This is a genomic window from Streptomyces parvus, from assembly GCF_014648875.1.
GTDB classification, from domain to species: Bacteria; Actinomycetota; Actinomycetes; order Streptomycetales; family Streptomycetaceae; genus Streptomyces; species Streptomyces parvus.
The window spans coordinates 115,343-343,817 of sequence record NZ_BMRY01000010.1 but is presented as its reverse complement, the minus strand read 5'-3'; the positions used below and the strand labels follow the sequence as shown (position 1 = coordinate 343,817).

Genomic DNA, 228,475 nt, shown 5'->3' with positions numbered 1-228,475 from the left:
CCAGCTGCACGAGGTCTCGCGGGAGACCGTCCGCCAGGCCCTGCGCGAACTCCTCCTGGAGGGGCGGCTGCGCCGGCAGGGGCGCGGCACCGTCGTCGCCGGGCCCAAGCTGGAGCAGCCGCTCTCGCTCGCCAGCTACACCGAGGGCGTCCGCCGTCAGGGCCGGCGGCCCGGGCGCAACCTCATCGGCCTGGACCGCTTCCCCTGCCCCGAGGCGCTCGCCGCCGAGGTCGGCGTCGAGCGGGGCGAGCCGGTCTGGCACCTGGAGCGGGTGCTGCTCGCCGACGACGAACGCGTCGGCCTGGAGAGCACGTACGTCGGTGTCGCCCGCGTCCCCGACCTGGACACGGCGTTCGACCCGGACTCCTCCTTCTACGCCCACCTCCGCGACGCGCTCGGGATCTCCTTCGGCGACGCCGACGAGCGGATCGAGACCGTGCTCGCGACCCCCCGCGAGGCCCTGCTCATCGGGACCCCGCCGGCCCTGCCGATGCTCCTGATCCACCGCCTCTCCCGGGACACCGACGGCCGGCCGCTGGAGCGCGTGCGGACGCTGTTCCGGGGGGACCGGTTCTCCTTCTCGGCGCATCTGCGGGGCGAGGGGCAGGGCTGAGAGCGGAGAGCCGGGAGCCGGGAGCCGGGTGGGCAGGATCGCGGGCCGCTGTCCCATCGCCATCCGTACGGTTCGCCCTCCGTACGGCCCTTCAGGTCACGGAAACATAACGGGTCTGGGCCAAACTTGCGGGGTCGTTCACCGTCCCGTCGATGACCGGACGTGTCCGGGACACCCGTCCCCAGGAGCGTGGCCGACGTGAGAGTCATCGTCGTAGGAGCCGGCGTGGTGGGAACCATGCACGCCTGGCACGCAGTCAGCCGCGGCCACGAGGTCGTACAGATCGAGCGCGAGAGCGAGGCGCGCGGGGCATCGCTCCGCAATTTCGGACAGATATGGATCAGCGGCCGGGCCGGTGGCGAGGAGCTGCAGACCGCCCTGCGCGCCCGTGAGTTGTGGGAGGGCATCGGCGAGCGGGTGCCCGGGCTCGGCTTCCGGGCCTGCGGTTCGCTCACCCCGCTGCGGACCGCACGCGAGGTCGCCGTCGCCGAGGCCGCCGTCGCCCGGTCCGACGCGGCGGCGCGCGGCTACAAGCTGCTCACCGCCGACGAGGCCCGGGCGGTCAACCCGGCCCTGCGCGGGGCGTTCACCGCGGCCCTGTGGTGCGAGCGGGACGCGGCCGTCGAGCCCCGCACCGCCCAACTCGCCCTCAAACGGGAGCTGCTGGCCTCCGGGCGGTACACCTACCTCGGCGGCCGTGAGGTCCGCGAGGTCGTCGGGACCGCCTCGGTGCGCGACGACCACGGGGACGTCCACACCGGCGACGCCGTCGTCCTCGCCACCGGCGCCTGGCTCGGCGGGCTCGTCCGCGAACTCGCCGGGCCCGGGCTGCCCGTGCGCCGCGTCCGCCTCCAGATGATGCAGACCGACCCCCTCGGCGAACCCCTCACCACCTCCGTCGCCGACGCCGACAGTTTCCGCTACTACCCCGCCTACCGGGGCGAGGCGCTCGACGCCCTCAACGCCGGACAGGCCCAGGACCCCGTCGCCGCCGAGCACCGCATGCAGCTCCTCATGGTCCAGCGCCGCGACGGCGGGCTGACCATCGGCGACACCCACGAGTACGAGCACCCCTTCGCCTTCGACACCGTCGAGGAGCCGTACGAGCACCTCACCCGGGTCGTCGAGGCCTTCCTCGGCCGCCCGCTGCCCCGTATCCGCCACCGCTGGGCGGGCGTCTACGCCCAGTGCACCGACACCGCACGCGTCGTCCACCGGCAGCAGGTGCGCGACGGGGTCTGGCTCGTCACCGGACCCGGCGGGCGCGGCATGACGTGCTCGCCCGCCATCGCCGAAACGACCGCCGACCAACTGGGCTGGTGAACCACATGACTTCCCCGACCGACACCCCGCGTGCCCCCTACGACCTCGTCGTCCTCGACATGGCCGGCACCACCGTCGCCGACGGCGGCCTCGTCGAGCAGGCCTTCTCCACCGCCGCCCAACGCCTCGGCAGACGACCTGGATCCGACGAGCACGCCCGTCAACTCGCTTACGTACGCGACACCATGGGCGAGTCCAAGATCTCCGTCTTCCGGCACCTCTTCGGTGACGAGGAGCGGGCGCAGTACGCCAACACCGCCTTCGAGGAGGCGTACGGCGAACTCGTCGACGGCGGCCGCATCGCCCCGCTCCCCGGCGCCCGCGAGGCCGTGGAACGCCTCGCCGCCGAAGGCCGTACCGTCGTCCTGACCACCGGCTTCGCCCGCACCACTCAGGACGCCATCCTCGCCGCCCTCGGCTGGCAGGACCTCGTCCCGCTCACCCTCTGTCCCGCCGACGCGGGCGGCCGGGGCCGGCCCTTCCCGGACATGGTGCTGGCCGCCTTCCTGCGCACCGGGGCCGTGGCCGACGTCCGCCGGACCGTGGTGGCGGGCGACACCTCGTACGACATGCTCAGCGGCGTACGTTCCGGCGCCGGGATCGTCGCCGGGGTCCTCACCGGCGCCCACGACAAGGAGCAGCTGGCCCGGCACGGCGCGACCCACGTCCTCGGGTCCGTCGCCGAACTGCCCGACCTCATCGCACGGGCCGAGGCATGAGCGCACCCGCCCCTGGCGCAGCCGCCGCCCTCGCCGCCCCCAGCGGCATCCGTTTCGACGGCGTCACCGTCTCCTACGGCGGCACCGTCGTCCTCGACCGGCTCGACCTCACCGTCGAACCCGGCGAGGTCATGGCCCTCCTCGGGCCCTCCGGCTCCGGCAAGACCACCGCCCTGCGCGCCGTCGCCGGGTTCGTCCGGCCCGCCGCCGGGCGGGTGTTCCTCGGCGGCCGGGACGTCACGCAACTCCCGCCCCACCACAGGGGCATCGGCATGGTCGTCCAGCAATACGCCCTCTTCCCGCACCTCAAGGTCAAGGACAACGTGGCCTTCGGCCTCAAGGCCCACCGCACCCCGAAGGCCGAGATCCCCGGCCGGGTCACCGAGGTCCTCGAACTCGTCGGCATGGCCGCGTACGCCGACCGCCACCCCCGCGAACTCTCCGGCGGCCAGCAGCAGCGCGTCGCGATCGCCCGCGCGCTGGCCATCCGGCCCGGCGTACTGCTCCTGGACGAACCGCTCTCCGCCCTCGACGCCCGCCTCCGCTCCGGGATGCTCGCCGAACTGGCCCGACTGCACCGCGAGTTGCCCGACGTCTCCATCCTGTACGTCACCCACGACCAGGTCGAGGCGCTCACCCTCGCCGACCGGATCGCCGTCATGGACCGCTCCCGGCTCCAGGACTGCGGCACCCCCGAGGAGCTCTACCGCCGGCCCCGTACGGAGTTCACCGCCTCGTTCGTCGGCAACGCCAACCTCCTCCCGGTCACCGTGGCCGGGGCGGGGGCCGTCGAACTCGGGGACCGTCCCCTGGCCGTGCCCACGGACACCGCCGCACCCGGCGCCACCGCCACCCTCTGCGTCCGGCCGCACCTGGTCGGCCTCGGCGACGGGCCCAACGCGCTCACCGGCAGCGTCACCGAGGTCCAGTGGCGCGGCTCCACCCACCGCGTCCACGCCGACGTCGACGGCCACCACGTCATGGCCGACCTCCGCGAACTGCGCGAGCCCCCGGCCATCGGCGACCCCGTCACCCTGCACTTCGCCACCGAGGACGCGGTGCTGCTCCCGGCGGGGGCGGGGGCGGCGGCATCAGACCCGGCGGGGGGCAGCCCATGACCGCCACCGCCACCACCACTGCCACCACCACAGGCCCCACCGCCACCTTTCCCGCCCCCACGCGGTCCCGGTCCGTCCCCGCCTGGGTCTGGGCGCTGCCGCCCGTCGCCGTGCTCGCCCTCGCGTTCCTCTATCCGCTGGCCCTCGTCGTTCAGCAGTCCGTCACCCCGGACGACGGCGGCACTCTCTCCCTCGACCCGTACGCCGACGTCTTCGCCTCCGAGGTCTTCCGCGACGCGCTCACCACCACCGTGTGGCTCGCCGTCGGATCGACCGTGGGCTGTCTGGTCCTCGGGTTCGTCCTCGCGCTGGTCATCGCGTTCGTCCCGTTTCCCGGCGGGAAGGCGGTCGCCCGGTTCGTCGACGTCTTCCTCTCCTTCCCGTCCTTCCTCATCACGCTCGCCCTGCTCTTCATCTACGGCTCGGTCGGCATGGCCAACGGGCTCTGGACCGACGTCACCGGGGCGGCCGACGGGCCCTTCCACTTCCTGACCACCCCCTGGGGCGTCCTGCTCGCCGAGATCACCTACTTCACGCCGTTCGTGATGCGCCCGCTGCTCGCCGCGTTCTCCCAACTCGACACCGGGCAGCTGGAGGTGGCGTCCTCGCTCGGCGCGGGGCCGCTGCGCGTCATCCGGCAGGTCATCCTGCCCGAGGCGCTCCCCGCCCTCGCGGCGGGCGGCAGCCTCGTGCTGGTGATGTGCCTCAACGAGTTCGGGATCGTCCTGTTCACCGGGGCGAAGGATGTCACCACGCTGCCGATGCTCGTCTACAGCAAGGCGATCCTGGAGTCGGACTACCCGGCCGCCTGCGTCGTCGCCGTCGTCAACATCGCGATCTCCGTGGGCCTTTACAGCCTCTACCGGGTGGTGAGCCGTCGTGCTGGTGCATAGCAGGGCCGGGAAGTGGGCCACCTGGGCCGTCTTCCTGCTCCTCTTCGTCCCGCTGTTCGCGGTGCCGCTGCTCGTCATCCTCGCCGCGTCCCTCGCCACGAACTGGTCCGGGGCCTTCCCCTCCGGGCCCACCGTCGAGCGCTACGCCGCCGCGACGAGCGGCGACTCGCTCCGGGCGCTGACCACGAGCCTCGTCACCGCTCTCGCCGCGAGCGTGCTGGCCCTCACCCTCGGCGGCTGGGCCGCGCTCGCCGCCGCCTCTCTCCGCAACCGCGGAAAGCGCTTCGTGGACGCCCTGTTCATCCTGCCGGTCGCCGTGCCCTCGGTGGTCGTCGGACTCGCGGTGCTGGTGGCCTACAGCCAACCGCCCGTGCTGCTCAACGGGACACGGTGGATCGTGATCCTCGCCCACACCGTCCTCGTCACCGCCTTCGCCCACCAGTCGGTCGCCGCCGCCGTACGCCGTCTGGACCCGATGTACGAACAGGCCGCCGCCGGTCTCGGCGCGAGCCCCGCCCGCGTTCTGTGGCGGGTGAAGCTGCCGCTGCTGCTGCCCTCGCTCACCTCGGCCGTCGGGCTCTGCTTCGCCCTGTCCATGGGGGAGTTGAGCGCCACGATGATGCTCTACCCGCCGGACTGGACCCCGCTGCCGGTGCAGATCTTCGCCGCCACCGACCGGGGCTCCCTCTTCACCGGCGCCGCCCTCGCCGTGGTCCTGATGACGTCGACGCTCCTCGTCCTGGCCGCCGTCTCCCGCATCCGGACCCGCGCCTCCTACCGCTGATCCCCACCACCATGACCTCCCGGAGAATCCTCATGCGCAGCCCCGCCCGCACCCTCGCCCTCCCCCTGGCCGGCCTCACCGCCCTCACCCTCACCGCCTGCGGCGGCTCCTCCGCCGCGTCCGACGCCAAGTCCGTCACCGTCTACAGCGCCGACGGCCTGAAGGGCGAGAACGGCGACGGCTGGTACGACAAGGTCTTCAAGGACTTCGAGAAGCAGACCGGCATCACCGTGAAGTACGTCGAGGGCGGCTCCGGCGAGATGGTGCAGCGCGCCGCCCGCGAGAAGTCCAACACCCAGGCCGACGTCCTCGTCACCCTCCCGCCCTTCATCCAGCAGGCCGACAAGAAAGGCCTGTTGGCGGCGTACGAGCCCAAGGGCGCCGACCAGGTCGACGGCGCCGACCGGGCCGCCGACGGCAAGTGGACCTCCGTCGTGAACAACTACTTCGGCTTCATCCACAACAAGAAGGAGCTGAAGACCCCGCCCCGCACCTGGGAGGAGCTGCTCGACCCCGCCTACAAGGAGAAGGTCCAGTACTCCACACCCGGCGTCGCGGGCGACGGCACCGCCGTCCTCATCAAGGCCATGCACGACTTCGGCGGAAAGGAGCCCGCCATGGCCTACCTGAAGAAGCTCCAGACCAACAACGTCGGCCCGTCCGCCTCCACCGGCAAGCTCGCCCCCAAGGTCGACAAGGGTGAACTCCTCGTCGCCAACGGGGACGTCCAGATGAACTTCGCCCAGTCCAAGGACATGCCCAACCTCTCCATCTGGTTCCCCGCCAAGGGCGACGGAAAGCCCACCAGCTTCGCTCTCCCCTACGCGGCCGGACTCGTCGCGAAGGCCCCGCACAGCGAGAACGGCAAGAAGCTGCTCGACTTCATGCTCTCCGAGCAGGCCCAGCGCGACGTCAGCGCCGTCGGCGGGGGCTTCGCCGCCCGCAAGGACGTCAAGGCCACCGACGCCAACGCCGTCGAACTGGCCGGGCTGATGGAGGGCGTGGAGATCTTCGAGCCCGACTGGGCGGACATCGGCGCCAACCTGGACACGTACATCGACGCCTGGAAGTCGGCCACCGGAAGCTGACCGGCCACCTCTCGGCCACGGATCCCTGCGAACGTCTGGACCCGGCCCGGATATCTCGTAAGAGTAACGGGTCTGGTCCAGAAGGCAGTTCACGTCCCGTGCCCGCTCGGCCCGCCCTCTCCCTGGAGGATCACGTGTCCCTGTCCCGACGCTCCGTACTCGCCACCACCGCCGCCGCGGCCACGGCAGCCGCCGTCGCCCCGCTCGCCACCGCCACCACCGCCCATGCCGCGCCCACGCTCCCGAACGGCACCAGCAAGGACAAGGTGCTCGTCGTCGGCATGGACGGGCTGCGCCACGACGTCATCGCCGCCGCCGACGCCCCGCACCTCACGTCGATGATGGCGAACGGGACGTACGGCACCTCCCTGCTGTACGCCAACCCGATGGCCGCCACCTCGTCCGGCCCCGGCTGGTCGACGATCTCCACCGGCGTCTGGCCCGACAAGCACGGCGTCAAGGAGAACTCCTTCGCCGGGAAGAACTACGCCCGGTACCCCGGCTTCCTCGCCCGCCTCGCCCAGGTCCGCCCCCAGCTCTCCACCTACGCCGCCGTCGACTGGAAGCCCCTGGACGCCCAGGGCACCGTCACCCCGGGCGCCGACGCCAAGCTCGTCCTCGACGGCGACCGCGACGGCTACACCGGCCACGACGCCACCATCGCCGCCGAGACCGAGTCGATCCTCCGGAACCAGAACCCGGACGTGCTCTTCGTCTACTTCGGCCAGACCGACATCGCCGGCCACAACTCCGGGGCCGCCGGCGCCGCCTACCGTCAGGCCATCGCCGTCCAGGACGGCTTCCTCGGCCGCCTCCTCGCCGCGATCAGGGCCCGGCCCTCGTACGCCACCGAACGCTGGACGATCATCGTCACCACCGACCACGGCCACACCGACTCCGGCGGCCACGGCGGCAGCGCGATCGAGGAACGGCGCACCTTCGTCCTCGCCCAGGGGCCGGGCATCGCGGCCGGCGCCCGCCCCGCCGACACCCGGCTCGTGGACGTCGCCGCCACCGTCTTCAAGCAGCTCGGCATCGTCCCCGACCCGGCCTGGGGCCTGGACGGCAAGCCGATCCAGGAACGCTCCACCGACCCGTTCGAAGCCCTCCACCCCGCCCTGTCCGCCCGCGTCGACGAGACCGGCATCCCGGCGGGCGTCCTCGGCTGGACCCACACCGCGCCCAGCGGCTGGTCCGTCGTGAACTCCGCGATGGGCACCGGGGGCGTCACCGAGTGGCGCGGCTGGACCTTCGCCACCGACGAGTTCTGGAGCCGCAGCCAGCGCGACCAGTCCCGGGAGCTGAACGTCCGCTCGCGTGGGGTCTTCGCGGTGGCCGACTCCGACGAGTGGGACGACAAGGCGTCCTCCGGACCGTACGACTCCACGCTCGTCACCCCGGCGTACGCCGTCGCGGGCAAGTCCACCGTCACCCTCGGCCTCACCACCCTCTACCGCCAGGAGGGCAGCCAGAGCGCCCGCATCCTCGCCTCCTGGAACGGCGGAACACCCGTCGAGGTGAAGCGCTACACCGCCGACGTGATCTCGCAGCCCCAGAGCCTGACCCTGAACGTCCCGTCCGGGGCCGCCAACGTCAGCTTCCGGTTCCACTACACCGGCAGCAACAACTGGTACTGGGTGATCGACGGGGTCAAGGTCACCACCTCGTAATTATGCTGGGGGTGCCGGGACGGCGTGGTCCGGGCACCCCCAGCACGCAGTGCGTACGGCAGGAGTCCCGACACATGGCAGAGCGCAAGCCCATCACTTCCTGGCTCACCGACATGGACGGCGTCCTCATCCACGAGGGCACCCCCATCCCCGGCGCCGATGCCTTCATCAAGCGGCTGCGGGATTCCGGGCTGCCCTTCCTCGTCCTCACCAACAACTCCATCTACACCGCGCGCGACCTGCACGCCCGGCTGAAGCGCATGGGCCTGGACGTGCCCGTGGAGAACATCTGGACCTCCGCGCTCGCCACCGCCCAGTTCCTGGACGACCAGCGCCCCGGCGGCACGGCGTACGTCATCGGCGAGGCCGGCCTCACCACCGCCCTGCACGACATCGGGTACGTCCTCACCGACCACGACCCGGACTACGTGGTGCTCGGCGAGACCCGCACGTACAGCTTCGAGGCGCTCACCAAGGCGATCCGGCTGATCAACGCGGGCGCCCGCTTCATCTGCACCAACCCCGACGAGACCGGCCCGTCCGCCGAGGGACCGCTGCCCGCCACCGGCTCCGTCGCCGCCCTCATCACCAAGGCCACCGGCAAGGACCCGTACTTCGCGGGCAAGCCCAACCCCCTGATGATGCGGACCGGGCTGAACGCCATCGGCGCGCACTCCGAGACCAGCGCCATGATCGGCGACCGGATGGACACCGACGTCCTGGCGGGCCTCGAAGCGGGCATGCAGACCTTCCTGGTGCTCACCGGGCTCACCACCGTCGCCGACATCGACCGCTACCCGTTCGGCCCGTCCCACGTCGTGGAGTCCATCGCCGACCTGGTCAGCCTCGTCGAGCTGCCGGACCAGGCCGACCAGCCCACCGCGGGGGACCGCGACTGACCTGAGCGGAGCGCATCCGCAGTCGCCCGAATGGAGGACTGCGGATGCGGGCCGCCACCGCAGCCGTGAACCTTCCCGTAGGAGGTTCACGATGCGTTCCACACCCCTCACGTTCTGTGCCGCGGCGGCGGCCGCGCTCATAGCCGTGCCCGCCCCCGTCGCGCTGGCCGCCCCGGCCGGGGACGAAGACCGGCGCACCGGCACCGTCTCGGTCACCCCGTCCACGATCGCCCCCGGCGGGCAGGTGGAACTGTGGGTCGACGTCTGCGGCAAGGGCCGCCGCGCCAAGGGCAACTCCGACGCCTTCACCTCGGTCGCCCACTTCCGCCCGGCCGACGACAAAGGCCTCTTCGCGGAAGCCCGGATCCGGTCCGACGCCGAACCCCGCTCCTACGACGTCTGGGTGACGTGCGAGGACAGCGACGGCAAGGCCACCGGCACCCTCACCGTCATCCACCACAACCGGCCCTCGCCAGCCGCACCCGTCAAGGCGGGCGGCGGAGGCACCGCCACCCTCGCCGAACGGTCCGCCGAGGACCAGGGCCCCGGCACCCGGCACCCGGTGATCGGCCTGGTGCTCGCCGCCGTCGCGGCCGTCGCCGTCGCCCTGCGCAGCTCGCGCCGGCGTCGCGGCCCGGCCGGCAGCTGACATGGGAGCCCCGGACCGCCCGGCAGGCAACGGGCGACTGCTCACCGGAGTGACCTGGGCCGTGCTGCTGCTCGGCCTGTGGCTCTGGGGCAAGGAGGCCGGCGGCGGGCTCGGCGGCCTGTCGGGCCCCACCACCGGCGACGTGGCCGCGGTCGGCCGCCCCTTCGGGGCCTCGCTGCCCCCGGCCCACGACCCGCTAGACGGGGCCGCCCCCGAGCGCGTCGAGGTCCCCTCCGTCGGGATCGAGGCCCCCGTCGTCGCACGCGGCCTCGACGGTGACGGGGCCATCGACCCGCCCCCGTACGGGATGCCGAGGACCGCCGGCTGGTACGGCGACGGCACCCGGCCCGGGGCGAAGGGCGCGGCCCTGTTCGTCGGCCATGTCGACACCGACACCAAGCCCGCCGTCTTCTACGGGCTCAGCGCGGTGAAGCCGGGCGCCCGCATCGAGGTCACCCGGACCGACGGCAGCGTCGCCGAGTTCACCGTGGACGACGTCCAGCTCGTCACCCGGACACGCTTCGACGCGCAGAAGGCGTACGGGCCCCGCGAGGACGGCCGGGCCGAACTGCGGCTGATCACCTGCGGGGGGACGTACGACCACAAGACCCGCTCCTACACGGCGAACGTGGTCGTCTCCGCCTACCTCACCGGCGCGCGGGGCGTGCCGGACACGGCGGAGGACGGCGGGGAACGCGCCCGGGCGGTGGCCCACGGCCGCGGCTGACCGCCGCGACACGTTCACACCTTCAACCCCGGCCCGGCAGGCCGCCTCTCGCGGGGCGCGCCCGCCGGGCCGGTCCTCGACCGCGTGCGCCCGGCCGCGGGAGTCGCCCGGCGCGGTACGGGAGGTCGGTGCGGTGGGAAAGGCTCCGGTCCTCGCCACTGTAGGGGGACCGGCCGGGCGGATGACCGGCTTTCGAACAGGATGTCCGGAACCGGTGCCCGGGTACGCGCGTTGTACGGGGGGAAGCGTGGACGCCCGGCCGCTGTGCCAGGATGGAACGGACCGGCAGCACATCGGCGTAACCGATGACGAACAGTGCAGGCAGTGCACCCAAGGGGGAGTGGATGTACGGCAGTTACACCGGCCGGTCCCGGACGCGCAGGCGCGTGGCGGGCCTGCGGACGACCGGTGCGGCGGTGGCGCTCGGGGCGGCCCTGCTGCTGGCGGGCTGCTCCGGAGACGGGGACGGCGGCGACAAGAAGAGCGCCCCGACCGTCGAACAGCAGCCCAAGGACAAGGATCCGTACTGGGTCAACCCCGACGGCAACGCGGCCCGCCAGGTCGCCGCGTACACCGAGGACGGCGACGACGAGAAGGCGGCGCTGATCCGGAAGATCGCGCAGCAGCCGGTCGGCGAGTGGGTCACCCCGGACAACCCGGAGTCCCAGGTGCGGGGCATCACCGAGGCCGCCGCCGCTGCCGACCGGGACGCCCTGCTCGTCCTCTACAACATCCCGCACCGCGACTGCGGCCAGTTCTCCAAGGGCGGCGCCGCCGACGGCAACGCCTACCGCTCCTGGCTGGACGGTGTCGCCAAGGGCATCGGGGACCGCAGCGCCACCGTGATCCTGGAGCCGGACGCCCTGCTCCACCTCGTCGACGGCTGCACGCCCCAGGAGTTCCACGAGGAGCGCTACGACCTCCTCAAGGGCGCCATCCAGCGGCTGAAGCAGCAGCCCGCCACCAAGGTCTACCTGGACGCGGGCAACGCCGGCTGGCAGTCGCCCGACGCCCTGTTCCAGCCGCTCCAGCGGGCCGGGATCGCCGAGGCCGACGGCTTCTCGCTCAACGTCTCCAACTTCCAGACCACGGCCGTCTCCACGGAGTTCGGCAAGAAGCTGTCGGAGAAGATCGGCAACAAGCCCTTCGTCATCGACACCAGCCGCAACGGCAACGGCCCCTACACGGGCGGCGACCCCGCCGAGAGCTGGTGCAACCCCCCGGGCCGCGCCCTGGGCGAGGCCCCGACCACGCAGACCGGCGACCAGCTGGTCGACGCCTATCTGTGGATCAAGCGCCCCGGTGAGTCCGACGGCGACTGCAAGGGCGGCCCGAAGGCCGGCGACTGGTGGCCGGAGTACGCCCTGGGCCTGGCCGGCGCCACGAAGTAGCGGAGAGACGGCCGAAGGCCGCGCACCGGAGACCCGAACTCCGGTGCGCGGCCTTCGCCGTGCGCGTACGCCCTACTCGGGCACCTCCACCCACATGCCCTCGGACGGGGTGCCCTCGTCGTCGGTGACGAACAGCATGTACCAGCCGGCCGGTACCAGCGCCGGGTTGTCCGGCACGGTGACGGTGACCCCGTCCTCCGACTTCTCCATCTCCAGCGCGATCGTGCGCTGGTCGGTGTCGGTGACATGGGTGACCGCCGAGGGCCGCATCAGCTTCGCCGAGGTGATCTTCGAGGCGTGCTGGGTGGTGAACAGCCCCGTGGAGCCGCGCTCGATCTTCTTCGGCCCGGCCGTCAGCTCCGGCCGGGAGTCCCGGTAGAGGTAGGGCGGGGTGTAGATCTCGATGCGCTGCTCGAAGACGCCGGGCCGGGTGTTGGCCTTGTCGGAGAAGAGCGAGTCCGAACCGAAGATCATGACCCGGCCGTCCGGAAGCAGCACCGAACCCGAGTGGTAGTTCCGACCGACCGCCGGGTCCGCGACCCTCTTGTACGTGTCGGTCTTCGCGTCGTACAGGCGGGCCTGGAGCACGTCCGAGCCGCTGCGCCCCCGGTAGTCGTTGGAGCCGCCGGTGACCAGCAGCGAGTCGTCGGGCAGCAGGGAGGCGCTGGGGTAGCGGGTGCCCTCGGAGAGGGACGCGCCGTCGGTGAACTCCGGGTTCTTCTGCTGGAGGTCGACCAGCCGGGACTTCTCGCTGGACTTCTCCGACTCGCCGACGCCCCCGCCGCCGATCACCATGAACTTCTCGTCCTGGGCCGGGGGCAGCCGCACCGTGGCCGAGGTCTCCATCTGGTCCGGGTCGCTGAGCCCGGGGATCTTCTTGAACTTGTTCGTCGCGAGGTCCCAGACACCAGGGTCGCGGCCCACGTCCGCCGGACCGTATCCGGCGTTGGAGCCGGAGTAGAACAGCTTGCCGTCGTTCAGCAGGAAGACCGCCGGGTAGGTGGGGAAGCGCCGCTCGATGCCGGTGTACTCCCACTCCTTGGTCTTCGGGTCGTAGATCTCGTCCTTGCCGGGGACGATCTGCCCGATCTCGTCCAGACCCGACAGGGCGAGGACCTTGCCGTCCTCCAGCGTCGTCAGGGTCGGGTACCAGCGGGCCTCGTTCATCGGGTCGACGGGTATGTACTTCTCCGCGACCGGGTCGAACTCGAAGGCCTCCTTGATGCCCTGGAAGTCCTTCTTGTCCAGGGCCAGCTTCTGCGCGATGCCGTAGACGTTGCGGGTGTCCGAGCCGGAGAGGCCCGCCACCCGGTAGTTGTCCTCGGTCCCGGTCTCGTACTTCTTGCCGGTCTTCTGCGCCTCGACGTAGATCCGGCCGAGCCCGGGGTCGTTGCGCAGGAACGCGCCGGTCTCCTTGTCGAAGACCTTGGTGGCCTTCTCGACCAGGATCGGGTCCTTGGAGATGAACGTCTTGCCGTTCTTCTTCCCCGTGAACCGGGTGCCCGCGGGCAGGGTGATCGGCTTGTCCGGGTCCTCGTTGTGGACGATCATCAGGCCGCCGGCCTTGGTGACATCGCCCTGGAGCTTCTCGTACCGCTTGGTGCCGCCGGCTATGAGGAGCTTGCCGTCGGGCAGCTGCGTGTGCCCGGCGCAGAACATGTCCTTGGGGGTGGGGATGTCCTTGAAGACGTTCGTCTTCGGGTCCCACAGCACCGAGCGGAAGCTCTTCGCGTCGAAGTTCTTCTGGTTGTTGCCGGAGCCCGCGACGAGCAGCACCTTGCCGGTGTGCAGCAGCGCCGCGTGGATCGTGTTGATCCGGTGCTCGGAGGGGACGTCCAGGAAGTCCCAGTGGCCGTTGGCCGCCTTGTACTCCGGCTGGTTGATCTTGTACTCGTGGTAGCGCTCGGTGCTGAAGCGGTACAGCCACGGCCCGTTCGCCCCCGCGAGCGCGAGAACCACCGCCGTACTGATCGCCAGGCGGCGGGTACGGCGGCTCGGACGGTACTTCATTTCTTACGTCCCCCAAGGGCGATCTGAGCGATCTGCATGGTCTGGTCGTTGCCCGGCGCACCGGGCAGGGGCTGGGGCCTCGGCTCGGGGGCCGGCCCGCCGCTGCGGTGCGATCCTCCGCCCGACCGGCGTTTCTTCTTCTCGGCGCGGATCGTGTACCGCCAGCCGATGATCGGCGCGGCGGTGATCAGCAGCGCCAGCGTGGCCCAGGTGACCATCGCGGGGTGGCTGTGGCCGAGGAAGAACGAGGAGATCATCGAGGCGCCGAAGACGACGATGAAGAACAGGTGGATGCGGAAGGTGCCGAAGAGGGTGTCCGGGCTGGACGAGTCGCCCTTGGGGGTCACCACGAACGAGCTCTTGCGGCGCAGCACCGCGTCCATCAGGGAGCGGGCGTAGATCGGCGCGGAGAGCGCGGACATCACCATGCCGGCCAGACCGCCGGAGCCCTCGGGCTCGTGCGGCGAGACGTTGTGGCGGCGGTTCCAGATGTACAGGCCGATCTGGAGCGCGGAGGCGTTGCCGTACAGCATCATCCAGATCGTCGGGTCGATCTGGACACCCGAGGCGCCCATGCCGAGGAACAGCGCGCAACTGAGGGCGGCGAGGATCCAGTTCAGCGCCGACATCGGGTAGAAGATGATCATCATCGTGTAGTTGAAGAGCTTGCCGGGCGGCATGGTCCCGAAGCCCTTCCAGAACTGGCCGATGATCGTCTCGTACGTCCCCCGCGACCAGCGCAGCTGCTGGGTGAAGAAGTCCGTCCACGCGGTCGGGCCCTCGCCGACGGCCAGCACGTCCGGGGTGTAGACCGAGCGCCACTTCTTCCCCGTGGCGGGGTTGCGGTGGCGGTGGATCTCGAAGCCGGTGGCCATGTCCTCGGTGATCGAGTCGTACAGGCCGCCGATCTGCTTCAGCGCCGAGATGCGGACCGCGTTGCTGGTGCCGACGAACATGGGGGCGCCGTAGCGGTTGCCCGCGCGCTGGATGAGCGCGTGGAAGAGGAACTGCTGCGACTCGGCGGCCTTGGTGACGAAGGTGTCGTAGTTGCCGTAGACCTGCGGGCCGATGACGAAGCCGACGTCCGGGTCGCGGAAGTAGCCGAGCATCCGCTCCAGGTAGTTCGGCAGCGGGATGTGGTCGGTGTCCACCGAGGCGAAGAAGTCGTAGTCGCCGCCGTGCGCGTCCAGCCAGGCGTTGTAGTTGCCGTGCTTGGTCTTGGCGCGGTGCGGGCCCTTGGCCTGGTTCCAGTGGGCCACACCCTTGCGGGAGAAGTGGTGCACACCGAGCCGGGCGCAGACCTCCTTGACCGCAGGGTCGTCGCCCTCGTCCAGCAGCCAGACGTGCATCAGACCGCGGTGGCGGATCCTGACGGCCGCCTCCAGGGTCTTCGTCACCATCTCCAGCGGTTCCTTGCCGGGGACGAAGGAGGTGAGGAAGGCGACCTTGGTGCCGCTCTCCGGGACCACGGGGACCGGGTCGCGGGCGACGAGGGTGGCGTGCGCGTTGGAGAGGACGTTCATCGTGCGGAACAGCTCGATCAGACCGATCGAGACGAGCATGATCACGTCGAGAACGAGCAGCAGGTCGTTGTCGAGGTTCGGGTCGCGGTCGGTCCAGTGGCTCGGCTGCATCAGCCAGGCGAAGAGACCGAGCGAGACGAGGGGAGCCGCGCCGAGCAGGAGCGCCGCGCGCACGCGGTGCGGCTCCTGCGATATGAGCGAGCGGTACTGGACCTTGTACGGCTTGCCCGCGGGGGGCTGCGTCAGCGGTCCGGCGAGCCGGCTGTAGTGCTCGTAGTCGTAGCGGGGCAGCTCCTTCTTGGCACGCCGCCGTGCCGCGCCGGCCCGCAGCTGTGCCGGTATCCGGAGCTGCGTCGTCCGGGAAGCGTCGTTCTCCTGCCGGTCGCCTGGCGGCGTCGACGTCATGGGTACATCCCCCCGCACGCATGCTGGTGCGTGACTGTTCGGTCTCTCTCGTCGTGCGCGGTGGGTCCCCGTTCTTCACCGGGCACGCACACGGTGGCAGGCCACCGTTCCCACAGACATGGTTCGGCGGCCTTCCGGTTGCATGATGCCCCCTCGGTGTCCGCCCCCGAGCGGGACCCCCACCCCGCGGCACGGACAACCGGAACGTCACGCTCTGCTGTGCCAACTGTACGGATCAGCAGCCCCCTTGGTGCCCCGTCGGGCCCCCAGACAGATTGTCCGACACCGAACGGGATCGCAAGGGTGAAACAGACTGTTTACCGGTCATACGCACGATTTGGTCCCAGGTTGTGGAGGGGGTGTGACGAAGTGCGTAGGTGCGCTCGCGCCCCTGGGTGTCGTCGCATGTCGGACGGGGAATGATCAAAGCCCCCTCACGGAACGTGAGGGGGCTTTGACTGTGCGTGCGCCGTCAGGGACTCGAACCCCGGACCCGCTGATTAAGAGTCAGCTGCTCTAACCAACTGAGCTAACGGCGCCTGCTGACCTGGAGAACTCTACCCGACGCGCCGGGGTGCTCCGAACCATTTACCGGCCGCCACGCCCCGTCAGATAGTCGTTTTTTTCCTTTGTTCCGTCAAAATGCGATATGTCAGGAGAGTTAAGACGCCGATGTCCGTTGCGGCTGCGCCCAAAGATCTTGACGAATGACGAGTGCGGAGGGGAATCGCATGTCTGTTCCGGTCTTCGAGGAGTACGAACCCGCCATCGACTGCGGATGCGCGGGGTGCGCGGTGCGGCGGCGCTCCGCCGCGCGGGCCCTGCCGGTGCGGCGCGGCGGCCATCCCGCCGCGCACGGCGCCCGGCGCGCCCTGGTGCTGGCCACGGCCGCCGGGGTGGTCCTCTCCTGCGGGGCCGCGGGCGCGGCGGCCGCGGCGGGCCGCGCCCCCTGGGCCCCGCGCGCCGACGGGGACGCCGACCCGGAGCCGGCCGCCGCCAACCCGCAGGGGGAGAAGGGGCCGCTGCGGGGCACCGGCGCCTCGGGTCCGCCGTCGCCCGGATCGGCGGCGGCGCCGAAGACGACCCGGGCCGACATCATCGACCGGGCGCAGCGGTGGGTGAACGCGAAGGTTCCGTACAGCATGGAGAAGTACTGGTCCGACGGGTACCGCCAGGACTGCTCCGGCTATGTGTCGATGGCCTGGAACCTCGGCACCAACGAGTGGACCGGCAGCCTCGCCGCGTACGGCACCCGGATCGCCCGCGCCGACCTCCAGCCCGGCGACATCCTCCTCTTCCACAACCCCGCCGACCCGGCCAAGGGCTCGCACGTCACGATCTTCGGCGGCTGGACCTCCGGCGCACGCACCCACTACGTCGCCTACGAGCAGGCGCGCCCGCGGACCCGGAAGCAGTCGACGCCCCTGGCGTACTGGAACAACTCAGATCGTTACGTGGCATACCGCTACAAAGGAGTCACGGGTGGATCACCCGGCTCCGGCTCCTCCACCGCCTTCCCGGGGGCCAAGCAGTTCGGCCCCGGCACCAACAACAAGTACGTCACCCAGCTCGGCCGGATGCTGGTGCAGCGGGGCGGCAAGCGGTTCTACGCGGTCGGCCCCGGGCCCGTGTGGGGAACGGCGGACCGGCGCGCGACCCAGGCGTTCCAGCAGGCCCAGGGCTGGAAGGGCAAGGAGGCCGACGGCCTCCCCGGCCCGCACACCTGGCGCCTGCTGACCTCCGGCGGCGGCCGGAACATTCCGGCCGCCGGGGCGGGCGGCAGCCCGAATACGGCGGTCGCGTTCCCCGGTCGCGGCTATTTCCAGCCGGGTCAGTCCAACAGCCATGTCGACCGGCTCGGCAAACAGTTGGTGAAGAAGGGATACGGCAAGCACTACGTGTCGGGCCCCAGCCCGCTCTGGACCGAGGCCGACCGCCGCAACGTCGAGGCGTTCCAGCGGGCCCAGGGCTGGCGCGGCAGTGCGGCCGACGGTTATCCGGGGCCGGAGACCTGGCGCCGGCTCTTCGCGTGACGGACGCGCACGACGTGACGGAAAGGAATAGGGAACCGGTGACCACCGACAACGACCAGACCCCCCACTCCCCGGACGACCTGGACGACCAGCTCCCCCCGTCCCTCTTCGCCCCACCGGGCAGGGGGACCCCGCCGCCGCTGTTCGGCCCGGTGGACGAGAAGACCCCGCCCCCCGGGCGGGACCCGGAGCCCGTGTCCGCGCCCGCGCCTGTGCCGTCGGAGAAGGGTGGCGGGGGTGTCACTCCGCCACCGTTGGGGAAGACCGGCGGGGGCAGTAGTACCCCGCCGCCGCTGTTCCGCCCGGTGGGCGACGGGACACCTCCGCCGGAGACCGGGCGCGCGCCCGTGGCGCCGGAGAAGAACGGCACGGGGAGCACTCCGCCGCCGGGGAGGACCGGCGCGGGCAGGACCCCGCCGCCGCTGTTCCGCCCGGTGAGCGACGGGACACCTCCGCCGGTGGTCGGGCCTGTCGCCGACAAGGCGGCCGCCTCGGCGGATGCCGAGCCGGCGCGGGTGCCGGACGGCGACAAGGCGGTACCTCCGGCGAGTGCCGGGCCCGCGCGTGTGCCGGGGGGCGGCCACGCCTCGCCTTCCGGGGGCGGCGGCCAACCCTCGCTTACCGGAGGCGGCGGCCAACCCTCGTTTACCGGGGGCGGCGATCACGCCTCGCCTTCCGGGGGCGGCGGCCATGCCTCGCCTTCCGCGGGCGTCACGTCCCCGTCGGCCCCGCCCCGGAGCGCCGCGCCGGAGTCCCCGAACGTGAGCCTGCACCTCGGCCCTACCCCGGACCGCCCCGCCGCCGGGCCGGCCCGCTCGGCCGCGGAGGACCTGGGCGCGGGCCGCCCCGCCCCGGCCGCTGGCGGCCGTGGCCCCGCTCCCGCCGGTGCGGCTGCGGACGGTCCCGCCCCCATCTCCGGCCGCCCGGCCGCCGGGGGCCCCGGCTCAGCCCGTTCGGCCGCTGGCGGTCCCGCTCCCGCCTCTGTGCGTTCCGGCGCCGGCGGTCCGGCGTCGGCGTCGGGCCGCTCGGCCGCTGACGGCCGTGGTCCTGTCTCGGGTCGTCCGGCCGCTGACGGTCCCGCCCCCACGCGCCCCGCCGCCGACGGCCGTGGCCCGGCCTCGCCCCGCCCCGCCGCCGAAGCGGGCGCCCCCGCCCGCCCCGCCCCCCTCGACGGGAACCTGCATCTCAAGCCCGTCCGGCGTTTGAGGACGGAACCCTCGGCGGAGTGGACCCCGCATCCCTCCTACGGGGCCGAGCCCGAGAGCCCGAAGCGTGAGGCCCGGGACATCCCCGCCAAGGGGGCCGACCCGGGGCCCGACACCGAGCTGGACCTCGTTCTCGACCTGGCCCCCGGCGACCGCGCCGCCTCGGCCACCTTCTCCGTGCCCGCACCGGCCTCGGCCACCACCGCGTCCGTGAGCCCCGGCCGCCGCCACTCCGTCATCGCCAACGAGACCACCGCCTCCATCCCCGTACACCTCCTCTTCCGGGACGACCAGGAGCCGGCCGACGGCGCTGCGGCGCTGCCCGGGCCCGGGGCCGTCGTCCACCGGCCCGCCGGGGACCGGGCGCCCGCCACCCGGCGGCCCCCCGTGCCGCGTTCGCCGCAGACGCGGGTACGGCCCTCGACCCGGCCCGCCCCGGTCGCCGACCCCCGTCTCGCCGAGCGGCCCGGACCCGCCCTGTCCGGTTACGCCGCCCTCCTCACCGGTGCGGCCGGAACCGCGGGCGCGCTGGCCGTCCTGTGGTGGCGCGGCGTGCTGCCCGCCGGCTGGCAGAGCGCCGTGGGCCTCACCCCCCGGCCCGACCTCGGCATCGGGGCCGGTTCCTGGGCCGCCCTCGCCCTCCTCGCCACCGTCGTGCTCCTCGCGCTCGGCGGCCTCGGCCGGGGCCGGGTCGGCTACGCCTGGGTGCTGACGCTCTTCGGCGACTACCGGGGCAGCGTCCGCCGCACCGGCCTCGTCTGGGTCTCACCCCTCCTGCTGCGCCGCCGCGTCGACGTACGCCTGCGGCACTGGCGCAGCGAACCACTGCCCGCCGTCGACGCGAACGGCACCGCCCTGCGCGTGGTCGTCCTCGTGGTGTGGCGGATCAAGGACACCGTCCGCGCCGTCCTCGGCATCGAGGACCACGAGGCGTACCTCAGCGCCCAGGTCGAGGCCGCGATGGCCAGGGTCCTCTCGCAGCTGCCCGCCGACGCGTTCCACGAGGACGCCCCGACCCTGCGCGACGCGGAGGCGGTCGGCGACGCGCTGACCCGGATGCTGAAGGCGGACTGCGAACCCGTCGGCGTCGAGGTGTACTCCGCGCAGCCGACCGGCATCGAGTACGCCCCCGAGGTGGCCGCGGCCATGCAGCGGCGGCGGATCGCCGCGATCGACTCCCGGCACCGCGACAGCGTGCTCACCTCCGTGGTGGACGCGGTCGACGACACCGTCAACCGACTCACCACGCGCGGCATCGTCGAGCTCGACGACTACGAACGCAAGGCACTCGTCAAGGACTTGACGGTTGCCTTCTACACCGGCCGTAGCGGGGGAGGGGACGGGGCCTGAGGGCCCGGGGGAGGTTCGGGGCGGTTCCGGAACGGCTCGGAGGGCCGCCGGAATATGACGCTCATTGGTCTGGACATGTTCACGCCGCGTCAATAATCTAAGACTTGGTCTAGACCGCAGCACCCGCGTCACGCACAGCACTCCGTACCAAGCGCGCAGCAGTCGAGCAATGCTCATGGAACCTCCCCCACGTTCTAGAGGAGCGACAGCCCATGCGGAAAAAGGCAAGCGCGGCCGTGATCGGCCTGGCGATAGCGGGCGCTTCGGTGCTCGCGGCCCCCAGCGCCAGCAGTCACGGCTACACGGACTCCCCGATCAGCCGTCAGAAACTCTGTGCCAACGGCACGGTGACCGGCTGCGGCAACATCCAGTGGGAGCCGCAGAGCGTCGAGGGCCCCAAGGGCTTCCCGGCGGCAGGACCGGCGGACGGCAAGATCTGCTCCGGCGGCAACGGGCAGTTCGCCCAGCTCGACGACCCCAGAGGCGGCAACTGGCCCGCCACCCAGGTCACCGGCGGACAGGGCTACAGCTTCCGCTGGCAGTTCACCGCCCGCCACCGGACCAGCGACTTCCGCTACTACATCACCAAGAACGGCTGGGACCCCACCAAGCCGCTCACCCGGGCCGCACTCGAATCGCAGCCCTTCATGACCGTGCCCTACGGCAACCAGCAGCCGCCGGCCACGCTGACCCACCAGGGCACGATCCCCACCCAGAAGAGCGGCAAGCACGTCATCCTCGCCGTGTGGAACGTCGCGGACACCACCAACGCGTTCTACGCCTGCTCCGACGTTAAGTTCTGACGCTCCATCAGTTATCGTGCGGCGCCATGAGGAGTACCGGCACCGTCGCGGAGCTCGTACGACGTCAATGGGGTGACCACCGGCCCGCCCTGAAGCACGGCCCCACCGTGCTCACTCATCACCAGGTGGTCGAGGGCGCCGCCGCACGGGCGGCGCTCCTCGCGGATCTGCTGCCGCGCGGCGGCGAACCGCACCTCGGCGTACTGCTCGACAACACCCCTGAGTTCCCGCTGTGGCTCAGCGCGGCGGCCCTGGCCGGGGCCGCCGTCGCGGGGATCAACCCGACCCGGCGCGGCCCCGAGCTGGCCCGCGACATCCTGCACACCGAAGCAGCCGTCCTGATCACCGAGCGCGCCCACCTGCCGCTCCTCGCGGATCTGGAGCTGCCGGGCGTACGGGTCCTGGTCACCGACACCGAGGCGTACGCCGCCCTGCTCGCCCCGTACGCGGGCGCACGCCCCGGCGACGCCCGGCTCGCCCCGGTCGGCCCCGGCAGCCGCATGCTCCTCTACTTCACCTCCGGCTCCACCGGCGCGCCCAAGGCCGCGATCTGCACCCAGGGCCGGCTCGCCGGGGCTGGCGTCTCCCTCGCCGGGCACTTCGGCGTACGCCCCACGGACACGCACTACATCTGCATGCCGATGTTCCACGGCAACGCGGTCCTGGCCGACTGGGCCCCCGCCCTCGCCGCCGGAGCCGCCATAGCCCTGCGCCCCCGCTTCTCGGCCTCCGCCTTCCTCGACGACGTACGCGGCTACGGGGCGACGTACTTCACCTACGTGGGCCGCGCCGTGCAGTATCTGCTGGCCACCCCCGAGCGCCCCGACGACCGGGACCACCCGCTGCGCCTGGGCTTCGGCACCGAGGCGGGCGCCGTGGACGCGGCCCGGTTCCGGGAGCGGTTCGGGGTGCGGCTGGTGGAGGGGTACGGCTCCTCCGAGGGCGGCGCGGCGATCCAGCACGCCCCCGGCACCCCGCCGGGGGCGATCGGACGGGCCGCCCCGGGCGACGACCTCGCCGTCGTCGACCCGGAGAGCGGCGAGGAGCGGCCCCCGGCCCGGTTCGGCCCGGGCGGGCGGCTGCTCAACGGGGACGAGGCGATCGGCGAACTGGTCAACCGGGGTCCGACGCCCTTCGAGGGCTACTGGCGCAACCCGGCGGCGGACGCGGAACGGGCCCGGCGCGGCTGGTACTGGACCGGCGACCTCTTCTACCGGGACGCCGACGGCTTCCTCTACTTCGCCGGCCGCACCGACGACCGGCTCCGCGTCGACAGCGAGAACCTGGCCGCCGCGACGATCGAGAACATCCTGGCCCGCTGGGAGGAGGCGGCGGCCGCCGCCGTCTACGCCGTCCCGGACCCGGTCACCGGCGACCAGGTGATGGCCGCGCTCGCGCTCCGCACGGGCGGGCCCTTCGATCCGGCGGCCTTCGCCGCGTTCCTGAGGGCCCAGCCGGACCTGGGGACGAAGATGGCGCCCCGGTTCGTCCGGATCCTCGACCGGATGCCGGTCACCGCGACGAACAAGATCCACCGGGTGGCCCTGCGCCGGGAGGGCTTCCGCTGCCCGGACCCGGTCTGGTGGGACCGGGACGGCGACGGCGCCTACGTACTCCTGGACGCCGAGGGGCTCACGGGCCTGCTGGAGCAGTACGAGGAGCGGGGGAGGGCGCTGTGAGCCGTTCCCGGAGAAGCGAAGCTCCCGGAGAGCCAAGATCCCGGAAAAGCGAAGTGGCGGCCTTCGCGAAGAAGACCGCCACCCCGTGTCGTGCGCCGTCAGGGACTCGAACCCCGGACCCGCTGATTAAGAGTCAGCTGCTCTAACCAACTGAGCTAACGGCGCCTGCTGACTCGAAAATAATACCTGGTCCCGAGGGGTGCTGATGACACCCTCCGCCCGGGACCCTCCCGAAGCCCGCCGAAGTCCCGCCTAGGCCGCCCCCGGCCCGCCCACCGCGTCCGGGATCAGCGGCCCGACCCAGGCGGCGAACGGCTCCCGCAGCTCCTCGCCCGCCGAATGGACGATCTCGTTCGGGTCCTCGGCGGCCTCCAGGCCGAAGCGGTCGCGCAGCCAGGCCCGGAACGCCGGGTTCGCCGGGCAGGGGTCGTACGGCTCCTCGTCCCCCTCCGCCGCCTCGCTCTCGTCCGCGTACTCCACGCCGTCCCAGTCGCCTATCGGCTCCCAGCCGGAGGCGAGGACGCGCAGCAGTTCGGGCAGATCGCGGGCGACGACGTGGACGCCGCCCTCGTCGCCGAGGAAGAGCACCGGCAGCGTGGCGAGGTCCGTGCGCTCGTCCCGCAGCCAGAGCGCGTACGTCGAGCCGGAGCCGGTGGCCTGTGCGAAGGGGCGGATGCGGTCGGAGAGCTGCGGATAGCCGCCGTCGTCCTCACCGAAGGGGATCAGCTCGAAGCCGGGAGTGAAGTAGTCGTCGACGCCGTCCTCGAATTCCTTCAGGAGGTTCAGCGCGGGTATCGGTGCGTACATGACGGTGAGGCTACTGCCGGTGCCTGCCGCTAGAGCGCCAGCGACAGCAGCACCGGCGCCGCCCGGCGGCTCAGCGTCTCGGCCGCCGACCGCAGCCGGTGCGCGTCCTCGATCGGCAGCGACAGGGCGAGGCAGCCCGCGGCGGAGCCGGCCGTCAGCGGCACGGCGGCGCAGACGGTGCCCACCGCGTACTCCTGGAGGTCCAGCACCGGGACCGTGACGGACTGGGCGTCCAGCTGGGAGAAGAGGATCTTCTCGTCGGTGATCGTCCGCGAGGTGAGCCGGGCCGTCCGGTGCCGGGAGATGTGGTCGCGCCGCCCGTCGTGGTCGAGCTGGGCCAGCAGACACTTGCCGACCGCGCTGGCGTGCGCCGAGGAGCGGAAGTCCACCCACTCGTTGACCGCGGGGGTGAGCGGTCCGTCCGCGACCTGGGTCACGCTGACCTCGCCGTCGACATACCGGCTGAGGTAGACCGCCGCGCCGACGGAGTCGCGCAGTTCGGACAGGGTGAGCCGGAGGCGGTCCTCCAGAGCCCGGCGGCGGGTCGCCCCGGAGCCGAGCAGCAGCAGGGACGCGCCGATGACGTACGCGCCGTCGCTGACCTGCTCCACATACCCCTCGCGGCGCAGCGTGAGCAGGAGGGAGGCGAGGTGGCCGGTCGGCAGCCCCGTCTCGCGGGAGATCTGGGCATCGGTCACACCGTCGCCGTGCTTGGAGACCGATTCGAGCACGCGCAGGGCGTACTGCACCGAGTGGAACGGCGCCGTCGGCTCGGGCTTCAACGCCACGGTGTCCCCCTACCAGGTTGTGACCGCAAGCTTTCGCCCCACGATAGCCCCCGGAAGGCCCCCGCGGGGCGGCAGTTGACGAGTCAGTAGGGGCGCCCCGGAGCTGTCATCTGGGGCGCACCCGTCTGGCATATGCCACCGTCATGGGCGGTGCGTCAACTCCGAGGTCACAGGACTGCGTTGAGGAACTCGCGCGTACGTTCGTGTGACGGGTCGGAGAAGATTTTCTCCGGGGATCCGGACTCCACGACTCGTCCCGCGTCGAACATGAGGACCTTCTCCGAGACGTCCCGGGCGAAGTTCATCTCGTGGGTCACACAGACCATGGTGATGTCGGTGTTGCGGGCGATGTCCTCCAGCAGCTCCAGCACACCCGCCACCAGCTCCGGGTCGAGCGCGGAGGTCACCTCGTCCAGCAGCAGGATCTCCGGCTCCATCGCCAGCGCCCGCGCGATCGCCACCCGCTGCTGCTGGCCGCCGGAGAGCTGGGAGGGGTGGGCGTCGACCTTCGCCGAGAGTCCGACCAGGTCCAGCAGTTCCCGGGCCCGGACCTCCGCCTCCTCGCGGCTCCTGCCGAGCACGCTGACCGGGGCCTCGGTGATGTTCTCGATCACCTTCATGTTCGGGAAGAGGTTGAACTGCTGGAAGACCATCCCGATCTTCTTCCGGGACTCGCGCAGCTGCTTCTCGCCCGCGGGCTTCAGCGAACCGCCCGGGGTGCGGACGTGGGTCAGCGGGGAGCCGTCGACCCAGATCACCCCGCCGCTGACCTTCTCCAGCGTCATCAGCAGCCGCAGGATCGTGGTCTTGCCCGAGCCGCTGGGCCCGATCAGTGTGACGTGCTCGCCGCGGTCCACGGTGAAGTCCAGCTCGTCCAGGACCACATGGTCGCCGTAGCGCTTGACCACCTTGTCGAACCGGACCAGCGGCTCGCCGGTGCGGGCCGCGGCCGGGACGGCGTCCTCGGGAGCTGCGGCCGGCCCCGGGGATTCCGTCTTCTTCAGGGGGAGGGGTTCAGTGGCCAAGGCGCTTCTCCAGCTTTCTCATCAACAGCGACGTGGGGTAGCTCGCGACCAGGAAGATCAGGCCGGCGAGGGTGAACACCTCGGTGTACGCGAAGTGGTCGGCCCCGTACTTCCGGGCCTCGAAGACCATCTCCTGCACCGTGATCACGGCGAGGAACGGCGTCTCCTTGAACATCGAGATCGCGTAGTTCCCGAGCGCGGGCAGCACGTTGCGCACCGCCTGCGGCAGGATCACGGCCTGCCAGGTGCGCCGGGGCGACAGCGACAGCGCGCGGCACGCCTCCCACTGCCCCTTCGGCACCCCGTCGATCCCCGCCCGGTAGACCTCGGAGGTGTACGCGGCGTAGTGGATCCCCAGCACCGCGATGCCGATGTACAGCGGCTCCACCGAGTTGAACAGGGCAGCCGCGCCGACCAGTTGCACCAGCAGCGGGGTGGACCGGACGAACTCCGTGACGAGGCGCACCGGGACCGTCACGAACCTGCTGGGCGCCCGCCCGGCCATCGCGACGACCAGTCCCAGCACGGCGGCCACCAGGGTGCCGAGGACGGTCGCGAGCAGGGTGATCTTGAACCCGTTCAGCAGTTCGGGCAGGGACTCCCCGACGGCATTCCAGTCGAAGCCGTTCACCGGACACCTCCCGCGGTGGTCGTGGCCGCGCTGCGGCTCTTGAACAGGCTCTTCGCGCCGGTGTCCAGGCCGAGCCGCCGCTTGGCGCTCCGCTCCAGCAGGTTCATCAGCATCGTCAGGGCGTACGCCAGCACGAAGTAGACGGCCAGCAGGGTCAGATAGGCGGTCACCGTCTCACCGGTGCGGTCGCGTAGTTGCTGGACCACCGTCATCAGGTCGGCGGCCGAGAGCAGCCACAGCAGCGGGGTCGCCTTCAGCAGCTGGATCAGCAGGTTGGTGAAGCTCGGGATCATCTGCACCCACGCCTGCGGCAGGATCACCTTCCACAGCCGCCTGGTCGGGCTCAGGTTGAGGGCGATCGCGGCCTCGTACTGGCCGCGCGGTACGGAGTTGACCGCGCCCCGCACCACTTCGGCGCCGTACGCACCGAAGTTGAGACCGAACGCGACCACCCCGCAGATCAGCGGCTCCATCTCGTAGCCGGTCAGCAGCGGCATCGCGTAGTAGAACCAGAACAGCTGGACGTAGAGCGAGGTGCCCCGGAAGAACTCCACGACCACCCGGGAGAACCCGCGGGCCAGGAGCAGCCGGCTGCCCGCCATCAGCCCGAGCGCGAAGGCCAGCACTCCGGCCAGCAGTGCGCCCAGGACCGTGGCCTGGAGCGTCACCCACAGACCCGACCGGACTCTGGGGAGCTCCTCGACGAGGAGGGAGAAGAAGTCGTTCATGCGTGCGCGCCCGCCCGCCCCGTCAGCCCTTGCACAGATCCGCCGTCCTGAGATCGGCGGGCGGGATCTCCGTCTCGCCGAACCCGTACGGCTCCAGCAGCTGCACATAGCGCGAGCGGTCGGAGACGATCTTCTTCAGTTCCCGGTTGAAGGAGTCCCGCAGGTCCTCGTTGCCCTTGCGGAACACCGCGCCGCCGGGGGAGAACTGGTCCTTGCCGTCGAGCTTCGGCACGAACGCCTCGGTGACCTCGGTGTCCGGGTTGGTCTTCGCCAGCCAGCGCAGCGAGATACCGGTGAGCAGGAACGCGTCGATCCGGCCGCCCTTGACGGCGTCGGCCCCGTCCTGCGGCTTCTGCAGAGTCTTGATCTTGCCCTCGGCGATGCCCGCGCCCTTGGCGTAACTCCCCTCGACCGCACCGGACATCACCCCGATGGTGACCCCCGCCTCCTTCGCGGAGTCCAGATCGGTGAGCTTCTTCGGGTTGCCCTTCTTCACCATCAGCGCGGTCGGCGAGATGAACTCCGGCTCGGAGAAGATCGCGTTGCCGCAGCGCTCCGGGGTGATGGCCATGCCCGCACTGACCACGTCGTACTTGCCGGCCTGGAGCCCCGGGATCAGCCCGTCCCACTCGGAGAGCGTCGGCTTCAGCTCGTCCACTCCGAGGGCCTGGAAGATCTCCCGGTGCAGCGTCGGGGCCTCGCCCTTGAGTTCCTTGCCCTCCAGATAGCCGTACGGGGCCTCGTTCGCGTACGCCACCCGCACGAAGCCCTGCTTACGGAGCTTCTCCAGGGCGCCCTCGCCGGTCGCGGAGCCGGAGTCGGTCTTGCTGCACGCGGTGAGAAGGCCGGGAACGACGAGGAGGCCGCCCACGGCCGCCGTTCCGTTGAGGAAACCCCGGCGGGACAGGTTCGGGAATTCAGCCATGGTTCGCAATCTCCTGGAGGTCGAACAGTCCGGACAGGGTGAGCGCCTGCCCGATCCCGTACGTCTATGCGGGTAGCCGGGGGCCTGTAACCCAACAGTGGCCGGAAGGTGACCTTCCCGTGCCCGGATGGGGGCGGAGTGCGACCGGAGGTGCGCGGGGCGTGTTCCCCTGCGGTGGAGGATTCATGACTCCGCGTCCGTCACTTCTGTGATCAGCTGGTGCCATGGTCGCCATATGGACAAGCGTCGTCGCGGTCGGGGGCACGCTCCTGGGAGCCGTGCTCACGCATCTCTTCCAACGCCTCACCGCCGCGCGCACGGAGCGGTTCTCCCGGTCGGAGGCGCTCCGGCAGGAACGCACGGCCACCTACAGCTCGTTCGCCGCCGCGGCGGAGGAGTACCGGCACGGGCAGGCGGGCCGCTGGTACCGCATGCGGCAGAGTCAGGTCTCCGAGGCGTTCATCGAGGCGCGCGACGAGGCCCACCGCCTGCGCACCGCCACCCGGCAGGTGCTCTACCGGGTCAAACTGCTCACCGACGACCCGGAAGTGGTCGGCGCCGCGGAAGAGGCCTACCGGCGCACGCGGGACGTCTCGACCGCCCAGGAGCAGGCCGAGCACGAGGCGTTGGACGCCGCGGCCAGGGAGGCCATCGAGGCGTTCGTCGTCCGGGCCGCGCCGCTCACCCGTTGAGGCCGTCGGACTCGTCGGTGCCGGGGGAGCCGTCGAGTTCGGCGGACTCGTCGACCGCGTCGAGGTCGGGGGAGGGTACGTAACCGCGTTCCTTGTCGACCACGTTGGGCAACGGCTCGCCCCGCGCCCAGCGTTCGTACAGCGCCACGAACTGCTCGCCCAGCCGGTCGCGCCACCCCACCGTGTCCCCGCTCAGATGCGGAGAGACCAGCAGCCCCGGTACGTCCCACAACGGGCTGTCCGGGCCCAGCGGTTCGTCCTCGAACACATCGAGCGCCGCGCCCGCGAACCAGCGGCGGTGCAACGCGTCCACCAGGTCGGCCTGGACCACGCTCGCCCCGCGCCCCACGTTGATGAAGCGCGCCGACGGCTGGAGCAGACCGAAGAAGCGGGAGTCGAACATCCCGCGCGTCGCCTCCGTCAGCGGGGCCGCCGCGATCACCCAGTCCGCCCGCGCCGCCAGCCGGTCCAGATCCGCCGCCCCGTGGATGGTGCGCCGGGCGGTCCGCCCCACCAGGGCCACGGTGACCCCGAGGCCGTGCAGCAGCCGGGTGATCTCCCGGCCGATGGGACCCGCGCCGACGACCACCGCCCGGGAACCGGCCACCCGCTGCCCCTCGCGGTGGCGCCAGCGCCGCTCCCGCTGGAGTGCGAGGGTGCCGGGGAGGTCCTTGGCCATCGCCAGCACCAGCGCCGCCACGTACTCCGCGATCGGCCGCTCGAAGATCCCCCGCGCGTTGGTCAGCACGGTGTCGGAGGCGACCAGCTCCGGGCAGAGCAGCCGGTCCACGCCCGCGCTCGCCGTGTGCACCCAGCGCGGCCGCCGCCCCGGACCCGGCCAGGCCTCCCGTACGGCGTCCGACGCGAAGTCCCACACCAGCAGCACATCGGCGGCCGGCAGCCGCTCGGCGAGCGTGGTGGCGTCCGCGTACCGCACGTCCACCCGGCCGGTCAGCCGGCCGAGCCGCGGGGAGGGGTCGGCGTCGAGGACGAGCAGGACGGGATCCGGCATGGGTGGTCGGCCCTCCGCGGCGGAACGGACAAGACGGAACGGACAAGATCGACCGCCCACGCTCGCAGCAGCTCAGCGCCGCGTCAACGACGCCCGGCCGCGCGCCCCGGCGGCCGCCCGGGGGAATACTGGGAACAAGTCGGGGCAAGAGTGACCGGTCGCGCGGTCACGGCCGCCGGAGCGTCCGGAGGGCCGCGGCGGCCCCGGGGCAGCCCCGTGACGGGCCGCCCGCCGGGATTCCGCGAGGGGACCCGTCCCTCGCGATCCGGCGAGGGGACCCGCCCGCCGCGCGGCGAGCCGTCGACGTACAGGAAAGGGTGGACATGACGACCGTAGGACTTCTCTACCCGGGCCACGCCGCCGAGGACGACTTCCCACGGACCGAGATCCTGCTCGACACCGACATCCGGCTGCCCCTGTTCTCCACCGAGACCGGCGAGGACGTCTACCGCGCCGACGCGCTGCGCGAGCAGGGCGACCCCGACCGGATCGCCGAGGGCGTCGAGGAGCTGCGCCTCGCCGGGGCCGAAGCGCTGATCTGGGCCTCCAGCGGCGGCAGCTTCGGACAGGGCTGGGAGGGCGCCCACGAGCAGATCGCCACGCTCGCCCGCGCGGCCGGGCTGCCCGCCTCCAGCACCTCCATCGGCTTCGGCCACGCGGTACGGGAGCTGGGGGCCCGGCGGGTCGGCGTCGCCGCACCCTACCCGGACGACGTCACCGGGCTCTTCGCCGACTTCCTGGCGTCGGCGGGCGTCGAAGTGGTGGCCGCCGCGTCCGGCGGGGCCGGTTCGTCGGCCGAGGCCGGATCGTGGGGGCCGGACGAGGTGAAGCGGCTGGTGCGCGAGGCGGACCACCCGGACGCCGAGGTGGTGCTGGTCCCGGACACCTCCCTGCACACCACCGCGTACATCCCCGAGCTGGAGGAGCTGCTCGGCAAGCCCGTGCTCACCGCCAACCAGGTCACGGTCTGGGAGGGGCTGCGGCTCACCGACCGCCGGACCTGGGCGCCCACGCTCGGCACCCTGTTCGCCACCCGTGAGCCGGTGCTGCGGCAGCTGGAGCCGAAGGGCATCGAGGTACGGGAGTAGCGCGCCCCGCGCCGGTTCCTGACCCGCCTGGAGCGCGCCGCGCCGGTTCCTGACCCGCCGGGAGCGCGCCGCGTCGGCCCGGACCCCGCCGGGAACGCGCCGCGTCAGCCCGGGTCCCGCCGGGAACGCGCCGCGTCAGCCCGGGTCCCGCCGGGAATAAAACGGAGTCGGCCTCCTGTTGTACTCGTCCGATACACAGACGTACGGACGAGCGCAGCACCGGGAGAGGCCGACACGTGGACGACATCCGAGGCGACGAGACCAGCGGCGACGAGAGCGGCCGGGCGGCCGACGGCGACGGGATCCGGGGCGCCGCAGCCGGGACGGCCACCGTTCCGCTGTCCGTCCTCGACCTGGTCACCGTCGGGCAGGGCCGCACCGCGACGCAGGCCCTGCGCACGAGCGTGGAGATCGCGAAGCTCACCGAGAGCCGCGGCTTCCACCGCTTCTGGGTCGCCGAGCACCACTCCATGCCCGGGGTCGCCTCGTCCTCCCCGGCCGTGATCCTCGCGCACGTCGCCGCCCACACCGAGCGCATCCGCCTCGGCTCCGGCGGGGTGATGCTGCCCAACCACGCCCCGCTGGTGATCGCCGAGCAGTTCGGCACCCTGGAAGCGATGGCCCCGGGCCGGATCGACCTCGGGCTCGGCCGGGCCCCCGGCACGGACGGGGCGACGGCGGCGGCCCTGCGCCGCACGGACCGGCTCAACGAAGGGGCCGATGACTTCCCGCAGCAGCTCATGGAGCTGATCCGCTTCCTGGACGACGACTTCCCGGACGGACACCCGTACGCCCGGATCCACGCCGTACCGGGCCCGGTCCAGGCGACGTCGCCCGGCGGGGTGCAGTCCGCGCACCGGCCGCCCGTCTGGCTGCTGGGCTCCTCCGGCTTCAGCGCGCGGCTGGCCGGGACGCTGGGGCTGCCGTTCGCCTTCGCGCACCACTTCTCGGCGCAGAACACCATTCCGGCGCTCGACCTGTACCGCGAGTCCTTCCGGCCCTCCGCCGTGCTGGACGCCCCGTACGCCCTGATCGGGGTCTCGGCGCTGGCCGCCGACGACGAGCGCGAGGCCCGCCGCCAGGTGCTGACCGGGGCGCTGTCCATGGTCCGGCTGCGCACCGGCCGCCCCGGGCTGATCCCGAGCCCGGAGGAGGCCGAGGCGTACGACTTCTCCCCGATGGAGCGGGAGTTCGTCGACGGCTGGCTCTCCAACGTCATCCACGGCACCGCCGACGAGGTCCGCACCGGCCTGGACGACCTGGCCAAGCGCACCGGCGCCGACGAGCTGATGATCACCGCCAACGCGCACGGCGGGGACGCGCGGCTGCGCAGCTACGGCCTGATCGCGGACGCGTACGGCCTGCCGGCCGCTCCGTAGATCCTGCGGGATCCCGGTCAGCCCTCCAGCGGCCGGGACCCGATCAGCCCGGCGATCTGCTCCGGCGCGACCGCCCGCGAGTACAGCCACCCCTGCCCCGTGTCGCAGCCGATCCGCCGCAGCCGCTCCGCCTGCCCGGCCGTCTCCACGCACTCCGCGGTGACGGTCAGGCCCAGGCGGTGCGCCAGCTGCACCATGGCCTCCACGATCGTTTCGTCTGCCGGGCTCGGATGCGTACCGTCCTCGTACCGGAAGCCCTTCACGAACGCCCCGTCCAGCTTCAGTACGGAGACGGGCAGCCGGCTGAGGTAGGCGAGGTTCGAATAACCCGTCCCGAAATCGTCGATGGCGATCCGGACGCCCATGTCGCTCAGTGCCTGGAGCGCTCTCAGCGGACGGCCGCCGGAGCCCATCACCGCCGACTCGGTCAGCTCCAGCTGGAGCAGCCCGGGGGCGAGTTCGGTCTCGGCCAGGATCTGCGCCACGTCGGCCACCAGGTCGGAGTCCCAGACCTGCCGTACGGCGACGTTGACGCTGATGAACAGCGGCGGCTCGTCCGGATGGTCCAGCTGCCAGCGTCGCGCCTGCCGGCACGCGGTGCGCAGCACCCACCGGCCGAGCTGGACGATCGAACCGTCCTCCTCGGCGATCTGGACGAACCGATTCGGCGGCAGGACGCCGAACTGCGGGTGGTTCCAGCGCACCAGCGCCTCGACCCCGCGCAGCACCCCGTCGGCCATCCCGACCAGCGGCTGGTACTCCAGCGTGAACTCGCCGCGCTCCACGGCGGGCCGGAGCGTCGAGGAGAGGGACTGCCGGGTCATGCGGTGGGCGTTGCGCTCGGGGTCGAACAGGGTCCAGCGGGCCCGGCCGTCCGCCTTCGCCCAGTACAGCGTGGTGTCGGCGGCCTGCATCAGACCGGTGGGCGAGGTGCCCGCGGCGGTCCGCTCGACCACGCCGATCGACGCGGAGACCGAGAGCCGCTGGCCCGCCAGGTCGAACGGCTGCTGGAGCGCGGCGAGGACCGAGCGGGCCAGGTCGGTCAGCTCCTGGGTGCCGGCCGAGTCCTCGACCAGGATCGCGAACTCGTCGCCGCCCAGGCGTGCCACCAGCCGGCTGCCCCCGGCGTTGCGGGAGGCGTCGTTCTCGGCGCAGTCGGTGAGCCGCGCGGCGACGGCTGCCAGCAGCCGGTCCCCGGTGCGGTGGCCGAGGGTGTCGTTGATCGCCTTGAAGCCGTCCAGGTCCAGGTAGCAGAGGCCGATCCGGGCGTGCTGCCGGGACGGCAGGGAGTCGTCCTGGTACGGCGGGGTCTCCAGGGTCGAGGCGAGGCGCTCGAAGAACAGCGTCCGGTTGGGCAGCCGGGTCACCGGGTCGTGCATCTGGAGGTGGCGCAGCCGCTCCTGGAGCTCCCGCCGGTCGCTGACGTCCGCGACCGTCAGGAGCACCCGGGCCGACTCCGCCGCCGACGCCCCCGTCATCGGTACGACGGTGATCTCGGCCCACAGGGAGCGCCCGTCGGGATGCTTGAGGCGGCGCGTGCAGCGGAACCGGGAGCGGCGGCCGAGGAGGACCTCGCGGTACGCGTGCCAGGTCCGGTCGTCGGTGGCGAGGTCGAGCAGTTCGCACGCCTGCCGCCCGGCGAGGACCGCGGCCGGCGTCCCCAGCAGCCCGCCGAGCGCCTCGTTGGCCCGCACGACATGGCCCCGGCCGTCGACGACGCCCATGGGGAGCGTGGCGGCGTTGAACGCCGCCCGGTAGTCGCGCAGCTCGGAGGCGATGGAACCGGCGTCGCCCCCGCCGGGACCGGTCCGGGCGGAATCGGTCCGGGTGGGACCGCTCTCGGCCGGGGCCGTCGTATGACGCTCCGTGACCGGCGCGGCGGGCGCGCCGGGGGCCGTGCCTGCCGAGGCCCTCGGCCCTTCGGAGGTTCCGCTCACCGCTCGCTCCCGCTGTGAAGGTCGTTGTGAACTGGTGGGGTCGGACTGGCCACCGGGTGGCGGTCCCGTTAAGGGGCCCGTTCCACGCGGGAAAGCGTGGTGAAGCATAGAGGGTGGCGCGTCGGCCGTTCCAGCTCGCCGTCCGGTCCGGGCCACCGCGCGCGGCCGGAAGTGAGCGGGAGCAGCCATTCCGCTTTGCCCGGTCCTGGTCGTTTCTGCGCGGATCTGTTGCATCGGGCGGCTGGACTGACTGATGGTGACGTTCCGTGAAGGTGTGGGTGGTGATTTTGACCGCCGACCTGTGTGCCCGGCCTGTGTGCCGACGCGTGTGCCGGCCTGTGTGCCGACGCGTGTGCTGACGCGTGTGCCGGCCTGTGTGCCGACGCGTGTGCTGACCCGTTGCTGACCCGTGTGGGGCAGCACAACAGGGCGTGGCGTGGTGAGGCGGCACAGGGTGGACGGGATGGACCGTGTTTCCCCACCCGGAGGTCGATGTGCCGTGCCGTCGCGGACCCGGGGGAGAGCGGCGGCCGCCCCTGCGCAGTCTGGCCGCCGCCGCCACCTCCCTCCTGGCGCTCGCCGCCACGTCCCTCGTCGCGGGCCCCGCCGCGGCCGCCACGGGGGACGCCGCCCCCTGCGCCCTGCCTCGGACGGCGGCGCACCACTCGCTCGGCCTGAACACCTGGAACGCGGCCTATCCGCGCCCCGACCAGGGCCTCGACGCGGTGATGATCTTTCTGTCCTTCCCGGACTCCGAGCCCGTGCTCACGCCCGGCGAACTCACCGCCGACCACTTCCCGGCCACCACCCGCTTCTTCGAGCGCGCCAGCTACGGCCGGTTCACCCTGCGCCCGCATCCGCAACGGAGCTGGACGCAGATGCCGCGCGACTCCACCTGGTACGCCATAGAGCGCGACTGGAACGCCGAGCGGCGCACGGCCTACCTCCGGGACGCGGTCGCCGCCGCCGACGACGACGTGGACTTCTCCCGGTACGACGTCGTCTATCTGGTGGCCGACCCGGACGCCCCCGGCGTCGACTCCGACGCCACGAAGGTCGTCAACTTCGACCGGCCGCTGCGCGCCGACGGCCATGACATCCGGCGCGTCGTCACGGTCTTCGAGCAGCACCCGCCCGACCGCAACGTCCTCGCCCACGAGACCGGGCACGTCTTCGACCTCGCCGACCTCTACCACCGGCCCACCGACGGCAAGGGCGACTGGGACACGTACGTCGGCGACTGGGACGTCATGGGCAGCCAGTTCGGCCTCGCCCCCGACCTGTTCGGCTGGCACAAGTGGAAGCTCGGCTGGCTCGGCGGCCGGCAGGTCGTCTGCGTCCAGGGCTCGGCCGACCTCACCCTGGAACCGGTCGCCGCCGCCCCGGTGCCCGGCGGGTCGATCGGGACCCGGCTCGCCGTCGTCCGTACCGGCGCCGACAGTGCCCTGGCCATCGAGGCCCGCAGTGCCACCGGCAACGACCGGGACACCTGCTCCGAGGGCATCCTGATCTACCGCGTCCGCAGCGAGACGGCCTCCGGCGGCGGACCCGTCGAGGTCGTCGACACGCATCCGGACACCGGGGCCTGCTGGGACCGCTCGGTCTACCCGCCGCTGGCCGACGCCCCGCTCGGGGTCGGCGAGACCTTCACCGTCCCGGGGGCCGGTACCCGTGTCGAAGTCGCGGACCGCACCCCGTCCGGCTCCTGGACCGTCCGGATCACCGCCGGAGTCTGAGACCTTCTCGCCGGACTTTGGGCGAGCGTTTGGCGCGCACGAAGAAGCCCCCCGCTTTCGCGAGGGGCTTCTTCCGTCTGTGCGCCGTCAGGGACTCGAACCCCGGACCCGCTGATTAAGAGTCAGCTGCTCTAACCAACTGAGCTAACGGCGCCTGGTGACGTCGTAGACATTAGCACCCTGATCCGCCGGAGGAAAAATCGAAAGAGCGGTGGCCCGCGAGGAGGCGGACCGGCTCACCCGCACACACGCCCAGAGCAGCACATCGGGACCCGGCAGCCACGGGCCACGGGTGTCGGGGGCGACCACCCAGCGCGGACCGCCGTCCGACGACGCGCAGGTCAGCGGCGGTACGGTCACGGCGTCCCCGGTGCCGTGACAGAGCAGGGGCGGCATCGGGCCGCGGGCGTCCCCGGAGCCTCCGGACTCCTCGGAACCGCCGGTTCCCCACTCCTCCCAGGCGAGCAGCGAGGGCAGCCGCTGGGCTGTTCCGGGGGCCGCGAACAGCAGCATCCGGCCGCGGTGCGTGGCGACCGGGCCGGAGCCGGGACCCTCCGCCCAGAGCCGCTCCAGCATCCGCCGCCCGAACAGCGCCGGTACGTTCACCACGTCGAAGGCGGAACCGCAGGGCAGCACTCCGGGGGCCGTGGGGCGCTCCTCCCACTGGGCGAGCGTGCTGCGCGGGTAGGGCGTCGCCCCGGCCAGCCAGGCGGCGCCGGCCGCCGTGACCTGTGCGGCCTGGGACCCGGACTGGTCCCGCAGCAAGGCGAAGATGTCGACGCCGTGGTGCGCGACGGCGGCACCGGCCTGCAGGGTCGTTGTGTCTTTCAGCCATGCGCTCATGGAGCAAGGTCTACCGGGAGTGACGGAACTGATTCCGAGAGTTGCCGGAAACCGGGACAGGTGAGGAGGGGGAGGGGTATCTTGCCCGCCGGAATATGCCACGGGACCTGACCCCCGGCCTGACGGCACAGCATCTGCCCCGGCCGTCCCACCGGCCACATCAGCCCCAGAGGCGTCGTAGGCCAGGCTCCGGACCCTCCAGGGAGCCAGGCTCCGGTCCGCCAGCGCGTCAGGCTCCGGACCCCCCAGCGCGTCAGGCTCTCGGGGAGTCCAGCAGCGAGCGGCCGAACTCGATCATCTTCTTCGCGTAGTCCTCGGTCCACTCCGCGCGCTCCGCGACGTCCGCCGCGGTCAGCCGGTCGAACCGGCGCGGGTCGGCGAGCTGCGCCGCCGCCATCGCCTGGAACTCCACCGACCGGTCCGTCGCCGCCCGGAAGGCCTGCGTCAGCTCGGTCGCCCGGGCCAGCAGCTCACGGGGGTCCTCCAGCGACTCCAGGTCGAAGAAGTGCTCCGGGTCCGCCGTGGCCTGAGACGGCTCGAAGAGCAGCGGCGCGGGGCGCAGCCGCTGCCGTTCGTTCCGCTCGGACTCTGTCATGTGCTGTTCCTCCCTCGCACGGCCAGGACGGCCACCCTCCATTGTCCAACCCCGCGCAAGGGCGCCCCCGGGCCTGAACTCCGCAACTCCGCCGGGCCGGCCACCCGCCGCGGCTTCACGGCCTCCAGCGCACCTTGTGCTCCGCGAGATGGGCCAGCACCGCGTGGTTGGCCTCCCAGCCGTCGGGGAACTTCACCGTGACGCCCAGCTGGACCGGCTCCGTGGACGGGTGCTCGTCCAGCAGGTCCGCCACCCCTTCCCGGCACACCACGACGCACGCGTGCCGGTGCCGGGACGCCAGCACGCACAGGCGGCCCGTCTCCAGGTGGAAGGCCGTGGCGTCGGGGCGGCCCGAGAGGGGGTGCAGGACCACCGTGACGTCGAACTCGCGGCCCTGGAGCCGGTTCGCCGTGTCGACCGCGACCCCCGTGACGCCCAGCTCCGCGAGCGCCGCCCGCACCGCCGCCGCCTGGTCCCGGTGGGCCGTGCCGACCGCCACCCGGTCCGCCGTCACCGGCACCGGCTCCTCGGCCCGCTCGCTGGTGGCGACGCCGCCCCGGTCCAGCAGCCGCCGGACCACCAGCGCCACCGCCCGTACCGCCTCGGGGTCGGTGCGCGGGGTGTGCCGGGCGGGCAGTTCCAGCAGCCCCCACCCGGACTCCGCCGCCTCGTCCAGCACCCGGTCGGGCCCCGACCCGTCCGACGCCACCCCGAACGAGAGCTTCCGGTCCCTGTGGCCCGTACCGCTGCGGAACGGCGTGTACGGGTAGAACGCGTCCGACACCAGCGGGGCCGCCGACGCCGGGAGCCGCCAGGAGACCGGCAGCCGGTGCTGCGGCAGCTCCGGATTGTGCGCGAGCAGCGTGGACACCGCGCTCGCCGAGGGGTCGTAGCTCAGCCCCGCCCACTGGTCCGCGCCCACGATCGAGAACGGGTCCAGCTGACCCGGGTCCCCGACGAACAGCGCCCGCTCGAACAGCCCGGCCACGGCCAGCAGCGCGTCCGAGCGCATCTGGTACGCCTCGTCGACGATCGCGTGCCCCCACGGCTCCACGTTCTTCACGTGCGCCCACTTGGCGGCCGTCGAGATCACCACGTCGAGCCCGGCCAGATCGGCGGCCTTCGCGGACTTCGTCACGTTCGCGAGGCCGTCCAGCACCTTGTCGTACGGGTCGGAGTCGCTGCTGTGCAGCCGCCCCACCGGCAGCTCCGGGTCCTTCTCCGCGAGCCGTACCACCAGGTCGTCCACCTGGGCGTTCGTCTGCGCGATCACCATCAGCGGATGGCCGGCGGCGGCCAGCTCCAGGGCCGCCCGGACCACCAGCGTCGACTTGCCCGCGCCCGGGGGCGAGTCCACGACGACGCCCCGGCTGCTGCCGCGCAGGGTGTCGTCGAGGATCGCGCCGGTCGCACGGGCCGCCGCCGCGCCCGGATCGAAGACGGTACTCACGGAAGGTCCTCCCGGATGGCAGTGGTCACAGCAGGTCCTCCGGGGTCACGGGGTCGGGTTGCTCCGCACGCGTCGCGGCGTCCGCGCCCGGCGGCCCGCCGTGCGTCCACGGCGTCTCCTCCGGGTCCGGCAGCTTCGGCCCGCCGCGCTGGTCGTGCTCGAACAGGGTCCAGGCGATCCGGTCCCCCGGCTCCGGCACCGAACCGGGCGCGGGCTCCTTGCCCCGGCCCATCCGGTCCAGGATCCGCAGCACCAGCAGGACGTCGCCGTCCTGGTCCGGCTCATCCTCGGCCCGCACGAACTCCGCCGTCTGCGGCTTGCCCTCCAGCGAGCGGTAGACCTTCGTCCGCTCGCCCAGATGCGGCCGCTCGTCCGTGCGGACGGTGACCAGCGGGCGCGGCGAGGGCCGCTTCGACTCGGTGTACGTCATCTCCACATCGGTCACCGTGGCGAGGAACGCCTCACCCGCCAGCCGCCGCCCCGCCAGCACCAGCGGATCGTCGAGCGCCTCCTGCGCCTCCAGCTGGGCCTGGGCGGTCTCCCGGGAGGCCAGCTTCTGCGCCGCCGTCACCGCGTCGTCGCGGCGCGGCTGCGGCGGTTCGCCCGAGCGCACCCGGTCGCGGTGCGCGGTGAACGACCAGCGGTCCCGGGTCCAGCGGTCCTCGGCCCGGGACCCCTCGGGCAGCTCCCGCAGCAGGTCGAGGCCGCGCCAGACCGCGTCCCAGGTCGGCAGCATGACCCGGGCCAGCAGCGAACGGATCTCCCGCTCGGCGCCGCTCAGCTCACCCAGGCGGGCATCCGCCGCGAGACCGTCCTCGGCCGACGCCAACGCCGTGCGCGCCCGGTCGTACCGCTCGATCGCCGGGGCGAGGAGCCGGTTGTCGAAGTCCGGGTCGGTCGCCGGACCGGCCGGAGGGCAGAGCAACTGGCCCTCCGAGTCGCGGGCCAGCTCCGCCCGCAGCGCCGCCTCGGCCCCCGAGGAGCCGGCGGGCGGATCGATCCAGGACAGCAGCGCGCCCAGGTGCTGGTCCTCCAGGCTGCTCTGCCCGGTCGCCCAGTGCCGGTTCAGCAGATCGGTGGCGGCCAGCAGCAGTGAGGAGCCGGGCACCCGGGCCCGCTCCCCGTAATGCGTCAGCCAGCGGCCGAGCAGCGGCACCCGGGCCGGGGCCGGATAGGGGGTGTCCGGGTCGTCCTCGGCGGTACGGCGGAACCGCATCGACCGGCCCAGCAGCCGCACGAACTCGACGCCCGCCCGGCTCGGCACGATCAGCTGGCCGGCGTCCGTGCACAGCTCGACCTCGACCTTGGTCTTCTTGCCGGTCGCCGGATCCGTTTCGTTGCGCTCGGCGGGCTCGACGACGTCCGCGTACGCCTCGATGTGCGGCAGGACCGCTTCCGCCAGCTCGGCCAGGAACGCGAACCGCAGGTCCCGGTCGCGCGGCTGGGCGACGGCCAGCAGCCTGGGCGCCTCCCGGTCCGTGCCGACCAGCGCCCCGAGCGGGGCCCCGGCCTCACCGGCGGTGGTCAGCGGCACCAGCACCAGCGGCCGGTCGGTGAGATGGCGGTGGCGGACGGTCGCGAGCGGCTGGGCGCGGCCGGTGTCGACGGCCTCCAGCCGGGCCAGCGTGGTGATCAGCGACATGCGGCCGCACCTTCCGGACCGTCCGACGCCCCGGCGCTCGCGACGGAGACGGCTTCCCGCGCCCCGGCGCCCGCGACCGGGGCGGCCTCCCGCGCCCCGGCCCGCAGGACGGCGGCGCTCTCCAGGGCCTCGGCCCGCAGGGCGGCGGCCCGGCGCAGCGCCGCGACCGTCGGATCGGCGGGATCGCCCTCCTTGCCCGCGGCGGCGGCCAGCACCCCGGCCACCGTCGTCAGCCCGCCCAGCTCACCGCGCACACTGCGCCCCAGCGTCTCCACCGCCCCCTCGGCCCGGGACTTCGCCCGGCAGTGGAAGGCCAGCTCGCAGGCGGCCAGGCACTCCGGGGCGTACGCCGGGGGCACCGCCGCCACGGCCGCGTCCAGCTCCTCCGACGGGCATGCCGGATCGAACGTCGTCCCCTCGGGCAGCCCCGCCGCGATGTCCTCGATCCGGGTCAGCCGGGTCAGCTGCCGGCGGGTCACCGCGCGCTGCTTGCGTACGTCCACGACGGAGGCGGTCGGCAGGTTCGAGAAGTCCTTGGGGCAGACCAGCAGCACCCGCTGACCCACCTCCGCACCCTCCGTGACCGCCGCGACCCGCTCCAGCGCCAGCACGTACACCGCGGCCTGCCGGGCGGCGGCACCGACCTTCGACGCGTCGGCCGACGCGTCGATCATGGGAAATGACTTGATCTCGACGACCGTCCACCGGCCGTCGGGGTGCACGACCACCGCGTCGGGCTCCAGATAGGCGGGGGAGCCCGCCACTTCCAGGGCCAGCATCGGATGATCCAGCAGCGCCCAGCCGCCCGCCGCCGTGGCCTCCCGCAGGGCGAGCGCGGTGCGGGCGGCACGGCCCTCGGGGCCCGCGGCGCTCAGATCGGGCGTGGCGACGTCCGGGCCCGGGGCGGCGGAGGAGCCGCCCAGGCGCTCGTACAGCAGGCGGAGCAGCTCCGCGCCGCCGTCGGCCTTGACCTTCGCCTCGAAGGCGTTGCCCCGCATGAAGGCGAACTGGGACTGCCCGAAGGGGGCGGGTGAGCCGAGGGCGGTGGCCAGCACGCCCTTGTCCACCCCGGCGCCGTCGAGCAGGGCCCGCCGCTTGCAGCCGGGGTTGGCGGCGAGGGCGGCCAGGGCTCTGGCGTCCAGCGGATGCGGTGCGACGGACGGGCCGCGCAGTTCAGCGAGCCGCTGCCGGAGCGTCGTCGCTCGCGTCCGCGTCGGCGGCGTCTCTGGCTGCCGCGCCGCCGACTGCCGTGCCGGGGGGATCTGCGGAGGTGGTCCGCTGGCCGGGGATTCGCTCACCCGTGGAAGTCTTGCACCCGGCACTGACATCCGAGGACACGGTCGCGACATCCGGGGGCACGGTCGCCGGAATCGCCGCGGCGGCGGTGCTCGCGCCGCCCCGCTTCCGGTCGCCGGGGAGGCCGCCGAGGAGGCTGTCGGGCAGGACGCCGGCCAGCCGGGCCTTGACCCCGTCGGCGAACCGGATGACGGGCTTGACCAGCAGGGCCCCGAGGCCCATCACGGCCGCGCCCGCGACGGCGTCCAGGAAGTAGTGGTTGGCGGTGCCCATCACGACGATCGTGGTGATCAGCGGATAGGCGATTCCCGCCGCCCGTATCAGGGGGTGGCGGCCGTGCCGCCACAGCAGGATCCCGCACCAGAGCGACCAGCCGACGTGCAGGCTCGGCATCGCCGCGTACTGGTTGGTCATCCCGCTCAGCCCGCGCGGCGCGCTCGCCCCCTCGCCCCACCAGCCGTACGCGCTGTACTGCGCCATCGTGTCGACGAAGCCGTGGCTCGCGTCCAGCAGCCGGGGCGGACAGGTCGGCATCAGCGTGAAGCCGACAAGACCCAGCAGCGTGGAGTTCATCAGCCAGACCCGGGCCGCACGGTACGCCGCCGACCTGCGCCGGAAGATCCAGACGAGGACGGCCGGAGTGACCACGTAGTGCAGGGAGGCGTAGGCGAAGTCGGCGGGTATGCCGATGGACGGGGTGCTGGTGAAGAGACGGTTCAGAGGATGCTCGGCGTTGAGGTACAGCGCCTGTTCGAGCCGGAGGATCGCCAGACCGTGGTCGACCGCCGTCGACACGTCGCCGCGCACCAGGAGGCGGCCCACGGAGTACAGCGCGTACACCACCGCGATCAGTGGCAGCTCCGTCCACCAACGGGGCCGATGACCGGTCGCGGGCGGCGCGGTGGCGTGCGGCATCCGGTAGCTCTCCCCATGTTCATGCGGCCGACGACGAACGTTCAACCGTACGGCGGCACCGTGCCACCGCGTCCCCCGGGGGTCCCCTGCCGGACGTCCCGTACGCAGCGGTCCCGCCGTGGCCCGGGTCGGTGGCCGGGGGGGGACTGCTCAGGAAGGGACGCCCATCAGGGCCGGGAGGTTGCTCGTCCGACCGGTACGGGATGATGGAGGAACCCAGCACCAGCGTTCCAGGGAGAGCCTTCATGGCACCGCGCATCCTGCTCGCCCGGCACGGCCAGACCCAGTGGTCGGTCCGGGGCAACCACACCGGCAGGACGGACATCCCGCTCCTGGACAGCGGGCGCGCGGGCGCGAAGCTGCTCGGCGAGCGGCTGCACCGGGCGCCCTGGGCGGGGCTCCCCGGGGTCGAGGTCCGCACCAGCCCGCTCGTCCGGGCCGCCGAGACCTGCGAGCTCGCCGGGTTCGGGGAGCGGGCGGAGCGGTGGGACGCGCTGATGGAATGGGACTACGGGGCGTACGAGGGGCTGACCCCGGCCGAGATCAAGGCGGACCGGCCGGACTGGCTGATCTGGCGGGACGGGGTGCCGGGCGGGGAGTCCGTCGCCGATGTCACCGCCCGCGCGGACGAGATCGTCGCCTGGGCGCGGTCGGCGGACCGGGACGTTCTGGTCTTCGCCCACGGCCACATCCTGCGGGCGCTGGGCGCCCGCTGGCTCGGCGAGGACCTGTCCTTCGGCGCGCGGATCCGCCTGGAGCCGACGTCGCTGTCGGTCCTGGGCTGGGCGTACGGCCTCCCGGCCGTGGAACGCTGGAACGACACGGGCCACCTGGACCACTGACCTCGCGGGGGCGCCCGCACCTTTTGCGCCTGTGCTGCTCTCTGCGGACGGGCTGGGTGGTCGCCGCTCGACGGGCTGGAAGGGTCTCCGGTCTACGAGCTGGGTGGGCCGCCGGTCTACGGGCTCGATTCGTGGCGGATCAGGAACGACGACACCTCCGGGGCCCCGGTCCGGGGCTTCAGGACCGCCGCCGCCCCCGCCAGCATTCCCCGGATCCGCGACGACTGCACCCGGGTCAGCAGGTCCAGCACCTGGTGTCCCGTCGCCGCCGCCTCGTCCGCCCGGCCCGCCCGGGCCAGGTCGCCCGTGAGCTGGGCCCGGTACAGCGCGAGGTTGCGGGTGAAGTGCGCGTCCTGGAGCAGCACTGCCCGCCGCCCGTGCCGCGCGGCCCGGGACCAGTCGCCCAGCGCCGACCAGCACTGCGCCTCCAGCAGCTCCAGCTCCGCCTCCCGGAAGAAGCTCATCCACTCCGGGTCCGCCCCCGCGGGGCCCCGGTCGAACGCCGCCCGGGCCCGCCCGATCGCCCGGTCGCACCCCGTACGGTCGCCGAGCCCCGCCCGGCCCCCCGCCTCCCGCAGCGCGAGCAGCGCCAGCAGCCGGGGCGACCCCAGCGTGCGGGCGGCCCGCTGGCCGGCCTCCGCCGCCCGGACCGCCTCGCGCGGCCGCCCCGCGTCCCGGGCCAGGAACGACGTGTTGCAGAACGCGTGCGCCTCAAGGCTCGCGTCCCCCGCAAGACGCGCCGTGGCCAGCGCCTCCGCGTAGTGCGAGCGGGCGTCGTCGAAGCGGCCCGAGTCATGGGCCAGCCACCCCACCGAGATGGCCAGCTCACCCGCGCCCGCGTGCAGCCGATCCGAGGTGGCGCGCCGCGCGGCGCTCCCGGCGTCCAGCAGCTCGTACGCCGCGCGCAGCGGCTGGGCGGCCCGCCGGTAGAGCCCGTCACCCCCGTGCCGGTCGTCCAGCAGCCGGATGTCCCGCACGGCCTTCTCGACGGCGAGCACCTCCGCCTCGCCGACCCGGCGCTGTGTGGGCAGAGAGATCCGGGCGGCGGAGGCGGGCGCCCCGCCGAGACCCAGGGAAGCGGCCGCCACCGTGGCGGTGCCGCTCGTCATGAACACGCGACGCAGCACGTCGCTCTCCTCGGGGATGTCGTCGGGATCGGTGTCGCGGGGTGACGGGGGGTGTGGGGACGGCCCCGGGGACGCGTCCCCGGGTGCAGGCAGGGGTTCCGCTACGACCCGGGCGCCCCGGCCCCGTACGCTCTCGCGGGCCGAGAACCCCAGGTCGGTCAGGGAGGCGCCGGGGAACATGTGCAGGAAGACGCGTTCGTAGGCGTAGTTGGGGCAGCGGATCTCCCCGGACTCCACGCGTCCGATGTACCGGGCGTCGCACGCGACCTGCTCCCCGATCTCCCGGGCCGCTCGGCGGACGGCCGCCGCGAACTCCCCGGCGGAGCGCTGTCCGCGCAGCTGACGGAAGGCGAGGTTGGGAACTGCCCCTGTCGACGCCATGCCCGGCCCCTCTCTGGTGCAGCCGGGGGCGTGCCACCCGGCGTCCCCGGGCCTCCCCGGTCGCTCCGGCCTCCCCGGAGTTCCGGTGTCCCGGCGGAGCAAGAACGTACCTGCTGTGACGAGTCGCACACACAGCGTTTCGTTGCGAAACCGGGCATACCGCCCGTGATCCGCCATGAACTGCCACCCTTTGCGGCGGTGTGGGCCCGTAGCCCTTGACGCGCCCACGCGTTGGTCCCTGTGGAGACGGAGTGTGGCTCCGTTCGGCGATGAGAGGAGGGGTTCCCTTGTTGCACCTCGGCAGGGAGACCGGCTCACGGACGACCGCGACGACCCCGGCCCCGGCGGACCGGCCCGTGGACCTCGTCACGGTCCCGGCACGGCAGGGCCTGGAAGCCGTCGACATCCTCCGCCGGGGCGGCGACCAGGAGGCCGTCGGCCCGGTCCTGCACGACGGGACCTGCGACACCCTCGGCTTCCTCGTGCCGCCGGGCACCGCCGACGGCTGGGACGTACCCGGCAGCGCCTGTACGCGGACCGACGGCCGCGGGCTGCGCATCCCCGCCGAGCCGCCGGTCTCCGGATCCGGCTGGCTGCTCCCGCCCGCCGAGGACGCCCCGGTCACCGATCCGGCCGTGCTGCGCGCCGCCCTCGACCAGGCGGCCCGGCTGATCGAGGCGGCCGACAGCTGCCGCTGAGTCCGTAGCCGACGCTGAGCCGACAGCTGCCGCTGAGCCCATGGCCGGCGCTGAGCCCATAATGGCCGGACGGGCGGAACACCTCCGCGCATCTCCGCCAGGCCGGCGACCCCGGGCCCCCACCAGCAAGGACCAGCGAACGTGGCACGTCGAGGAACGCCCGGCCGGGCCAAGGGGAAGGCCGCCGGCGGGGATGCCAGGGCCAAGGGCCGTCAGGAGCGCCCGGGCTCCGGGCGCGGGGCGGGCCGGGGTGAGCGCGAAGCCGTCTCCCGGCCGGTCGGCGGCGGCGTCGCCGAGCTCGTACCCGACCGCGAGCGCCCGCACGGCTGGACGCTCCTGATCGACAAGGCCCCGCAGTCCCACGTGGACCTCGACGACCCCACGCACCTTTCGTTCGCCTACCAGCGCCGCCTCGGCCACGTCATCGACCTCGCCGCGCCCCCGCTCCAGCCGCTGCACGTCCTGCACCTGGGCGGCGGCGCGTTCACCCTCGCGCGGTACACCGCCGCCACCCGACCCCGCTCCACCCAGCAGATCGTCGAACTCGACGCGCCGCTCGTCCAGCTCGTCCGCGACCACCTGCCGCTGGACCCCCAGGCCCGGGTCCGGGTCCGGGCGGCCGACGCCCGCGAAGGGCTCGGCAGATTTCCCGACGGCTGGGCGGACCTGGTCATCGCGGACGTGTTCAGCGGGGCCCGCACCCCCGCCCACCTCACCTCCGCCGAATTCCTCGGCGAGGTGCGCCGGGTGCTGAAGCCCGAGGGGCGCTACGCCGCCAACCTCGCCGACGGGCCCCCGCTCGCCCATCTGCGCGGCCAGGTCGCCACCGCCGCCGCCGTCTTCCCCGAACTGGCCCTGGCCGCCGACCCGGTGGTGTGGCGGGGCCGCCGCTTCGGCAACGCGGTCCTGCTCGCCTCGGCCCTGCCGCTGCCGGTCGCGGAGTTCACCCGGCGGGTGGCGAGCGATCCGCACCCCGGCCGCGTCGAACACGGCCGCGCGCTCACCGACTTCACCGGCGGCGCGGCCGTCGTCACCGACGCGGCCGCCAGACCGTCGCCCGCGCCCCCGCCGTCCGTCTTCGAAAACCCCTGAGCGTCTTTACGGTTCGACGATTTGCACCGTCGGCGGCGTCCCGTTCCACGTGCAGAACACCGAGTACGTCGTGCCGTCCTTCCCGCCCCCGTCGCTGAAGTCCACCCGGATCCAGGCGTCGTTCGTCCACACCTGCATCGACCAGCCCGGCTCGGGCGTCGCCGAGACGAGCTTCGCCGAGTCGGCGCCCAGCTCGAACACCACCCGGCCGCCGTCGGTCCGATAGCCCTTCACCCGGCCCGAGGTCTCCGCCGGAGCGGACCCCGCGGGCGGCTTGGCCGGGGTCGCCGACGGTGTACGCGAAGGGCTCGGGGCCGACTTCGAGGGGCGCGCGTCACCGGTGCTTGGCGAGGCGGAGGCGGACGGGGAGGGCGACGTCCGCTGCGTCGAGGAGACGAGCGGCTCCTCGGTGCTCTGCCCGATGCGCTGCGGGGCCCCCGCGCCCACCGAGATCGGTACGGCGCGGGGCGGGTCGTACGCGGTCCCCGTCATGACCGTGTGCACACCCCACCACGAGAGCGTGACCGCCGCGCCGGTGGCGAGCGACCACGCCAGCGCGTGTACGAGTCTTCGTTGCATCCGGCACATCCTGCACCACCCGGGCCACTCCTGGAACCGCACAGTCCGCTCCGGGCTCCGGAAGCCCGGTACGGGCCGCCCCGCATCCGCCCCTGTCGGAGGGGCAAACACCCTTCTCCGGCCTTTGCGGAGGATTCCGACGGGGCCGGGACCGGGCCCCTCGCCATGGCGTACGGTGCCGCCCATGGCAAGTGTGCTCGTGGTCGAGGACGACCAGTTCGTACGTTCCGCCCTCATCCGGCACCTCAGTGAGGCCTCCCACACGGTACGGAGCGTGGGCACCGCGCTCGAAGCGCTGCGCGAGGTCGCGCACTTCCGCTTCGACGTGGTCATCCTCGACCTCGGGCTGCCCGACCTGGACGGGGCGGAGGCGCTGAAGATGCTGCGGTCCATCACCGACGTGCCCGTCATCATCGCCACCGCCCGGGACGACGAGAGCGAGATCGTCCGGCTGCTCAACGACGGCGCCGACGACTACCTGACGAAACCGTTCTCCGTCGAGCACCTCTCCGCCCGGATGGCCGCCGTGCTCCGCCGCTCGCGCGCCGCCGGGAGCGAGGCGCCGCCCCCGAGGGTCATCCGCGTCGGCGGCCTCTCCATCGACCCGCTGCGCCGCAGCGCCGAGCTGGACGGGGCCGAACTCGACCTGACCCGACGCGAATTCGACCTGCTCACCTTCCTGGCCGGGCGGCCGGGCGTCGTCGTCGCCCGCAAGGAGCTGCTCGCCGAGGTCTGGCAGCAGTCCTACGGCGACGACCAGACCATCGACGTCCACCTGTCCTGGCTGCGCCGCAAGCTCGGCGAGACCGCCGCCCGCCCGCGCTATCTGCACACCCTGCGCGGCGTCGGCGTGAAACTCCAGCCGCCGGCCGACGCGCCGGCCGTGGAGCCGCCCGCATGAGATGGGCCCTGGTCAAGGTCTGCCTGGCGGTCACCGCGATGGTCGTCATCGCCTTCGCCGTACCGCTCGGACTCGTCATCCGGGAGATGGCCAGCGACCGGGCCTTCTCCGACGCCGAACGCCAGGCCGGAACGATCGCCCCGACCCTCTCCATCACCACCGACCGGGAGGAGCTGACCCGGGCCGTCCTGTCCACCGAACCGGGCGACCGGGGCCACCTCGCCGTCCACGTCCCGGCCCCCGAGGAGGCGGCGGGCGGAACCGGGGGCGAGGCGCTGGACATCGGCACCCGCCGCGCCACTCCCGAGGACGTGGAGACCGTGCGCAAGGCCGGGCGGGCCTCCATCACCGAGGTCACCGGCGGGTTCGCGCTCCTCCAGCCGACCGCGCTGAGCACCGGCGAGATCGCCGTCGTCGAGGTGTTCGTCCCCGAGGGCGAGGTCTCCAACGGGGTCGCCACCGCCTGGCTGATGCTGGCGGGCGTCGGCGTCGCCCTGATCGTCGGCTCCGTCGCGGTCGCCGACCGGCTCGGCGTACGGATGGTGCAGCCCGCCCAGCGCCTCGCCGGAGCCGCCCAGGACCTGGGGGAGGGGCGTCTCGGTACCCGGGTCCCCGAGGAGGGGCCCACCGAACTGCGTTCCGCCGCCGCCGCGTTCAACTCCATGGCCGACCAGGTCGTCCAGCTCCTGGCCAACGAGCGCGAGCTGGCCGCCGACCTCTCGCACCGGCTCCGCACCCCGCTCACCGTGCTCCGGCTCAACGCCGCGTCCCTCGGCGAGGGCCCGGCGGCCGAGCAGACCCGGGCGGCCGTCCAGCAGCTGGAGCACGAGGTCGACACGATCATCCGCACCGCCCGCGAACAGCGCCCGCAGACCCAGGGCGGGCAGCCGGAGGCCGGCTGCGACGCCTCCGAGGTGATCCGCGAACGCATGGGATTCTGGTCGGCGCTCGCCGAGGACGAGGGCCGCGAGGTGCGCCTCGCGGGAGTCGACCGTACGGTACGCACCCCCGTAGCCCGGACCGAACTGGCCGCCGCACTCGACGCGTTGCTCGGCAACGTCTTCCGCCACACCCCGGAGGGCACCGCCTTCGCCGTCGACGTCCACCACAGCGGCGACGCGGTCATCGTGCTCGTCTCCGACGCCGGACCGGGGATCGACGACCCGAAGGCGGCCCTCGCCCGGGGCGCCAGCGGGCGCACCGGCGCGGGCGGCTCCGTCGGCTCCACCGGCCTCGGCCTGGACATCGTGCGCCGGGTCGCCGAGTCCACCGGCGGCGATCTGCGCATCGGCCGGTCCGTCCTCGGCGGCACCGAGGTCCGGATCTGGATCGGCCTGCACGGCAACCGCCCCGAGCGCGGCCGGCGCGGCCACGGCCGCCGGGTGGGCCGCCGGATCGGGTGGCGGGGGCGCAAGGAGGCCCGGACCACGACCGGGCCGGGGGCCCAGCATTAACCCGCTCCGATGCGTTCCTTAAGCGGAACCTAAGAACACCAACCCCTGTCCGTAACGCCCCCTTCGCCCGTTCCGCAGGCGATAGCGTGCTCGTGAAGCAACCCCGGGAGTCGTCGAGCCCCCACCTCCCCCCGGGGCCCCCACGTCGGCCCCCGCCGCCACCGTTCGCCCCGGTGGCGGCGGGGACACCGGCTCCCCGACCGCCGTACAGGACAGCCCCCACCGCGCGCCCCGGCCGGACCGCACCCCACCTCCGGCCGGGGCGTTCTCCTCCTTGGAACGGTCCCGGGTCACCCGGCCTGCGCCCGCCACTCCTCCGCGTACGCGTCGAAGATCGCCCGCAGATGGTGGCCGATCTTCAGATAGTCCAGGTCGTCCAGGTTGGCCAGCGACACCCGCACCGACCACTGAGGGCCGTCGAAGCCACCGCCGTTGAGCAGGACCACCGAGGTCTGCTCGGCCAGCCGGAACAGGGGGTCGACCGGCTCGTAGTTCTGCTCCAGGAAGTCGGCGAACGGCTTCCCGTGGACCCGCTCCGCCTCGGCCAGCAGATCCAGTTCGATGTAGTACGCCGCCCGCTTCGGATCCTCCGAGATCTTCATGTGCGCGCCCTCCAGCAGGAGTTCGAGCCGCTGCCGCACGATCGCCCGGATCCGGTGCTTGTACGCCTGCCCCTCGTCCAGCATGTCGAAGAGCGAGAACAGCGCCATCATCACCTGCTGCGGCAGCGAGAGCCCCGCCGTGTGGTTCAGCGCCACCTGCCGGGAGTCCGCCACCATCCGGTCGATGAACCGCATCTTCTCCGGCTCCAACGTCAGTGAGCCGTAACGCCTGTTGAGCCGGTCCTTCTGCTCCTGGTCCTGCTCCGCCAGCATCGCGTCGATCACGTTGTCGTCGTGCAGTGCGATCACCCCGAGCCGCCAGCCGGTCGCCCCGTAGTGCTTGGAGTAGGAGTAGACGAGGAGGGTGTTGCGCGGCAGGTCGGCCGCGAGCGAACGGAAGCCCTCCACGAAGGTCCCGTACACATCGTCGGTCACGATGATCAGGTTCGGGTTCTTCCCGGCGACGACGGACACGATCTGCTCGGAGACCCGGGTGGAGAGCGCCAGCGAGGGCGGGTTGCTCGGGTTGACGCAGCAGACCAGCTTGATCGAGGGGTCCGCGAGCTTGGCGATCTCCTCCTCCGGGTAGCGCCACTGCCGCACCCCGGTCTCGGTGAACAGGCTCGCCTCCACGTGCACCACGTCGAAGTCGTACGTGTCCAGCTCGGGGATCTCCAGGTACGGGGTGAACACCGGCACCATCAGGGCGATCCGGTCGCCCTTCCCCAGGATCCCGTTCTTCATCAGCGAGTCGAAGATGTAGCACATCGCCGCCGTACCGCCCTCGGTCGCGAACAGGCTCAGCGTCTGGCCCTCCGGCGGCCGGTGGTCGAACATCTCGTCCGCGACATAGCCGCGCACGATCTCCTCCGTGTGGCGCAGGATCCGGTCCGGCACCGGGTAGTTGTCCCCGATCGAGGAGTCCGCCAGCTCGTGCAGGAACGCCTCCCGGTCGAAGCCGAACCGCTTCACCGCCAGGTCCACGCTCGCCTTCAGCAGCTCGATGCCCGGCAGCTCCGGGTGCGTACGGACGAAGTGGTCGAAGCGCTCCGCACACCCGGCCTCCTCCGGCATGCCGCCCAGGTTGTCGGCCGTCCACACCCGCCGGGACTCCGAGATCGCGAAGTAGCCGAGCGCGTGGTACGCCTCGCGGGGGCCGGTGGCGACCCAGTTCGGGTTGCCTCGGCCGGCGTTGAGCATGGCCCGGGTCGTCTTCCCCTTCTGGCCCGGCCGGTCGCTCTGCGCGTCCGTCGCGATCCGGATGAACGTGTCCTTCAGCTCGAAGGGGGAGAGCTGGGCGTAGGACCGGATCTCGTCACGGCTGAGGCGGGTCTTCGGCATGGTGGTGTCCGTTCCGTACGGGTCGGTGGGTTAGGGCCTGTCGTCACATTCCCGCCTGCCGGGCGACGCCTGGCACGCACGCTCGCGGCGTTGCCGAAATGCCCTAGTAGCTCCGCTACGAGACCATTCCGGCGCCTTGCGATCGCACGCACCATGCGCCGCCCGGCCGCCCTTCGGGCGACGACGGGAATGTGACGACAGGCCCTAAGGGCGGTCACGTCAGGCACCCAGGACGCCGACCAGGATGGGCCCGGTCAGCGGCAGCAGGAAGTTGGAGAGCGTGTACGTGATCGTGTAGCCGAGAAGCGGGACGGAGCTCTGGGCCACCTGGGTGATGGAGGTGATCGCCGGGGTCGAGCACTGCTGGCCGGCGATGGCGCCGATCAGGAGCGGTTTCTCGATCTTCAGCAGTTTGGTCCCGACGATCAGCGAGATCGTCGCGGGGACCAGCACCATGGCGATGCCCGCGAACGGCAGCAGCGCCCCGTACTCCTTCAGCAGCGGCCAGGCCTGCGGGCCCGCCGCCAGCCCCGTACAGGCGATGAAGACGGCCAGGCCCATGTCCTTGAGCGTGGTCGCGGCCTGCGGCGGGAACGCCCCGAAGGTCTGGCTGCGGGAGCGGAACCAGCCGAAGACCAGACCCGAGATCAGACAGCCGCCGCCGGTGCCGAGCGACATCGGGACGTCCCCGAGCTTGACGACGATCTGGCCGAGCAGCGAGCCCGCCACGATGCCGAAGCCGAGGTAGACGAAGTCGGTGGCGTCGTTCTTCACCACCGCGCCGAGCTTGGCGACGAGCCGGTTCAGCCCGCCCCGGGCGCCGACCAGGGTGAGTACGTCGCCCCGGGCGAGGACGGTCTCGCCGCTGGCGGGCAGATGCTGGTCGTTGCGGAGCACGTCGGTGATGTACACCCCGTCCTTGCGGAACTCCGGGTGCCGTTTCTCCAGCCGGTCGATGGTCGCGCCGATCGTCTCCTTCTCGGTGACGGCGACCTGGCTGGTGGCCAGCGGGGTGTCGAGCCCCGGAACCGCCGGGGTCTCCGGGCCGATCTCCCGGCCCGCGTCGATGATCGCCGCCCGCTCCCCGACCACCTGCACCAGATCGCTGAGCGTCAGCTCCAGGCCGGGGGAGGGCGTCAGCAGCCTGCTGCCGCGCTTGACCCCCTCGACGGTGATCCGGCCGCCCATGGCGCTCTGGAGGTCACCGACGGTCCGGCCGTCCGCCAGCGTCACCAGATACGTGCGGCCCACCATGCCGGGCAGCGCCTCGCGCTCGTCGGACTCCAGACCGGCCTGCCCGCCGCGCATCTTCTCCCACAGCTCGCGCGAGGCGTCCGCCAGGTTGATGCGCAGCAGCATCGGCATGATCTGGCTGGTGAAGAGCACGATGGTGATCAGGCCGAAGAGGTAGCAGACCGTGTAGGCGGTGGCGACATGCCCCTGGTACTGGGTGATCTGCTCCGAGGTCAGGTCGCTGAGCTTCCCGATCGCCTCGGTGGCCGTGCCCACGACGGCGGACTCGGTGGCCGCGCCCGCGAGGATGCCGGAGGCCGTGCCCACGTCCAGGTCGAAGGCCTTGGCCAGTCCGAAGGCGATCCCGAGGACGCAGACCAGCTCGATCAGGCAGAGCGTGAAGAAGCGCAGGCTCTTGCGGTTGAGGTTGGCGAAGAACTGCGGCCCGGCCAGGTAGCCGAGCGAGAAGATGAACAGCGCGAAGAAGACCGTTTTGACGTCGTCGTCGACGTTGACGTGCCGGGTGCCGATCAGCAGCGACACGATCAGGGTGCCGCAGATACCGCCGAGCGTGATCGGGCCGACGCGGAGCTTGCCGACGAGATAGCCGGCCGCGAGGCAGAAGAAGAGGGCCAGTTCGGGATGGTCGCGCAGGACGCCCATCCTGCCTCACTCACCGGGGCTGGGGTCGGCGACCAAGATGATCAAAAGGCGCATAAAGGAGAAATTAACAGGGGCGGTGTGCACCGGCACCTCACCCGGCCCCGGGATGCCCCCGTTCACCTTCCGACGGGAGGGTTGCCCAGGACCCCCTCCGTGACGCGCCGGACATCCCTCGGCAACGGAATCGTCTTCAACTCTTGACACCCACCCCCTGGAGGCAGGAACCTTCCGGCATCGATGCATGGGAGCGCTCCCATGCGCCATTGCCGGATCCCCGGAACAAGGAGCAGTGGAATGCGCATCACCCGCAGCGTTGCCGGTCGACGCCACAGAACCGCCCTCGTGGCCACCACGGGCCTCACGGTCACGGCCCTCCTGCTCACCGGGTGCGGCGGCTCGTCCGACTCGGACAAGGGAGCCGACGCGAACGGCAACATCACCCTGACCGTCGCCGACTTCGGCCAGTTCGGTTACAAGGAGGCCGGGCTCTTCGAGAAGTACCACGAGCTGAACCCGAAGATCACGGTCAAGGAGGACACCACCGCCGAGGAGAAGAACTACTATCCCAAGCTCCTCCAGCAGCTGAACTCCGGCAGCGGCCTCGCCGACGTCCAGGGCATCGAGGTCGGCCGGATCAAGGAGATCGTCGACACCAAGGCGGACTCCTTCGCCGACCTCTCCAAGGTCATCGGCGTGGACGAGTGGGTGTCCTGGAAGGCGAAGCAGGCCACCGCCCCCAGCGGCGCGGTCATCGGCGCGGGCACCGACATCGGCCCCATGTCCCTCTGCTACAACCGCGAACTCTTCGAGAAGGCCGGGCTGCCCACCGAACGCGACGAGGTGGCGAAGCTGACCGAGGGCGGCTGGGAGGCCTACCTCGCTCTCGGCGAGCAGTACAAGAAGAAGGCCCCCTCCGGCACGTACTTCATGGACTCCGCGAGCGCCATGTTCAACGCCGTGGTCAGCTCCAGCCCCGAGCAGTACTACGACGCGAGCGGCAAGCCGATCTACAAGGACAGCGCGAGTGTCGAGAAGGGCTGGGACCTCGCCGCCCAGGCCGCGTCCAAGAAGCTGACGCAGGGCCTGGCCCAGTTCGAGGACCAGTGGCAGGCGGCCCTGCGCAAGAGCACCGTGGCCACCGTCGTCTGTCCCGCCTGGATGGCCGGCCAGATCTCCACGTACGCCGGTGACGCCAACAAGGGCAAGTGGGACATCACCAGTGCCCCCGGCGGTACTTCCGCCAACTGGGGCGGCTCCTTCCTCGCCGTCCCCAAGTCCGGGAAGAACGTGGACGAGGCCGCCAAGCTCGTCAAGTGGCTGACCGCCCCCGAGCAGCAGGCCGCTGTCTTCAAGGCGATCGGCGTCTTCCCGTCCAACCAGGGCGCCTACGAGCTGCCCGACGTGAAGAACGCGACCCTGCCGTACTTCAACAACGCCCCCATCGGCCAGATCTACGCCGACGGCGCGAAGTCCATCCCCGAGGCGGTCCTCGGCCCGAAGGACGGCGTGATCAAGGACTCCATCTCCACCCAGATCAACAACATGGAGCAGCGCGGCACCAGCCCCGACAAGGCCTGGGACGCGGCCGTCCGGACGATCGACAAGGCCATCGGCTGACCTGACCCGGGCCCTCATCGCCCTCCGGGGCGGGCGGCAGCTGTCCCGTCCGCCCGCCCCGTCCGCCCGACTCCCCAGCCGCCCCCAGGGAAGGACTCCCCGCCCGTGGCAACCTCGACCCCCACCCGGGACGCGGACGCGCCAGCGCCCCGCACATCGAAGAAGGAACCGACCGCCGAGCGGCGGCAGTTGTGGCGCAGCCGGCTGTGGCGGTTCGACGACAAGGCGTCCCCGTACGCCTACATCGCCCCGTTCTTCCTGATCTTCGGGGCCTTCGGCCTCTACCCGCTGCTCTACACCGGCTGGATCGCCCTGCACCGGGTCTCGATGACCGGCCTGGACTCCATGGAGTGGGTGGGCTGGGAGAACTTCGACAAGATCCTGCACGACCCCGAGTTCTGGACCTCGGTCAGCAACACCTTCCTGATCGGCGTCATCTCGACCGTCCCGCAGCTCCTGATGGCCCTGGGCCTCGCCCATCTCCTCAACTACCGCCTGCGGGCCAGCACGTTCTGGCGCACGATCATCCTCACCCCGTACGCCACCTCCGTGGCGTCGGCGGCCCTCGTCTTCGCCCTGGTGTTCCGGGCGGACGGCGGACTGCTCAACTGGACGCTGGGCCTCGTCGGCTTCGATCCGGTCAACTGGGCCAACGGGCACTGGACGTCGAAGCTCGCCATCTCGATCATCGTCATCTGGCGGTGGACCGGCTACAACGCACTGATCTACCTGGCTGCGATGCAGGCGGTCCCCAACGACCTCTACGAAGCGGCCTCGTTGGACGGGGCGTCGCGCTGGCAGCAGTTCCGCAAGGTCACCATCCCCTCGCTGCGGCCGACGATCCTGTTCACCATCGTCATCTCCACGATCGGCTCCATGCAGCTCTTCGGTGAACCGCTGCTGCTGGAGGGCGGTGCCCTGGGCGCCACCGGCGGCAACGAGAACCAGTACGAGACGCTCAGCATCTACCTCTACAACTACGGCTGGAACCTCGGACATCTCGGCCCGGCCGCCGCCGTCGCCTGGGCGATGCTCGCCCTCCTGCTGCTCATCGCCGCGGCCAACTGGATCGTCGGCCGATTCTTCCGTACGTCCGCGGTCCGACCGGGAGCGCCCTCATGACCCTCACCAGCACCACGCCCACCACTCCGGTGAAGCTCGCCCCGGCCCCGAAGAGCGGCGGGCCCTCTCGCCCGAGCCGCTTCCGGATGGGCGCCGGACAGCAGATGAAGGGCGGCCCGTTCGCGTACGTCGCGCTCGCCGTCGTGGGCTTCAGCTCGCTGCTGCCGCTCTACTGGACCCTGGTCGCGGCCTCCCGCACCCAGGACGAAGTCCTCGCCTCCACCCCGCCGTTCTTCCCCGGCGGAAAGCTGTTCGAGAACGTCCAGACCGCCTGGGAGCAGGCGAACCTGGGCAAGGCGATCCTCAACAGCGTCATCGTCTCGTCCTCGATCACCCTCGCGACGCTCTTCTTCTGCACGCTCGCCGGCTACGCGTTCGCCAAGATGCGCTTCCGGGGCCGCGGCTGGCTGATGACCGCGGTCATCGCCACCCTCACCATCCCGCCGCAGCTCAGCGTCGTCCCGCTGTTCATGATGATGTCCGGCCTCGGCTGGGGCGGTCAGCTCGAATCGGTGATCTTCCCGACCCTGGTGAGCGCGTTCGGCGTGTTCTTCATGCGCCAGTACCTGATCGAGGCCCTGCCGTACGAGCTGATCGAGGCGGCCAAGATCGACGGCGCGAACAACTTCCGCATCGTGCGCAGCGTGGTGCTGCCGGTCGCGCGCCCCGCGATGATGGTGCTCGGGATGCTCACCTTCGTCCAGGCGTGGAACGACTTCTTCTGGCCCTACCTGGCCCTCAACCAGCAGAACCCGACCCTTCAGGTGGCCCTCGGCCAGCTCAGCGCCTCGTACACCCCCGACCAGTCCATCGTGATGGCGGGCGCGCTGATCAGCACGCTGCCGCTGCTCGTGGTGTTCGTCCTCTTCGGCAAGCGGATCGTCGGCGGCATCATGTCCGGCGCGGTCAAGGGCTGAAGCACCACCCCACCCCTCCCCACACCCCTCACCTTCCCCTAGGGAGCGCTCCCGCATGACAGCCGTCCGACCCGACACGGTCCCGCAGCAGGCACCCGCCGCCCAGGCCCCCTTCCCGACCGGCTTCCTCTGGGGCGCGGCCACCGCCGCCTACCAGGTGGAGGGCGCGGCCGCCGAGCGGGGCCGCACCCCCTCCATCTGGGACACCTTCAGCCACACGCCCGGCAAGGTCCTGAACGGCGACACCGGGGACGTGGCCGCCGACCACTTCCACCGCTACCGCGACGACGTCGCCCTGATGAAGCGCCTCGGCCTCCAGGCGTACCGCTTCTCCGTCTCCTGGTCCCGGGTCCAGCCCACCGGCCGGGGCCCCGCCGTCGAAAGCGGCCTGGACTTCTACCGCTCGCTCGTCGACGAGCTGCTCGGCGCCGGGATCAAGCCCGTCGCCACGCTCTACCACTGGGACCTGCCGCAGGAGCTGGAGGACGCGGGCGGCTGGCCCGAGCGCGCGACCGCCGAACGGTTCGCGGACTACGCGGCCATCATGGCCCGCGCGCTCGGTGACCGGGTCTCGATGTGGACGACGCTCAACGAGCCCTGGTGCTCGGCCTTCCTCGGCTACGGCTCCGGGGTCCACGCCCCCGGCCGCACCGAACCGGCCGCCGCGCTGCGGGCCGCCCACCACCTCAACCTCGCCCACGGCCGGGCGACCGAGGCGCTGCGCGCGAACCTCCCCGCTGCCGCGCAGACCTCGGTCACCCTCAACCTCCACCAGGTGCGCCCGCTGACCGACAGCGCGGCGGACGCGGACGCGGCCCGCCGGATCGACGCGGTGGGCAACCGGATCTTCACCGGCCCGATGCTGAAGGGCGCGTACCCGGAAGACCTGCTGGCCGACACCGAACGCATCGTGAACTGGCCCGAGTTGATCCGCGAGGGCGACCTCGCCGCCATCGCGGCCCCGATCGACGTGCTCGGCGTCAACTACTACACGCCCACCATCGTCTCGACCCCCGCCGACGGCGCCGGGGACACCCGCAACGACGGCCACGGCAGCAGCGACCACTCCCCGTGGCCCGGCTCCGAGCACGTGGCCTTCCACCTGGCCGAGGGCAAGCCGCGCACCGCCATGAACTGGTCGGTCGACCCGAACGGTCTGCACGCCCTCCTCATGGACGTATCCCGCGAGCACCCGGACCTGCCGCTGATGGTCACCGAGAACGGGGCCGCCTTCGACGATGCCCCGGACGCGGACGGCCGGGTCCACGACCCCGAGCGGATCGCCTATCTGCACGGCCACCTGGAGGCGGTCCGCCGGGCGGTGGCCGACGGGGCCGACGTACGGGGCTACTTCCTCTGGTCCCTGATGGACAACTTCGAGTGGGGCTACGGCTATGCGAAGCGTTTCGGCGCGGTGTACGTCGACTACGCGACCCAGCGCCGTACGCCGAAGTCCAGCGCCCGCTGGTACGGCGATGTGATCGCCCGTCACGCGCTGCCCCCGCAGGCCTGACCCTCGGGGAAGCGGTGGGCCCGGTCGTCTCGGCGACCGGGCCCACCGCTCTGCCGTTACCTCTTTTGGGAGCGCTCCCAATACCCTGTCCGTACGCTCGTCGAGGTGATCGATCCAGGACTTGGATTGACGTTACGGCTGTGAGAAATTGACCGGGAACGGGGAGGCGGCCATGGCGGCAGCGCGAGTACGGAGCGGCGGGCGGCCCACGCTCGAAGAGGTGGCGGCACGGGCCGGGGTCGGCCGGGGCACCGCCTCGCGGGTCATCAACGGCTCGCCCCGGGTCAGCGACGCGACCCGTGAGGCGGTCGAAGCGGCCGTGGCCGAGCTGGGATACGTCCCCAACCGTGCCGCCCGCGCCCTGGCGGGCAACCGCACCGACGCCATCGCGCTGGTGGTGCCCGAGCCGGAGACCCGCTTCTTCGCCGAACCGTACTTCTCCGCCATAGTGCGCGGCGTCGGGGCCGCACTGGCCGACACCGAGATGCAGTTGCTCCTCACCCTCGTCGGCAACGACCGCGAGCGCCGCCGCCTCGCCCAGTACCTCACCGCCCACCGCGTCGACGGAGTCCTCCTGGTCGCCGTGCACGCCGACGACCCGCTGCCGGAACTCCTGGAGCAGCTGGGCATGCCGTGCGTGATCAGCGGCGCCCGGCACGCGGCCGAGACGCTGCCCTCGGTCGACTCCGACAACTTCGAGGGCGCGCGGGCCGCCGTCGAGCACCTCGTCGCCCGGGGACGCCGCCGGGTGGCCACGATCACCGGTCGCCTGGAGGTGTACGGGGCCCAGCGCCGCCTGGACGGCTACCGCGCGGCGGTCGCCGCCGCCGGCCTGGCCCCGGACGAGCGCCTCATCGCCCCCGCCGACTTCACCGAGGAGGGCGGCGCGGCGGCCATGCGCGACCTCCTGGCCCGCCGCCCCGACCTGGACGCGGTCTTCGTCGCCTCCGACGTGATGGCCGCCGGCGCCCGCCAGGTCCTGCGCGAGGCGGACCGCCGCATCCCCGGGGACGTGGCCCTGGTCGGCTTCGACGACTCGGTGGTCGCCCGCCACATGCACCCGGCCCTCACCAGCGTCCGCCAGCCCATAGAGGAGATGGGCCGCCGCATGGCCCAGCTCCTCCTGGACGAGATCGCGGGCCGCACCCCGGGCGACGAGCGCCCGTCCGTGGTCCTGCCCACGGAGCTGGTGGTCCGCGACTCGTCGTGAGGGCGGGCGCGCCGGCTCCGATCCGGGGCGGGGCTTCAATGGTATGGACATGACCAAAGGGCAGGGCTAGCCTCCTTCTTGGTCTAGACCAAGCGGGGCGAGCCGCCGCGCTCGGTCCGTCTGTCCGCAAGCTCCACCCCTCACCTCAGGAGCACCGAATGCGCAGAAAGATCACGTCCTTACTCCTCGGCCTCGGTATCGCCGGGGCCTCCCTGCTGGCCACCTCCGGCAGCGCGCAGAGCCACGGCTACACCGACTCGCCGGTCAGCAGGCAGCAGCTGTGCGGCAACGGCACCGTCCGCAACTGCGGACAGATCCAGTGGGAGCCGCCGAGTGTCGAGGGCCCCAAGGGCTTTCCGGCGCGCGGCCCCCGTGACGGTCTGATCTGTGCCGGGGGCAACCAGCGCTTCGCCGAGCTGGACGATCCGCGCGGCGGCACCTGGCCGGCCACCGCCGTGACCGCCGGGGCGAGCCACACCTTCCGCTGGCGGATCACCGCCCGGCACGCCACGACCGACTTCCGGTACTACGTCACCAAGGACGGCTACGACCCGGCGAAGCCCCTTACCCGGGCCGACCTGGAGCCGCAGCCCTTCCTGACCGTGCCCTTCGGCGGCCGGCAGCCCGGCTCCACCGTCACCCACGCCGGCGCGCTGCCGCAGAAGTCGGGCAAGCACCTGATCCTCGGCGTCTGGACCATCGCGGACACCGGCAATGCCTTCTACGCCTGCTCCGACGTGACGTTCTGATCCGAACGCCTCGTTCTCGCCCGAACATCACGTTCTGACCTGATCGCCTGATCGCCCGATCGGCGGAGCGCGTACGCGAAAGGGCCCCGGTCCAAAGACCGGGGCCCTTCCTTCAGGGTGAGTAACGGGACTTGAACCCGCGACATCCTGGACCACAACCAGGTGCTCTACCATCTGAGCTATACCCACCATGTCGTCCGGTCGTTTCCGACCGGCCGAGAAAAAGTGTACAGGGTCCGGGAGGGTGCTCGCGCCCCCCTTTCCCGGAGCCGGTCCGCAGGCGCTCGCGCCCCCGTGACCAGCGGGTTCCTACGGGGCGGTCGAGGCCGCCAGGCGCGCCGCGATCTCCTTGGCGCGCTCCGAGTCCGGTCCGGGCTGCGGGACGAAGACCGCCTCCCGGTAGTAGCGGAGCTCCGTGATGGAGTCACGGATGTCCGCCAGCGCCCGATGGTTGCCGTTCTTGTCCGGGCTGTTGAAATACGCCCGGGGGAACCAGCGCCGAGCCAGCTCCTTGACCGAGGACACGTCCACGATCCGGTAGTGGAGGTAGCTCTCCAGGTCCCGCATGTCCCGCGCCAGGAAGCCGCGGTCGGTACCGACCGAGTTTCCGCAGAGCGGGGCCTTGCCGGGCTCCTTCACATGCTCGCGGACGTAGGCCAGGACCTGCTCCTCGGCCTCCGCCAGGGTGGTGCCCCCGGCCAGCTCGTCGAGGAGGCCCGAGGCGGTGTGCATCTGCCGCACCACCTCGGGCATGGTCTCCAGGGCCGCGTCCGGCGGGCGGATCACGATGTCCACCCCTTCACCGAGCACGTTCAGCTCCGAGTCGGTGACCAGGGCGGCCACCTCGATGAGTGCGTCGTCCGCCAACGAGAGCCCGGTCATCTCGCAGTCGATCCACACCATGCGGTCGTTCATGGGGCCCACCCTACGGGGCACTCCGCTGTCCCGGCAGGGCCGGGCGTCCGGGAGCGAACGCGTCAGGACCCGGCAGTGAGTGCTCCCCGGGCCCCACCGACGCCGCCACGGCGACGGGTGCGGCGGACACGGGTGTGCCCCTGCGACCGGGCGGCGGCCCCTGGCTGGGCACCGTCGTCTCGACCACCGTCGCGGCGCTCTCCGCCACCCCCTGCGGACGACGGGCCCGGTAGGCGGCCCGGTACGCGGCGGGGGAGGAGCCGAGCTGGCGGCGGAAGTGCCCGCGCAGCGCGACCGGGGAGCGGAATCCGCAGCGGCCGGCGACCTCGTCGACCGAGTAGTCGGAGGTCTCCAGCAGCCTCTGTGCCTGAAGCACCCGCTGGGTGATCAGCCACTGGAGCGGTGCGCTGCCGGTGAGCGAGCGGAACCTGCGGTCGAAGGTCCGCCTGCTCATGTAGGCGCGCGCCGCGAGCGTCTCCACGTCGAACTGCTCGTGCAGATGCTCCAGGGCCCAGGCCACGACCTCGGCGAGCGGGTCGGACCCGATCTCCTCCGGTAAAGACCTGTCCAGGTAGCGCTCCTGCCCGCCACTGCGCCGCGGCGGCACGACCAGCCGGCGGGCGAGTGCCCCGGCGGCCTCCGTGCCGTGGTCGGTGCGGACTATGTGGAGGCAGAGATCGATACCCGCCGCCGTGCCGGCGGAGGTGAGCACATCGCCGTCGTCCACGAACAGCTCGCGCGGATCGACGTGCACCGACGGATAGCGCTTGGCCAGCGTCGGCGCGTACATCCAGTGTGTGGTGGCCGGCCGGCCGTCCAGCAGGCCCGCGGCCGCGAGCACGAAGGCTCCCGTGCACAGACCGACGATGCGGGCGCCCTCCTCGTGGGCGCGCCGCAGCGCTTCCAGTGCCTCGGCGGGCGGCGGCGAGGTGATCGACCGCCAGGCGGGCACCACCACGGTGCCGGCCCTGCTGATCGCCTCCAGGCCGTACGGCGTGGTGAGTTCGAGCCCGCCGGTGGTGCGCAGCGGACCTTCCTCGCCCCCGCAGACCAACAGGCGGTAGCGGGGAACTCCCGCGTCCTGCCGGTCGATCCCGAAAACGGAGAGCGGGATGGAGCTCTCGAAGATAGGGCCGCCGCTGAACAGCAGCACGGCAACGACTTCCCGGCGTCGCCGCCCGGTCAGCTTGCGTGCGGCCTCCGTCGCGGTGGCGGAGTCCTGGCTCATGACGCTAAGCCCCCCTCGGTGTTCGCGTCTTTCCGGTCCTTACGGGCCTGCCGCTCCTGCACGTTTCCCCTCGGTCTCGCACGGTTCCCCAGCCCCCGATTTTCAAGATCGAATCTACTGCGTCGCGTGGTCCTGCCGTGACACCTTCCCCCACCGGCTCAATGTCGATAAGGAAACGTGGCGTGAAGCGTTCGATCACGAAGCGTTCCACCTGCGAAGCGCACAGGGAAGTGCCCTTCGCCAACGTGGCCCGTCCGCGTCGGGTGAAAGCGTACCGCGCGGTCCGTTCCTGCCTGGTGGGCGGTGGGGTGTCCGGCCATCCCGCGAAGGGGTCACCCCTCCGGTGAAGTTGGCTCAAAACCATCGGTTGTGTGTGCTGTATCCGGTCACGCCGGGCGCACAACCGCTCTCTGACGACCGCGCCGGTGCGCTCCCTCGCGGCCGCGGCCTCATGGCGTGTCCGGGTCAGGAAGGGCGGTTACGGCGGGCGTTGCGGCGTGGACGGGGTCGAGGCTCCGCCGGTTCCCGTCGCCGGCCGATGTGCCGGGGAACATACGGTCGGCAGGTTTCGGGCGGTCTTCGGCGACGTGGCCAACAGGGACCGGGTGCGGGCCCCGTCATGGCCTCCGACGGCCGGTCGCGGAGCGTCGCGAAAAACAGGACGCCTGACGGTGTTCGCCGCTCCGGAGGCCCGTGTACGACACAACCGGCATTGCCATACCGGACGGGCTCGGGCATGCTCCCTCCAGCGTCGCGCACGCTTTTGCGGGGGTCTGGGCGATGGAGGAGTGACGCCGTACCCTTGGGGGTATGGGGTTGGGAAGATGATTCCCGGACAGAGCTTCACCGTCAGCCGACGCACCTGATGCACATCGAAACCGTTCCCTCCTCACGAGGACTCTCTTCGCCGAGACACCGATGGCCGGTCACGAAATCCCTGAACCCAAAGACCGCAAGCCGCTGACCGACCCCGGGTCGGAGCCGCGCACGGTCGACGAAGCACGCCATGCGTGCGATCCCGCCTTCCGGCACGGAGTCGTGGTCGGTTTCGACGGCTCCACGTCGAGCGAGCGGGCCCTCGCCTACGCCATCGGCATGGCCGGACGTTCGGGCTCCGGCCTGATCATCGTCCATGTCGCCAACCGGCTGCCGACCACCGTCTGGGCGGGCTGCGAGCCCCCCGTCTTCGTCGACGTCCCCGACCACCGCACCGAGGTCCTCGGCCTGGAGCTGGCGTGCGCCGACTATCTCTCCGAGGTCCCCTGGGTGCTGGTCGAGCGCGGCGGCGACATCTGCCACGAGCTGGAGGAGGTCGGCCGGGAGTACGCCGCCGACGCCATCGTCGTGGGCTCCACGCACGGCATCGTCGGCCGGATCTTCGGATCGGTGGCCGGCCGCCTGGCCCGCCGCGCGCAACGCCCGGTCATCGTCATCCCCTGAGGGGGCGTATCCCTGAGGGACCGCCAGAAGGCCCTGTGACGCCACGCGTTGGGCCCCGTACCGCGAGGACGCGGTTACGGGGCCCGACGTACGTACGGGGTCGGCTATTCGACCGTCACGGACTTCGCCAGGTTGCGCGGCTTGTCGATGTCCCGGCCCATCGCGAGGGCCGTGTGGTACGCGAACAGCTGAAGCGGGATGCCCATGAGGATCGGGTCCAGCTCGTTCTCGTTCTTCGGCACGACGATGGTGTGGTCGGCCTTCTCCTGCACCTGGTGGGCCACGGCGAGGATGCGGCCGCTGCGGGCCTTGATCTCCTCCATCGCGGCGCGGTTCTTCTCCAGCAGGTCGTCGTCCGGCACGATCGCCACGGTCGGCATCGCGGGCTCGATCAGTGCGAGGGGGCCGTGCTTCAGCTCGGAGGCCGGGTAGGCCTCGGCGTGGATGTACGAGACCTCCTTCAGCTTCAGCGAGGCCTCGCGGGCCACCGGATAGCCGCGCACCCGGCCGATGAACATCATCGACTTGGCGTCCGCGTACTCCGCCGCGAGCCGCTTGATCTCGTCCTCGCCCGCCAGGATCTCGCTGATCTGCTCCGGCAGCCGGCGCAGCCCGTCGATGATCCGCTTGCCGTCCGCGACCGACAGGTCACGGATCCGGCCCAGGTGCAGCGCGAGCAGCGCGAAGGCGACCACCGTGTTGGTGAAGCACTTGGTGGAGACCACGCAGACCTCCGGGCCCGCGTGGACGTACGTACCGCCGTCGGCCTCCCGGGCGATCGCGGAGCCGACCACGTTGACCACGCCCAGCACCCGCGCGCCCTTGCGCTTCAGCTCCTGGACGGCGGCCAGCACGTCGTACGTCTCGCCCGACTGGGAGACCGCCACGTACAGGGTGTCGGGGTCCACGACCGGGTTGCGGTAGCGGAACTCGGAGGCCGGCTCGGCGTCGGCGGGGATCCGGGCCAGCTCCTCGATGAGCTGGGCGCCGATCTGGCCCGCGTGGTACGAGGTGCCGCAGCCGAGGATCTTGATCCGGCGCACCCCGCGCGCCTCGCGGGCGTCCAGGTTGAGGCCGCCCAGGTGCACGGTGGAGAACCGGTCGTCGATCCGGCCGCGCAGCACCCGGTCCACGGCGTCGGCCTGCTCGGAGATCTCCTTGTGCATGTACGTGTCGTGGCCGCCCATGTCGTACGACTCGGCCTCCCACTCCACGGTGGTCGGCGTGGCCGTCGTGGTCGAGCCCTCCGTCGTGTACGTACGGAAGTCGTCGGCCTTCAGCGTGGCCATCTCGCCGTCGTCCAGCGTGACGACCTGGCGGGTGTGGGTGACCAGGGCGGCGACGTCGGAGGCGACGAACATCTCCTTCTCGCCGATGCCGAGGACGACCGGCGAGCCGTTGCGGGCGACCACGATGCGGTCGTTGAAGTCCGCGTGCAGCACGGCGATGCCGTACGTGCCCTCGACGTGGCGCAGCGCCTCGCGGACCTTCTCCTCCAGGGTGTCGGCCTGGGAGCGGGCGATCAGGTGGGTCAGCACCTCGGTGTCGGTCTCCGAGAGGAAGACGACGCCGTCGGCGGTGAGCCGGGTGCGCAGCTCGGAGGCGTTGTCGATGATCCCGTTGTGGACGACGGCGACCTTGCTCTCCGCGTCCAGGTGCGGGTGCGCGTTCTCGTCGCTCGGGGCGCCGTGCGTGGCCCAGCGGGTGTGGGCGATGCCGGTGGTGCCCGCGAACCGCTTGGGGACCTTGGCCTCCAGCTCACGGACCCGGCCCTTGGCCTTGACCATCTTCAGCGTGCCCGGCTTGCCCGCCGCCGCCTTGCTGGTGATGACGATGCCCGCGGAGTCGTAGCCCCGGTACTCCAGCCGCTGCAGGCCCTCCAGCAGCAGCGGAGCGACGTCACGCTTCCCGATGTATCCGACGATCCCGCACATGGCTTCTCTGCCCCTCCATCGACGTACACGTACACATGCGTGGTGGCGGCCCCGCACACGGGCGCCCGGCCCGCTCAGCCGTAGACGATGCGGCGCAGCTGGCGGAGCGAGAGCTCCGGCGGCGCCACGGCGCGGTGCGGCAGCTCGGCCGCGATCCGCTCGAAGATCTCCGTGTTGACCAGGCCGCCGGACTGCAGTTCGCGGTGGCGGCGCCGGACGAAGTCGTCGGTGCTCTCGTCGAAGTACGCCAGCACGTCGAGGATCACCCGGGCCGCTTCACCGCGCTGGAGCGCGGTGGAGCGTACGAGGTGATCGATGAGGTCGTCGTGCGACGAGCGGCGTTCAAGCACCCGTCGATATTGCGTGCCGAGGCGCGCTTACGCAAGAAATCTGCCCGATATCGGGCAGGGGGTGTGGGAAACCTCGCCCGATCGCGTCACATGCTGCGCAGAACGGCCTGCTTCGCGGTGCTGAACTCCTCATCGGTGAGGACCCCGGCCTTGTGCAGCTCGCCCAGCTCCCGCAGCCGCCGCAGCAGCGCGTCGTGATCGCCCGCGGGCGCTGCGGCGGGCTCGGCCGCCTTGGCGAGGGGCTGGGGCCCCTGCGGGGCGTCCAGGGCCGCACGGGCCCCGGGAAGCCGCATCAGCACGGCCGCCGCGACCAGCACCGCCGTGTGCTCCTTCTTCGACATCCCCCACAGGTCCAGGGCGTACGGGTCGTACTTCGGCGGCGCGGAGACGGGCCCCTCCACCGGCTCGAAGCGCAGAAAGCCGTTCTCCAGGCCGATCGCCGGCAGCCACCGCACCGCCGCGATCCGTGACAGCGGGAAGGTGGACGCGCCCCCGGCGGTCTTGGACTCCTCGGCCTTCCAGTTCCAGGTCAGCCGGACGCTCTCGCCGTCGAAGGACGCCGTGCCGTCGCCGCCCCCGCCGGAGACCGGCAGCGTCGGCCCCGGCAGCAGGAAGCGGTCCACCGGGGTGTCCGGCACCTGCTCGATCAGCAGCGCGTTGCGGACCTCGTCGACGAAGTACTCCGCGACCCCCGTGCGGTCCTTCTCGACGGTCAGCACATAGGGGTCGGCGCCGTCCTTGAGCCGGCCGTCGGCGGCCCGCAGGACCGGGCAGGCGCCGCCGCGCAGCCGCAGCCGCAGCCGGCCGCCCTTGCGGTCCGGTTCGAACGAGACGCCCGCCACCGCCTCCAGGGGGACGGCGATCTCACCCAGCTCCTGCCGGACCGGATGCGCCTTTCCGCCCGGCACGATGCGCACGGTGTCCCCGTCGAACGTCCACGTTCCGTCCCGCTGGATGATTTCTGCCATGGCTCCGATTCTGCCAGCCTGCTGCCCCGGAAACGGGGCGAGCGCCCGAGGGACCGTCCTCGGGCGCTCACCTACCTGGGGCCGCCGCGCGCGGCGGCCGGGCTCAGAAACCGGCGATCGGGTTCTTGAGGCGACCCACCAACTGCAGCGCGCCGGCGGGGTCGTTGAGATCGACCATCTGCTGGTTGTCGCGCAGCTGGAGGCGGTTGAGGCAGGAGAGCGCGAACTCCGCCTCGAAGAGGTCGTACTGGGCGAACTTCTCCGCGAGATACGGCACCGACTCCTGGTAGTCCCGCACACAGGCGGCGACCGTCCGCCAGAAGGTCTCCTCGTCGAGGATGCCCTCGGTGGCCAGGCCCGCGCCCAGGAAGCGGAAGAAGCAGTCGAAGACGTCGGTGAAGACCGACAGCAGCTTCATGTCCTCGGGTACCTCGGCCCGGATCCGGTCGACCTTCGGCGGCAGCACCGCGTCCGGGTCCATCACCGCGATCTCCTCGGCGATGTCCTTGAAGATCGTGCGGGTGACGACCCCGTCCTCCACGACCAGGATCACGTTCTCGCCGTGCGGCATGTAGACCAGGTCGTAGGCGTAGAAGCTGTGCAGCACCGGCACCAGATAGGCGTCCAGGTAGTGCCGCAACCACACCTGCGGGTCCAGGCCCGACTCGGCGATCAGCACACCGGCCACCGAGGTGCCCTCGTGGTCGGTGTGGAGCAGCGAGGCCATCGTCGCGACCCGCTCGCCCGGCTGGAGGCCCGGCACCGGGCTCTCGCGCCACAGGGCGGCGAGCATCTTCCGGTACGGGGAGCCCTTGGCGGTGGCCGCCTCGTAACTGCGGTGGTGGTAGCCGATCGCGGCCCGCTCCCGGATGATCGAGAACCGGGCCCCGCGCAGCAGGTCGTCCCGCTCGATCAGACCGGCCAGCCAGTCGTTGATCGCGGGCGTCGCCTCCATGTACGCGGCCGAGAGCCCGCGCATGAAGCCCATGTTGAGGACCGAGAGCGCCGTTTTGACGTAGTGCTTCTCGGGGTGGTCGGTGTTGAAGAAGGTACGGATCGACTGCTGGGCGAGATAGCCGTCCTCGCCCTCCCCGAGCACCACCAGATGCCGTTCGGCCAGCTCCCCGGCGAAGGTGACCGCGAGCTTGTTCCACCACTGCCAGGGGTGGACGGGCAGCAGGAAGTAGTCGTCCGGGTCGAGGCCGAGCCCGCGCAGCGCGCCGGCGAACCGCTCCCGGGTCGCCTCGCTCAGCTCGTCCTTGACCAGCGCGTCGTAGTCGAGCCCGGCGCCCGCCGTGAAGGTGGCCCGCTCCCGGCGGGCGGCCAGCCACACCAGCCGGATCGGGGACGCCGCCTCGGGGGCGTACGCCCGGTACTCGTCGACGCCGAAGCCGAGCCGCCCGTTGTTGGCGACGAAGCAGGGGTGGCCCTCGGTCATCCCGGTCTCGACGGCCTGGAAGCCGGCGGCGACGAGCTGGCCGGAGGTGGCCGGTTCCTTGGTGAGTTTGTAGGCGGTTCCGGCCAGCGTGGAGGAGATCTCCTCCAGGTAGACCGGCAGGATCTCCTCGGAGATCCCCAGAGTGTGCCGCAGCTCGATGAAGAACTCCACTGCGTCCAGCGGGAGTTCGGAGCCGTGCCGGTGCCGGGTGATCGTCTCGGCCGTGACCTGCCAGTGGTCCAGGGCGAAGACGCGCGCGGTGAAACGGTACTCGGTGGAGGCGTCGTCGCTACGGACGGTGAAGCGGTCGTCGCCGAGCGGCGTGGGCGCCAGTAGCCGCTCGTGGCTGAATTCCGCCAGTGCTTTGCGGACCAGCAGTCGGTTTGCGGTGGCCCAGCGCCCCGGGGAGAGGTGGGCGACGCTGTCGGTGAGGGCGGTCGTCATCGGTCGTTACCTCCGGTTGCTGCTTCGAACTGCTCACGCGTGCAGGCGCTGAGCAGAGCGTCCTTCTCCGGTTTGGCGATCTCGCGGAGCACCTCGAACCCGACGGCCTTGTTGAGGGCCTGGACGGCGCTGTTGGTCACGTCGGGCTCGACGACGACCCGGCGCACCGACGGGTCGTCGAAGAGGAAATCCATCACGGCGGTGATCACGGCCCGGGTGAAGCCGTGCACCGGGGTGTCGGTGGGGGCGACCAGGAAGTGCATCCCGACATCGCCGGGCTCCGCCTCGTACAGTCCCTTCAGCTCGACCTCGGTGGGGTCGTACCGCTCGATCAGGAAGGCGGGTTCGCCGTCGTGCAGCCCGATGAACGCGTCGTGGTGCGGATGGGCGGCGATGGACCGGTACTCCCGCTCCACATCGGCGAGTTCGGCATCCCCCATCAGCCAGAACGCGGCCTTGGGGTGGGTCACCCAGCCGTGCACCAGCTCGGCGTCGGCGGCGGGGTCCAGCGGCCGGACGGTGAACGTGCCGATGGAACGGGACTGCTGTTTGCCGGGGCGGGTCATACGGCGAACTCCTGGAAGGCGATGGACTTCTCGACCGGGTAGACCTCACGGCCGAGCAGCTCGCCGATGATGTAGGCGTTGCGGTAGGCGCCCATGCCGAGGTCGGGCGAGGTGATCGAGTGGGTGTGCACCGAGGCGTTCTGGAGGAAGACCCCGCGCCCGGTGGTGTCGATGCTGTAGTTGCGGGCGACGTCGAAACGCCCCCGGCTGTCGTGGCGCAGCCGGTGCCGGACCGGGTCCAGGAAGGCGGGAGCCTCGTACCGGTAGCCGGTCGCGAGGATCAGCCCCTCGGTGGTGAGCTCGTACTCCTTGCCCTGCTCCTCCTGGCGCAGCCCCAGGCTGTACGCGCCGCCCTCCTCGTCGTGGCGCGCGCTGACGAGGGCGGAGTTGGTGAGCAGCCTGGTCGGCACGGGGCCCGGCAGGTTCTTCTGGTAGAGCAGATCGAAGATCGCGTCGATCAGCTCCCCGTCGATGCCCTTGAACAGCCCCTTCTGCCCGGTCTCCAGCCGGTAGCGGGTCTCCTCGGGCAGCGCGTGGAAGTAGTCGATGTACTCCGGGGAGGTCATCTCCAGCGTCAGCTTGGTGTACTCCAGCGGGAAGAACCGCGGGGAGCGGGTGACCCAGTTGAGCCGGTAGCCGTACGTGTCGATCTCGGAGAGCAGGTCGTAGTAGATCTCCGCCGCGCTCTGCCCGCTGCCGACCAGGGTGATCGACTTCTTCTTCTGGAGCTCGGCTTTCCCTTCCAGGTAACGGGAGTTGTGGATGAAGTCCCCGCCGAGTCCCTGGCAGGCCTCGGGTATGTGGGGCGGCGTGCCGGTCCCGAGGACGAGGTGCCGGGACCGGAACTCCTCGCCGGACACGGTGCGCACGGTGTAGAGCTGGGTGCCCTCGTCGTACGTCACCGTCTCCACGGTCTCGTCGAACCGGATGCTGCTCAGTCTCCCGGCGGCCCAGCGGCAGTAGTCGTTGTACTCGGTCCGCAGCGGGTAGAAGTTCTCCCGGATGTAGAACGAGTAGAGCCTGCCGCGTTCTTTCAGATAGTTGAGGAAGGAGTACGGCGAGGTCGGGTCGGCCATGGTGACCAGGTCCGACATGAACGGCGTCTGGAGATGGGCGCCTTCGAGGAACATCCCGGCGTGCCACTCGAAGTCCGGCTTGGACTCCAGGAAGACGCCGTTCAGTTCGTCGATCGGCTCCGTGAGGCAGGCGAGACCGAGGTTGAACGGGCCGAGGCCGATCCCGATGAAGTCGTGGGGGTCAGGAAGCGCGGTCAAGGGAGTCTCCCAGGTACTTCTCGGCGTGGCCGGAGATCAGGTCGAGGACCGTGGCCATGTCGTGCACGGTCGTTTCGGGGTTGAGCAGGGTGAACTTCAGGTACTGGCGGTCGCCCGCCTTGGTGCCCGCGACGATCGCCTCTCCGGAGGCGAACAGCGCCTTGCGGGCATGGAGGTTGGCCCGGTCGATCTCCTCCGGGGGCGTGACGCCGGACGGGATGTAGCGGAAGACGAGCGTGGAGAGCTGCGGCTGGACCACCACGTCGAAGCGCGGGTCGGCGGCGAGCAGCTTCCACCCCTCGGCGGCCAGGTCGCAGACCTCGTCGAACAGCTCGCCGATGCCGTCGGCGCCCATGACGCGCAGCGTCATCCACAGCTTGAGCGCGTCGAACCGGCGGGTCGTCTGGAGGGACTTGTCGACCTGGTTGGGTATCCGCTCCTCGGCCATCCGGCGCGGGTTCAGATACTCCGCGTGGTACGTCGCGTGGCGCAGGGTCGCCCGGTCACGGACCAGGACCGCCGACGAACTCACGGGCTGGAAGAAGGACTTGTGGTAGTCCACGGTCACCGAGTCGGCGTGCGCGATGCCTTCGAGCAGCCCGCGCCGCTCACGGGAGGCCAGCAGCCCGCAGCCGTACGCGGCGTCCACGTGCATCCAGGTGGCGAACTGCTCGCAGAGCGCGGCGATCTCGGGCAGCGGGTCGATGGACCCGAAGTCCGTGGTGCCGGCCGTGGCGACGACGGCCATCGGGACGGCGCCCTCGGCGACGCACTGTTCCAGCGCACGGGCGAGCGCCACGGTCTGCATGCGCTTGTCGCGGTCCACGGGGACGGAGATCACGGCGTCCGCGCCGAGCCCGAGGAGTTTGGCGGACTTCTGCACGCTGAAGTGGCTGCACTCGGAGGTGAAGATCCGCAGCCGGGTGAAGTGCTCCGGCCGGACCTTCGCCTCCTCCCGCGCCAGCAACAGGGCCTGGAGGTTGGACTGCGTGCCGCCGCTGGTGAAGATCCCGTCGGCGGCCGGGCCGAGCCCGATCCGCTCGGTGGTCCAGTCGATCAGGCGGCGTTCGATGAGGGTGCCGCCGGCGCTCTGGTCCCAGGTGTCCAGGGAGGAGTTGACCGCCGACAGCACGGCCTCGCCGAGCACCGCGGGTATGACGACCGGGCAGTTGAGGTGGCCGAGGTAGCGGGGGTGGTGGAAGTAGACGGCGTCGCGGAGATAGACCTCGCCGAGTTCGTCGAGGGCGGCGGCGGCGTCGCCCAGCGGCCGGTCGAGGTCGATCGCGTCGACGACGGGGGAGAGCTCGTCGACACCGATCCCGCTGAAGGGGCGCTCGGTGGCGGCGAGGGTGGCCGCGACCCGTTCCACGCCCGCGGAGACGGTGCTCCGATAGTGCTCCGCGGTCGTGTTGTTGAGCAGGTGCGCACGCATGAAGGGGTCCTCCCGGTGAGGGGAACTTCATCGCGTCCCTCCGGGCAGGAAGAGGGTACGAGGGCGCGATCTCGAAGTAAGGTGAGCCTAACCTAACTCGGAGTCGATCATTCCACTCGGTCCTCGCGGGCGCGCGGGTTGTCCGCTTTGCCGCCCCTATCGGGCCGCTTGGTCCACCCGCTCCGCTTTGCGGCGGTCTGCCGTGCCGCTTCCGGCGGTCGCGGCCGCCGATTCCGCCGCGAGCGCCTGCTCCCCGCCGCATCCGCGCGTCCAGTACGTGGTGGACGTCACCCGCTCCGGGGCGAACCCGCGCTCCCGGACGAGGTGGTGGCGCAGCGCCCGCACCCCGGACGCCTCGCCCGCGACCCACGCGTACGGCGTGCCCCCGGGCAGCTCGGCGGTGCGGACGGCCTCCACGCCGCAGGCGGCCCCCTCGCCCCGGACGAGCCAGCGGATCCGAGCCTTCGCCGCGGTGTTCAGCGCCTGCCGGTCCTCGGTGCGCGGGACCTCCAGCCAGACCCGGGCCGCCAGTCCGGCGGGCAGCCACTCCAGAACGGCGGCCGCGGCGGGCAGGGCGGTCTCGTCGGCCCGGATCAGCACCCAGTCGGTGTCGGCCGGCGGCCGGAAACGTACCGCGGTGTTGTCCGGCCCGGCGGGACCCGCCACCGTGAGCCGGTCGCCGGGGGCCGCCGCCCGCGCCCAGCGGGAGGCGGGGCCGCCGTCACCGTGCAGCACGAAGTCGAGGTCGATCTCGGTGGAGCCGTCGGGCCGCGACCGCTGGGCCCGCACGGCATAGGAACGCAGCACGGCGCGCTCGTCCCCGGGCAGCGCCCGCCATCGCTCGTACCAGGTCCCGGCCCCGCCCGCCGGGATCACCGCTTGACGCCGCCCCGGACGGGGAAGGAGGAGGGTCACGCTCTGGTCGCGACCGCCACCGCGGAAGCCCTCGGACCCCGGCCCGCCGAGCGTGATCCGGAGAATGGACGGGCTGAGCCGCCTGGTCCGTACGACGGTCAGATCGAAGAGCCGGAACGGGGCGACCTCGGGTGTGGCGGCAGTCGTCGACGTCAACGGGAGCTTCTCCGGGACGGGCCGGAGCGTCGGGCGGACGGGCCCGGCTTCCGGCGGGGGCGATCCGAAGGAAGGTTAGCCTACCCTTGCTTGAAAGAGGGGTGGTGCGGCATTCCCGGGAGTCGCCGGCTCACACCCCGAACTCCGCCCGGCAGGCGTCGAGCCCCTCCACGGTCACGTCCACGCTCCGGTGCGCCTCCCACCGGGCCCGGTCCAGACGCAGCCGCCGCAGCGTGACCGGGGCCCCGCGCACGACACCCGTGTCCAGGCCGTCGTCCACATATCCGAGCCGCCGCGAGACCCCGAGCGAACGGGGGTTGTCGGTCATGGCCGCGGAGACGGCGTACCGCGCGCCGAGCCCGGCGAACGCGAGGTGGAGGGCGGCGGCGCGCATCTCCGTACCGAAGCCCCGGCCCTGGTGCGGGAGCCCGAGCCACGACCCGGTCTCCGCCTCCCGCCGCACCCCGAAGTCGCGCCCCATGAGGTCCTGCCGCCCGACGACCTCGCCCTCGTGGAGCACGGCCAGGCTGAGCGTCCAGTCCCGCACGGACCAGCCGGCGACGGTCCCCAGCAGATGCTGGAACACCGCCCGCGCCACCTCGTCGGGCTTCCCGTCGGTCCACGCCACGCTGAACGGCATCCGGTCCGGATCATGCACCCCGTTCGCCGCCACGGAGGCCAGCTCGTCGAGGAGTCCGGGCCCGGGGAGACGCAGTTCGAGGCGCGGCGAGCGGAGGCGAAGCCCGTAGAGGGGCCAGTGTCGGAGGTCCATGACGGGACTCTGCCGGACGGGTAGGGGAGGCGTCGACCGGAATTCGTGGCGGGGGGCGGCAGACGGCAGACGGCAGACGGCAGGCAACAGACGCCGGTCGCAGGTCGACCGCCGCCTGCCGTACGCCGTACGCGACGGGGGCACGGCCCGCCGGTTGTCCCGGCGACCGTGCCCCCGCTCCCGTGCGCGCGATCAGGACCCGAGCCCGGCGGGCTGCTCGACCCCGCCCGGCGCGTCGCTCCTCTCCGGCCCGGCCCGGTGCCCTCCGGCGGGGGCGCTGTCCGCCCGCGCCCGCCGGGTCCGGAGCCCGGACGCGCTGACGGCGGCGGCGATCAGGGCGGCGGCCAACGGGACGACCAGGGCCGCCCGGTACCCGTCGAGGAGGGCCGCCGATGACGCCCCGTCCGTCGCGGTGATGTTGACGGCGGTCACGGCGGACAGCCCCAGCGCGGCACCGAACTGGAAGGACGTGTACAGCAGTCCGCCGGCCACCCCCTGCTCCTCCTCGGCGACGCCGTCGGTGGCCACGATGGTCAGCGGCCCGTAGACCAGGGAGAAGGCGACACCCAGCAGGAGCAGGCCCGGGAACATCGCCGCATACGTCCAGTCCGCGCCGAGCGGCAGGAACAGGGCGTACGAGAGCGACGCGACGAGCAGCCCGCCGAAGATGACCCGGGCATGGCCGAACCGGGCGACCAGCTTCGGGGTCAGGAGCGGCGAGAGCACCGCGTCCACACCGATGACGATCAGCGCGAAGCTGGTCTGCAGGGACGACCAGCCGCGCAGCTCCTGGAGATAGAGCACGACGATGAACTGGAAGCCGAAGAACCCGGCCGCGAACAGCAGCCCCGCCACATTGGCGCGGACCAGCGACCCGCTGCGGAAGATGCCCGGGCGCACCAGCGGCGAGGACGAGGCGCGCTCGATGACGGCGAACGCGAGGAAGAGGAGCAGCGCCGTGCCGACCGTGCCGACGGTCCAGGCGGCCGGGACGTGCGTGGCCCGCTCGACGCCGAAGACGAGCAGCAGGATCCCGGCCGTGACGGTGACCGCTCCGGCCAGGTCGACGCCCTGTCCGGTGCGGTCCGGGCGGGGCGAGGCGGGGATGAGCGCGAGCGCGGCCAGCAGGATGCCCAGCGAGAGGATGACCGGAGCGAAGAACACCCAGCGCCAGTCGATCGCGGAGAGCAGTCCGCCGACGACCAGGCCGATCGAGAAGCCCCCGGCGGCGGTGCCCGCGTAGACGAGCAGGGCCTTGTCGCGCTGCGGCCCCTCCGGGAAACCCGTGGTGATGATCGAGAGACCGGCCGGGGTCATGAAGGCCGCGGCGACCCCCGTCACGAAGCGCGCGACGATCAGCATCCAGCCCTCGGTGGCCAGTCCGCCCAGCCCGGAGAAGAGCAGGAACACCACGAGCCAGAGGACGAACATCCGGCGACGGCCGAAGAGATCGGCCGCCCGGCCGCCCAGGAGCATGAATCCGCCGTAGCCCAGGACGTACGCGCTCATCACCCACTGGAGGGTGCCGGTGGACAGATCCAGATCGTCGCGGATCGCGGGCAGGGCCACGTTCAGCATCGCCACATCGATGCCTTCGAGGAAGATCGCGCCGCACAGGACGAAGAGCACGCCCCAGGCGCGCCCGGTCATGCGGTCACTGCTCGGTCTCGACGGGGACGGTGTTGAGGACACGGGAGATCTCCTTGTGCACGGACGAATGTACGGACGAATACGCGGGTGAAGGGGCGGACGAAACGGGCATGACGAGCCACCGCGACAGCGGCGGAGCAGAGCAGGGTTTCGCGTGCAGAGGCCTCAAACAGCGCGGAAGGAAAGCGAGTTACCGAACCGGCGGTCGGTTCCCTCTTGTAACCACTCGAAGCTTGCGGCACCGTGGGGCGGTATGGAAGAAGGCACTTCGAAGTCACCGAGTCACTGCGCCGATACCGGTACGGACACCGGCGCCGGTCCGGACTACGACATCAGCCAGTGGGACGTCCGCGAGGGCTGCGAGGTGCGGCAGATCCTCGACCGGGTCGCCGACAAGTGGTCGCTCCTCGCCATCGCCCACCTGGAACGCCGCACCCTGCGCTTCTCCGAACTGCGCCGGCTCATCGAGGGCATCAGCCAGCGCATGCTGACGGTGACCCTCCGCCAGCTCGAACGCGACGGTCTGGTGCGGCGCACGGTGTACCCCGTCGTCCCGCCCCGGGTGGAGTACGAGCTGACGGAGCTGGGCGCGACCCTGCACACCACGATCAGGTCGCTCGTCGACTGGACCGAGAGCCACCAGCAGGAGATCGCGAAGGCGCGGAGCGACTACGACGCCCGGCAGAGCCAGGAGGCGTCGGTCTCCTGAGGCCTCATGTGCGCTTCATGCGCGGGGGGTTGGCGCGGAGCTGATGTAAACCGGTGACCTCACCTCACCTCAGCGCAGCGCCTCGACCCGTGTGGGCGAAGACGACCGTGAGAACGCCGTATGCCGGGTGCGGGAGGCGTACGCCGAACAGCGCCTGTCCCGGGCGGTCATCGCGTACCCGGTCGTCGACATCGAGCTGAGACTCGGCGTCGGCAACGCGGGCGTCACGGTGCCGCGGGACGCGATCGTCGAGGTCGAGGGCCTGACGACCGGGTGGAAGGACCTGCGCTACCGGCCCCGGCAGCCGTCCCGCCCCGACGCGCCGCGCATCCGCATCTCGGGGGAGATGGGGTACGGGCGGCTGAAGATCCGCCACGCCTGGCGCTGAGGAGCCCCGTCCGCCCCGTCCGCCCCGTCCGCCCCGTTCGTCCGGGCGAGGCTCCTGGCTGCAGCAGGGTGACGATTCGTTCCGGTGCGTCACCACGGAGGGCGAAGGGGCGGGTCCTGTGGCCGCAGACCCCATCCGTAGGGTGGTCAGCTGATCCGATCAGCTGATCAGCAGGGGGAAGTCGGTGTCGTTCGACCAGGAACGGGTCGCACACACGGCTGCCGGTGGAGGATGGGAAAGGACATGCCGGACGTGGGATGGAGCAGCAGGCGGCGCGGTGCGGTGATCGGAGGAGCTGTTGCTCTGGCACTGGTGGGCGGTGGGGCTCTCTACGCGACGAAGGGCGGGTGGCTGGACGACCGTTCTCTCGCCTCGGCGTGTGACGGACTGCTGGAAACTTCGGAGCTGAAGGGACTGCTCGGCACGGACCGGTTGCGCGGGGAGGGAACGGCGCCGACCCATTGCCGTGTCATCGACCTCGACGACGGCAGGTCGTCGCTGCGAGCGCAGATATTCCGGGGCGACACCTCTGAGAGGTTGCTCGGAACGATGTCCCGGGCGGATCAGCACCACGGTGGCGCCCTGGTGACTCCGGCTGGGACGGGGCACCCCGTGGTGTTGGGCGCTCAACCGGGAACGGCCAGTGGATTCGTGCCCTGCGGCAAGGGTGAGGGCGGTCCGGTGACCGTGCTGATGCGCGCCATGCCCAAGAGTGGCGACGAGTCTCTCGTGGAACCCGAGGGGCGTGCGAGGCTGGCCCGGGTGGTGAGCGGCACGCTCGACCGGGCGGCCGAACGTTGGGGCTGTCAGGAACCGGGGAAATCGAAGGGGAAGATCACCGAGATCCCCGAGGACACCTCACGTGTCCTGCGACAGGCCGGCAAGGCCACCGGCACGTGTGCGGGCATCGACTCGGCCGCCTACGAGACCTCGGCGGACGATGCCGCCCCGATCGAGGACTGCCAGTTGGCCGACCCTTCCGGCGCGCGGCTCTTCCGGCTGTCCGCCTACTACGGGCCGTATGTGAAGGCAGCCCGGCAGGACACCCTTCGCGGGGAGGAATTCCTCACCGACGTGGGAGGCGGGGGCGGGGTGTGGTGGACCACGGCGGACTGCCCGCAGGGTGACGTCCTGTACACGGTGGAAACGGTGTGGGACGGGAAGAAGAACACCTTCCGCCCGCCCTCTCCCAAGATCCAGAAGGACGCTCTGAAGACGTTCGCCGAGCGCTCCGCCGCCCGCCACGGCTGCTCGGCGCCCGAACCCTTGCCCATGAAGGACGAGCCGTCCCGGTCCTGAAGCCCCCGGTCCGCATCGCTGAGACCGTCCGCCCCGCCCGGCGTGGATCACCTCACAGCGGCCGGGCGGCCGGAGCCGGTCACCGACCTCATCGAGGAGGCCGCGGGACGGGAGCCTCGTAACCCCGTTCCCCGGCCGTTGAATTGCCCGTGGGCGATGAGTACGCGTACTCAAGCGGGGCGCGTGGGGCCGCCGGAGACTCGGCGCATGACACAAATCCGTAGCCCCATCAGCAAGTTCACCCCCGGCCGGCGCCTTCTCGCGGAGACCCACCGGCGCGGGCAAGCCCGATACGGCGGAGCCGGAGACCATCGCCCCCGGGGAAACGCCCCCGGCCGACCCGATCGAGCCCGCCTTCCCCACTGGGCCCGAGGCGGAGTTGGACGACCGCGACTGGTGTGTGAGCGCCCACCACGAACAGCGCGTCATCGCGGCGCTGCAGAAGGTCGCGGACCCCACGCCCGCCAAGGTCCGGAAGACGCTGAACAGCCTCGGCTACACGGACGAGCGCATCCACCACCTCAAGCAGGACGGCAAGAAGACCCGCTTCCACCTCGACCTGCGCGAGGGCGGCGGCCGGCTCTGTGAGTCAGGCCTGGCGGCGGGCGCGGTATCGGACGTCGTCCCGTGCGTGGCGGTCGCCGAGGGACCGTTCGAGGTCGCGTCGGAGGTACGGCCGTAACGCCGGCGGGGCCCGCCCCGGCGAGGACCCCGCCGCATCCCCGGATGGGGCGCGCCACCTCACCGTGATGGGATGACCGCATGAACGACGACCTGTCGCTGCGTGCCCGTATCGAGCAGTACTACGCCACCGTGCCCCTGCTGTTCGCCGACGCGGAGGCGTTCGGCCCGTTGCGACTGTTCGTACGGAACCAGCCGGGAACCCCGTACTACGGCGGCCCGAGTCACGCACAGCCCACCGCGGAGGGCTCTGGGGCCGTCACCGCCGCGGACATCTCCCGGGTGCGCGCACGGCAGCGCGAACGGGGAGTGCCGGAAGCCTTCGAGTGGCTCGCCGAAGCGGCGCCGACGCTGCGCGCCCGGATCGAGGCCGCCGGACTCCCGGTCCAGGAACGCCCGCTGATGGCCCTCGACCCGGACCGGGCGCTGCCCCCGCTTCCCCTGCCGGACGGCGTCACGATCCGCCCCCTGACGGCTGACGACCCGGCCCTCCCCGCAGCCCTCGCCCTTCCCCGCCTGGCCTTCGCCGATGCGGGCACCGCAGTGGGCGTGGCGGGCCGCGCGGAACTGTCTGCGGTGGCCGGGGAGCTGGCCGCGAACGGCACGGTGGCAACGACCCGCCCCGCCATCCGCGCCGGGCACAAGACACTCATGGCCGCCCTCGCCCCGGACGGCACCCCGCTCGCCGCCGGCCACTACCACCCGGCGAACGGCGCGACCGAGATCGGCGGCGTCGGCACGCTGCCCACGGCCCGCCGCCAGGGCCTCGCCGCCGCCGTCACAGCAGCCCTGGCCACCCACGCCCGCGACCACGGGGTGCACACCGTCTTCCTCGCCTACGCGGAGGACGTCGTCGCCCGCATCTACACCCGCCTGGGCTTCCGCCCCGCCGACGTCACCCTCCTGATCGCCAACCAGCCCGCGCGGTCGTGAGCCGAAGAGAGGGCGCTCCCGAGGCATCGAACAGCTCTCCGAACGCGAAGAAGACTTTTAGGCATCCCGAGCCACGAACCGCGAGTTGACGACCCAGCTCAACAGCACTCCGCACCGCCGCCGTTGACCTGTGAACCCAGATACCAACCGCTGGTCGATGGATCGGAGCCTTCACTTCGGGGTGCGAGCAAGTCGGTTCCGCCCGGCGGTCAGGCGGGAACGCCGGCCCGGTCCAGGACGGCGGCCATCTCGTCCTCGGGGAGCGCCGGGTTGGCACCCGCGCTGGATGCCAGGTCGGGGACGAGGAGGGCCTCGCGGAGCCGATGGAACGGGAGGCGCGGGTCGCGGGCCGCTGCCTGACGCGTCCAGACGACGGGGTCGTGGCTGAGCCGTTCGATCAGCTCCGGCGTGGCGGCCGGATCCCGCACGGCCAGCCGGCGGTAGTTCCCGTCGGGGTGGTTCGCGTAGCGGGCGGCCAGGCCCTCGCGGGGGAATCGAGGGTGCGTCTCCGCCATCCAGGCGGAGAACGTCCCACCCAGCCGCGCGAACACCCGCATCAGGACCTCCTCCGGAGTATCGGGGTGGTGAATGCCCAGGAGGTTCTCCACCACCGGGTCCTCGACGCGTGCAAGCAGGCGCAGCAGGTCAGGCGGCAGATGGGGGCTTCGGGCGGCGGCGCGCTGGAGCAGCGGGTGAGCGGAGGTCGCGGCCCGGCGCATTACCTCGGGGTCGGCGAGCCCAACCCGTACCCACCACACGCCGTCGCCCCTGTCGCGGTCCCCGGCCGTGAAGTCGATGGCCATGCGCCGCGTCTCGTCCAGCTCGGGCCGAAGGGAGACGGTGAGCCGTACGGCTTCGTCGGGGTCCACGGCAAGCCGGTCCACGAGGTCGGCGGGCAGCGACGGGTTCTCGGCGAGGTAGGCCAGGTGCGTCCGCTCGGCGATGCACCGCTCGGCGTCGGCACGGTCAAGGAGCCCGCGGCGCAGCGCCTCGGCGGCGGACTTCGGGTCTCGGAGGAGGTCGGCGGTCACGCGGGCGTCCCGCCGGCACTCCTGCAGCCCGGCGACCCGTCGCACCTCGGGGTCGGGGTCGGCCAGCAGCGCCGACTGCTCGCTCGCCGACAGGGCCTGCCATGCACGCACCGCTTCCCGGCGTGCTGCCGCACGGTGATGAGTGGCCATCGATGCCACGAACGGTGGCGCCAGATGGGGCGACTCCAGCAGGGCCGCGCGTACGGAATGATCGGGGTCGTCGAGCAGACGGGCGCACACGGCATCCGAGAGCGGCGCGATCTCTGCGCGCGGAACGTACACCTCGGGTCCACATGCGAGAGCCGCGCGCACCTTGGGAGAAGGATCGTCCGCGAGCCGAGCCCGCTGTGCAGGCTCCGCTTTGGCACTCATGGCGAAATCGATCCGAGCTCCCGGGTTCGGGTGGGCCAGGATCAGCGCGACGGCCGACTCGGGGAGTCCGGCCCGGTGAAGAACGTCACGGGGCGGCCGGTCACCGTCTGCCCCGAAGGCGAGCATGCGCAGCAGCAGCGGCGTCGGCAGCGCCGGATTTCGGGCCACTCCCTCCAGCGCGGATGCGTGGAAAGCCACCATGATGCCTCTGCCCCCCGTGTCTTCCCCGATCGGTCCGCGCCCATGATCTCGTATGCCATGAAAGACATCTGTCGACCACCGTCGCACCGGTCTTTTGACCGACGGGATTCGTTGACCAGCCCGAACGGGGCTTACGCCGGGTTGGAATCCCGCGCAGGTGCCCTTCGTTCCGCCATGGGTACCGGCGTGATCGCAGCCGGCACCGGTGGGGCCCGGCGCTCCGCCGATGGAGCGCCGGGCCCGGTTGCGATCCCCTGTGTCAGGCCGGTTCGACCGGGAGCCACAGCTCGCACGTGGCGGTGCTGAAGTCCTGGGAGCGATCCAGGGTCGCGACAATCGAGGGGCCGGGGCGCAGGCGCCACGGGTTGGAGGGGAACCACTCGGTGGCGGTCGCGGCCCAGGCTGCCTGCAGGGCCTGCGGGTGGGGGCCGTCGGTGCGGAAGACCGCCCACTTGCCCGCGGGTACCTCGATGGCATCGAGGTCCTCGGGGGCCGGGGTGCTCTGGCGGGCGGCCACGCCGTGCAGATAGGTCAGCTCGCTTCCTTCCGTGGCATCTGGCTCCAGACCGTCGCTGATCTGGAGCAGGCCGGCCGGTTCGGTCTCGCTGAGGGACTTGAGCCGGGCGTGCTCGGTGGGCGGCAAGGCGGCGATGTGCTCCTGAATGTGCGGGTTGACGCCTTCGTGGATGAGCGGGACGCGGGCCGCGTGTCCGATCAGGCGGAACGCGGGGTGGTCGACGAGGCGGGTGTCCATGGGGATGCTCCCTTCGACGGTCAGGTGGAACCTGAGCTTGGGCTGGGTACGCAAGGGGCCTCCGTCTCGGCGTACGTCGCTGAGGGTGGCGCCGTGGACCGCGCGGAACGCGCGGCCGAACGCCTCGGTCGATCCGTAGCCGTGCCGGACGGCGACAGTCAGCAGATCGTCCTCGCGTCGCACGACGTCACCGGCGGCGACGGTCATGCGCCGCCGGCGCACGTACTCCGACAGCGGCATGCCCGCCAGCGAGGAGAACATCCGGCGCAGGTGGTACGCGGTTGTGCCGAGCTCTGCTGCCAGTTCGCGGATGTCGAACTCCTCGGCGAGCTGATCCTCCACGAGGTCGGTCAGCCGGTTGAGTGCCGAGATCATGTGGCCTCCTTTCCTTGTCGACCCTGCCGTGCACCGGCCCGTCCCCGCCCGACTACAGCGAACCGTTCCGATCAGGCGCAGTGACGACCGACACGCGCGGCAACCGCCGGCCGGCACACCGGTGACCGGGGCATCGCGCGCCCGGTGCGTCACGGCCAAGGACGGCGCGGCACCGGAAGGTGGGCTGCCCGCCGGTCACGAGCGGGCCAAGGGTCCCGACCAGCATGTCGATGACCAGCCGGTCATCCCCGATCGAGGCCCGCTGCCGGTAGCGCACGGCCTTGCCGTGCGGCATGCGCTCGCGTGATCACGACTGCTCGCCCTTCGTCACCGTCTCCACCGCGAGCACGGGGTTGAGAGGCTCCACGAGTTCCCCGGTGGCCACAGCCACGAGATGCGCGGGTGCGTCACCCGTCAGCAACGCGCTGACGTAGGCGAGGGCCTCCGCGGGCGAGAGCACGGGCAGCCTCCGGCGCAGTACCCGCGCCGCGTACATGCGTCCGCGCGCGGCGGCGGCTTCGCAGAGCGCATCGTGCAGGTCGTCCACCGCCGTGCGCACCGGCAGCCCGCGAATCCGGGCCCGGTAGTCGGCCTCCCACTCCCCGGTCAGCGCGGAGACGACGCCGATCCGGTGCAGGCCGCCGTCGACACGGTCGACCAGGTACGGCCCGTTGCCGGCCAGCATGAACTCCGGGTTTCCGGTGCGGACGAACTCCTCGGAGGTCCAGGAGACGATCCACACCAGCTCGTGCTCCTCGACATCGACCACGGCCATCCGCAGCGCGTCCACTCCGGTGGCCCGCCACTGTAGGTAGTCGCGTTCCAGCTGGGCCTCGACGGTCCGGATGGCGGTTTCTCGCTCGATCACACATGCAGCCTCCCGCACGGACCCCTCTCCCGGACAGTGAATTCGCGGGGCCCCGGGCCCGGACGGGGCCCGATGCGGGAGGTCTGACGGGCGTTCCTCACCGACACGACCGCCCCGTCCGCCGTGGAGTGATCCACGGCGGACGGGGCGGCAGCAGGCAGTGCGGGAGCCGGCAGCTCAGCCCGGCAGCCCCAGCTCCCGGGCGATCAGCATCCGCTGGACCTCGCTCGTGCCCTCGCCGATCTCCAGGATCTTCGAGTCGCGCCACATCCGGGCCACCGGGTACTCGTTCATGAAGCCGTACCCGCCGTGGATCTGTGTGGCGTCCCGGGCGTTGTCCACCGCGACCGTCGAGGAGTACAGCTTCGCGATCGCCGCCTCCTTCTTGAACGGTTCGCCCGCGACCAGGCGCGAGGCCGCGTCGCGCCAGCCGATGCGGGCCATGTGGGCGCGCATCTCCATGTCGGCGATCTTGAACTGTATGGCCTGGTTCGCGCCGATCGGCCTGCCGAAGGCGTGGCGCTCGGCCGCGTACTTCACCGACTCGTCCACGCAGCCCTGGGCCAGACCCGTGGCGAGGGCCGAGATCGCGATGCGGCCCTCGTCCAGGATGCGCAGGAACTGGGCGTAGCCCCGGCCCTGTTCGCCCAGGAGGTTCGCCGCCGGGACGCGGACGTCCGTGAAGGACAGCTCGCGGGTGTCCGAGGCGTTCCAGCCGACCTTGGAGTAGGGGGCCGCGACCGTGAAGCCGGGGGTGCCCGAGGGGACGATGATCGCGGAGATCAGCGGGCGGCCGTCCTCCTTGCGGCCCGTGACCGCCGTGACCGTCACCAGCTCCGTGATGTCCGTGCCGGAGTTGGTGATGAAGCACTTCGAGCCGTTGATGACCCACTCGTTCGTCGCCTCGTCCAGCACGGCCGTCGTCCGCGTGCCGCCCGCGTCCGAGCCGCCGTCCGGCTCGGTCAGGCCGAACGCGCCCAGCGCCTCGCCCGCGCACAGCTTGGGCAGCCACTGGCGCTTCTGCTCCTCCGTGCCGAACAGGTGCAGCGGCATCGCGCCCAGCGAGACCCCGGCCTCCAGGGTGATCGCCACCGAGGAGTCGACCCGGGCCAGCTCCTCCAGGGCGATCCCGAGCGCCAGGTAGTCGCCGCCCATCCCGCCGTACTCCTCCGGGAACGGCAGCCCGAACAGGCCCATGCGGCCCATCTCGCGCACGATCTCGTACGGGAACTCATGGCGCTCGTACAGGTCGCCGATCTTCGGCGCGATCACATCGTGCGCGAACGCCTCGACCGTGCGGCGCAGTTCCTCGTGTTCGGCGGTCAGCCGGTGGTCCAAAGGCATGGGTTGCTCACTCCTTGTGGGAGGCGGAAGAAGAGGGAGGGGTCAGGGCGCGGACCGTGCGGGACGGGCTCGGCCGGCCCAGGTGTCCGGCCAGCCAGACGCTGGTGGCGGTCAGTTCGGCCAGGTCGACGCCGGTCTCGATGCCCAGTCCTTCGAGCATCCAGACCAGGTCCTCGGTGGCGAGATTCCCCGTGGCGCTCTTCGCGTACGGGCAGCCGCCCAGGCCGCCCGCGGAGGCGTCCACCGTCGTCACGCCGTGCTGAAGCGCGGCCAGGGTGTTCGACAGTGCCTGGCCGTACGTGTCGTGGAAGTGGACGCCGATCGCCTCTGTGGGAACGCCCGCCTCGTTCAGGGCTGTCAGCAGCGCCGCCACGTGGCCCGGCGTCGCCACCCCGATCGTGTCGCCCAGCGACAGCTCGTCGCAGCCCAGGTCCATCAGCGCCTTGGCCACCTTCACCACCTGGGCGACCGGGACCGCGCCCTCCCACGGGTCGCCGAAGCACATCGACAGGTACCCGCGCACCTGGACCTTGTCCGCCTTCGCGCGGGCCACCACCGGCTCGAACATCGCCAGCGACTCGTCGACCGTACGGTTCAGGTTGCGGGCTGCGAACGTCTCCGTCGCCGAGCCGAACACCGCGATCGACCGCGCCCCGAGCGCCAGCGCCCGGTCCAGGCCCCGTTCGTTCGGGACCAGGACGGGGAGGGACACGTCCCCCACGTCGGCGATGTCGCCGAGGAGCGGGAACAGCTGCTCCGCGTCGGCCAGTTGGGGCACCCACTTCGGGTGCACGAAGCTCGTCGCCTCGATGGTCGTCAGGCCCGCCACCGCCAGGCGGCGGATGAACTCCGCCTTCACCTCGGTCGGGACGGTCCCCTTCTCGTTCTGCAGGCCGTCCCGCGCGCCCACCTCGTGGATGCGGACCCGGGCGGGCAGACCCGGCGCCGGGACCTTCATGGGGAGTCCTTGCGCGCTCACGCGTCCTCCCCGTCCGCCGACGCCGGAACCACGACCGCCAGGACCTGGTCCATCGCGACCGTCGCGCCCGCCGTGACGTCCAGCTCCGTCACCGTCCCCGCGTGCGGGGCCGAGATCACGTGCTCCATCTTCATCGCCTCCACCACGAGCAGGCTCTGACCCGCCTCGACCTCGTCCCCGACGGCCACCTTCACCACCGTGACCGTGCCGGGCATCGGCGCCGCCAGCGTGTCCGCCCCGCTCCGGCCCGCCCCGCTCAGGGACGCCTCCACCGGGTCGTGGTCCTGGACGTGCCAGGTGTCGCCGTCCCGGCCGAGCCAGTCGCCCGAGCGGTGGAAGTGGGCGACCGTACCTTCGAGTTCGATCGTCACCCGGTCGGGCCCGACCGTCGCGGAGACCGGGGAGCCCTGAGCAACGGGTTCATGTCCCGCTACTCGCAACGGGAACGCCAGCGGCGCCCGCACACCCCCCGTACGCCACCCGCTCGGCACCGAGAACGGGTCCGTCCAGCCGCCCGCGTCCGGCCGGGGGGCCAGGGCGTCGAGGCGTACCGCCGCAGCCGCCGCGTACACCTCGTCCGGGACGCCGTCCGGCACCAGGCCCTCGGCCTCGCGCTCCACCAGACCGGTGTCCAGGTTGCCCGCGACCACGTCCGGGTGCGCCAACAGGCGGCGCAGGAAGCCCGCGTTGGTCGGGACGCCCAGGATCACCGTGTCCGCCAGGGCCGCCCGCAGCTTGCGGATCGCCGTCGCGCGGTCGGGGCCGTACGCGATGACCTTCGACAGCATCGGGTCGTACAGGCTGCCCACCGGCACGCCCTCGCTGAGCCCCGAGTCCGTCCGCACCCCGCCGCCCTGCGGTTCGCGCAGCGCCAGCACCGTACCGCCGGAGGGCAGGAAGCCGCGGGACGGGTCCTCGGCGCAGACCCTCGCCTCGATCGCCCAGCCCGTCAGGCTGATGTCCTTCTGTGCGTACGGGAGTTGCTCGCCCGCCGCCACCCGCAGCTGCCACTCCACCAGGTCCAGGCCGGTGATCAGCTCGGTCACCGGGTGCTCGACCTGGAGGCGGGTGTTCATCTCCATGAAGTAGTACGAGGCCGGGTCGTTGCCCGGGACGATGAACTCCACCGTCCCCGCCCCGACATAGCCGCAGCTGCGCGCCGCCTGGACCGCCGCCTCGCCCATCGCCGCCCGGGTCGCCTCGTCCAGCAGGACGGACGGCGCCTCCTCGATGATCTTCTGGTGGCGGCGCTGGAGCGAGCACTCGCGCTCGCCCAGGTGGATCACGTTGCCGTGGGCGTCGGCCAGCACCTGGATCTCGATGTGGCGCGGGCGGTCGATCCACCGCTCGACGAGCAGGGTGTCGTCGCCGAAGGAGGCGCGGGCCTCCCGTCGCGCCGCCGCGATCTCCTCGCCCAGCACCGCCGCGTCGCGGACCAGGCGCATGCCCTTGCCGCCGCCGCCCGCCGAGGGCTTCAGCAGGACCGGGGTGCCGATCTCCCGTGCGGCTTGCTCAAGTTGGGCGTCGGTCAGGCCGCTGCCGGAGGAGCCGGGGACCACCGGGACCCCGTACGCCGCGACCGTCTCCTTGGCCCGGATCTTGTCGCCCATGAGCGCGATCGCGGCGGCGGGCGGGCCGATGAAGACCAGCCCGGCGTCCGCGCACGCCTGCGCGAACTCGGCGTTCTCCGCCAGGAATCCGTACCCCGGGTGGACCGCCTGCGCGCCCGTGCGGCGGGCCGCCTCCAGGAGCGCCGGCACGTTCAGGTAGCTCTCGGCGGCGGGCGGCGGGCCGATCCGTACCGCCGTGTCCGCCTCCCGGACGTGCCGGGCGTCCGCGTCCGCGTCGCTGAAGACCGCGACCGAGCGCACGCCCTGCTCCCGCAGGGTCCGGATCACCCGGACCGCGATCTCGCCGCGGTTGGCGACCAGCACGGTGTCGAACATCGTCGTCATCTGTTCCTCACATCCGGAAGACGCCGAAGCCGGGCCCGGCCGGGTCCTTCTGGGGCAGCGGGGCATTGGCGCAGGCGGTCAGGGCGAGGCCGAGGACCTGCCGGGTGTCCACGGGGTCGATCACCCCGTCGTCCCAGAGCCGGGCGCTGGCGTAGTACGCGTTGCCCTGGGTCTCGTACTGGGCGCGGATCGGGGCCTTGAACGTCTCCTCGTCCTCGGCGCTCCAGTCGTCGCCGAGCTGGTCGCGCTTGACGGTGGCCAGGACGGAGGCCGCCTGCTCACCGCCCATCACCGAGATCTTGGCGTTCGGCCACATCCACAGGAAGCGGGGGCTGTAGGCCCGGCCGCACATGGAGTAGTTGCCCGCGCCGTACGAACCGCCGACGACGACCGTCAGCTTCGGCACCCGCGTGCACGCCACCGCCGTGACCATCTTCGCGCCGTGCTTGGCGATGCCGCCCGCCTCGTAGTCCCGGCCGACCATGAAGCCGGAGATGTTCTGGAGGAAGACGAGCGGGATGCCGCGCTGGTCGCACAGCTCGATGAAGTGCGCGCCCTTCTGGGCCGACTCGGAGAACAGGATGCCGTTGTTCGCGACGATCCCGACCGGGTGGCCGTGGATCCTGGCGAAGCCGGTGATCAGCGTCTGGCCGTACTCCGCCTTGAACTCCTGGAAGCGGGAGCCGTCCACGACCCGGGCGATCACCTCGCGTACGTCGTAGGGGGTGCGGGAGTCCACCGGGACCGCCCCGTACAGCCCCGCCGGGTCCACCTTCGGCTCCTCGGCCGGCTCGACCGACCAGGGGAGCGGGGCCCGGTCCGGGAGGGTCGCGACGATGTTGCGGACGATCCGCAGCGCGTGCGCGTCGTCCTCCGCGAGATGGTCGGTGACCCCCGACGTACGGGAGTGGACCTCGCCGCCGCCCAGCTCCTCCGCCGTGACGACCTCGCCGGTCGCGGCCTTCACCAGCGGCGGGCCGCCGAGGAAGATCGTGCCCTGGTTGCGGACGATGACGGCCTCGTCGCTCATCGCCGGGACGTACGCCCCGCCCGCCGTGCAGGAGCCCAGCACCGCCGCGATCTGCGGAATGCCCGCCCCCGACATCCGGGCCTGGTTGTAGAAGATCCGCCCGAAGTGGTCCCGGTCGGGGAAGACCTCGTCCTGCATCGGCAGGAACGCGCCGCCCGAGTCGACCAGGTACAGGCAGGGGAGACGATTCTCCAGCGCCACTTCCTGGGCGCGCAGGTGCTTCTTCACGGTCATCGGGTAGTACGTGCCGCCCTTGACCGTCGCGTCGTTGGCGACGATCACGCACTCCCGGCCGGAGACCCGCCCGATGCCCGCGATGACGCCCGCGGCGGGGGCCTGGTCCCCGTACATCCCGTTCGCCGCCAGCGGGGCCAGCTCCAGGAACGGCGAACCCGGGTCGAGAAGGGTGTCCACCCGGTCCCGGGGGAGCAGCTTGCCGCGCGCCTCGTGGCGGGCCCGTGCCTTCTCACCCCCGCCCAGCCGTGCCGTGGCGAGGCGTTCCGCCAGGTCGTCGGAGAGCGCGCGATGCGCCGCCTCGTTGGCCTGCCAGGCCTCCGAGGCGGGATCGGCCGCGCTCGCCAGGACCGGTGCCTGCTGCATCGTGTCGAGCCCCCTTGCCCGTACCGCAGTGGTGAAAAGCGTTGACGTGCTGTTGAGACGTGCCGGTTGTTGAGACGTGCCGGTTGTTGGACGTGCTGTTAATGAGCGTTAACGCGTTTCCCTCAGGTTAACGACCGCTAACGACCCTGTCTAGAATGAATCCTCATGAGCACCCATGCCGCCGCCCGCGTCGCGGCCCCCACCCGCCGCGAGCAGATCCTCCGGGAGGCCGCCCGCCTCTTCGCCGAGCGCGGCTTCCACGGTGTCGGCGTCGACGAGATAGGCGCCGCCGTCGGGATCAGCGGCCCCGGCCTCTACCGCCACTTCCCCGGCAAGGACGCGATGCTCGCCGAGCTGCTGGTGGGCATCAGTGAACGCCTGCTGGAGGGCGGACGGCTGCGGGTGGCGGAGGACGAGGCCCGGGGGGACGGCTCCCCGGAGGCCCTCCTGGACGCGCTCATCGAGGGCCACATCGACTTCGCCCTCGACGACCGCCCCCTGATCACCCTCCACGACCGGGAGCTCGACCGGCTGCGCGACACGGACCGCAAGCGGGTGCGCCGGCTCCAGCGGGAGTACGTCGAGGTCTGGGTCGGCGTCGTCCGCGCCCTCTACCCGTCGCTGCCCGAGAACCGGGCCCGCGTCACCGTGCACGCCGTCTTCGGCCTGCTGAACTCCACCCCGCACCTGGCCCGCCCCGACGCCCTGCCCGGCCGCGCGGCGACCGCCGCCCTGCTGCACCGGCTGGCCCGGGGTGCCTTCGCCGCGGCGGAACCCTCCTGAGCTGCGGCTTTTCCGCCCGGGCGGCTCGGGGTTCCGAGCAACCACGAACGGGGTACGTACGTCTCTCCGGTCGAGTCGACACGTACGACCGGTCAACACGCAACGAATCGGGGAGCCGCACCATGACCGTCTCACTGGGCGAAGAGATCATGCTGCTGTCGCTGGACGACGAGACCGGCGCGGCGAAGGGGGAGTCCGCCGCCCGCTGGGGCGTGGCGGCCGGCATGCTCCTGGAGCTGGTCATGGCGGGGCGCGTCACCGTCAAGGGCGGCCGCGTCGAGGTCTTCGACCCCACCCCGACCGGCGGCGCCCTGCTGGACGGCCGGCTCGGCCGGCTCACGCGCTGGGTCCACGAGACCTCCAGCAGCCGCAAGGTCGTCGCCTGGCTGACCCGGGACCATGCCAAGGGCTCCCAGGACGTCGTGGACAGCCTCGTCGCCCGCGGCCTGGTGACCGAGGAGAAGCACCGGGCCCTCGGGGTCTTCCCGGTGCGCCGCTACCCGGAGGCCGACGGAACGGTCGAGCGTGAGCTGCGTGCCCGGCTGGCCGCCGTGGTGCTGGGTGGAGCCGAGCCGGACGCCCGCACCAGCGCGCTCGTCGCCCTCGTGCACGCCACGGGCATGCACCGCCAGGCCTTCCCCGACCTGCCGAAGAAGCAGGTCGCCCCGCGCATGGCCGAGATCGCCGAGGGCCACTGGGTGGGCGTGAGCGTGGGCGAGGCGATCCGCGACCTCCAGGCCGCGATCTCCGCGGTGACCGTGGTGACGGTCCTCTCCGCGGTGCCGTAGGAGGCACGGGCGCACCCGTGCCGACGGACGCACGGGCGCACCCGTGCCGTCGGACGCACGGGCGCGCCGGGCGGGAGCCGGCCGGGCCCCGCGTCGGCCGAGGGACCGAGAACAGGACGAGACATCCAGACCGAACCGCGAGGGACGCGTGCTGCAACGCCCGGAAACCATCGAGCCCACGGCCGGAGCGGCCCGGCCCCGCCGCATCGTCGAGGTCGACGCCCTGCGCGGCTTCGCACTCTGCGGCATCTTCCTCGCCAACGTCCTGGTGATGGCGGGCCTCGACGGGCAGCGCGGCGGCGGACCGCACACCAGCGGTGTCGACCAGGTCGCGTACTGGCTCGTCATGATGTTCGTGCAGACCAAGTTCTATCTGCTGTTCTCGTTCCTCTTCGGCTACAGCTTCACCCTCCAGATGGACGCCGCCGAACGCGACGGCGCCGCCTTCGCGCCGAGGATGCTGCGCCGCCTGCTCGCCCTGTTCGTGCTGGGGCTCCTGCACGCGGCGCTGCTGTACCCCGGCGACATCCTCGCCACGTACGCCGTCCTCGGCCTGGTCCTGTTCGCCACGCGCTCCGCCGACCCGGGCAGGATGTGGCGGGCCGCGCTCTGGGTGTACGGGGTCGTGGCCGCGCTCTACCTCCTCCTCGGGGCGCTCGTCGCCCTGGTGGACACCGGTGACGACGGCACGCCCCCCGCCACGCTCGCCGAGCAGGCCGCCGCGTACCGGGGCGGACCGGGCGACGTGATCGGGGCCAACATCGCCGCCTGGCCGGAGGTGCTGGCCGGGCTGTTCCTGATGGGCGGCATGGTCGTCGCCGCGTTCCTGGCCGGGTTCACGGCGGGCAGGCGCCGCCTCCTCACCGCCGCCCCGGCCGCCGGCGACCCGGACCGGACGGCCCGGCTGCGCCGGATCCTCGTCGTGGGCCTGGCCGTGGGGCTGCCCGGCGGGGCGCTCATGGCGGCGGGCACGGTGGGCCCGCTGGGCGTCCGCTGGGCCGTCCCGACGTTCATCGTCGGCATGCTCACCGCCCCGGCGCTCAGCGCCGCGTACGCGAGCGGCCTGCTCCTGTGGTTCACCACCCCGCGCGGCGCCCGCCTCGCCGCGAAGCTGGCCCCCGCGGGCCGGATGTCGCTCACCAACTATCTGGCGCAGTCCCTCGTGATGGCGCTCGTCTTCACCGGTTACGGGGCCGCCCTGTACGGCCGGACGGGGGCGGCTGCCGCGTTGGGCGGGGCGCTGCTCTTCTACGTTCTCCAGCTCGCCGCCTCCGCCCGCCTGATGAAGCGCCACCGGTTCGGCCCCGTCGAACGGCTCCTGCGCACCGTCACCGTGTGGGGCCGGCCGGCTCCCCGGGGCCGCCGGGAGCGGTGACCGGCAGCGCGCCCGACTCCGTCAGCAGCCTCTCCAGCCTCGGGGCCAGGACGACGGCCGCCACGTTCGTCAGGTGGGTCTCGTCCCGGTAGAGCAGGATCCGGTCCCGTACGGCGGGGCACGTCGGGCCGTCACCGGGGCACAGCACCGCGTTCACGCCGACGGACCGCACACCCGGCACCGCGCCCGCCGCGATCCGCCGCGCCAGCGGATCCGGGGGAAGCGCCTCCGCCCGGTCGAACGCGCAGGCGGCCGTCTCGTCCGGAGCGCCGGAGACACACGCCGGGATGTCCGTCCCCGGTACGGGCGTGCCCTCGACGTAGACGATCGGCGCGCCCGCCGCCCGGAGCCGCTTCAGCGTCTTCTCCCAGGCGGCGGTGAGGAGTTCGGGGTCGGCGGTGTACCGGTTGAGCGAGGCGATCACGATCAGCCGGGGCCTCGGCCCCGTACGAAGGCGGTCCAGGGCGTCGTCCCGCCAGGTGTCGCACTCCCGGTAGACGCGGCCCAACTGGGGGCTCTTCACGGTCAGTTCCGGCAGCGGGCAGCCCTGCTTGACCAGCTCCTGGAGCGCCCAGCCGCGCCGGGAGGCCAGGGCGAGCAGCGGGGAGAACCACTGCCCGGCGTGCGAGTCGCCGAGCAGGACCACACGGTCCGGGCTGTCCACCGCCCCGAACAGGCACGGCGGGCTGCTCGTCACCGCCGGGGCCACCTGGCAGCCCCCGTCCGGCGGGAAGTCCCCGCGGGCCTGTGCCGGTCCCGGCACCACGGGCCCGTCGGCGAGTACGGAGCCGTCGGCGCGGGACAGCAGGGACGGCCCGCCCGCCGCGCCCGGCGGGAGGCTCCCGACGTCGACGGGGGTGGCCGGGCCCAGCAGACGCAGCGTCGTGGTGCCGACGACCAGCGCCAGCACGACCGGCAGGACCACGGCGGAGATCCCCACCGCCAGCCCCCGGCGCGGGAGTTCGGAGACCGTACGGCTGCGGCGCAGCGGCTGCTCGACCCACCGCATGGTGGCGAGCGCGGGCAGCACGGCGGCCAGCGTCCACGCGGTCTTCGCGGGCCAGCCGAGCGCCCCGAGCCGGGCCTCGGCGAGCACGAGCACCGGCCAGTGCCACAGATAGAGGGTGTAGGAGAGCCGCCCGACGGCCCGGGGCGCCCTTGCGGCGAGCAACCGGCCCACCCCGTAAGCGCCTTGGACGTCCCGCTCGCCCCGGCCCGGTATCGCCGCCAGGATCACCGCGGCCGCCCCCAGGGTCGGCACGAGCGCCGCGTGACCGGGGTACGGGGTCGACACGTCGTACGCCACGACGCACCAGAGGATCGCCGCGGCCCCCGCCCATCCGCACACCAGCCGCAGCGGACGCGGCCCGCGCAGCAGATGCCAGGGCAGCAGCGCCAGCAGCGCGCCGACCGCGAACTGCCAGACGCGCGACGGCGTTCCGAGGTACGCGAGCGAGACCGAGTCCCGCGTCCAGTGCAGGGACAGCGCGAACGAGGCGACGGCCGCACCGGCGGTGACCAGCGCCACGACCGCGCGCACGGCCCGGCCCCGGCGCACCGCACGGGCGGCGGTCAGCACGATCACTGTTAGCAGCGGGGCCCAGACCAGATAGAACTGCTCCTCGACGGCGAGCGACCAGAAGTGCAGCAGCGGACTCTGGTCGTGCCCGGCGGCGAGGTAGTCGGTCCGCTGGGAGACGAACCGCCAGTTGGCCACGGACAGCGCGGCGGCGAGGACGTCGTGCTCCAGGTCGGCGCGGCGCAGCGGCACGGTCAGCCAGGCCCCGGCGACCGCGACCGCCGCGAGGACGACGGCGGCGGAGGGCAGCAGCCGTCGGGCCCGCCGGGAGAAGAAGTCGCCGAGCCGGATCCGGCCGGTGGTGATCGCCTCCCGGACCAGCAGCCCGGTGATCAGATAGCCGGAGATGACGAAGAAGACGTCCACGCCGACGAAGCCGCCCGCCGCCCCCGGTATCTGGGCGTGGAAGGCGAGCACCGCGAGGACGGCGACCGCGCGCAGCCCCTCGATGTCGGGCCGGAAGGCGGCCCGGTGCGGGCTGGGCCCGGACTCACCGCCCGGGCGGCCGGGCGCGACGGTTGCGGGAGCGGACCGCTTCCGGCGGTGGCCGGGTGCGAGGAGGATGGGCATCGGGTGGCGCCTTTCGGGACGGCTCAGCTCAGCCACGGCAGCATCGGGTCGACCCACCCCGAGGCGAGCAGACCGGTGAGCAGGAGGACGGCGGAAGCGGCGAGGGCCTCGGGCCAGCGGCGGGGCAGCACGCCCGTACGGGGGACCGGCCGGGACCGCGACCCGGACAGGTACCTGGACCTGGGCCTGGACCTGGACAGGGGCAGTTCCCGGGTGAGGTCCCTGATCAGGGGCACGTTGATGTGCAGCTGGACCAGGAGGTAGAGGCCGAGCCCCCAGGCGGGCGCCCAGCCGTTGCGGGCGACGGTCAGCGCGAGGCCCGCGGTGGCGGCCGCGTTGGACAGGACGAGCCAGACCAGTGAGACGCCCACGACCCGGCGGGCCATCGAGCCCGGACTCCCGCTGCTGCGCACCCCCGTGGGCACCCAGGCGGCGCTGCGGCCCCGCAGGGTGTGCCAGAACGCGGTGGCGGCGGCCACGCTGGTGAGGACGCCCGCGCGGATCACCTCGACCCGCCACCGGGTCCGGCTGATCCGGGGCATCAGCACGTGCCACAGCCACAGCGGGGCGAGCAGCGGCAGGACGTGCCAGGGCCGGACGTCGTCCGGATACCCGAACATCATCACCAGCGGCGGCAGCGGGGCGGCGAAGGTGTTCACGGCCGTGGTCAGGTAACCGACGACGCCCTCGTAGTAGCACAGCCGCATCCGCCAGGGCGCGCCCATCCGCTTCAGCACCGGGGTGCCGAGGAGGTGCAGATTGCCCATCGCCCACCGGTACTGCTGGTTGACGTACGAGGTGACGGTGTCCGGCGAGGTGCCCTTGGCGACCAGGACGGGGACGTACTGGGTGCGGAACCCCCGCTCGTGCAGGGCGAGTCCGGTGTACAGGTCCTCGCTGTGGTCGAGCCGGGCGAAACCGCCCGCCAGGTCGATCGCGGAGCGCCGGTAGACGGCGTTGCTGCCGCAGCAGATCGCGGCGTCGGCGGCGTCCCGGGAGGGCTGGATCCAGCGGAAGAACCACTCCTGCGCGGCCCCGGCGGCGCGCTGGATCCAGTCCATGCCCGCGTCGGTGTCGAAGCACTGCGGGCTCTGCACGATGCCGACGGCCGGGTCCGCGAAGTAGGGGACCAGATGGCGCAGGAAGTCCGGCCGGGGCGCGAAGTCCGCGTCCAGGATCGCGATGAACTCGGCGTCGGAGAGGGGGAGGGCGTGGTTGAGGTTCCCCGCCTTCTTCAGGTGCCCCCGGTCGGGCCGTACGACGTACCGGTAGCCGTGCTCGGCGGCCAGGGCGGCCACCTCGGCCCGGTCGGCGTCGTCCAGCACCCAGACGGTGAGCGCGTCGGGCCAGTCGAGGGCGGCGACCGCGCGGTAGGCGTTGGCGAGGACGGGGAGGGGTTCGCCGCAGGTCGGCAGGTAGAGGTCGACGGTCGGCAGTGCGGCCGGCCGCCAGGCGCGCACCAGCACGTCGTGCGAGGCCCGGGTCAGCCGGCGCTGCCGCAGGCTGTTCGCCGAGGACAGCAGCAGGGCCACCACGTTCAGCCCGAGGATCGCGAGGAACGCCCAGAGCGCCGGGGTCCGTAAGGCGAACGTGAACATCGTCGCCGCGGTGAAGACGAAGGCCAGCGAACTGCTCACCAGCACCCAGCGGCGTTGTGGCCCGAAGTACCAGTACAGCTCGTCGTCGGACGGAGGTTGCGGAAGATGATGCACGGTCATAAAGCCCCCCACGGCTGCGTATGTGCCCGTTTTTCTGTTCCCGTTCCCGATGGCCCACCCTAATGTCAGAGGTATAGACCACTCGCCCGGAAGGGGTGCGACGAAGGGAATCGGACACCGGTTTGGCGCGACTCGATTGGTCCAGACCTCTGGGTGGTTCCATTCGAGCCCGGCGCCCGCCCGGAGAAGGAAGAGCCAGGTCACGCGGGGGTGAACAGTCCCGGAAGACTTACGGGGGCGCGTGCGGGCCGTGCGGTGGGTTGGCCGCCGAGCTGGGAGGGCGGCCGTTCGCCGGCTCCCCGCCGTGTCCGCCGCACCGGACCGTCCGCCGGATCCGGGCTGTCCGTTGATCAGGACACCGGGCACACCCCGCACACCGGACGGCACAATGGGTCCATGCCGATACCCAGCCGCGCCGCCCTCGTCGACCACCTCGTCCGTACGCGTATCGCGGGGGACGTCGCCACACCACGCGACAACAACCTCTCCCACTACCGGAAGCTCGCCAACGGCGACCGCCACTACTGGCTCGGTCTGGAGCTCGGCGACCGCTGGACCGACGAGCAGGACGTCCTCGCCGTGATGGCCGAGCGCTGCGGGGTGAACGACGACCCCGCCCACCGGCAGGGCCAGGACACCATCGACCCCGAGCTGACGGTCGACGCCCTGGAGCGGATGGCGGCCCGTCTGCGCAAGGCCGCCGACGGCCGGGAGCGGGTCCTCTTCGCCACCGGCCACCCCGGCGGCCTGCTGGACGTACACCGGCAGACGGCGGACGCGCTGCGCCGCGCGGGCTGCGAGATCGTCCGCATCCCGTCGGGGCTGATCGCGGACGAGGGGCTGGTCGTCCAGTTCGCCGACGTCGCGATGCTGGAGCGCGGGGCCACCCTCTGGCACACCCACTCCCCGGCCCCGATGACGGCCATCCTGGACGCCATGGCCCACCTGGGCCGCCCGCTGCCCGACCTCGTCGTCGCCGACCACGGCTGGGCGGGGTGCGCCGGACAGCGGGGGCTGGACGCGATCGGCTACGCCGACTGCAACGACCCGGCCCTCTTCCTCGGCGAGTCGGAGGGCACCCTCCAGGTCACGGTCCCGCTGGACGACCATGTCACCGACCCGCGCTTCTACGACCCGATGACGGACTACCTGCTGCACGCGGCGGGGCTGCTGGAGGAGGAGCCCGCGGAACCGGCCGTCGAGGAGCCTGCGGCGTAGGGATCCCGTCGGCGATGAGTTTCCGGCGCGGCGGGCGTCTGCACTGACGACAGCCGGGGAGAAGCCGGCGGAGACGAAGGGTGCGGGCCGTGAAGTTCAGCACGACGATGTTCCAGACCGGGAACAACACCGGCATCGAGGTGCCGGAGGACGTGGTCGAGGCCCTCGGCGCGGGCAAGCGCCCGCCGGTGAACGTCACGGTGAACGGATACGCGTACCGCTCGACGATCGCCCCGATGGGCGGCCAGTACCTCATCCCGTTCAGCGCGGACAAGCGCAAGGCGACCGGCATCGGCGGCGGGGACGCCATCGAGGTGGAGCTGACCCTCGACACCGCGCCCCGCACGGTGGAGCCGCCCGAGGACCTGGCGGCGGCGCTGGCGGCGGCCCCCGGGGCGGCGGAGGCGTTCGCCGCGCTCGCGCCCAGCCGCCAGAAGGCGCACGTCGCCTCGGTCGAGGGGGCGAAGACGGACGCGACACGCGAGCGCCGGATCGCGAAAGCGGTGGCGGAGCTGACGCCGTGAGCCGGTGAGCCACGGCGGCGTGGCCGCAAGGAGCGGGCCGGCCCGGCCCGCGTCACCGGATCCGCAGGCGGGCGACACCGGGACGGGCAGGGGCCCGTCGCCTCGCTGACCCGGTGTGGTCAGCGAGGCCGGGGACTCAGCGCACGTCCACGCAGTCACCGGTGCCGTTGACCGGAGGCGTGGTGGAGGTGCCCTCGAACGCGTAGCGGTAGCAGCGGTCGGTGGTCGCGGTGCGGGTCTTCTTCTCCACGCCGGCCTGGCTGCCGGTGCCGGTGCGGTGACTGCTGGTGGTGGCGTACGAGCCGGTCAGCGAACGCTCCTGGAGGTGGACGATCTGCTGGGTGTAGCCCGCGTACTTGTACGTGTCCCAGTTGGCCCGCTCCAGCTTGCCGGTGATCGTGATCGTCTTGCCCTTGGCGACGGGCTCGGGGGCCGCGTTGTTGCTCAGCCGGGACCAGCGCTGGAGGTACCAGGTCCTGGCGTTGTCGGTGTCCACGCCGGTGATCGCGTCGGTGACTGCCCAGAGGCTGATCTTCCAGGCTCCGGCATCCTCGTTCTTCAGGTCGATCCGGGGGTTGATCTTGTAGGTGGCTGTGCAGTCGAACGTGGCGTCGCCGGACGGAACGCAGGGTTCGGTGCCCGCATTGAACTGCTCGGAGGTGATGAACTGCTCCGGTCCGCTGGTGATGTCGGTGCCACGCCAGAGCGACGCGTGGCTGCCGTAGAGCGTCGACCCGCCACTGAGCTTCCACTTCACGGTGATCGTCTGCGTGTTCTTCGTTCCGACGGCGGCGCTGTTGCCTCCGTTGACGGTGACGCCGGAGAGAACGGTGGAGCCGGCTGATCTCGCGGCCAGGCTCTTGGGCGCGGCGGACTTCGCCGCCCTCGCGTCGGCGACCGCCGCCTCGTTCTGCTTCAGCGCCTCGGCCGCACCGGTCCCCTCCGCCACCGCGGACGGAGTGACGAGCAGGCCGACGGCGAGCCCGGAGGCAGCCAGTGCGCTGACGCCGAGGATCGCCTTCTTGCCGGACGTCAACCTCTTGCGGGAGTGCTGGGACATGAGGAGTCTCCATGATCGACTGTCGGCGGGCGGATTCGGATCGTGAAAGGGCGGACCCGAAAACGTGTGCGGTCACAACGACCGCACAGTCTTGATCGCCGATGACCCGAAAGGGTTGTACGCGCGGGGAGTTGAGCCCCGTGAGGTGCATCACGCGGCGGTGTCGTGGTCGTGCGGGAAGGGGGTACGGGGCGTGGCGTCCGGCGTCCCGGGGCGTCAGCGCTCGGGGTGCCGCAGCCGCTGCGCCCGCCCCGGCGTCGGGTCCAGATACACCCGCCGGACCGACGGGAACCGCTCGCGCAACTGGTCCTCCGCCTCCTCGCAGGCCCACTCGACCTCCGCCGCGGTGGCCATGTCCCGGAAGTCGATCTTCGCGGCGATCAGGATCTCGTCCGGCCCCTGGATCAGCGTGGTCAGCTCCAGGACCTCCACGATGTGCGGCACCGACAGCAGCTCCTCGCGCACCCCGGACCGCACCGCCTCGGGCAGCGGCCGTCCGATGAGCAGCTGGGCGTTGGACCGGCCGAGCACCCAGGCGACGTACACGAGCAGCAGGCCGATCAGGCAGGACGCGATCCCGTCCCAGACGCCCGAGCCGGAGAGCTGCCCGCCCAGCAGACCGCCCGCTGCCAGCAGCAGGCCGATCAGGGCCGCCGAGTCCTCCATCACGACGGCCTTCACGGCCGTGTCGGGGGTGTGGCGCAGGTAGTACGTGTCCGGCACCCGCAGCCGGGACGCCTCGCGCCGCACCTGCTTGACCCCGGTGCGCAGCGAGTAGCCCTCCAGCAGGAAGGCGACGGCCAGGACGATGTAGGAGACGAGCGGGTCGCCCAGCTCCTCGCCCGCGACCAGGGTGTGCACCCCGTCGTAGATCGAGAAGACCGCCCCGCCGACGAAGGTGGCGATGGAGGCGAGCATCGCCCAGATGTAGCGCTCGGGGCCGTAACCGAGGGGGTGGTCCTCGTCGGCCGGCTTCCCGCTCCGCTTCAGGGCGGTGAGGAGCATGACCTCGGTGACGGTGTCGGCGACCGAGTGGGCCGCCTCGGAGAGCATCGCGCTGGAGCCGCTGATCAGCCCGGCGACGGCCTTGGCCACGGCGATGCCGAGGTTGGCGAGGGTCGCCACGATCACGGTGAAGGTGGACTCCCCACCGTCAGCTGTCTTGTTGGCCTTCGCGTCGCTCATGGTGGGGAGTATGTCGGAATAGCGACTTAAGGGGCTGTTCATCCTCGCGGGATGCGCATCATCCTCGGGGGATGTGCGTCATCCTCGCGGGATACGGACGACGCCTTCCTGGATGACCGTGATCGCGAGGCGGCCGTCGGCGGTGTAGATGCGGGCCTGGCCCAGGCCGCGTCCACCGGAGGCCGACGGCGACTCCTGGTCGTACAGCAGCCACTCGTCCGCCCGGAACGGCCGGTGGAACCACATCGCGTGGTCCAGGCTGGCCCCGACCACGTCCCCGACCGCCCAGCCGCCCCGCCCGTGGGCGAGGAGCACCGAGTCGAGCAGGGTCATGTCGGAGACGTACGTCGCCATGCAGACGTGCAGCAGCGGATCGTCGGCGAGCTTGCCGTTGGTCCGGAACCACACCTGGGAGCGGGGTTCGCGCGGCTCGCCCACCGTGCCGAACGGCGGCGCGTCCACATACCGCAGGTCCACCGCCTGCCGCGCCTCGATCAGCCGGTCTACAACGCCGGGATCGCTGAAGCGGTCCGCGTACCGGGGCAGCATCTCGGCGGCCGTCGGCAGGGTCTCCGGGTCCGGGGCCGCGGGCATGGGGGCCTGGTGCTCCATGCCCTCCTCGTACGTCTGGAAGGACGCGGAGAGGTGGAAGATCGGCTGCCCGTGCTGGACGGCGACGACGCGGCGGGTTGTGAAGGACTTCCCGTCCCGGATGCGGTCGACGGTGTAGACGATGGGCGCGCCCGGGTCGCCGGCCCGCAGGAAGTACGAGTGGAGCGAGTGGGCGGCCCGGTCGGCGGGAACGGTGCGGCCCGCGGCGACGAGCGCCTGGGCCGCGACCTGGCCGCCGAACACCCGGGGCACGAGCGCGCTGCGGCTCTCGCCCCGGAAGATGTCCCGCTCGATCTGCTCCAGGTCGAGCAGGTGGAGCAGATCGAGCAGGGGATCGGGACTCTCGTTCATGGAGTGAAGGTAGTCCCTTACAGGCCCATGGACTTGGCGATGATCGACTTCATGACCTCGCTGGTGCCGCCGTAGATGCGGTTGACGCGGTTGTCCGCGTACAGGCGGGCGATCGGGTACTCGTTCATGAAGCCGTAGCCGCCGTGCAGCTGGAGGCAGCGGTCGATGACGCGGTGGGCGACCTCGGTGCAGAACAGCTTCGCGGAGGCGGCCTCTGCCGCCGTGAGCTCACCGGCGTCCAGGGCCTCCATCGCACGGTCGGCGACGGCCTGGGCCGCGTCGACCTCGGCCTGGCAGGCGGCCAGCTCGAACTTGGTGTTCTGGAACGAGGCGACGGTCTTGCCGAAGACCGTGCGGTCCTGGACGTACTCCTTGGCGAACCGGACGGCCGCCGCGGCCTGGGCGTACGCGCCGAAGGCGATGCCCCAGCGCTCGGAGGCCAGGTTGGTGCCGAGGTAGCCGAAGCCCTTGTTCTCCTCGCCCATGAGGTCCTCGACCGGGACCTTGACGTCGACGAACGCCAGCTCGGCGGTGTCGGAGACCTTCAGGCCCAGCTTGTCGAGCTTGCGGCCGACCGAGTAGCCCTCGGACTTCGTGTCGACGGCGAAGAGGGAGATGCCGAAGCGGCGGTCGTCCTCGCGCGGGGCGGCGGTACGGGCGCAGACGATGACGCGGTCGGCGTGGACGCCACCGGTGATGAAGGTCTTCGCACCGTTGAGGACGTAGTGCGTGCCGTCCTCGGAGAGCTTCGCGGTGGTCTTCATGCCCGCGACGTCGGAGCCGGTGCCCGGCTCGGTCATCGCGAGGGCCCACATCTCCTCGCCGGTCGCGAACTTCGGCAGCCAGCGCTTCTTCTGGTCGTCGGTGGCGAGCATCTTGATGTACGGGAGGCCGAGCAGCGTGTGCACACCGGAGCCGCCGAAGGTGACGCCGGCGCGGGCGGTCTCCTCGTAGATGACGGCCCCGTACTTGTGCGATTCGATGCCCGCGCCGCCGTACTCCTCGTCGACCTCGATGCCGAAGATGCCCAGCTCACCGAGCTTGAGGTAGAAGTCGCGCGGAGCCTGGCCCGCGGCGAACCACTCGTCGTAGACCGGCACGACCTCGGCCGCGATGAAGGCGCGGATGGTCTCCCGGAACGCCTCGTGGTCCTCGTTGAATACCGTACGGCGCACGGGATGCCTCCTAGATCGGCAGTTGATCCGCGGGAAACTCGCGGAAACCGGCTGAACATGTCTAAGCGCTTGCTCAGACTCCCTTCGAAGTTACCCGCCGGTTGTGGTAGCTGTCCAGGGTGATGCTCGGCACGCGACGCACGGGTAAAGGCCAAGGGGCGGCCTCGGCGGAGGCCGAGGGGCGACCCGATTGTCAGTGGCATGGGGGACCATCGGACACAGACGGCGGCGGTATGTATCGGGGGGGCACGATGACCATCACGAACGAACAGCTCGCGGGCCACACCTTCCTGGCTGTGCTGTACGAGGACGACTACTTCCCCGACCATGTCCTGGACAAGGGCACGGCGATCCTGCACGCCCTGTGCGAGCGGATCGAGGCGGAGCGCCCGGCGGACCTCACCGCGCTGTACGCGCTGACCGCGGTGGCGACCGAGGCCTTCAACGACCTGGAGGAGGAGTTCGACGCGGCGGGCAGCGAGATCGAGACGGTCGCCCGCGAGGAGATAGGCGAGGCCTTCTGGACCATCGCCACGGCGTACGGCTTCGAGGACGCGGACCCGGAGGAGCTGATCGCGGAGCGCGAGTGGTGACGGGACCGCGGACGATGGTCCGGGCTGCGGGCTGCGGGCTGCGGGCCGGGCTCCGGGCGCCGTGGGAGGGTGAGGAGAGGAAGGTGAGGGAGTGAGGCTGGAGGACCTGGTCCGGCTCCGTCGGGCCCGTGACCGCATGGACCGCGAGTACGCCGAACCGCTCGACGTCCCCGCGCTGGCCCGCGACGCCCTGATGTCGGCGGGCCACTTCTCCCGCAGCTTCCGCGCCGCCTTCGGCGAGACCCCGTACAGCTATCTCATGACCCGCCGCATCGAGCGGGCCAAGGCACTGCTGCGCCGGGGCGACCTGTCGGTCACTGACGTCTGCTTCGCCGTCGGCTGTACGTCACTGGGCTCGTTCAGCTCCCGCTTCACGGAGCTGGTCGGGGAGAGCCCCAGCGCCTACCGGGCCCGCCCCCACGAGGAGGGCGAGACCATCCCCGCGTGCGTCGCCAAGATGCTCACCCGACCGGTCAGGAATGGAGAAGCGGATCGAAAGCCCCGCCCGTAGCGTGAAAGCCATGGACATCAAGCTCTCGCAGTGCTTCATCGCCGTCGACGACCACGACAAGGCGCTCGCCTTCTACCGCGACGCCCTGGGAATGGAGGTGCGCAACGACGTCGGATTCGAAGGCATGCGCTGGGTGACCGTCGGGTCCCCCGCCCAGCCGGACGTGGAGATCGTCCTGGAGCCCCCGCTCGCCGACCCGAACGCCCCGGCCGCCGACCGGCAGACCATGGCCGAACTGCTCGCCAAGGGCATGCTGCGCGGCGTCATCCTCACCTCCGACGACGTGGACGCGGCGTTCGAGAAGGTCCGCGCAGCGGGTGGCGAAGTCCTCCAGGAGCCGATCGACCAGCCGTACGGCGTCCGCGACTGCGCCTTCCGGGACCCCTCCGGCAACATGCTGCGCATCACCCAGGCCAAGAAGTAGCACCCGACCCCCGCCACCCCGAACCCAGGGGCCGGAGCCCGGCAATTCGGGCCCCGGCCCCCACGCACGGACAGTAGGCTCCGCGCACCAGCAACGGTCAGTTATCCAGTTACGGAGAGACGACGAGCATGGCTCCGAGAACGAAGACCCCGCAGCCGCCCGCGCCGCACGCTGCCGACAGCCACGACCTGATTCGCGTGCACGGCGCGCGGGAGAACAACCTGAAGGACGTCAGCATCGAGCTGCCGAAGCGCCGGCTGACGGTGTTCACCGGGGTCTCCGGCTCGGGCAAGAGCTCGCTGGTCTTCGCCACCATCGCCGCCGAGTCCCAGCGGCTGATCAACGAGACCTACCCCGCCTTCGTCCAGGGCTTCATGCCCACCCAGGCGCGCCCCGACGTGGACGTGCTCGACGGCCTGACGACAGCGATCATCGTCGACCAGCAGCGCATGGGCAGCGATCCCCGCTCCACCGTCGGCACCGCCACCGACGCCAACGCCATGCTGCGCATCCTCTTCAGCCGGCTCGGCAAGCCGCACATCGGCCCGCCCGGTGCGTTCGCCTTCAACGTCCCCTCGGTGACGGCGAGCGGCGCGATCACCGTCCAACGCGGCAACAAGAAGGCGGAGAAGGCGACCTTCAGCCGCACCGGCGGCATGTGCCCGCGCTGCGAGGGCCGGGGCTCGGTCTCCGACATCGACCTCACCCAGCTCTACGACGACTCCAAGTCGATCGCCGAGGGCGCGTTCACCATCCCCGGCTGGAAGTCGGACAGCTGGTGGACCGTCCGGATCTACGCCGATTCCGGCTTCCTCGACCCGAACAAGCCGATCGCCAAGTTCACCAAGAGGGAGATGCAGGACTTCCTCTACAAGGAGCCGACCAAGGTGAAGGTCGAGGGTTCCACCCTCACCTTCGAGGGCCTGATCCCCAAGATCCAGAAGTCGTTCCTGTCCAAGGACCGCGAGGCGATGCAGCCCCACATCCGGGAGTTCGTCGACCGCGCGGTCACCTTCGCCACCTGCCCCGAGTGCGAGGGAACCCGGCTCACCGAGGGCGCCCGCTCCTCGAAGATCAAGAAGATCTCCATCGCCGACGCCTGCTCGATGGAGATCCGCGACCTCGCGGAATGGGTCCGCGGCCTGGACGAACCCTCGGTCGCCCCGCTCCTCGAAGCCCTCCAGCAGACCCTGGACTCCTTCGTGGAGATCGGCCTCGGCTACCTCGCCCTGGACCGCCCCTCCGGCACCCTGTCCGGCGGCGAGGCCCAGCGCGTCAAGATGATCCGCCACCTCGGCTCCTCGCTCACCGACGTCACGTACGTCTTCGACGAGCCGACCATCGGCCTCCACCCGCACGACATCCGGCGCATGAACGACCTCCTGCTGCGCCTGCGCGACAAGGGCAACACGGTCCTGGTCGTCGAGCACAAGCCCGAGGCCATCGCGATCGCCGACCACGTGGTCGACCTCGGCCCCGGCGCCGGCACGGCAGGCGGCACCGTCTGCTTCGAGGGCACCCTGGACGGGCTCCGTGCCTCCGACACCGTCACCGGCCGCCACCTCGACGACCGGGCCGTCCTCAAGGACGAGGTCCGCAAGCCCACCGGCGCGCTGGAGATCCGGGGCGCGACGGCGCACAACCTCCAGGACGTCGACGTCGACATCCCCCTCGGCGTCCTCACCGTCATCACGGGCGTCGCCGGTTCCGGAAAAAGCTCGCTGGTCCACGGCTCGATCCCGGCGGGCGAGAACGTCATCTCCGTCGACCAGAGCCCGATCAAGGGTTCCCGCCGCAGCAACCCGGCGACGTACACGGGCCTGCTGGAGCCGATCCGCAAGGCCTTCGCCAAGGCCAACGGCGTGAAGCCCGCCCTGTTCAGCGCCAACTCCGAGGGCGCCTGCCCCACCTGCAACGGCGCGGGCGTCATCTTCACCGACCTCGGCATGATGGCCAGCGTCTCCAGCCCCTGCGAGGACTGCGAGGGCAAGCGGTTCCAAGCCTCGGTCCTGGACTACCACCTCGGCGGCCGCGACATCAGCGAGGTCCTCGCCATGTCGGTCACCGAGGCCGAGGAGTTCTTCGGCCCCTCCGGCGAAGCGCCCCTCCCGGCCGCGCACAAGATCCTCGACCGCCTCGCCGACGTCGGCCTCGGCTACCTGAGCCTCGGCCAGCCGCTCACCACCCTGTCCGGCGGCGAACGCCAGCGCCTGAAGCTGGCGACGCACATGGCCGACAAGGGCGGCGTCTACGTCCTCGACGAGCCGACCACCGGCCTGCACCTCGCGGACGTGGAGCAGCTCCTCGGCCTGCTGGACCGCCTGGTCGACTCCGGAAAGTCGGTGATCGTCATCGAGCACCACCAGGCGGTCATGGCCCACGCCGACTGGATCATCGACCTCGGCCCCGGCGCGGGCCACGACGGCGGCAAGATCGTCTTCGAGGGCACCCCGGCCGAGCTGGTGGCCGACCGCTCGACGCTGACGGGCGAGCACCTGGCGGAGTACGTGGGGGAGTGAGGCCCGGGCGGGCCTTCTCCGCTTGACCTCCGGGTCAGGCGGAGAAGACCCCGCGCTTGACCGCGTCCACGAAGGAGGTCCACCCGGCGGCGGGGATGAGCAGGGCGGGCCCGCCGGGGACCTTGGAGTCGCGGACGGGGACGGCGGTGGGGTGGTGGTCCTGGACCTCCAGGCAGCTGCCCGACTCGCTACCGCTGTAGGAGGACTTGCGCCAGCGGGTGGGCGAGAAGTCGGTCGGGATGGTCCGCCTGGCCATGCTCTCTGTAGCCCCTCGCTGTTGCCTTCACCACTGCCAAAGAGTCGTCTCGTGACAGGGAGTCGCTCAGGGAAAGAGCGTAACGGCTCTGAAGTGCCTCGACTACGGCTGGCGAGTCGTGCAACCGGCTTACCCGGACCCCTTCGCTATAGGCAACTGGCGGCTGGTCCTCGAACCACATCAACGTCAGCATGCTCTCCAACAATGAGTGGAAGCCGACCGACATGGGAAGCACGTGCGTGCGGATGAGCTTCGCTTCGGTGAGCTCGACGATGTGGTCCAGCTGTTCAGCCATGACCTTCGGTCCACCGATCGGACGTCGGAGCGATGCTTCGTCCAAGACCGCCCAGACCACTGGTGGCTTGGGTCCGTGGAGGATCTTTGCGCGATTCAGCCGTGCGACGACGGCCTTGTCACACTCCGTCGGGCCCAACGGTGGGAACGCCATGCCGAGGACGGCGCGTGCGTAAGCCTCGGTCTGGAGGATGCCCGGGAAGAATGACAGGGCGAACTCGCGGATCATCGTCGCCTGCTGTTCGAGATGCCGCGCCGCGCCGAAGTAGTCCGCGAGCACTCCGTCATCCTCAGCTCCTGGACGGAAGCTCGTGAGCACATTGCCCGTGCCCAGTGCCAAATCCAGCCGCCGGGCATCCTCCTCGCTCGGCATGCGACGCCCCGCCTCGATGTGCGAGATGTGCGACCGCGTCATCAGCGCCAGATCGGCGAGCTGCTGCTGTGTCAGCCCGGCCGCCTCTCGCTGACCCTTCAACCATTCGCCATAGGTATTACTCACAGCCAACTCCCGTGCGACGCAGCTGGTGTCACCACAAACCCTCTGGCGAGCCTAGCCGCGCCGATCGCACGCTGTGAGTGGATCGCTACACAGCGAAGGATTCACCCCCACCGCACACGGAGTTGACGCCCTCATGAAAGAACAGCCGATGAACACCGTCCGCCTGCTCCCCTGGGCCGGAACTGCCGGCAGGCCGTGCTACGTCGTCGGCAACGGCGAAGGCAAGGTCTCGCGTGAGGCCGACAAGGTCGAGGCCATGCAGCTCGGCATGGCGTACGAACTCCTCGACCACGCCGACGACATGGTCGCGGACGACGGGTCCACGGCCGTCCAGCTCCGCCATGTCGCCGCCGCCCTGGCGCACTCACTGCGGGACGTGCACCGAGTCGCCCGGAGCCGTGGCCTGAGGCTGGGGATTCCCGACGCCTTCGAGCCGGAGCATCCGTCGGGCCCGGGGATGGTCCGGCTGCGGCCCTGAGGCGGCGCCGGTCGACCGGGCCGGTCGACCGGCCTCCGGTACGGTCGCGGCATGCCGTTCTACGTGTACGCCCAGGACCAGCCCGATGTCGCGGACCAGTTGATGGAGTGGTGCGAGGAGCACTGGTCCTACATGGACCGGTTCGACGACCGGCTGATACTCCGGGGGCCGACCGTGTCCGACGACGGGGAGGAGCACACGGGAAGCGTTCACGTCGTCGACCTCGCGGACCGGGCGGCGGCGGAGCGGTTCGCGCGGGAGGAGCCGTTCTGGAAGGCGGGCCTCTACCGCGATCTCACGGTCGTCGCGGCGGATGTGCTGGTGAGCCGTGAACCCGAGGCGGACGTCCCGTACACCCTTGTCACCGGACAGTGGCCGCTGTCGGCGGGTGCTCCGGGTGATGCCGAGCAGCGGGGGCTGTCGGGTGCGGAGGCGGACAGTCGGCTCATCTTCGTGGCTGCTCTGATGGACGGCGAGGGGGCCGGTACGACGGGAGTGGTCGCTGTCGTGCGGGCGCTCCCGGACGAGGCACGGGGCCTGGTCCGACCGGTCGCGGAGGGGCTGGCCGGCGGTCGGCCCGCGGCTCTCACGGCGCAGCGCTGGGAGCGTGGCGGACGGAACTGACACACTGGCCGGGGCTGCCGGGGCTGCCGGGGCTGCCGTGACTGTCGGGCCCGTGACCTTGACGTACCGGTTCATCGGCAGGCGATCATGAAGCCATGCCCCGTACGTTGTCGACGCCGTCCACCCTTGCCTCCGGCTGCCTCGCCGGAGCCCCGCAACCCGTACTACCGGTGGCCGGCGGCGGGCTGCTGCTGCGTCCGTGGGAGCGGGCCGACGCGCGGGCGTTCCTCTCCGCGTACGAGGACGCCGAGACGCGTCGCTGGCACACGCACCGCCCCTCGACCGTGGCCCAGGTGGAGGAGTGGTTCGACGGGTACCGCCAGGACTGGGAGCGGGAGAAGGGCTGCCACTGGGCCGTCGCCCGTGGCAGCGGCGAGGTGCTCGGCCGGATGGCCCTGCGCGGCGTGGACTTCGAAGACGGCGTGGCGAACGCGGCGTACTGGGTGCTCCCGGCCGCACGCGGCGCGGGGATCGCCTCCCGCGCGCTCACGGCGGTCAGCGCCTGGGCGCTGGACGACATCGGGTTCCACCGGCTGGAGTTGGACCACTCGACGCGTAACGACGCCTCCTGCCGGGTCGCGACCAAGGCCGGCTTCCTGCTGGAGGGCACCAAGCGCAGTGCGGCCGTGCACGACGACGGCCGGCACGACATGCATCTGCACGCCCGGGTCAGGGGCGACCGCTGATCTGTTCGCTCAGCCAGGAGTTGACGCCGTCGATCGCGGTGGCGGCCAGGGCGGTGGGGTGTCCGGTGAAGCCGTGGGGTGCGGCCGGGTAGACGCGCAGCTCGACGTCGTTCCCGGCGGCCGACAGCCGCCCGGCCAGGGTCAGGTTGTCCTCCAGCAGGATGTCCTCGCCGCCGACGACCAGCAGCGCCGGAGGAAGGCCGCTCAGGTCGGCGTAGAGGGGCGAGACGTCGGGAAGGGTGCGGTCGCGGTCCGGCACGTGGCCGACGTACGCCTGGATGAAGTACTCGTCCGCGATGAGGCGGCCGCTCGGGGTGTGCGCGCTCAGGTCGTAGGTGCCGAAGCGGAGCGCGGCCCCGGCGAACCGGTCGACGACGCCGCGGTCCCGCAGCCGGAGGAGGGTCGCGAGGGCGAGGGTGGCTCCGGCGGAACTGCCGCCGATCGCGAGCCGCGAGGTCCCGAAGCGGGTTTCGGCCTGCTCGACGAGCCAGAGCGCCACCGCTTCGCAGTCGTCGGGGGCGGCCGGCCAGGGGTGTTCGGGCGCGAGCCGGTAGTCGATGCCGATGACGGCGATGCGCAGGGCGTCCGCGAGCGCGCGGTGGCGTTCGTCGCCCTGGGCGGCGGTGCCCATGTAGAAGCCGCCGCCGTGGATGCCCAGGTAGACGCCCCGGGGCGGACCGTCGGCGGGCAGGAAGACGCGGACCGGGACGCGTACCCCGGCGGCCTCGACCGTCTCTTCGAGGGGCGGCGGAACGACGGCACGGGGCACGGGCTTCTTCGCCCGCGCCTCCTTCAGCTCCGCGAAGTCGGCGGGCCCACGGCCTGCCGCCCGCGACCGGTAGAAGGCGCAAGCCTCGGCGACCTGCTCGTCCGGCAGGTCGACCAGCAGTGCTTCCAGCGCGAATCGCACGCGTCGCTCCTTTTCCGTCGTTCTGGCTCAGCGGCTCAGCGGCTTAGCGGTCCTGGCTCATCCTGCCTGCTGCCTGGCAGCCGATGAAGCGGCGGATCGAGGGCAGTTCCTAACCGCTGCGGTGATCGCTGCGGTGATCACCGCCGTCACGACAGGGCGATCGTCCGGCGGAGGTCAAGCGTCCTCCACGTGACCGAGCGCCCGCTCCGTGGAGGCCGTGGAAGCCCGTGTGAGCCATCGGGTTCGGGCCAAGACCCTTTCCGTCACTCTGTTACCGTCGTGGTGTGCCGCATCGCATGGCGGTTTCCCTCACTTCCCTCCAGAGGATCGCCATGTCTTCTTCCCCCGCCGTGCGCACTTTCCGGCGCAGTGACCGCCACCAGCTGACCGACCTGGTGAACCGCCATGCCGCCGCGGTGCTTCCCGGCGTCAGCACCTCGGTCAACACCGTCCTGAGCAGCCTTGAGGCGCGGCCCGACGAGTACGTCGTCGACCCGTGGGTCGCGGAGCGGCTCACGCTCGTGACCGAGCACCACGGTCGCGTCGTCGCGGCGGCCCACCTGCACCGCTACCGCGACGAATCGGACGTCGGCCCCGACTACCGGGGAGCCGCGGTCGTTCAATGGGTCGTGCACCACCCCGGCGACGGCATCGGCCCCGGGTCCGCCGGCACCGCCTCCTCGGAGGCGGCGGACCTTCTGCTCTCCGCGTGCCTGGCGACCGCCAAGCGGTGGCAGGCCCGCGGGGTTCAGGCCGACGGAACACTTCCCTGCCCGGGGGTGTACGGCATCCCCGCTGTCTGGCCGCATGTCCGCTCAGCGCTGGAGCGGGCGGGGTTCGTGCACACGGGCGCCACGGAGGTGCTGCTGCTCGCCGAGGTGCGCGGACTGCCCGACACCGGTGAGCAGACCGGGCGGGAACGCCCGACCCTCCTGCGTACGCTGGGCTCCCTCGGTACCCGTTTCACCGCCTTCGACGGTGACCGTGTGCTGGGCCACCTGGAGCTGGACACCACTCTCGACCGACCCGAACGTGTCGGTCGCGGGGGCGGGTTGGCGGAGTTGGCCGATGTCGAGGTGGACGCCGACGCTCCGGAGGGGGCCGAGCAGACCCTTGCCCGGCTGCTCGCCGAGGCCCGGGACTGGCTGACTCTCTGCGGCATCGACCGTCTCATCACCTGCGCGTATCCCGAGGACGTCGACGAGATCGACGCCCTGCACCGCCACGGCTTCCGCGAGGTCACGCGGACGGCGCGGGGATGGGAGCTGCGCACGGTCTGAGGCCTGATCGGTGCCGGACCATGACGGGGCCGGGCCGGGCCGGGCCGGGCCAGGCCGGACCGGACCTGACAGGACCGTGCCCGCCCCGGCACCGGTCAGGCGGGGCGGCGGGCCATCCAGGTCCGGCGCGTGGACCGTACGACGAGGTCGTCGCGGTGGCGTACGTCCTCGGGCCCGCCGTCGATCAGCCGGTCGAGCGCGGCCAGGTCGTCGGCGTCGACGCGCCCGTCGAGCGAGCCGCGGATCCGCTCGAAGACCAGGAAGGCGTACCGGCCCGCTCCCCCGGGCAGCGGGGCGCGCAGCTCCCACGGCTCGGCGCGCTCCTGCTCGACGGAGAAACCGGCGGCCGTCAGCAGGGAGCCCCAGTCGGCACCCCGGTGCGGCAACCGCTCGGCGTGCAGACCGTCGAGCGCGGCGCGACAGCGGGCCTCCAGTTCGCCCGGCCCACCGCCCGCGGGCAGGAAGGACGGCATCCCGTCCACCTCCGCGACGGCCAGCAGCCCTCCGGGGCGCAGCGCGGCGCGGATGCCGGCCAGGGCGGTCGCGGGGTCGTCCAGGTGGTGCAGGGACGCCGACGCCCAGACGAGGTCGGCGTCGGCCACTCCCGGCAGACCCGCACCGGCGTCGGCCTCCAGCGTGCGCACACGGTCGCCCAGCCCCCGCTCGCGGGCCGCCGAGACGAGCCGCTCCAGCATCGCGGGGGAGCTGTCGACCGCGGTCACACGGGCGGTCGGGAACTGCTCCAGCAGGGCGAACGTGCCGGTTCCGGTACCCGAGCCGAGGTCGACGATGTGCCGGACGTCGTCACCGGCCAGGCAGGCGATACGTCCGGTGAGCGCGGTCAGGTGGGGCGCGAAGAGGGCGGCGTCGAGGTCGAGGATCTCGGGAAGGCCGTCGGGGGTCGCGCCGGAGTCGTGGTGGTGCTGATCGTGGCGGTGCGGGGTGTGGTGGTGCTGACCGTGGTGGTGCTGGTGTGCATGAGCCATGAGGTCGAGCGTACGCTGCACTGCGCCTGACGCCTGCAGTCTTGCCGATAACGCAAGGAGACGGCGCCGGAGCCAGCCGCGCAGGCAACTCCCGGACGTTCACCTCCTGGCAGGCCAAGGGGTGAACGTCCAGGACGGGGGGATGCACAACCATTCGCCGCATGGATGGTCTTTCTGGGCAGACGGAGGGCGGCAGGCCCGCCCGTAGTACGTACGCGCGCATCCGGGGGGATGACCCATGCCGACTTCTCGACTCCGTACCGCTTCGGCGGTCTTCGTGACGCTCGCCGCCACGGCGACCGCCGCCCCGGCCCTCTCCGGTACGGCGGTGGCGGCCGCGCCGTCCTCCGTCGTACGCCAGCCGGTCGACTTCAACGGAGACGGTTACGAGGACATGATCGCCTCGGTGCCCGACGGGACCGTGTCCGGCATCAACAAGGCCGGTTACGTGGTGGTCTATCCGGGCGACGCGAAGGGCATCAACCCGGCCCGGCACCAGGTGATCAACCAGAACACGCCCGGAATCCCCGGCTCGGCCACCGCGAACGCGCGCTTCGGCGGTTCGGCGCCCGCCGACATCGACGCCGACGGCTACACCGACCTGCTGGTCTCGGCCGGAACCGGCCGCCCGATCATCCTGTTCGGCGGCAAGAGCGGTCCAGGCACCCGAGCCGCCGAGTTCCAGGGCCATGGCCAGAGCCAGGGCGAAGCGGTGGGCGACTTCGACGGCGACGGCCGGGCGGACGTGGCCGGGATCGACAACGCCGACTGGGCGGGGAAGATCGTGCTGAGCGAGAACATCGGCGCGGACGGCTCGGTCGGGAACACCCGCACGGCGCTCACCGCCGACGGAGTCACGACCTACGAGGGTGTACAGGCTGCGGACATCAACAACGACGGCAAGGACGACCTGCTGGTAAGCACCGGCTGCAACGACGAGCCGGACTGCGGCGGGACGTCGCTGTACCTGTCGACCGGCACGGGCTTCACCCACACCCCCATCGTCACCGCGCCGGGAACGTACCTCAACCACGCCTCGGTGACGGTCGGTTCGGTCAACGGTGACGCGTACCCGGACCTGGTCCTCACCCGGCAGCCCACCGGCCTGGACAGCGACGTGGACTTCCCGAGCAAGGGCGGCGCGGTGGCCGTCGCCCTCGGCGGCCCCAAGGGCCAGAACACCTCCGTGAAGCCGAAGTGGATCACCCAGGCCACCGCCGGGGTACCGGGCGCCGACGAGCGGGGCGACGCCATGGGTGCGAGCGTCGCGGTGGGGGACCTGGACGGCGACGGCTACGGCGAGGTCGTCGTGGGCCTGCCGGGCGAGGACGTCGGCACGGCGAAGGACGCCGGCGGGGTCCTGGTCTTCAAGGGCCGCGCCACGGGCATCACAGGCGCCGACACGAAGGTGATCGGCCAGTCCACGGCAGACGTCCCGGGCGTCGACGAGCAGGGCGACGGCTTCGGCGGCGAGGTCCACGTGGTGGCCGGAGCCAAGAACGTACCGGCCACCCTGGCGGTGGCGGCCCCCGGCGAGAACACCAACCAGGGCGGCGTCTGGCTCTTCAAGGGCAGCCGCACGGGCCCGGTCACCAAGGGCAGCATCTCCTTCGGCGAGGCGAGCCTGGGCGTGACGCCGTCGGCGGTCCGCTTCGGCAACTGGCTGGGCTGAGGGAGCCTTCCCCACGGGCCACGGGCCACGGGCCACGGGCCACGGGCGTGCCTGCGTGCCTGCGGACATTCGCTCGCTACGCCGGTACGAGCGCGTCGCAGGGGCGGCGCTCGCGATGCGCGGGCCCTGTTCGCCCGGTCCACCGACTGCCTATTCTTGGGATCATGACTGCTCAGTCCCCGGATCCCATGCCACGCCCCGTCCCGCCAGGAGAGCTCCGCGCTTCTCACGACGACCGAGAAGCAGTGGTGGAGCAACTGCGCGATGCGGCGGCCGACGGGCGCATCGACCTCGATGAGCTGGACTCCCGCCTGGAACAGGCGCTGACGTCCAAGACGTACGCCGAACTGGCCGTCCTGACGGCCGACTTGCCGAAGCCGCCGTCAGCACCAGCGGAGAACCTGCCGCCGCTGGTGCTCAAGGGCGGCATGTACGGCGAGTCCCGGGGCCCCGGCCGCTGGGAGGTCCCCGGGCACGTGATCGCGCACGCGGGGGTGGGAGGGGTGAGCCTCGACTTCACCCGGGTCGAGTGCCGCCTCGCGGAGGTCGTGGTGGAGGCGTACGGGGAGACCTCCGGCGTCACGATCGTGATCCCGGACGGCTGGGCCACGGACACCACCGGCATGAACCCCGGCTTCGGCGGCCTGAAGGACAGGACCACGCCCGACCGCCTCCCGGGCACTCCACTGATCCGGCTCACCGGGTCCGGCGGCATGGCCGGCGTGGTCATCCGCCACCCCAACAAGCGGGAACGCCGCAAGCTGGAGGGCAACGCGACGCTGGACTGAGCCTGTCGCTCAACAGCGCAGCCCGACGACGCCCCAGCCGCGCTGCTGGGCTTCGCCGATGACGTCACCCCACCCGCGGAGCAGTCCGGCGAACGTGTCGAAGTCCTTGACCCTCCCGAAGCCGAAGCTGACGTACCGCTCGAACGGCTCACGGAGCGCTGCGAGTTCGGCGTCGACGGAATCCCAGAGAAGGTTCAGCGAAGGGACAGCTTCCGGCGGACACCAAAGGAGGTGATCCGCCGGCGCCGGAGGCAGGACCACAGACTCGTGCGCCGCGGCTCCCTCGCCGTCCTCTCGATCGGCCATGTACTCCAGCCCGCCCCAGAAGAGCGGATCGATGAACCGGTCCACGGCCGACCGCACTTCAGGCGCGACGAACGCCCGGAATTCCTCCCACTGCTCGCTCGCCACGAAATGATCCTTGTACGAGGAGCCGACGTTCCCGAAGTCGAACTTCCCGAACCAGCCGATGGCCGGGGGAGAGGGCCAGAACCACTGAGGCCCGACGGACGGCGAACGGTCCTGCCAGGCGTCCTCGTCGTCGTCCACCGAGATGGCGGCGTCGTGCAGTATCCCGTACCGCTGATCATCGCCCGGCGCGGACATGAGGTGGTCCCAGTCGACGATCAGTACGTCAATGCATATGCCCATGTCGGTAAAGGGTAGAGCCCCCCGGTGTCGCGAGCGACCAGGGGAATCAGCTGGGTAGTCCGCCGAGTGCAGGCGCGCGGGGAGGATGGGCTCGGCACGGAAACTGTTTGCTGTCTAGTTCTGAATCGGTCTTGGAACTCATCCGATATTCATTATCGTAATTCGCGCGATAGGGCCAGGTTCAGCCCCTGGTGCAGGCCACTAGTAGCCCGGCGGCATCGGCTGCTCTGATGCATCGTTGAAAAGATAGTCGTACATATTTCTGAGGTAGATGTGCAGGGTTTCCTTATCTGGGAACTCTATGTCCGTCAAACCTTCGTACTCCTCGGGCCCGAAGGAATTGTCCGACATGATCTGCTCGAACCCATCGCGGATCGATTCGATGTAGGAATCACTGAAGCTCAGCAATGTGGGCCTCAGCTTTCCTGTGTTTTCGTAGCCCCGCTCAAGATCCAGGTATGCCCTGAAAAAATTCCTGATATCTTCGTCCATTGGGGTACCTTCTTCTTGCGGTGGCCTTGGCTCCTTTCAAGCCTCACACTGGTGCGTGATAAAGGACGAGAAAACGCAGATGCACGACCCAAGTCGCCGATCCGGCTCGGGCTCCAGCGAACATTGGCAGCCTCGTCGCACCGCTACGCCTTGGGTTTGCGGTGTCTCCGCAGAGCTATGTGGGTCGGATGATGGGGTGTCTGGCCGAGTACCGCGTAGGTGAGGCCCGATCCCAGCCCGTCGACATTTGACCTCGCGCATGCCCGCTACGGCCTTTGGCCTTCCGAGCGATATTGGTCTCAGGTCGGAAACTCGCCTGCCCAGTCTCGTTCCAGGAGGGCGATGGGGAGATAGTCGGACTCTACGTCGACGGGGACGCCCATGTCGTAGGCGAGGCACGCCAAAGCAAGAGGCGGGAGGGCAACTAGGCCGGTGGCCTGGAGAGCGTTGCCCTCTGTGCTCCAGTACTCCTTGTGCCACTGGATAGCATCCGCCAATGCCCTATTGAATCCGCCGTGATCATCACGGACCAGGCGGTGGAACATTTCCATCGGCGGGTAGAGAAGGTTTGCGGCCGTCTGGGGGGCATTGATCCGGTCGCTCTGGAGATCCGCGCCATCGATTGCTGCCACCAACTTGGCTCCCAGGTCCGGTTCGCCGAGCCAGTACGCCTGGAGAGTCTCCACCCAGTCGTAGAGAAACTCGTCGTGAGATGCCCCGGACTCTCTGAGCAGAGATACCGGAACTTGACACAACTCGGTCAGCCTGCCCTTCTCCCTGCAGACCATCGAGAGGTAGAAGGCTGTCAGCCAAGTTCCCGCATGTGTATAGCTCTGCGGACCTGTCGTCCGGAGTGCCCGATCCTTCTCTGCGATTCGGCAGTGCACCACTTCTTCTGACGTGCTCGTCGTGGCGAACGTCGCAGAGCCTACCTGCATGGCGTTGACCCACGCCTTCCAGGTAGGCAGGAGGGATGCCTCCGTATCCAGAAGACAGTGCGACTTCGCGAGCGTGAGCGTTAGCTGGAATGCTTCACCCAGGCGGGTGGAGTCGGCTTCCAATCCTTCGATCAGCGCTTCAGCGTTGTTCTGGAGTACGGCAAGTCCCTCCGCTGCATTCCCCGTCGGGAAGGAGTGGCGGGAAACGGTGACTGTCAACGTACTACTCCTCAGAAGATTTTGAAGTACTTCAATTGAGCCCCAGCGTACGTTCCGTGGTTTTCGGAAGCGTGGACGAGAACGTACTGCAGAGATTTGTCGTCGATTGCCGACCGGATCTCTGCGGCGTACTTGGCGTCGAGTGGTGATACCAGGGCGCGTGATTCCATGTCCGCGAGTATGGTGCGGATGTATTCCAATGTGCCTTGCTTCACCATGGTGCCACTGTCGAGATCTCCGTTGCCTCGCCGCCAGTCCAAGTCGGCTTTGGGCCCCTTCGCTTCAACGATAACCAGCTTGCCCTCGTTGGTCCGCCAGAGTTGATCGAACCTCTTGGAGCCATTCGGTGTCTGGGGAAGGTCGGTGACCTCCCGGGCGCCCTCGAACCTCCCCTGCAGCATGAGGTGGCGACGGGCCGCCTCCTCGCCCAAAGCCTCTCCAAGCTTGCTGTTGTTTGACACTCCTACGCCAACCGTTCTGTCAAACCTTTCCTGCGCCGTGGCGAGTGCGTTGGCATTGGCGGCGGAGCGGTCGGTTCTGTAGTGCTCCTTCGCTGCCGTGAGGTCCATGCCTGCTCTGCGCTTAGCCGAGACCTCATCCAAGTGCTTCAAGTCGTCAGGCCCGACGGTGGAGCGACCTCGGTGGATGGGCTCCAGCAGAAAGCTTTCACCGCTTGCGTACGGCAGGTCGTCAGCTGCTATCCAGCCACCGCCCTCCCGGCGGGCAAGCTTGGGAAGAAGCTGGCCGTCGACCTTTCGACGTGAACTCTCGCGACGGCCGATCTCGTCATAGTTCTTGTTGAACCAGGGTCCACCCTCGTTCGCCAGTCGTACGTGTTCTCGGGTGATTGCCGCGCGCTGTTCAGGTGTCCGGTCGGAAGGGGGCACCTCACGAGCCGCCTCATACTCCGCGACTGCAGCAGCTTCGTCCGGCGTTCGAGCGGGGATGTTGCGGCTACTGGCGTCCCCGGCGGACGCTCCAGGGATGGCGCTGCCAGTTCCCAAACCACCCGAACCACCCTGACTATTTCCTCCCGTGCGTACTCCCGCTTGGCCGTCTCCCGCGTCGGCGCTGTTTGTGTGGGGTGAGCTGGACGTTCCGCTGTCCAGGCTGTTCGCCGGGATGTGCCCGCCCTGACCGCCCCGCGAGCCGCCGCCGTGCGTGCCGTTGTCCGCGCTGTTCGTCGGCACGTTGTTCGCGGTGCCGCCCGGTGCCCTGTCGGGGTTCGTGGCGTCGTCGCCCGTACGGCCGAGGTCGTCGCCGACCCGCCCCACGTCGCTCAGGTCCGAGCCCAGTCGTACCGTGTCGCTGCCGCCCCGTGCGCCCGCGCCGACCAAGGCCGACTGTTCTGCCGGTGTGCGGGGCAGCGGGCTGTCCGCGTCCGTCCTGGTGGAGGCGCCGGTGGGCGGGTTCCCCTGGGGGGCGTCGGTGTGGTGCTGTTTGAGGGTGCCGTCTGCCGCGAGAATGTTTCCCTCGTGGTCGACGTAGACGGTCTTTCCGTCCGGGGCGGTCAGTTCGACCGCGTTCTCCGGTAGCGCGGTGGTGCCCTCGGGGAGTTTGAGGGTGCCCTCCTGGATCGGCAGTGATCCTGCGGGCGGGGCCATGCCTTCGGGGAGGCGGACGATGCCGTCGCCGAGGTCGACCGCTCCGGTGGGGATCTCCGCCCCGTCCGGGAGCTTGACCGAGCCCTTCGGGATCTCGAACGCGGCCTCCGGGACAGCCGCGCCTTCGGGCAGAGTGAGAGTGCCGTCGGGTGCCTTGTACGCGCCGTCCGGCAGGGTGACAGAACCTGGTGGCAGGGGCGGGATCTCGATGTTGCCCGTGCCCTTCAGGCCGGCCATCACATCGCTGATCTTGGTGAGGCCGGCTCCGGCGCCCTTGAAGAGGTACGTCGTCGGGTCGACGACGCGGCTCGCCTTGTTCGCGAAGGAGAGGGCCTTCGCCGCGGCGGCCGCCTTGCCGGCGCCCGAGGCGCCGCCCCCGGCGCCGCCGGTGAAGACCGTCGTCAGGACGTTGAACGTGACCGCGCCCCCGGCACGCGCCGGGTTCTCGCCCCACTGGTCGTAGGCGATCAGCGCCTTGCCGGTCTCCTTCATCGCGTTGCGCGCGTCCCGGGCGAAGCCCGGCAGGTCCTTCTCCGGGGTCAGCCACAACGCGTGCGGAGCGGCGACGGTGAGGATCACACCCGTGGCGAGGTTCCCCAGGCCCGTCCAGGCCTGCTTGGCGGTGTCCCAGCCCTCGGTTCCGAACAGGGTGCCCAGGCCCTTGACCGTGCCCCAGACGCCGTCGACGACGAAGCCCTTGCCGAAGTCCCAGACGTGCTCGTAGAACTGGTACCAGCGGGTGGACTCCTTGACCGGATCGCCCCAGGGCAGTCCCTTGGCCTGCTTCAGGGCCTCGGCGTCATACCCGTACATGTGCCGGCCGCCCGAGCCGTCGTTCGTCGTGAGCGGCTTCCCTGTGGGAACCAGGGAGATGATCTTGTTGTAGCAGGCGCGCTCCACCGCCTGGAACGCCGCCCAGGTCTCAGCGATCTCGTTGCGGCGGTTGTTGTTCTCCTCGACCAGGTCGCCGTCCTCGCGCCACTCGTCGTCCGCGTTGACCTTGACGAGGAACGCACCCGCGTCCCGCTTGAGCTGCCTCAGCTTCTCGACCAGCGGGTACGCCTCGTCCGAGTACGTGCCAAGCGCACCGGTGATCGTGGCCAGGTCGGACTTCAGCGCCGCCCCGCGGTCGGCGACCGGCTTCGTCGTCGCGAACAGCTGATCGGCCTCGGGGGCCTGGTAGAAGGCCTGCAGACCGCCGAAGCTGCTATGGATGTCGCCCGCGGCCGTGGCGATCTTCGCCCCGTCCTTGGTCAGCTCCTTGACCGTGGCGTCCAGCAGGGCGAGGTCGCCCGTGAAGACCGGGATGCCCTCCAGGACCACCGGCTGGTCATCACTCACTTCGCACCCCGCAGGTCCTTCAGCACGTCCAGACGCACCGACTTCGCCGCGTCCTGCGCCTGCTTCGCCGTGTCGAGGTCGCCCTCCACATACTCGTTCGTCGCCGTCGCCGCACCCAGCACAGCCGCCTGGATCCGTTCCGACATCGACTTCAACTGCGCCTGCCGCGCCGTCACATACTCACCCAGCGCCGCCGCCACAGGCCCCGACGCCGCCCGCGACAACGGCGCCTGCCCCGGAGCCACCGGACCGTGCAACGGCGTACTCGCAGCCGTCCCCGGAACCGCGGTCCCCGCCGACTGCGCTGCCTCCCCGAGGTCCTTCATCAGCGCGTTCAGCGCCTTCTCCAGCTCACCGGCATGCACCCCGACGACCTTCAACTGGCCTTGCACACCCTGCGGCTTAATATCCCACCCGGTCATCCCACATCCCCCCGTACGCACAACAAAGCCGAACCGCCCGCCCACCCGCACAGTGGGCGACCACACGACACCACCCCGGGCGTCAGCCGATGCTGTCGACCGCGGCCTTCGCCCGCGCCAGCGTCTGCGCGGCCGTCCCGTCGTTCTTCTCCAACGTCGTCCGCAGCAGCCGGATGATGTTCCGCACCTCCTGCGACGTCGCGTACCACCGCAGCTCCTTGCCGTGGTACTCATCCGCCACACCATCGGCCGCGAAGTCGTTCATCGCCGCCTTCACCTGCGCGTCGCGCGCCGTGATCACCTGCTCCAAACGGCTGATCACCGACTGGAGTGCCGCCTGCACCTCCGTCGAAGCACCCGTGTCGTACGAACGCCGATCCGTGCTGCCTGCCATCAATCCTCAACTCCCCGTTGAAAAAAGCCTGTACGAAACCGGTCGCCGCGCTCAGTGTCAGCGACCGCCGAAGCGCGCCGCGTCGAAATTCGCCGACGCCATCTGCGTCTTCGCGTTCTCGTCCTGCTCCTGATCACCTGAACCGAACGCCGCGTCCATCCCCGCCTGGCCGCCCAGAATCCCCGACAGCGATGCGTTCAACGCCTTCGTGATCTCGTCCGAGCGCGTCTTGAAGTCATCGAACGCGACCTTCCCCGCCCCGTTGAACTTCCCCTCCAACGGCTCCGCAGCCGCGATCAACTGCTGGATCAGCGTCCCCAGATCCGTACTCGCCAACTGCGAATCCGACAACAGCCTCGACAGGACCGACGCCCCCATGTCGAACTTCATGACATCCCCCGCTCCATCGAACTCCACCGAGCACATCGCATACGTCGAACGAACGTACGCGTACGCCTCTGTCTATCAACCTCGGCATCGCTACTGCAATCTGCAATCGGCCAGATTGCGGCCGACGAAGAACTACGCCCCCTTCAGGTGCCGCACCAGTCTCTCGAAGTCCTGCCACCCCGACAGATCCGAAGGGTCCCCCGGCAACGGGTAGTACAGCGCCTGCCTGGTCTTCGGGCCGAGCGGCACCGGCTGTTCGGCCAGCGGAGTGCGGCGTGCCCGGTCGCCCGGCATGGTGCGGACCTCCTCCGCACCCAGCACGAAGGCCAGCGGGACCCCGGGGCCCTCGAAGCGTGGGGGCACGGCCACATCGCGGCGCGCTTTGCGAAGTTGTACGAGCATCGACTGGAGGTGGTGGCGCGTGGCGAGCGCCTCGGCGGCCGCGGGCAAGGCGTCCAGCGGAGGTTCCTCCCCGGCGCCGTAGCCGAAGGCGAGCGTGACCTCCTCCTCCACCCCCGCCTGCGTGCGGGTGATGCGCACGGTCGCGATCCCCGGTCGCGCGCGATTCCCGACCACGACCAGCCAGGTCGGGGCGGGTGCCCGCTCGTGCGCGACGTCGGTCAGCCGGCGCAGCGACCAGGGGAGGTTCGCCGGTTCCGACGTGCCCCAGCCGGCCGGCGGCTCGCCCGTCAGTTCCCGCCACACCGTCTCCAGGCCCCCGCCCAGCACCAGCCGCTCGTCCGCCGGGTGGACCATGCGGAAGGTCAGGCCCAGTTGGCGGTCGCCGGTTTCGTGAACCTCCTGGTAGGCGGCCGCCACCGGCGTGCGCGGGTCGTCCTCGGTGGCGTCGGGGGAGAGGACCGGGTCGAACGCGCCGTCCTGCCAGCGCAGTACGGCGCCGGTCAGGCCGTCGTAGTAGCCGTCCCGTTCGTCCTGGACGATCCAGCGGGACGGCCGGCCGCCCAGCGCGTCCCGTACGGCAGGGGAGAGCGTGGAGCCCGCCGGGCTGACGATCTGGAGGCCGAGACCGGCCTCGGCCGCCGCGCGGAACGCGTCCGAGAGCCAGGCCGTCATGGCCACCACCGGACGGTCCTGGATGACGACCGCGACCTTGTCGGTGAGCACGTCGATGGCGGGCCGGTCCGCCGCCGGTTCGGGGGCCACGCTCACGCCGTCGGTCTTCACCACGGCGATCGAACCGACCGCGTCCGGCGGCCAGGCGGAGCCGCCCACCAGCGTGGCCAGCCGGGCCGCGAACGTGCCCGCGAGCTGTTCCGCCTCGGCGACGCCCGTCGTGGCGCGCGCCTCCGTCCACCAGTACGGGACCGGGGGCGCCGTGGTCCCGAGCAGCCGCTCGGCCTCGCCCTCGACGGAGACCAGCAGCGGCGCCTCCACGGAGACGAGCGGGCGGCCCTCCGCGTCGCAGAGCTGGATCACGGCCCCCTCGCCCCGCGTGCCCACCAGCTTGTCCGGGCCGCCCGAGAGCAGCCCCGCCAGTACGGCCCAGGGGTCGGGCATCCGGGGGGTGAGGGCGATGACGTCCTTGGTCATGGCGTGGTCGTCCGGTCCTTCGTCGATCGGTGGTGGGTGTGTGAGGGCGTTGCGCCGTGCCCTCGTCTCACATCGGCGCGTACACCGTCTGGATCAGGCGGTTCGGCTGGCCTCTGCGGATGAACACGCCCCGCCCGGGCGCTTGTTGCGAGGCGTACACACCGGGGAAGAGCTGGCCCTCGCTGCGGTCGCCCGCCATCAGCAGCGCCGAGGCCCCCGACTCCCGCAGCCCCTGCACCAGCGGCTCGTACATGCCGCGCGACGCACCGGCGACCCGGCGCGTCAGGACGAAGTGAAGGCCGATGTCGACCGCCGAGGGGATGTACGGGAGGAAGGGCGACAGAGGGGACTGCCCGGCGGTCGTGAGGACGTCGTAGTCGTCGACCAGCACCACGATGCGAGGGCCCTTGCCCCAGTTGCCGGGCTCCAGGTCCTCCAGGCGGGCGTTCTCGTCGGGAAGCCGCTTCTCCAGTTCGGTTGTGATGGCCGCCGAAAGGCCCGCGCACAGCTTCGAGTTGTAGGCGTAACCCCCGTTGAGCTCGTCAGGGACCACGCCGCGCAGCGAGCGCCGCGGATCCATCACGGCGAACACCAGATCGTCCTCGCCGTAGCGGTCGACGAGGCCGTGCGCGACGGTCCGCAGCAGGTTCGTCTTACCGCATTCGCTGTCCCCCAGGACCAGCAGGTGCTGGTCGTGGTGGAACAGGTCGAGCAGTACGGGCGCGAGCGCCGACTGGTCGAGCCCGATCGGTACGCGGGTGGGCTCGGCGGCCGGGCCCGGCAGCGAGTGCGGTTCCAGGACTTGCGGCAACACCCGTACCGGCTGCGCGACTTCGCCGCTCCAGGTGGCCCGGACCGTGCGGGCGGTGCGTTCCAGGACCGCGCCGAGGTCCGTCGTGTCGCCGACCCCGTCCGTACGGGGGAGCGCCACTTGGGCGAAGAGCTTTCCGTCGGTGAGGACGCGACCGGGCTCGTCCGGCGACAGGGTCTCCGCGAGCTTGCGGTCGATGCCGGACTCGCCGGGGTCGTTGAGGCGCAGCTCGACGCGCGTACCGAAGTTGGACTGGATGGCGATGCGTACGTCGTTCCAGCGCAGCATGCCCGCGACGACATGGATGCCGTAGCCGCCACCGCGCTTGAGGATGTCGGCGATCGCGTCGTCCAGCTCGTCGAAGTCGTCACGGAGCGCACCGAATCCGTCGATGACGAGGAGGATCTCGGCCGAAGCCAGTTCGGGGAGCCGGCCGGCCGCGTGCAGGGTGCGCAGCTGATCGACCGAGTCGATGCCGTGCTCGCGGAAGAGGTCCTCGCGCAGCGCGAGCATCGTGCGGACCTCCTCGACGGTGCGCGCCGCCCGCTCCCGGTCGGCGCGGCCGGCTATGCCGCCGACGTGCGGCAGACCTGACAGCGCCTGCAGTCCTCCGCCGACGAGGTCGAGTCCGTACACGCCGATCTCGCCTGGGGTGTGGGTGAGGGCGAGGGAGAGGACGAGCGTGCGCAGCAGGGTCGTCTTGCCCGACTGCGGTCCGCCGATCACCGCCGCGTGACCGCCTGCCACGGTCAGGTCCAGGAACCACTGGCCCTGCCACTGTCTGGCCGGGTCGTCGAGCAGACCGACGGGCACGCGGAGCGGCGTCCGGCGTCCTTCTGCGACCGCTCCCGCCAGTCGCATCCCGTTCGGCCCGATGTCCAGTGGACCGGCGACCGTGTCCAGCGCCGTGGCCGTGGGCAGCGGCGGCAGCCAGATACTCCGTACGGCAGCGGCGGCTCCGGTCAACTGGTCGACCATGACGCCGAGTTCCGTGGGTCCCGTTTCCCGGCGACGGGACGCCGGTTCCGGGGACTGCCGCGCCTCGTCCGGTCCGGCCAGGGTGTTGAACGCCTCGTACGGCAGTGCCAGCGGGCCGGCCTCCTCCTCGTTGTGTCTGCGGACCGGGCCTCGGTAGGCGCCGGACACATAACCCGCCTTGAACCGGGCGTAGTGGCTTGTGTCGACCTTCAGATAGCCGAAGCCCGGCAGCGGCGGCAGGTGGAAGGCGTCCGTGGTCTCCAGGACCGTACGGGATTCGTCGGCGGAGAAGGTGCGCAGCCCGAGCCGGTAGGAGAGGTAGGTGTCCAGGCCCTTGAGCTTGCCGCCCTCGATGCGCTGGCTGGAGAGCAGGAGGTGGACGCCGATGGAGCGGCCGATGCGGCCGATGGAGAGGAAGAGGTCGATGAAGTCCGGCTTTGCGGTGAGGAGTTCCCCGAACTCGTCGATCACCACGAAGAGGTGCGGCAGCGGGTCCAGATCCGGCCGCTTCTCGGCGCGCAGGGCCGCGTAGTCCCCGATGTCCGCGACGTTCCCCGCGTCCTTGAGGGCCTGCTGGCGGCGCCTGACCTCGCCGGCGAGGGAGGAGTGGACCCGCTCGACGAGCCCCGCCTGGTTCTCCAGGTTGGTGATGACCCCGGCCACATGCGGCAGCTCCGCGAACGGCGCGAACGTCGCCCCGCCCTTGTAGTCGACCAGCACGAGCGCCAGATCCTCCGGCGGATGGGTGGCCACGAGGGCCAGGACCAGGGTGCGCAGCAGCTCCGACTTGCCCGAACCCGTCGCGCCCACGCACAGACCGTGCGGGCCCATCCCCAGCTCCGAGGACTCCTTGAGATCCAGCAGCACCGGCTCGTGGGAGTCGCTGATGCCGATCGGGACGCGCAGGAAGGCGCGTTCGCCGCGCGGTGCCCACAGCCGGTCCAGATCGAGCCGGGCCACGTCGTCGATACCGAGCATCGCCGCGAACTCCACCGGACCGGACAACGGAGCGTCCCCCAGGGACTCCGCGGACAGCCGCAGCGGCGCGAGCATCCGAGCCAGACCCTCCGCGAACGGGATGCCCGCCTCGTCCACCGTGCCGTGCGCCTCCACGGGCTCCGGCGTACGCAGGTCCTCGATGGTCACGTCCGCGCCGTCGACCGTGATCCGCACGCTGACGTGCCCCGGCTCCTGCACCCGCTGCTCCAGCAGATGCAGCACGGTGACGCCCATCTCCCGCAGGCCGACGGCGTCGTCCGGGCGCGGCAGATCCACCGCGTCCTCGCCGTGCCCGTCGGTGACGACGAGCAGCCGGGAGTTCATGGACAGCGCGTCCCGGCCGGCCAGGCCCCGGCGGACCTCGGCCGCGTACGAGGCCCGGCGACGCAGCTCCGCCCCGATCTGCCGGGCGAGCTGCGGGGCGGAGGGGGCGATGCGGCGGGCGGCGACCGGGCCGTCGAACTGCTCGGTGTCGAGCAGGTGCGGCAGCCACTTGGCCCATTCCCAGTCGGCCATGCGGTCCCCCGGCGCGGCGAGGGCGACGGCCACGTCGTCGGGCGCGTGCAGGGAGGCCGTCTGGACCAGCAGGGCGCGGGCCACCCGCAGACAGTCCTCGCGGGGGCCGATCACACTGACGTTGCCGATGCGGTCCAGCGGGACGGTGAGCGGAAGTTCGGTGCCGTTACGGAACCGGTTCACCAGCGCCGACGCCTCGTTGAGCATGAAGAGGTCGGGTGGGGTGAGCACCGTCGACCCCGGCTCGGCGATCTGCAGATCCCGTACGGGCATCTCACCGGTGCCGACCCGCACCCTCAGGAAGTCGTCGTCGACCCTGCGCCGCTCCCAGAGCCGCGCCGGGTCCCGCACGATGTCGTACAGGGCGTACGGCGGAGGGTTCAGGACATCGGCGCGCTCACGCCGCTCGCGCTCCTCGCCCGAGAGCTCCTCCCGCAGATCCTCCACGTAGGCGAGATACGCCTCGCGCTGAGTGCGGCGCGTGCGCTGGGCCTTGCCACGCTGAGAGAACAGCAGGGCCACGGAGCCGATCACGGTGACGACCAGGATGATCGCGCCGAGGGCGGCGAACTGGCTGTTGCGGACGACCGTCATCATCACCACGGACGACATGACCCCGGCGACCGGCAGCAACGACATGGCGATGTTGCCCGCCTTCCCCTCGGGAAGGTTGGGCGGGGCCTCGATGGTGCGGGGCGCGGGCGCGGCCGGCGGACGGGTGGTCCGGGCGGGGCGGTGAACCAGTCGGGTACTCATGGGTGTTACCGGCGCTTCTGGGAGAGCTGGAAGACCTCGGCGGCCAGCCGGGTGGCGGCCAGCCGCGTCGGCCGGGCGAGCAGTTCGGTGCGGAGTTCTCCGCCTGCCGCCAGATGCCGGTCGTGAGGGAGGACGTGGACGGCCGCACCGGTGGACCGGAGTCTCTCGGCGGCCGCCTCCACGTCGATCCCGGGGCGGGACGTCGTGCTGGTGAGCGCCACCACGGTCCCGGCGATCATGTGACGGGGCAGCCCCTGCATCCACTGGAGGACCGCGTACGTACTGCTGATGCCGTCCAGCGTGGCGGGGACGGCCAGCACCCGGGCCTGGGCGGCCGAGAGCGCGACGCGGGCGACCTCGGCCGGCAGGGTCTCGCAGTCGACCACGGTCACTCCGAAGTAGCGGCGCAGCGCCACCATGACCCGCTCGTACGCCGCCGTGTCCAGCATCGCCCCGATCCGGCCCTGACTGCCGGGCAGCAGCCAGGCGTTGTCGGGGAGCTGGACGAGATAGCCGGTGACGTCGAGCAGCGACATCTGCGGCTCCACGATGTCCGCCACATCGGCCGTGGTCCAGCGGAGGGACTCGGCACCGAGGCGCAGCGGCAGCGAACCGAGCGCCGGGTCGGCCTCGACGAGGAGGACCGGGTCGTGGCGGTAGTGCGCGTACGCCGTGCCGAGCAGCGCGGCCACCGTCGTCTTGCCCGCACCGCCCCGGATGGAGGTGACGGCGATCTGCCGGCCGGTCGTCACCGGCTGCTGGATCTGCTCCGCGGTCCGGGTCAGCTCGGCGACCTCCCGAGCCGCCGACGAGGAAGCGATCCGGCGTACCGCGCGCGATATTCGCGCGGCCGCCGACTCGCCCGGCTGGGGGCGGCGAGCCGTCCCGGTCAGCGCGCTGTCGACCACGGGGCGGGAGTCGGGGGAGCGGGCGGGGCGTTGCCTACGCGTCGGGGGAACGGAGGGTCCGTGCGAGGCGGCGGCGCTCCGGCCCGGTGGCCGTGCCCCTGTTCCCGCAGGCTCCTGTGGCTGTGGCTGTGGCTGTGGCTGTGGCTGTGGCTGCGGGTGGGGTTGCTGTTGCGCCGGGGACTGCTCCTGCGCCGGGCTGCGACGCTGCGCCTGGGCATGGCTCTGTGCCGGGTCGTTCCCCGTCGCGTGCTGCTGGGGAGGCGTACCCCTCAGGTCACGCAGCACGTCACCCTGCCAGTTGTTCCCGTTCGGCATGTCTGCCCTTCTCCTCCGCCGCTCCGATCCCCCGACCGGAGCCGCCCCGCGCATGAATGTCAGAACTTGTCGAGCAACTGGCCGTACACACCGAACACACCGATGGCGAGCGGGAACAGCCCCACCATGCCGACGGACTCGACGAGGTCGGCGGTGCGCCGGAGCCGCACCCGTACGTGCTCGGGGGGCTCCACCGACAGAACGAGCAGCGGCAGCAGCGCTGCCACGCCGAGCACGACGACGGGGCCCGCACCCCCGGAGGCTTGGTCCATCCACAGCATCACGAGGCGGACGAGAAGCACCGCCGCGGCGGAGAACAGCGCCACCACCTCGGCCACCAGGGGAAACGCACGCGCCCTCGACAGGAGTACCACCGCCACCAGCGAGGGCAGGAGAACCGTCCACACGGTCGGCCGGGCGGCCAGCGTGAGGAGCCAGCCCGCAGCGGTCGCCGAGACCGCGGTGACCACGGTCGCGAGGGCGAGTCCGCGGTGCGTGGCGGCCAGTGCGTCGGCGACGTCGTGGCGGCTGACGGAGACCCCGCCCGACCGCCGATCGTCGAGCGCGGTGAGGCCGGACGCCATCAGGGCCAGCCGGGGCAGCATGCCGAGCAGGACCACGGAGAACACGGCCATCACGGCGCCCAGTCGGGCCGGATCCGACTCCACCGCGGCGACGCCCTCCCACACCGCGGCCACGACCGCCGTGGCACCCGCGCCGATCAGACCGCCGCGGCCGAGCGGCGAGAAGAAGCCGAGCAGCAGCAGAGCCAGGGCCACCGCCGTCGCCACCGCGGCGAGCCGGGCCTGGCCCGACCACGCGTACGCGTCGGCGGCGGTCCAGGCCGTGAGGATGCCGAGGCCGCCGGAGACGAACAGCAGCGCGGTGGCCAGCCCGCGGTTGCCCGTGCCGATCCGGGCGAACAGCGTGCCGCCCACAAGAAGGACCGCGGTGACGACCGTCAGCGCGACGGCCAGGGTGCCCAGGGGGACCTCCCGCCGGGCCAGCAGAGCGGCGATCACCGAGAAGGCCACGGTCGACGCCCCGGCGGAGACCCTGCGTGCGGCAGGACGCCAGCGCCAGGCCTGGAGGTCGAGATGGTCGGCCACCTGGTCCGTGACGTCGTGGACCACCGGGGCGGGCGGCGCCGCGTGGGTCCTGACCAGACGCAGGACGGCGCCGTCGCTGACGCCCGCCGAGGCGAGGGTGCTGTCGTGCGGCAGGGCGGAACCGTCGGAGGTGATCAACTGCCTGGTCAAGGGCCGCGATGCCGCGCGGTCGTCCAGCAACTGGAGTATGTCCGGCAGTAGTTGACCGATCGGGGTGTCCGAGGGCAGCACGATGTCGGCCCGGCGCCGCTCACCGACCAGGGTCACCCGGCTCAGTTCCGAGCGGGACGTCATTGCTGTGCTCACCACTTACGGAAACCTATCATCGTGATATTCCGAAATTTCGGGCCAATTGGGCCAAGTGTGTCGTGCGGTTGGCGCATTTCTGATCCCGGCGAAATATCGCCTGCAACGCCTGCCTGATGCATTTTCGGCCACCGGGTGGTTCCTCGGCCGGAGTTGATCAGGGGCCCTTCTCCGGGCCGGAAGAATGCGTCGGCGGTTCGTACCGCTGCGCCTGCCGCTGTTGCTGCTTCTCCTGCTCGGCCTTCTGTTTCTCCAGCGTGTGCTGGAGAAAGGACCAGCCGACGCAGCCGGCGCAGAGCACAGCGGTGATGGCGATACCCGCGAACGCCTTCCCGAGCCGCTCGTCGGCGCTGCGCCGTGCGCGCCCCGTGCCGAAGAGAAGGGCATCGCGCATCCTGCGGCGGCGTACCCCTACCGATTCGAGCAGTTGACTGTCGTAATCCCGTGCCACGCGATCCCCCTTTGCCACTGCAACATACCGAGAGGCTCTCGTGGAGTACACACCAGGGTGGCCGGGTGTGAGGGGAAGCGGTTTCACGACCGGCGGGAGTGAGGCCGGGGTGGGCGGGCCCCCGCCCACCCCTGGTCACCCGGAAATCCGCTCCTCCAGGCGGACGGTCACGGTGTCCCCCTCCTCCTTGCCGATCGCCTTGCGGACGTCCGCCTTCACGGGCAGCTTGTGCGTGCCGTCCCCCAGGGCCATGAACGAACTCCGGAACGGGTGGCCGTCGACGGTGCCCCGGACCTTCACCAGGCCGCGGGTGCCGAAGAACTCGGCCGACTCGGGCCACACCACATAGGTCCAGCCGCCCTTGCTCGGGCTCTTCCGCAGGGTCGCGGTGAATTCCTTGTCCATCGTCGGTACCGCCTGTCCGTTGTCCGTGAGCTCGCGGCGGGATCCGTCGCGTTGTTCATCAGTAGGACGGGGCGGGCGCCGGAACTCATCGGTCACGCGGGGGTCCGGTCTCTCCCGGTCACCCCTGCCGCAGCGCGAACCACAGCTCTGCCCGTACGTCCATGTCGTCCAGGTCCGCGTCCAGCAACTCCCCGCACCGCCCGATGCGTTGGCGCACGGTGTTGCGGTGGACGCCGAGCGCCACCGCCGTACGGTCCCAGTTGCCGTGCAGGGCGAGCCAGCAGCGCAGGGTGTCGGCCAGCGGTGCGGTGAGCGGGGCGAGGAGGGTGCGGGCGTGGGCGGCCGCCTGTTCGGGCGGGACCAGGGCGGCGAGGCCGCTCACGGGGGTGTCCACCGCCAGCGGGGCGCGGGTCGCCCGGGCGTGGGCCAGGGCGCGGGCGGCCCGGGCGTCGGCGGCGTCGAGCGCGGTGACGGGGGCGGGGGCGGACGCGCCGAGCGTCCAGCCGGGTTGCGGGGTGACCCTGTCCGCCGGCGGCCGTACCGCCTCGTCCTGCGGTGCCATGCCCGGTTGCCGTCGTGCCGGCTCTCCCTCCGCCTCCGGCAGCGGTCGTTCCGCTTCCGCGTCCGGCAGCAGTCGTGCGGCCTCGTCCTCCGGCACCGCGCCCGGCAGCAGCAGCCGTACCGCCTCGCCGCCCCCGCGACCCGCGTCCACCAGCGCCGTGCCCAGCGACGCGCCCAGGGCCCCGGCCGTCAGGGCGTCCGCCGGAGTGCCGTCCGTGCGGCGGGCGTGGATCACCGTCCAGAGGCCGGTGGCGCCGAGCAGCGGGGCCACCTCGGCGGGGTCGGCGCCCAGCAGCATGCGGACCAGGGCCGCCGAACGGCCCGCCGCGTCCGCGCCCTGGTGGGGGGCGGCCAGGAGGGAGAGGAGGACCACCGCGATGCCTGCCACCGTGTGGTCGCCGGACTCCCGCCGCCGGGTCGCCAGCGCCAGGACCAGGCCCTCCGCGCCGCCCAGCGCGTACGCCGACAAGTGCGTGTCGCCGTGCGTGTCCGTGGCCGACGCGGGGGAGCCGGGGCGTTCGCGGGCCACCACACGCGCCAGGCGGGTCAGGGCTCCCGCCGCCTCCGGGGCCAGGGGGTGGCCCGCCGCGTCGATCTCCTCGGCCGGATCGCGGCCCGCCGCGTGGACCTCCTCGCCCCGTGCCGTCAGCAGCACCGCCCGGCCGCCGAGCTGCGCCGCGAGCTGGTGCAGGACCGCCGGTACGGGGTCGGGGCGGGCCGCCGCCGTCGCCAGGGCCTGCTGGGCACGGGTCACCCGGCGCAGTTCGCGGTGGCGCGCCTCGGCCATCAGCCGCCACACCGTCCGCGCGATCGCCGTGAACGGGGTCTCCGGCGGAACCTCCAGCAGCGGCAGGCCCTGCCGGTCGCACGCCTCGATCAGCGCCCCGGGCACCGTCTCGTGCACCGGGCGCACCCCGAACCCCAGCGCCGCCGCCCCCGCCTCCACCAGCCGGCCGACGTAAGTGTCCGGGTCCGTCAGCAGCACCCCGGCGCTCAGCAGCAGCTCGCCGCCGAGCAGGTACGGATACGGGTCCGCCATCTCCGAGGTGTGCACCCAGAGCAGCTCGGCCTCGGCCGGGCCCGCGATCCGGCGCAGGCCCAGGTCCTTGCTCGCCAGCAGCTCCGCCAGGGGGATGGGCGGGGTCGGCGGACCGGGTGGGGAGAGGGGAGAGGGCGGTGTGCTGCCCTCGGAAGGAATCGGCATGGACGGTTCATCCATTCGAGAGGGTGAGAGTGGAGGAAACGTACACTTCAGCGTCGGCTTTCGGCCACCTACCGTCTTCCTCGCACGTACATCTGTTTGCGCGAGACGGAGGGAAGCCCATGGCTGTCGACTACGCCGTGATCGTCGTCTACCTGGCCGGCATGCTCGCCATGGGCTGGTGGGGCATGCGCCGCGCCAAGTCCAAGAGCGAGTTCCTGGTCGCCGGACGCCGCCTCGGTCCCGCCATGTACTCCGGCACCATGGCGGCCATCGTCCTCGGCGGCGCCTCCACCATCGGGGGTGTCGGCCTCGGCTACCAGTACGGGCTCTCCGGCGCGTGGATGGTCTTCACCATCGGCCTCGGGCTCCTCGCGCTCTCCGTCTTCTTCTCGGCGCGGATCGCCCGGCTGAAGGTCTACACCGTCTCCGAGATGCTCGACCTCCGCTACGGCGGGCGGGCCGGGATCATCTCCGGCGTCGTCATGTGGGCGTACACGCTGATGCTCGCGGTCACCTCGACCATCGCGTACGCCACCATCTTCGACGTCCTCTTCGACGTGAACCGCACCGTCGCCATCGTCCTCGGCGGCACCATCGTCGTCGCCTACTCGACGCTCGGCGGCATGTGGTCGATCACCCTGACCGACATGGTCCAGTTCGTCGTCAAGACCATCGGAATCCTGCTGATCCTGCTGCCCGTCGCCGTCGTCAAGGCAGGCGGCTTCAGCGAGATGAAGGCCCAGCTGCCGACCGAGTACTTCGACCCGCTCGGCATCGGCGGCGAGACGATCTTCACCTACGTCCTGATCTACACCTTCGGCATGCTCATCGGGCAGGACATCTGGCAGCGCGTCTTCACCGCGCGCAGCGACACGACGGCGCGGTGGGGCGGGACGGTCGCCGGTACGTACTGCCTCGTCTACGCCATCGCCGGGGCCGTCATCGGCACCGCCGCCAAGGTGATGTACCCGGACCTCGCCAGCGCCGACTCCGCCTTCGCGACGATCGTCACGGACGAGCTGCCGGTAGGGGTGCGCGGGCTCGTGCTCGCCGCCGCGCTGGCCGCCGTGATGTCGACGTCCTCCGGCGCGCTGATCGCCTGCGCCACCGTCGCCAACAACGACATCTGGTCCCGGCTGCGGGGAGCCGTCGGGCGCGGCGGGGACGGCGCCGGGGACGAGCCGCATGACGAGGTCAAGGGGAACCGGGCGTTCATCCTCATCATGGGCATCGCCGTCATCCTGATCGCCATCGCGCTGAATGATGTGGTGGAAGCGCTGACCGTGGCCTACAACCTGCTGGTCGGCGGGCTGCTCGTGCCGATCATCGGCGGGCTGCTGTGGCGGCGCGGCACGGCGGCCGGGGCGCTGTCGGCGGTGTGCGTGGGGGGTGTCGCGGTGGTCGGGCTGATGTGGCACTACGGGATCCTCGCCAATCAGCCGATCTACTACGGGCTGCTGGCGTCGCTGGCCGTGTACGTCGTCGTCTCGCTGGCCACGCCGCCCACGGATGCGGCCGTGCTGGCCGCGTGGCGCGAGCGGTTGGCGGGGCGCGGTGAGCCCGCCCCGGAGGAGGCTCCGGCCCACCCCTCCGGCGTTTGAGGCCGGAACCCTCGGGCTGGATCTGGCCGAGCCCACCGATGTCCTCAATCGCCGGACGGGCTGAGATTGCCGGCTGAGCTCACAGACGTCCTCAATCGCCGGACGGGCTTGGTTCGGCCGGACCGGCTGGGTTTGGCCGGACGGGCTTGATCCGGCCGCACGGGCCGAACGTGGCCGCACGGGCTGACAAGCCCGCACACTTGACACCGTACGAAACCTGTACGAATCCAGAAACGAGAGGCACACCCCCCATGAGCAGCACCGATTCGCCGCGCGGCCCCATCGACTCCTCCCGCGTCCCCCGGTACGCCGGGCCCGCGACGTTCGCCCGGCTGCCCCGGCTCGACGAGGTCGGGCGTACCGACGTCGCCGTCGTCGGCGTGCCCTTCGACACCGGGGTCTCCTACCGGCCCGGCGCCCGCTTCGGCGGCAACGCCATCCGTGAGGCCTCCCGGTTGCTGCGCCCGTACAACCCGGCCCAGGACGCCTCCCCGTTCGCGCTCGCCCAGGTCGCCGACGCCGGCGACATCGCGGCGAACCCGTTCAACATCAACGAGGCCGTCGAGACCATCGAGGGCGCGGCCGACGACCTGCTGGGCACCGGCGCACGCCTGATGACCCTCGGCGGCGACCACACCATCGCCCTGCCCCTCCTGCGTTCCGTCGCCAAGAAGCACGGGCCCGTCGCCCTGCTCCACTTCGACGCGCACCTGGACACCTGGGACACCTACTTCGGCGCCGAGTACACCCACGGCACCCCGTTCCGCCGGGCCGTCGAGGAGGGCATCCTCGACACCTCCGCCCTCTCCCACGTCGGCACCCGCGGCCCGCTCTACGGCAAGCAGGACCTGACCGACGACGAGAAGATGGGCTTCGGCATCGTCACCTCCGCCGACGTCATGCGGCGCGGTGTCGACGAGATCGCCGACCAGCTCCGCCAGCGCATCGGCGACCGGCCGCTGTACATCTCCATCGACATCGACGTCCTCGACCCCGCGCACGCCCCCGGCACCGGCACCCCCGAGGCCGGCGGCCTCACCTCCCGCGAACTGCTGGAGATCCTGCGCGGGCTCTCCTCCTGCCACCTGGTCTCCGCCGACCTGGTCGAGGTCGCCCCCGCGTACGACCACGCCGAGATCACCTCCGTGGCCGCCTCCCACGCCGCGTACGAGCTGACCACGATCATGTCCCGGCAGATCGCGGCCTCCCGGAGCCCCCAGAACGCCGAGGACGCCAAGTGAGCCACGACCACGACGACCGGCCGCAGCTCACCGCCGCCCAGGCCGCCGCCGTACTGAACCCGCCGGCCGGCCGCAACGGCGGTGACCTCGTCGTCGAGTCCCTCCAGGGGCTCGGCGCCACCACCGTCTTCGGCCTGCCCGGTCAGCACGCGCTCGGCATGTTCGACGCGCTGCGCCGCTCCTCGCTGCGGTACGTCGGGCTCCGCGTCGAGAACAACGCGGGGTTCGCCGCCGACGCGTACGGCCGGATCACGGGGGAGGTGGCCCCGCTGCTGCTCTCCACCGGGCCCGGGGCGCTCACCTCGCTCGCCGCGCTCCAGGAGGCGGCCGCCGCCTCCGCCCCCGTCCTCGCCATCTCCAGCCAGATCCCGACGGCGGGGCTCGGCGGCGGGCGGCACGGCTATCTCCACGAGCTGCGCGACCAGCAGGCCTCCGTCCGCGACATCGTGAAGTCCGTGCACACCGTGCGGTCCGCGTCGCAGATCCCGTCCGCGATCGCCGCCGCCTGGGAGTCCGCGCTGACCGCCCCGCACGGGCCGGTCTGGGTGGAGATCCCGCAGGATGTCCTGCTGGCCGAGACGACTCTCCCCGTCGTCAGCGCCATGGACGCCACCCCGCGCGAGCTCTACCCGCGGCCCGAGCTGACGATCGCCGCCGCGCATCTGCTGTCCAACGCCGAACGTCCGGTGATCATCGCGGGCGGCGGAGTCGTACGCTCCGACGCCTCCGGCAAGCTGCGCGCGCTGGCCGAGCAGATCGACGCGCCGGTCGTCACCACCTTCGGCGGCAAGGGCGCGTTCCCCTGGGAGCACCCCCTGTCGCTGCGCTCCTGGCTGGAGGACCGGCACACCACCGACTTCCTGGAGGACGCGGACGTCCTGCTCGTCGTCGGCTCGGGCCTCGGCGAACTTTCCTCGAACTACCACACCTTCCGCCCGCGCGGCCGGGTCATCCAGATCGAGGCCGACGCCGGGAAGCTGGAGTCCAACCACCCCGCCCTCGGCATCCACTCCGACGCCCGCGAGGCCCTGGCCGACCTCCTGGAGGCCGTCGAGCGCCGCGAGGACCCGGCCGCCGCCGATCGCGTACGTACGGTGCTGGAGAAGGTACGGGTCCGGATCGCGGCCCAGGAACTCACCCTGGAGCAGCAGGTCCTCGCCGCCGTCCGCGAGGCGCTGCCCGACGCCGCGCCCAGCTTCTGGGACATGACGATCCTGGCGTACTGGGCCTGGTCCGCGTTCGACGCCCGGCGCCCCAACACCATGCACTCCGCCCAGGGCGCGGGCGGCCTCGGCTACGGCTTCCCGGCCGCCATCGGGGCCGCTGCCGCCGACCCGACGAAGCCCGTGCTCGCGGTCTCCGGCGACGGCGGCGCGATGTACTCCATCGCGGAGCTGGCCACCGCGCGCCAGTACGATCTGCCGCTGACCTGGCTGATCGTCGACGACGGCGGCTACGGCATCCTGCGCGAGTACATGACGGGCGCCTTCGGCGAAACCACCGGCACCGAGCTGGCCCGCCCGGACTTCGTCGCCCTCGCCGAGTCCTTCGGCGTGCCCGCCGTCCGGACCAGCGCGGAGTCGCTCGCCGCGGACCTCGGTAAGGCGCTGGCGGCCCCGGGGCCATCCGTCGTCGTGCTTCCGGCCCTGCTGCGGATGTTCGAGCCGACGCATCTGTAGGCGAGGCAGGCCCATGCCCCGGGAGCCCTCAGCCGGTGGCCGCCGTCCTCTCTGTGCCCGCGTCCGCCTCCGCTTCGGCGGCGGGCGCGGACGCATGTTCCGTGGCAGGCGGCTCCGTGCGGGCCTCCTCCTCCGCGGCCACGTGCGGGATGAAGGAGACCCGGACCACGTCCTCCCCGTCGGGCCGCAGGCTGAAGTCTGCTTCCATCGCCCGGGCGAGCCGAACCAGCAGCGGCACGGTGGGCATGGAGCCGCCCAGCTCCAGCTTCGACACCTGCGGCTGGGTCATGTTCGCGCGTCGCGCCAGCTCGGTCTGGGCCAGGCCCAGCGCCGTACGCCGGTCGTAGACCGCCTGCCCGAGATCCCAGGCCAGATCGAGCTCCCGGCGGCGTCGTACGCGCTCCGCGCTCTCGGCGCTGTCCTCGCCCTCCGAGATGCTCGCGGCGACCTTCCGGTCCCGGGCAAGCTTCCACTGTGCGTGACTCACCATGTGGCTCTTCCTTTCCAGACGTCGCGTCTAGACATCGCGGATGAATGTGTCGTGGGCGGGCCCGTGCTCCGTTTCGCAGACCGCCTTGGCGCGCCTGGCGCGAGCGATCTCCGCATTCTCGCGCTGCCGGGTCTTGCGGAAGACGGTCAGCAGGACCACCCGGCGCTGCGGGGCCAGCCAGTACGAGATCCGCACGGCTTCGCGATTGCGCCCCATCTCGAACCTGAGCTCCCGCACTCCGTCCCCGATGTACCGGGAGTGCGGCTCGTCTAGCGTGGTCGCTTCCTGCGCCAACCTGCCCGCCGCGTGCTCCGCCCTCTCGTAGTCACTCGCCGACAGGTTCGTCAGCCACAGGCGGACCTCCGGCTCGATCTCGATGATGAAGGGTTCTTCCATGTCGAGGAGCGTATATATCCAGCAGTGTATATCCACGGGACTGGGGAGGGAAGTCCGTCGGACGAGTGGCGGGGGCGCGGTCCGTTGACCGGGCCGCCCGGCGAGGGATTGTTGCGGAGGGATGAAATCCGCCCCCCACCGCGTTGGTGCCTTCCGGAAGATCGAACGGGACGGGGAGGCAAAGCGTGACGGGCGCAGAGCAACAGGGGTGGGGCCGGCGGCTGACCGGGTACGCGTGGCGGTACCGGCGGAACGTCGTGCTCGCCCTCGGCTCGTCGCTCGCCGGCATGGCCGTCATGGCCCTCGTGCCGCTCATCACCAAGGTGATCATCGACGACGTGGTCACCGACCACACCCGCTCGCTCGCCGTCTGGACCGGGCTGCTCATCGGCGCGGCCGTCCTCGTCTACATCGCCACCTACATCCGCCGCTACTACGGCGGCCGGCTCGCCCTCGACGTCCAGCACGATCTGCGTACGGACATGTACGCGACGATCACCCGGCTCGACGGGAAGCGTCAGGACGAGCTGTCCACCGGGCAGGTCGTCGGCCGGGCCACCAGCGACCTCCAGCTGATCCAGGGGCTGCTGTTCATGCTCCCGATGACCATCGGGAACGTGCTGCTCTTCCTCATCTCCCTGGTGATCATGGCGTGGCTCTCCCTCCCGCTCACCCTCGTCGCCCTCGCCGTCGCCCCCGCGCTCTGGTTCATCGCCCGCCGTTCCAAGACCCGCCTCTTCCCCGCCACCTGGTACGCCCAGAGCCAGGCCGCCGCCGTCGCCGGAGTCGTCGACGGGGCCGTCTCCGGGGTCCGGGTCGTCAAGGGGTTCGGGCAGGAGGACCAGGAGACCGGGAAGCTCCGCGAGGTCGGCCGGCGGCTCTTCGCCGGGCGGCTGCGCACCATCCGGCTGAACTCCCGGTACACCCCCGCCCTCCAGGCCGTGCCCGCCCTCGGCCAGGTCGCCATGCTCGCCCTCGGCGGCTGGCTGGCCACCCGGGGCGAGATCACCCTCGGCACGTTCGTCGCCTTCTCCACGTACCTCGCCCAGCTCGTCGGGCCGGTCCGGATGCTCGCCATGGTGCTGACCGTGGGGCAGCAGGCCCGTGCCGGTGTCGAACGCGTCCTGGAGCTCATCGACACCGAGCCCTCCATGACGGACGGGACCAAGGAACTGCCCGCCGACGCCCCGGCCGGGATCGAGTTCGACGACGTCACCTTCGGATACGCTCCGCTTCGCTCCGCCTCCGCTACAGACACTGACCCTGGAAGCGGAGCCTCGGACCGGCCCGTACTCGACGGGTTCTCGCTCACCGTCGAACCCGGCGAGACCGTCGCCGTCGTCGGCGCCTCCGGCAGCGGCAAGTCCACCGTCTCGCTCCTGCTGCCCCGCTTCTACGACGTCTCCCACGGGGCCGTCCTCATCGGCGGCCACGACGTCCGCGAGCTGACCCAGGCCTCCCTGCGCGCCGCCATCGGGCTCGTCCCCGAGGACAGCTTCCTCTTCTCCGACACCGTCCGCGCCAACATCGCCTACGGCCTCCCCGACGCCACCCAGGAGCAGATCGAGACGGCCGCCCGCGCCGCCCAGGCCCACGGGTTCATCTCCGAACTGCCGAACGGCTACGACACCACCGTCGGCGAGCACGGGCTCACCCTCTCCGGCGGCCAGCGCCAGCGCGTTGCCCTCGCCCGCGCCATCCTCACCGACCCCCGGCTCCTCCTCCTCGACGACGCGACCTCCGCCGTCGACGCCCGCGTCGAGCACGAGATCCACGAGGCGCTGAAACAGGTGATGGCGGGGCGGACCACCCTCCTTATCGCTCACCGCCGCTCCACCCTCCAGCTCGCCGACCGCATCGCCGTCCTCGACGGCGGGAAGCTCGCCGCGATCGGCACCCACGAGGAGCTGGAGCGCACCTCCGCCCTCTACCGCCGCCTCCTCACCGACCCCGACGAGCTGGGCGCCACCTCGCCCGGCCACCGGCCCACGCGCGCCGAGGCCGGTCCCGAGGACGACCGCGCCCTCCAGGAGGAGCTGGACGCCGAGTTCGACGCGGAGCGCGGCATCACCCCCGAGCTGTGGATCCGCAGGGAGGAGGAGCGGGACACCACCGTCGCCGGGATGCCCGCCACCCCCGAACTCCTCGCCCAGGTCGAGGCGCTGCCGCCCGCCACGGACACCCCCGGGATCGACGAGGCCGCCGCCGTCCGCCCGGAGGAGTCGTACGGGCTGCGCCGGCTGCTGCGCGGCTTCGGCAGGGCCCTGCTCGTCAGCCTCGGGCTCGTCGCCGTCGACGCCGGGATGGGCCTGCTGCTGCCGGTCCTGATCCGGCACGGCATCGACGAGGGCGTCAGCCGCCTCTCCATCGGCGCGGTGTGGGCCGCCTCCGCGATCGCGCTGGCCGTCGTGCTCGTCCAGTGGGCCGCCCAGATCGGCGAGACCCGGATGACCGGCCGGACCGGCGAACGGATCCTCTACTCGCTCCGGCTGAAGATCTTCGCCCAGCTCCAGCGGCTCGGCCTCGACTACTACGAGCGCGAGCTGACCGGCCGGATCATGACCCGGATGACGACGGACGTGGACGCGCTCTCCACGTTCCTCCAGACGGGTCTGGTCACCGCGTTCGTCTCCGTGGTCACCTTCTTCGGGATCATGGTCGCGCTGCTCGTCCTGGACATCCAGCTCGCCCTGGTCGTCTTCGCCACCCTGCCCGTGCTGATCATCGGCACCTTCTTCTTCCGGCGCAGCAGCGTCAAGGCGTACGAACTGGCCCGGACCCGTATCAGCTCCGTCAACGCCGACCTCCAGGAGTCCGTCGCCGGTCTCCGGATTGTCCAGGCCTTCGGCCGCGAGCACGACGGGGCCGCCCGCTACACCGAGCGCAGCGACGCGTACCGCGAGGCCCGGGTACGCGGCCAGTGGCTGATCTCGGTCTACTTCCCGTTCGTCCAGCTGCTGGCCTCCGTCGCCGCCGCCGCGGTGATGATCGTGGGCGCGGGCCGGATCGACAACGGCACGCTGACCGTCGGCGCGCTGGTCGCCTACCTCCTCTACATCGACCTGTTCTTCGCCCCCGTCCAGCAGCTCTCCCAGGTCTTCGACGGCTACCAGCAGGCCACCGTCTCCCTCGGCCGCATCCAGGAGCTGCTCCGCGAGCCCACCTCGACCGCCGACCCGGACGAGCCGCTCGACGTGCTCTCGCTGCGCGGCGAGATCGCGTTCGAGGACGTCTCCTTCGCGTACGGGGACGAGGAGGAGGCCCTCACCGGGATCGACCTGCACATCCCGGCCGGGCAGACCGTCGCCTTCGTCGGGGAGACAGGGGCCGGGAAGTCGACCCTGGTCAAGCTGGTCGCCCGGTTCTACGACCCCACGGGCGGCCGGGTCACCGCCGACGGCACCGATCTGCGCAAGCTCGACATGACCGCCTACCGGCACCGCCTCGGCGTCGTCCCGCAGGAGGCGTACCTCTTCGCCGGGACGGTCCGCGACGCCATCGCCTACGGGCTGCCCGACGCCACCGACGCCGAGGTGGAGGCCGCGGCCCGCGCGGTCGGCGCGCACGAGATGATCGCCACGCTGGAGGGCGGCTACCTCCACGAGGTCGCCGAGCGCGGCCGCAACCTCTCCGCCGGACAGCGCCAGCTCATCGCCCTGGCCCGTGCCGAGCTGGTCGACCCGGACGTCCTGCTCCTGGACGAGGCCACCGCCGCCCTCGACCTCGCCACCGAGGCCCTCGTCAACCAGGCGACCGACCGGCTCACCGGCCGCCGGACCACGCTGGTGGTCGCCCACCGGCTGACGACGGCCGCCCGCGCCGACCGGGTCGTGGTGATGGACCACGGACGCGTCGCCGAGGACGGTACGCACGACGAGCTGCTCGCCCTGGACGGGCAGTACGCCCGGCTGTGGCGCACCTTCACAGGGGAGGGCATAGAGGGCCTGGGGGAGGACGAGCCCGCGGCCGTGTGAGAGCCCGGCGGCCCGGGGTGCCCGTCCCGTGCAACCTCTCGGGCGTCTGCTGCGTCGTAGCCAGGGACGCATGGGCGTACAGATGTCAGGTGGGGGTGAACATGTTCGACGGAACTGTGGGGCCGGTGAGTCGGGACGGGGCAACGGGACCGGCCGGAGCGGTGCGTCGGGGCATGGCGGCGGAACCGGCCGGTGCGGTGAAACCGGTGCGGCGGCGACGGCTGCCGCTCGTCGGCCTCCTCGTCCTGCCCCTGCTGGGCGGACTCGTCCCCCTCCTCGCCGTCCCCGGCACCGCCCAGGCCGCATCCGGCTGCTCCGGCCGCCCGGCGAAGACGGTGGAGTTCTCCACGGGAGAGTTGCGCGTCTACAAGTCCCGCGCCCACGCCTGCGCGGTGACGGTCGCCAAGAAGCCCGGCAAGCGGCGGACGATGAGCGTCACGCTCCAGGCGCGCGGCGGCCGCGTCGTCTCCGACAAGGGCTCGTACACGAAGATGGCGGGACCGGTCACGGTCAACGCGCTCAACCGCTGCGTCCGCGCCACCGGCGCGATCGGCAAGAAGTCCGTCTCCACCGGATGGATCCTCTGCTGACATCGGGTGCTGACATCCGGCGCGACATCCGGTGCTGACAATCTGTGCCGACATTCTGTGCTGACACGGACAACCGGGTCTGGCGTGGCGTGTGTTGCCCCGATAAGTTCACGGCGACTGTTGTGAACAAAGGGGAGAGTGCATGCGCAAGTCACTCACTGGGGTTCTCTCGCTCGCCGTGCTCATAGGCACGGTCGGAGCCACGGGGGCCTCGGCCGGTGCGGCCACCGCCGCGGAGCCGGCCGTGAACCGGAGCAGCGGAGCCGCCGCCGGCAGCGAAGCGAGCACCGAGGACATCAAGGACCGCATCCTGGCGATCCCGGGCATGAGCCTGATCGAGGAGAAGCCGTACGCGGGTTACCGCTACTTCGTCCTCAACTACACCCAGCCGGTCGACCACCGGCGCCCGTCCAAGGGCACGTTCCAGCAGCGCATCACCGTGCTGCACAAGGACGTCTCCCGGCCGACGGTCTTCTCCACCAGCGGCTACAACGTCTCGACCAACCCCAGCCGCAGCGAGCCGACGCAGATCATCGACGGCAACCAGGTCTCCCTGGAGTACCGCTTCTTCACCCCGTCGCGCCCCGCCCCGGCCGACTGGTCCAAGCTGGACATCTGGCAGGCCGCCAGCGACCAGCACCGGGTGTTCACCGCGCTGAAGAAGATCTACGGCAAGAAGTGGCTGGCCACCGGCGGGTCCAAGGGCGGTATGACCGCCACGTACTTCGAGCGCTTCTACCCGAAGGACATGGACGGCGTCGTCGCCTACGTCGCGCCCAACGACGTCAACGACAAGGAGGACTCGGCGTACGACCGGTTCTTCCGCAACGTCGGCACCGAGGAGTGCCGCGACAAGCTGGCCGGCGTCCAGCGCGAGGCGCTGATCCGGCGGGCCCCGCTCCAGAAGAAGTACAAGGAGGAGGCCGCCGCCAACGGCTGGACCTTCAACACCATCGGCTCCCTCGACCGTGCCTACGAGGCCACGGTCCTGGACTACGTGTTCGCCTTCTGGCAGTACAGCCTCCTCGCCGACTGCGTGGACATCCCGGCCGACGCGAAGAAGGCCACGGACGAGGACATCTGGAACTCCGTCGACGGCATCGTCGGCTTCTCCGGCTACGCCGACCAGGGCCTGGAGACGTACACCCCGTACTACTACCAGGCGGGCACCCAGCTCGGATCGCCGGACATCAAGCAGCCCTGGCTCGGCAACCTGAGCCGCTACGGCTACCAGCCGCCGCGCAACTTCGTGCCCCGCTCCATCCCCATGAAGTTCGACCGGCGCGCGATGCGGGACATCGACAGCTGGGTCAAGCACAACGCCCGGCGGATGATGTACGTCAACGGCGAGAACGACCCGTGGAGCGCGGAGCCGTTCCGCCTCGGCCGCGGCGCGAAGGACAGCGCGGTGTACACCGTCCCCGGCGGCAACCACGGCGCGCGGGTCTCCGGTCTCCCCGAGGCCCAGCGGGCCAAGGCCACCGCCGACATCCTGCGCTGGGCGGGCGTCGCCCCGGCCACCGTCGAGAACGACCCGGCGAAGGCGAAGCCGCTGGCGAAGTTCGACACCAGGCTGGACCAGCGCAACGGCGAGGTCGAGCGCGACGAGGCCACGCTGCGCCCGTAGTTGCCGGTCGCAGCCGATCCTCCCGGGCCGCGCCCGTCGGTCACCGTCACCATCCGGTGGACCGGCGGGCGCAGCCCACCGGCCGCTCCCCGCGCAGGGAGACGAACAGGTCCGTGTCGTCCGGGCACCGGTCCCGTCGCTCCACCGCCGACTCCACCCGGTAGCGCGGGGCACGGCCGCCCGCGTCCGCGCAGGCGGTCTCCGTGACCTCGCCCGCGCGGGAGGCGGTGACGCAGTCGCCGACGACGGTCAGCGGCCCGCCGCCCTGCCCCGGGTCGCCCGGGTGCGGGGGTTCCAGGTTCCGCATGCAGGCGTAGCCGGTGGTGAGCCGGGAACGGGCGCCGGTGCCCGTCTCGGAGACATGCAGGACGAAGTCGGTGGCGTCCGGGCAGGGCGGACCCGACGACGGGGTGCCGAGGTGCCGGGCGAGGACGGTGGCCGCGGCCTTCTCGCTGCGGCAGAACACCTCCCGGATCACCGGGCCCCGCGAACTGCAGTCCCCGGGCCCGAGGAACACCACACCGTACGGGGACGGGCCCGGCGAGGCGGGCGCGGGCGCCCGGCCGTCGGTGACCGTACGGCCCGGGGCCTCGCAGGCCGTCGTCAGCAGGAGCGCGACCACGGCCACGAAGGCGGCCACGGCCGGCGCGACGCGGGCCGCCGGGACCACGCGGGCCGGTAACGGGGTGGCGGGCCGTCGGCTCCGGGCCCCCGAGGACGTGTGCTCATCCATGAAAACCCCCCAATACGTCATCGAAGACGTACACCCGGCGCGGCCCGCCGGAGCGGGGCCACGCCAGGTGCGGGGGTGCTTTGCGCCGATGGCCGGAGGCCGGGGCCGTCCGGTCGCCGTAGGGCTAGTACGACAGTCCGTGGCCCACCGGGTACAGCACCTGCGTCGGATCGTCCGCGCGCTGCACCGGAACCGGCAGGGTGCCCTCCGGCTCGGCGCGGCCCGCGATCACCCGGGCCGCCGCGCGCAGTTCGACATCGGTCCAGGAATACGCGGCGAGACTCGCCGCGACGCCGGTCCCGGTGAGGTGGGCGACGTCGTACGGGTTGCGGATCGCGACGGTGACGACGGGGACACCGGTCGCCACGAGCGCGGTCACCAGCGTGCGCTGCGAGCTGCTCGCCGTGACGTTGTACGTCGCCACGACCACCGCGTCCTTGCCCTCGGCGGCGGCGACCGCCTCGTCGATCTTGGCCTGGTTCGGGGCCGTACCGGTCGACAGCGCCCGTGCGCTGAAGCCCAGTTCACCGAAGGCGTGGGCCAGGGTGCCGGTCGGCGGGCCCGTCGTCCCGGAGGGGGAGGCCGGATCGGCCCCCACCACCAGCAGGTTGCGGTGGGTGCGCCGGGAGAGCGGCAGCAGCGATCCCGGATCGGCGAGCAGGGTCGTCGTGCGCTCGGCGATCCGGTCGGCGGCGGCCCGGTGCGTGCGGCTGCCCACCGTGCGCTCGACGCCCCGGTGGCTGACGAACGGGTCCCGGAACAGGCCGAGTCCGCTCTTCAGCCGCAGGATGCGCAGGATCGATTCCTCGATCCGCTCCTCGCTGATCTCACCGCTGCGGACCGCCTCCAGTACGGCGTTCCAGGCGACGGAGAGGTTCGGCGGGTTCAGCAGCTGGTCCACGCCCGCCAGCAGGGCGAGGACCGGAACCCGGTCGTCGCCGTACTTCGTGCGCACCCCCTCCATGCCGAGCGAGTCCGTGACCACCACCCCGTCGTAGCCCAGCTCCTCACGGAGGATGCCGGTGAGGATCGGCCGGGAGAGCGTGGCCGGGTCCTCGGACGGGTCGAGGGCCGGGACCACGATGTGCGCGGTCATGATCGAGTCGATCCGGGCCCGGATCGCGGCGCGGAAGGGCGGGGCGTCCAGCTCCTCCCACTGGGCGCGGGTGTGGTTGATGACGGGCAGTCCGGTGTGGCTGTCGGTGTTCGTGTCGCCGTGGCCGGGGAAGTGCTTGGCGGTCGACGCGATGCCCGCGCCCTGGTAGCCCTTCACCTGCGCCGCGACCAGGTCGGCCACCGCGTCGGGGTCCGAGCCGAAGGACCGTACGCCGATGACCGGGTTGGCCGGGTTGACGTTGACGTCGGCGTCCGGCGCGTAGTTCTGGTTGATGCCGAGCGCGGCCAGCTCCGTGCCCGCGATCCAGGCGGCCCGCCGGGTGTCGGAGCGCGATCCGCCCGCGCCGAGGGCCATCGCGCCCGGCAGCAGCGTGGCGGGTTCGCCGACCCGGCAGACGATGCCGTGCTCCTGGTCGGTGGAGACGAGCAGCGGCACCCGGTGGCGCTCGGCGAGCGCGGCGCGCTGGAGGCCGTTGGAGAGGTCGGCGATCTGGTGCGGGTCGCGGGTGTTGTGCGCCCAGGTGAAGTAGATGATGCCGCCGACGTGGTACGTGGAGATCAGCTCGGCCGCCGTGCGGACCCCGATCTCCTTGAGGTTCGCGTCGACGTCGGCCTGGTCGGGGTCGGTGGCGGAGTGCCCGTAGACCCGCATCACGAAGAGCTGGCCGACCTTCTCCTCCAGACTCATCCCGGCGATGATCCGCCGCAGCCGGCGGTCGGTGGAGGCGTTCGTGGAGTGCGCGGAGGCGACGGCGGGCGGGGTGAGGGCGCCGGTCGCCGCGGCGGCGGTGACGGCCGCGGTGGCGGTGAGGAGGGTGCGTCTTGAGGTGCGGTGGGGCACGTGAGCTCCTTCCCGGGGTGAAAGAAACTTCCAAGGAAGTACGCTTATAGGGAAAATAACTTCCGGTCAAGAGGCCGTGCCGGGGCCGGGAGTGACGTACCGCCATAGGAGTCGGCCGCCGTGGCCGGACTCGCCTCGCCCCGGACGCCTGCCTCACGCCGACCGCGGGCCGGACTCGCCTCAGGCCAGTCCGGCCGCCGCGCCGTGGGCCCGCAGCGCGTCCACCGCTGCCGTGATCGCCGGACGCCGCGCCGCCTCCGTGCGCCACAGCGCGTACAGCCGCCGCTCCGGCACCGGGTCCAGGTGCACCGCCACCACCCCGTCCGGGAGCGGCCCCCGCCCCAGCCGGGGCATCATCGCGATGCCCAGCCCGGCGGCCACCAGGGCGAGTTGGGTATGGTTCTCCTCCGCCCGGTGCCGGATGTCGGGCTCGTACCCCGCCGTGCGCAGCGTCCGCACCAGCCAGTCGTGGCACACCGTCCCGGGCGGCTGGCAGATCCACCGCTCGCGCGCCAGCTCCTCGCGCCGCACCCCGTCCCGCCCGGCCAGCGCATGCCCCTCGGGCACCAGCAGATCGCACCGGTCCAGCCCGATCACCGCCTGGGCCAGGCCCTCCGGGGCGGGCAGCGGCGCGATGTCCCAGTCGTGCGCCACGGCCAGATCGACGACCCCCTTCGCCGCCAGGTCCACCGACAGATGCGGGTCCACCTCGTCCAGCCGGACGTCCAGCGCCGGATGGTCCCGGTCCAGCTCGGCCAGCACCCCCGGCAGCAGCCCCCGCGCGGCCGAGGCGAACGCGGCGATCGTCAGCCGGCCCGTCGGCAGCCCCCGGCGCTCCTCCAGCTCCGTCTCCGCCTGCTCCATGATCGCCAGCAGTCGCTGGGCCGTGTCGGCCAGCCGCAGCGCCTCCTCGGTCAGCGCCACTCCGCGCCCGCGTCGCTCCAGCAACGTCGTCCGGGTCTCCCGCTCCAGCTTGGTGATCTGCTGGGAGATCGCGGACGGGGTGTAGCCGAGGGCGGTCGCCGCGCCCGCGACGGAGCCGTGGACGAAGACCGCGTGCAGGGCGCGCAGCCGGGCCAGATCGAGCACGGTGACCTCATCCTTCAGGGGTGTCTTCCCAGGGCATTCCAGGGACATTCTTCAGCAGCGCTGAATCCCATCATGAAGAAAACCGCGCTGGTGCTACACGGTCATCCTGCTGAATGCTCGCCGCATGCGTCCACGCCATATCGCCCTGGCCGTGCTCGTCGCGGCACTCTGGGGCGTGAACTTCGTCGTGATCGAGCTGGGGCTCGACCACTTCCCGCCGCTCCTCTTCTCCGCGCTGCGCTTCCTCGCCGCCGCCGTGCCCGCGATCTTCCTCCTGGGCCGTCCTTCGGTCGCCTGGAAGTGGGTCGTGGGGGTCGGACTCGTCCTGGGGGTGGGGAAGTTCGGGCTCCTGTTCATCGGCATGGACCAGGGGATGCCCGCCGGGCTCTCCTCCCTGGTCCTCCAGATCCAGGCCGTCTTCACCGCCCTGTTCGCCGCCCTCGCCCTCTCCGAACGGCCCGGCCGGATCCGGGTGGCGGGCATGGCCGTCGCCCTCGCGGGCATCGCCGTGGCCGCCGTCGACGAGGGGGCGGGCGGCCCGGTCCTCGCGTTCGTCCTCGTCGTCGGGGCCGCCGCCTGCTGGGGCGTGTCCAACGTGTTCACCCGGCGGGCCGCGCCCCGGGACGCCCTGACCTTCATGGTCTGGGTCTCGGCCGTTCCCGTGCTGCCGCTGCTGGGCCTGTCCCTCCTCTTCGAGGGCCCGGACCGGGACGCGGAGGCGCTTGCCTCGCTCGACTGGAGCGGGGTGGGCATCATCCTGTTCGTCGCCTGGGTCAGCACGGTGTTCGGCTTCGGCGCCTGGGGCTTCCTGCTCCGCCGGTACCCCGCCTCGTCCGTGGCGCCCTTCACCCTCCTCGTCCCGGTCTTCGGGATGTCCTCGGCGGCGCTGGTGCTCGGCGAGGAGGTGAGCCCGCTGCGCTGGTGCGCGGCGGCACTGCTGGTGGGCGGGGTGGCGCTGACCTCGGGCGTCGGACGCCGGACCGCGGCGCCCCGACCGGAGCCGGACGCCGGGGCCGCTGTGGCGGTCGCCGGGTCCGCTACTGCTTCGGGGCGCCCAGCCGCAGCAGGTGCTCGCGTCCGGCGGCCAGCAGGCCCGGCAGCTCCGCCGCCCCCGGGTGCCAGCGCTTCTCGTACTCCCAGCACACCCACGTGTCCGGACCCAGCTCGTCCAGGCACTCCGCCAGCGGCAGCACCCCGGAGCCCAGCGGCAGCGGAGTGAGGTCCTCCGCGGAGGCGACGTCCTTCACCTGCACATAGCCCAGGTGCGGGGCGAGCACCGCCCGGCCGGCGGCCGGCTCCTCACCGGCGAGCCAGGTGTGCAGGACGTCCCAGATCGCGCCGACCCGGGGGTGCCCCACCGTGGCGACGACCCGGGCGACGTCGAGGCCCGCGCGGTGCGAGTCATGGGTCTCCAGCAGGATGCTCACACCCATGTCGGCGGCGGCCGGGGCCGCCGAGCCGAGCCGCCGGGCGGCCGTCGCGTCGGCCTCCGCCTGCTCCTGGTCGCCGCCGCCGGGGAAGACCCGGACGTAGGACGCGCCCAGATCCCGGGCGAGCTTCACCAGCTCGGACAGCTCCGCGAGGACCGGCTCGTCGTCCCCCTCGGCGGCCACCCGGACGTACCCCGCGAGGGCCAGGATCTCCACCCCGCCGGCCTTGAACGCCTCGACCACGTCGGCCCGTTCCAGCGACGAGAGCCCCAGGTGCACGGGCTCCTCGGGATGGACACGCAGCTCCACCCCCTGGTAGCCGTTACCGGCGGCGAGCCGGACGACCTCGGCGACCGGCGTCCCCGGCACCCCGAGGGTGGAGAAAGCGAGCTTCATCGTGCGTGTCCTTCCCTTGCGCTTCGTGCCCCGTGCGCTGAGCCCTGTGCCTTGTGCGGGCTGTGCCCTTGTGCCGACGCCCCGCTCCTGCCCGCCGGGCCGGTGGGTACTCCCGCGCGCGGTTCCGTACCGGGGCCGCCTCAGCCGACGCCGCGCAGCAGCCGTTCCAGGCTACCCAGCAGCTTCAGCGCGTCCTCGCGTTGCGCGCCCGCCAGAGTGGGCCCGCCCAGGACGGGGTGCTCCTCGGCCTCCCGTACCCGCTCCGGGGTGATCACCCGCAGGGCGGCGGCGGCCTGCCGGGCGAACATCGCGAGCAGATCCAGCTCCCGTACCCCCGACCGGGCCTGCGGGGAGGGGTCCAGCACCTCCAGGACGCCCAGGATCCTGGCGTCGCTGATGAGCGGGGCCGCCATCAGGGCGTTCGGTACGTACGCCGTCGACTCCGCCAGCGAGCGGTCGAAGGACGGGTCGGCGCTCAGGTCGTCGACGACCATCGGCTCGCCGGAGGTCGCCACCCAGCCGGCGATCCCGCGCCCGGCCGGGAACCGGCGGCCCACCAGGAACTCCTCGCCCTGCCCGGACACGGCCTGGAAGACCAGCTCGTCCGCCTCCTCGTCGAGCAGGAACACCGAACTGGCCTCGGCCCCGAAGATGGCACGGGCCACGTCGACGACCGACTGGAGCAGCTCGCTGCGCGGCGCGTCGATGACGGGAGAGGCGGGAGAGACGGGGGACGGGGCGGAATCAGTTCTCTGAGTCATCACGGGTATCTCCTGTATCTCCTGCCGGAGGGGAATAAGGACGCGGCGCGTGGCGCACGTTGGCCGCGGACAGATAGAGGGCGTTCTTGAGCTGGAAGGCCGTCATCCGCGGATGCGCAGACAGCACGCGGGCGCAGAGCCCGGCGACGTACGGCGTGGCGAAGCTGTTTCCCGTGGTGCGGATGGTCCGGCCGCCCAGCCAGGGCACGGTCACGTTCTGGCCCGGCCCGAAGAACTCCACCGGGGGGTCCGGGTTGTACAGGTGCAGTTCGGGGTCGTCCTCCTGGTGGCTGCCCACCGAGATCACGGAGGCGAACCGCCAGGGGAAGCTCTCCACCGGGGTGTTGTGCGCCGAGGCGACGATCACCGTACGGGCGAAGTAGGCGCTGTCGGCCAGGCTGTGCAGCTCCTGCGCGAACCGGGTACGGGTCGTCGACAGGCTGAGGTTGACCACGTCGAACCGCTGCTCCACCGCCCAGCGCAGCCCGGCCATCAGGATGTCGCCGGTGCCGGAGAACCGTTCCCCGAGCACCCGCACACTGTGGATCTCGCACTCCGGGGCGGTCCGGCGGATGATGCCCGCGCACGCGGTGCCGTGGCCGCAGGTGTCGCCGGTCGTGGTCGGCTCGACGGTGATCCCGCCGCTCTCCCCGTCCTTGACGACGACCCAGGAGCCGGCCAGCGGGCCGACCAGCGGATGGTCGCGTTCCACACCCGAGTCCACGACGCACACGCGGACGCCGCGCCCGGTGGCGGGCCCGGCGGGGCGGCCGAGCGGCGGTCCGGCGTCCGCCAGCACCGGTACGTCGTCGGGGCCGCGCCCGCGCAGACTCCAGGTCAGGCCCTGCCCCGGAGCCGTGCGCGCCCCGGGCCGCAGCGGCTCCGCCGGTGCCTGTGCTGGTTCCGTGGTGGTCATCGGTCAGCTCCTCTCCCTCGTCGTGGCCATCGGCAGGGGCGGGCGCGCGAGGAACCCGGAGACCCGGCGCACCCCCGGCCGATGCCCCTTGCCCGTGAAGTGCGCCCCGGCCGCCCGGGCGGCTGCCCCGGCCTCCGGGTGCCGGCCCAGCGCGGCGAGCGTGTGCGCCCGGTCCAGCTCGGCCGTCGCCTGCACCAGCGGGGAATCGGTGAGCAGTGAGGCCCGTACCGCCTGCTCCGCCCACCCGGCCGCCTCCTCGGGCCGGTCCCGCGCCGTCAGCCGGGCCCGCAGCCCCGCCAGGTCCACCGCGTCCGCCCGGCTCAGCCCCGAAGCGTCGCCGACGCCCGCCAGCCGCTCCGCCGCCCGGTCCTCCCGGCCCTCGTCCAGCTCCAGGCGGGCCGCGTCCAGCGCCACCGCCGTCCGCATCCCGGCCGCCCCGGTGCGCCGGGCCGCCGCGTCCGCCCGGCCGAGCAGGTCCAGCGCGGCGGCGCCCCGGCCGGACAGCGCCTCCACCGTCGCCCGGAACATCGGCAGGAAGACCTCCGCCTCGGCGAACCCCAGCTTCCCGGCCAGCCGCTCCGCCTCGGCCAGGCAGCCGTACGCCTCATCGGCCGCGTCCTGGAGCGCGTACAGCACCGCCAGGGGGCAGTTGAGCGTGACCCGGACCGTGGGGCGGCCCGCGCCGTGCGCCGCCAGCAGCGTCCGGCAGCGGATCACCGCGGCGGGCACCGGGACCGGCCCGCGCCACAGGGAGATGCCGATCGCGCCGAGCGCCCCGGCCCGCTCCGGCTCCGCGCCGGCCAGCACGGCGTGCTCCAGGGCCCGCGCCTGGTCCCGCTCCGCCTCCTCGTGCCGCCCGGACCGCTGGAACTGCTGGGCGAGCCGCAGATGGGCGCGTGCCCGGCCGACCGAGTCCCCGGCCGCCTCGAACACCGGGAGCACGGTACGGGCCACGGCGGCGGGGCCGGGTCCGGGGCCGCCCGGGTCCAGCACCGCGAGCGCGAGGCGGGCGTGCGCGGCCTCCACCGGGTCGGCCGCCCCGTCCCGTACCCGGAGCAGCAGTTCGGCGCCCTCCGCGGCGCGGCCGAGCGCCACCCGCACCTCGCCGAGCCGCCGCGTCGCCGCCGGGTCGCCGGGGCTCAGCTCCACCGCCCGCTCCAGCAGGCCGTGCGCCCAGTGCAGGTCGGACCGGGCGGCGGCCTGCGCCCCGGCCCGGCCCAGCGCGGCGGCGGCCCGGTCGCGCAGTCGGCGGGCCCGGTCGTCCAGCAGGCCCAGCTCCGCCCGGTAGCGGTAGGCCCGCTCCAGATGGCCGCCGACCGCACCGTCGCCGCTGCGCAGCACGCTGGGCAACTCGGCCGCCCAGGCGTGGCGTTCGGCCTTGGCCCGTTTGGACAGCGAGGCGTACGCGACCTCGTGCACCAGTCCGCTGCTGAACCGGTAGGCCTCCGCCGCCGCCCGGTCTCCCCCCGGGCCCGACTCGACCAGTCGCCGGCGGCCCAGCGCCTCCAACGCCTCGTCCACGAGCTGCCGTTGAGGGGTGATCCCGTGGCCCTCCGCGTCCCGTACGGACGACTGGAGCCGGACCAGTTCCGGAGCGGTGAACTCCCGGCCGATCACGGCGGCCAGGTCCACCACGTCGCGCTCCGCCCGGGCCAGCGCGCCGATCCGGGCGCCCAGCAACGCCTGGAGCGTCGGCGGCAGTTCCTCGCCGGCCGCCCCACCCGCCCCGGCCTCCGTGCCCGACCCGGTCACCCCGCCCCCGGCGTCCGCCCGGTCGCCGACCAGGAGCTGTTCCAGATAGAGCGGGTTGCCCCCCGCCCGCTCCAGGATCGGGTCGGTGCCGGGGATCCCGCCGTCCGGACCGGCGAGTACGGCGGCGAGCCTCGCCGCCTCCTCGTACGGCAACCCCGTGAGCTGGAGCAGCGCCCCCGCACCGGCGGGCGGACCGTCGCCGTCGTCCGGCCCCTCCGGCCCGTCCGGCCGTCCGGCGCAGAGCACCAGCACGCCCGCGCACCCCGAGCCGTCCGTCAGCCGGTGCGCCGTGCGGACCAGCAGCGGGGCCGCCGCGTGCCAGTCGTCCAGCACCAGGACGACCGGGCGGACGAGGGCCGCCCGTTCCAGGACCGTCGCCAGGGCCGCGCACATGTCTTCGAAGGGCGCGTTCGGCGTACCGTCACGCAGCAGACCCCCGGACAGCAGAGCCATCGCGTCGCCGACCGCCAGCCCGCCGACCGCCGGCCCGTCGGCAGCCTCCTGCGCGCCTTCCGAGGGCTCCGTCGCGGCCAGCAGGGAACGCACCGCGTCGGCCAGCGGCGCGAGGGTGCCGTGGTCCCCGTAACTGCGGCACCGCCCGGCCCCGTACACGAGCCCGCCGGACGCCGACCGCCCCGCCAGCCACTCCCGTACCAGCCGGGTCTTTCCGATACCCGCCTCCCCGGTGACCCGCAGCAGTCCGGCCGTGCCCTCGCGCACCGTCCGCTCCAGCGCGGCGTCCAGCGTCCGCCGCTCGGCATCGCGCCCGACGAAGGGGACGTCGAAGCGGCGCAGCAGCTCGGGGTCGTCCGCGCCCAGCGCGAGCAGCCGGTGGGCCTCGACACTGTCCCGCTTGCCCTTGAGCCGCAGCGGCCCGGTGGGCTCGGCGCTCACCGTCGGACCGGCGGCGAGCAGGGTCCCGGGGCCGATCAGGATCTCGCCCCGGCCGGCGTTCTGCTCCAGGCGGGCGGCGATGTTCACGGTCTCCCCGGAGACCAGCGCCTGCCGGGCGGTCCGGTCCGAACCCGCCACCACCTGACCCGTGTTGACGCCGATCCGGATGGCCAGCTCGATGCCGAGGGTGGCGGCCAGCTCCTCGTTCAGCCGGGCCAGCGCCCGGCGCATCCCGAGCGCCGCCGCCAGCGCCCGGCGGGCGTCGTCGTCCCGGACCACCGGGACGCCGAACACCGCCATCACCGCGTCCCCGATGAACTTCTCCGGGGTGCCGCCGCGCGCCACGATCTCCGCGCTCATCGCCTCGAAGTACCGCAGGGTCACCGTGCGCAGCGTCTCCGGGTCGAGCACGCCGGACAGCGCGGTGGACCCGACGAGATCGCAGAACAGCACGGTCACGGGCTTGCGTTCGTCAGCCGGCGGGGGAGCGGCGGCGGCCGGTCCGGCAGCGGTGACAGCGGCGGGAGCGGCAGCCGAGGCGGTCGCGCACGGCGTCCCGCAGGACGAGCAGAACCGGGCCGTCGGCGGCAGATCCTGCTGGCACGAGAGGCAGTTCATGGCGGGTCCCCAAGAATGGTTGGCGGTCCGGGATGTCGAGCGGGTAAGGGCCCGGCGGTGGGCGCGATCGCCGCCGCCGGGCCCTTACCGCCGGCCGGCCACAACCGGGTCGGGTCGGGGCCGGGCGGGGTCAGAACAGCGCGCCCCCGGCGATCTCGCCGTGTGCCTGGACCTCCGGCCCCACGGCGTCCAGCCGGCTCTTCACATCGAGCAGCAGCGTCAGTTCCTCCGGCGTCAGGCCGCTCAGCACCTCGACCTGCTCCTCGGTGAGCAGGTCGACGGGGAAGCCCGCCTCGTACAACGCGTCGGGCAGCGGCGGCCGTTCGCCGTTTCCGGGTGGTCCGGTCATGGTGTGACTCCCATCGGTGAGACAGGTCCGGCTCCCCGCGGCGACGGCGCCGGCGCGGAGCGCCCGAGCCGGACGAACAGCCGGGTGAGCGCGTCGAGGGAGTGCAGGGCGCTGACCGCCACGGCCGCTTCCCGGTCCCGGCCGAGCGGCAGCCGGTCCAGCAGGGCGTGGAGCTCGTCGAGGTGCTCCGTGTCGAGTACCGAGTGCTCCCGTACGGTCCGCAGGGCGGCGGCGGGCAGCCCGGTGCGCCGGGCGATGCGGTCGGTCAGGCCGGGGGCGGGCGCGTAGCCCTCCAGCACGGCGATGTAGCCGAGCAGGGCCACCGGATGGTGGTGCTCGATCCAGTAGTACTGGGACCCGACGAGCGAGGCGATCAGGGGAGAGGGCAGCGGGCCGAGCGCGTCCTCGGGCGTCCCGCCCGCCGCCCGGAGGTCCTCCAGCAGCCAGGCGTCGTGGCCCTCCTCCTCCCGGATGTGCTCCGCCAGATACGCGGCGAGCGGCGCCGCGAGCGGATCACCGGAGGCGGCCCGGGTGCGGAGGCGGTCGAGAGCCAGCTCCATCAGCGGGACGGAGGCGCGTATGACGGCGTGCATGGTGCACAGATACGTCCGGTAGCGCGGCAACAGCCCCTCGGCGCGCCACATGTGGTGTGTCGCGCCACGGAACTCCGGTTCCAGCAGCAGGAGTTTGGTCCGCAACCGGGCGGACGCGCCGGTGCTCATCGGAGGTCCCGTCCGTCGGTCCCCGGCCGGACCGGCTCGCCCGTGACGACCAAGGGCGCGTACTCCGCGCAGCCGTGGCGGCGCACGACGCCCTGGGCTCCCTCCCGGGAACCCCGCATCGCGGCCGTCAGGTCCAGCAGTGCCCCGGCCGCACCGCCCGCCACCGACCGCGCCCCGGCGGCCACCGCCTCGTCGCCGCCCAGCGCCCGGCAGCCGTCGCAGTAGGAGCCGGGCCGGGGGCCGGAACCGTACCGGGCGGCCAGATGGGCCGGCCCGACCGTGCGGAGCATGCGCAGCATCGGGGACTCCAGCGCCCTGCGGCGCACGGTCGCCCAGTCGTCCTCCGCGATATGGCCGAGGTCCAGATGGGCCGGGGCGGGCCGGCGGTCCACGGTGTCCTGGTTGCAGCAGGCCAGCACCCGGCCGTCGAAGGCGACCACGGGCCAGGCGGCCATCGAGCACGGGGACGCCGCGGCGGGGTCGGGGCCGGTGCGGGTGGCCCGTGCCCAGGAAGCGGCCCGGCCGAACGGCCGCACCTCGTTGACCAGGCACGGCACCCGGCCGTCGAACTCCTCCTCCACCGCCCGGGTGAGGCCGGCGAGATACGGGTCCGAACCACCCGTCCCGGTGAGGTGGAGGCTCACGGCCACGCCCTCCTCCCGGACGAGGTGCAGGGCGCGGAACACGTCGGCCCGCGACACCTCGCGTTCGTGGTGGACGTCGAGCGAGGCCGAGAAATGGTCGACCGAGCGGATGGCGCGCAGGATGGCGGGCGGAAGAGCCCCGCCCCGTCGGCCCGCAAGCCCCCCGCCCGACGCGCCGCGCCCGTGCAGCCGGCCTCCGGCCCGTCGGCTCCCGGCCCGTCGGCTCCCGGCCCGCCGGCTCCAGCCCCGCGCGAAGAACATGCCGCTCAGCAGCGCCGTACGGGATCCGGACGCCCGTGCCAGGGTGCTCAGCCGCTCGGCGAGCGCGGGCAGCAGCAGCGGCTCCCCGCCGGTGAGCATGACCACGTCCGGCCGGTTCTCCTCGGTGAACGAGCCGACGAATCGCTCCAGTTCAGCGGGGTCCGGCTGCTGGCGGGTGAGCGGGCCCGACCCGGTCGAACAGTGCGCGCAGCTCAGCGGGCAGCGCCGGGTGAGGCCGAGCAGCAGACCTGCGGCGGGGAAGGGCCGCCGTGCGACGAGTTCGGCGAGTTCCATGCGGGCCGCCTCCTTCGGGGCCGGGGCGCGTCGGGCGCGTACCCAGGCTGTGGGCCACCGGTTCGAGGACGGTCCGAAGGCGCTTCGGCAGCGGTATGGGACCAGGTCAGCATGGGTTCCGGGGGCGTCGGCCCACCTCGCCGGGGGTGCTTTCGCCGCCGCGAGCTGGGGGCAATACCGGTGCCATACCGGCGGCGAAGCGATCGCCAGGCCAGGCTTCCTAACTTTCTCGGCAACGGCAGGCACCGGCCCGCCGCACCGGACACCGGAGGGCATCCTCCGGGCGTCCCGGTCCCGCAGTGACGAGTGGATGGAGATCACCATGTCCGAGAACACGAAGCCGGCCGGCGACGAGACCAACGAGACCCCCGAGGTCGAGGCGCACTCCGTGCTGGACCTCCAGGAGACGTCCGTCAACGCCGACCGCGACATCATCGCGCCGCCCGGCAACTGCATCAGCGTGCTCAGCGTCGTCGAGAACTGATCTCGCCCGCCGCACACCGCATTTCCGTCACACCGCATCTCGGCACACCGCGTTCCGCACATCGCGTTCTGCACACCGCATACCGCGTACCGCATATCCAGTGGATGGAGATCACCATGTCCGAGAACACCAAGCCGGCCGGCGACGAGACCAACGAGACCCCCGAGGTCGAGGCGCACTCCGTCCTGGACCTCCAGGAGACCTCCGTCCAGGGCGGCGACACGACCGACGGCAACTGCATCAGCGTGCTGAGCGTCGTCGAGCAGCAGCGCTGAACTCAGCGCTGAACCACCGGGCCGCGCGCCGCGGCGGGCCGAGGCCGAGGCCTCGCCCCCGCGGCGCCCGGCCGGCGGACGGGCGGTACGGGGCGGCTCCGCGAACAACGGGAGCCGCCCCGCCGTGCTTGTCCCTCATCTCACGTCCGTCATCTCACGTCCGTACGCCGATCTCCGGGAGCCTGCCGATGGCCACGCCCCTCCGCTCCAACCGGGACTTCCGGCTGCTCTGGATGAGCGGCCTGTTCGCCGTTCTGGGCAGCCAGATGAGCGCCCTCGCGCTGCCCCTGCTCATCCTCAAGGAGACCGGCTCCGCCGTGCAGGCCGGCACCGTGGGGACCGTCTCCATCTGCGCCGTGCTGATCACGATGCTGCCCGGCGGGGTCATGGCCGACCGGGTAGAACGCCGCAGACTGATGCGGCTGTGCGACGTGGGGAGCCTGCTCGCGGTCACCGCCCTGACCGTCGCCGTGTGGAACGGCCACGCCCCCATGGTGCTCGTCCTGCTGGTCGCCACCGCCGGGGCCGTCCTCAACAGCGTCTACGCCCCCGCCGCCTTCGGTCTGCTGCGCGCGGTCGTGCCGCCGGACCAGATGGGCCAGGCGACCGCCCGGCTCCAGGCGCGTACCGCCACGGTCCGGCTGGTCGGCCCGCTCGTCGGCGGCGCGCTCTTCGGCGTCCACGAGGCGCTGCCCTTCACCGCCCAGTTCCTCGGCCTGTTCCTGTCGACCGTCTGCGTGGCCCTCGTACGTACGCGCTCGGCCGCCCACAAGAAGGCCGGCTCGGTCCTCAGCCGCGACGAGCTGACCGCCGGACTCGGCTTCCTCTGGCAACTGCCTTACCTACGTACGGTGTTGCTGGTCTTCGGCCTCGGCATGAACTTCGCGTTCGGCGCCCTCACCTTCACCGCCCTCGCCGTGTTCTCCGAGGGCGGCCGCTCCGGGCTCGGCGGCGGCTTCGTCATCACCTGCGTCTCGGCGGGTGCTCTCGTCGGCGCGCTGCTCGCGCCCCGGCTCTCACCCGACCGGCACATCCGGGCCCTCCTGGTCATCACCTGCTGGAGCTGCGTGCTGACGGCCGGCGTCCTGGCCTGGCTCAGCAGCCCGCTGGTCGCGGGGCTGCTCTGCGCGGTGTGCATGTGCCTGTCGACCGTCGCCAGCATCGGGTTCCTGTCGACCCTGCTGGTCGTCACCCCCGAGGACCGGGTCGGCCGGGTGCAGAGCGCGGCCTCCTTCCTGTCGTCGATCGTCCAGCCGTTCGGCCCGCTCGCGGGTGGCGCTCTGCTGACCGCGCTCGGCCCGCGCAACGCCTTCGTCGTGGTCGGCGCGGTGCTGGCCGTCTCGGCTGCGGTCATGACACTCGCCCCCTCCGTACGGTCCGGGGCCGTCCCGCCGCCCGCGGACCCCGCCGCACCGGAGGCCGACGCGGAGGACTCCGACGCCTCCGCCCCGCAGGCCGCGCCCCGTCCCGTCCCCGACGCCGCCGGTCCCGGCGCACTCTGAGGAGGTATTGCCGTGCCCGGCATCCAGGAGACCCAGCTGTACTGCCTCGCCGACCGCCGGTACTACGACACCCCGGCCCGGCTGCCCGACCAGGAGAGCCGCTACCCCCTCGACACGGCCGAACCGCCCTCCGGGTGGCGGCGCGTGGCCGGCGGGCTGTGGACGTCCCTCCTGCCCGAGGGCGGCGAACCGGCCGAACAGGGCTGGAAGATCCACGTGTCGACCGTTCCCGACGAGGCGGCCCTCACCCTCCGCGACACCGCCGCGATCTGCCTCCGGCACCGGGTCCCGTTCAAGTTCCTCCGCAGCGAGCAGGCGCTCCTGCTGATGTCGGGGAAGTACATGTCCCGGGGCAGTGCGGGGAAGTTCCTCACCCTCTACCCGCCGGACGAGACGGCTCTGGCCCGGCTGCTCGACGAGCTGACCACGGCCCTGTCCGGCCGACGGGGCCCGTACATCCTGAGCGACCTGCGCATCGGCGACGCCCCCGTCTACGTACGGTACGGCTCCTTCGTCGACCGCTGGTGCCGCGACGCCCGGGGCGAGCGGGTGCCCGCCCTGCGCCACCCCTCCGGCGAACTCGTGCCCGACGAACGGGGCGTGGTGTTTCGGACGCCTGCCTGGGTGAAGGTGCCCGAGCTGCTGCGGCCCCACCTCGCCGCCCGCGCCGTCGCCCGCGACGACTCCTTCCCGTACACCGTCACCGAGGCGCTCCAGTTCTCCAACGCGGGCGGCATCTACCTCGCCCGGCACCGGGAGACCGGCCACCGGGTCGTGCTGCGCGAGGCCCGTCCCCACTGCGGGCTCGACGCGGTGGGCGACGACGCCGTGACCCGGCTGGAGCGCGAGCACCGGGCCCTCACGGCGCTCGCCGGGCTCGACTGCGTACCGGAGGTGTACGGCGTACGGACCGTGTGGGAGCACCGGTTCCTGATGACGGAGTACGTGGAGGGGCCCACCCTGCTCGACGAGATCGTGGCCCGCTTCGCGTTGGTGCGCGGAGCCCGCACGGCCGACGAACTCGCCCCCTACGCCGCGTGGGTGCACCATGTGACCGCCCAACTCGGCGCCGCACTCCGCGAGATCCATGGCCGGGGCCTGCGCTTCGGCGATCTGCACCCCTCCAACATCATCCTGCGGCCCGACGGCCGGCTCGCACTCGTCGACTTCGAGTACGCCACCGAACTCGACGACGCGACAACCCCGTTGGCCGGTGCCCCCGGGCTCCAGGCCCCACCCGGCACCCCGGGCGCGGAGGCCGACGCCTACGCCCTGTGGGCGACCTGGCTCACCATGCTGATGCCGCTGACCGAGATGGCCTCCCACGACCGGGTCAAGGCGCTGTCCCTGGAGTCCTGGGCCCGCGAGCGCTACGGTCTCGCTCCCGACGCCGGTCCGGCGCGCCCGGCCCTGCTGCGGGCGGCCGAGCGCGCCGCCGGCCGGGAGAGCGAGATCGCCGCCCTCCTCGGCGGGCCCACGCCCGACTGGGCCGAGCTGCGGACCCGGCTGATCGCGGGCATCCACGCGGGTGCGACGCCCGAGCGGCGCGACCGGCTCTTCCCCGGCGACCCCAAGGGCTTCGCCACAGGCGGTACGGATCTGGCGCACGGGGCCGCCGGTGTCCTCTACGCCCTCCACCGCGTCGGGGCCCCGGTCCCGGCCGCCTGGACCGACTGGCTCGCCGAGACCGCCCGCCGCCGCGACCCCGCGGCCCCGGGCGGCCTCTACGACGGGCTGCCGGGCACCGCCGTGACACTGGCGCTGCTCGGCCGCCCGGACGAGGGGCGCGAGCTGTTCGCCCGAGCCGCCGAGGCCGCCCACCCGTCCCCCTCGGCCGATCTGCTCACCGGGCGCGCGGGCATCGCCCTGGCCGCCGTCCGCCTGGCCGGAGCGACCCCCGGGGCCCCGGATCCGGAGCTGCTGGACACCGCCCTGCGCACCGCCTGGGACCTCGACTGCCTCGTGCGGGGCGAGACGGTGCCGGGCGGGCCCGAGGCCCCGCCGTCGGCCGGGCTGCTGCGCGGGCTCAGCGGCGCGGCGCTGCTCCACCTCGAACTGCACGCGCTCACCGGCGAGGAGTGGCTGTTGCGCGCCGCCCGCACCGCCCTGTACCGGGACTCCGGCCACTGCGTGGCGATGGACGACGGCACGGTCCAGGTCAAGGACGGCCGCCGCCACCTCCTCTACCTCGACCAGGGCAGCGGCGGCTTCGCCCTGGTCGCCCGCGCCTACCTGGCCCGGCAGGAAGCGCCCTCGCTCGCCGGACTGCTGCCCGGGGTGCGCAAGGGCTGCGGCAACGAGTTCGTGCGCGAGCCGGGGCTGTTCACCGGGCGCGCCGGACTCGTCGCCACCGCCCGCCAGTTGGAGGACGAAGGACCGGCCGGGCCCGAAGTCCTGGCCTCCGTGCGCAACCTGTCCTGGCACCTGGTCGCCGACGGGGACCGGCTGCTGGTGCCCGGGGCCCGGCTGCGGCGCTGTTCCGCCGACCTGGCCACCGGGGCGGCCGGGCTGCTGCTCGCCCTGCACTTCCTGGCGGGGCCGGACGCAGAGGAGGCCGCCGCCCCGGAGGGCCGAGGCCCCGGGAGCGACGGCCACCGGCCGCACGATCTGCTGAAGCTGCTCACCCTGGGCTGAGGGCGACGGCGGGCGCACCGGTCCGGTCGCCCGCCGCTCCCTGTCGGCCTGACGCCTCCCGGTCGACCGCCGTCCCCTGCGCGCCCGTCGCGGCCAACTCCGGCTCGCCCGCCGCCGTTTGCTCGCGTGCGAACAGGCAGAGCAGACGCGGCACTTCGTACAGTGCGGCATGCGCGGTGACCTCGCCCGCCGGGGAGGTCACCGCGCCGGCGTCGATCAGCGACTCCACGGCCCGGATCGCCGCCCGCTCCCCGCAGCCCAGCGCCACCGTGGCCCGGTCCAGGGTGAAGCACCCGTCATCGGCGAGCCCGGCCAGCCGCCCCAGCACCCATCGGTCGGGCTCCGCCAGGTCCCGCCAGCCGGACGCGATCCGGTGCCGTACGGAGACGTCACCGGCGACCAGTTCGTCGAGCGCGGCCGACGGATCGTCGAGCCGGTCCGCGTACTCCGCCAGCGGCAGATGCCGCAGCACCGCCAGCCGCATCCCGCTCACCTCCACCGCCAGCGGCAGCCCCCCGCAGGCTCGGACGATCCGCAACGCCGCCGCCGGGTCCGTCCGCAGCCGCCCGGCCCCGATCAGCTTCCCCAGCAGCTCCAGCGCCTCGCCGTCCGCCGGCGCGGGCAGCGCGATCCGGTGCACCGGGGCGAGACCGGGCAACTGCCCCCGGGCGGTGACCAGTACGGCGCACTTCCCCGACCGGGGCAGCAGCCCCCGTACGGACGCCTCGTCCGGCACGTCGTCCAGGACCACCAGGGCCCGGTGCCGGGCCTGCCACTCCTGCCAGGCCTCCGCGAGGACCGCGAGGGCCCCGGCCGTAGCGGGCACCTCGGCGCCCGTCGCCGTCGCGGGGATCTCCGTGCGCGACTCCGCGATCCCGCACCACCGCCCCAGCTCCGCCAGTACCTCCGCCCGGCTGCGCGCCGTGCCGTCCTCCCGGCGCACCCGGACGTGGACCCGGCCGTCGGGGAACGGGTCGGCCAGCAGGTGCGCCGCCCGGACCGCCAGCGCCGACTTGCCCGCCCCGCCCGGACCCGACACGACCACCACGCGCTCCTCGCCGCCGCCCAGCACGTCGAGCAGGCCCCGGAGCTCCTCCCGGCGGCCGGTGAACGCCCCGGTACCGGCGGGCAGCGCCACCGGGGCCGGTGTCCGGCGGGAGACGGCGGGCCGCCGCGCCTCCCGCCCCCGGCCGAGCATCGAGCGGTACAGCGCCGCCATGGCCGGACTCGGCTCAAGACCCAACTCCCTTGCCATCAGCTGCCGGTAGTCGTCGTACACCGCCAGCGCCTCGGCCTGCCGGCCGGACTGGTGCAGGGAGGTCATCCAGGCGGCCCGCAGCCGCTCCCGCAGCGGGTGGCGCTCCACCAGATCCCGCAGCCCGTCCACCGCGACGGCGGCCCGGCCCAACTCGATCTCGGCCTCCGCCCAGTCCTCGTACACCGTCAGACATCGGGCCTCCAGACGGTCCGCCTCCTCGGCCACCCCGGCCGAGTCCCGCAGATCGTGCAGCGGCGGCCCCTCCCACAGGTCGAGCGCCTCACGCAGCAGCCGCGCCGCGCCGGCCACATCGCCCCGCCCGGCCGCCGCCCGCCCGGCCCGGGCCAGCGACCCGAAGCGCAGCGTGTCCAGTTCGCCCTCGGCGATGCGCAGGTGATAGCCCCCGCAGCCGTGCACCAGCCGGTCCGCTCCGCCGTCCCCGGCCGGGCCCAGGAGGGCGCGGGCCGCGCTGATGTAGACCTGGAGGTTCTTGCGGGCGGTGCGGGGCGGATCGTCCGGCCACACGGCGTCGGTCAACACGTCGACCGGTACCGGGGTGTTGGGCCGGGCCAGCAGAGTGGCGAGGACCAGGCGCTGCTTGCGCGGGCCGAGCGGCAGCTCACGGCCGTCCCGCCGGGCGGTCAGCGGGCCGAGCAGTGAGAAGTGCACGGCACCGGCGGCACCGGCGGAACCGGTACGGACGGGAGGTCGGGTCATCAGCGGGCCTCCGGGAGGGGGACGGGCGGCGGACTGGACCGTACGCACGGCCGATCCTGCTGCCGCCCGGACCCCCGCACATCGGGGTCCCGCCCGCATTTTCCGCCCGGGTACCCGACCGAAACCGCCCGGCACCCCCATGTTGCCCGCCCCGGACCCCCACGCCCGTACGCCCGCACCGCCTCGCGGTACGCGGTACGCCCCGCCCCCGCCCCTCAGGCCGGCTCGGTGGCGCACTCGGCGGCGAACTCGCACAGCGCCGCCCGGTCCGCACGGCCGGTCTTGTTCAGCAGGCTGGCCATGTGCTTCTCCACCGTGCGCGGCGAGATCGACAGCCGGCGGGCGATCTGCTGGTTCCCGGGCCGCTCGGGCAGCAGCACGAACACCTCGTACTCGCGCGGCGTCACCCCACTGGTCCGCAGGGGCGACGGGATCCGGTCCCAGCCGCCCCGGTGCTGGCCGACGGACTCCCCGGCCTGCCGCAGCGCCGCCCGGCAGGCGGCGGAGACCGGCTGCACCCCGGCCCCGTAGAAGAACTCCTCGGCGGTCCTCAGCCACGCCACCGGCTCGCCCCAGCCGTCCTCCCGGGCCGCGTCCGCGACCAGCCGCAGCCCCAGATGCCGGGCGACCGGGAAGGGCCCGGAGCGCCGGGCGAAGGACGCCATCATCCGGGCGGCCCCGGCCGGGTCCCCCTGTCGGCCCAGCAGCACCGCGTCGGCCAGCTCCAGGAACTGCCGGTTCCAGGCGAGGCAGCCCCCGGGGGCCGCCCGCGCCTCCTCCAGCTCCGCCCGGTCCGCCTGCCCGGCCAGGACCCGCAGCAGTGGGCGCAGCCCGTACCGCCCGCTCAGGTAGTAGTAGCTCGGGTGGTCCAGTTCCCAGGCCAGCGCCTCGTCGAGACCGGCCGCCGCCCGCTCCCGGTCCTCCTCCAGCAGCGCCCCGAACGCCCGGCAGAGCCCCGACCGCAGCGGCACCAGCAGCGACTGCTCGCCCCCCGCCCGCCGGAACGCGGCCAGCGCCCGGTCCATGTCCCGCCGCCGCCCCCGGTGCGCGGCCATCGTCGCCCCGGCCAGCAGCAGATAGCGGTGGGCGGACAGATCGCCGACCCGGGCACTGGCCTCGGCCGAGCGGTCGATGATCTCCTGCGCCTCCTCCCACCGGGCGCACAGCACCGCGTTCATCGCGAGCAGTCCGTCGACCGTACGCGTCAGCAGCAGCGCGCCGAGATCGGTGGCCGCCGCCCGGGCGGAGAGCAGCCGCGACGCGTCACCGGTCCGCATGAAGGCGTTCGCGCCCAGCCGCACCAGCGCCTCCACCCGCCAGACCGGCAAGGAGTGTTCGGTGGAGATCGACAGCATCCGTTCCAGTGCGGCGTCCGCCGCGTCGAAACCCTCCTCGCGCCGCAGCAGCGCCAGTAACTGCCAGGCCTGGCAGGCCACCACGGGCAGCCCCTCGGCCTCGGCGGTCTCGGCGGCCTTCTGGACGGCCTGCTCGGTCTCCACCGGATCCCGGAACGGCCGCCCGTGCCCGGGGAGCCCGGGGAGCAGCGCCAGATAGCCGTCGACCACCACGAGCGCGGCCCGGCGGCCCGGGGACGGTGCCGGACCGAGCAGCACCCGGGCCGCTTCGACCTGGAGCGCGGCCTCTGCGGTGCGTTCCGCCATGACCGCCGCCCAGGCGAGGTCGATGTGGATCTGGCCGCGCCGGGCGGCGGCCTCGGAACGCGCCGGAACCGGCGGCAGCGCGTCCGCCAGCGCCAGCGCGCCGTCCAGATCGCCGCCCTCGGCCCGGGCGACCGCCAACGACTCGGCGACGGCGGCCCGGTCGGCCTCGGCGGCCAGGGGGTGCGCCCGCTCCAGCAGCACCACGGCGGAGCCGTGCGCTCCCGAAGCGAGCATCCGTCTTCCGGCCTCCGCGAACTGGCGGGCGGCACCGGCCCGGTCGCCCGCCGCCAGTTGCAGCGAGGCCACCAGCTGCCGCCCGTCCTCGTCCAGCGGCTCCCCGGACTGCTCGATGGCCGCGGCGGCCCGGCGGGCCAGGGAAGCGCGCTCGGCCGGCACGAGCGAGGAGATCAGGGCCTCGGCGGTGAGCGAGTGCCGGAAGGTGTAGCGGTCGGGGGCCGCGCCGTCCGGGGCGATGACCCCGGCCTCCACCGCGGACCGCAGATGGGTGAACAGGGCCCGGTCCTCGTAGCCGGTGACGGTCTGGAGCACGGTCACCGAGAACTGGCTGCCCAGGGTGGCCGACGCCAGCAGGAGATCCCGTACCGGCTCGTCGAGCCGCTCCAGCCTGCGGGCCCAACTGCGCACGATGTCCGAGGGGATGGAGTCGCCCGGCTGCTCCACCGCCTCCCAGGCGCCGTCCGCCCGCCGGAGCCGGCCGGTGTCGAGGAGGTCCGCCAGCAGCACTTCCAGCAGGTAGGGGTTGCCCGCGGCGCGCCCGGCCAGCCGCCGGTGCACCGCCTCCGGGATCTCCTGCGGCCCCGCCTCCAGACACGCGCCCGTCAGCGCCCGCACCTGGGCGTCGTCGAGCGGGCTCAACTCCCTTACGGTCGCGGCCTGCCGGCGCTCGGCGGAGCGTACGAGGTCCAGGGCGGCGCCCGGCTCCGGGCGCAGGGTGCCCAGGAACAGGATGGGGAGATCGGCGAGGTTGTCGATGACGTACTCGACGACCGCGACGGTCTCCGTGTCGCAGTCGTGCAGATCCTCCAGCAGGATCGCGCAGCCCGCCTCCCTGCCCAGCACGGACAGCAGCCGCAGCAACGCCTCCGCCAGCTCCACGACCGTCTCCGGGTATCCGGGCGACCCGGCCCTGCGCCACTCCGGGACCAGCCGGGCCAGCGCCGGATGGTAGGGCGCGAGCTCCGGATCGGTCGGGGTGCCGGCCGCCCGGAACCGGGACGCCAGCGCCTCGGCGAGCGGGCGGAACGGCACGACGAGCCCGGTCGAGGTGGCCCGGCCGCGCAGCACCGGCATGCCGAGCCCGTAGGCCCGGTAGGCGCACTCGCCCACCAGCCGGGACTTTCCGATACCGGCTTCCCCGACGAGGAACAGCGCGCGCCCCGAACGCCGTTGCACGGCGTCCAGGGCGCTGCTCAGCAGTCCGATCTCCTCGTCCCGCCCGACGATGACCGGCGAAGTGGCTCGCATGGCCGCAGATTACTGGAGCGGCAACTTCGACGGCAGCGGGCCAATTCGGCTCAATTAAGGTCGAGTTGGCTGGATCTGGTCACCACGGAGCGGTCATGGTGGTCCAAGGCAGGTCGTGGCTGAAGCCGCTCTCGCCCTCCGCGGCGCTGAGGAGTCTGCTGCGCGCACCGAGTCCGCCGGTGGACCCGAGGGAGATCTGCCCGGCCGGGTGCTCCGGGGTGCCCTCGTGAGCGATGTCGCCGGACGCCTGCAGGGCCGATTCGCCGAACTGCTTCATCTCTGCCTCATCCTCTGCTGATCGGTGATGGGTGATCGGTGATGGGTGCTGTGCGGGTGTGCGGGTGTGCGGGTATGCGGGTGGGCCGGTGGCTCAGGGGGCCCGGGAGGGGTCCAGGAGCAGGGCGGAGCCGATCCGTTCGGGGAACCCCGCCCGCAGCAGCCCGTGCCCGATGCCCGAGAGACCGGTGAGCAGCCCCGGGTGCGGTACGTGACCGGGCGTCCCGCACAGCGGCCCCGCCCGGTCCGCCGCGGCCACCAGCGTCCCGGCCCGGCGCACCCACGCGGCCCGTACGCCGGGCAGGAGGGCGGGCAGGGCGCTGTGACCGAGGAGTTCGAGCAGCCCGGACTCCCCGTGGCACAGGCTGTCGTCGGCGAGCGGGTCGATGCCCGCCAGCTCGCCGGAGCGCGCCGCCAGCCAGCCGGACAGCTCCGGGTCCTGCCGCGCGTCGGGGCTGTCGGCGATCGCCAGCGCGACCCCGGCCACGCCGTCGCACCAGGCGGGTCCGTGGTCCGTAGCGGCGTCCGTCAGTGCGGTCGCCCGGCGCAGGGCGTGCAGCCCGGCGCTCCGGTGGCGGGCGTCGCCCCCGGCCTCGGCGAGGCGCAGCAGCGCCCAGCCGATCCCCGCTGCCCCGTCGGCGAAGCCTCCGGTCCCGGGGCCCGGGGCGGCGGCGAGCCGCTCGGCGCAGCGCACGGCGCCCCACCAGGCCTGCGGGCGGCCGGTGGCGCGGTACACCGCGAGCAGCGAGACGAGCCCGCCCGCCGCGCCGCCGCGCACCCCGTACCCGTCCTCGGCCGCGTTCGCCGCACAGCTCAGCCGGACGGCCGGACCGGCCAGGTCCAGCACCTCCCGGTCACCCAGCAGCGTGCCCACCTCGGTCAGGGCGTACGCGATGCCGCCGAGGCCCGCGTAGGCGCCGGAGCCCAGGGCCCCGAGTTCGTCGGCCCGCCCGTGCAGGGCGTCCAGCAGCCCCGGAACCGGCGCGAGTGCTTCGCGGGCCGCTTCCGAGTACCGGGACACGCCGGTGAGCGCGGCCAGTTGGGCCAGGAAGAGCGCGGGGCCGGTGTAGCCGCCCGCGAGGTCCGCCGCCATCGGCGTGAGCCGCCAGTAGCGCTCGCCGAGCAGTTCCAGCCCGATCCAGTTCGTACGGCCCTCGTGCCGGTAGGCGAGGGAGACGAGCTGGTCGCCCACCGACCGTGCGGCGGAGAGCAGTTGCTCGGGCTCCGGCGCGGTCGCCGCACTCGGGGTCCGGCCGCCCGGGCCGGGCCGGTGCGCCGGCTCCGGGGAGGTGCTCACCATGGCGGTCCGGATGATCCGTTCCTGGTCCTGGCGGTCCACGGTGTCCATCGCGCGCACCTTCGCCTCGACGCGCGCCAGACCGGTGGGGGCGACGGCGTCGGGCGCGGACCCCTCGGGTGCCGAGCCCGTGACCGTACGGCCGGTGCCGCTCCACAGCCGGCCGGAGCCCGGCCGGGTGGCGAACACGGGCACGTCACCGCACCACAGCTCGGCGATCTCCTCGTCCTCCACGCCGGACAGCGCAGGCACGCCCAGGAGCGGGGTGCGCAGCAGGGACAGCACCCGGTGCCGTTCGGCGGCGTCCCGCATCAGGTCGGGGTGGGTCGACTCGTCGAGCAGCGTCGTGTACGTCCAGGTGGGCCGGGGGACGACGCGCACCTCGTCCCCGGCGAACCGCCGCAACGGCCCGTCCGGGGCGAGGAGTTCGTCCCGGTGGTCGTGGATCGCGGTGTATCCGGCGCGGAATCCGTCGCAGAGGGCGTCGGTGTACGCGGACGGGTCGGCCGTCTCGGCGCCGAGCCGGGGCCGGTTGGCGGACTCGGTGAACCGCCCCGCTCGCCGTACCAGCCGCATGCGGTCGGTGCCGGTCTCCGCCCAGTCGGCGGTCTCGATGGGGGACGAGGCGGCCCGGCCCCCGCCGATGGCGGACATGTCGAGCGCGGTGGTGTCCCCGACGAGCAACTGCGGCAGCAGGCCCACCCGGTGGACGGAGTCGTGCAGCGCCCGGGCGGCCGGATCGGCGGAGCGGGCGGGCCCCAGCGCCGGATGGAACAGGGTCTCCACATCGACCAGGACCGGGTGCGGGCCGCAGGCGATCAGGTTCTCGTGGTGCAGATCCGTACCGTCCAGCGCGTGCAGCAGGGCCAGCAGCGCACCCTGGCGCCGGTAGAACTGCCGGGTCTCCGCTCCCGAGGCACAGGGTCGCTCCGCCACGAACTCGGCCCAGCCGTAGTCCCCCCGGTCCAGGACGCGCAGCACCCGCAGCTCGGGGGCGCCCGGCAGCGAACCGAACCACTCGACGAGGGAGTTGAAGTGCCGGTGCGCCGCGAGCGGGCGCGGCTTGTAGACCAGCCGGGTGCCGTCGGCGAACCGCAGGAGCATCACCGACCGGCCGCCGCGGTGGCTGTCGCCCGCACCGGCCTCGACACCGGTGAGCGCCCCCGGCCCCGCGGACGGGCCGAGCCCGCCCGGACCGACGTCCGGCTCGCCGAACACCCCGGCCGGGGCCAGCAGATGCCGGTCGGCGGCGAGCCGCGCGACCAGCTCCGCGAAGGCGGACGCGGTGTTGAGGCAGGCCGTCGCGAGGAGGCGGGCCAGCACGGGGTAGCCGGTGACGAGCCGGTCGAGGCCGTCGCGGCGGGCGGTCAGCGCGACGAAGTCCCGGAAGCGCTCCTCGGGCCCCTCCCCGCTCAACCGGCCCAGCCGCCGGGCCTCGTGCAGCTCGGTGACGAGGGTGCGCGCCGCGATCCGGGCCAGCCGCCGGGTCAACTGCCGCCGGAAGTCCGCCATGACGGGAGCCCCGTCGCCCTCGGGCTCCCCGTCCGCCAGTGCGTCCCGGAGCCTTTCCGCGGCGGCCTCGACGAACGGCGCGACGATCGGCCCGAAGCCGCTGAGCCCCGGGTAGGCGCGGTCGGCGACCACCACGTCACGCGGGGCGGCGGCGACGGCCTCCCTGGCGAAGGCGGCCCAGGCGGGTTCGCCGGAGGTGCTGCCCCCGACGACCCCGGGCAGCCACCACGGCTCGGAGGCCGCGTCGTGGAGGGAGGCGACGGAGACGGCGGAGGCGGCAGGGGCGGGGCGGCGGCTCGTACCTCTGTCGATCAGGTTCTTCTCCGCCATCGCACCGCACCTCCCCGGTCCCGGACCGGCCCCGTGCGGGCCGCCCGTGACCATCGTGGCGGGGGAGGGGGTACGGGCACATGGGGGAGTCGCCCCCATCTTTCGCCCTTTGGCTCACAGGCGCCCCCCATGAGCGGCGAACGCGCTGTTCCAGAGCCCGCCCGCCGGACCTGCTCAGTCCCTCGGCGTCGCCGTGGACCCCCGGATCATCAGCTCGGCCGCGATCGTCGCGATGCCTCCGGGCGGCGGGTTCTCCTTGCCCATCGCGAGCCGCCCCGCCCGGGCGCCCGCCTCGAAGAGCGGCAGCCGGACCGTGGTGAGGGCCGGCACCGCGTCCACCGAGAACGGCAGGTCGTCGAAGCCCGCCACCGAGATGTCCTGCGGGATGCGCATCCCCTGGTCCCGTACGGCCGCGCACGCGCCCAGCGCCACGGTGTCGTTGGCGGCCACGATCGCGGTCACGTCCGGTGCCCTGCGCAGGAGTTCGAGGGTGGCCTCGTACCCGGAGCGCCGGTCGTAGGGCCCGTGCACGACGAGCCGGTCGTCGTCGGCCGCCGGGCCGCCGGAGCCGTCGGCCGTACCGCCCCCTGCCGGGGAATCATCCAGCCCCGCCGCGCGCAGCGCCTCCCGGTGGCCCTCCAGCCGGTGGCGGGTGGTGGTGCGTTCCGGGGGCCCGGCGACGTAACCGATCCTGCGGTGGCCGAGCGAGATCAGGTGCTCGGTGAGGCGGCGGCCGCCGCCCCGGTTGTCGAACGTGAGGGCGGCGACGAGCGCGTCTCCCTCGGGCAGCGGGGGCCGCCCGCAGAAGACGATCCGGGTGCCCGCGTCCGCGAGCTTCGCCAGTTTCGCCGCCATCGCGGCCTGGTGCGCCGGGTTCTCGACCGCGCCGCCGGTGAGGACGACGGCGGCGGCCCGCTGGCGCTGGAGCAGCGTGAGATAGGTCAGCTCACGCTCCGGGGAACCTCCGGTGTTGCAGATGACGGCAAGCTTCTCGCCGCCCGCCCGCCCCGAACCGTCCCCGGGGCCGCCGATCTGCGTCTGCGCGGCCCCCGCCATGATCCCGAAGAACGGGTCGGCGATGTCGTTGACCAGGATGCCGACCAGGTCGGACGTGGCCGCCGCGAGCGAACTGGCGGGTCCGTTGAGCACGTAGTCCAGGTCGTCCACCGCACGCAGGACCCGCTCCCGGGTCGACGCCGCCACCGGGTAGTTGCCGTTCAGCACGCGGGAGACGGTGGCCGGGGACACCCGGGCGCGGGCCGCCACATCCGCCAGGGTGACTGTCATCGCTGTCCTCCGTGAGCTCACGTGCGGCCCCCTCTTGTCCGGCCGCTGTCGGCAGGCTAGCGTCATCTTCGATAGAAAGCGCTTGCTACGGCTGTATGGAGGAAACTTCGTGACACGCAGGACAGTGCGCATCGCCATGAACGGCGTCACGGGACGCATGGGGTACCGGCAGCACCTGGTGCGCTCGATCCTCGCGATCCGCGAGCAGGGGGGCCTGGATCTCGGCGACGGCGAGGTGGTGTGGCCCGAGCCCGTGCTCGTCGGCCGGCGCGCCCACGCCCTGGAGGAACTCGCCGAGCGCCACGGTCTGACGGAGTGGTCGACGGACCTGGACGCGGTGCTCGCGGACGACACGGTCGAGATCTACTTCGACGCCCAGGTCACCTCGGCCCGGGTGGAGGCGATCAAGAAGGCGATCGCGGCGGGCAAGCACGTCTACACCGAGAAGCCGACCGCCACGGACGTCGAGGGCGCCCTCGACCTGGCCCGCCTCGCGCGAGACGCCGGCATCAAGCACGGCGTCGTCCAGGACAAGATCTTCCTGCCGGGCCTGCGCAAGCTGAAGCGCCTGATCGACGGCGGCTTCTTCGGCGAGATCCTGTCCGTGCGCGGGGAGTTCGGCTACTGGGTCTTCGAGGGCGACTGGCAGGAGGCTCAGCGCCCCTCGTGGAACTACCGCGCGGAGGACGGCGGCGGCATCGTCGTCGACATGTTCCCGCACTGGGAGTACGTGCTCCACGAGCTGTTCGGCCAGGTCACCTCCGTGACCGCGCATGTCCGTACGCACGTTCCGCGGCGCTGGGACGAGCAGGGCAAGCCGTACGAGGCGACCGCCGACGACGCCGCGTACGGCATCTTCGAGCTGGCGGGCGGGGCCGTCGCGCAGATCAACTCCTCCTGGACGGTCCGGGTCAACCGCGACGAGCTCGTCGAGTTCCAGGTCGACGGGACGCACGGTTCGGCCGTCGCGGGCCTGCGCAACTGCCGTGTCCAGCACCGCTCGTCGACCCCCAAGCCGGTCTGGAACCCGGACCTCCCGGTCACCGAGTCGTTCCGCGACCAGTGGCAGGAGATCCCGGACAACCAGGAGTTCGACAACGGGTTCAAGGCGCAGTGGGAGCTGTTCCTGCGCCATGTCGTCCAGGACGCGCCGTACACCTGGGACCTGCTGGCCGGCGCCCGGGGCGTCCAACTGGCCGAACTGGGACTGAAGTCGTCCGCCGAGGGCCGCCGCCTCGCCCTTCCGGAGCTGACGCTGTGACGGCTCCCGTCCCCCTGCCCCGGGGCCCGTACACTCCCCGCGCCACCCCGCTCGATCTGCCGCCGGGAGCCGGGGCCCCCTCCTCCCGTACGGTCTTCTCGGCGGCGCACGTGGTCGCCGACCCGTACGCGGACATCGGCCCGGACGACCCGGCGGCCGTGGACTGGGAGGCCACGCTCGCCTTCCGCCGCCACCTCTGGTCGCACGGCCTGGGCGTCGCGGAGGCCATGGACACCGCGCAGCGCGGGATGGGCCTGGACTGGGCGGGCGCGGCCGAACTGATCCGCCGCTCGGCCGCCGAGGCGAAGGCGGTGGGCGGCCGGATCGCCTGCGGCGTGGGCACCGACCAGCTGCCGACGACGGGCGAGGTCACGCTCGCGGATGTCCGCGCGGCGTACGAGGAGCAGCTCGCCCTGGCCGAGGGGCACGGCGTCCAGCCGATCCTCATGGCCTCGCGCGCCCTGGCCCGCGCCGCGCGGGGGCCCGAGGACTACCTCGCCACGTACGCCCATCTCCTGCGCCAGGCGTCAGAACCGGTGGTCCTGCACTGGCTGGGCCCGATGTTCGACCCGGCCCTGGAGGGCTACTGGGGCAGCACCGACCTCGATGAGGCCACGGACACCTTCCTCAAGGTCATCGCCGAACACCCGGACAAGGTCGACGGCATCAAGATCTCGCTCCTGGACGCGGCCCGCGAGATCGACGTCCGCCGCCGCCTCCCGGGCGGAGTGCGCTGCTACACGGGCGACGACTTCAACTACCCGGAGCTGATCGCGGGCGACGAACGCGGCTTCAGCCACGCCCTGCTGGGCATCTTCGACCCGCTGGGCCCGCTGGCGGCGCACGCGGTACGGGTGCTGGACACGGGGGACGTGGCGGGCTTCCGGGCCCTCCTGGACCCCACGGTCGAGCTGTCCCGGCACCTCTTCCAGCGGCCCACCCGTTTCTACAAGACGGGCGTGGTGTTCCTGGCCTGGCTGGCCGGCCACCAGGACCACTTCACGATGGTGGGCGGACTCCAGTCGGCCCGCTCGCTGCCGCACCTGGCGACGGCGTACGAACTGGCCGACGGGCTCGGCCTGTTCCCGGATCCCGAGCTGGCCGCCCACCGCATGCGCGCGCTGCTCGCCGTCCACGGAGGCGCACGATGACCAACGGCGACCTGGCACGTCTGAGCATCAACCAGGAGACCATCAAGCAGTGGTCGCTGCCCGAGCTCGCCGAGGGCTGCGTCAAGGCGGGCATCGACAAGGTCGGCCTGTGGCGGGCCCCGGTGCAGGCGTACGGCGTCGAGCGCGCGGCCGGGCTCCTCGCGGACGCCGGGATCGGCGTCACCAGCCTCTGCCGGGGTGGCTTCTTCACCGCCCTCGACCCCGCCGAGCGCGCCCGCGCCCTGGACGACAACCGGGCGGCGATCGACGAGGCGGCAACGCTGTCCACCGACACCCTGGTCCTGGTCTCCGGCGGCCTCCCGCCCGGCAGCCGCGATCTGCACGGGGCCCGGGAGCGGGTGGCCGAGGCGCTGACGGAGCTGGCTCCGTACGCGGCGGCGCGCGGCGTACGCCTGGCGATCGAACCCCTGCACCCGATGTACGCGTCCGACCGTTGCGTGGTCTCCACCCTCGCCCAGGCCCTGGACCTAGCGGAACGCTTCCCGGCCGAACAGGTCGGGGTGGTCGTCGACACCTACCACCTGTGGTGGGACGACCGGGCGCCCGAGCAGATCGCCCGCGCGGGCGCGGGCGGCCGTATCCACTCCTTCCAGCTGGCCGACTGGATCACCCCGCTCCCGGCGGGCGTACTGCTGGGCCGGGGGCAACTGGGCGACGGAAGCGTGGACTTCCGGGCGTTCCGCCGCGATGTGGAAGCCGCCGGGTTCGACGGCCCGATCGAGGTGGAGATCTTCAACGAGGCGCTGTGGGCCCGCGACGGGGCGGAGGTCCTGGCGGAAGTGGCGGAGCGGTACGTACAACATGCCTGCTGAGAGCCCCGCACGGGACCGAAAGTAAAGAGATCGTAAAGGGCTGCAACCTTTGGGTACCCTCCCGGGTCACACATGGCGTCGGGACTTCCGGGGAGGGGTCCGGGGGGAACGGGAAGGCCCGATGGGAGGGGAAAGCGAGGGGGGTCCGGCCGCGAGGCCGGGCCCCATTCCGCTTTCCCGCCCCTCTTGAGCTTTCCGTCCCTCTTACGCTCTCCCGTCGCCCCCCTTACGCTCTCCCGTCGTCCTCCCGCAGGGTGGACAGGGTCATCAGGTCGGGATCCTGGGCGAGGAGCCGCGCGTGCAGGGCGCGCAGGGCGGGCCCCGGCTCGGAACCCAGCTCCGCGGCGATGCGGGCGCGGTGCCCGGCGTAGACGACGAGCGCCTCGTTGCCCCGGTCCGAGCGGTGGAGCGCGAGCATCAGCAGCCAGACGAAACGCTCGCGCATCGGGTATTTGTGAGCGGCGTAGTGCAGCAGCGGAACCCCGTAGCGGTGCCGCCCCAGCTCCATCTCCACCTCGGCCAGGACCTCCATGTCCGTCAGGAACCGCTCCTGGCGAAAGAGCCGCTCTCGCTCCATCATCGGCCCGTCGAGCCCCTCCACCAGCGGCCCGGTCGACATGGTGCGGGCCTGTTCGAGCAGGTCGGCGGCGCGCTCCAGGTCGCCATCGCGGGCCGCCGCGAGACCGGCGACCGCGAGCCGTTCGTAGGCGTAGAGGTCGACGTCCGCGTCGCCGGTGTCGAGCCGGTAACCGCCCCCGGACCAGGAGATCTCAGCGCCCGGCCCGTCGGCGGTGTCCGGTTGCAGCAGGGCCCGGAGCCCCGAGACGGACTTCTGGATGAGGTTCTTGGCGTACGCCGGGTACTCCTGGCCCCACAGGGCCTCGGTCAGCTGGTCGACACCCGTCTCCATGCCCGGGCGCAGGAGCAGCACCGCGAGGAGAGCCCGCTGTTTGGGCGGTCCCAGCTCCAGGGGAGTGGCTCCCCGGCTGACGAGGAGGGGCCCGAAGAGCCGGACGGTCAGGCGCGACGGATCGACGTCGTCCGGCGCCGCCCGCCCGGGTCTCGGGGCGGGCTCGTCCCGGCCGCGCAGCAGCACACCTGACATGTCTCCCCCTGAACGGCCGTGAACGCTTCGTTCCCGCTTTCAGGCTAGGGCCTTTCGTTGCTCCCTCCAGCGCATCGTCCAGCGTTCCGTCCAGCGGCGTACGTGAGGGTGGCCGGGACGCAGCTCGCCGTGCCCGGCGGACGAGCGCCGCTTCCCCCCGGAGAAGAACGTATGCAGCGCAACGGCCGCAGCCGGCAGGACCAGGAACACGGCGAGGGCGGAATCGCGACCGACGACAGACCCCCCGCGCTCCGCCGCTGGGGACACTTCACCGCCGCCCGCCCCCGTCTGATGATCTGGGCCGGCGTCCTGCTGACCGTGGCCGGACTGGTGCTCGCCGCAGGGGCGATGGACCGGCTCGTCCTGAGCCGCTTCGAGAGCCCGAGTTCGGAATCGGTGAAGACCCGGGCGGTCCTGGAGAAGGAGTTCGGCGAGGGCACGCCCAGTGTGCTGCTCATGGTCACGGCCCGGCAGGGCACGGTCGACGACGCACCGGTGGCCGCGGCGGCCCGCGAGCTGGAGGAGGAGCTGGCGCTCCGCGACGGTGTCGCCGACGTGGCCTCGTACTGGTCGCGCGACGGCTCGCCCACCCTGCGCGGGCGGGACGGCAAGCAGGCGCTGATCATCGCCGGAATGGGCGGTACGGTCACCGAGGCCCGTACGGAACTCGCCACGATCTCACCCGAGTTCACCCGTGACGAGGAGCTGTTCACGGTCCGCGTGGGCGGGGGCGACGAGATCTTCCGCCAGGTCGCCGAACAGTCCCGGCAGGACTTCCTGCGGGCCGAGATGATCGTGTTCCCGCTGGTCCTGCTGCTGCTCTTCGCCATCTACCGCCGGTTCGCCGCCGCGGCCCTGACCCTCGGCATGGGCCTCTTCTCGGTGATCACCACCCTGGCGCTGATGCACCTGGTCACCTATGTCACCGAGGTGTCGACGTTCGCCGCCAATCTGGCGCTGGTGATGGGCATCGGGCTCGGCGTGGACTACAGCCTGTTCGTCATCAACCGCTTCCGGGAGGAGTTGCGTCTCGGCCGGCCGGTGCCCGAGGCGGTCGCGTACACGGTGGGCAGCGCGGGCCGCACGGTCACCTTCAGCGGTCTCACGGTCCTGGTGTCGCTCTCCTGTCTCCTGCTGTTCCCCTTCCCCTTCCTCCGCTCCTTCGCGTACGCGGGCGTCGGCACCGTACTGACCGCGGTCTTCGCGGCCCTGGTGATCCTTCCGGCGGCGCTGGAGCGGCTGGGTCACCGGGTCGCCCGTAAGGGGCCGGCGGGCAACTCCCGTACATCGGAGGGCTGGTGGCACCGCACAGCACTGCGCATGATGCGGCACCCGCTCCGCTACGGCGTGCCGGCCCTGGCGGTCCTGCTGGCCCTGGCGGCCCCGGTGCTCGGCCTCACCTTCGGAACCCCCGACGAACGGGTGCTGCCCGAGGGGGTGTCCAGTCGCGTCGTGCAGCAGGAGATCCGTGACAACTTCGCGGCGGAGGAGATGGACGCGGTCCAGGTGCTGCGGCGGGGCCAGGCAGGCACGGCGGCGAACAGCGCGGAGATCGAGGCCACGGCGCTCGCTCTGTCCCGTATCCCGGAGGTCCACCAGGTCGACGCGCTCACCGGTTCGTACGCCGACGGCGGCAGGATCGCCGAACCGGGTGCCGCGGCCGAGCGGTTCGGCCACGAGAAGGACACCTGGTACTCCGTGGTCGCCACGCACGAAGGCCTGAACCACGACGTCGACCGCCTGCTGTCCGACATCCGGAAGACGGCGGCGGGGGAGGGGGAGAGGCCCGACCAGGTCAGGATCGGCGGCTATCCGGCGGAACTGGCCGACTTCCGCGCACAGTTGGTCGACCGTCTGCCGCTCGTCCTCGGCCTCGTCCTGGCGGTCACGTTCCTCGTGCTGTTCCTGATGACCGGCAGCCTGCTGCTCCCCGCGAAGGCCACCCTGCTCAACGCCCTGAGCCTCGGTGTGATGTTCGGAGCCCTGGTCTGGATCTTCCAGGAAGGGAATCTGTCCGGGCTGCTCGGTTTCACCCCGACCGGCACGATCGAACCGAGCATCCCGATCCTGATGTTCTGCGTGGCCTTCGGCCTCTCGATGGACTACGAGGTCCTGATGCTGTCGCGGATCAAGGAGGAGTACGACCGCACGGGCGACACCCTGGGTGCGGTGGCGACGGGCCTGGAGCGCAGCGGCCCGCTCATCACCTCGGCGGCGGTCATCATGGCCGCCTCCTTCGCGACGTACGCGTCCTCGGGCGTCGTCTTCCTGAAGATGCTGGGCCTCGGCATGGTCGCGGTGATCCTGATCGACGCCACCCTGATCCGCGCGGTCCTCGTCCCGGTCCTGATGCGTCTGGCGGGCCGGGCCAACTGGTGGGCCCCGAAGCCCCTGCGCGCGGTCCACCGCAGGTGGGGGCTCTCCGAGACGGAGCCGGCGGCCGCGGAGACGGCCGAAGCCGCCGGGGCCACCGTTCGTTAGGATCTGCCGCCATGACGGAGAGCGCAGCGGAAGAATGGCCCGAACCTCCCCTCGCCGGCACGGAGGTGGCGGCCGTCCTCGGCGCGCTGGAACGCCAGCGGGCCACGCTGGCCTGGAAGACCTCCGGCCTGGACGCGGCGGGACTGCGGGCCACGCTCGGCACGTCCTCCGTCACCCTGGGCGGTCTGCTCAAGCACCTGGCGCATGTCGAGGACAGCCATTTCGCCCGCCTCTGGCTCGGTGTCCCGGTCGGCGCGCCCTGGAACACGGTCGACTGGGACAACGACCCGGACTGGGCCTACCGCACCGCCGCCGAGGACACCCCCGAGCAACTGCGCACGCTGTGGCGGGAGTCGGCGGCCCGCTCCCGGGACGTGGTCGAGGAGGCGCTCAGCACCGGGGGCGGCCTGGACCAGCTCGGTGCCTACGTCACCCGCGGCGGCGAACGCCCCAACCTCCGCCGCATCCTCCTGGACCTGGTCGAGGAGTACGCCCGCCACGTCGGCCACGCCGACCTCATCCGCGAGTCGGTCGACGGCCTGACGGGCGAGGACCCGGGGTGACGCGAGGGTCAGGGGCGGCCGAGGGCCGCCCGGCGGGTGCCGGGCGGCCCTCGGCCTCACAGCGCGAGCATCGCCCGCACCGGGACCGCCGCGTCCGCGAGCGGTCGCAGCGCCAGTCGGACGAGCGCCAGCGCGTTGTCGTCGCCCGCGATGCGGTTTGCGCTGAGCCGTCCGCACGCGAGGCAGTGGTGGATGAGCATCCATTCCCCGTCCTGCCGAACCGACAGGCTCAGGGGCACCATCCGCCCGCGGCATCCCGCCGCCCGGTCACCCGGGACCCGCCCGTCCACGTGCAGGCTGACCAGGCAGGACGGGCAGTGATTGCGGTGGGCGGTGCCCGGTGCCGCCAGCGGGACGTCGAGCCGGCAGCCGACGCACCGGAACGCGTCACCGCGCGCCCCGGCCGGTCCGTGCAGCACGTCCTTGGCCCGCTGCGGACGCCGTCCCGATCCCCGACGGGGCTTGCGCCGCGTCATCGGAGCCTCCCGTTCGCCCGGTTCACAGGTCACCGAAGGCTTCGAGCGGGAAGGGCGGCTGGGCCAGTGGACGTACGGCCATCCGCATCAGGATCAGCTGGTTGTCGTCCCCGCAGACCGGGTTCGAGGTCAGCTCGTCGCACCGGGTGCAGCGGTGGACGACCATCCAGTCGCCGGTGCGCAGCACCGCGATGGAGATCGGGGTCATCCGGCCCTCGCAGTCGGAGCGGCCGCCCTCGACGTGGTCGACGAGGTGCTGCGAGTGCAGACAGCTGGGGCAGTGGTTGCGCCGGCTGCCGTCGGGCGCGTACGCGGCGACGGTCAGTCCGCAGCGGACGCAGGTGAAGGTGTCCAGGGAGGACATGGCTGAGCGGTGCTGGGGGTTGTCGTGAGACACCCGGATACTCCTTGCCGAAGGATGAGGAACGAAGCAGCAGGGAAGTACCGAGCACCCCTCGCGTCAGGGGCGTACGGGGAGCGGGGCCGGACGGCTGCGCGACGGCAGCGGTCCGTGAGGTGTCAGCAGTCGGTCGCGTACGGCGGCCGCGGACGGTCAGGCCCGGTCACCCCGGCGTCACAGGTGCGACGAGGGAGGCTCGGAGTCACTGTCCGGGGCATACATCAACTGCTTTCCAGGGCTCACGCCCAGAGGTCACCCGCGGTCGGAACCCGCGGTCGGGGAGCGAGCACCGTAACAAGGGGGCCGGGAGACCGGCCACCGAATTACGACCCGGGGGACCGGCCGTCCGCCGGGGTCAGTCCCGCAGCTCCGCCAGCCTGGCCAGCGTGTCCCCGGCCAGAACCCGCTGATCCGAGTCGAGTCGGATTCCCTCCGCCTCCGCCAGCAGCTCCGCCGCCCGCTCCGCCTCGCCCATCCGCTGGGCGATGTCCCCGCGCAGGACGAGCAGCCGCAGCCTCTGCACCGGAGTCGGCTCCTCGTCCGTCAGCCCCAGCACCCGGTCGATGATCCTCGCGGCGCCCGGCAGGTCCTGCTTGGAGTCCGCGAAGAGGTCCGCCATGTGCAGCGCGCGGGCGAACGTCTCCTTCGGGGCGGGCCGGTGGTTCGGGTCCTCGCTGATCGGCTGCCCGATCCGGATGGTGTTGCCGGTCGGGTCGGTCACCAGGAACTGCCGCACCCCGTACGACATGTCCTTCAGCGGGCCGATGCGCGGCAGCCCCCGGGTCGGGACGCGCCCGTAGGCCGTCTTGAGCCCCGCGCGGAACGCCGTGTGCAGACCGTCCACGTCCTCGGTGAGGACGTAGCACCCGGAGTGGGACGAGGCGGGGTCGTACTCCTTCATTCCGTACAGCTGGAGTTCGACCGCGCCGCGTTCGACGACGGCGTACGCGTACGGGCTCTTCTGCAGGTACGTCGTGTCGAAGCCGAGGGCGGTGTAGAAGGCGACCACGGAGTCGATCAGGGAGGTCCGGCAGGGAAGCATCGGGATCGTCGTCTCGGTCATGCGATCCAATCTAGTCAAATTTGAATACCTTGGTCAACGGCGTCGGCGGCCTTCAGAAATGAAAATTTTCGCCGTTCCGGCACGTTCTCGCAGGTGAGGAACGGCGGCACAGGTCTAGACCCAAAGACCCCTTTACGCCTTTCCGTGCCCGTGCGTTACTCGTGACATGTGCATGGCATCCGATTATCGGATGCCGCTCGGATGCCGTGCCGTGCGCATCCCGTCCTCGTCAACGTGCCCGGAGGTGGCCATGCTCGCGTACCGTTCTCCGTCCCGCCGACTCAAGAGACCCCGAGGCGCTGTGCTGGCCGGCGCTCTCGGCAGTGCCGTGGCGCTGATCCTGACCGGAACGGGCACGGCAGCCGCCGCGGCGCCCGCACCCGACGAGCCGGTCCGGTCCGGCCAGGCGTGGATGGGGGCGGGCACCCGCATCGAGCAGGGCCCCGCGTCCTCGGCGGGCGGCGTGACGCCGATGGACACCAGCGGTGTCCAGGGCATCGACGTCTCCCACTGGCAGGGGGCGATCAACTGGGGCTCGGTGAAGGCCGCGGGCATCGACTTCGCCTACATGAAGGCCACCGAGGGCACGTCCTTCAAGGACAGCAGGTTCAACGCCAACTACACCGGCTCCTACAACGCCGGCCTGATCCGGGGCGCGTACCACTTCGCACGCCCGAACGTCTCCAACGGGGCGACGCAGGCCAACTACTTCGCGACCAACGGCGGAGGGTGGTCCAGGGACGGCAAGACCCTCCCCGGGGTGCTGGACATCGAGCACAACCCGTACGGCGCCATGTGCTACGGCCTCTCCACGACCCAGATGCGGACGTGGATCAACGACTTCTACAACACGTACAAGGCCCGCACCACCCGGGACGTCGTCATCTACACGACGGCCAGCTGGTGGAACACCTGCACCGGCCGCTGGACCGGCATGTCCGCCAAGTCCCCGCTCTGGGTGGCCCACTGGGGCACCGCCAGCCCGACCATCCCCGCCGGCTTCCCCACCTGGACGATCTGGCAGTACACGGCCACCGGCCGGGTCGGCGGAGTCTCCGGCGACGTGGACCGCAACAAGTTCAACGGCAGCTTCGCGCGGCTCCAGGCCCTCGCCAACAACACGGCGTAGCCTTTCCGCCCTCGCGGCGGCCGGGTGAGCCCGTCGGCGGCTCACCCGGCCGCACCCCCACCGTGTGCCCACCCCTCACACCAGGAGCCCGCTGTGAACCTTCCGCAGCCGTCCCGCCGCCACATCCTCCTCGCCGGTGCCGGCGGCCTGGCCGCAGCCGCCTTACCGGGCACGGCCCACGCCCTCGACGCCGACGTCGTCGAACCGGACATCGACGGTACGGCGCAGTGGCAGGCCCGCCCGCCGCAGACCCCCGTGAGCCTGGTCGGAAAACGGCCGACGAAGATCATCGTGCACCACACGGTCAGCGCCAACACCTCCGACGTCTCCCGCGCCCAGGCCCACCGCCACGCCCACTGGGTCCAGGACCTCCACATGGACAAGAACGGGTGGACCGACACCGGCTACCACTTCCTCGTCAGCCGGGGCGGCTGGATCACCGAGGGCCGCCACCGCAGCCTCAGCACCCTGCGCGGCGGCACCGACTTCGTCCTCGGCGCCCACACGTCCGGCCAGAACGACCAGGGCATCGGCATCGCCAACGAGGGCGCGTACCACGACGGAGCGCAGCCGCCCGGCGCCCAGTGGGAGGTCCTGGTGGCGCTCTGCGCGTACGTCTGCGGGCAGTACGGCATCGCGCCCAGCCGCCTCTACGGGCACAAGGACTTCGGCGACACCCTCTGCCCGGGCGTCCTGCACGACAAGCTGCCGCAGCTCCGGAGCGAGGTCGCGGCGAGCATGGGGTGAGGGGCGGGGCCCGCCGGGCGGACGCGTTGCCCCCACGGGCCACCGCACCGTGTCCCGTACAGCCCTTACCCGGAACCGCCGCACCGGTTAGGCAGGAGGTACACAGCCCTGTCGTCAGCCCCACGAGCGGAAGTCCATGCGCGCGCACGAGCCGAAAGAGAACGAGCAGGAGCCGCACCGCCCCGCCAGGGGCGCCGCCGAGCGGCCGGGGGAGGCGGCGGCCCCGGCCGGCCGGGTGCCCGACACGCTTCTCGCTCTCCAGCGCACCACCGGCAACGCCGCCGTCCTCCGGATGCTCCAGCGCGACCGGCACCGGCACGGCCCGGACTGCGGTCACCAACAGCCCGGCGCGGAGCCGGTGCAGCGCTCCGCCGTGCACGATGTGCTGCGCGCGCCGGGCAGGCCGCTGGACGCACCGCTGCGCGAGGAGATGGAATCCCGGCTCGGCTCCGACTTCTCCGACGTCCGCCTGCACACCGACTCCGCCGCCCGCGCCTCCGCCGCCGAAGTGGGCGCCCGCGCCTACACCTCCGGCAACCACGTCGTCATCGGCGACGGCGGCGGCGACAAGCACACGCTCGCCCATGAGCTGACGCACGTCATCCAGCAGCGCCAAGGCCCGGTCGCCGGTACGGACAACGGGTCCGGGCTGAGCGTCTCCGACCCGGGCGACCGTTTCGAGCGCGAGGCCGAGGCCAACGCGGTCCGGGTGATGAGGCGGACGCCCGAGCAGAGTACCGAGGGCGACCGGAGCGATCAGGACGCGCGCGACACCCCCGTACAGCGGGAAGCGGATGCCACCGCCCGGGACGCGGCACGCGGTACCGACGGCACGGCCGTCCAGCGCTTCTCCGAGGTCGACACCGCCGAACTGGGGAACGTACGGCGCTCGGAGAACGGCCTCTACCTCATGCCGCTCACGCCGGGCGCGGACACCACCGTCATCTGGGTCGCGGAGGGTGCCCCGGCGCCCCGGTACTGCATCCCGACCGGGGAGCGCGGTGACATCGGGGGCCGTACGTACGCGGAGTACGAGCCGGAGACCTCCTTCCTCGCGGACTGCGCGCACACGGCCGAGGAGATCATGCACCGGCAGCGGCTGGCCCTGGGGCAGGACGCCAGTGAGTTCGCCGAGGGCGGTGCCCAGTTCGGCCTGGGCCACCGGGAGAACGTGGCGGGTGCCCGGGCCTACGCGGCCGCCCGGGGCGACCGTACGGACGGCGACGAACGGCCGGCGGCCGGCCAGGCGTACGCCATCGTGGAGACGGCGTGGCGGGGGAGGTACAAGCGGCCCGACAACAGCAGCGGCTGGCCCTACCACGTGGCGGCCGTGGTCGCGGTGGACGGCGACGACCGCATCACGGTGGAACAGGCCGCGGGCAGCGACGACGCCCAGGCACGTCAGGGGCACGAGGGCATCGTCGACATGTACACGGCCGGTACGGATCCGACCAACGGGCAGGCGATCCCGAACAGCTTCCACGGGCGCAACACCGGTGGTCCTGTACAGCACTTCACGGCCGGCGCGATCACCGTCATCCTCCAGCCGATCAACGTCGGCGGCCTCGATGAGGAGACCGGGGAGCGCGGACTCATGTGACCCCGCGGGCCGCCAGCACCGCCGCCAGTCCCTCCCGCAGATCGGCGACGAAGAACTCGGGCATCTCCAGCGACGGGAAGTGCCCCCCGGCCTCGGGCGACCGCCACCGGACGATGTTCCGGTACCGCTGCTCGGCCCAGGGGCGTGGAGTCTTGTCGATGTCCCGGGGATACATGGTGATCGCGGACGGGACGTCGACCCGGAGCGCGGGGTCCAGCGAATTGTGGCTCTCGTAGTAGATGCGGGCCGCCGAGGCCCCCGTCCGCGTCAGCCAGTACAGGGTGACGTTGTCGAGGACGCGGTCCCGGGAGATCGTCTCGAACGGGCTGTCCCCGGTGTCCGACCACTCGGCGAACTTGTCGAGGATCCAGGCGAGCAGCCCGACCGGTGAGTCGACGAGCGCGTAGCCGATCGTCTGCGGGCGGGTCGCCTGCTGCTTCGCGTACGCCGCGCGGTGGCGCCAGAAATGATGGGTCTCCTCGGTCCACCCGCGCTCGGCCTCCGTCAGCCCGTCCGTCGTCAGACCGGGCGGGGCCTCCGCGAACGTGGAGTGGACGCCGAGCACGCGGTCCGGGAACCTGCCGCCCAGAACCGTGGTGATGTTGCCGCCCCAGTCGCCGCCGTGGGCCAGGAACCGGCCGTACCCGAGCCGCCCCATCAGCTCCACCCACGCCGCCGCGACCCTCTCGGTACCCCACCCGGTCGTGGCCGGCTTCTCGCTGAACCCGAAGCCCGGCAGCGAGGGGGCCACCACATGGAACGCCGGTGCCGCCGCGTCCCGCGGATCCGCCAACTCATCCATGACGTGCAGGAATTCGACGACACTGCCCGGCCAGCCGTGCGTCAGGAGCAGCGGAACGGCGTCCGGGCGCGCGGACCGGCGGTGCAGGAAGTGGATGCCCAGCCCGTCGACAGTCGTACGGAACTGGCCCATGCGGTTCAGCCGCTCCTCGAACGCCCGCCAGTCGTATCCGGTGCGCCAGTACTCCACGACATCGGCGAGGTCGGCCAGCGGAACACCCTGGTCCCATCGGCGAGGGCCGGGCGGCGCGCCCCGGACGGTCTCCGCCTCCGGCAGCCGCGCCGCCGCCAGTCGCGCCCGCAGATCGTCGAGATCGGCGTCGGTCGCGTGGGTCTCACAGGCGTGGATGCGTGCGTCGATGTGTGCGCGCATGACGCGCATGTCGTTCTTCGCGCGTACGTCGTTGGTCGCGGGTACGTCGCTGATCGGGCGGGGCATGGGGCCTCCGGGCGATCGTGGGCACCGACGACGGTTCATTGCGAACCGTCTAAGACGGTTCTAACAGCCCCTCGGGACCTCCCGCAACCGGCTAAGGTGGTTCCATGCGTGCTGGCTTTCCCGATTTCCGCCTCGGCAACGTGCTCGCGACGAGCTTCACGGGGACCCTGTCGGAGCGCTTCGGCGACTCCGTGGAGCGCATCCCCGTGCCTCGGCGGCTCATCGACTGGCTGGCGGTGTACGGCCTCACCGTGGACTCCTGTACCCCTGAACAGCTCGACCTGGCAAGGCAGTTGCGGGAGTCGATCCACGCGGCCGCGACGGCCGCCGCGCTCCGGGAGACGCTGCCCGCCGCCGCGGTCCGGATCATCGGCGACCGCAGCATCGAGGGGCGGGCCGCGGCGATCCTGACGCCGGAGGGGGAGCGGCGCTGGCGGCTCGGCTCCGCCTCCGTGGAGGACGCCCTCGGCGTGATCGCCGCCGACGCGGTCGACGTCATCTCGGGCGAACGGGACGGGAAGCTGGCCCTGTGCGCCTCGGCGACCTGCCGGGCCGCCTTCTTCGACACCAGCCAGAGCCGTACGCGCAAGTGGTGCGACATGAACACCTGCGGCAACCGCCAGAAGAAGGCGCGCTTCAACGCCGGCCGGGGCAGGGGCGAAGGCCCACGCTGACCCCGGCCCGCGGCCCGCGCCCGCCTCAGCGCTCCCGGCGCCGGCGGCGGTAGTACGCCGCCGTGACCACCGCGAGCAGCGGGCCCCAGGCCAGCAGCGGGAGATAGCAGGCGGTCATCACCCAGTAGTGCACGCCTTCGGGAGATCCGGGGGCACCCATGTTGTCCGCGGCGTTCCAGTTGAACGCACCGGAGACCGTGATGAGGGTGACGAGCGCCGCGCCGGTCGAGGCGGGGATCACCGCCGCCGGGACGGGGATCCTCCGGCCGCCCAGGAACGGTACCCAGTACGGGAGTTCCTCGCCCCATCGGTGGATCAGGCCCAGGGTGAGCAGGCCGACCGCCTCGGCCAGCAGGCTGAGGCCGATGAGGTAGAAGGACATGGCGCCGGGAAAGTTGTCCGGGTGAAGGTGCTCGTCGGTGAACCCGGAGTCCCAGCCCAGGGCGATGGCGATCCGCCACAGCCCGGACGGCACCAGGGTCAGCGCGGCGGCGTGCGCGGCCAGACGGATGGAGCGGGGGACCCGGGGCGCGGACGGGACGGGCGCCCCAGCGGCGGGGACGCCGGACGCGGCGGCCCGCCGCCCCGGACTGCTCACGGTGCCGGACATGGTGGACTCCCTTGTTCTGGCGGGGAATGACGTTGACCCCGGTCGGTCGAACGGCTCAAGCCTCGCTCTCCGCCGCCCCCGATTCCATCCGCCGATCGGCACAAAACCCCCGCCCCGGTGGCGTCCGCGCCTCCGCCGCCTCTCACCGCCCGGGAGAAGGAGATCGCCCGGCTGGTCGCCGTGGGACTCACCAACGCCGAGATCAGGGAGAAACTCGTCATCACGGCGGGCACCGCCAAGACCCACATCGCCAACGTCCAGGCGAAGTTGAGGGTCCGCAATCGAGTGGGCACAGCCGCCTGGTCCTGGGAGAACAGGCTGGCCGGCCCGGTCCCACGGCAGTAGCGCGGATCCCGGTCACCCCGGTCACTCCGGCGGCCGGGCCGCCGTGCGCTCGCCGAGATCCTTCCCGCGAGCTTCCGGCCCCGCGTCCACCGTCCCCGCTCTCGTCCCCGCCCCCTTACGCGCCTTCGGCGACATGAACAGCGTCGCCGCCAGCGCCAGGAGCAGCAGACCCGCGCAGACGTACCCGGTGACCTGGACACCGACCGCCATCGCCTCGCGTGCCGCCTCCGCCGCCGATGCCGTACGCGGCTGTGCGGCGAGGGCGTCGATCACCGATCCGGCGCTGTCCGTCACCACGCCGCCGATCCGTTCCGCCTCGTCCGTCGAGAGGCCTTCCCGGGTGAGCCGGTCGGTCACCCCGGAGGCCAGAGTGCTGAAGAACAGCGTGGTCAGGAGGGCGATACCGAGGGCCGACCCCAGCTCGCGGGCCGCGCTCTGGATGCCGGACGCCTGGCCGCCGCTCCGTTCCGGTACGTCCACCAGGACGATGTTGGTCACCTGCGCCGTGGCGAAGCCGACACCGATCCCGTACACGAACAACGCGACGGCGATGAGCCACCACGCACTGTCCGTGGAGGCGATCAGCGCCAGCATGGTCAGCCCGGCGGCCTCCAGCACCAGTCCGATCCTGACCTGGGCGAGCGCGGACACGGTCGCGGCCATCGGGAAGCTCGCCCCGGAGGCCGCGAAGCTGCCCGCAGCCAGGGCGACGAGAGCGAGACCGGCCTCGAACGCGCTGTAGCCGAGGGCGAACTGCAGCCAGAGCGGCAGCACCGCGATGATGCCGAACTCGCCGAGACCGACCATCAGCGTCACGAAGTTCCCGTTGCGGAACGAGCGGATGGAGAACAGCCCCACGTCCATGAGCGGCTCGTCCCCGGCCCGGCTCAGCACGGCCTGCCTGCGCCAGAACGCGCCCAGCGCCAGCGCGGACATGATCAGGGCGACGAAGACCGGCGAGAGCCCGCCGGACCAGGAGAAGGCCCCTACCTCCAGCGGCTTCGTCGTCGTCAGCCAGCCGTACGTACGTCCCTCGATCAGGACGAACGAGAGCAGCCCCAGGCCCACCGCCGACAGCACCGCGCCGACGCCGTCGATACGGCCCCGGGTGCGGGGCGACACGTCGAGGTACCGGAGCACCCCCCACACGATGAGGGCGACCAGCGGGATGTTGATGCCGAAGGCCCAGCGCCAGGAGATGTCCGCGAGCCACCCGCCCAGCAGCGGTCCCACGGCCGCCGCCGCTCCGATGGTCGAGCCCCACACGGCGAACGCCTGACCGCGCGCCCGCCCGGTGAACGTGGCGTTCAGCAGGGCCAGCGAGGTGGGCAGCATCATCGCCCCGCCGACGCCCTGGACGAACCGGGCGAGGATCAGCAGGCCACCGCTGGGAGCCAGCGCGGCCAGCAGGCTCGTCGCGCCGAACACGACGAGGCCCAGCAGGAAGATCCGGCGCGCGCCGTGGAGGTCGCTGAGGCGTCCGGTGACCAGCAGGAGCGCCGCGAACGTGATCGCGTACGACTCCTGGATCCACTGGGCCTCCGACGAGCCGATGGACAGGTCCTCGATGATCGGCGCGAGGATCACGTTGACGATCGTCAGGTCGACGACGATCAGGGCCACTCCGGCCGCCACGGCGACGAGGCCCAGCCACTGGCGGGCTGTGGGTGGGGATTCCGCAGGTTCGGTCACGGTGCTTCGACTCCCGAATATTGCTTTGTCGCAAAGATAAATAGCTTTGTGGCAAAGCTAAATAAGGCGGGGTAGGTTGTCAAACCGGAGCCGGAGCCGGAGCCGAAACCGGAAGTGGAAGCGGAAGAGAGCGAGGGGCAGTGCCGATGACGAACGGGCGCGAAGCCGACGGCAGCGGTGCGGCCGACCACGCCGACAGGCACGGCGCTGCCGACCCCGAGGGCGTACGGGTCGACCGCGTGATGGACGGCCTGCGCGCCTTCGGGGCGAACTACACCGAGTTCACCCGCCGCTTCGCGGCCTGGCTCGGGCTGCACTCCACCGACGCCGCCGCCCTCGTCGAGATCCTCTACGCGGAGGACCAGGGCGCACCCCTGTCGCCGGCCCGGCTCAGCGAACGCGTCTCGCTCTCCTCCGGCGCCACCGCCATCCTGCTCAAGCGGCTCGAACAGGCGGGCCACATCGTGCGTACCCGCGAGAGCGCCGACCGCCGGGTGGTGACCCTGCGCAGCAGCCCGGACATCCGGCCGCGCGCCATGGCGTTCTTCGGCCCGTACAGCGAGCGGATGGCGGAGGCGATGGCGGCGTACCCGGCGCAGGAGATCCAGCGGTTCGAGCAGTTCCTCGGCACCCTGCGCTCCACCATGGACGCGCTGTTGGCGAACGAGTACGAGAACGGCGGCCCGACGCCACCCGCCCCCTGAGCCCGCTTGCCGCCGCCCTCCCGCGAACCGGCCTGTCAGTGGCACCGGGTAGCGTCGGGTCATGTCCAACATGGCCGTCCTCGAAGGGGTCCTGGAGCGGATCACCTACGCCAACGAGGAGAACGGGTACACGGTCGCCCGCGTCGACACCGGGCGCGGAGCCGGTGACCTCCTCACCGTGGTCGGTGCGCTGCTCGGCGCGCAGGTCGGTGAGTCGCTGCGGATGGAGGGCCGTTGGGGCTCGCACTCGCAGTACGGCAAGCAGTTCACCGTGGAGAACTACACCACCGTGCTGCCCGCCACCATCCAGGGCATCCGCCGCTATCTGGGCTCCGGGCTGATCAAGGGCATCGGGCCGGTGATGGCCGACCGGATCACCACCCACTTCGGCGTCGACACCCTCGACGTCATCGAGCAGGAACCGAAGCGGCTCGTCGAGGTCCCCGGCCTCGGCCCCAAGCGCACGAAGATGATCGCGGCGGCCTGGGAGGAACAGAAGGCGATCAAGGAGGTCATGGTCTTCCTCCAGGGCGTCGGCGTCTCCACCTCCATCGCCGTCCGCATCTACAAGAAGTACGAGGACGCCTCGATCTCCGTCGTGAAGAACCAGCCCTACCGGCTGGCCGCCGACGTCTGGGGCATCGGCTTCCTCACCGCGGACAAGATCGCCCAGGCCGTCGGCATCCCGCACGACAGCCCCGAGCGGGTCAAGGCCGGGCTGCAGTACGCCCTGTCCCAGTCCTCCGACCAGGGGCACTGCTATCTCCCGGAGGAACGGCTCATCGCGGACGGCGTCAAGCTCCTCCAGGTCGACACCGGGCTGGTCATCGAGTGCCTGGCCGAGCTGGCCGCCGATCCGGAGGGCGTCGTACGGGAGAAGGTGCCGTCCCCCGAGGGCGGCGAACCGATCACGGCGGTCTACCTCGTCCCGTTCCACCGGGCCGAGCTGTCCCTCGCCGGGCAGGTCAGGCGGCTGCTGCGGACGGAGGAAGACCGGATGCCGGCCTTCCAGGACGTGGACTGGGGCAAGGCCCTGGCCTGGCTGGCAACGCGTACGGGGGCCTCGCTGGCGCCCGAGCAGGAGCAGGCCGTACGTCTCGCGCTCAGCCGCAAGGTGGCCGTCCTGACCGGCGGCCCCGGCTGCGGGAAGTCGTTCACCGTCCGGTCGATCGTCGAGCTGGCCCGGGCGAAGAAGGCCAAGGTGGCGCTCGCCGCCCCCACCGGGCGCGCCGCCAAACGCCTCTCCGAGCTGACCGGGGCCGAGGCCTCCACCGTGCACCGGCTGCTGGAGCTGAAGCCGGGCGGGGACGCCGCGTACGACCGGGACCGTCCGCTGGACGCCGATCTGGTCGTCGTCGACGAGGCGTCGATGCTCGATCTGCTGCTCGCCAACAAGCTCGTGAAGGCGGTGGCACCCGGTGCCCACCTCCTCCTGGTGGGCGATGTCGACCAGCTGCCCTCGGTCGGCGCGGGGGAGGTGCTGAGCGATCTGCTCGCGGAGGGCGGTCCGGTCCCCGCCGTCCGGCTCACCCGGATCTTCCGCCAGGCCCAGCAGTCCGGCGTGGTCACCAACGCGCACCGCATCAACGCCGGACAGCCACCCCTCACCGAGGGGCTGAGCGATTTCTTCCTCTTCGTGGAGGACGAGACGGAGGACGCGGGCAAGCTCGCCGTCGATGTCGCGGCCCGCCGCATTCCGGCCAAGTTCGGTCTCAACGCCCGCCGCGACGTGCAGGTCCTCGCCCCGATGCACCGGGGCCCGGCCGGCGCGGGCCATCTGAACGGGCTGCTCCAGCAGGCCATCACCCCGGGCCGCCCCGACCTCCCCGAGAAGCGGTTCGGCGGCCGGGTCTTCCGGGTCGGCGACAAGGTCACCCAGATCCGCAACAACTACGACAAGGGCGAGAACGGCGTCTTCAACGGCACCGTCGGCATCGTCACCGGCCTCGACGTGGATGAGCAGAAGCTCACCGTCCGCACCGACGAGGACGAGGAGATCGGCTACGACTTCGACGAGCTGGACGAGCTGGCCCACGCGTACGCCATGACGATCCACCGCTCCCAGGGCAGCGAGTATCCGGCCGTCGTCATCCCCGTCACCACCAGCGCCTGGATGATGCTCCAGCGCAACCTGCTCTACACGGCCGTGACGAGGGCCAAGAAGCTCGTCGTGCTCGTCGGGTCCCGTAAGGCGATCGGCCAGGCGGTCCGCACGGTTTCCGCAGGCAGGCGTTGTACGGCACTGGATTTCCGGCTCCGGGGCGGCTCCGGCGAAGACTTCTCGTGACCCCTGCACAAAAATGATCGATCAAATCGGTGGGAAACATCACGGAGGTCTTCCGGAACCGCAGTCAAGGGGGCAGGATGAGTAAGTTGGCGGCACTCAGTGCCGCCAGTAGGTCCAATGGACGACCCCGAGTGCACTCTCCTGAGCCGAATGGGGGAGGGTGGAAGACAGTCAGGGCACCTCGAAGAAGAGGCACTACGTCGGTGAGGGATGACGTGAGCGAGCACACCAACAACGCTGTAGTACTGCGGTACGGCGATGACGAGTACACCTACCCGGTGATCGACAGCACCGTCGGCGACAAGGGCTTCGACATCGGGAAGCTCCGGGCCAATACCGGCCTGGTGACGCTGGACAGCGGATACGGCAACACCGCCGCCTATAAATCCGCCATCACGTACCTCGACGGCGAGCAGGGCATCCTGCGCTACCGCGGATACCCGATCGAGCAGCTCGCCGAGCGCTCGTCGTTCCTCGAGGTCGCGTACACGCTGATCAACGGTGACCTTCCCAAGGTCGACGAGCTGGCGGCGTTCAAGAACGAGATCACCCAGCACACGCTGCTGCACGAGGACGTCAAGCGGTTCTTCGACGGCTTCCCGCGCGACGCCCACCCGATGGCCATGCTGTCCTCGGTCGTCAGCGCGCTGTCCACGTTCTACCAGGACAGCCACAACCCGTTCGACGAGAAGCAGCGCCACCTGTCGACGATCCGCCTGCTGGCGAAGCTGCCGACGATCGCGGCGTACGCGTACAAGAAGTCCATCGGGCACCCGTTCGTCTACCCGCGCAACGACCTCGGGTACGTCGAGAACTTCCTGCGCATGACCTTCTCGGTCCCCGCCCAGGAGTACGAGCTGGACCCGGTCGTCGTCTCGGCGCTGGACAAGCTGCTCATCCTGCACGCGGACCACGAGCAGAACTGTTCGACCTCCACCGTGCGCCTGGTCGGCTCCTCGCAGGCGAACATGTTCGCCTCGATCTCCGCCGGTATCTCGGCACTGTGGGGCCCCCTGCACGGTGGTGCCAACCAGTCGGTCCTGGAGATGCTGGAAGGCATCCAGGCCAACGGCGGCGACGTCGACTCCTTCATCCGCAAGGTGAAGAACAAGGAGGACGGCGTCCGCCTGATGGGCTTCGGCCACCGGGTGTACAAGTCCTTCGACCCGCGCGCCAAGATCATCAAGGCCGCCGCCCACGACGTGCTGTCCGCGCTCGGCAAGTCCGACGAGCTGCTCGACATCGCGCTCAAGCTGGAGGAGCACGCGCTCTCCGACGAGTACTTCGTCTCGCGCAACCTCTACCCCAACGTGGACTTCTACACCGGTCTGATCTACCGGGCCATGGGCTTCCCGACCGAGATGTTCACCGTCCTCTTCGCGCTCGGCCGGCTGCCCGGCTGGATCGCCCAGTGGCACGAGATGATCAAGGAGCCGGGTTCCCGCATCGGCCGCCCGCGCCAGATCTACACCGGCGAGGTCCTGCGCGACTTCGTCCCGGTCGAGGGCCGCTGACCCGGACCTCGCCCCGGACCTCGTGTCCGCCCCGTAGTGCCCGGCCTCTTCGGCCGACTGCCTTCGCCCCGCGTACCGCGCTTCGCACAGAGCGCGGTGTCCGGGGCGATTCGGCGTTACGGGGGTGGGTGCGGCGCACAGTGCGGGCGCGGGGCGGTGCAGGGCGGGCGCGGGGCCCTGGCGGGCCCCGGAAAAGGGAGAAGCGCCCCGCCGTCGATCCCCCCACGGGTCGACGGTCGGGGCGCTTCCCATATCCCGGAGCGGATTCCCCCCACGGGATCCGGCCGGGCGTCTGCAGGGAGCCGAAGCTCCCGTTGTTCTGTTGTGCCGCGATCTGCCGGGGTACGTACGCACGGGAGGGCCGCTCAAAGCTCCCCGGTGCACGTGCCCCGGCCAACGCATGCCATCAGGAGCGTCCCCCAAGACACTCCGTCGGACGTCCCCCAAGACATCCATTGGCAATCGCACTCTAAGACTCGCGAACCCACCGGATGGTTACCCTGAAATCGGTGTGATCTAAATCTCTTTGTGGAAGTTACGTGAAGGCACGCAACCTGAGGCTGTTCGTGACGACGAACACGGACGAAAACGCCATGGCGGCTCCCGCGATCATAGGGTTGAGCAGGCCACTTGCAGCCAGGGGCAAGGCCGCGACGTTGTACCCGAAGGCCCAGAAGAGGTTGCCCCTGATGGTGGCCAGCGTACGCCTGGAAAGGCGGATTGCGTCAGCTGTCACCTTGAGATCTCCACGAACCAGTGTGAGGTCGCTCGCCTCGATCGCCGCATCCGTCCCAGTGCCCATCGCCAGCCCCAGGGATGCCGTGGCCAGAGCGGCCGCGTCGTTGACCCCGTCGCCGACCATGGCGACGACCCGGCCCTCGGCCTGAAGGCGCTTGATGACCTCCACCTTGTCCTCGGGGAGCACCTCCGCGCGGACCTTGTCGATACCCACCTCGCGCGCCACGGCCTCCGCCACCGCCCGGTTGTCACCGGTCAGCAGGATGGGCTCCAGCCCGAGGGCCCGCAGTTCGGCCACGGCGGCCGCGCTGCTCTCCTTGACGGCGTCGGCCACCCCGAACACGCCCCGGGCCTCCCCGTCCCAGGCCGCGACGACCGCCGTACGCCCGTGCGCCTCGTCCTCCTGCAGGGCCCGCGACAGCGAGGGCGGGAGCGGGATCCCGGCATCGGCGACGAGGCGGGGCCGGCCGACGAGGACGGCGTGGCCCTCGACGATGCCCTGGACGCCGAGGCCGGGGATGTTGGCGAAGTCCTCGGGGGTGGGGAGCGGCCCGGTGGCGTCGGTTGCGGCGGTGGCGACGGCCTGGGCGATGGGGTGTTCGGAGGCGTTCTCCAGGGCGCCGGCGAGCCGGAGGACTTCGGCCTCGTCGGTTCCGTCGGCGGTGTGGGTGGTCTGGAGGGTCATGCGGCCGGTGGTGACGGTGCCGGTCTTGTCGAGGACGATGGTGTCGACGCGGCGGGTGGTTTCGAGGACTTCGGGGCCCTTGATGAGGATGCCGAGCTGGGCGCCGCGTCCGGTGCCGACCATGAGGGCGGTGGGGGTGGCGAGGCCGAGGGCGCAGGGGCAGGCGATGATGAGGACGGCGACGGCCGCGGTGAAGGCGGCGGTGAGTCCGGCGCCGTTGCCGAGCCAGTAGCCGAGGGTGCCCAGGGCGAGGGCGATGACGATCGGGACGAAGACGGCGGAGATGCGGTCGGCGAGGCGCTGGGCGGAGGCCTTGCCGTTCTGGGCGTCCTCGACGAGCTTGGCCATGCGGGCGAGTTGGGTGTCGGCGCCGACGCGGGTGGCTTCGACGACGAGGCGTCCTCCGGCGTTGAGGGTGGCGCCGGTGACGGTGTCGCCGGTGGTGACCTCGACGGGCACGGATTCACCGGTGAGCATCGAGGCGTCCACGGCGGAGGAGCCCTCGACCACGGTCCCGTCCGTCGCGATCTTCTCCCCGGGACGCACGACGAAGCGGTCCCCGACGACGAGTGTGCTCGCCGGGACGCGCATCTCCCGGCCGCCCCTCAGCACGGCGACATCCTTCGCCCCCAGATGCATCAGCGCCCGCAGCGCCGCGCCGGACTTCCGCTTGGCGCGGGCTTCCAGACAGCGGCCCAGCAGGATGAACGTGATGACCCCGGCCGCCACCTCCAGGTAGATCGTCGAGGTGGCGTCGGCGCGGGAGACGGTGAGGTCGAAGCCGTGGCGCATGCCCGGCATCCCCGCGTCGCCGAGGAACAGGGCCCACACCGACCAGCCGAACGCGGCGAGGGTGCCGAGCGAGACCAGCGTGTCCATCGTCGCCGCCCCGTGCTTCGCGTTGGTCCAGGCGGCACGGTGGAAGGGCAGGCCGCCCCAGACGACGACGGGCGCGGCGAGGGTCAGGCTCAGCCACTGCCAGTAGTCGAACTGGAGGGCCGGGATCATGGCGAGCAGGACGACGGGGGTGGCGAGCACGGCCGAGACGAGGAGGCGCTGCCGGAGTGCGGTGAGGGAGGCCTCCTGGTCCGCCTCGATGTCCCGGGCGACGGAGTCGGGGGTGGGTTCCGAGGCGGGCTCCGAAGCGGATTCCGGAGTGAACGCCGGAGCGGGCGGCGGGGCGGATTTCGGTGCGGGCTCCGAGGCGGGCTTCGGGGAGACCTCCGGCGCGGGGTCCGAGGCGGGCTTCGGGGAGACCTCCGGCGCGGGGTCCGGGCCGGCCTCCCGGGTGCCCTCAGGGGCGGGTGCAGGGGCCGGAGTGGACGGCTGGGCGACGGGGCGGGCCGTGTAGCCGGTCTTCTCGACCGTGGCGACGAGATCCCCCAGCTTCAGCCCCTCCCCGAAGGTGACGCGGGCCTTCTCGGTCGCGTAGTTCACCGTGGCGGTGACGCCGTCCATCCGGTTGAGCTTCTTCTCGACGCGGGCGGCGCACGAGGCGCAGGTCATCCCGCCGATCATGAGCTCGGCCTCGGAGGCGTCGGCGGCCGGGAAGTCGGCTGCTGCTGTGCTGGCCATGTCCGGAACTCCTGGAAAACGCAGATCGGGCCGTACCCCACCAGTATCGACTGGTGGAGCCGGCCCGACGGCGAACGGGGTGGTGCGGCTGGTGGGCGGGGTGGTGAGGCGTGGGGCCGGCGCTCAGGCGGCCGGGCCGAGGAGTTCGTAACCGGCCTCGTCCACGGCGGCGCGCACGGCGTCCTCGGCCAGCGGGGCCTTGGACGTGACGGTGACCAGGCCGGTGGCGGCGACGGCGGCGACCGAGGTGACGCCCGCGATCCCGGAGATCTCCTCCGACACGGCCCCCTCGCAGTGGCCGCAGGTCATGCCCTTGACCTGGTACACGGTCGTGACGGAGTCGGCCTGCCCGATCTGCACGTCGGCCGCGGCGTCGTGGCAGGAGCCGGTGGGCGAGCAGCAGGAACCTGTGGACGGCGTGGTGTCGGTCTCGGCGGTCATGACGTTCTCCTCTTCGCGAACACGTTTCGGGCGGCGCGGCGGGGCACGTGGGACCACAGAGGCCCCCGTGGCGTCCCCGCCTCACTCATACTATACCCCTAGGGGGTATCAGCGTGCTCCGTCGGCGCCGGGCACGACGCGTCGTCGCCGACCAGCGGGTCCAGGTAGCGGAACATCACCGTCTTCAGCTCCTGGATGTAGGCCGCGCGCTCCTCGCCCTCGTTGGCCATGATCAGGTCCAGCCCGGCCTTGAAGACCATGAAGGCCATTTCGGCGATGCGGTGGACCTGGGCGGCGGGCATGTCCGGAAGGTAGTCGGCGAGCACCGATTCGACCCGCGTCAGCATCGTGGCGTGCAGCGTGTCGTGCGCCTCGGTGATCCGGCCGGGGATCTCCGAGCCGTGCATCAGGACGAAGAACGCCGGGTTCTCGCAGTTGAAGGCGATCAGCGGGTCGAGGATGGCGTCCAGCAGGCGGTCGAGCGGCAGCTCCGTGTGGCTCTGGTCGAAGGCCGCGCCGTAGGTGTCCCGCCAGCGGTCCAGCAGCCGGTCGCCGAGCTCGACAGCGATGGCCTCCTTGTTCGGGAAGAACTGGTAGAGCGTGCCGGGCGAGACCCCTGCCTCGCGGGCGATGGCGTTGGTGCTGGACGCGGTGTAGCCGCTCGTGCAGAAGACGTCGGCGGCGGCCCGGAGCAGCTGGGCGATCCGGGCCTCGCCGCGGGCCTGGCGGCGGCGGGGGCGGGTGGAGTCCGCCGCCCCGTCGGTGGTGGTCCCCGCGGCTCCGGCGGCCTCGGTGGCGGCTTCGACGGCGGCCTCGGTGGCGGTCTTGTTGGCTTTGCCCTCCGGCACGGTCAATCCCCAGCTCTCATGACGCGATTGACAAACGCGAGTGGTCGCTCGCATTCTAGAGAAACGCGAGCGACTACTCGTGTTTGCCGCGATAAACGGCAACGACCGACCCATGCTGCCCTGCGCTGCCCGGGTCTCGGTGAAGGGGACACCGCACCATGCCCGAAGTCAACCGTTCCGCGCCGCCCCCGGTCGGGGGCTGGACCCGGTTCGTCACCGCCCGGCCGCGGCTCGCGCTGCTGGCCGCGCTGGTGATCACCACACTCGCCGTGTTCGCCGGAAGCGGGGTGGCGGACCGGATGGGCAGCGGCGGCTGGCAGGCCCCCGACGCCGAGTCGACGTACGCGACGGAGGTGCTGGCGCGGGAGTTCCCCGCCTCCCAGCCCAACCTGCTCCTGCTGGTGGACAGCGGCTCCGCGGGCGTCGACGACCCGGCCGTGGCCGCGGAGGCCGCCCGCCTGACGGAGCGGCTGAAGGCCGAGCCGGGGATATCGGGCGTCGGGTCCTACTGGGAGACCGCTTCGCCCGCCCTGCGCTCCGAGGACGGCAAGGAAGCGATCATCGCCGCCCGGATCGGAGGCGACGAGAAGACCGCGGGCGAGACCCTTGACCGGCTGGCCCCGGCCTTCGCGGGGGAGCGGGGGCCGGTGACGGTCTCCCTCGGCGGGCCCGTCGCCGTGCAGCACGAGATGCAGACGATCATCCAGGAGGATCTGCTGCGGGCCGAGCTGATCGCTCTGCCGGTGACGCTCGTGCTGCTGGTCATGGTCTTCGGCAGCGCCGTCGCCGCGATGCTGCCGCTCGCTGTCGGCATCGTCGCCATCCTCGGCACCAATGCCGTGCTGCGGGGCCTGACGGAGTTCACCGACGTCTCGGTCTTCGCGATGAACCTCACCACGGCCCTCGGCCTCGGACTCGCCATCGACTACGCCCTGTTCATCGTCCGCCGCTTCCGCGAAGAGCTGGCGGCCGGGGCCGACACCCGGACGGCGGTGGGCACGACGCTGCGGACCGCCGGACGTACGGTGCTGTTCTCCGCGCTGACCGTGGCGGTCTCCCTGTCGGCCATGCTCGTCTTCCCGCAGTACTTCCTGCGGTCCTTCGCCTACGCCGGGATCGCCGTGGTCCTCCTGGCCGCCGCTGCCGCACTGATCCTGCTGCCCGCGGCGCTCGTGCTGCTCGGCCCCCGGATCAACGCGCTGGACCTGCGCCGGGTTCTCCGTCGCCGGAAGAAGGCGGCGACGGCGGGGGAGGACGCGGCGGGTGCCGCGGCCGGACGCCCCGGGGCGATTCCCATCGCCGGCGCCGACGCGTCGCCGGGCCGGGGCTGGGCGTGGCTGGGTGCGCTGGTGATGCGCAGGGCGCCCGTCTTCGCCATCGTGACCACCGTCGGGCTTCTGCTCCTCGGACTGCCGTTCCTCGGCGTCAAGTTCGGCACGGCGGACGACCGCCAGTTGCCGGCCTCCGCGGAGTCCCGGGTCGTCCAGGAGCACATCCGCGACGGGTTCCCCGGCAGCCCGGGCGGCGGCCTGGAGGTGCTGGCAGAGGGGCAGGGTTCCCCCGCCGACCACGCGGCCCTGAAGGACCGGATCGAACAGCTCCCCGGCGTGCTGCGGGTCGACGGCCCGGTCGCCGACGGCCCCGTCGCCTACTACAGCGTGCTGCCCAAGGGCGAAGCCGTCGGAGAAGAGGCCCAGCAGCTCGTACGGGACCTGAGGGCCATGCCCTCCGCCTCCTCCCTCGACACCTCGGTCACGGGCACGGCGGCGGTCCTCGTCGACTCCAAGGACGCCATAGCCGACCGGCTGCCCTGGGCCCTGGCGATCATCGTCGTCGTGACCCTGCTCCTGGTCTTCCTGCTCACCGGCAGCGTGCTCATCCCGCTCCAGGCGGTCGTGCTCAACGCCCTCAGCCTCACCGCGATGTTCGGAGCGGTGGTCTGGGTCTTCCAGGACGGGAACCTCTCCGGACTGCTCGCCTTCACCAGCACGGGCGACATCGAGACGACACTGCCCGTCCTGATGTTCTGCGTGGCCTTCGGACTCTCCATGGACTACGGGGTCTTTTTGATATCCCGGATCAAGGAGGAGTACGACCGCACCGGCGACCACGAGCACTCCGTCACCTTCGGGCTCCGGCACACCGGCGGGCTGATCACCGCGGCCGCCGTGATCCTCGCGGTCGTCATGGTCGCCATCGGCACCTCACGGGTCACCAACACCAAGATGCTGGGACTCGGTATCGCCCTCGCGGTCCTGATGGACGCCATGGTGGTGCGCAGTCTGCTGGTCCCCGCGGTGATGAAGCTGATGGGCCGCTCCACGTGGTGGGCCCCCGCGCCCCTGCGGGCCTTCCACCGCAAGTTCGGCCTCAGCGAAGGGGAGGCCGCCCCGGCCGTCACCCCCGCCGCTCCGCCGGACCCGGAACCGACGGCGGAGGCCGAGGAGATATCGGGCGCGAGGAGGGATATCGGCGAGCCGGCGCGACGCTGAGAGCCACGGGGAAAGCCGTCCGGAAAGAGCCTCCGGGGAAGCCGGGAATGCCCTCCAGGCGCAACAGGAAGGGCCTGCCCGCCGCCGAACGGGTGGCGGGCGGGACCCGGGCCCCTCGGCCCGCCAGGGAGGCTCCACAGGCCCGCCGGCGACCTTGCTAAACCACCGCTGACCTGGGCTTTAATGCTCATCCGACCTAAAATTTCCGCAACGGAGAAGGGGGCCCGGATGGACCGGAACGTCCGTACGACGGATGACATATTGGCTTTGATGGACGGGCTGTTCGCCCCGGAAGCGGACCGGTGGACGGCCGACGGAGCGTCCTGGTGGGACGCGTTCTACGCCGACCGTTCGCGGGAGGTGCCGTTCTTCGCGGACAAGCCCGACGAGAACCTCGACGCCCATCTCCGCCAGGGGCGGATCGCCCCGGGGCGTGTGCTCGAACTCGGCTGCGGGCCCGGCCGCAACGCGGTCCACCTGGCCTCGCTCGGCTTCGACGTCGACGCGGTCGACCTCTCCCCGGCGGCGCTGGCCTGGGCCCGGGAGCGCGCCGAGGAGGCGGGGGCCGGCTCCCTCCGGTTCCACCACGGTGACGCCTTCACCCTGACGGCCGCGGGGGCCGCCCTGGCCGGTCCCTACGACCTGATCTACGACTCCGGCTGCTTTCACCATCTGCCGCCCCACCGACGGATCAGCTATCTCGCCCTCCTGGAGCGCTGCCTGGCGCCCGGCGGCCACTTCGCGCTCACCTGCTTCGCCGCCGGGGAGGGCGGGATGGGCTCGGAACTGCCGGACACGGAGCTCTACCTGACGGGTGGTCTGCACGGCGGACTCGCCTATACGGACGACGATCTGCGCAACGTCTTCTCCGGGCTGACGGAGATCGAGCTGCGCCGGATGAACGACGAGGCACCCGAATCCCCGCTCTTCGGGGAGTCGTTCCTCTGGACGGCCCTCTTCCGCAGGGCCGCCGGAAGAGCCGCCGACAGGCCCGCCGGCCAGGGGTAGTGGGGCGTCAGCGCCCCCGGTTGCGGGGGCGCGAGGCTACCCAGGCGCGGACGGTGTCTCCGTACCAGTACGGCTTCCCGTTCCTCACCTGGTCGGGCGGGGGCAGGAGCCCGTGCTTGCGATAGGAGCGGACGGTGTCCGGCTGGACCTGGATGTGCGCGGCAATGTCCTTGTAGGACCAGAGCGTTCTGTCCGTCATCGGTGACACCTCTCTGCACTGACCAAGCCGACGATCACTCAGCCTGTGCTCGGTTGAACGACCCCGGGCGGCAGGCGGGGTGGGGCTGTCGACCGGCTGTGACAGAAATCCCGCGTAACGGAGATATGTGTCCCGAAACGGTTACTGCTGTGACAGAAAGGATGAAGCGCGGCCGGTGTCAGACCCGGGTGCCACGATGAAAGGCATGAGCACTGCCGAACGCCCGATGCCCCCGCTGGACGCCGACGAACGCACCACCTTGGAGAGTTGGCTCGACTTCTACCGCACCACCCTCGCCCAGAAATGCGACGGCCTGCCGGAGGAGGGCCTGCGCGAGGCGTCGGCGGCGCCCTCGCCGATCACCCTGCTCGGACTGCTCCAGCATCTCGCCGAAGTCGAGCGGAACTGGTTCCGACGGGTGCTCGCACAGGAGGACGCCCCGCCGTTCTTCGCCCCTCCGGCCGGCGGCGGGGACGGGAGTCAGGGCCGCGAAGGCGGCTGGGAGTTGGCCGAGGACGCCACCTACGCCGGGGCGCTCGCGCGGTGGGAGGGAGAGGTGGCGGCGGCCCGGAAGAACTGCGCGGCGCGGGCGCTCGACGACACCAGCCCGTTCATGGGCGCGCGGGTCACGCTGCGCTGGATCTACACGCACATGATCGGCGAATACGCGCGGCACTGCGGCCACGCCGACCTGATCCGCGAACGCGTGGACGGACGTACGGGGGTCTGACCTGCTGCTGGACCCCTGGACCCGACCCCGACCCGGACCCGGACCCGACCCCGACCCGGACCCGGACCCGACCCGGACCAGGACCCGGGGTTCGGAGGGGCGAGCCCGGCTCAGAGAGGTGAGCCGGGCCGTCCGCAGGAGCGGAGGAACTCCCGGGTGCGGCGCGCGATGGGGAACGGCTTGTCCGGCGGGCACGGATACATGTCCTGCTCCACGATCGCGAACAGGTCGACGTCCAGGGCGCGCGCCGCGTTCAGCACCGGTTCCAGGGCGGGGACCCCGCCGGGCGGCTCGCACATCACACCCCGGGCCACCGCCGGGCCGAACGGCACCTCGTCCGCCACCACCGCCGCCAGGATCTCCGGGTCCACCTGCTTGAGATGGAGATAGCCGACGCGTTCCCCGTACGTCTCGATGAGCTTGACGCTGTCGCCGCCGCAGTAGGCGTAGTGCCCGGTGTCCAGGCAGAGCGAGACCAGGTCCGGATCGGTGGCGTCGAGGAAGCGGTTGACGTTCTCCTCGGTGTCGATGTGGGTGTCGGCGTGCGGATGGACGACGATCCGCAGCCCGAACCGTTCCCGCACCTCCCGGCCGAGCCGCTCCGTCTGCGCCGTCAGATCACGCCACTGCGCGGGGGTGAGCGTGCGGTCCTCCAGCACCTCGCCCGTCTTGTCGTCGCGCCAGAAGGAGGGGATCACGACCAGGTGTTCGGCGCCCATGGCCCGGGTCAGCGCGGCGATGTCCGCGACATGCGCCCAGGTCCGGTCCCAGACCTCCGGGCCGTGGTGCAATCCGGTGAAGACGGTTCCGGCGGAGACCGTGAGGCCCCGGCCGCGCGTCTCGTCGGCCAACCGGGCCGGATCGGTGGGCAGATAGCCGTACGGTCCGAGCTCGATCCACGCGTAGCCGGCCTCGGCCACCTCGTCGAGGAAGCGCTGCCAGGGCACCTGTTGCGGGTCGTCGGGGAACCACACGCCCCAGGAGTCGGGGGCCGAGCCGATACGGATGCGGGCCGAGGAGGGGACGGAGGGGGTCATAACGGCCAGCCTCCTGGCCCGCGCGGAAAGGTGTCAAGGGTTAGTCCGAATGTCCGGACAAAATGTTGACAGGGTTCCGGGCGGAGGGCTAGACCTGGGACCAGCCGGCCACGGGCGGGGCGAACCGGCGGGGCGAACCGGTGGTGCGAAGGGATGGGCATGCCTGAGCCGTACGACGTGATCACCATGGGGCGGATCGGGGTGGACCTCTACCCGTTGGAGGTCGGCGTGCCGCTCGCCCGGGTCGAGACGTTCGGCAAGTTCCTCGGTGGTTCCTCGGCGAACGTCGCGGTGGCGGCTGCCCGGCAGGGGCGGCGTACGGCAGTCATCACCCGGACCGGGCAGGACCCCTTCGGCGCCTACCTCCACCAGGAACTGGAACGGTTCGGCGTCGACCCCCGCTGGGCGACGGCCGTCGCGGAATATCCCACGCCGGTCACCTTCTGCGAGATCTTCCCGCCGGACGACTTCCCGCTCTACTTCTACCGGCAGCCCAAGGCCCCCGATCTGGAGATCCACGCGCCGGACCTCGACCTGGACGCCGTGCGCGACGCCAGGATCTTCTGGATGACGGGCACCGGACTCAGCGCCGAGCCGAGCCGGTCCGCCACGCTGGCCGCCCTCCGAGCCCGCAGCGAGAGCGCCCCACGGGCCGAGAGCGCCCCACGGGCCGAGAGCCCGGCGGGCGTCCCACGGCCCACGGCGACCGTTTTCGACCTCGACTGGCGGCCCATGTTCTGGGACAGGGGCGACGACAGCCCCGAGGCGCCCGCGCGGTACCGCGAAGCGCTGGCCCATGCCACGGTCGCCGTCGGCAACATCGACGAGTGCGCCGTCGCGACCGGCGAACGCGAACCGTACGCCGCGGCCCGGGCCCTGCTCGCGGCCGGGGTGGAGCTCGCCGTCGTCAAGCAGGGGCCGAAGGGCGTGCTCGCCGTGCACCGCGACGGCACCACCGCCGACTGCCCGCCGCTGCCGGTCGACGTGGTCAACGGCCTCGGCGCCGGGGACGCGTTCGGGGGCGCGCTCTGCCACGGGCTGCTCGCCGGATGGCCGCTGGACCGCGTCGTACGGTACGCGAACGCGGCCGGCGCCATCGTCGCCTCCCGGCTCGCCTGCTCGTCCGCGATGCCGTTCCCGGACGAGGTCGAGGAGGCCCTCGCGGCCGGCGCCGTGACGGCGGACCTCGCGTCGCGGGCCGATTCGGGCACAGCGGCCGAGACCGGCGGTGCGGCCGATCCGGAGACTCGGTCCGCCCCGGGCGCCGCCCCCACGGACCCCCGGACCGGAGCGGGCTCATGACGCCGCTCGCCCCCTCCCTCTCCGCGCTCGTCCGGCTGCGCGCCGAGCGCCCCGAAGCCGTTGCCGAGGCCGCCGGGCGCCGCAAGAGACGGCGGCTGATCCGGCACCCCGGCGACCGGCTGATGATCATCGCGGCCGACCACCCCGCGCGCGGCGCGCTCTCCGTGGGGGACCGGTCCCTCGCCATGGCCAACCGCTTCGAGCTGCTGGAGCGGCTCTGCCTCGCCCTCTCCCGCCCCGGGGTCGACGGGGTGCTCGCATCCGCCGACGTCCTGGACGACCTCCTGCTGCTCGGAGCCCTGGAGGACAAGGTCGTCATGGGTTCGATGAACCGCGGCGGGCTCGCGGGCGCGGCCTTCGAGCTCGACGACCGGTTCACCGGCTACCGCCCCGACGACCTGGTCCGGCAGGGGTTCGACGCCGGGAAGCTGCTGCTGCGCATCGACCATGACGACCCCGGTTCGCTGGACACCCTGCACACCGCCGCCCGGACCATCGACGCGATGGCCGCGCACCGGCTGCCCGTGTTCGTCGAGCCGTTCCTCTGCCGCCGCGTCGACGGCCGCCTCCGCAACGACCTCGGCGCCGCCGCCGTGGCGACCTCCATCGCCATCGCGTCGGGCCTCGCCGGAACGTCCGCGTACACCTGGCTGAAGGTGCCCGTCACCGACGACCCGGACGCCATGGGCCGGGCGATGGAGGCCTCCACGCTGCCCGCCGTCCTGCTCGGCGGCGAGGTCGGCGAAGACCAGGACGCCGCGTACGGGAAATGGCGCGACGCGTTGCGTCTGCCCACGGTGCGAGGGCTGGTCGTGGGCCGCTCGCTGCTCTACCCGGTCGACGGGGACGTGGCGCGCGCCGTCGACACCGCCGTATCGCTGCTCCAGCCGGGTAGGGAAGGGCCATGACGACGGATCACCCCGACCAGGAACAACAGCAGGAACAACACCAGGAACAGAACCGGGGCCAGGCCCAGGAACAGCAACAGCAACAGCACCGGTTCCACCTGCCGTCCGGCAGCGCCGCGCGCGGGGCGTACGCCGTCGACATCGATCCCGGGCGGGCCGGCTGGGACCGTTCGGCCCTGCGCGTGCTGGAGCTGGAGCCGGGCGGTGTTCACACGCTCGTCACCGGAGGCAGTGAATGGATCGTCCTGCCGTTGACCGGTGGCTGTACGGTGCGTACAGCAGGTGGGACTTTTGAACTGCGGGGCCGGGAAAGTGTGTTCAGCGGGGTCTCCGACTTCGCCTACGTACCGCGCGACGCCCACGCAGAGATCTCCTCCGGCGCAGGAGGCTGCTTCGCCCTGGCAGGAGCGAAGTGCGAGCGACGACTCCCCGCTCGCTACGGCCCCGCGCCGGAGGTACCCGTCGAGCTGCGCGGCTCCGGGACCTGCTCGCGCCAGGTGAACAACTTCGCCGCCGCCGACACCTTCGACTGCGACCGGCTGATCGCCGTCGAGGTCCTCACCCCCGGTGGCAACTGGTCCTCCTACCCGCCCCACAAACACGACGAGCACGTGCCGGGCGAGGAGTGCGAACTGGAGGAGATCTACTACTTCGAGGTGCAGGACGGCGGGCTCGGCTACCACCGGGTCTCCCCGTCGCGCGACGGCGGTACGGACGTCCTCGCCGAGGTCCGCGGCGGCGACGTGGTCCTCATCCCCGACGGCTGGCACGGCCCGTCCATCGCCCCGCCCGGCCGGACGCTGTACTACCTGAACGTGATGGCCGGACCGGGGGAGGAGCGCGCCTGGCTGATCCGCGACCATCCGGACCACCGGTGGATCCGCGACACCTGGCCGGACGAGCCGATCGACGCCAGACTTCCGCTCTACACGGCGCATCCGTCGCCCGGCCCGGAGGTAACGCCTTGAGCCCGAAGAGCCCCGCGAGCCCCACCGGCCCAGCACATCCCACCGACCCCGCGGGCCCGAAGAAGCACCACCCGGCCCCCACCCGCCGTCTGACCACCGCTCAGGCCCTGGTCGCCTTCCTGGCCCGGCAGTACACCGAGCGCGACGGCCGCCGGCAGCGGCTGATCAGCGCCACCTGGGGCATCTTCGGCCACGGCAACGTCGCGGGCATCGGCCAGGCACTCGTGGAGGCGGATCACGGAGGGAACGGCACCGCGCACCGCATGCCGTACCTCCAGGGACGTAACGAACAGGCCATGGTGCACGCGGCCGTCGGGTACGCCCGCCAGTCGGGGAGGCTCTCCGCGCAGGCGGTGACCACGTCCATCGGGCCGGGGGCCACCAACCTCGTCACCGGGGCCGCCCTCGCCACGATCAACCGGCTGCCCGTCCTGCTCCTGCCCGGCGACACCTTCGCGACCCGGCCCGCCGACCCCGTACTGCAACAGCTCGAAGTGCCGTACGCCGGCGATGTGTCCGTCAACGACTGTCTGCGGCCGGTCTCCCGCTACTTCGACCGGATCACCCGCCCGGAGGCCCTGATTCCGGCCGCCTTCCAGGCGATGCGGGTCCTCGCCGACCCGGCCGAGACCGGGGCCGTCACGCTCGCGCTGCCGCAGGACGTGCAGGCGCAGGCGTACGACTGGCCGGAGGAGTTCTTCGCCGAGCGCGACTGGCACATCCGCAGGCCGGCGCCCGACACTCACGAACTGGACGCGGCGGTGCGGTCCATCCGCTCCGCCCGCCGCCCCCTGATCGTCGCGGGCGGCGGGGTCCGGCACAGCGCCGCCGAGGAGACGCTCGCCGCGTTCACCGCCGCGACCCGCATCCCGGTCGCCTCCACCCAGGCGGGCAAGGGCGCCCTCCGCCACGACCATCCGGCCGACGTCGGCGGCATCGGCCACACCGGCACCGCCACCGCCGACGACCTGGCCCGCACCGCCGACCTGGTGATCGGCGTCGGCACCCGCTTCTCCGACTTCACCACCGCCTCCGGCACCCTCTTCTCGAACCCCGCAGTCCGCTTCCTCCACCTCAACATCACCGCCTTCGACGCCCACAAGCTGGCCGCCCTCCCCCTGGTCGCCGACGCCCGCGCGGGCCTTGAGGCGCTCACGGCGGCCCTCGCCGGACGCGGATACCGGGTGGATCCGGCGTACGAGACGGAGTACACCGGCGCGAAGGAGGCGTGGGAGGAGCGGGTCGAGGCGTCCTTCGCCACCCCCGACGCCACCGCGCGCCCCACCCAGACCCAGGTCCTCGGCCTCCTGGACGACCTGGTCACCGAGGAGGACATCCTCATCAACGCCGCCGGCTCCCTCCCCGGCGACCTGCACAGACTCTGGCGCACCCGCTCCCGCGACCAGTACCACGTGGAGTACGGCTACTCCTGCATGGGCTACGAGATCCCCGCGGCGATCGGCGTCCTGCTCGCCAACGGAACCGGGCAGCGGACCCGCCCCGTCTGGGCCCTGGTCGGCGACGGCACGTATCTGATGAACCCCACCGAGATCGTCACCGCCGTCCAGGAGAACCTGCCGCTGAAACTGCTGATCCTCCAGAACCACGGGTACGCCTCCATCGGCGGCCTGTCCGAAGCGGTCGGCGCCGAACGCTTCGGTACCGCCTACCGCCACCGCGACGCCGACGGCGGCTTCACCGGCCCGCCGCTCCCCGTCGACCTGGCCGCCAACGCGGCCTCCCTCGGCCTGCGGGTCCTGCGCGCCATCACCGTCGACGACCTGCGCAAAGCACTCTCCGAGGCCCGCGACGCGGAGGGCCCCACTTGTGTCTACGTCGAGACCGAAACGCCCGACACAGTGTCGGGCCCCCCTCCGGCGCAGGCGTGGTGGGATGTTCCGGTAGCCGAAACCGCGAGCCGACCGGCGGCGGTGAAGGCCCGGGAGGAGTACGACCGCCAGGTCGCCGCCCGACGCCGCCATCTGTGAGACCAGCCCCCGCGCCTGCCCGAAGCCTGAAGGAGTACGTCATGACGAAGACCGTCAACCACTGGATCGGCGGCAAGACAGTGGAGGGCACGTCGGGCGAGTACGGCCCCGTCACCGACCCGGCCACCGGCGCGGTCACCACGCGGGTGGCGCTGGCCTCCGTGGCGGAGGTCGACGCGGCCGTGGCGGCGGCGAAGGCCGCGTACGCCACCTGGGGCACCTCCTCGCTCGCCCAGCGCACCACCGTCCTCTTCCGCTACCGCGCGCTGCTCGACGCCCACCGCGACGAGATCGCCGCGCTGATCACCGCCGAGCACGGCAAGGTGCACTCGGACGCGCTGGGCGAGGTCGCCCGCGGTCTGGAGATCGTCGAGCTGGCGTGCGGGATCACCACCCAGCTCAAGGGCGAGCTGTCCACCCAGGTCTCCAACCGGGTCGACGTGTCGTCCATCCGCCAGTCGCTGGGCGTGGTCGCGGGCATCACCCCGTTCAACTTCCCCGCCATGGTGCCGATGTGGATGTTCCCGCTGGCCATCGCCTGCGGCAACACGTTCGTGCTGAAGCCGAGCGAGAAGGATCCGTCGGCCGCCAACCTGCTGGCCGAGCTGGCGTCCGAGGCGGGCCTTCCGGACGGCGTGCTCAACGTCGTCCACGGGGACAAGATCGCGGTGGACGCCCTGCTCGACCACCCCGACGTGGCCGCCGTCTCCTTCGTCGGCTCCACCCCCATCGCCCGCTACATCCACGCCACCGCCTCCGCCAACGGCAAGCGGGTCCAGGCGCTCGGCGGCGCCAAGAACCACATGCTGGTCCTCCCGGACGCCGACCTGGACGCGGCAGCCGACGCGGCGGTCTCGGCGGCGTACGGCTCCGCCGGTGAGCGCTGCATGGCGATCTCGGCCGTCGTCGCGGTCGGTGCGATCGGCGACGAGCTGGTCGCCAGGATCCGCGAGCGGGCCGAGAAGATCAAGATCGGCCCCGGCAACGACCCCACCTCCGAGATGGGCCCCCTGATCACCGCCGCCCACCGCGACAAGGTCGCCTCGTACGTCACGGGCGCAGCCGCCCAGGGCGCCGAGGTCGTCCTCGACGGCACGGGCCACACGGTCGAGGGCTTCGAGGACGGCCACTGGATCGGCCTGTCCCTCCTGGACAAGGTCTCCACCGACTCCGACGCCTACAAGGACGAGATCTTCGGCCCGGTCCTGTGTGTGCTCCGCGTGGAGTCGTACGAGGAGGGCGTCGCCCTCATGAACGCCTCGCCGTTCGGCAACGGCACCGCGATCTTCACCCGCGACGGCGGCGCGGCCCGCCGCTTCCAGCTGGAGATCCAGGCGGGCATGGTCGGCGTCAACGTGCCGATCCCGGTCCCGGTGGGCTACCACTCCTTCGGCGGCTGGAAGGACTCGCTCTTCGGCGACCACCACATCTACGGCAACGACGGCGTGCACTTCTACACCCGCGGCAAGGTCACCACCACCCGCTGGCCCGACCCGGCCGACGCCCCGGCCGGCGTCGACCTCGGCTTCCCGCGCAACCACTGACCTCGTCGGCGGTGCCGCTTCAGGAGGGCTCGTCCGGGCGCTCGTCAGACCGGCGGCCGGCGCAGCGCGACGACGCGGTAGAGCGGGTCCGGGCGAGGCCCCTCCTGGTCCGGCAGGGCCCTGAGGTCCCGGCACAACGCGGCGACCTCTCCGGGCGGCCCGGCCTTCGCCCAGGGGATCCGGTCCGCGACGATCGCGTCGTACCACTTGCGCGGGCCCCGGCCCTGGCCGAGGCCGGGGAACGTGGTCTCGCCGATGAGGCCGAGGCCGTGCCGGCCGGCCAGGCGCAGGACCCGGTCGCTCTGGTCCGTCACCCGGGGCTCGTACGCGCGCCTGAGCGGCTTCGTCAGCTCCGCGATGTCGCTGGGAGCGCCGAAGTACGCCTCGTCCTTGTCGACCGTGGTGATCAGGACGCCACCGGGGCGCAGCACCCGGGCGGCCTCGGAGAGTACGGGGGCGGCTTCGGGCAGCAGATGGAGCAGCCAGATGAGGACGACCGCGTCCAACGACCCGGAGGCGAAGGGGAGGCGGGTGGCGTCGCCGGTCACCACATGGCCCGGCAGCCGCTCGGACGCGAGGGAGAGCATGCCGGGTGACCGGTCGGTGCCGAGGACGGTACGGCCCGGGCGGCGCAGCCGTCGGGTGACGATGCCGGTACCGCAGGCGATGTCCAGGAGGCTGCGGGTCCCCTCCGGCAGCAGCCGCTCGACGGCTTCGGCGGCCACCTCCGCGCGCGGCTCGCCGCCGCGTGAGGCGTCATACTTCTCGGCCTCGGCGCTGTAGTCGATCACGATGCCGACCTGCTGAAATGTCGCCGGTCCACGGTGGTGACTCCTTCGTTGTCCAGGTACTCGAGGATCGCGAGCCCCGTCCCGTCCAGTTCGTAGAGGACACGCCCGCCCGCCCTGCGCCGCTGGACGATTCCGGCGGACACCAGGGATGTCAGGTGTTCGGAGACGGTACTCGCCGCGAGGCCGAGCACCGCTGCGAGAGCGGAGGTCGTCGTGGGCGCGGCGAGGCCGCGGACGACTCCGGCGCGGCTGCGCCCCAGGAGGATCTCCAGGCGGTCCCCGCGCGCCGGGGTGCCGGAGCGCCGGTCGGGTGTGCTCGCGCCGGACAGGATGGCCGCGCCTTTGGCCTGGTAGGAGAAGGCCGCGCAGCCGTCCTCGTCGAGCGCGAAGAGCGAAGCGCCCCGGCCGAACAGGAGGGGCACGATGACGACGCGGTGGACGGCGGGGACGGTCACCAGACCTGATCCCGCGTCGATGCGCAGGGTGGCCGCGGTCCGGGAGAGCCGTCCGTGCAGGGTGTCGAAGAGGCGTTCCTGTCCCTCGGTGGCCAGGACGCGCGAGCGCAGGAGGATCTCCTCCTCGATGGTGGAGCGCAGCGGTGCGGCGTAAGGGGCCAGCGCGGCCTGCCAGTAGCGGGGCAGCACTCGGGTGAGCTCGGCCATGGCGGCCTGCGGGTCGGCGTCCAACGGCCTTACGGCGGACGGCAGTCCGCCGGGGTACCAGCGGCGCAGGGCCGCCTGGACGTCCTCGGCGGGAAGGGCGCGGAGGCCGGCGAGGCCTTCCTCCAGGTCGGTCTTGGCCGACGAGGGCACCGCGGTGAGGAAGGCGGGCAGTGTGCGGCGGCCCGAGCGGTAGAGCTCGTTCAGCCAGCCGGGAATCTCGACACCCGCCCAGGTGAGTGAACGCCGGGCTTCCTTCGCCCAGTTGGCGTAGGGCCACGGCGTCACACCGCCGGTTCCCACCAGCACTCCCAGGCTTGCGAAGGTCTCCCAGAGCCAATTGCTGGATATGCGGACCGAGCTGTGCCCGGACTTCTGGATAGGAATGTGAATCATTGAAATCCCCCTGGTCGTCCCACCCCGAGGCAGGTCGAGCGAGGTACAGACTCGCCATCCGGGATCATCCGCGCAACTGCTGTTCGAAAGCTGAGATGTGGCGTCAGGGGGTGGCCGGGAGGGCGAGTTCGGCCGCCCTGGTGACTGCCGCGCGCACCGCGTCGGCCATCGCGTCCACGGCTCCCGCCGAGAGCAGTCGCCCGAGTCCGGCCTCGGTGATTCCGCCGGGGGTGGCGAGACCGTCCCATGCGGCCGTGGACGTGGGGTCGCTGCCGCGGAGCATGGCGGCTGCGCTCTCCAGCGCGTCGGCGGCGAAGGCGCGGGCCACATCCGGGCTGACGCCCGCCTCGGTCGCGGCCCTGTCGATGCCGGTCGCGGTCAGGGCTAGGAAGGCGGCGCCGCTGCCGAGGGTCGAGGCCGCGGTGTCCTGCTGCGGCTCCGTGATCGTGACCACCCGGCCGAGCCTCCGCAGCACCCCGGTCACCGTGTTCCGTACGGGCTCGGGAACGTCGCGGCCGGGGGTGACGGCCAGCAGTCCGGACCGGTCGATCGAGACGGCGTTGGTGGCCACCCGGAAAGCGTGGACCGGCGTGGCCCCGGCCGGGGCGATGCGGTCCAGCGGGAGGCCCGCGACCAGGGAGACGACCGCGGCGCCGGACGCGAGCCGGGGCACGGTTTCGGCCAGGACGGCCTCGGCCTGGTCCGGCCGGACGGCCAGGACGAGCACATCGGCGCCGAGGGCGGCCCGCGCGTTGTCCGTGGTCACCTCGACGGCGTACGAACGGGCCAGGTGTTCCGCGCGTTCGGCCGTCCGCACGGTGGCGCGCAACCGGTCGGCCGGGTGCCCCGAACCGAGGAGCCCGGCCAGGACGGACTCGCCGATGCTGCCGGCGCCCGAGACGGTGACGAGGGGGTGCGTGTGCGGCTTCCGGTCAGACACGGCGGGCCAGGTGGGACAGGGCGTCGTCGAGCACCTCGGCCGGGGCGCGGTCGGCGTCCAGCACGGTGAACACGCCGCTCCGGTACTCCTCCAGGCCCCTGTAGGCCTTGTGGAACCGGGTGAGGAAGCTCAGCGAGTTGGTGTCGGTGTTACGGGCCCGGACGCGCTCCAGTGCCAGGTCCGGTGCCAGGTCGAGGAGGAACGTCACGTCCGGCGAAGGGAGTTGGCCGTACAGGCGGCGCAATCGGGCCGCGTTGGCCGTCCCGGAAACCACGGCCAGGGCCAGGTGTGTGTAGTAGTAGCGGTCGATCACCATCAGATGACCAGGGCGGGCCAGGTCCTGTGTGAGGTCGACCATGTCGCGCCATTTGAGGACTGCGGCGAGGAACTGAGCCTCGTCCCGGCCGAGCATCGCCGAGCGGTTCTCGTGGCCGCGTTCGCGAGCGATGGCGTCGAGGGTGTCGCGTACCGGCGAGAGGTTCTTGTTCGGGTACCAATCGGCGGAGCGGCCCAAGGCCCGGGCCGCCTCGACGAGGCCGCGGCCGAGGGTGGTCTTGCCGGAGCCGTCGATGCCCTCGACGACGACGAGAGCGGCCCGCCCGGCGCACGGGCCCGAGCGCGTCCCGGCCTGTTCCTGTGGCATCACGCCGCGCTCTCCCGCAGCAGCCCGTGTTCCATCGCGCCGACCAGATCCTCGCGTACGTCGCCGAGTTCGACGCCGCAGTCGGCGAGTATCTCGCCGAGGGGGCGCCTGCCGTCGACGGCGCGCAGGAAGGACAGCCACGGCTCCTCGTCCACGACGTATTCGAGGGTGCCGTCGACGGCCAGGAACCAGGTGTCGTTCTCGCCCGGGGAGCTGAGCAGCAGCACCTCGGGCGCGAGGCCCACGACGAGGTCGGGGGCCAGGGAGGGGGCGACGCCGATCCGCTCCTCCACACCGACGCGTTCGGCGTCCCAGTCGCTCACGGCGAGCGCCTGGGGGACGGGGCCCGCGGACGTGGTGACGAGGGGCGGCGGCAGGTCCTCGGCCATCCGCGCGAGCAGGCCGAGGTTGACCAGGCGCAGGACCAGCTGGACGTCGATCGACGGGGCTTCCGACAGGTGGGCGACCATGGTCCGAAGACCGTCGGCGTCGAGGTGACGACGCGCCTCGTCCGTCGAGAGAGCCTCCTCCAGGAGGGCTCCTCCGTCCTGGGCCAGCATCCGGGAGAAGGTCCGGAAGGTGTGCACGTCACCCGGGCCGTAGAAGAAGGGGACCTTCTCACGCTCGACGATCCGCCGGGGCAGCAGTCCGGTCACGGCGGACCGCAGGATCCGCTTGTCCCACAGCAGCCGGCCCCGGCGGTCGGCGGGGACGGAGGCGCACAGCTCGACGAGCCGGTGGTCGAGGAAGGGCACGCGCGCCTCGACACCGCTGCCCGCCGCGCTGCGGTCCTCGTGCCAGCAGTTGTACTGCTGGATCTTGCGCCATTCCCGCAGCAGGTACTGGGCGTAGGGGTCCTTGGCGGTGGTGCCCAGGTGGTGGTGCACGGCGTCGTCGCGCAGCACCGGGTGCGGGATCTGCTCCCACCACGCGCCGAGTGCGGGAACGTCGAGGAGGGCGCCCCTGCGGGACATACCGCGCAGATGGGCCTCGAAGTCCGGCCAGCCCCCGCCGCCCGCGAGGTCGGGTGAGTAGCCGCCGTTGAACTCGTCGCTGGCCGCCCCGAGCAGCATGCCACGCAGCTCGGGCCTGGCGGCCTTGGCGTACCTGTGCAGCTCGTGCTTGTAGAACTGCTCGGGACCGCACTCGGGGGTCTCGGAGAGCCAGAGCAGGCGCTTCCATTCCTCGACGCCCGGAACCCTGTCGGCGTCGAAGAGGACCTGATGGTTGGGCAGACCGAGGAAGTCGGCGACGAACGCGCCGTTCTCGGCGTCCCCGTTGCGGTACGTGGCTCCGCTGAGCACGGTGAAGGTGTGCAGGGAGTCGGTGTGGCGGGCGGCCAGGGCGGCGACGGAGGCGGAGTCGATGCCGCCGGAGAGGAACAGTCCGATCTCGGTGTCCGCGGTGGCGCACTCGGCGACGGACTGCGCGAACAGCTCGCCGTAGCGTTCGACGATCTCCTCGTCGGAACCGGTGGCCTCGGGGCCCTCGGCCGGGAGACTCCAGTACCGGTGTGTGGTGGTGGCACCGTCGGCGAGGTTGATGCGGACGACGGTTCCGGCCGGCACCAGATGGATGTCCTCGAACCAGGTCACCGGCTCGGTCTCCCTGAGGTGCGGGGCCGCCGTCATCATCGGATGGGTCAGCGCGGCCTTCCAGTCCACCCGGCGGGGTGTGGCGCCGTCGCTGAACAGAGCCTTGATCTCCGAACCGAAGACGATGCGCTCGGCGTTGCGGTGGTAGTAGAGCGGCTTGACTCCGAAACGGTCGCGGGCGAACACCAACTGGTTCGCCCTGCGGTCGTGGATGACGACGGCGAACATGCCGCGGACGGTGTCGAGGAAGTCCGCGCCGTGCTTGCGGTAGAGCGGGAGGAGCACCTCGCAGTCGGAGGAGGTGCGTACGGTCCCGGCGGGGAAGGCCGAAGCGAGTTCCTGGTGGTTGTACACCTCGCCGTTCGCGATGAGGGCGAGGTCTCCGTCCGCGCTGACCAGCGGCTGGGCACCGTCGTCGGGACCTACGAGCGACAGCCGGGTGAAGGCGAGGCCCACCGGTCCCTTGCGCAGGAGTTCACGGTCGTCCGGTCCACGGTGGGAGATGATGTCCGCCATCCGGGACAACAGCCCATCCGCGTCCGGCCTCAGGTCCGAGCCGTCGATCCGGGCCAAGCCGGCCAGGCCACACATGGGAGTACCTCGCTTCGGTTCTGTGCATGAGAGTGTCGGGAGGGGACCGGGCCCTGCGGGCCGGGCCCCCTCCCATCGGCGTCACCCGAAGGAGATTCAGGCGTTGACGCGCAGGATGTTGCTCGAGTCGACCGGCTTGACGGCAGGCTTGTTGTACTTCTTCATGCTGATGCACCTCCTTTCCCCGGCTCTGGGCAGTTCCCAGGAGCCGTATGGCTTTGACCTGCTCTCAGGCAGGCCAAGTCTCAGATGGTTTCGAGGGAGCCGCTCGTGCGGCCGGCCTTCTCGAACACATGGAGCAGCAGGGCGGACAGGACGGCGAAGCCGACACAGACGGCCGCTTCGAGAGCGAGCGGTCCGGCCAGCGTTTCGAAGTCCGCTCCGGCGGCGGCGAGCCGGGCCGCCTCGGCGGCGTGGGTGACCGGCACGAAATCGCCGATCGCCTGCACCCATCCGGGGAGCGTTTCGCTGGGCACGTTGACCCCCGTGAGGATCAGGAGCAGAACGTAGGCGATGTTGGAGACCAGCCAGACGTCCAGCAGCCGCAGTCCCAGCGCCCCGAGTGTCAGTCCGAAGAACGCACAGGTCAGGGAAGCGATCACCAGGGCGGCGGCGATTCCCGGAAGGCTCTGGACGGGCAGGTCGAGTCCGAAGAGCAGCGATCCCACGGTGAGGGTGAACACCGCGACGAACAGCCCGTTGGCGGCGTACGGCAGGGCGCGCCCCAGGAAGACGGCCGACCGGCTGCGCGGAGACAGCAGGACGTTGCCGAGCGTGCCGAACCGGCGTTCGTTGCCCACGGCCATCGTGCCGCCGTAGACGCCCGCCTTGGAGGCTGCCAGCACCGCGTTCCCGACGATGAAGAACGTGTCGTTCGCGACGCCGAGCTGCCGGCCCAGGTACACGAAGAACACCAACTGCGTCACTGGTTCGGCCAGGAGGGTACCGATGAACACCGGGAGCCTCGCCCAGTTGAACAGGGCACGGTAGGCGAGCACGCCGCCCGTTCCCACAAGTCTGAATTTCGCCAGCACGTCAGTCATCCCATCCGCTCACGCAAGGCTCAGGGTCGCGGCGACGCGGGCGCGCCGCTCCATTCGGGTCATCGCGACGGCCCCGATGGCGAGACACAGCAGGCCGAGTCCGACCGCGGCGGCCAGCGACGGCCAGACGGCGCCCCCCTCGGCGGCCTCGCGCACCGCCCGTGCTCCCCAGGTCGTGGGCAGAGCGTTCGACAGCGGAGTGGTCCAACCGGGCAGGACGGACAGCGAGAGCAGCATGCCGGACAGCATCCAGATCGGATAACTCAGCGTATTCGCAAGGGCGTTGGCATTGGGCAGCATGATGAACAGCGAGGCGAGCAGCAGCCCCATCATGCCGAGGCTCGCCACCACCCCGACCACGGCGATCACGAAGGCCGCGGGGTCGGCGATGTCCAAGGGCATCCCGAAGACGACGACTCCCCACAGCAGGGTGGCCAGCAGCCCGTACACCCCGACCACGGCCGTGGCGATGGTGATGGGGAGAAAGCAGACCACCGGCCGACGCGGGGCCAGCATCAGCAGTTCCAAGGTGCCCTGGAAACGCTGCTTCTGGATGGCCCCGCCCGAGCCGAAGAGCACGGAGACCCAGACGGCCATCATGCCCGCGCCTATCGCCGCCTCGATCACCGCGTGCGGCTCGTCGCCGGCCCGGAAGAGGTAGACGGCGAGCGTCGCGTAGACGAGGGGGTCCACCAAGGAGATGACGATCTCCAGGGGGGAGCGGCTCATCTGCTTGGCGTGCAGCAGCACGCCAGTGCCCAGCAGCCGGATGGTATCCATCAGCCCGGCACCCCGGCGGTTCCCCCGGTGCGCTCGTCCGCGTCGCGGTCCACTCCGGTGACGATCGCGATGTACGCGTCCTCCAGGGAAGGTTCGCGTTTGTCGATCCGGCCGACGCGGATGCCGGTGAGTGCCTCCCGCACCTGCGGCTCGATGTCGGTGCCGACGGCGGACTGCACGGTGACGATCTGGCTGAGCCCTCGGTCCTCGACGGTGACGCCGTGTACCGAAGGAAGCAGCCGGATGCGGTCCAGATCCGCCTCGGACGCCCCGAAGACCTCCGCCGTGAGGACGCGGCGGCCGTCGGTCCGGTGCTTCAGCTCCTCGGCGGTGCCGATCTGCTGGATGGCGCCGTCCGCGATGACGGCGATCCTGCCGCACAGTTCCTCGGCCTCGGCCATGTAGTGAGTGGTGAGCAGCACCGTGGTGCCCGAGCTCGCCAAGTCGGCGACGGTGCGTCGCAGCTCGCGGGCGCCCACCGGGTCGACGCCGATCGACGGCTCGTCCAGGAACAGCACTTCGGGGCGGTGGAGCAGGCCCCGGGCGAGGTGCAGACGCTGGCGCATGCCGCGTGAGTAGCCCTCGACCTTCTCCCTCTCACGGCCCGTCAGACCGACCAGTTCGAGAAGTTCGGCGATCCGGGTCCGCTGCTCGCGGGCCGGCACGGCGTAGAGCTCGGCGAAGTAGCGCAGGTTGTCGAGACCGGAGAGCCGGTCGTACAGTCCTCGGTCGCCGCCGAAGACGTAACCGACCCTTTTGCGGACCTCACGGGTGTCCTGGACCACGTCGAACCCCGCGACCCGGGCAGATCCCGATGTGGGCAGCAGTAGAGTGGTGAGCATCTTGATGGTGGTCGTCTTGCCGGCGCCGTTGGGGCCGAGCAGTCCGAAGAGTTCACCACGCTCAATCTCCAGGCTGATGCCGCGCACCGCTTCCGTATGCCGCCAGGACGGCTTCAGCCACCCGTTGCGGGAACGATAGGTGCGCCGCAGCCCTTCGGCCTTGATCGCCAGGTCTGTCATGGCGATGACCATAGACGGCGCCGAACCGCGTGGGCCATCACTTTCGCCCCTCGCCGAATCGCCCCGATTTCCCTTTCGCGAGAGGGGGAATTGGGGCGATTCGGCTCACGCCGAATGCATAGCAGGCCGCCGCCCGGCGTGCATAGCCTCGTGCGACCCGGGCGTCGGAGCCGGGCACGTGCAATCAGCACCCGGTGGAGGTAGCGATGACCGCAGAGTTCGAAAACTGCTTGAGCGAACTGGAGAGGCGCGGGCTGCTGCCCGGCGAGCACCGGGCCGTGTACGTGTCCGGCTCGATCGCGCGCGGTTGGGGCAACGAGACCAGCGACCTGGACATCTACGTGATCACGCCGGAACCCTGGACCGGGGACGGCGAGGCGTCGGCACCCGTCGCCCTGGAGCCCAACTCCGTGCCGATCGGCATCACGCACGTCAACAAGGTGCGCTGGGACATCGAGTACTGGTCCGAGGGTCAGGTCGAGCAGCTGGTCAGAAAGGTCTCCTGGGCCTCCTTCGACAGCAACCCGAAGGCGGCCGACCTGATGACGTCGCCGATGCAGCACGAGCTCAACTTCCTGGAGCGTCTGCCCTACGCGGTGCCGCTCGCCGGAGAGGAATGGCTGCTCGCCCGCCGTGAGGAGGTCGCTTCCTCCGCACTGCGCTCCCTGGCCACGTCGGCGCAGCTGAACCTCGCCGACGCCTACCTCGAGGACGCGGTGGGGCAGCTCAAGGCGAGCGATCTGGAGAGCTCCGTGCTGTCCGCGAAGATGGCGTTCGGCCACTCCGTGGACGCGCTCCTCGCCTACAACGGCGAAGTGGGCCGCAGCTGGAAGTGGCGGGCCCGGCGTTTCCGCGAAGTCGAGCAGGAAGTGCTGACATTCGAGCAGTACTGGGCCCTTGAGACCATGCGTGATTTCGACCCGGAAAGCCCGGCCCGCTGGGTGGAGGAAGTCGTCCAGGTCTGCCGGAGCATCTCGTTCGAAGTGGTGCTCTGATTGAATATGGATGAGAACACGCGTCCGTCGGGCGATGCCATTGCCCGAATGCCGATGGACCTGCGGATCAGACGGACGAAGGACAAACTTCTTCTGATGTACGGGGAGTCCCTCGTGGAACTCTCGGACTCGGCCGCTTTCATCGTCCGGGAGTTCGACGGCCGGCGCACCCTGTCGGATGTCGCCCAGCGGCTCGTGGACACGTACGGTATCGACTTCGACGAGGCGCTGGTCGACGTCACCGATGTCGCCGAGGCGCTGGTCCCCCACGCGATGGTGGAGTTCGTGTGAGACCGGGCCCGTCGCACCTGGACACCGCCCGTGCCGAGATCATCGTCGCCGAGGCCGGCCACCGCGCGGCGGTCGACTACATCAGCCGTTTCGGCAAGTGGGACGCGCGGGCCAGCGTGCGTCAGCGTCCTGCTCGTCGGCTCTCGGGCGACAGGGACGAGTTGGCGATCCCCTTCCCGCCCGAGCTCGCCCCGGTGGCCCTGCACGAGCTGGTCGCCGGGCGCGGGCCGGACACCGTGCGGGAGGTGCTGACCCACAGCCTGTACCAGTACCTCCACTTCACGACCGAGCTGGAGGAGCTGGCCGTCATCCCGGTGGTCGCCAAGATCAGCCGGAACAGGGCGGGGCTCGACCTGCCCGAAGCGATGCGGGCCGACGCGTTCAAGATCTACACCGACGAGGCGTGGCACGCCCAGTTCTCCTACGATCTGGTCCGTCAGGTCGAGCGGTCGTCCGGCATCGCGGTGCGGCTGCCCGAACTGCCCTCGTTCGTCGAACGGCTGGACGCGGTGCGGGCGTCTCTCGATCCCGCCGTACGCGGCCTCGAAGCACTGATGTTCAGCGTCGTGAGCGAGACCCTGATCTCCTCGATCCTCGCCGACATCCCGCACGACGCGCGGCTGCCGAAGACCGTGCGGGAGCTGGTGCGCGACCATGCCGAGGACGAGGGGCGTCACCACGCGTACTTCCGGCAGGTGCTGCACGCGTTCTGGCCGGCCCTGCCCGCCCGGGAGCGACGCGCCGTGGGCCCGCTTCTGCCGCAGGTCATCCTGGCCTTCCTGGAACCCGACTACCGGGCGATCGGCACGGCGCTGAGCGCGACCGGTCTGGCTCCCGACGAGGTGGCGCAGGTGCTGGCGGAGAGTCTGCCGCGCCGCCGTGTCGTCGATGAGGCGGCACGCTCCGCCGGCTCCGCCGTACGTTACTTCAGGGAGGTGGGGGCCCTCGACGACCCCGCCACCGCCGAGGCCTTCGAGGCCTCGGGGCTGCTGCTCGGCGCGGCTCGCTGATACCGAGGTCCCCTCCTACGCGTCGAGCGGACCGCGTTCGTAGCGGAGGACCGAGGAGTCGACGACGGCCCCGTGATCAAGGACGAGCTCGGTGGGGCAGTCGTGGCCGAGGAAGGCGAAGAGGCTCGCGGTGAGCCCGTAGGCGCCGACGTTCGGCACCACCACGTGGTCCCCGACAGCCAGTTCGGCCTGTTTGCCGCGGCACCAGAAGTCGAGGGGGGTGCACAGCGGCCCGACCACGTCGATGCGCGGGAGGCCGCCGGTGGCGAGGGAGCCGGCAGAGCCCGGTGGCCGGCTTGCGTGGAATTCCGGCTGCACGCGGGGAATCCGCCCCAGTCCCGTCATGCCCCCCAGATGGTTGATGCCGGAGTCGAGGACCGCGAACCGCTTCCCCTTGGACTCCTTGACGTCCAGCACCTCCGCGACCAGCCACCCGGCGGCGCCCACCAGGTACCGGCCCGACTCGAAGAGCAGGCGGGGCCGCCCGGGCCCGGCCGGGTGGTGCAGGTCGAACGCCTCCTGGACCGCCGGGCCGATGCCTGACAGATCGAGGTCCTCGTCCTCCTTGGCGTACGCACGGGGGAAGCCTCCGCCCAGGTCCAGGAGACGGGGGCGCAGCCCCAGCACCCGGCAGATCCGGGCCGAGAGTTCGAGCGAGTCGGTGAACTGCCGGGCCAGCGCCGCGGCCGTGGGAACGTTGCTGCCGAGGTAGAAGTGCAGACCGGCGATCGCACAGCCGTCCGTCGAGGTGAACTCCTCCGGGCGAGCCAACAACTGCTCAGCGTCGATGCCGAACTGGGAGGGCACCCCGGTCATGGCGAGCCCCGGCTCCAGGGCGCCCTGCTCGGGGTTGACCCGCAGCAGAACGTCGACGGGGCAGTCGAGGCGGGAGGCCGACTCACGTACGACGGCGAGCTGGGCGGCGGAGTCCACCGAGAACAGCCGGGCGCCGGCCCTGATCGCGGTCTCGGTCTGCGCCCGGGAACGCCCCGGCCCCGTGTACACGACGTCGTCGGGGCTCATCCCCGCGGCGAGTGCAGCAGCCAGCTCGGAGCGCGAGGACACCTCGGCACCGCAGTTCAGCCGCGCGAGTTCCGCGACCAGCGCGGGGTGCGGATTCGCCTTCAGTGAATACAGGACGCCCGATCCGGCGGGCAGCGCATCGGCGAGCTCCCCGAACGCCTGGCGTACACGGGCGAGTTCGTAGACGTACAGAGGACTGCCGTGCGCGGCGGTCAGGGAATCCCAGTCGGGGGCGGCCCGCTCGGCGGTCACCTGCTCGACCGGTGGCGTGAGGGAAGTCATCGGGCGGACTCCAGTGCTGTACGCAGCGCGGCCTTGTCGACCTTGCCGTTTCCGTTGAGGGGCAGGGTGCCGACCACCTGGACCCGGGTGGGCAGTTTGTAGTCGTCGAGCCGGGCCCGGAGGGCGGCCATGACCTCGTCGGCCGCTGATTCGGTGCGGGCCGCGAGCACAGGCCCGGCGGATCCGGTGACCACGAGCGCCGCCGCGTCCACCCCCGGCACGTTCAGGGCCGCCGCCTCGATCTCCAGCGCGCTCACCCGGAACCCCCGGCTCTTGTAGACGTCGTCCTCCCGGCCGTGGAAGTAGAGGTAGCCGTCCTCGTCCAGGGAGCACAGGTCGCCCGTGAACAGCGCCCGACGCCCCTGGTACGTGCGGAACCGGCGCGCTGTCATCTCGGGGGCGCGCCAGTACCCGGCCATCACATGGGGACCGGTCACGACCAGTTCGCCCTTCACCCCCGGTGGCTGCGGCCTGCCGTCCTCGTCGACCACCACGCACGTGGTCCCGGGCAGTGGGCGGCCCACGGAGCCAGGGCGGTCCGCCAGTTCGTCGGGGTCCAGGATGGACACCCGCTTGCACTCGGTGAGGCCGAACATCAGGTGGATACGGGCCGCCGGGAAGAGCCGCCGGAACCCTTCGACGTAGCTCTCCGGGAAGTGGGCGCCGGTGTTGGTGACCATGCGCAGCGGGGGCGGCGCGGCGGTGGTGCGTCCGGCCATCCGTAGCAGGATCTCCGCCATGGAGGGCACGGCCGGCAGGACGGTGACGTCCCACTCGCGCAGCTGACGCAGGAGGCCGGGCCCGGCGTCGGCCGTCGAGCCGAGTGCCAAGGTCGCACCGGCGGCGCAGGACAGGAACACCTGGTAGAGGCCGTAGTCGAAGGACAGGGGCAGAAAGCAGCCCACCACGTCGTCGGCACGCAGCGCCAGCCGGTCCTGGATCGCGGCGACGGCGAACCGCATGCCGGCGTGGGTGCTGACGACGGCCTTGGGCATGGCGGTGCTGCCCGAGGTGTAGATGAGCGCCGCGACGGCGGTGCCGGACACGGCGGGACGGGCGTCCGGAACACCCTGGGCGACGGGCTCTCCGTCCTCCTCCGCGGCAATCGGGTGGACCGGCACTTCGGTGTCCGAGAGGCGCAGCGTCTCGCGGAATTCTTCGTCGGTGAGGACGAGCGCGGGTGCGCAGTCCGCGAGGATGTGCCGCAGCTGGTACGGCTTGACCGTGGGCGAGACCACGACGAACGCCGCTCCCAGCCTGGACAGCGCGAAGAGCGTGGCCACCGACTCGGCGCCTCCCCGCCCGAGCAGGACCACACGGTCGCCGCCGCCGACTCCGAGCCCGCTGAGGCGTCGTGCCGAGGACAGGCTGCGGGCCGCCAGTTCGGCGTACGTCCACTGGGTGTCCCGCGTGCGCAGCGCCGGTGCGGCGGGAGTGCGTCGGGCGGTCTTGTCGAGCAGTCCGTGGAGTGGGCCGGCGGGTGTGGTCAGCACGTGTCACCCCAGTAGACGGAGACGAGGCGCAGTTCGTCCGCCCCGGTGTTGGTGAGGTGGTGCTCGATCCCCGACTCGAAGAGGACGACGTCACCCTCGCCGATCGGGAAGGTCTCCTCCCCCCGGACGAGAACGCCCCGGCCGGTGGAGACGACCCAGATCTCGTGCTGGGGATGGGAGTGCAGAGGCAGTTCCGCGCCCGCCTCGACCACGGCCGTGTTGAGGGTGAACGGCATGTCCTTGCCGATCGCCCTGGGCAGGACCAGATCGTTGAGGGTGACTCCCTCCGCGAGGGGGCGGCCGAACTTGCGGACCGGGCCGGCCGCCCTGCGGGCGCGGGCCGCCGGTCCGTCTGCCGATGCGGTCATGAAGGGGTCCTCTCTTCTCCGTTCGCCCGCACAGCGGCCAGTACGCCGGTGAGCGCGCCCGCGAGTGCGGTGGGGTCGGTGAACGTCTCGGGAGCGTGGAGTTCGGCCGGGAACTCCACACCGTGCGAGGTCTCCAGCATGGCGACGACCGAGATGATCCCCAGCGAGTCGAGCAGGCCGGAGTCGAGAAGTTCGGTGTCGGGGGCCAGTTCGGGCCTTCCGGGAATGACCTCGCGCAGGGAGTCGAGCACCGACTCCAGGACGATTCGCTGTTCGCTCAACACCGCTCCTCGGGTACTGCGGCCAGCTGTTTCAGTGCGACGCGGTCGGCCTTGCCGGTGCCGGTGCGCGGCAGGCCGTCCAGGATCCGCAGTTCACGGGGCACCATGTAGGCGGGCAGCAGCTTCCGGCACCAGGCGACCAGTTCGGCGGAGGCCAGGGAGCCGGGCGTCCGCAGAGTGACGAAGGCGATCAGCTCGTGGGTGCGTTCCGGATGCGGCCGGGTGCTGACCACCACGTCCTCGACGGCCGGGTGCGTGCCGAGGCCGGCCTCGACCTCACCGGTCTCGACGCGGAAGCCGCGGGTCTTGATACGGCCGTCGCGCCGGCCGCGGAAGTGCAGCAGCCCGTCGGCGTCCCACGTCCCGAAGTCCCCCGTGCGGTACGTCTCGTAGGTTTCGCCCCCCGATTCGACCGTGATGCGGGAGGCCGCCGTCATGACCGGGTCGCCCAGATAGCCTTCGCACATCGTCGCGGTGTGCACCACGATCTCGCCCTCGGCACCGGGTTCGGTCAGTACCCGGCCGGCCGGGTCGATCAGGAACACCTTGGAGTCACCGAAGGGCAGGCCGATCGGGATGCGGTCGAGACGCAGATGCTCGGGGCGCACCGCGAGCGCGGTGACGGCATTGGTCTCGACGGGGCCGTAGATGTTGACGATGCCGGCCTGCGGCAGGAGCGCGGCCAGCTCGCGCAGCGGCGGCACCGGGAACTCCTCGCCCGAATACATGAGTGTACGCAGCCGCGGCAGGCCGCCTTCGGCCAGCGAGGCGCTGCGCAGCAGGCCGATCCACGCGGAAGGCACCGCGTACATGCTGGTCGCCCCCTCCTCACGCAGAACGCGGCAGACCGCCTCCGGGAAGAGGATCGTCCGGTCGTCGAGGAGAAGGACCGCCGCACCGCGCGACAGCGTCCCGAACAGGTCGAAGACGTGCATGTCGAAGTGGAGGGGCGCGTAGCAGGCCACCACGTCGTCGGCTCGTACGCCGATGAGATCCTGCGCCCACCGCAGGAACGTCACCGCGTTCGTGTGGGTCGTCAGAACGCCCTTGGGGCGGCCGGTGGATCCCGAGGTGTACAGGATGTTCGCGATGCCGGAGGGCTCCCCGTCGGCCGGACCGCGCGGAGCTTCCTTCTCCAGCCGGCCGAGCGGTACGGCCACGGCGGCGGAGCTCCCGTCCAGGGCGGGGGGCCGCACACCCGGGGCGCCGTCGTCGACGAGGAGCAGCCGGGCACCGCTGTCGCGCAGGAGGAGTTCGCGCCTGGCGGCGGGGACGGAGGGGTCGATCGGTACGTACGGGACGCCCGCGAGGAGGCAGCCGAGCATCGCCGCGACCGTACCGGGGGTCTTGGTGGCGTGCAGGGCCACCGGGGCGGCGGTGCCCTGGACGGCGGCGGCCAGGGCACGGGCCCGCTGCGCGAGGGCGCCGTAGCCGGTGCGTTCACCGCGGAAGATCAGAGCGGTGGCATCGGGGTGCGCGTCGGCGACCGCCAGGATGCGATCGGTGAGCCTTTCCACTGTCAGACCGCCCCCTTGGCATCGAGGTGGGTGAGCAGGTCCCGCGCGAAGGCGGTCTCGGCGTCGGCCAGCCGGCCGGCGACCAGGTCGAAGCTGGCCGTTGAGGGCTTGGCGCCCTTGGCGACCCGCTGGGAGTTGACGAAGGCGAACTGCGAGGCACGGCGCCACGGCAGATCGATCTCCTCGTGGAAGCGCTGCGCGAGGTCTGCGGGCAGCAGGTCCGGCCGGGTCCCGGCGAGTCTGCCCAGCCAGACGGAGTGGCAGGAGCGGGCCCTGGTCACCTCCCAGCAGCCGAGGTCGTAGCGGCCCATCGCCTCGGGGTCGGTGGCGTTGTCCCTGGCCCACTGGGCGTACGTGGCCATGTCACCGCGCTCGCCGACCTGGCGCAGTACCGCTTCGGCGTTGGCCCGCAGCGCATCGGCGGGGTCGGTGGGGTTCGCGGGCACGCGCGAGACGAGGAAGAGCACCTCGCCGCGTTGCCCGGGGCCCAGGGCTGCCACGAGCTTCTCGAACTCCGGCCGCGGAACGCGGGCGGGGCCGGGCACCACGCGCCCCCACGGGGTGGAGTTGGTGTAGGTCTCGACGATGTGGAAGGCGTCGTCGGTGACACCGGCGAGGATGGTGGGGTGCGCGGAGCTGTCGTTGCCGAAGTAGGGCAGCCACGGCATGTGGAAGGCGTCCCCGTAGACGATCAGGGGGGTGCCCTCGGCGACGAGGGCGGCGACGTCGTCGTAGTAGCCGGGCAGGGGGAGTTGCCTGCGCTCGAAGACCAGACCGGTCTCGCGGGCGATCGAGTCCAGGACCGGCACGCGCAGGGTGACCGGTACCTCGTCGGTGGTGCGCAGTTCGAAGCTCCACTGGAGGCCCATGGCCGCGGACGGCTCACTCACTCCGTAGAACTGCTGGAGGGCAGCCAGGTGGGCGTTGTCGCAGTTCAGCCACGGAGCATCCGTAACGGTTTCCACGACGGGTATGACGCCCGGGGACTGTGTTGTCACGTCTATCCACCTTCTTGTGTGCCGCGTACACAAAGAGGGTGTACGCGGAGCGAGTACGGGACGGATGCGCCCGGAGGGGAGCGGGCCGGGGGCTCGCACCGGGTCAGGCGGGCGCGGTTGTCCGGCGCATCCGGTGGATCTGCCGGCTCAGGGCGGCGGCGGAGGCGAAGTTCCCGTACCCGTCGCCGGGTGCGGGACGCGAGGTCAGGGACCGGGCGAGCGGAGCGAGCTCCGGGCCTGCGGGGGCGCCGTCGACGATCCACTCGGCGAGCCGCTTCCCGACGATGGGGGCGGTCTTGAAGGAGCTGCCCGAGTCGCCCACCACGCAGTACAGCCCGGTCGCCTCCGTCAGATGGTCGACGACCGGCCTGCTGCCGGGGCCCATGGCCACCAGCCCGGCCCAGCCGCCGCGCATGGGCGCGCCGCGCAGGCCGGCGAAACGGCCGGCGAGGTGCTGCCGGCAGAGCTCGACGTACCACTGGTCGACCCCCTCGGGGCCGTCGCCGGGGCCGTCGACCGGGAGGGCCCACTCCAGCCCTGCCAGGACCGACGTGCGGGTGTCGGGCCTGAACCAGGATCCGCGGACCTGGTCGAGGAGTACGGGCCCGCCCTGGAAGGCACCGGGCTCGGTCCGGAAGGCGGCGACCTGGACCCGCCTCGTGGTGAGACCCAGGTCGAGGCCGAGGGCGGCGAGAAGCCCGGCCGACCAGACGCCGGCGGCCAGGACCACGGCGGACGCGCCGATCACCGCGCCGGAGTCGGTCTCGACACCCCGGACGCGTCCTTTGGCGACCAGCAGACGGCGCGCCGAGGCCCGCTGGATCTCGGCCCCCGCGCGGCGGGCCCCGTCCAGGTAGGCGCGGGTCGTGAGCAGCGGGTCCGCGTAACCGCCCGACGGTTCGATGACCGCGGCGCCGACGTCGGCGAAGTCGCCGCCGGGCCACAGCTGCCGCAGTTCCGTCGGATCCAGCTCCCTGACGGGGATGCCGGCACTCCGCTGCGCCGCGACGTTGTCCCGCATCGCGGCGGTGAACCGGGCGGGCAACAGGTGGACGATGCCGGTGCGGGTGAGCCCCGTCTCGCCGCCGGTCAGTTCCGGGACCCTGCCCAGTTCCAGCAGCCCCTGGTGGGCGAGGAGCGACTCGGGGAGCGAGGCATGGTGCACAGTGACCATCGCCCCCGACTTGGCCGTCGCCGATCTGGGCGAGGGGGTGTCGAGAAGGACGACGTGGCCCGCGCCCCGGGTGGCGAGATGGAAGGCCGTGCTGGCCCCGTTGATGCCACCGCCGATGACGACGACGTCCGCGCCGCCGGTCATGACCGCGTTGCGGTGTGCCCCGCGCCCGTGTCGGCGGGTGACGGTGCTCCCACGCGCACGTGGGCCCGGATGTCGGCGAAGACGGCGTCCGCGGACCGGGAGGCGTCGATCACCCGGAAGGTGTCGTACTCGGGGAGGGACCGGAAGGCGTCACGGAACCGGGTCAGGAAGTCCGTCGTGTTCGTGTCGGCTCCGCGCCGGAGCACCCGCTCGGCGGCGGTTTCCGGGGCGACGTCGAGGAAGAAGACCGTGTCGGGCAGCGGAAAGCAGCTGAAAAGCCGGCGCAGCAGCGGCTCGTTGGCGGTGTCGAAGGCGCGGGCCAGCGCGAACTGGGCGTGCACATAACGGTCCACGACGACGATGTGACCGGGGCGGCCGAGGTCTTCGTCGAGCTCCAGCAGCTCCCGCCACTTCATCACGCTCGGGATGAACTGCCCGAAGTCCTTGCCGAACAGCTCGAAGCGGTTCTGGAGCCCTTCCTCGCGGGCAAGCCGGTCGAGTGCCTGGCGGACCGGGCGGAAGGTCCGATTGGGAAACCAGGTGACGGAATGCCCGTCGGCGCGCAGCGTCTCGACCAGCCGCAGGGCGGCCGTCGTCTTGCCGGACCCGTCCGTGCCCTCGATCGCGATCAGGTCGGCCCGCTTCTTGATGCTGCCCGGGCCACGTTCCGCTCCGGAAACGGACGCAGGGTCGCTCATTTCTCTCCCCCGTGTTCATGGACGTACGAACGTGTTCCCGCACGTACGAACCCCACGCCCACCCCCTCCGGCGGCGCGA

192 protein-coding genes, 4 tRNA genes and 3 pseudogenes (1 of these 199 only partly in view) are annotated in these 228,475 nt (G+C 72.0%); 87 read left to right on the top strand and 112 right to left on the bottom strand.

Annotated features, from left to right (window positions below; translation table 11 throughout):
• The 12 genes from IE140_RS28375 to IE140_RS28320 form a co-directional block, all read left to right on the top strand.
• Window positions 1–613 carry the 3' portion of a GntR family transcriptional regulator gene (locus tag IE140_RS28375; RefSeq protein ID WP_150197971.1) on the top strand. The gene continues 158 nt to the left of window position 1, outside the view, so 613 of the gene's 771 nt are visible here — the last part of the coding sequence; the start codon falls outside the window, past its left edge; the stop codon is at window positions 611–613.
• 198 nt (window positions 614–811) lie between these two features.
• The gene (locus tag IE140_RS28370) at window positions 812–1,936 is read left to right on the top strand and encodes a TIGR03364 family FAD-dependent oxidoreductase (protein WP_150197980.1); all 1,125 of its coding nucleotides are present in this window, start codon (window positions 812–814) and stop codon (window positions 1,934–1,936) included.
• A gap of 5 nt (window positions 1,937–1,941) precedes the next feature.
• Entirely contained in the window at window positions 1,942–2,655 is a 714-nt protein-coding gene (locus IE140_RS28365; protein ID WP_150197969.1) for a phosphonatase-like hydrolase, read from the top strand.
• The gene (locus IE140_RS28360; protein WP_189460814.1) at window positions 2,652–3,773 is read left to right on the top strand and encodes an ABC transporter ATP-binding protein; all 1,122 of its coding nucleotides are present in this window, start codon (window positions 2,652–2,654) and stop codon (window positions 3,771–3,773) included. The genes IE140_RS28365 and IE140_RS28360 overlap by 4 nt, the downstream gene beginning before the upstream one ends.
• Window positions 3,770–4,666 carry a 2-aminoethylphosphonate ABC transporter permease subunit gene (locus IE140_RS28355; protein WP_189460812.1) on the top strand — a complete coding sequence of 299 codons (897 nt, stop codon included), beginning with the start codon at window positions 3,770–3,772 and terminating at the stop codon, window positions 4,664–4,666. The genes IE140_RS28360 and IE140_RS28355 overlap by 4 nt, the downstream gene beginning before the upstream one ends.
• Window positions 4,653–5,450 carry an ABC transporter permease gene (locus IE140_RS28350; protein ID WP_150198791.1) on the top strand — a complete coding sequence of 266 codons (798 nt, stop codon included), beginning with the start codon at window positions 4,653–4,655 and terminating at the stop codon, window positions 5,448–5,450. Before IE140_RS28355 ends, IE140_RS28350 begins: the two co-directional genes overlap by 14 nt.
• A 32-nt stretch (window positions 5,451–5,482) precedes the next feature.
• Complete coding sequence (locus IE140_RS28345) at window positions 5,483–6,538, top strand: 2-aminoethylphosphonate ABC transporter substrate-binding protein (RefSeq protein WP_189460811.1); 1,056 nt, start codon at window positions 5,483–5,485, stop codon at window positions 6,536–6,538.
• Window positions 6,539–6,672: 134 nt separating this feature from the next.
• The gene (locus IE140_RS28340; RefSeq protein ID WP_150197538.1) at window positions 6,673–8,208 is read left to right on the top strand and encodes an alkaline phosphatase family protein; all 1,536 of its coding nucleotides are present in this window, start codon (window positions 6,673–6,675) and stop codon (window positions 8,206–8,208) included.
• Between the two features lie 74 nt (window positions 8,209–8,282).
• Window positions 8,283–9,107: an HAD-IIA family hydrolase gene (locus tag IE140_RS28335; protein WP_032764949.1), complete on the top strand. Its 825-nt coding sequence runs from the start codon at window positions 8,283–8,285 to the stop codon at window positions 9,105–9,107.
• A 91-nt stretch (window positions 9,108–9,198) separates the two neighbouring features.
• On the top strand, window positions 9,199–9,756 hold the full coding sequence (locus IE140_RS28330; protein WP_150197539.1) for a hypothetical protein: 558 nt from the start codon (window positions 9,199–9,201) through the stop codon (window positions 9,754–9,756).
• Window position 9,757: 1 nt separating this feature from the next.
• Window positions 9,758–10,483 (top strand): class F sortase, encoded by a 726-nt coding sequence (locus IE140_RS28325; RefSeq protein ID WP_150197540.1) that lies wholly within the window; start codon window positions 9,758–9,760, stop codon window positions 10,481–10,483.
• 344 nt (window positions 10,484–10,827) lie between these two features.
• Window positions 10,828–11,874, top strand: a complete 1,047-nt coding sequence (locus IE140_RS28320; RefSeq protein WP_150197542.1) for a glycoside hydrolase family 6 protein — start codon at window positions 10,828–10,830, stop codon at window positions 11,872–11,874.
• A gap of 72 nt (window positions 11,875–11,946) precedes the next feature.
• On the opposite strand, the gene glxA is transcribed toward IE140_RS28320, so the two are convergent.
• From glxA to IE140_RS28305, 3 genes are all read right to left on the bottom strand, one after another.
• Window positions 11,947–13,884: a radical copper oxidase GlxA gene (glxA, locus tag IE140_RS28315; protein WP_109178661.1), complete on the bottom strand. Its 1,938-nt coding sequence runs from the start codon at window positions 13,882–13,884 to the stop codon at window positions 11,947–11,949.
• On the bottom strand, window positions 13,881–15,812 hold the full coding sequence (locus tag IE140_RS28310; RefSeq protein WP_006124805.1) for a glycosyltransferase family 2 protein: 1,932 nt from the start codon (window positions 15,810–15,812) through the stop codon (window positions 13,881–13,883). Before IE140_RS28310 ends, glxA begins: the two co-directional genes overlap by 4 nt.
• A gap of 465 nt (window positions 15,813–16,277) precedes the next feature.
• Window positions 16,278–16,351, bottom strand: a tRNA-Lys gene (locus IE140_RS28305).
• A gap of 192 nt (window positions 16,352–16,543) precedes the next feature.
• On the opposite strand from IE140_RS28305, the gene IE140_RS28300 reads away from it, so the two are divergent.
• The 4 genes from IE140_RS28300 (at window position 16,544) to IE140_RS28285 (ending at window position 22,882) form a co-directional block, all read left to right on the top strand.
• On the top strand, window positions 16,544–17,845 hold the full coding sequence (locus IE140_RS28300; protein ID WP_150197541.1) for a peptidoglycan-binding protein: 1,302 nt from the start codon (window positions 16,544–16,546) through the stop codon (window positions 17,843–17,845).
• Window positions 17,846–18,267: 422 nt separating this feature from the next.
• Entirely contained in the window at window positions 18,268–20,400 is a 2,133-nt protein-coding gene (locus IE140_RS36755) for an SPFH domain-containing protein (protein ID WP_435852663.1), read from the top strand.
• A 212-nt stretch (window positions 20,401–20,612) separates the two neighbouring features.
• Complete coding sequence (locus tag IE140_RS28290; RefSeq protein ID WP_107411606.1) at window positions 20,613–21,203, top strand: lytic polysaccharide monooxygenase auxiliary activity family 9 protein; 591 nt, start codon at window positions 20,613–20,615, stop codon at window positions 21,201–21,203.
• A gap of 26 nt (window positions 21,204–21,229) precedes the next feature.
• Window positions 21,230–22,882, top strand: a complete 1,653-nt coding sequence (locus IE140_RS28285; RefSeq protein WP_150198684.1) for an AMP-binding protein — start codon at window positions 21,230–21,232, stop codon at window positions 22,880–22,882.
• A 91-nt stretch (window positions 22,883–22,973) separates the two neighbouring features.
• Here IE140_RS28285 and IE140_RS28280 read toward each other — a convergent pair.
• From IE140_RS28280 to ehuB, 7 genes are all read right to left on the bottom strand, one after another.
• Window positions 22,974–23,047: transfer RNA gene (locus IE140_RS28280), tRNA-Lys, on the bottom strand.
• A gap of 87 nt (window positions 23,048–23,134) precedes the next feature.
• On the bottom strand, window positions 23,135–23,689 hold the full coding sequence (locus IE140_RS28275) for a hypothetical protein (protein WP_189460809.1): 555 nt from the start codon (window positions 23,687–23,689) through the stop codon (window positions 23,135–23,137).
• A gap of 29 nt (window positions 23,690–23,718) precedes the next feature.
• Window positions 23,719–24,477 carry an IclR family transcriptional regulator gene (locus IE140_RS28270; protein ID WP_150196245.1) on the bottom strand — a complete coding sequence of 253 codons (759 nt, stop codon included), beginning with the start codon at window positions 24,475–24,477 and terminating at the stop codon, window positions 23,719–23,721.
• A gap of 167 nt (window positions 24,478–24,644) precedes the next feature.
• Window positions 24,645–25,502, bottom strand: coding sequence for an ectoine/hydroxyectoine ABC transporter ATP-binding protein EhuA (ehuA, locus tag IE140_RS28265; protein ID WP_093445074.1), 858 nt, complete (start codon window positions 25,500–25,502; stop codon window positions 24,645–24,647).
• A complete protein-coding gene (gene ehuD / locus IE140_RS28260; protein ID WP_093445075.1) occupies window positions 25,492–26,133 on the bottom strand; it encodes an ectoine/hydroxyectoine ABC transporter permease subunit EhuD in 642 nt (213 codons plus the stop codon). Before ehuD ends, ehuA begins: the two co-directional genes overlap by 11 nt.
• On the bottom strand, window positions 26,130–26,861 hold the full coding sequence (ehuC, locus tag IE140_RS28255; protein WP_093445076.1) for an ectoine/hydroxyectoine ABC transporter permease subunit EhuC: 732 nt from the start codon (window positions 26,859–26,861) through the stop codon (window positions 26,130–26,132). Before ehuC ends, ehuD begins: the two co-directional genes overlap by 4 nt.
• Before the next feature lie 22 nt (window positions 26,862–26,883).
• Window positions 26,884–27,786 (bottom strand): ectoine/hydroxyectoine ABC transporter substrate-binding protein EhuB, encoded by a 903-nt coding sequence (gene ehuB, locus IE140_RS28250; RefSeq protein WP_093445077.1) that lies wholly within the window; start codon window positions 27,784–27,786, stop codon window positions 26,884–26,886.
• Between the two features lie 224 nt (window positions 27,787–28,010).
• On the opposite strand from ehuB, the gene kilB reads away from it, so the two are divergent.
• Window positions 28,011–28,478 carry a plasmid transfer protein KilB gene (gene kilB / locus IE140_RS28245; protein ID WP_150196244.1) on the top strand — a complete coding sequence of 156 codons (468 nt, stop codon included), beginning with the start codon at window positions 28,011–28,013 and terminating at the stop codon, window positions 28,476–28,478.
• Here the strand turns inward: kilB and IE140_RS28240 are convergent.
• The gene (locus IE140_RS28240; protein WP_150196243.1) at window positions 28,468–29,490 is read right to left on the bottom strand and encodes a D-2-hydroxyacid dehydrogenase; all 1,023 of its coding nucleotides are present in this window, start codon (window positions 29,488–29,490) and stop codon (window positions 28,468–28,470) included. The genes kilB and IE140_RS28240 overlap by 11 nt on opposite strands.
• A gap of 323 nt (window positions 29,491–29,813) precedes the next feature.
• Between IE140_RS28240 and IE140_RS28235 the strand changes: the two genes are divergently transcribed.
• Both IE140_RS28235 and IE140_RS28230 read left to right on the top strand, forming a co-directional pair.
• Window positions 29,814–30,578 (top strand): maleate cis-trans isomerase family protein, encoded by a 765-nt coding sequence (locus IE140_RS28235; RefSeq protein WP_150196242.1) that lies wholly within the window; start codon window positions 29,814–29,816, stop codon window positions 30,576–30,578.
• A 236-nt stretch (window positions 30,579–30,814) separates the two neighbouring features.
• Entirely contained in the window at window positions 30,815–31,957 is a 1,143-nt protein-coding gene (locus IE140_RS28230; protein ID WP_150196241.1) for an LLM class flavin-dependent oxidoreductase, read from the top strand.
• Window positions 31,958–31,974: 17 nt separating this feature from the next.
• On the opposite strand, the gene IE140_RS28225 is transcribed toward IE140_RS28230, so the two are convergent.
• The gene (locus tag IE140_RS28225; RefSeq protein ID WP_150196240.1) at window positions 31,975–33,894 is read right to left on the bottom strand and encodes a putative bifunctional diguanylate cyclase/phosphodiesterase; all 1,920 of its coding nucleotides are present in this window, start codon (window positions 33,892–33,894) and stop codon (window positions 31,975–31,977) included.
• A gap of 494 nt (window positions 33,895–34,388) precedes the next feature.
• Here IE140_RS28225 and IE140_RS28220 point away from each other — a divergent pair, with 494 nt between their 5' ends.
• Window positions 34,389–35,630, top strand: a complete 1,242-nt coding sequence (locus tag IE140_RS28220) for a M6 family metalloprotease domain-containing protein (protein ID WP_100563841.1) — start codon at window positions 34,389–34,391, stop codon at window positions 35,628–35,630.
• 80 nt (window positions 35,631–35,710) lie between these two features.
• Here the strand turns inward: IE140_RS28220 and IE140_RS28215 are convergent.
• The 7 genes from IE140_RS28215 to IE140_RS28185 form a co-directional block, all read right to left on the bottom strand.
• Window positions 35,711–35,784: transfer RNA gene (locus IE140_RS28215), tRNA-Lys, on the bottom strand.
• Entirely contained in the window at window positions 35,775–36,473 is a 699-nt protein-coding gene (locus IE140_RS28210) for a bifunctional DNA primase/polymerase (protein WP_093442527.1), read from the bottom strand. Before IE140_RS28210 ends, IE140_RS28215 begins: the two co-directional genes overlap by 10 nt.
• Window positions 36,474–36,726: 253 nt before the next feature.
• Window positions 36,727–37,068 (bottom strand): DUF8844 domain-containing protein, encoded by a 342-nt coding sequence (locus IE140_RS28205; RefSeq protein ID WP_010062808.1) that lies wholly within the window; start codon window positions 37,066–37,068, stop codon window positions 36,727–36,729.
• Between the two features lie 115 nt (window positions 37,069–37,183).
• Window positions 37,184–38,518, bottom strand: a complete 1,335-nt coding sequence (locus IE140_RS28200; RefSeq protein WP_150196239.1) for an AAA domain-containing protein — start codon at window positions 38,516–38,518, stop codon at window positions 37,184–37,186.
• Window positions 38,519–38,543: 25 nt separating this feature from the next.
• Complete coding sequence (locus IE140_RS28195; protein WP_150196238.1) at window positions 38,544–40,160, bottom strand: hypothetical protein; 1,617 nt, start codon at window positions 40,158–40,160, stop codon at window positions 38,544–38,546.
• Window positions 40,151–41,227, bottom strand: a complete 1,077-nt coding sequence (locus tag IE140_RS28190) for a hypothetical protein (protein ID WP_229826930.1) — start codon at window positions 41,225–41,227, stop codon at window positions 40,151–40,153. The genes IE140_RS28195 and IE140_RS28190 overlap by 10 nt, the downstream gene beginning before the upstream one ends.
• A 106-nt stretch (window positions 41,228–41,333) precedes the next feature.
• Entirely contained in the window at window positions 41,334–42,371 is a 1,038-nt protein-coding gene (locus tag IE140_RS28185; protein WP_150196237.1) for a phosphatase PAP2 family protein, read from the bottom strand.
• A gap of 245 nt (window positions 42,372–42,616) precedes the next feature.
• On the opposite strand from IE140_RS28185, the gene IE140_RS28180 reads away from it, so the two are divergent.
• The gene (locus IE140_RS28180; RefSeq protein ID WP_006124779.1) at window positions 42,617–43,213 is read left to right on the top strand and encodes a histidine phosphatase family protein; all 597 of its coding nucleotides are present in this window, start codon (window positions 42,617–42,619) and stop codon (window positions 43,211–43,213) included.
• A 116-nt stretch (window positions 43,214–43,329) separates the two neighbouring features.
• Here the strand turns inward: IE140_RS28180 and IE140_RS28175 are convergent, their stop codons facing one another.
• On the bottom strand, window positions 43,330–44,721 hold the full coding sequence (locus IE140_RS28175) for an NsdA family TPR-like regulatory protein (protein WP_150196236.1): 1,392 nt from the start codon (window positions 44,719–44,721) through the stop codon (window positions 43,330–43,332).
• Window positions 44,722–45,008: 287 nt separating this feature from the next.
• Here IE140_RS28175 and IE140_RS28170 point away from each other — a divergent pair, with 287 nt between their 5' ends.
• On the top strand, window positions 45,009–45,419 hold the full coding sequence (locus IE140_RS28170; RefSeq protein WP_176741872.1) for a hypothetical protein: 411 nt from the start codon (window positions 45,009–45,011) through the stop codon (window positions 45,417–45,419).
• 141 nt (window positions 45,420–45,560) lie between these two features.
• Window positions 45,561–46,511: a spermidine synthase gene (locus IE140_RS28165; protein WP_150196235.1), complete on the top strand. Its 951-nt coding sequence runs from the start codon at window positions 45,561–45,563 to the stop codon at window positions 46,509–46,511.
• A gap of 6 nt (window positions 46,512–46,517) precedes the next feature.
• On the opposite strand, the gene IE140_RS28160 is transcribed toward IE140_RS28165, so the two are convergent.
• A complete protein-coding gene (locus IE140_RS28160; RefSeq protein WP_150196234.1) occupies window positions 46,518–47,090 on the bottom strand; it encodes a superantigen-like protein SSL4 in 573 nt (190 codons plus the stop codon).
• A 184-nt stretch (window positions 47,091–47,274) separates the two neighbouring features.
• On the opposite strand from IE140_RS28160, the gene IE140_RS28155 reads away from it, so the two are divergent.
• Window positions 47,275–47,991 (top strand): response regulator transcription factor, encoded by a 717-nt coding sequence (locus IE140_RS28155; RefSeq protein ID WP_078566698.1) that lies wholly within the window; start codon window positions 47,275–47,277, stop codon window positions 47,989–47,991.
• Window positions 47,988–49,445 (top strand): sensor histidine kinase, encoded by a 1,458-nt coding sequence (locus IE140_RS28150; protein ID WP_150196233.1) that lies wholly within the window; start codon window positions 47,988–47,990, stop codon window positions 49,443–49,445. The genes IE140_RS28155 and IE140_RS28150 overlap by 4 nt, the downstream gene beginning before the upstream one ends.
• Before the next feature lie 290 nt (window positions 49,446–49,735).
• Here IE140_RS28150 and IE140_RS28145 read toward each other — a convergent pair whose 3' ends face one another.
• Both IE140_RS28145 and aspT read right to left on the bottom strand, forming a co-directional pair.
• The gene (locus IE140_RS28145; protein WP_093444772.1) at window positions 49,736–51,388 is read right to left on the bottom strand and encodes a bifunctional aspartate transaminase/aspartate 4-decarboxylase; all 1,653 of its coding nucleotides are present in this window, start codon (window positions 51,386–51,388) and stop codon (window positions 49,736–49,738) included.
• A gap of 219 nt (window positions 51,389–51,607) precedes the next feature.
• A complete protein-coding gene (gene aspT / locus IE140_RS28140) occupies window positions 51,608–53,284 on the bottom strand; it encodes an aspartate-alanine antiporter (RefSeq protein WP_150198350.1) in 1,677 nt (558 codons plus the stop codon).
• A gap of 237 nt (window positions 53,285–53,521) precedes the next feature.
• Here aspT and IE140_RS28135 point away from each other — a divergent pair.
• From IE140_RS28135 to IE140_RS28110, 6 genes and pseudogenes are all read left to right on the top strand, one after another.
• Window positions 53,522–54,685 (top strand): annotated as a pseudogene (locus IE140_RS28135) (ABC transporter substrate-binding protein); the annotation flags it as partial.
• 321 nt (window positions 54,686–55,006) lie between these two features.
• A complete protein-coding gene (locus tag IE140_RS28130; RefSeq protein WP_093444775.1) occupies window positions 55,007–56,023 on the top strand; it encodes a carbohydrate ABC transporter permease in 1,017 nt (338 codons plus the stop codon).
• Window positions 56,020–56,940, top strand: coding sequence for a carbohydrate ABC transporter permease (locus tag IE140_RS28125; protein ID WP_150198770.1), 921 nt, complete (start codon window positions 56,020–56,022; stop codon window positions 56,938–56,940). Before IE140_RS28130 ends, IE140_RS28125 begins: the two co-directional genes overlap by 4 nt.
• A gap of 55 nt (window positions 56,941–56,995) precedes the next feature.
• On the top strand, window positions 56,996–58,453 hold the full coding sequence (locus IE140_RS28120; protein ID WP_109178646.1) for a GH1 family beta-glucosidase: 1,458 nt from the start codon (window positions 56,996–56,998) through the stop codon (window positions 58,451–58,453).
• Between the two features lie 172 nt (window positions 58,454–58,625).
• Window positions 58,626–59,663: a LacI family DNA-binding transcriptional regulator gene (locus IE140_RS28115; protein WP_088575148.1), complete on the top strand. Its 1,038-nt coding sequence runs from the start codon at window positions 58,626–58,628 to the stop codon at window positions 59,661–59,663.
• 158 nt (window positions 59,664–59,821) lie between these two features.
• The gene (locus IE140_RS28110; RefSeq protein ID WP_032764905.1) at window positions 59,822–60,412 is read left to right on the top strand and encodes a lytic polysaccharide monooxygenase auxiliary activity family 9 protein; all 591 of its coding nucleotides are present in this window, start codon (window positions 59,822–59,824) and stop codon (window positions 60,410–60,412) included.
• A gap of 116 nt (window positions 60,413–60,528) precedes the next feature.
• On the opposite strand, the gene IE140_RS28105 is transcribed toward IE140_RS28110, so the two are convergent.
• From IE140_RS28105 to IE140_RS28095, 3 genes are all read right to left on the bottom strand, one after another.
• Window positions 60,529–60,601: transfer RNA gene (locus tag IE140_RS28105), tRNA-His, on the bottom strand.
• A 120-nt stretch (window positions 60,602–60,721) separates the two neighbouring features.
• Window positions 60,722–61,327: an oligoribonuclease gene (gene orn / locus IE140_RS28100; protein ID WP_093444830.1), complete on the bottom strand. Its 606-nt coding sequence runs from the start codon at window positions 61,325–61,327 to the stop codon at window positions 60,722–60,724.
• 10 nt (window positions 61,328–61,337) lie between these two features.
• Window positions 61,338–62,555: a helix-turn-helix domain-containing protein gene (locus tag IE140_RS28095; protein WP_093444778.1), complete on the bottom strand. Its 1,218-nt coding sequence runs from the start codon at window positions 62,553–62,555 to the stop codon at window positions 61,338–61,340.
• Between the two features lie 918 nt (window positions 62,556–63,473).
• On the opposite strand from IE140_RS28095, the gene IE140_RS28090 reads away from it, so the two are divergent.
• Window positions 63,474–63,995, top strand: a complete 522-nt coding sequence (locus IE140_RS28090; RefSeq protein WP_032774844.1) for a universal stress protein — start codon at window positions 63,474–63,476, stop codon at window positions 63,993–63,995.
• Window positions 63,996–64,099: 104 nt separating this feature from the next.
• Here the strand turns inward: IE140_RS28090 and glmS are convergent, their stop codons facing one another.
• The 10 genes from glmS to IE140_RS28040 form a co-directional block, all read right to left on the bottom strand.
• Window positions 64,100–65,929: a glutamine--fructose-6-phosphate transaminase (isomerizing) gene (glmS, locus tag IE140_RS28085; RefSeq protein WP_150193061.1), complete on the bottom strand. Its 1,830-nt coding sequence runs from the start codon at window positions 65,927–65,929 to the stop codon at window positions 64,100–64,102.
• 74 nt (window positions 65,930–66,003) lie between these two features.
• Window positions 66,004–66,279 carry a hypothetical protein gene (locus tag IE140_RS28080; RefSeq protein WP_003968990.1) on the bottom strand — a complete coding sequence of 92 codons (276 nt, stop codon included), beginning with the start codon at window positions 66,277–66,279 and terminating at the stop codon, window positions 66,004–66,006.
• Window positions 66,280–66,365: 86 nt separating this feature from the next.
• Window positions 66,366–67,247: a DUF4429 domain-containing protein gene (locus tag IE140_RS28075; RefSeq protein WP_093444780.1), complete on the bottom strand. Its 882-nt coding sequence runs from the start codon at window positions 67,245–67,247 to the stop codon at window positions 66,366–66,368.
• 103 nt (window positions 67,248–67,350) lie between these two features.
• A complete protein-coding gene (locus tag IE140_RS28070) occupies window positions 67,351–69,129 on the bottom strand; it encodes an IucA/IucC family protein (protein ID WP_150193062.1) in 1,779 nt (592 codons plus the stop codon).
• On the bottom strand, window positions 69,126–69,695 hold the full coding sequence (locus IE140_RS28065; RefSeq protein ID WP_150193063.1) for a GNAT family N-acetyltransferase: 570 nt from the start codon (window positions 69,693–69,695) through the stop codon (window positions 69,126–69,128). The genes IE140_RS28070 and IE140_RS28065 overlap by 4 nt, the downstream gene beginning before the upstream one ends.
• Window positions 69,692–70,969, bottom strand: a complete 1,278-nt coding sequence (locus IE140_RS28060; RefSeq protein WP_150193064.1) for a lysine N(6)-hydroxylase/L-ornithine N(5)-oxygenase family protein — start codon at window positions 70,967–70,969, stop codon at window positions 69,692–69,694. Before IE140_RS28060 ends, IE140_RS28065 begins: the two co-directional genes overlap by 4 nt.
• Window positions 70,953–72,401, bottom strand: a complete 1,449-nt coding sequence (locus IE140_RS28055; RefSeq protein ID WP_150193065.1) for a pyridoxal phosphate-dependent decarboxylase family protein — start codon at window positions 72,399–72,401, stop codon at window positions 70,953–70,955. The genes IE140_RS28060 and IE140_RS28055 overlap by 17 nt, the downstream gene beginning before the upstream one ends.
• A 156-nt stretch (window positions 72,402–72,557) precedes the next feature.
• Window positions 72,558–73,472, bottom strand: a complete 915-nt coding sequence (locus IE140_RS28050) for a siderophore-interacting protein (RefSeq protein ID WP_150193066.1) — start codon at window positions 73,470–73,472, stop codon at window positions 72,558–72,560.
• A 130-nt stretch (window positions 73,473–73,602) separates the two neighbouring features.
• Window positions 73,603–74,244, bottom strand: coding sequence for a GNAT family N-acetyltransferase (locus tag IE140_RS28045; protein WP_150193067.1), 642 nt, complete (start codon window positions 74,242–74,244; stop codon window positions 73,603–73,605).
• A gap of 192 nt (window positions 74,245–74,436) precedes the next feature.
• A complete protein-coding gene (locus tag IE140_RS28040) occupies window positions 74,437–75,894 on the bottom strand; it encodes an MFS transporter (RefSeq protein WP_150193068.1) in 1,458 nt (485 codons plus the stop codon).
• 253 nt (window positions 75,895–76,147) lie between these two features.
• Here IE140_RS28040 and IE140_RS28035 point away from each other — a divergent pair, with 253 nt between their 5' ends.
• The 5 genes from IE140_RS28035 (at window position 76,148) to IE140_RS28015 (ending at window position 79,904) form a co-directional block, all read left to right on the top strand.
• Window positions 76,148–76,603 (top strand): winged helix-turn-helix transcriptional regulator, encoded by a 456-nt coding sequence (locus IE140_RS28035; protein WP_093444788.1) that lies wholly within the window; start codon window positions 76,148–76,150, stop codon window positions 76,601–76,603.
• Window positions 76,604–76,694: 91 nt separating this feature from the next.
• Entirely contained in the window at window positions 76,695–76,991 is a 297-nt protein-coding gene (locus tag IE140_RS28030; RefSeq protein ID WP_150193069.1) for a hypothetical protein, read from the top strand.
• Between the two features lie 651 nt (window positions 76,992–77,642).
• The gene (locus IE140_RS28025) at window positions 77,643–78,290 is read left to right on the top strand and encodes a hypothetical protein (RefSeq protein ID WP_150193070.1); all 648 of its coding nucleotides are present in this window, start codon (window positions 77,643–77,645) and stop codon (window positions 78,288–78,290) included.
• 379 nt (window positions 78,291–78,669) lie between these two features.
• A complete protein-coding gene (locus IE140_RS28020) occupies window positions 78,670–78,972 on the top strand; it encodes a hypothetical protein (RefSeq protein ID WP_150193071.1) in 303 nt (100 codons plus the stop codon).
• A gap of 80 nt (window positions 78,973–79,052) precedes the next feature.
• Complete coding sequence (locus tag IE140_RS28015; RefSeq protein ID WP_150193072.1) at window positions 79,053–79,904, top strand: GNAT family N-acetyltransferase; 852 nt, start codon at window positions 79,053–79,055, stop codon at window positions 79,902–79,904.
• A gap of 209 nt (window positions 79,905–80,113) precedes the next feature.
• On the opposite strand, the gene IE140_RS28010 is transcribed toward IE140_RS28015, so the two are convergent.
• The 7 genes from IE140_RS28010 to IE140_RS27980 all read right to left on the bottom strand — a co-directional run bounded on the left by IE140_RS28010 (window position 80,114) and on the right by IE140_RS27980 (window position 89,413).
• The gene (locus IE140_RS28010) at window positions 80,114–81,508 is read right to left on the bottom strand and encodes a Mucin-2 (protein WP_150193073.1); all 1,395 of its coding nucleotides are present in this window, start codon (window positions 81,506–81,508) and stop codon (window positions 80,114–80,116) included.
• A gap of 259 nt (window positions 81,509–81,767) precedes the next feature.
• Window positions 81,768–82,637 carry an AraC family transcriptional regulator gene (locus IE140_RS28005; protein ID WP_150193074.1) on the bottom strand — a complete coding sequence of 290 codons (870 nt, stop codon included), beginning with the start codon at window positions 82,635–82,637 and terminating at the stop codon, window positions 81,768–81,770.
• Window positions 82,638–82,944: 307 nt separating this feature from the next.
• On the bottom strand, window positions 82,945–83,505 hold the full coding sequence (locus IE140_RS28000; RefSeq protein ID WP_150193075.1) for a YrhB family protein: 561 nt from the start codon (window positions 83,503–83,505) through the stop codon (window positions 82,945–82,947).
• Between the two features lie 177 nt (window positions 83,506–83,682).
• Window positions 83,683–84,849 carry an acyl-CoA dehydrogenase family protein gene (locus tag IE140_RS27995; protein WP_032764882.1) on the bottom strand — a complete coding sequence of 389 codons (1,167 nt, stop codon included), beginning with the start codon at window positions 84,847–84,849 and terminating at the stop codon, window positions 83,683–83,685.
• A 7-nt stretch (window positions 84,850–84,856) separates the two neighbouring features.
• Window positions 84,857–85,807, bottom strand: a complete 951-nt coding sequence (locus tag IE140_RS27990; protein ID WP_109178627.1) for a hydroxymethylglutaryl-CoA lyase — start codon at window positions 85,805–85,807, stop codon at window positions 84,857–84,859.
• Window positions 85,808–85,824: 17 nt separating this feature from the next.
• The gene (locus IE140_RS27985) at window positions 85,825–87,783 is read right to left on the bottom strand and encodes an acetyl-CoA carboxylase biotin carboxylase subunit (RefSeq protein WP_150193076.1); all 1,959 of its coding nucleotides are present in this window, start codon (window positions 87,781–87,783) and stop codon (window positions 85,825–85,827) included.
• A 7-nt stretch (window positions 87,784–87,790) separates the two neighbouring features.
• A complete protein-coding gene (locus IE140_RS27980; protein ID WP_032774824.1) occupies window positions 87,791–89,413 on the bottom strand; it encodes a carboxyl transferase domain-containing protein in 1,623 nt (540 codons plus the stop codon).
• 165 nt (window positions 89,414–89,578) lie between these two features.
• On the opposite strand from IE140_RS27980, the gene IE140_RS27975 reads away from it, so the two are divergent.
• The 3 genes from IE140_RS27975 to IE140_RS27965 all read left to right on the top strand — a co-directional run bounded on the left by IE140_RS27975 (window position 89,579) and on the right by IE140_RS27965 (window position 92,359).
• On the top strand, window positions 89,579–90,196 hold the full coding sequence (locus IE140_RS27975) for an SACE_7040 family transcriptional regulator (RefSeq protein WP_010070835.1): 618 nt from the start codon (window positions 89,579–89,581) through the stop codon (window positions 90,194–90,196).
• A 122-nt stretch (window positions 90,197–90,318) separates the two neighbouring features.
• A complete protein-coding gene (locus IE140_RS27970) occupies window positions 90,319–90,984 on the top strand; it encodes a GOLPH3/VPS74 family protein (protein ID WP_093444800.1) in 666 nt (221 codons plus the stop codon).
• Between the two features lie 148 nt (window positions 90,985–91,132).
• Complete coding sequence (locus IE140_RS27965; protein WP_229826924.1) at window positions 91,133–92,359, top strand: DUF418 domain-containing protein; 1,227 nt, start codon at window positions 91,133–91,135, stop codon at window positions 92,357–92,359.
• Here the strand turns inward: IE140_RS27965 and IE140_RS27960 are convergent.
• Together IE140_RS27960 and IE140_RS27955 are read right to left on the bottom strand one after the other, a co-directional pair.
• Window positions 92,313–94,508 carry an acyltransferase family protein gene (locus IE140_RS27960; protein ID WP_150193077.1) on the bottom strand — a complete coding sequence of 732 codons (2,196 nt, stop codon included), beginning with the start codon at window positions 94,506–94,508 and terminating at the stop codon, window positions 92,313–92,315. The two genes, IE140_RS27965 and IE140_RS27960, sit on opposite strands and share 47 nt — an antisense overlap.
• A gap of 23 nt (window positions 94,509–94,531) precedes the next feature.
• Window positions 94,532–96,226: a glycosyltransferase family 2 protein gene (locus tag IE140_RS27955; protein WP_150193078.1), complete on the bottom strand. Its 1,695-nt coding sequence runs from the start codon at window positions 96,224–96,226 to the stop codon at window positions 94,532–94,534.
• A gap of 396 nt (window positions 96,227–96,622) precedes the next feature.
• On the opposite strand from IE140_RS27955, the gene IE140_RS27950 reads away from it, so the two are divergent.
• Together IE140_RS27950 and IE140_RS27945 are read left to right on the top strand one after the other, a co-directional pair.
• Entirely contained in the window at window positions 96,623–97,444 is an 822-nt protein-coding gene (locus IE140_RS27950) for a phosphatase (RefSeq protein ID WP_150193079.1), read from the top strand.
• Window positions 97,445–97,533: 89 nt separating this feature from the next.
• Window positions 97,534–97,968, top strand: coding sequence for a YdeI/OmpD-associated family protein (locus tag IE140_RS27945; RefSeq protein ID WP_150193080.1), 435 nt, complete (start codon window positions 97,534–97,536; stop codon window positions 97,966–97,968).
• A gap of 136 nt (window positions 97,969–98,104) precedes the next feature.
• Here IE140_RS27945 and IE140_RS27940 read toward each other — a convergent pair whose 3' ends face one another.
• The 4 genes from IE140_RS27940 to IE140_RS27925 all read right to left on the bottom strand — a co-directional run bounded on the left by IE140_RS27940 (window position 98,105) and on the right by IE140_RS27925 (window position 102,351).
• Window positions 98,105–99,028, bottom strand: a complete 924-nt coding sequence (locus tag IE140_RS27940) for a calcium-binding protein (RefSeq protein WP_150193081.1) — start codon at window positions 99,026–99,028, stop codon at window positions 98,105–98,107.
• A gap of 216 nt (window positions 99,029–99,244) precedes the next feature.
• On the bottom strand, window positions 99,245–100,213 hold the full coding sequence (locus tag IE140_RS27935; RefSeq protein WP_189460806.1) for a cation diffusion facilitator family transporter: 969 nt from the start codon (window positions 100,211–100,213) through the stop codon (window positions 99,245–99,247).
• A gap of 78 nt (window positions 100,214–100,291) precedes the next feature.
• Window positions 100,292–101,176 (bottom strand): acyl-CoA thioesterase, encoded by an 885-nt coding sequence (locus IE140_RS27930; protein ID WP_100563927.1) that lies wholly within the window; start codon window positions 101,174–101,176, stop codon window positions 100,292–100,294.
• Window positions 101,177–101,193: 17 nt separating this feature from the next.
• The gene (locus IE140_RS27925) at window positions 101,194–102,351 is read right to left on the bottom strand and encodes an acyl-CoA dehydrogenase family protein (RefSeq protein ID WP_109178617.1); all 1,158 of its coding nucleotides are present in this window, start codon (window positions 102,349–102,351) and stop codon (window positions 101,194–101,196) included.
• A gap of 251 nt (window positions 102,352–102,602) precedes the next feature.
• Between IE140_RS27925 and IE140_RS27920 the strand changes: the two genes are divergently transcribed.
• From IE140_RS27920 to IE140_RS27905, 4 genes are all read left to right on the top strand, one after another.
• A complete protein-coding gene (locus tag IE140_RS27920) occupies window positions 102,603–102,944 on the top strand; it encodes a DUF5713 family protein (protein WP_150193083.1) in 342 nt (113 codons plus the stop codon).
• Window positions 102,945–103,035: 91 nt separating this feature from the next.
• The gene (locus IE140_RS27915) at window positions 103,036–103,455 is read left to right on the top strand and encodes a helix-turn-helix domain-containing protein (protein WP_150193084.1); all 420 of its coding nucleotides are present in this window, start codon (window positions 103,036–103,038) and stop codon (window positions 103,453–103,455) included.
• A 10-nt stretch (window positions 103,456–103,465) separates the two neighbouring features.
• Complete coding sequence (locus tag IE140_RS27910) at window positions 103,466–103,879, top strand: VOC family protein (RefSeq protein WP_010062862.1); 414 nt, start codon at window positions 103,466–103,468, stop codon at window positions 103,877–103,879.
• Window positions 103,880–104,007: 128 nt separating this feature from the next.
• A complete protein-coding gene (locus IE140_RS27905) occupies window positions 104,008–106,398 on the top strand; it encodes an ATP-binding cassette domain-containing protein (protein WP_150193085.1) in 2,391 nt (796 codons plus the stop codon).
• 34 nt (window positions 106,399–106,432) lie between these two features.
• On the opposite strand, the gene IE140_RS27900 is transcribed toward IE140_RS27905, so the two are convergent.
• Entirely contained in the window at window positions 106,433–106,654 is a 222-nt protein-coding gene (locus tag IE140_RS27900) for a DUF397 domain-containing protein (protein ID WP_150193086.1), read from the bottom strand.
• Complete coding sequence (locus tag IE140_RS27895; protein WP_150193087.1) at window positions 106,587–107,447, bottom strand: helix-turn-helix domain-containing protein; 861 nt, start codon at window positions 107,445–107,447, stop codon at window positions 106,587–106,589. Before IE140_RS27895 ends, IE140_RS27900 begins: the two co-directional genes overlap by 68 nt.
• 133 nt (window positions 107,448–107,580) lie before the next feature.
• On the opposite strand from IE140_RS27895, the gene IE140_RS27890 reads away from it, so the two are divergent.
• The 3 genes from IE140_RS27890 to IE140_RS27880 all read left to right on the top strand — a co-directional run bounded on the left by IE140_RS27890 (window position 107,581) and on the right by IE140_RS27880 (window position 109,235).
• Window positions 107,581–107,925 carry a hypothetical protein gene (locus tag IE140_RS27890; RefSeq protein WP_150193088.1) on the top strand — a complete coding sequence of 115 codons (345 nt, stop codon included), beginning with the start codon at window positions 107,581–107,583 and terminating at the stop codon, window positions 107,923–107,925.
• A 51-nt stretch (window positions 107,926–107,976) separates the two neighbouring features.
• Window positions 107,977–108,549 (top strand): YciI family protein, encoded by a 573-nt coding sequence (locus tag IE140_RS27885; protein ID WP_150193089.1) that lies wholly within the window; start codon window positions 107,977–107,979, stop codon window positions 108,547–108,549.
• Between the two features lie 95 nt (window positions 108,550–108,644).
• A complete protein-coding gene (locus IE140_RS27880; protein WP_150193090.1) occupies window positions 108,645–109,235 on the top strand; it encodes a GNAT family N-acetyltransferase in 591 nt (196 codons plus the stop codon).
• On the opposite strand, the gene IE140_RS27875 is transcribed toward IE140_RS27880, so the two are convergent.
• Complete coding sequence (locus tag IE140_RS27875; RefSeq protein WP_150193091.1) at window positions 109,219–110,145, bottom strand: alpha/beta hydrolase; 927 nt, start codon at window positions 110,143–110,145, stop codon at window positions 109,219–109,221. The two genes, IE140_RS27880 and IE140_RS27875, sit on opposite strands and share 17 nt — an antisense overlap.
• A 332-nt stretch (window positions 110,146–110,477) precedes the next feature.
• On the opposite strand from IE140_RS27875, the gene IE140_RS27870 reads away from it, so the two are divergent.
• Window positions 110,478–111,425, top strand: coding sequence for an N-acetyltransferase (locus IE140_RS27870; RefSeq protein ID WP_150193092.1), 948 nt, complete (start codon window positions 110,478–110,480; stop codon window positions 111,423–111,425).
• 95 nt (window positions 111,426–111,520) lie between these two features.
• Here IE140_RS27870 and IE140_RS27865 read toward each other — a convergent pair whose 3' ends face one another.
• Entirely contained in the window at window positions 111,521–112,411 is an 891-nt protein-coding gene (locus IE140_RS27865; RefSeq protein ID WP_150193093.1) for a class I SAM-dependent methyltransferase, read from the bottom strand.
• A gap of 238 nt (window positions 112,412–112,649) precedes the next feature.
• On the opposite strand from IE140_RS27865, the gene IE140_RS27860 reads away from it, so the two are divergent.
• Together IE140_RS27860 and IE140_RS27855 are read left to right on the top strand one after the other, a co-directional pair.
• A complete protein-coding gene (locus tag IE140_RS27860; protein ID WP_150193094.1) occupies window positions 112,650–114,083 on the top strand; it encodes an FG-GAP and VCBS repeat-containing protein in 1,434 nt (477 codons plus the stop codon).
• Window positions 114,084–114,247: 164 nt separating this feature from the next.
• The gene (locus IE140_RS27855) at window positions 114,248–114,871 is read left to right on the top strand and encodes a DUF1707 SHOCT-like domain-containing protein (RefSeq protein ID WP_093444816.1); all 624 of its coding nucleotides are present in this window, start codon (window positions 114,248–114,250) and stop codon (window positions 114,869–114,871) included.
• Between the two features lie 9 nt (window positions 114,872–114,880).
• On the opposite strand, the gene IE140_RS27850 is transcribed toward IE140_RS27855, so the two are convergent.
• From IE140_RS27850 to IE140_RS27785, 14 genes are all read right to left on the bottom strand, one after another.
• Complete coding sequence (locus IE140_RS27850; RefSeq protein WP_150193095.1) at window positions 114,881–115,522, bottom strand: hypothetical protein; 642 nt, start codon at window positions 115,520–115,522, stop codon at window positions 114,881–114,883.
• Between the two features lie 201 nt (window positions 115,523–115,723).
• Window positions 115,724–116,014 carry a hypothetical protein gene (locus tag IE140_RS27845; RefSeq protein WP_150193096.1) on the bottom strand — a complete coding sequence of 97 codons (291 nt, stop codon included), beginning with the start codon at window positions 116,012–116,014 and terminating at the stop codon, window positions 115,724–115,726.
• Between the two features lie 299 nt (window positions 116,015–116,313).
• Entirely contained in the window at window positions 116,314–117,171 is an 858-nt protein-coding gene (locus tag IE140_RS27840) for an immunity 49 family protein (protein ID WP_150193097.1), read from the bottom strand.
• Window positions 117,172–117,182: 11 nt separating this feature from the next.
• Window positions 117,183–120,098: a hypothetical protein gene (locus IE140_RS27835; RefSeq protein ID WP_229826923.1), complete on the bottom strand. Its 2,916-nt coding sequence runs from the start codon at window positions 120,096–120,098 to the stop codon at window positions 117,183–117,185.
• Window positions 120,099–120,112: 14 nt separating this feature from the next.
• Entirely contained in the window at window positions 120,113–120,538 is a 426-nt protein-coding gene (locus IE140_RS27830) for a DUF6507 family protein (protein WP_150193099.1), read from the bottom strand.
• Between the two features lie 82 nt (window positions 120,539–120,620).
• Window positions 120,621–120,932, bottom strand: coding sequence for a pore-forming ESAT-6 family protein (locus IE140_RS27825; RefSeq protein ID WP_032764847.1), 312 nt, complete (start codon window positions 120,930–120,932; stop codon window positions 120,621–120,623).
• A gap of 57 nt (window positions 120,933–120,989) precedes the next feature.
• Window positions 120,990–121,322, bottom strand: coding sequence for a hypothetical protein (locus tag IE140_RS27820; protein ID WP_150193100.1), 333 nt, complete (start codon window positions 121,320–121,322; stop codon window positions 120,990–120,992).
• A gap of 132 nt (window positions 121,323–121,454) precedes the next feature.
• Window positions 121,455–122,873, bottom strand: coding sequence for a DUF6177 family protein (locus IE140_RS27815; RefSeq protein ID WP_150193101.1), 1,419 nt, complete (start codon window positions 122,871–122,873; stop codon window positions 121,455–121,457).
• Window positions 122,874–122,940: 67 nt separating this feature from the next.
• The gene (eccCa, locus tag IE140_RS27810) at window positions 122,941–126,933 is read right to left on the bottom strand and encodes a type VII secretion protein EccCa (RefSeq protein WP_150193102.1); all 3,993 of its coding nucleotides are present in this window, start codon (window positions 126,931–126,933) and stop codon (window positions 122,941–122,943) included.
• Window positions 126,934–126,938: 5 nt separating this feature from the next.
• Complete coding sequence (locus tag IE140_RS27805) at window positions 126,939–128,156, bottom strand: MinD/ParA family ATP-binding protein (protein ID WP_167533417.1); 1,218 nt, start codon at window positions 128,154–128,156, stop codon at window positions 126,939–126,941.
• 59 nt (window positions 128,157–128,215) lie between these two features.
• The gene (gene eccD, locus IE140_RS27800; protein WP_150193106.1) at window positions 128,216–129,559 is read right to left on the bottom strand and encodes a type VII secretion integral membrane protein EccD; all 1,344 of its coding nucleotides are present in this window, start codon (window positions 129,557–129,559) and stop codon (window positions 128,216–128,218) included.
• A 169-nt stretch (window positions 129,560–129,728) separates the two neighbouring features.
• Window positions 129,729–130,022 (bottom strand): hypothetical protein, encoded by a 294-nt coding sequence (locus IE140_RS27795; protein ID WP_100563968.1) that lies wholly within the window; start codon window positions 130,020–130,022, stop codon window positions 129,729–129,731.
• Between the two features lie 135 nt (window positions 130,023–130,157).
• Window positions 130,158–130,427 carry a DUF1905 domain-containing protein gene (locus IE140_RS27790; RefSeq protein ID WP_032774799.1) on the bottom strand — a complete coding sequence of 90 codons (270 nt, stop codon included), beginning with the start codon at window positions 130,425–130,427 and terminating at the stop codon, window positions 130,158–130,160.
• A gap of 118 nt (window positions 130,428–130,545) precedes the next feature.
• A complete protein-coding gene (locus IE140_RS27785) occupies window positions 130,546–132,207 on the bottom strand; it encodes a PucR family transcriptional regulator (protein ID WP_189460804.1) in 1,662 nt (553 codons plus the stop codon).
• A gap of 104 nt (window positions 132,208–132,311) precedes the next feature.
• Here IE140_RS27785 and IE140_RS27780 point away from each other — a divergent pair, with 104 nt between their 5' ends.
• The 3 genes from IE140_RS27780 to IE140_RS27770 all read left to right on the top strand — a co-directional run bounded on the left by IE140_RS27780 (window position 132,312) and on the right by IE140_RS27770 (window position 136,713).
• Window positions 132,312–133,793: a sodium:solute symporter family protein gene (locus IE140_RS27780; protein WP_150196788.1), complete on the top strand. Its 1,482-nt coding sequence runs from the start codon at window positions 132,312–132,314 to the stop codon at window positions 133,791–133,793.
• Window positions 133,794–134,044: 251 nt separating this feature from the next.
• Window positions 134,045–135,034 carry an agmatinase gene (speB, locus tag IE140_RS27775; RefSeq protein WP_100563976.1) on the top strand — a complete coding sequence of 330 codons (990 nt, stop codon included), beginning with the start codon at window positions 134,045–134,047 and terminating at the stop codon, window positions 135,032–135,034.
• A complete protein-coding gene (locus IE140_RS27770) occupies window positions 135,031–136,713 on the top strand; it encodes a thiamine pyrophosphate-binding protein (protein WP_150196789.1) in 1,683 nt (560 codons plus the stop codon). Before speB ends, IE140_RS27770 begins: the two co-directional genes overlap by 4 nt.
• Window positions 136,714–136,741: 28 nt before the next feature.
• Here IE140_RS27770 and IE140_RS27765 read toward each other — a convergent pair whose 3' ends face one another.
• Both IE140_RS27765 and IE140_RS27760 read right to left on the bottom strand, forming a co-directional pair.
• Window positions 136,742–137,203 (bottom strand): helix-turn-helix domain-containing protein, encoded by a 462-nt coding sequence (locus IE140_RS27765; protein ID WP_150196790.1) that lies wholly within the window; start codon window positions 137,201–137,203, stop codon window positions 136,742–136,744.
• A gap of 27 nt (window positions 137,204–137,230) precedes the next feature.
• Window positions 137,231–137,599: a type II toxin-antitoxin system RelE/ParE family toxin gene (locus tag IE140_RS27760; RefSeq protein WP_093444834.1), complete on the bottom strand. Its 369-nt coding sequence runs from the start codon at window positions 137,597–137,599 to the stop codon at window positions 137,231–137,233.
• Between the two features lie 185 nt (window positions 137,600–137,784).
• Between IE140_RS27760 and IE140_RS27755 the strand changes: the two genes are divergently transcribed.
• The 3 genes from IE140_RS27755 (at window position 137,785) to IE140_RS27745 (ending at window position 143,790) form a co-directional block, all read left to right on the top strand.
• Window positions 137,785–141,573: an ABC transporter ATP-binding protein gene (locus IE140_RS27755; protein WP_150196791.1), complete on the top strand. Its 3,789-nt coding sequence runs from the start codon at window positions 137,785–137,787 to the stop codon at window positions 141,571–141,573.
• A 173-nt stretch (window positions 141,574–141,746) separates the two neighbouring features.
• Window positions 141,747–142,163: a hypothetical protein gene (locus IE140_RS27750; protein ID WP_229826922.1), complete on the top strand. Its 417-nt coding sequence runs from the start codon at window positions 141,747–141,749 to the stop codon at window positions 142,161–142,163.
• Between the two features lie 142 nt (window positions 142,164–142,305).
• Window positions 142,306–143,790: a S28 family serine protease gene (locus IE140_RS27745; RefSeq protein WP_093444825.1), complete on the top strand. Its 1,485-nt coding sequence runs from the start codon at window positions 142,306–142,308 to the stop codon at window positions 143,788–143,790.
• Between the two features lie 46 nt (window positions 143,791–143,836).
• Here the strand turns inward: IE140_RS27745 and IE140_RS27740 are convergent, their stop codons facing one another.
• From IE140_RS27740 to IE140_RS27730, 3 genes are all read right to left on the bottom strand, one after another.
• On the bottom strand, window positions 143,837–144,523 hold the full coding sequence (locus IE140_RS27740; protein WP_189460802.1) for a hypothetical protein: 687 nt from the start codon (window positions 144,521–144,523) through the stop codon (window positions 143,837–143,839).
• Window positions 144,524–144,647: 124 nt separating this feature from the next.
• Complete coding sequence (locus IE140_RS27735) at window positions 144,648–146,480, bottom strand: glycoside hydrolase family 3 protein (RefSeq protein WP_150196792.1); 1,833 nt, start codon at window positions 146,478–146,480, stop codon at window positions 144,648–144,650.
• A gap of 180 nt (window positions 146,481–146,660) precedes the next feature.
• On the bottom strand, window positions 146,661–147,569 hold the full coding sequence (locus IE140_RS27730) for a LysR family transcriptional regulator (protein WP_150196793.1): 909 nt from the start codon (window positions 147,567–147,569) through the stop codon (window positions 146,661–146,663).
• A gap of 124 nt (window positions 147,570–147,693) precedes the next feature.
• Between IE140_RS27730 and IE140_RS27725 the strand changes: the two genes are divergently transcribed.
• On the top strand, window positions 147,694–148,788 hold the full coding sequence (locus IE140_RS27725; protein WP_425281905.1) for an EamA family transporter: 1,095 nt from the start codon (window positions 147,694–147,696) through the stop codon (window positions 148,786–148,788).
• Here IE140_RS27725 and IE140_RS27720 read toward each other — a convergent pair.
• The 7 genes and pseudogenes from IE140_RS27720 to IE140_RS27690 form a co-directional block, all read right to left on the bottom strand.
• Window positions 148,721–149,395 (bottom strand): annotated as a pseudogene (locus IE140_RS27720) (sugar phosphate isomerase/epimerase family protein); the annotation flags it as partial. The gene IE140_RS27725 and the pseudogene IE140_RS27720 overlap by 68 nt on opposite strands.
• A 140-nt stretch (window positions 149,396–149,535) precedes the next feature.
• Complete coding sequence (locus IE140_RS27715) at window positions 149,536–150,156, bottom strand: GAF domain-containing protein (protein ID WP_032774786.1); 621 nt, start codon at window positions 150,154–150,156, stop codon at window positions 149,536–149,538.
• On the bottom strand, window positions 150,140–151,072 hold the full coding sequence (locus tag IE140_RS27710) for a S8 family peptidase (RefSeq protein ID WP_150196794.1): 933 nt from the start codon (window positions 151,070–151,072) through the stop codon (window positions 150,140–150,142). Before IE140_RS27710 ends, IE140_RS27715 begins: the two co-directional genes overlap by 17 nt.
• 3 nt (window positions 151,073–151,075) lie before the next feature.
• Window positions 151,076–154,336, bottom strand: coding sequence for an adenylate/guanylate cyclase domain-containing protein (locus IE140_RS27705; protein WP_189460801.1), 3,261 nt, complete (start codon window positions 154,334–154,336; stop codon window positions 151,076–151,078).
• 130 nt (window positions 154,337–154,466) lie between these two features.
• Window positions 154,467–154,685 (bottom strand): aroma-sacti cluster domain-containing protein, encoded by a 219-nt coding sequence (locus IE140_RS27700; RefSeq protein ID WP_006124648.1) that lies wholly within the window; start codon window positions 154,683–154,685, stop codon window positions 154,467–154,469.
• Complete coding sequence (locus IE140_RS27695; RefSeq protein ID WP_032765131.1) at window positions 154,682–155,407, bottom strand: iron-containing redox enzyme family protein; 726 nt, start codon at window positions 155,405–155,407, stop codon at window positions 154,682–154,684. The genes IE140_RS27700 and IE140_RS27695 overlap by 4 nt, the downstream gene beginning before the upstream one ends.
• Window positions 155,404–156,606, bottom strand: coding sequence for a radical SAM protein (locus IE140_RS27690; RefSeq protein ID WP_189460799.1), 1,203 nt, complete (start codon window positions 156,604–156,606; stop codon window positions 155,404–155,406). The genes IE140_RS27695 and IE140_RS27690 overlap by 4 nt, the downstream gene beginning before the upstream one ends.
• A gap of 322 nt (window positions 156,607–156,928) precedes the next feature.
• Here IE140_RS27690 and IE140_RS27685 point away from each other — a divergent pair, with 322 nt between their 5' ends.
• The 4 genes from IE140_RS27685 (at window position 156,929) to lanKC (ending at window position 161,501) form a co-directional block, all read left to right on the top strand.
• Entirely contained in the window at window positions 156,929–157,090 is a 162-nt protein-coding gene (locus IE140_RS27685; RefSeq protein ID WP_164873496.1) for a hypothetical protein, read from the top strand.
• A 116-nt stretch (window positions 157,091–157,206) separates the two neighbouring features.
• Complete coding sequence (locus tag IE140_RS27680) at window positions 157,207–157,365, top strand: hypothetical protein (protein ID WP_164873495.1); 159 nt, start codon at window positions 157,207–157,209, stop codon at window positions 157,363–157,365.
• Between the two features lie 188 nt (window positions 157,366–157,553).
• On the top strand, window positions 157,554–158,867 hold the full coding sequence (locus IE140_RS27675; RefSeq protein WP_150198049.1) for an MFS transporter: 1,314 nt from the start codon (window positions 157,554–157,556) through the stop codon (window positions 158,865–158,867).
• 12 nt (window positions 158,868–158,879) lie between these two features.
• Window positions 158,880–161,501, top strand: a complete 2,622-nt coding sequence (gene lanKC, locus IE140_RS27670; protein WP_150198051.1) for a class III lanthionine synthetase LanKC — start codon at window positions 158,880–158,882, stop codon at window positions 161,499–161,501.
• On the opposite strand, the gene IE140_RS27665 is transcribed toward lanKC, so the two are convergent.
• From IE140_RS27665 to IE140_RS27645, 5 genes are all read right to left on the bottom strand, one after another.
• Entirely contained in the window at window positions 161,488–163,476 is a 1,989-nt protein-coding gene (locus tag IE140_RS27665) for an AfsR/SARP family transcriptional regulator (protein WP_150198053.1), read from the bottom strand. The genes lanKC and IE140_RS27665 overlap by 14 nt on opposite strands.
• A gap of 215 nt (window positions 163,477–163,691) precedes the next feature.
• On the bottom strand, window positions 163,692–166,622 hold the full coding sequence (locus tag IE140_RS27660) for a helix-turn-helix transcriptional regulator (protein WP_150197632.1): 2,931 nt from the start codon (window positions 166,620–166,622) through the stop codon (window positions 163,692–163,694).
• A 79-nt stretch (window positions 166,623–166,701) separates the two neighbouring features.
• On the bottom strand, window positions 166,702–166,899 hold the full coding sequence (locus IE140_RS27655; RefSeq protein ID WP_032764819.1) for a hypothetical protein: 198 nt from the start codon (window positions 166,897–166,899) through the stop codon (window positions 166,702–166,704).
• 93 nt (window positions 166,900–166,992) lie between these two features.
• Window positions 166,993–170,037 carry a type 2 lanthipeptide synthetase LanM family protein gene (locus IE140_RS27650; RefSeq protein WP_150197631.1) on the bottom strand — a complete coding sequence of 1,015 codons (3,045 nt, stop codon included), beginning with the start codon at window positions 170,035–170,037 and terminating at the stop codon, window positions 166,993–166,995.
• Between the two features lie 174 nt (window positions 170,038–170,211).
• Complete coding sequence (locus IE140_RS27645; RefSeq protein ID WP_229826921.1) at window positions 170,212–171,324, bottom strand: LacI family DNA-binding transcriptional regulator; 1,113 nt, start codon at window positions 171,322–171,324, stop codon at window positions 170,212–170,214.
• Window positions 171,325–171,433: 109 nt separating this feature from the next.
• On the opposite strand from IE140_RS27645, the gene IE140_RS27640 reads away from it, so the two are divergent.
• The 3 genes from IE140_RS27640 to IE140_RS27630 are packed head-to-tail and all read left to right on the top strand — an operon-like array spanning window position 171,434 to window position 174,569.
• Window positions 171,434–172,585, top strand: coding sequence for a Gfo/Idh/MocA family protein (locus IE140_RS27640; RefSeq protein ID WP_093439278.1), 1,152 nt, complete (start codon window positions 171,434–171,436; stop codon window positions 172,583–172,585).
• Window positions 172,582–173,736, top strand: a complete 1,155-nt coding sequence (locus IE140_RS27635) for a dihydrodipicolinate synthase family protein (protein ID WP_150197629.1) — start codon at window positions 172,582–172,584, stop codon at window positions 173,734–173,736. The genes IE140_RS27640 and IE140_RS27635 overlap by 4 nt, the downstream gene beginning before the upstream one ends.
• Window positions 173,733–174,569 (top strand): sugar phosphate isomerase/epimerase family protein, encoded by an 837-nt coding sequence (locus tag IE140_RS27630; protein WP_150197628.1) that lies wholly within the window; start codon window positions 173,733–173,735, stop codon window positions 174,567–174,569. Before IE140_RS27635 ends, IE140_RS27630 begins: the two co-directional genes overlap by 4 nt.
• A gap of 226 nt (window positions 174,570–174,795) precedes the next feature.
• Here IE140_RS27630 and IE140_RS27625 read toward each other — a convergent pair whose 3' ends face one another.
• Window positions 174,796–175,674, bottom strand: a complete 879-nt coding sequence (locus IE140_RS27625) for an AfsR/SARP family transcriptional regulator (protein WP_150196810.1) — start codon at window positions 175,672–175,674, stop codon at window positions 174,796–174,798.
• Window positions 175,675–175,845: 171 nt separating this feature from the next.
• Here IE140_RS27625 and IE140_RS36460 point away from each other — a divergent pair, with 171 nt between their 5' ends.
• Complete coding sequence (locus IE140_RS36460; RefSeq protein ID WP_150196811.1) at window positions 175,846–178,155, top strand: MMPL family transporter; 2,310 nt, start codon at window positions 175,846–175,848, stop codon at window positions 178,153–178,155.
• A gap of 11 nt (window positions 178,156–178,166) precedes the next feature.
• A complete protein-coding gene (locus IE140_RS27615) occupies window positions 178,167–178,718 on the top strand; it encodes a DinB family protein (RefSeq protein WP_150196812.1) in 552 nt (183 codons plus the stop codon).
• 56 nt (window positions 178,719–178,774) lie between these two features.
• Here IE140_RS27615 and IE140_RS27610 read toward each other — a convergent pair whose 3' ends face one another.
• The 3 genes from IE140_RS27610 to IE140_RS27600 form a co-directional block, all read right to left on the bottom strand.
• Window positions 178,775–179,194 (bottom strand): RNHCP domain-containing protein, encoded by a 420-nt coding sequence (locus tag IE140_RS27610; RefSeq protein WP_093439295.1) that lies wholly within the window; start codon window positions 179,192–179,194, stop codon window positions 178,775–178,777.
• Window positions 179,195–179,216: 22 nt separating this feature from the next.
• On the bottom strand, window positions 179,217–179,558 hold the full coding sequence (locus IE140_RS27605; RefSeq protein ID WP_032765128.1) for an RNHCP domain-containing protein: 342 nt from the start codon (window positions 179,556–179,558) through the stop codon (window positions 179,217–179,219).
• A gap of 391 nt (window positions 179,559–179,949) precedes the next feature.
• Entirely contained in the window at window positions 179,950–180,657 is a 708-nt protein-coding gene (locus IE140_RS27600) for a bleomycin resistance protein (protein WP_150196813.1), read from the bottom strand.
• Between the two features lie 250 nt (window positions 180,658–180,907).
• Between IE140_RS27600 and IE140_RS27595 the strand changes: the two genes are divergently transcribed.
• From IE140_RS27595 to IE140_RS27585, 3 genes are all read left to right on the top strand, one after another.
• On the top strand, window positions 180,908–181,786 hold the full coding sequence (locus IE140_RS27595) for a lysozyme (protein WP_150196814.1): 879 nt from the start codon (window positions 180,908–180,910) through the stop codon (window positions 181,784–181,786).
• A 93-nt stretch (window positions 181,787–181,879) separates the two neighbouring features.
• The gene (locus tag IE140_RS27590) at window positions 181,880–182,533 is read left to right on the top strand and encodes a peptidoglycan recognition protein family protein (protein ID WP_100564024.1); all 654 of its coding nucleotides are present in this window, start codon (window positions 181,880–181,882) and stop codon (window positions 182,531–182,533) included.
• Between the two features lie 136 nt (window positions 182,534–182,669).
• Window positions 182,670–184,133: an eCIS core domain-containing protein gene (locus IE140_RS27585; protein WP_150196815.1), complete on the top strand. Its 1,464-nt coding sequence runs from the start codon at window positions 182,670–182,672 to the stop codon at window positions 184,131–184,133.
• On the opposite strand, the gene IE140_RS27580 is transcribed toward IE140_RS27585, so the two are convergent.
• Window positions 184,126–185,316 carry an epoxide hydrolase family protein gene (locus IE140_RS27580; RefSeq protein WP_150196820.1) on the bottom strand — a complete coding sequence of 397 codons (1,191 nt, stop codon included), beginning with the start codon at window positions 185,314–185,316 and terminating at the stop codon, window positions 184,126–184,128. The two genes, IE140_RS27585 and IE140_RS27580, sit on opposite strands and share 8 nt — an antisense overlap.
• A gap of 161 nt (window positions 185,317–185,477) precedes the next feature.
• Between IE140_RS27580 and IE140_RS27575 the strand changes: the two genes are divergently transcribed.
• Window positions 185,478–186,047 carry a CGNR zinc finger domain-containing protein gene (locus IE140_RS27575; protein ID WP_109178577.1) on the top strand — a complete coding sequence of 190 codons (570 nt, stop codon included), beginning with the start codon at window positions 185,478–185,480 and terminating at the stop codon, window positions 186,045–186,047.
• A 25-nt stretch (window positions 186,048–186,072) separates the two neighbouring features.
• On the opposite strand, the gene IE140_RS27570 is transcribed toward IE140_RS27575, so the two are convergent.
• Window positions 186,073–186,657 (bottom strand): hypothetical protein, encoded by a 585-nt coding sequence (locus IE140_RS27570; protein ID WP_150196816.1) that lies wholly within the window; start codon window positions 186,655–186,657, stop codon window positions 186,073–186,075.
• Window positions 186,658–186,765: 108 nt separating this feature from the next.
• On the opposite strand from IE140_RS27570, the pseudogene IE140_RS27565 reads away from it, so the two are divergent.
• A pseudogene (locus tag IE140_RS27565) lies at window positions 186,766–187,002 on the top strand (response regulator transcription factor); the annotation flags it as partial.
• 21 nt (window positions 187,003–187,023) lie between these two features.
• Here IE140_RS27565 and IE140_RS27560 read toward each other — a convergent pair.
• Entirely contained in the window at window positions 187,024–188,694 is a 1,671-nt protein-coding gene (locus IE140_RS27560) for an MFS transporter (protein ID WP_093439317.1), read from the bottom strand.
• Window positions 188,695–188,840: 146 nt separating this feature from the next.
• Between IE140_RS27560 and IE140_RS27555 the strand changes: the two genes are divergently transcribed.
• The 3 genes from IE140_RS27555 (at window position 188,841) to IE140_RS27545 (ending at window position 193,199) form a co-directional block, all read left to right on the top strand.
• Window positions 188,841–189,398, top strand: a complete 558-nt coding sequence (locus IE140_RS27555; protein WP_150196817.1) for a MarR family winged helix-turn-helix transcriptional regulator — start codon at window positions 188,841–188,843, stop codon at window positions 189,396–189,398.
• 61 nt (window positions 189,399–189,459) lie between these two features.
• Window positions 189,460–191,685 carry an SF1B family DNA helicase RecD2 gene (gene recD2 / locus IE140_RS27550; protein ID WP_150196818.1) on the top strand — a complete coding sequence of 742 codons (2,226 nt, stop codon included), beginning with the start codon at window positions 189,460–189,462 and terminating at the stop codon, window positions 191,683–191,685.
• Between the two features lie 215 nt (window positions 191,686–191,900).
• Window positions 191,901–193,199 carry a citrate synthase gene (locus tag IE140_RS27545; protein WP_006124608.1) on the top strand — a complete coding sequence of 433 codons (1,299 nt, stop codon included), beginning with the start codon at window positions 191,901–191,903 and terminating at the stop codon, window positions 193,197–193,199.
• A gap of 535 nt (window positions 193,200–193,734) precedes the next feature.
• Here IE140_RS27545 and IE140_RS27540 read toward each other — a convergent pair.
• From IE140_RS27540 to IE140_RS27530, 3 genes are all read right to left on the bottom strand, one after another.
• Complete coding sequence (locus IE140_RS27540; RefSeq protein ID WP_189460797.1) at window positions 193,735–196,197, bottom strand: heavy metal translocating P-type ATPase; 2,463 nt, start codon at window positions 196,195–196,197, stop codon at window positions 193,735–193,737.
• A 123-nt stretch (window positions 196,198–196,320) separates the two neighbouring features.
• Window positions 196,321–196,638: a heavy-metal-associated domain-containing protein gene (locus tag IE140_RS27535; RefSeq protein ID WP_150194080.1), complete on the bottom strand. Its 318-nt coding sequence runs from the start codon at window positions 196,636–196,638 to the stop codon at window positions 196,321–196,323.
• Between the two features lie 98 nt (window positions 196,639–196,736).
• A complete protein-coding gene (locus tag IE140_RS27530; protein ID WP_150194082.1) occupies window positions 196,737–197,492 on the bottom strand; it encodes a TetR/AcrR family transcriptional regulator in 756 nt (251 codons plus the stop codon).
• Window positions 197,493–197,644: 152 nt separating this feature from the next.
• Between IE140_RS27530 and IE140_RS27525 the strand changes: the two genes are divergently transcribed.
• Both IE140_RS27525 and IE140_RS27520 read left to right on the top strand, forming a co-directional pair.
• Window positions 197,645–199,978, top strand: coding sequence for an MMPL family transporter (locus IE140_RS27525; RefSeq protein WP_150194084.1), 2,334 nt, complete (start codon window positions 197,645–197,647; stop codon window positions 199,976–199,978).
• Between the two features lie 228 nt (window positions 199,979–200,206).
• A complete protein-coding gene (locus tag IE140_RS27520; protein ID WP_150194086.1) occupies window positions 200,207–200,986 on the top strand; it encodes a class I SAM-dependent methyltransferase in 780 nt (259 codons plus the stop codon).
• A 7-nt stretch (window positions 200,987–200,993) separates the two neighbouring features.
• Here IE140_RS27520 and IE140_RS27515 read toward each other — a convergent pair whose 3' ends face one another.
• On the bottom strand, window positions 200,994–201,185 hold the full coding sequence (locus IE140_RS27515) for a helix-turn-helix transcriptional regulator (RefSeq protein WP_109178570.1): 192 nt from the start codon (window positions 201,183–201,185) through the stop codon (window positions 200,994–200,996).
• 205 nt (window positions 201,186–201,390) lie between these two features.
• On the opposite strand from IE140_RS27515, the gene IE140_RS27510 reads away from it, so the two are divergent.
• On the top strand, window positions 201,391–201,915 hold the full coding sequence (locus tag IE140_RS27510; RefSeq protein WP_176741710.1) for a DinB family protein: 525 nt from the start codon (window positions 201,391–201,393) through the stop codon (window positions 201,913–201,915).
• A gap of 110 nt (window positions 201,916–202,025) precedes the next feature.
• On the opposite strand, the gene IE140_RS27505 is transcribed toward IE140_RS27510, so the two are convergent.
• A complete protein-coding gene (locus tag IE140_RS27505) occupies window positions 202,026–202,952 on the bottom strand; it encodes a sugar phosphate isomerase/epimerase family protein (protein WP_150194089.1) in 927 nt (308 codons plus the stop codon).
• Window positions 202,953–203,111: 159 nt separating this feature from the next.
• Here IE140_RS27505 and iolC point away from each other — a divergent pair, with 159 nt between their 5' ends.
• From iolC to IE140_RS27480, 5 genes are read left to right on the top strand one after another with little or no spacing between them, the layout of a single operon-like run.
• A complete protein-coding gene (gene iolC, locus IE140_RS27500; protein ID WP_150194091.1) occupies window positions 203,112–204,254 on the top strand; it encodes a 5-dehydro-2-deoxygluconokinase in 1,143 nt (380 codons plus the stop codon).
• The gene (locus tag IE140_RS27495; RefSeq protein ID WP_150194093.1) at window positions 204,251–205,162 is read left to right on the top strand and encodes a Cgl0159 family (beta/alpha)8-fold protein; all 912 of its coding nucleotides are present in this window, start codon (window positions 204,251–204,253) and stop codon (window positions 205,160–205,162) included. Before iolC ends, IE140_RS27495 begins: the two co-directional genes overlap by 4 nt.
• Entirely contained in the window at window positions 205,159–206,130 is a 972-nt protein-coding gene (iolB, locus tag IE140_RS27490; protein ID WP_229826920.1) for a 5-deoxy-glucuronate isomerase, read from the top strand. Before IE140_RS27495 ends, iolB begins: the two co-directional genes overlap by 4 nt.
• Window positions 206,127–208,118, top strand: coding sequence for a 3D-(3,5/4)-trihydroxycyclohexane-1,2-dione acylhydrolase (decyclizing) (iolD, locus tag IE140_RS27485; RefSeq protein ID WP_373296200.1), 1,992 nt, complete (start codon window positions 206,127–206,129; stop codon window positions 208,116–208,118). Before iolB ends, iolD begins: the two co-directional genes overlap by 4 nt.
• Window positions 208,119–208,159: 41 nt before the next feature.
• Window positions 208,160–209,662: a CoA-acylating methylmalonate-semialdehyde dehydrogenase gene (locus IE140_RS27480; protein WP_150194095.1), complete on the top strand. Its 1,503-nt coding sequence runs from the start codon at window positions 208,160–208,162 to the stop codon at window positions 209,660–209,662.
• A 44-nt stretch (window positions 209,663–209,706) separates the two neighbouring features.
• Here IE140_RS27480 and IE140_RS27475 read toward each other — a convergent pair whose 3' ends face one another.
• The 8 genes from IE140_RS27475 to IE140_RS27440 form a co-directional block, all read right to left on the bottom strand.
• Window positions 209,707–210,453 (bottom strand): class I SAM-dependent methyltransferase, encoded by a 747-nt coding sequence (locus IE140_RS27475; RefSeq protein WP_150194097.1) that lies wholly within the window; start codon window positions 210,451–210,453, stop codon window positions 209,707–209,709.
• A complete protein-coding gene (locus tag IE140_RS27470) occupies window positions 210,450–211,508 on the bottom strand; it encodes a helix-turn-helix domain-containing protein (RefSeq protein ID WP_150194099.1) in 1,059 nt (352 codons plus the stop codon). Before IE140_RS27470 ends, IE140_RS27475 begins: the two co-directional genes overlap by 4 nt.
• A 103-nt stretch (window positions 211,509–211,611) precedes the next feature.
• Window positions 211,612–212,448, bottom strand: a complete 837-nt coding sequence (locus IE140_RS27465; RefSeq protein WP_150194101.1) for a pyrroline-5-carboxylate reductase family protein — start codon at window positions 212,446–212,448, stop codon at window positions 211,612–211,614.
• Window positions 212,441–213,091, bottom strand: coding sequence for a dTMP kinase (locus IE140_RS27460; protein ID WP_150194103.1), 651 nt, complete (start codon window positions 213,089–213,091; stop codon window positions 212,441–212,443). Before IE140_RS27460 ends, IE140_RS27465 begins: the two co-directional genes overlap by 8 nt.
• Window positions 213,091–215,277 carry an asparagine synthase (glutamine-hydrolyzing) gene (gene asnB / locus IE140_RS27455; protein ID WP_150194105.1) on the bottom strand — a complete coding sequence of 729 codons (2,187 nt, stop codon included), beginning with the start codon at window positions 215,275–215,277 and terminating at the stop codon, window positions 213,091–213,093. Before asnB ends, IE140_RS27460 begins: the two co-directional genes overlap by 1 nt.
• Window positions 215,278–215,522: 245 nt before the next feature.
• Window positions 215,523–216,275 carry an ABC transporter permease gene (locus tag IE140_RS27450; protein WP_229826919.1) on the bottom strand — a complete coding sequence of 251 codons (753 nt, stop codon included), beginning with the start codon at window positions 216,273–216,275 and terminating at the stop codon, window positions 215,523–215,525.
• 54 nt (window positions 216,276–216,329) lie between these two features.
• On the bottom strand, window positions 216,330–217,100 hold the full coding sequence (locus tag IE140_RS27445; RefSeq protein WP_150194109.1) for an ABC transporter permease: 771 nt from the start codon (window positions 217,098–217,100) through the stop codon (window positions 216,330–216,332).
• Complete coding sequence (locus tag IE140_RS27440) at window positions 217,100–218,122, bottom strand: ABC transporter ATP-binding protein (RefSeq protein ID WP_150194111.1); 1,023 nt, start codon at window positions 218,120–218,122, stop codon at window positions 217,100–217,102. Before IE140_RS27440 ends, IE140_RS27445 begins: the two co-directional genes overlap by 1 nt.
• Before the next feature lie 206 nt (window positions 218,123–218,328).
• Here IE140_RS27440 and IE140_RS27435 point away from each other — a divergent pair, with 206 nt between their 5' ends.
• The 3 genes from IE140_RS27435 to IE140_RS27425 are packed head-to-tail and all read left to right on the top strand — an operon-like array spanning window position 218,329 to window position 220,418.
• On the top strand, window positions 218,329–219,117 hold the full coding sequence (locus IE140_RS27435; RefSeq protein WP_150194113.1) for a nucleotidyltransferase domain-containing protein: 789 nt from the start codon (window positions 218,329–218,331) through the stop codon (window positions 219,115–219,117).
• Between the two features lie 48 nt (window positions 219,118–219,165).
• A complete protein-coding gene (locus IE140_RS27430) occupies window positions 219,166–219,408 on the top strand; it encodes a PqqD family protein (RefSeq protein WP_167533462.1) in 243 nt (80 codons plus the stop codon).
• A complete protein-coding gene (locus IE140_RS27425; protein WP_150194117.1) occupies window positions 219,405–220,418 on the top strand; it encodes a diiron oxygenase in 1,014 nt (337 codons plus the stop codon). Before IE140_RS27430 ends, IE140_RS27425 begins: the two co-directional genes overlap by 4 nt.
• 15 nt (window positions 220,419–220,433) lie before the next feature.
• Here the strand turns inward: IE140_RS27425 and IE140_RS27420 are convergent, their stop codons facing one another.
• The 8 genes from IE140_RS27420 to IE140_RS27385 form a co-directional block, all read right to left on the bottom strand.
• Window positions 220,434–221,723 carry a type III PLP-dependent enzyme domain-containing protein gene (locus tag IE140_RS27420; RefSeq protein WP_150194119.1) on the bottom strand — a complete coding sequence of 430 codons (1,290 nt, stop codon included), beginning with the start codon at window positions 221,721–221,723 and terminating at the stop codon, window positions 220,434–220,436.
• Complete coding sequence (locus tag IE140_RS27415; RefSeq protein ID WP_229826918.1) at window positions 221,720–223,216, bottom strand: class I adenylate-forming enzyme family protein; 1,497 nt, start codon at window positions 223,214–223,216, stop codon at window positions 221,720–221,722. Before IE140_RS27415 ends, IE140_RS27420 begins: the two co-directional genes overlap by 4 nt.
• A complete protein-coding gene (locus tag IE140_RS27410) occupies window positions 223,210–223,584 on the bottom strand; it encodes a cupin domain-containing protein (protein WP_150194122.1) in 375 nt (124 codons plus the stop codon). The genes IE140_RS27415 and IE140_RS27410 overlap by 7 nt, the downstream gene beginning before the upstream one ends.
• On the bottom strand, window positions 223,581–223,865 hold the full coding sequence (locus IE140_RS27405) for a phosphopantetheine-binding protein (protein ID WP_167533463.1): 285 nt from the start codon (window positions 223,863–223,865) through the stop codon (window positions 223,581–223,583). The genes IE140_RS27410 and IE140_RS27405 overlap by 4 nt, the downstream gene beginning before the upstream one ends.
• Window positions 223,862–225,382 (bottom strand): amino acid adenylation domain-containing protein, encoded by a 1,521-nt coding sequence (locus tag IE140_RS27400; protein ID WP_150194125.1) that lies wholly within the window; start codon window positions 225,380–225,382, stop codon window positions 223,862–223,864. The genes IE140_RS27405 and IE140_RS27400 overlap by 4 nt, the downstream gene beginning before the upstream one ends.
• 2 nt (window positions 225,383–225,384) lie before the next feature.
• Window positions 225,385–226,380: a cysteine peptidase family C39 domain-containing protein gene (locus IE140_RS27395; protein ID WP_150194127.1), complete on the bottom strand. Its 996-nt coding sequence runs from the start codon at window positions 226,378–226,380 to the stop codon at window positions 225,385–225,387.
• A 103-nt stretch (window positions 226,381–226,483) separates the two neighbouring features.
• Complete coding sequence (locus IE140_RS27390) at window positions 226,484–227,698, bottom strand: NAD(P)/FAD-dependent oxidoreductase (RefSeq protein WP_150194129.1); 1,215 nt, start codon at window positions 227,696–227,698, stop codon at window positions 226,484–226,486.
• On the bottom strand, window positions 227,695–228,396 hold the full coding sequence (locus IE140_RS27385; protein WP_150194131.1) for a dTMP kinase: 702 nt from the start codon (window positions 228,394–228,396) through the stop codon (window positions 227,695–227,697). The genes IE140_RS27390 and IE140_RS27385 overlap by 4 nt, the downstream gene beginning before the upstream one ends.
• Window positions 228,397–228,475: the final 79 nt, after the last annotated feature.

What these genes read in the sequence shown, in the direction of transcription:
- IE140_RS28365 (WP_150197969.1), top strand. Translation starts at nt 1,942, where the DNA reads ATGACTTCCCCGACCGACACCCCGCGTGCCCCCTACGACCTCGTCGTC.
- IE140_RS28360 (WP_189460814.1), top strand. Translation starts at nt 2,652, where the DNA reads ATGAGCGCACCCGCCCCTGGCGCAGCCGCCGCCCTCGCCGCCCCCAGC.
- IE140_RS28355 (WP_189460812.1), top strand. Translation starts at nt 3,770, where the DNA reads ATGACCGCCACCGCCACCACCACTGCCACCACCACAGGCCCCACCGCC.
- IE140_RS28345 (WP_189460811.1), top strand. Translation starts at nt 5,483, where the DNA reads ATGCGCAGCCCCGCCCGCACCCTCGCCCTCCCCCTGGCCGGCCTCACC.
- IE140_RS28335 (WP_032764949.1), top strand. Translation starts at nt 8,283, where the DNA reads ATGGCAGAGCGCAAGCCCATCACTTCCTGGCTCACCGACATGGACGGC.
- IE140_RS28330 (WP_150197539.1), top strand. Translation starts at nt 9,199, where the DNA reads ATGCGTTCCACACCCCTCACGTTCTGTGCCGCGGCGGCGGCCGCGCTC.
- IE140_RS28325 (WP_150197540.1), top strand. Translation starts at nt 9,758, where the DNA reads ATGGGAGCCCCGGACCGCCCGGCAGGCAACGGGCGACTGCTCACCGGA.
- IE140_RS28320 (WP_150197542.1), top strand. Translation starts at nt 10,828, where the DNA reads ATGTACGGCAGTTACACCGGCCGGTCCCGGACGCGCAGGCGCGTGGCG.
- glxA (WP_109178661.1), bottom strand. Translation starts at nt 13,884, where the DNA reads ATGAAGTACCGTCCGAGCCGCCGTACCCGCCGCCTGGCGATCAGTACG.
- IE140_RS28310 (WP_006124805.1), bottom strand. Translation starts at nt 15,812, where the DNA reads ATGACGTCGACGCCGCCAGGCGACCGGCAGGAGAACGACGCTTCCCGG.
- IE140_RS28300 (WP_150197541.1), top strand. Translation starts at nt 16,544, where the DNA reads ATGTCTGTTCCGGTCTTCGAGGAGTACGAACCCGCCATCGACTGCGGA.
- IE140_RS28290 (WP_107411606.1), top strand. Translation starts at nt 20,613, where the DNA reads ATGCGGAAAAAGGCAAGCGCGGCCGTGATCGGCCTGGCGATAGCGGGC.
- IE140_RS28285 (WP_150198684.1), top strand. Translation starts at nt 21,230, where the DNA reads ATGAGGAGTACCGGCACCGTCGCGGAGCTCGTACGACGTCAATGGGGT.
- IE140_RS28275 (WP_189460809.1), bottom strand. Translation starts at nt 23,689, where the DNA reads ATGTACGCACCGATACCCGCGCTGAACCTCCTGAAGGAATTCGAGGAC.
- ehuC (WP_093445076.1), bottom strand. Translation starts at nt 26,861, where the DNA reads ATGAACGACTTCTTCTCCCTCCTCGTCGAGGAGCTCCCCAGAGTCCGG.
- ehuB (WP_093445077.1), bottom strand. Translation starts at nt 27,786, where the DNA reads ATGGCTGAATTCCCGAACCTGTCCCGCCGGGGTTTCCTCAACGGAACG.
- kilB (WP_150196244.1), top strand. Translation starts at nt 28,011, where the DNA reads ATGGTCGCCATATGGACAAGCGTCGTCGCGGTCGGGGGCACGCTCCTG.
- IE140_RS28240 (WP_150196243.1), bottom strand. Translation starts at nt 29,490, where the DNA reads ATGCCGGATCCCGTCCTGCTCGTCCTCGACGCCGACCCCTCCCCGCGG.
- IE140_RS28235 (WP_150196242.1), top strand. Translation starts at nt 29,814, where the DNA reads ATGACGACCGTAGGACTTCTCTACCCGGGCCACGCCGCCGAGGACGAC.
- IE140_RS28210 (WP_093442527.1), bottom strand. Translation starts at nt 36,473, where the DNA reads ATGAGCGCATGGCTGAAAGACACAACGACCCTGCAGGCCGGTGCCGCC.
- IE140_RS28205 (WP_010062808.1), bottom strand. Translation starts at nt 37,068, where the DNA reads ATGACAGAGTCCGAGCGGAACGAACGGCAGCGGCTGCGCCCCGCGCCG.
- IE140_RS28195 (WP_150196238.1), bottom strand. Translation starts at nt 40,160, where the DNA reads ATGTCGCTGATCACCACGCTGGCCCGGCTGGAGGCCGTCGACACCGGC.
- IE140_RS28185 (WP_150196237.1), bottom strand. Translation starts at nt 42,371, where the DNA reads ATGCCGCACGCCACCGCGCCGCCCGCGACCGGTCATCGGCCCCGTTGG.
- IE140_RS28180 (WP_006124779.1), top strand. Translation starts at nt 42,617, where the DNA reads ATGGCACCGCGCATCCTGCTCGCCCGGCACGGCCAGACCCAGTGGTCG.
- IE140_RS28175 (WP_150196236.1), bottom strand. Translation starts at nt 44,721, where the DNA reads ATGGCGTCGACAGGGGCAGTTCCCAACCTCGCCTTCCGTCAGCTGCGC.
- IE140_RS28160 (WP_150196234.1), bottom strand. Translation starts at nt 47,090, where the DNA reads ATGCAACGAAGACTCGTACACGCGCTGGCGTGGTCGCTCGCCACCGGC.
- IE140_RS28155 (WP_078566698.1), top strand. Translation starts at nt 47,275, where the DNA reads ATGGCAAGTGTGCTCGTGGTCGAGGACGACCAGTTCGTACGTTCCGCC.
- IE140_RS28150 (WP_150196233.1), top strand. Translation starts at nt 47,988, where the DNA reads ATGAGATGGGCCCTGGTCAAGGTCTGCCTGGCGGTCACCGCGATGGTC.
- IE140_RS28145 (WP_093444772.1), bottom strand. Translation starts at nt 51,388, where the DNA reads ATGCCGAAGACCCGCCTCAGCCGTGACGAGATCCGGTCCTACGCCCAG.
- aspT (WP_150198350.1), bottom strand. Translation starts at nt 53,284, where the DNA reads ATGGGCGTCCTGCGCGACCATCCCGAACTGGCCCTCTTCTTCTGCCTC.
- IE140_RS28125 (WP_150198770.1), top strand. Translation starts at nt 56,020, where the DNA reads ATGACCCTCACCAGCACCACGCCCACCACTCCGGTGAAGCTCGCCCCG.
- IE140_RS28120 (WP_109178646.1), top strand. Translation starts at nt 56,996, where the DNA reads ATGACAGCCGTCCGACCCGACACGGTCCCGCAGCAGGCACCCGCCGCC.
- IE140_RS28115 (WP_088575148.1), top strand. Translation starts at nt 58,626, where the DNA reads ATGGCGGCAGCGCGAGTACGGAGCGGCGGGCGGCCCACGCTCGAAGAG.
- IE140_RS28110 (WP_032764905.1), top strand. Translation starts at nt 59,822, where the DNA reads ATGCGCAGAAAGATCACGTCCTTACTCCTCGGCCTCGGTATCGCCGGG.
- orn (WP_093444830.1), bottom strand. Translation starts at nt 61,327, where the DNA reads ATGAACGACCGCATGGTGTGGATCGACTGCGAGATGACCGGGCTCTCG.
- IE140_RS28095 (WP_093444778.1), bottom strand. Translation starts at nt 62,555, where the DNA reads ATGAGCCAGGACTCCGCCACCGCGACGGAGGCCGCACGCAAGCTGACC.
- IE140_RS28090 (WP_032774844.1), top strand. Translation starts at nt 63,474, where the DNA reads ATGGCCGGTCACGAAATCCCTGAACCCAAAGACCGCAAGCCGCTGACC.
- glmS (WP_150193061.1), bottom strand. Translation starts at nt 65,929, where the DNA reads ATGTGCGGGATCGTCGGATACATCGGGAAGCGTGACGTCGCTCCGCTG.
- IE140_RS28075 (WP_093444780.1), bottom strand. Translation starts at nt 67,247, where the DNA reads ATGGCAGAAATCATCCAGCGGGACGGAACGTGGACGTTCGACGGGGAC.
- IE140_RS28070 (WP_150193062.1), bottom strand. Translation starts at nt 69,129, where the DNA reads ATGACGACCGCCCTCACCGACAGCGTCGCCCACCTCTCCCCGGGGCGC.
- IE140_RS28065 (WP_150193063.1), bottom strand. Translation starts at nt 69,695, where the DNA reads ATGACCCGCCCCGGCAAACAGCAGTCCCGTTCCATCGGCACGTTCACC.
- IE140_RS28055 (WP_150193065.1), bottom strand. Translation starts at nt 72,401, where the DNA reads ATGCGTGCGCACCTGCTCAACAACACGACCGCGGAGCACTATCGGAGC.
- IE140_RS28045 (WP_150193067.1), bottom strand. Translation starts at nt 74,244, where the DNA reads ATGGACCTCCGACACTGGCCCCTCTACGGGCTTCGCCTCCGCTCGCCG.
- IE140_RS28040 (WP_150193068.1), bottom strand. Translation starts at nt 75,894, where the DNA reads ATGACCGGGCGCGCCTGGGGCGTGCTCTTCGTCCTGTGCGGCGCGATC.
- IE140_RS28035 (WP_093444788.1), top strand. Translation starts at nt 76,148, where the DNA reads ATGGAAGAAGGCACTTCGAAGTCACCGAGTCACTGCGCCGATACCGGT.
- IE140_RS28015 (WP_150193072.1), top strand. Translation starts at nt 79,053, where the DNA reads ATGAACGACGACCTGTCGCTGCGTGCCCGTATCGAGCAGTACTACGCC.
- IE140_RS28010 (WP_150193073.1), bottom strand. Translation starts at nt 81,508, where the DNA reads ATGGTGGCTTTCCACGCATCCGCGCTGGAGGGAGTGGCCCGAAATCCG.
- IE140_RS28005 (WP_150193074.1), bottom strand. Translation starts at nt 82,637, where the DNA reads ATGATCTCGGCACTCAACCGGCTGACCGACCTCGTGGAGGATCAGCTC.
- IE140_RS27995 (WP_032764882.1), bottom strand. Translation starts at nt 84,849, where the DNA reads ATGCCTTTGGACCACCGGCTGACCGCCGAACACGAGGAACTGCGCCGC.
- IE140_RS27990 (WP_109178627.1), bottom strand. Translation starts at nt 85,807, where the DNA reads ATGAAGGTCCCGGCGCCGGGTCTGCCCGCCCGGGTCCGCATCCACGAG.
- IE140_RS27985 (WP_150193076.1), bottom strand. Translation starts at nt 87,783, where the DNA reads ATGACGACGATGTTCGACACCGTGCTGGTCGCCAACCGCGGCGAGATC.
- IE140_RS27980 (WP_032774824.1), bottom strand. Translation starts at nt 89,413, where the DNA reads ATGCAGCAGGCACCGGTCCTGGCGAGCGCGGCCGATCCCGCCTCGGAG.
- IE140_RS27975 (WP_010070835.1), top strand. Translation starts at nt 89,579, where the DNA reads ATGAGCACCCATGCCGCCGCCCGCGTCGCGGCCCCCACCCGCCGCGAG.
- IE140_RS27970 (WP_093444800.1), top strand. Translation starts at nt 90,319, where the DNA reads ATGACCGTCTCACTGGGCGAAGAGATCATGCTGCTGTCGCTGGACGAC.
- IE140_RS27960 (WP_150193077.1), bottom strand. Translation starts at nt 94,508, where the DNA reads ATGCCCATCCTCCTCGCACCCGGCCACCGCCGGAAGCGGTCCGCTCCC.
- IE140_RS27955 (WP_150193078.1), bottom strand. Translation starts at nt 96,226, where the DNA reads ATGACCGTGCATCATCTTCCGCAACCTCCGTCCGACGACGAGCTGTAC.
- IE140_RS27950 (WP_150193079.1), top strand. Translation starts at nt 96,623, where the DNA reads ATGCCGATACCCAGCCGCGCCGCCCTCGTCGACCACCTCGTCCGTACG.
- IE140_RS27940 (WP_150193081.1), bottom strand. Translation starts at nt 99,028, where the DNA reads ATGTCCCAGCACTCCCGCAAGAGGTTGACGTCCGGCAAGAAGGCGATC.
- IE140_RS27935 (WP_189460806.1), bottom strand. Translation starts at nt 100,213, where the DNA reads ATGAGCGACGCGAAGGCCAACAAGACAGCTGACGGTGGGGAGTCCACC.
- IE140_RS27930 (WP_100563927.1), bottom strand. Translation starts at nt 101,176, where the DNA reads ATGAACGAGAGTCCCGATCCCCTGCTCGATCTGCTCCACCTGCTCGAC.
- IE140_RS27920 (WP_150193083.1), top strand. Translation starts at nt 102,603, where the DNA reads ATGACCATCACGAACGAACAGCTCGCGGGCCACACCTTCCTGGCTGTG.
- IE140_RS27910 (WP_010062862.1), top strand. Translation starts at nt 103,466, where the DNA reads ATGGACATCAAGCTCTCGCAGTGCTTCATCGCCGTCGACGACCACGAC.
- IE140_RS27905 (WP_150193085.1), top strand. Translation starts at nt 104,008, where the DNA reads ATGGCTCCGAGAACGAAGACCCCGCAGCCGCCCGCGCCGCACGCTGCC.
- IE140_RS27900 (WP_150193086.1), bottom strand. Translation starts at nt 106,654, where the DNA reads ATGGCCAGGCGGACCATCCCGACCGACTTCTCGCCCACCCGCTGGCGC.
- IE140_RS27890 (WP_150193088.1), top strand. Translation starts at nt 107,581, where the DNA reads ATGAAAGAACAGCCGATGAACACCGTCCGCCTGCTCCCCTGGGCCGGA.
- IE140_RS27885 (WP_150193089.1), top strand. Translation starts at nt 107,977, where the DNA reads ATGCCGTTCTACGTGTACGCCCAGGACCAGCCCGATGTCGCGGACCAG.
- IE140_RS27880 (WP_150193090.1), top strand. Translation starts at nt 108,645, where the DNA reads ATGCCCCGTACGTTGTCGACGCCGTCCACCCTTGCCTCCGGCTGCCTC.
- IE140_RS27870 (WP_150193092.1), top strand. Translation starts at nt 110,478, where the DNA reads ATGTCTTCTTCCCCCGCCGTGCGCACTTTCCGGCGCAGTGACCGCCAC.
- IE140_RS27865 (WP_150193093.1), bottom strand. Translation starts at nt 112,411, where the DNA reads ATGGCTCATGCACACCAGCACCACCACGGTCAGCACCACCACACCCCG.
- IE140_RS27860 (WP_150193094.1), top strand. Translation starts at nt 112,650, where the DNA reads ATGCCGACTTCTCGACTCCGTACCGCTTCGGCGGTCTTCGTGACGCTC.
- IE140_RS27855 (WP_093444816.1), top strand. Translation starts at nt 114,248, where the DNA reads ATGACTGCTCAGTCCCCGGATCCCATGCCACGCCCCGTCCCGCCAGGA.
- IE140_RS27850 (WP_150193095.1), bottom strand. Translation starts at nt 115,522, where the DNA reads ATGGGCATATGCATTGACGTACTGATCGTCGACTGGGACCACCTCATG.
- IE140_RS27845 (WP_150193096.1), bottom strand. Translation starts at nt 116,014, where the DNA reads ATGGACGAAGATATCAGGAATTTTTTCAGGGCATACCTGGATCTTGAG.
- IE140_RS27830 (WP_150193099.1), bottom strand. Translation starts at nt 120,538, where the DNA reads ATGACCGGGTGGGATATTAAGCCGCAGGGTGTGCAAGGCCAGTTGAAG.
- IE140_RS27825 (WP_032764847.1), bottom strand. Translation starts at nt 120,932, where the DNA reads ATGGCAGGCAGCACGGATCGGCGTTCGTACGACACGGGTGCTTCGACG.
- IE140_RS27820 (WP_150193100.1), bottom strand. Translation starts at nt 121,322, where the DNA reads ATGAAGTTCGACATGGGGGCGTCGGTCCTGTCGAGGCTGTTGTCGGAT.
- IE140_RS27815 (WP_150193101.1), bottom strand. Translation starts at nt 122,873, where the DNA reads ATGACCAAGGACGTCATCGCCCTCACCCCCCGGATGCCCGACCCCTGG.
- eccCa (WP_150193102.1), bottom strand. Translation starts at nt 126,933, where the DNA reads ATGAGTACCCGACTGGTTCACCGCCCCGCCCGGACCACCCGTCCGCCG.
- IE140_RS27805 (WP_167533417.1), bottom strand. Translation starts at nt 128,156, where the DNA reads ATGCCGAACGGGAACAACTGGCAGGGTGACGTGCTGCGTGACCTGAGG.
- eccD (WP_150193106.1), bottom strand. Translation starts at nt 129,559, where the DNA reads ATGACGTCCCGCTCGGAACTGAGCCGGGTGACCCTGGTCGGTGAGCGG.
- IE140_RS27790 (WP_032774799.1), bottom strand. Translation starts at nt 130,427, where the DNA reads ATGGACAAGGAATTCACCGCGACCCTGCGGAAGAGCCCGAGCAAGGGC.
- IE140_RS27785 (WP_189460804.1), bottom strand. Translation starts at nt 132,207, where the DNA reads ATGGATGAACCGTCCATGCCGATTCCTTCCGAGGGCAGCACACCGCCC.
- IE140_RS27780 (WP_150196788.1), top strand. Translation starts at nt 132,312, where the DNA reads ATGGCTGTCGACTACGCCGTGATCGTCGTCTACCTGGCCGGCATGCTC.
- speB (WP_100563976.1), top strand. Translation starts at nt 134,045, where the DNA reads ATGAGCAGCACCGATTCGCCGCGCGGCCCCATCGACTCCTCCCGCGTC.
- IE140_RS27765 (WP_150196790.1), bottom strand. Translation starts at nt 137,203, where the DNA reads ATGGTGAGTCACGCACAGTGGAAGCTTGCCCGGGACCGGAAGGTCGCC.
- IE140_RS27760 (WP_093444834.1), bottom strand. Translation starts at nt 137,599, where the DNA reads ATGGAAGAACCCTTCATCATCGAGATCGAGCCGGAGGTCCGCCTGTGG.
- IE140_RS27750 (WP_229826922.1), top strand. Translation starts at nt 141,747, where the DNA reads ATGGCGGCGGAACCGGCCGGTGCGGTGAAACCGGTGCGGCGGCGACGG.
- IE140_RS27745 (WP_093444825.1), top strand. Translation starts at nt 142,306, where the DNA reads ATGCGCAAGTCACTCACTGGGGTTCTCTCGCTCGCCGTGCTCATAGGC.
- IE140_RS27740 (WP_189460802.1), bottom strand. Translation starts at nt 144,523, where the DNA reads ATGGATGAGCACACGTCCTCGGGGGCCCGGAGCCGACGGCCCGCCACC.
- IE140_RS27725 (WP_425281905.1), top strand. Translation starts at nt 147,694, where the DNA reads ATGCGTCCACGCCATATCGCCCTGGCCGTGCTCGTCGCGGCACTCTGG.
- IE140_RS27715 (WP_032774786.1), bottom strand. Translation starts at nt 150,156, where the DNA reads ATGACTCAGAGAACTGATTCCGCCCCGTCCCCCGTCTCTCCCGCCTCT.
- IE140_RS27710 (WP_150196794.1), bottom strand. Translation starts at nt 151,072, where the DNA reads ATGACCACCACGGAACCAGCACAGGCACCGGCGGAGCCGCTGCGGCCC.
- IE140_RS27705 (WP_189460801.1), bottom strand. Translation starts at nt 154,336, where the DNA reads ATGAACTGCCTCTCGTGCCAGCAGGATCTGCCGCCGACGGCCCGGTTC.
- IE140_RS27700 (WP_006124648.1), bottom strand. Translation starts at nt 154,685, where the DNA reads ATGACCGGACCACCCGGAAACGGCGAACGGCCGCCGCTGCCCGACGCG.
- IE140_RS27695 (WP_032765131.1), bottom strand. Translation starts at nt 155,407, where the DNA reads ATGAGCACCGGCGCGTCCGCCCGGTTGCGGACCAAACTCCTGCTGCTG.
- IE140_RS27690 (WP_189460799.1), bottom strand. Translation starts at nt 156,606, where the DNA reads ATGGAACTCGCCGAACTCGTCGCACGGCGGCCCTTCCCCGCCGCAGGT.
- IE140_RS27685 (WP_164873496.1), top strand. Translation starts at nt 156,929, where the DNA reads ATGTCCGAGAACACGAAGCCGGCCGGCGACGAGACCAACGAGACCCCC.
- IE140_RS27680 (WP_164873495.1), top strand. Translation starts at nt 157,207, where the DNA reads ATGTCCGAGAACACCAAGCCGGCCGGCGACGAGACCAACGAGACCCCC.
- IE140_RS27675 (WP_150198049.1), top strand. Translation starts at nt 157,554, where the DNA reads ATGGCCACGCCCCTCCGCTCCAACCGGGACTTCCGGCTGCTCTGGATG.
- IE140_RS27665 (WP_150198053.1), bottom strand. Translation starts at nt 163,476, where the DNA reads ATGACCCGACCTCCCGTCCGTACCGGTTCCGCCGGTGCCGCCGGTGCC.
- IE140_RS27660 (WP_150197632.1), bottom strand. Translation starts at nt 166,622, where the DNA reads ATGCGAGCCACTTCGCCGGTCATCGTCGGGCGGGACGAGGAGATCGGA.
- IE140_RS27655 (WP_032764819.1), bottom strand. Translation starts at nt 166,899, where the DNA reads ATGAAGCAGTTCGGCGAATCGGCCCTGCAGGCGTCCGGCGACATCGCT.
- IE140_RS27650 (WP_150197631.1), bottom strand. Translation starts at nt 170,037, where the DNA reads ATGGCGGAGAAGAACCTGATCGACAGAGGTACGAGCCGCCGCCCCGCC.
- IE140_RS27645 (WP_229826921.1), bottom strand. Translation starts at nt 171,324, where the DNA reads ATGACAGTCACCCTGGCGGATGTGGCGGCCCGCGCCCGGGTGTCCCCG.
- IE140_RS27630 (WP_150197628.1), top strand. Translation starts at nt 173,733, where the DNA reads ATGACCAACGGCGACCTGGCACGTCTGAGCATCAACCAGGAGACCATC.
- IE140_RS27625 (WP_150196810.1), bottom strand. Translation starts at nt 175,674, where the DNA reads ATGTCAGGTGTGCTGCTGCGCGGCCGGGACGAGCCCGCCCCGAGACCC.
- IE140_RS36460 (WP_150196811.1), top strand. Translation starts at nt 175,846, where the DNA reads ATGCAGCGCAACGGCCGCAGCCGGCAGGACCAGGAACACGGCGAGGGC.
- IE140_RS27615 (WP_150196812.1), top strand. Translation starts at nt 178,167, where the DNA reads ATGACGGAGAGCGCAGCGGAAGAATGGCCCGAACCTCCCCTCGCCGGC.
- IE140_RS27610 (WP_093439295.1), bottom strand. Translation starts at nt 179,194, where the DNA reads ATGACGCGGCGCAAGCCCCGTCGGGGATCGGGACGGCGTCCGCAGCGG.
- IE140_RS27605 (WP_032765128.1), bottom strand. Translation starts at nt 179,558, where the DNA reads ATGTCCTCCCTGGACACCTTCACCTGCGTCCGCTGCGGACTGACCGTC.
- IE140_RS27600 (WP_150196813.1), bottom strand. Translation starts at nt 180,657, where the DNA reads ATGACCGAGACGACGATCCCGATGCTTCCCTGCCGGACCTCCCTGATC.
- IE140_RS27595 (WP_150196814.1), top strand. Translation starts at nt 180,908, where the DNA reads ATGCTCGCGTACCGTTCTCCGTCCCGCCGACTCAAGAGACCCCGAGGC.
- IE140_RS27585 (WP_150196815.1), top strand. Translation starts at nt 182,670, where the DNA reads ATGCGCGCGCACGAGCCGAAAGAGAACGAGCAGGAGCCGCACCGCCCC.
- IE140_RS27580 (WP_150196820.1), bottom strand. Translation starts at nt 185,316, where the DNA reads ATGCGCGTCATGCGCGCACACATCGACGCACGCATCCACGCCTGTGAG.
- IE140_RS27575 (WP_109178577.1), top strand. Translation starts at nt 185,478, where the DNA reads ATGCGTGCTGGCTTTCCCGATTTCCGCCTCGGCAACGTGCTCGCGACG.
- IE140_RS27570 (WP_150196816.1), bottom strand. Translation starts at nt 186,657, where the DNA reads ATGTCCGGCACCGTGAGCAGTCCGGGGCGGCGGGCCGCCGCGTCCGGC.
- IE140_RS27555 (WP_150196817.1), top strand. Translation starts at nt 188,841, where the DNA reads ATGACGAACGGGCGCGAAGCCGACGGCAGCGGTGCGGCCGACCACGCC.
- recD2 (WP_150196818.1), top strand. Translation starts at nt 189,460, where the DNA reads ATGTCCAACATGGCCGTCCTCGAAGGGGTCCTGGAGCGGATCACCTAC.
- IE140_RS27540 (WP_189460797.1), bottom strand. Translation starts at nt 196,197, where the DNA reads ATGGCCAGCACAGCAGCAGCCGACTTCCCGGCCGCCGACGCCTCCGAG.
- IE140_RS27535 (WP_150194080.1), bottom strand. Translation starts at nt 196,638, where the DNA reads ATGACCGCCGAGACCGACACCACGCCGTCCACAGGTTCCTGCTGCTCG.
- IE140_RS27525 (WP_150194084.1), top strand. Translation starts at nt 197,645, where the DNA reads ATGCCCGAAGTCAACCGTTCCGCGCCGCCCCCGGTCGGGGGCTGGACC.
- IE140_RS27520 (WP_150194086.1), top strand. Translation starts at nt 200,207, where the DNA reads ATGGACCGGAACGTCCGTACGACGGATGACATATTGGCTTTGATGGAC.
- IE140_RS27515 (WP_109178570.1), bottom strand. Translation starts at nt 201,185, where the DNA reads ATGACGGACAGAACGCTCTGGTCCTACAAGGACATTGCCGCGCACATC.
- IE140_RS27510 (WP_176741710.1), top strand. Translation starts at nt 201,391, where the DNA reads ATGAGCACTGCCGAACGCCCGATGCCCCCGCTGGACGCCGACGAACGC.
- IE140_RS27505 (WP_150194089.1), bottom strand. Translation starts at nt 202,952, where the DNA reads ATGACCCCCTCCGTCCCCTCCTCGGCCCGCATCCGTATCGGCTCGGCC.
- iolC (WP_150194091.1), top strand. Translation starts at nt 203,112, where the DNA reads ATGCCTGAGCCGTACGACGTGATCACCATGGGGCGGATCGGGGTGGAC.
- IE140_RS27495 (WP_150194093.1), top strand. Translation starts at nt 204,251, where the DNA reads ATGACGCCGCTCGCCCCCTCCCTCTCCGCGCTCGTCCGGCTGCGCGCC.
- iolB (WP_229826920.1), top strand. Translation starts at nt 205,159, where the DNA reads ATGACGACGGATCACCCCGACCAGGAACAACAGCAGGAACAACACCAG.
- IE140_RS27480 (WP_150194095.1), top strand. Translation starts at nt 208,160, where the DNA reads ATGACGAAGACCGTCAACCACTGGATCGGCGGCAAGACAGTGGAGGGC.
- IE140_RS27470 (WP_150194099.1), bottom strand. Translation starts at nt 211,508, where the DNA reads ATGATTCACATTCCTATCCAGAAGTCCGGGCACAGCTCGGTCCGCATA.
- IE140_RS27460 (WP_150194103.1), bottom strand. Translation starts at nt 213,091, where the DNA reads ATGCCACAGGAACAGGCCGGGACGCGCTCGGGCCCGTGCGCCGGGCGG.
- asnB (WP_150194105.1), bottom strand. Translation starts at nt 215,277, where the DNA reads ATGTGTGGCCTGGCCGGCTTGGCCCGGATCGACGGCTCGGACCTGAGG.
- IE140_RS27445 (WP_150194109.1), bottom strand. Translation starts at nt 217,100, where the DNA reads ATGGATACCATCCGGCTGCTGGGCACTGGCGTGCTGCTGCACGCCAAG.
- IE140_RS27440 (WP_150194111.1), bottom strand. Translation starts at nt 218,122, where the DNA reads ATGACAGACCTGGCGATCAAGGCCGAAGGGCTGCGGCGCACCTATCGT.
- IE140_RS27435 (WP_150194113.1), top strand. Translation starts at nt 218,329, where the DNA reads ATGACCGCAGAGTTCGAAAACTGCTTGAGCGAACTGGAGAGGCGCGGG.
- IE140_RS27430 (WP_167533462.1), top strand. Translation starts at nt 219,166, where the DNA reads ATGCCGATGGACCTGCGGATCAGACGGACGAAGGACAAACTTCTTCTG.
- IE140_RS27420 (WP_150194119.1), bottom strand. Translation starts at nt 221,723, where the DNA reads ATGACTTCCCTCACGCCACCGGTCGAGCAGGTGACCGCCGAGCGGGCC.
- IE140_RS27410 (WP_150194122.1), bottom strand. Translation starts at nt 223,584, where the DNA reads ATGACCGCATCGGCAGACGGACCGGCGGCCCGCGCCCGCAGGGCGGCC.
- IE140_RS27390 (WP_150194129.1), bottom strand. Translation starts at nt 227,698, where the DNA reads ATGACCGGCGGCGCGGACGTCGTCGTCATCGGCGGTGGCATCAACGGG.
- IE140_RS27385 (WP_150194131.1), bottom strand. Translation starts at nt 228,396, where the DNA reads ATGAGCGACCCTGCGTCCGTTTCCGGAGCGGAACGTGGCCCGGGCAGC.